This window comes from Pseudoalteromonas apostichopi (assembly GCF_030297135.1).
In the GTDB taxonomy this organism is placed as follows: Bacteria; Pseudomonadota; Gammaproteobacteria; order Enterobacterales; family Alteromonadaceae; genus Pseudoalteromonas; species Pseudoalteromonas apostichopi.
Window position 1 is genome coordinate 3,131,731 of sequence record NZ_AP028065.1, and the last position, 230,686, is coordinate 3,362,416.

The window sequence follows — 230,686 nt, forward strand, 5'->3', positions numbered from 1 at the left end:
GCCACCACTGCGTATCATCTCTCCAGGCCGTGTTTACCGTAATGATTATGACCAAACACACACGCCAATGTTCCATCAAGTCGAAGGCTTAATGGTTGACACAGATGTAAGCTTCACTGAGTTAAAAGGTATTCTGCACGACTTCTTACGCAACTTTTTTGAAGAAGACATGGAAATTCGTTTCCGTCCTTCTTACTTCCCATTTACTGAGCCATCAGCTGAAGTTGATGTTATGGGTAAAAACGGCAAGTGGTTAGAGGTATTAGGCTGTGGCATGGTTCACCCTAACGTTCTTAAATCAGTGGGTATTGATCCAGAAAAATACACTGGCTTCGCATTCGGTATGGGTGTTGAGCGTTTAACCATGTTGCGCTACGGCGTAAACGACCTACGTGCATTTTTCGAAAACGATTTAAAATTCCTAAACCAGTTCCGTTAAGAGTGAAGATATAAAATGAAATTTAGTGAAAAGTGGTTAAGAGAGTGGGTTAACCCAGCAATCGACACGCAGGCTCTTTCGGAACAGTTATCAATGGCTGGTCTTGAAGTTGATGGTGTTGAGCCAGCGGCTGCGGAGTTTACAGGCGTTGTTGTAGGTGAAGTTGTTGAATGTGGTCAACACCCTGATGCTGATAAGTTACGTGTGACGAAAGTAAACGTAGGTGGTGATGAGCTACTTGATATCGTTTGTGGCGCACCTAATTGTCGTCAAGGTTTAAAAGTAGCGGTTGCTACTGTAGGCGCTGTATTGCCAGGCGATTTTAAAATCAAAAAAGCCAAACTTCGTGGTCAACCTTCACATGGTATGCTTTGCGCATTCGTTGAATTAGGTATCAGCGAAGAAGGCGATGGCATCATGGAATTACCAAGTGATGCACCAATCGGCACTGATTTACGTGAATACTTGAGCCTAGACGACAACATTATTGATGTTGACTTAACACCAAATCGTGGTGATTGTTTAGGTATCAAAGGTCTGGCGCGTGAAGTGGGCGTACTTAACAGTGTTGATGTAAATACACTTGAAATCACACCAGTTGCTGCAACGATTGACGACAAAGTATCGATTGAGCTTGTAAATGATGAAGCGTGTCCTCGTTATTTAGGTCGTGTAATCAAAGGTATCAACCTTGATGCAGAAACACCACTTTGGATGGTAGAAAAACTTCGTCGCAGTGGCATTCGCTCAATTGACCCGGTAGTTGATGTTACAAACTACGTGTTACTAGAGCTTGGTCACCCAATGCATGCATTTGATTTAAATGCGATTGAAGGTGGCATTAAAGTACGTAGCGCAAACGCGGGTGAAGAGTTAGTTTTACTAGATGGCAACACTGCAAAACTTAACGAGTCTACACTTGTGATTGCTGATCACAACAAAGCACTTGCCATTGCAGGTATTTTTGGTGGTGAAAAGTCAGGTGTGACTGAAGCAACATCAGACATCTTATTAGAAAGCGCATTCTTTAACCCTGTCGCTATTGCAGGTCAAGCACGTAGTTACGGCTTACACACTGATGCATCACATCGCTACGAGCGTGGTGTTGATTTTGCACTACAAAAAGATGCTATGGAACGTGCGACTGCATTACTACTTGAGATTGTCGGCGGTGAAGCTGGCCCTGTAGTTGAAGCAGTAGCCACTGATAAATTACCAAAAGTGACAGAAGTGCGTTTACGCCGTGAGCGTTTAGACCGTGTAATTGGCCACCACATTGATGATGCAAAAGTGACTGACATCCTAACGCGTTTAGGTTTAGATGTGAAAATTGTTGATGGTGTATGGAGCGCTGACGTACCGAGTTACCGTTTTGATATTCGTATTGAAGAAGATTTAATTGAAGAAGTTGCGCGTGTTTACGGCTATAACAGCATTCCTAACGTTGCACCAACTGCTAAATTAAAAATGACTAACCATGACGAGTCTCATGTTGCGGTAACTAAATTCCGCAATACACTTGTAACACGTGGTTTCCAAGAAGCAATTACTTACAGCTTCGTTGATCCAAAAGCACAAGCAATTTTACATCCGCAAAGTGATGCGCTTGTATTACCACACCCAATTTCGGTTGAAATGTCAGCAATGCGTGTGAGCTTAATGCCGGGTCTATTAGCGTCACTAGTTTACAACCAAAACCGTCAGCAACCACGCGTACGTTTATTTGAGCATGGCCTTAAATTCTTACGTGAGGAAAATGCTGAAAACGGTGTAAACCAAGTTGCTGTCATTGGTGGTGTAATCTCTGGTCTTGCACACGGTGAACATTGGGTTCAAGAAAAGCGTAGCGTTGATTTCTATGACTTAAAAGGTGATGTTGAAGCACTTTTAGCAATTAGTAACGATTCATCACGTTTTGAGATAAAAGCAGAGCAGTCTGATGGCTTACACCCAGGCCAATCAGCCGTTATTTATGTTGATGGTAAAAAAGTAGGTTTTTTTGGTGCAGTGCACCCACAAGTGCAAAAGTCACTAGATATCAATAACACAGCATTTGTGTTTGAAATCGAAATGTCTGCACTAGAAAAAAGAAAATTACCAGAAGCAGTGGCAGTGTCGAAATTCCCGTCAAACCGCCGTGATATCGCGATTTTAGTGGAAGATCACGTAAAATCTGGCGATATTTTAAATGTCATAGAAAAAGTTGGCGGAAATCAATTGGTTGACCTAAACTTATTCGATGTGTATAAGGGCAAAGGTATTGAGCCAAATTATAAGAGTTTGGCGATTGCTCTAACACTGCAAGCGGTTGATAGAACGCTCGAAGAGAAAGATATCAATCAAGTAGTTGATAATGTGGTGGCCGCACTGGCCGAACAATTTAACGCATCGTTGAGGGACTAGATATGGCGCTTACTAAAGCCGACATAGCTGAACACCTATTTGAAAAACTCGGGATCAATAAAAAAGATGCCAAAGATTTAGTTGAAGCGTTTTTTGAAGAAATCCGCTCAGCGCTAGAAAAAGGCGAGCAGGTTAAGCTCTCTGGATTTGGTAACTTTGATCTTCGAGATAAAAAAGAACGTCCAGGCCGCAATCCGAAAACAGGTGAAGATATTCCTATTTCGGCGCGCCGAGTTGTGACTTTTAGACCAGGTCAGAAGCTAAAAACTCGTGTAGAAGTTGGCACAAGCAAAGCAAAATAAGAAAAGGCAGCGTTAGCTGCCTTTTTTATTTGTTTAAGTATTTACTTGCGAGCTATCAAAAGCTAAAAACCGCGTGGTGATACGAAGTTTCCTCCTTGGATACTGTCGTAGGTTTTTTGTGCTAAATCATCTAAGCTGTCTAAGCTTTTACCTGCGGCAGCGAGTTGATGCTCAATAGGTAAAATATCGACATCTTCATACCCTGATAATTGTGCTACACGTGCAAAGGTGTAGGCATGCTTATACTTTTCATGTTTGTAGAATAAGCTCACGAGAGTAGGGTAGATCTCAGGGTTGGGTGTTGCACCTGCTTTATTTAGCTCTAGCGTTTTGTAAAGCAAATCAATGGTTTTTTCATCATCAAACTTCACGTAGTAGCTCGCTAAGAAAAACTGCATTTCGGCATCTTCAGTGACGCGTTTATCTTGTTTTTCTTCAAGGGCGAGTAACTTAGTTAATGCAGATTGGTCATTATTACGTGACCAATGGTAATACAACAAACCTGGGTGGTCAGTATTTTTGGTATCTTGAAAAATTCGCGTCATTTCTTTAATGCTCGTTAAATGGCCTTCAACGCGAGACGTGGTTTTTTCTTTTAGTTTTATATGCTCAATCTTGGCGGCAAGAGACACACATTGATCGTATTTCTCAAAATCCTTTAATAATTGGTATTTGTTCTCGTCTGTTGGTGACTTATATTCAACGTAACGTTGAATGATAACTTCGGCACGTTGCTCTTTACAGTGACTGTCTTTATTCAAATCACTACAGAAGCCAGGTGTTTCGTCGCACACTTTTGCCAGTGTAAGTGGATCTTCACAGCCTGCTAATGCCAATAAACCAAGCAACACACTTGCTCTTAATAACATTCCTTAACCTCAACTTAATTTGTACTACTTTATTCTAGCGCAATGATTTGTTCTGTAACAGTGGAGAATCGTTTGAGTTTAAATTAGAATACCCCTGCCTGAGATGTGTTGCTCTCAAATCACAGCACATTTTTTAAGGCTATCCGTTCAAAATTGTTTAATTAGGTAAAAAAAATGACCTCATCTCACGAGTTAGAATACACAAGCAGCTGGCAAGAACGTCAAGATTACGCAGAAAGTATGCAACCTATTATTGGTAGACTTTACCGTAATCGTGGTATCGAAATCGCTGTATATGGCCGTCCTCTCGTTAATGCCAGTACAATCGATATCATCAAAGCGCATAAAACAGTTGCTCAGTTTGAAGGTACAAAACTACGTTTACGTGAAAGCTTCCCTTTCTTAGAAGCAATTAGCAAAATGGACTTAAACTCTGCACGTATCGATATTGGTAAACTAGCGTATGGTTATTTGTTTACAGATGCTGCAAAAGGTCGTTCAGTTGAAGAGTACTTAACTGACGAACTCGCAGAAATCGCAAACTCTGAGCGCAAAGAGCCACGTGATGTTGTGTTATACGGTTTTGGGCGTATCGGTCGTTTATTAGCACGTCTATTAATCGAAAAATCTGGCCCTTATGCAGACCTGCGTTTACGTGCAATCGTTGTACGTGGTGGTAAAGACGGCGACCTAGAGAAGCGTGCAAGCTTACTTCGTCGTGACTCTATCCATGGCCCATTTAATGGCTCTATTACAATTGATAAAGAGCGCAACGCAATTAAAGCTAACGGTAGCTACATTCAAGTTATCTACGCTAACTCACCAAGCGAAGTTGATTACACTGCTTACGGTATCGAAAATGCACTAGTTGTTGACAACACGGGTATCTGGAAAGACGAAGCAGGCCTTGGTCAGCACTTAGAAGCAAAAGGCGCGGCAAAAGTATTACTAACTGCACCAGCTAAAGGTAACATCAAAAACATCGTATACGGTGTAAACAACCAAGATATCAAACCTGAAGATAAAATTGTATGTGCGGCTAGCTGTACGACCAATGCTATTACGCCAACGTTAAAAGCGCTTAACGATAAGTTTGGTATCAAAAACGGTCACGTTGAAACTGTTCACTCATACACCAATGACCAAAACTTAATTGATAACTACCACAAAGCTGAACGTCGTGGCCGTGCTGCTGCACTTAACATGGTTATCACTTCAACAGGTGCTGCTAAAGCAGTTTCTAAAGCTTTACCAGAGCTTGAAGGTAAACTAACGGGTAACGCTATCCGTGTTCCTACACCAAACGTATCAATGGCTATCTTGAACTTAAACCTTGAAAAAGGTACAAACGTTGAAGAACTAAATGCTTTCTTACGTGAAACTGCACTTTATTCAGATCTTCGTGACCAAATCGATTACACAGCGTCTACTGAAATCGTATCGACTGACTTAGTGGGTAGTCGTTACGCAGGTGTTGTTGATTCACAAGCGACAATCGTAGATGACAACCGTGTTGTGCTTTACGTTTGGTACGATAATGAGTTTGGTTATAGCTGTCAGGTAGTACGCTGTATGCGTGATATGGCTGAAGTAACTTTCCCAAGTTTACCTCGCTAATACCTAAACTATACAGATTCAAGAAGCCAGCATTATGCTGGCTTTTTTAGTCGTGAAAGTTTTTGCAAATTTTCTGCATGTGATAGGCTGTTTAGGGTCTACACCATATTACTAACAAAACGTTCTAACTACAGAGCGTTGGCTTAATTCTTAACTAATAAGCGAGTAGCTAAGAATTATATTTAACCAATAGGTTTATAAAATGAAAATCACCAGCAATTTTGATAGTGGTAATATCAAGGTTATTGAAGCCGTTGATCCACTGAACATTCAATTAGAAATTAATAAAGACAATCAGTCTGATTTTTTCCAGTGGTTTCACTTTCGTCTTGAAACAACTGCGTTTCAAAACCATAAATTACATATTAATAATCTAGAAAATTCAGCCTATCCTGATGGCTGGGAGGGTTATCACACGGTTGCATCATACGACCGTCAAACGTGGTTCCGTGTTCCGTCTGAGTACGCAAACGGCACACTATCATTTGAAGTTGAGCCTGAGTGTAGCAGTATGTATTTTGCTTACTTTGCACCTTACAGCTATGACCGTCACTTAGATTTACTTGCATGGGCACAAAGCCAGCATGCGTGTGAATTAGAAACATTAGGTGAAACACTTGATGGTCGTGACATGAGTGTATTACGTGTGGGTATTCCTAGTAGTGAGAAGAAGAAAATCTGGATCACGGCGCGTCAACACCCAGGCGAAACAATGGCTGAGTGGTATGTTGAAGGATTACTTCATAAATTACTTGATGATGAAGACCCACATGCAGCTGCGTTACTATCTAAAGCAGTATTCTACATCGTGCCAAATATGAACCCAGATGGCAGTGTGCGTGGTCACCTACGTACTAACGCTAAAGGTGTCAATTTGAACCGTGAATGGCAAACACCGAGCATGGAAAATAGCCCTGAAGTTTTCTTAGTGCTTAACAAAATGCGTGAAACGGGCCTTGATATGCACTTAGATATTCATGGTGACGAAGCAATTCCTTATAACTTTGTAGCGGGTAGTGAAGGTATCCCAGGCTACGATGATCGCTTAAAAGAGTTAGAAGATAGCTTTAAAGCTGCGCTTTTAACTGTGACGCCTGAGTTCCAAGACGAACATGGTTATCCAAAAGATGAGCCGGGCCAGGCTAACTTAACTGTCGGTTCTTCTGCTGTCGCGCATGAATTTAATGCATTAGCTTACACGGTAGAGATGCCATTTAAAGATAACGATGATTTACCAGATCCAGATTACGGCTGGTCAGATCGTCGCTCGTATCAGTTTGGTCAAGATACGTTAGCGGCTATCGTTAACGTGGTTGATAAATTAAGATAACGAACCTTTACGGGCATCAGCAAAACTGATGCCCGTAATTGTATCTGTAGACTGAAAAATGACGGTGTAGAGCAAGATGCATCGAATGTTAACTAGGTGGGTACATTTGTCATATTGAAAATTAACTGTTAACAAACTTGGTTGGTTTAAGTTAATATTCAATATGTTCAGCTGAGAAGTACCAAAATCTCATTTTTTTATTTCTCACAGTCATAGTGTCGCGCATTCTCACAAGCTCACGCTGAGTATCGTAACTAACAATAAAAAATATAATCATAGAGGATATCCATGGAAGCTTTAGTAAGCGCCGTTAATGACATAATTTGGAGTAGTGCACTCATTTATTTATGTCTAGGTGCAGGTCTGTTTTATTCCGTTTTAACCCGATTCGCACAAGTTAGACATTTCAAAGAAATGTGTAAATTATTGCTAAGCTCAAATAATTCAGATACGGGTATTTCTTCATTTCAAGCGCTAGCTGTATCGTTATCTGGCCGTGTAGGTGTAGGTAATATTGCTGGGGTTGCTGCAGCAATTGGCTTTGGTGGTCCAGGTGCGATTTTCTGGATGTGGATTGTTGCGTTTTTAGGCGCAAGTACTGCGTATGCAGAGTCAACACTTGGTCAGATTTATAAATCAGAAGAAGACGGCCAATATCGTGGTGGTCCTGCATATTACTTCGACCGTTGCTTACAACAAAAGTGGCTAGCCGTATTATTCGCGGTATCAGCGATTATCGCCTGTGGTGTATTCCTTCCAGGCGTTCAAGCTAATGCGGTAGGTAATGCATTCACTCAAGTTTTCGGTGAAGGTACACTGGTTAGCACCAGTTTTGGTGAAGTAGGTAGCTTCAAGTTAGTAGCCCTTGCAATCATCTTAATTGTGCTGGCATTTATTATCTTTGGCGGTATTAAACGTATCGCAAACTTCACCCAAATTGTAGTGCCGTTTATGGCGTTAGGTTACATCGTTTTAGCTTTAATAGTGGTGTTCTTAAACCTAGATAAAGTACCGGGTATTTTCTCAATGATTTTATCTGATGCCTTCACAGCTCAAGCTGGCTTTGGCGCAGCAATTGGTTGGGGTGTTAAACGTGGTATTTACTCAAATGAGGCAGGTCAAGGTACCGGCCCACATGCAGCATCAGCTGCTGAAGTAGATCACCCAGCACAACAAGGCTTAGTACAAGCATTCTCTGTTTATGTTGATACTATCTTTGTATGTACAGCAACAGCGCTAATGATTCTAATCACTAAACAATACAACATTGTTGGTGAGTTACCTGCAGGTCAATTCATTGTTCAAAACGTTGATGCTGCAACTGAAGTAGGCTCTGCTGCTTTCACGCAAATGGCATTATTTAGTGTATTCGGTGGCTTTGGCGAAGCATTTGTTGGTATTGCTTTATTCTTCTTCGCATTTACCACAATTCTTGCTTATTACTATATTGCTGAAACCAATGTTGCTTATTTAAACCGTTATTTCAAAGGCAATATTCCGTTAGTTATCGTAAAGCTAGTTATTATGTTTATGGTGGCTTATGGGATGGTGAATAGCTCAGGCTATATCTGGAATATTGGTGATATAGGTGTTGGTTTAATGGCGTGGATCAATATTGTTGGTATCTTAGCTATTTTCTTTGTCGCTAAACCTGCTCTTAGTTGTTTACGTGATTATGAAGACCAAAAGAAAGCCGGTGGTGAAATCACTTTTGACCCAGTTAAATTAGGCATTAAAAATGCTACTTTCTGGGAAAAGCGTCTAGCTGAAAAGGCGAAACAGAAACAATAAATCAGGATTTTGAGTTTTTGTGATGGATTTAATTGTGCAGGTTTTCGAATCTTCACAAATGAATGAAATTCAAATAAGACATCGACTCATAAAACAAGTACAATAAAGGGCGCCTTAAGGCGCCTTTTTTATGCGTAGTATGGAGAAAGATATGGCGATTATTAGTTGCCCGCAGTGTGCAAAACCAATATCTGACAAACATAAACAATGCCCGCATTGTGAATGCCAAGTCACCGATCTAAGCAATGAGCAATTGCAGCAAATGCAAAAAGAAACGCGTATTCGTAGACAACAAAAGTTTATGAATCAGTCTTTCCTCGCACTGATTTTATTTTTAGGGGGCTTTTTCTGTTATTACTTTATGCACCCCGAAGCAAAGTCTCTTGAGTGGTATGCTTATACATCGGCAATGGCAGTCGGTTTTGTATGGTATCTCGTAAGTCGCATCTATTTAGTTGTTTTAAAAAAGAAAAAGTAACATGAATATTGATCATATCGTTAAAAATATCACCCCAGAAGTATTTGAACGTCTTCAGTATGGTGCCTCAACTGGAAAGTGGCCTGATGGCACGCCTTTGTCTGAAGAGCAAAAACAACAAACCGTTCAACTCGTGATGCTTTATCAAGCTAAAGTTTCGCAAAGCAATGAGCAGTTTACCATTGGCGCAAATGGTGAAATGGTGCAAAAGAGCAAAGCTCAATTGCAAAAAGAATTCGCATCAGAAAATGAAATAGCTAGGTTTAGTGAAAATGATCTTTAAACACCTGTTTACTCCAAAATGGAAGCACCCTAAAAATCAAGTTCGTTTAGCTGCGGTTGAACGTCTTGATACAGAGCGTGACCTTAGTATTTTAAATAGCATTGCTCTTGAAGACAGTTCTGCTGAGATCCGTAAAAAAGCCCTGAACAAAGTCAATGATATTGTTCTATGGTGGCAAGCATACAAACAAGATCAAGCACTTAAAGACGTTGCAGAGCAACATATAAACCAAGCGGTGTTAAACACTGATAGCAAACTAGATGCAAACATCAAAAATGAGTTTATTGAGCGTTATGCACCAGTAAAAACGCTTGAAAAACTTGCGTTTGCAGAAAAAGAAATTCAAGTTCGGGTTAAATTATTAAAACGCTTAGCAAATCCAAGTTTAATTGATAAAGCCTTTAAAGAAGGCCGCGAAGAACTGCAATTGCAACTTGTTGAGCTTGTCATTAGTCACCAACTTGCTAAATCACTACTTAAACATGCAAAAGGTGAAGCGTATTCACAGCTAGCCGCTTACCTTGAAAATGAACGCCTAGCAACCGAAATGCCTGCAAAAGTTGAAGCAGATACACGTGTTGTATTAGCAAAGCTGAATGCACTTCGTGATAAAAATGATTTTCAGTTGGTATCAATGCAACAAGCTGAGTTATTACAGCAGTGGCAAGCTATTGAATTAAAATGGTTAAGCGATGAGCAAGTAAGCACGCTTGATAAAAAGTATTCAGCGATTACGCAAAAGCTTGAGTCTCATATTGCACAACTAAGCAAAGAGCATGAAGCGGCGCAGCAAGCTTTAGCTGAGCAACAGCGTCAGGTCTTAGCATTAGCAAGCCTTGAAGCAATTGGTGAAGAAATTGAAAATGCATTGCAACTGGGTTTAGAAACGCCAGAACAAATTCAGCAAGACTGGCTTGAAGCTAAAGTTGCACAAGCAAAAGATGCGTTAACAGAGGCGAATCTACCTAATAACCAAAATGTTCGTGATGTAAAACAGCACTTAACAAATTTATTCAACCAAGTTGAAGAGTTACCGCAACTAGTTACTGCTATCGCTGAGTTTAAAGATGCATTTGATAAATTAAACACGGTTGCGACAACAGAAGAAGAAAGCGAGTTTGACGGCCTGAAACAGCAGTTTGAACAACAGCAAAAATTTGCACGTAAAAAGCTGGCAAGTATTCCTAATCGCTTACAAGGTCGCTTTAAAGCAAATTTAGCTGAAGCAGTAAATAGCTGGCAGCAAGCGATGGCACCGCTTACTAATAAGTTTGAGAAGAACCAACAAACAGCAAAGCGTAAAGCACGTGATGTAAAACGCTTAATTGACCAAGGGCGCTTTAATGTTGCATTTGGTGTGTTTAAAGGTTTTGAAGAGTTATACGCTACGCTAACAGAGTATTACAAGCAGCCATTAAATAGCCTAAAAGCTGATTTAGAAGCGCAATTAGCAGAAGCAAAAGATTGGCAAAAATATGCTTCTGCACCAAAGCGTGAAGCATTACTTGCTGAAGTAAATGAATTAGCCGCAACAGAATGTACAGACCCTAAACAACGCGCTGAGCAAGTTAAACAGCTGCGTCGTCGTTGGAATGAATTAGGCCGTTTAGACACTGATGCAGAGAAACAACAAGGTGAGTTATTCGATCAGCAAATAGAGTTGCTGTTTGCACCATGTCGTGAATATTTTGCTGAGCAAGAGCAACAGCGAGAACAAGCTAAGGCACAGCGTCTTGATACAATCAAGCAAATGCAAGAGCTAACAGATCTTGATACGTCTTCTGACGAGTTCGATTGGAAGCAGTTTGAGAGTAAGTTCAATCGTACCGCTAAAGCTTGGCGCTCAGCAGGAAATGTTGACCCTAAAACGTATCGTGAACTACAAGCGCAATTCAAAGCTACGCAATCACTAGTGCAAGCACAGCTAGCTGCCTTCCATAAAGCAAATGCTGAGCAAAAAGCAGCGCTGGTAGAGCAGGCAACACAGTTATCTCAAAGCGATGATTTAGCGTCTGCGTGCCAAGAACTCAAGGTATTGCAACAAACTTGGCAAACTATTGGCTTTGCAGGAATGAAAGCAGAAAATACCTTATGGCAGCAATTTAGACGTGTTAATGACGACACCTTTGCAAAGCGCAGCGCCGAGTTTGAACAGCAAAAGCAAGTACAGCAGCAAAATGATGAAGTTGCAGCAGCGCAGTTGAGTGAGCTTGAGTCAGCACTTGAAACAGTGGTGCATCTTGCACAGCTTAAAGATTTGACAGTGAAGCTGGCTGAACTTGAGTACTCAAAAGCATTATCAGCACGAGTGAGTCAGTTAGAGACAGCGATTAGTGCAAAAACAGCGCACATTAGCAAGCAAGCAGAGCAGTCTAAGTTAACGGCTTTATTTGCTGCTCTTGAGAGCGGCAGCGAACTTCCTTCGCAATTCCAAGCTGCATTAACGACAAACTTAAATACTGCGCAGCTCTTAACTCGTATCGAAATTTTGGCAGGCGTTGAGTCAGCTGATAGTCAGTTACGTATGACAGAGCAAGTTGCGATGTTAGATGATAAACACCGTGGTGAACATGCAGATGTTTATTATTACTTAAAGCAATTACTTGCAGTCAGTAAGGGTTCAGTTTCAGCTGACACACTAGCAAGGCTTAAAACAATATTTGCAATTTAACGAATAAAACCGCTTTTTGAAGCGGTTTTTTTCCGTGTGTTTTTGAGGAAAACAATGAGAATTTTATTACTACTTACCTGTTTATTTTTAGGGGCATGTAAAAGTACAGATCAAGGAATGTCGGTGTACTCGTTTACTAATTCAGAAATTGAAGCAGCCCTTGCTAATCAATTACCAAAACTAAGTGAACAGATTAAGCTGATGGGCTTACCTGTTGATTTTGCTGTAAACGATCTGAGTGTCAATGTCGGCCCAGATAAGCGTGATGTGGTGGTTTTAGGGGCTGATTCTAGTGCTGTCATCAAAGCTTTCGCGCTTAAGTATCCAGTCCGCTTAAAGCTTCAAATCGAAGGTAGTCCATTTTATGACAGCGAGAAAAAAGCGGTCTTTTTACGAAATGTAAAACTGGTTGATACAACTTTAGATACAGCGGGTTTTAAGGGCAGCTTAAACTTATTAGATGATCAAGCAATGCAAGTGATTAACGGCTTTTTAGCGGTTAACCCTGTTTATAAATTAAATATGAACGATCCTAAAGTTGCACTACTGAGCAAATTGCCATTAGATATGAAAGTATCTCAGGGCGAAATTATCTTAGTACCTAGACTATAAAAAATATTAAAAATTTTTAAAGCGGCCTTGAGCCGCTTTTTTGTAATTACTTGTTAAGCAAGTTCAACCTTGCCATAATTGCTCGTGATATTTCGCGAAACAAGTAATTGCTATGATCAAGGAATTTTTAAACGACCCTACGTTACTGTTAAATGCAGTTGGTGAAGGGATCTATGGCTTCGATTTATCTGGTAATGCGGTTTTTGTAAACCCTGCCGCTGAGCGCATGACAGGCTGGAAAGCAGACGAGCTACTTGGTAAAAAAATACACCAATATCATCACCATACTCGTAAAGATGGGTCACCATATCCCGCAGATGAATGCCAAATATATTGCACTATGTTCGATGGTAAACATCGTCATGTAAACGATGAAGTCTTCTGGCGTAAAGATGGTAGCTATTTTGCCGTCGAGTATACTTCAACCCCAGTTTATAAAAATGGCGCCTTGATTGGTGCGGTCGCGATTTTTCGCGATGTGTCAAAACAGCAGCAAACAGAAGTGGCATTGCGCGACGCTCTAGCGCAAGTTCAGCACTTGTCTGAGCAACTACAAGCTGAGAATGCTTACCTTATTTCAGAGTTAAACGAAGATTGGCAAGATTCCGGTTTGGTTGGTCAAAGTCATTCATTCCAAAGTATGCTCGAGCAAATTACCTTGGTAAGCCAAACTAATAGTACAGTTTTGATTTTAGGTGAAAACGGCACGGGTAAAGAGCTGGTGGCACGAAACCTTCATCGCTTGAGTAGCCGTGCTGAGCAACCTTTTATAAAGGTCAATTGTGCTGCGTTTTCAGCTAATTTAATTGAGTCTGAACTATTTGGTCATGAAAAAGGGGCATTTACTGGTGCAAATGAACGTAGAAAAGGGCGTTTTGAATTAGCTGACAAGGGGACTTTATTTCTAGATGAAGTGGCAGAGCTGCCATTAGAAGCGCAAAGTAAATTACTGCGCGTGCTACAAGAACAAGAGTTTGAGAGAGTTGGTGGCAGTCAAACTTTAAAAGTTGATATTCGCGTGTTAGCTGCAACAAATCGAAACCTGTGGCAAATGGTTGAGCAGGGTAGCTTTCGAATGGACTTGTATTATCGTTTAAATGTGTTTCCTATTCGTGTGCCAGCTCTACGTGAACGCAAAGAAGATATTCCACTTTTAGCAGCAAACATAATAACTCAGCTTAATAAGCGCTTAGGTAAGCAGTTAAAGGGGCTTAGCAAAGCAACGCTCACTAAGCTGGGTAACTATGATTGGCCTGGCAATATTCGTGAATTACAAAATATCCTTGAGCGTGAAGCTATTTTATCTAAGCAGTCTGTACTACAACTCTCTGCTCCGTTGAATAATGAACAACCGGATGAGCAGGTTGTCTCGCTTGATGCTGTACAAAAACAGCATATTCTCCAGGTGCTAAAGCGTTGTAACGGACAAGTATCAGGTGATAATGGCGCTGCAACTTTACTGGGTCTTCCAGAAAGTACCCTCAGGTCAAAAATGAAAAAGTTGGCTATAACACGCTAATTCGTGAAATATCGCGAGTGTTCGTGATATTTCGCGATTTTAATATTCTTAAATTTAAATTTTCCCTTTTATATCAATGGTTTGATTTTATTTTTTGTTGGCCTGATAGTTGCTGTGTCAGGTTATTACCGACACAATAGTAAGTAGCAAAATGAAATTTGATATAAAAGAGCAAGACTTAATCATCAAGCCCTACAACCAAGATGGGCCAATTTATATTCGAGAGCAAAAAGGGCATTTCCAACGTATCCGCCGTTACTTAGGCTGGGTGCTGATGCTGACTTTTATAGCTATTCCGTGGATCCCATATGATGGTCGGCAAGCTGTATTACTTGATGTAGCAAGTCAAAAATTTACCCTGTTTGGATTAACGTTGTTACCGCAAGATTTTATGATCTTAGCCATGTTATTTATGACTGGTGCGTTTGCTTTGTTTTTCGTCACTAACTGGCTAGGTCGTGTTTGGTGTGGTTACACTTGCCCGCAAACAATCTGGATGCTTATGTTCACTTGGGTTGAACACAAAGTTGAAGGTAACCGAAACCAGCGTATTAAACTTGATAAAACAGCTTGGTCAGCAAGTAAATGGCAAAAGAAAATCACTAAACATGCCGCTTGGCTTGTGATCTCTTTACTCACATCAATGTCATTCATGGCTTATTTCATCCCGGCTAAGTCTTTATACATGAGCTTATTTACCCTAGAAATGTCTGGCATTGTAAGCTTTTGGGTATTCTTATTCGCATTTTGTACGTATGGGAATGCGGGATTCTTGCGTGAAAAAATGTGTACTGTTGCTTGCCCATATTCGCGTTTTCAATCAGTAATGTTTGATAAAGACACCTTGGTGGTCACGTACGATCAAGAGCGAGGAGAATCTCGCGGTGCTCGTAAGCGTAAAGCCGATCCAAAAGAGTTAGGCTTAGGTGACTGCGTAGACTGTAATTTGTGTGTAGAAGTATGTCCAGCTGGTATAGATATTCGTAATGGCTTGCAATATGAATGCATAAACTGTGGTTTATGTATTGATGCCTGTGATAGCACAATGGAAAAGTTCAACTATCAAAAAGGGCTGATCAAGTACGCCTCGGAAAAACAAATGGAAGGTAAAACGACCAACCCATTTAGACTAAAACTTCTTGGTTATGGTGGTTTGACGGCGCTATTTGTCGTTGGGATGGTTGTGTGGATGGCAATGCGCACACCAATCGAGGCCTCTGTAATTCGTGACCGTAATGCACTGTACCGAGTTAATTTTGAAGGCTTGGTAGAGAATCCATATACCTTATCAATCATCAATAAAACGCAGCATAGTTTGAGTTATTCAATTGGTATAAGTGGTATCGAAGAAGCAAGCTTACAATTGCCTGAAACTATCAAAGTTGAAGCAGGTCAGATGAAGCGAGTACCTGTTACTGTGGTTGCCGATGGCTATGACTTAAAGTCAAAAGTAACGCCTATCAGTTTTCACATTCAAGCATTAGAAGATGCCAATATCGCAATTACTAAAGAGACTAAGTTTTACCGAGATTAATCCAACCCCAAAATGAAAATGGCTTGTTTTTAACAAGCCATTTCTGCAAATTCGAGTTTCTTTAGCACATGGGCTTTAGCGCTATCTAAATCATCAAATAAACAGTCCATTATCTGAATTGGTGATTGTGCTTGTGCAATGATGCGTTTCATTTGATTGAGTACAATTGATGAGCTAAACATGTATGCGGTAGCGACACAGTTAGTGCTTTGTAGAGCACGTAACAATTGGATAAACCCGCGTTCGGCCTCAGGAGTAGTAGCAAGTAATTGGGTAGAATGACTAATATAAGCCCACGGCTTTCCAGCTAGATCAGAAATATGCTTTTTTATATCTACTGCAAAGTCATTGACTAAACGTGCGTTAATATTACCAGAAAATTGTCCAATTATAATTGGACCATCAGTGATGATACTGACACTGCCATAGTGATTCTTAAATTCCAATTTGCTTCCCTTTTGAATTAAAAGAGCGCGAATTTTATACAATTCTATGTATGTGTCTAGTTATTTAATATACAATTATTAAAAAACATAAATAATTCAATTTAGTTGTTTATTTGTGTGTTTTATTCATTTAAGTGGTTTGGAGTAAATTATTTATTTACTCCAAATTTAAAATATAACTAACTATTTATTAACAATATAGTTCAATGCACCGGTAATCGAGGCTACTTGTGCATCAATACAGACTTCATCATTTGCCTGTGGGCTATCAGGGTAAACTTCTGTTGTTGTCACAAATTCAGCATCAGTGAGACCCATACATAAGCCGAGTTTTTTCGCTTGGTAATGAATAACACCCAATTGGGTTTGCGGTACACCAATCAACTGGTTATTCTCATCGCTAGGTGCGATATGAGTTACTTTTTCAACAGACTTAATAATCGCTGCCTGAAACGCGTCATGTGGACGTTCACTATCAGCAACGAGATAAAAGCCATCTGGGATGTTCCAGTTATCGTGAGTGGTTGCATCACGTGCTGCAAGAGCAGGACGAAACTCACTATTATCAGTATCAGTTGTTTCATGTAGGTCGATATGCACGTAAGGTGCAATGGTATTGTCAGCTAAATACTGCATGATTGCTGCAGACTCTTCAGCTGGGCTGTCAGCGTAGAATGAGCGGTTTGGATCTGTCGCATTAGGGTTCCAGCGATTAATTGTTTCATAACCCCACGGGCTGATACACGGTGCTACTAAAATATTAAAATCGGCAAAGTAGTCTTTAGCTTTGTTCTTAGCAAACGCTAATGCGCCATGCACACCACTTGTTTCATAGCCATGAACGCCACCGGTAACCAATACTGTCGGTTTATCAGCTTGCCATTGCTTGCTCTTTAAAATGTAAAGAGGGTACTTGTCGCTGTCGTAACTTAATGCACCATACTGTTCAATATTGAAATCGATTGATAAAGACTCTAATTGCGATACAACATCATCTATATAGCTACGTTTTACTGTCTGTGATTTAAACCATGCTTTTTTATCTGCTTCGTTCCACGGTTTACCTGGGGTTCCTATAGGGTAACTCATAAAATACCTTATTCGACTTGCTACAAAACGCCAAGCTTATCTAAGCCGTTAAGTCACTGCAACTAGATAAGTTCAGTGGTAAAGGTACCTTGCTCATACAGCTTTGCGTGATGGTGCTTATGGGCCTCAAATAAGTATCTACGAAGTTCCTCTTCACCTTTGCAAACCTTTACGATCTTACCTGCAATCCCTTTACTAGTGGTTCGAATTGGCTTCACACTAAGAATAATGTGATCTCTGCTAGGTAAATCAAATGCGAGTAATATGTCTTTGTTTAGCTGTGGAGCTTGACGCTTAGGCTTGAGTAACACGCCAGTACTTGATAAAGACAATATTTGAAATTGCTCGGTATGTATTTCGAGATCAGGAGTTCGCCAGCTGCGTTCGATCCCTTTGGTATCTATCACTTCTGGTGCACTGAGTAAGGGTATCAGCTGGCCATTTTCGTCATTGATAAACTCAAGTGGAAACCAAAGCTGATAAATACCCACCTCGGCAAGTAAAGTTAGTTTGGAATTTGCTAGTAAGCCGTTTAATTTATTTGGCAAGTTGAGCCTAACAGACATTTTTGTATCGGTTGGATCGCCATCAAGGTTTTCAGCCTCGAATAAACGGTTGAAAAAAGTAAGTTCTTGTTCGGATAAATGTGCCATATAAAGCTCCTTCTTTAGCACGCTTACTTATATGTATCATAAATTGTTCAAATTATGCACGTATAATCAGCATTAATTATGCCAGAAGCTTTGTGATTTATTTTGCGGCGTATTTCACTTACACTGATAAAAAAGTTAACAAGGATTTTATTTTGTCGAGCCTGACTGGTGTAAATAAAAGTTTAGTAATATTTGCTGCTTTAGTCGTTGTTTTAGCGGGTATTAAAGCTGCAAGTGTGATTGTTATTCCATTTGTGTTGGCGGCCTTTATCGCTATTATTTGTAATCCCTTAATCCGTTTCTTTGCCAAATACGGTATCCCTAAAGGTATTGCTGTGGTTTTTGTGATGCTGATGATTGTCGGTATAGGGATAAGCCTTGCCGGTCTGGTTGGGCAATCTATGACCGATTTTTCAGAAAATTTACCTGAGTACAAGGCACAACTCAAAGAAGAGTTTGTCTGGGTGGTTAACGTTGCTGCAAGCTATAACATTTTGATTGATAAAGAGCAGATTATTTCTTTATTTGATCCAGGTAAAATGATTGATGTTGCAACTAATATGCTCACCGGGTTAGGTGGGGTGATGGCGAACCTGTTTTTAATCATATTAACTGTCGTGTTTATGCTATTTGAAGGGCCAATGCTCAGCAAAAAAGTGCATTTAGCACTCGATGACCCTGAAATGAAAATGCAGCAAGTTGACCGTTTCTTAGATTCAATTAATTCTTATCTAGCCATAAAAACAATGGTTAGTCTAGGCACAGGTGTTCTTGCAGGATTCATGCTGTGGGCACTTAATGTTGATTATTTTGTGCTCTGGGCTGTGGTGGCGTTTATGCTTAACTATATTCCTAATATTGGTTCTATTATTGCTGCAGTACCAGCGGTGTTACTTGCTTTAATCACGCAAGGCCCATTGGTAGCAGGGTTTATCGCTGGTGGATATTTAGTTATTAACACAGTGATGGGTAATATTGTAGAGCCGCGCTTTATGGGGAAAGGGCTGGGCTTATCGACGCTAGTGGTGTTTTTATCGTTGATTTTCTGGGGCTGGTTGATGGGAACAGTTGGTATGCTATTGTCAGTTCCATTAACTATGATAGTTAAAATTGCTTTAGAAACCAGCCAAGAAGGGCGATGGCTTGCTACTTTGCTAGGTAACGGTGAAGAGCTAAAACTTGAGGATTAAAAAGGCGCTTAAGCGCCTTTTTATTTTTCAAAATGATTAACGATTATAGCGACTTGGTATCACTTTAGAGGTTGTTGTAAAACCTTTACATGGTTTTTGAGAATTTCAATCTCACATTGTTTGTAGGCAATAGCGGCACTAGTGCCATTTGGCATTTTTTGTAAGTAGCGCCAACGACAACTGTCTTCTAAATAACGCTCTTGGTTTTTTATACTGCGATTAAAAATTGGTAGCAATTGGCTATTACCGGTATCTTCTTTTATTTTTTCAAGATCCATAGTGAGCTTATTAACCCACATTTTTTGGTCACGTTGCAGGTCTGCAATAACTTGATCAAGGCATTGAATATACCGCTTGGTGTCATCAGTATGGTTGCTCGCGAGCTCACAAGCTTGCTCTGCTTGAGCCTGTGATGCAGTCGTAATTAAACCTAAAAAGATGCTCTTAACGAATATGGATGTTTTATTTTTTATCATGGTAATTAAACTCTAATATAAACTCAGCGCCGGCTAGCTTCTCTGCATCTTTAATGGTTAATGTGCCATTATACGAGTTTACTAAATCAGATACGATAGCCATGCCAACACCATGGCCACTTTCGTAAGTATCGAGTCTGGTACCGCGAGTCAGTAATGATTCGCGTTTGTGCTCAGGAACACCTGGGCCATCATCACTTATGCTGAGTGTTAACTTTTTGTTCTGTTTAACCTTTATATCGACCTGTGAACGGCAAGCTTTACAGGCATTATCGATTAAATTACCGAGTAGTTCCATTAAATCGGTTTTATCACCTAAGAAATAGTCTTTTTCACTAACCTCAGAGGTAAAAATAATATCTTTATCGCGATAAACCTTGCTCATCGCGCTTAAAATTGAATCAATAACAGGTTTAATATGGGTTTGCTTTTTCCAAGTATCAGAAGCACCCGTTGCAGCTCGTTTTAATTGATGTTCGATCATCACATTAATACGATCTAACTGCTCTTGTGCATCGGCATCATTGGCTAAAGGGCTTGATTTAAGGACTGCCAAGGGGGTTTTTAATGCATGAGCAAGATCGCTTAACGAAGCCCTATAGCGCTCTTTTTGGCGCTGTTGCGATTCAAGTAATAAGTTTAAGTCGGCTTTTATGGTTTGCAGCTCTACTGGGTAGAGACCTTTTATTTGCTGATTATCGCCCGATTCAATGGCTTTAATTTCTTTATCAAGACGTTGCAATGGCCTTGCACTCCAAACAAAACCAATCGCCATAAGCGCTGCAATGGCCACACCCATTACATACATCCAATTTACTAACGTTTGTTTAAAGCCATCCATCAGCCTGAGAAGTGCATCATTACGTTTTAATAAGATAAAACGCGCATGCTCCGATTGGTCAATGTTTTCTAAAATAACGGTAAGGGTTAATTGCCAGTACACGGTCTTGTTGTATTCAACACGGCGAAAATCCGCAGAGCCTGCTGGGGCTTCAAAGTTATCTGGAATAAAATTGATGTTGGTGGCTGATTCAGAATACCAAACAGGAAGATCACCACGATAAATCATTGCATAGGTATCTGAATTTAAACGATTTAGCTCTGGAGTTAAGATGGTGCTCGGCATTACAATGCCGCGTTCAGTGAAGTCAACTTCAGAAATAAGAGAATATAAATGAGCTTCGAGGGTTTTTTCGGTCGCTTCGACCAAAGAAGCGTAGTAAGCCTTACCAATTGAGAAAAACAGAATTGGCAAGGCTACTAATAAAACAAAGACAAGGATAAATCCTTGCCTTACTTTAAGCGGTATTTGCGATGCTACCACTGACTTTTAAGCCTATAACCACGGCCACGTAATGTTTCAACTGGGTTAAGGGTACCGTCAGGGTCAAGCTTCTTACGTAAACGCAATACGAAAACTTCTATTACGTTTGAATCAAGGTCGAAGTCTTGATCATAAATGTGCTCTGTCAATTCAGATTTAGAAATTACCTTTTGTGGGTTAACCATTAGATATTCTAAAACTTTGTATTCGTATGCAGTTAAGCTAAGTTCTTTATCATTAACCCAAACTTGTTGTGAGCGAGTGTGTATTTTGATAGGACCTGCTGTCATTTCTGGGTTTGCTTTACCTGCGCTGCGGCGGATAAGTGCATTACAGCGTGCAATCAGCTCTTCAACATGGAAAGGTTTAGTTAGGTAGTCATCAGCACCTGCATCTAAGCCTTCTACTTTATCCTGCCAACGGTCACGTGCAGTTAAAATCAAAATAGGGATAGTAATCCCCTGAGCACGGGCTTTGGTAATTAATTCGATACCATCTACTTTTGGTAAGCCTAGATCTACTACCGCCATATCAAGCGGGTACTCGGTAATATGGAATAAACCAGCTTCACCATCGTGACAAAGGTCAACGCTATAACGCTCTTTTTCAAGTGCATTACGGAGGTTATCTGCTAAGTGTAAATCATCTTCAATAACTAAAATTCGCATTCTTAATCCTTTTTCACTTCGCCAGTCTTTTTGTTCACATGGACATCAACCACATGGCCGTTCGTTTTTAAAATTCTTACGGTAAATACTTTATCTTGCTCTGTGATTTTTAGGGTTCGGCCGTCCTCAGATTTTTTGGCAATTGTCACAGCCTGTTTTTTAGTCACTTCAGAGACTTGTTTCTTACTGGCATCAGCATGAAAGCTTGATAATGCAAATAAAAGACTAAAACTGAAGGCTAATAATATGCGCATGACGGGGAACTCCTAAACCAGACCCATTTAGTTTAATTAACCAATTAACTAAAATTCAAGTAATTACGTTCAATTCTGTAATTTCAATAGGCAAATCTTAGTTAATAAGCCGTGAACAAACACTGAATTAATGATTCAGTTAAGTTCAGACGTTAACCAAATACTTTTTTAAATGGTTTTACAACTGAGTTGTCGTAAACACCTGCAGCAATATAAGGATCATTTGCTGCCCATTCACGAGCTGCTTCTAATGACTCAAACTCAGCAACGACTAACGAACCTGTAAAACCAGCTTCAGCGGGATCTTCACTATCAATGGCAGGAAGCGGACCTGCTGTGAATAAACGGTTTTGTTCATCTAATTCTTGTAGACGTGCTAGGTGAGCAGGACGCGCAGATTTGCGTGCTTCTAAACTATTTTCAACATCAGTTGAATAAATCATATACAGCATGGTGTGTTCTCAATGTTATTTTTAAAAAATAGTAGCATATTCTTAGCAATAGACGAGAGAATATTCGCGTAATAATCTTTACACAAACCCATATAACTTTAACTTATAAAGCTTGAAATACGCGGTGTAACACTGGTAGAGTCGCTGGGTTGAGAAAATAATAATAAGGTTTTTAAATGAGCGAAAAACGCGAGCATTTTAGCTCCCGCCTCGGTTTTATTTTAGCGGCAGCCGGTTCTGCTGTAGGTATCGGAAACTTAGTGGGTTTTCCTGTTTCAGCTACAAAAAACGGCGGTGGTGCTTTCCTATTAGTTTATGCATTGTTTGTCATTTTCATCTGTTTACCAGTGATGATGGCTGAAATGGCAATGGGTCGTAAAGCGCAAAAAGATCCTCTTGGTTCTTACAAATTATTAGCGGGCAGCGATCCTAAATGGAACTTTGCAGGCTTTTTAGCAGTATTAACGCCATTTATGATTGCTGTTTTTTATATGGTTATCACTGTATGGATTTTTGGTTATTTATCGCAAACTGCATTTGGTAATTTAGATGCTTTGGCTCAGCCAGATAACTTTGGCACTTTTATTAACAGCTACACCGTGTTTGGCTATATGGCAGTGGTTGCTATCATCGTTAACTTGATTTTGGTTGGCGGCGTAAAAGAAGGTATTGAAAAAGCAGCTAAGTTTATGATGCCAGCTTTATTCGTTCTACTAACAGCGTTGGTTATTTATGTATTAACACTTGATAACGCGATGGCTGGTGTGAAGTACTATATAGTGCCTGACTTTTCAAAAATGGATGCAAGTGTATTAAATGGTGCATTAGCACAAGCGTTTTTCTCATTGTCGTTAGGTATGGGTATTTTAATGACCTATGCATCTTATATTTCAAAGAAAGACGACATTGTTGGTAGTGCTAAAATGGTTGCTGTAACCGATTCTCTTGTTGCATTTATTGCGGGTCTTATGGTTCTTCCTGCTATATTTAGCTTTAACCCAAACACTGACCCAAGCACTTTATCTGACTCATCGGTATCGATGATTTTTGTTTATTTACCAAAAATTCTATTAGCGTTACAAGCTGATATTGGTTATGTAGGTGCATCAATTGTTGCGTTTGTATTCTTTTTACTCGTCTTTTTTGCTGCAATTACGTCGCTTGTATCAATTGTAGAAGTTCCAACAGCAACATTAAGTGACCGCAAAGGTATTAGCCGTAAAAAAGCGTTGCTTATCTTAACTTTATCTACAGGTGTATTAACTGTGCTTTGTACGATGTCGTTTGGTATGGTTGAATCACTCACTAAGTTTGTTAGTTATGGCGGCGCAGATAAGAGTTTATTTGATATTGTTTATGATGTGTTTTACGACACAATTTTACCGCTTAACGGTTTAATGGTGTGTTTATTCGTTATGTACCGTTGGAAAAAAGCAAACTTATCAGCAGAGCTAAGCCAAGGCTGTGACGGCTATGTTGGTAGCTTCACAGAGAAGTATGTGAACTTCTCGCTATCAACGTTTATCCCTGCCATTTTATTACTAATCTTTGTAAATACGGTGGCGACTAAATTCTTTGCATTTAGTATTTTCGGATTTTAAAAACCAGTTCAATACTTAGCCGCGCACTTTGCGCGGCTTTTTTATGCCTGCTATTTGTTGTGCTTTAATAATCAAAATGCTCCTGCATCAAGCACATCACCCAAGCCAAGGGTAAACATCCAAAGTCCCCACAAACTGTGTTCAATTATACACACGAAGGTAGAGCGGCTTTGCGAATAAGTATATGAGAACAACAGTCCACCTAAAAATGCTAGAAGTACGGCCAATACATTCGCATAGACAATATGCGCCAATGCAAACACCGATGCGCTGACAATAATACGCACCGTTTTACTTGGCATAATGCGTTTATAACGATGGAAAAAATAGGTTCTAAAAATAAGTTCTTGCGGCATCACCGATAAGATAGGGTAGAGCAGTAGCAACATTAGCCAATCGTTGAATGAGTTTCGTGGTAGTGAAAACCAGTTTTCTTGATTCATGATGCCGTAAAACATCCCGGAGAATAGCGCTCCTAAAAAGAAAAAACTAAATAAACGACGTTTTACCGCACTAAATTGCCCGAGGCTTGTTAAGCGAAAACGCTTAAAGTGGGGATCAGACAGAAGCAGCATGCCACATACAATCATTAAGATAATAAGTGCGGGAATGAGCCAGTTAGCGAGGTAGGCACGCAAAAAGAAGCCTAAGAGCGGCAAAGAAACAAATATGAGGGTAAATTCAAACCAGCGGTATTGGTTAGCGTTCAATGTCGTCTCAGCGTTTTTTTTGTTTACGCTAACAAGCTAAGACGACAGTTTTATGACACTAAGATTGCTTTGAATCTTTCTCTTCGTCATCTTCTGGTAAGTATTTGAATAGGGTGATGATTGTTGCTAACACGCAGACAAAGGTAATACCCATTAAGCCAAACACTTTAAAGTTAACCCAAAAGTCGAGTGAGAAGTTATACGCAATGTAGATATTAAGCGCAGAAATACCCGCAGTAATTGCAACCCAAAACAGGTTAAGCTTGTTCCATAATGCTTCTGGTACCTTTATTTCTTGTTTACTCTCAGAGGCATTTTCTAAAATCGAGCTAAGTGCTTTTTTCACTAGGTTTTTGCCAAGTACATAGCGGCTTACTAACAAAGTGACACTGAAAATTGCATATACAATGGTGGCTTTCCATTTGACAAACTGTTCATCGTGAAAAACTAAAGTAAGTGTACCTAACACCACCGCAATGGCAAAAAACAGCCAATGTCTGGTCGGCACTTTGCCATCCTTAAAATAACAATAAGCAACCTGAATTAAGGTGGTTAGCATCAGCAATGCTGTTGCCCAATAAATATCAACTAACTTGAAAACCGCAAAGAACAAAATCAGCGGGATGTATTCAATAATCGCATGCATAGATTTATAAATGCTCTAATTTAAAAAGATACTGGGTTGTATCAAGTTATTGCGCAAGATACAAGGTTGACTTAGTAGAGCTGAAAGCTTAGCCTCCCGAGCCAATCTGGCCTAAACCTGCGTTTAGGTTGTTTTACCTTATCTTTTTCCGCTTAACCTCAGATGATTAAGTGGCGTATTTTGGAGCATTTTATGAATAAAGCCGCGTTAGTATCACAAATGGCTGCCCACAGTGAATTAACAAAAAAAGACACACAAGCTGCCTTAACTAGTATGTTAAATGCTATCGAAAAATCACTGTCTGAAGGCGATCAAGTGCAAATTAATGGCTTTGGTACGTTTGCATTGAGTTATTACCCAGCACGTAAAGGTCGTAATCCACAAACAGGTGAAGAAATTGAAATTGAAGGCGCTAACAAGCCTGTTTTTAAACCTGCTAAAGCATTAAAAGACGCTCTATAAGCAGGATTTGCAAATTCGTTGTAGCATTTACACACTGAAACAGAATATTTTTAAATTAAGTTAATACTTTCAATGTGTTAAATTTGGCATGTTGTCTGCTGCTATTACTTTAGGTTTACCTAAATAAGGAGATAACATGTCAAATTTAAACAGCCAACTTAATGGTAAAAAGATTGCCATTCTAGCAACCAATGGTTTTGAGCAAAGTGAGCTATTATCACCACGCAGCGCATTGTTAGAAGCAGGTGCACTTGTAGAAGTCGTGTCTCTTGAACGTGGAGATATTACTGGCTGGGATGAAAACCAATGGGGTGAAAGAGTCACAGTGGATCGTGTGGTTAGCGAGGCTGACTCAAGTGAATATGATGCCCTATTGCTACCTGGTGGTTTATTCAATCCAGACACACTGCGTCAAGATAGCGAAGCAAAAGCCTTTGTTGATGGTTTCTTCAGTGCAGGTAAAAATAAACCCATTGCAGCGATTTGTCATGGACCATGGCTACTAGCTGAAGTTAACAAATTACGCGACCGCAAGGTGACGTCATACCCAAGCATTAAAACCGACTTAATCAATGCTGGCGCAAATTGGGTTGATCAAGAGGTGTGTGTTGATGAAGGTATAGTCACAAGCCGAAGCCCTGCTGACTTAGAGGCTTTTAATCGAAAATTCATTGAAGAAATTAAAGAGGGTGTGCATCGCCATCATTAATAGTTAGATACAATAAAGGGCCTATAAGGCCCTTTTTTAAGTAAACTAAACAACTTATTTTGTAGCTGCTTTCATACTGGCTACAAACTCTTTCAACCCACTTAGCATCGCTGCTTGGTCATCAAGGTTTGCTTCTATGATTTTAACTACTGCAGAACCTGAAATCGCCCCAGCGGCCCCTGATTCGAGTGCTGATTTAACATCTTCCGGTGTTGATACTCCAAAGCCTAATAAAGCTGGTGCAGCATGATAATCTTTTAGCTTTTTAACTAACGAGTCTGCTGGCATTTGTGCTTTAGTTTCTGTTCCCGTAACGCCTGCGCGTGATAACAGATAAGTGTAACCACGGCCATATGAAGCACACTCGCGTAAAGTGTCGTCATCAGCATTAGGCGTGGCAATAAAAATTGGGTCTATGCCATTTTTCATTGCTGTTTGGCGAAATAGCTTTGATTCATGTAGCGGTACGTCAGCCACTAAAATTGAATCGACACCTGCTTCTTTAGCATCTTGATAAAACTTTTCGATGCCACGCTTAAACACCAGATTTGAATACAATAATAGGCCAATTGGAATATCTGCATTGTATTCACGCACTTGTTTGATGATATCAAAGCAATCTTGGGTATTAATGTTTTCATCAAGCGCACGAATATTGGCCGCTTGGATAACAGGGCCATCTGCAATCGGATCAGAAAATGGAATACCTAACTCAAGGGCATCAGCGCCGCCATCAATTAAGCTTTTGATGATTTCTACACTCAGTGCTTTATTAGGGTCGCCAATGGTCACAAACGGCACAAACGCACCTTGGTTTGTTTCATTTAATGTGGCGAACAGTTGTCCGTAACGGTTAGTCTGGCTCATAGTGCGCCTCCTTCTGATAAAACACTGTGTACGTGAGCCAAATCTTTATCGCCTCGGCCGCTTAGGTTAACCACTAAAATAGTGTCTTCGGTTTGTTGCTCGGCATATTTAAGGGCATATGCTAGGGCGTGGCTTGACTCAAGGGCTGGAATAATCCCTTCGTTTTTAGCTAATAATTGGAATGCCTCTAGAGCTTCAGTATCGCTAATACCAACGTATTGTGCACGGCCTGTTTCATGTAAATGAGCATGCTGTGGACCAACGGCTGGGTAATCAAGACCTGCTGAAACAGAGTAAGACTCTTCAATTTGACCATCATCATCTTGCATAATATAAGTATAAGTACCGTGTAAAATGCCCTTTGTGCCCTTACATAAGGTCGCACCATGTTGATGCGTATCTAAGCCTTTACCAGCAGGTTCTACACCAATCAGTTTTACGCTTGGCTCATCAATAAAGTCTGTGAACATACCAATTGCATTAGAGCCACCGCCAACACAAGCAAGCACGGCATCCGGTAATCGACCTTCTGCTTTTAACACTTGTTGTTTTGCTTCTTCTCCAATCATTTTTTGGAACTCACGTACCATGGTTGGGAATGGGTGAGGGCCTGCTGCAGTGCCCAGTAAATAGTGAGCATCTTTGTAATTAGCAGACCAATCGCGTAGTGCTTCGTTTACTGCGTCTTTTAAAGTACCAGAGCCTGCTGTGACAGGAATAACCTCTGCACCCATTAGTTTCATTCGAAATACGTTTGGTTGCTGACGTTCAACGTCTTTTGCGCCCATGTAAACACGGCACTTTAAGCCAAGTAGGGCACACGCGAGGGCAGTTGCAACACCGTGTTGGCCAGCACCTGTTTCTGCAATGACTTCTTTTTTCCCCATGCGCTTTGTAAGTAGTGCTTGACCAAGTACTTGGTTGGTTTTGTGCGCACCGCCGTGGAGTAAATCTTCACGCTTTAAATATAGTTTTACCTTTGGGTTTTTAACTAAATTACGTGTCAATGTTAGTGGCGTAGGGCGACCTGCGTATTCATTTAATAGTTTTTCAAATTCAGCCTGAAAAGCTGGATCTTTTTGTGATTTATTAAACTCTGCTTCTAGTTGCTTGAGTGCAGGCACAAGCAACTGTGGTACAAACATACCACCGAATTCACCAAAATAAGCTGGATTTTGCATTATAACCTCAATAATTTCTGATATGCGAAAACGCATTTTGTAATTTTGTTTGGCACTTTTTACCCGCTGACGCTTCAACGCCAGAATTTAGGTCAAGGCCATTGGCACCGCGATAAAGCGCTGCATGAATATTCTCTGGATTTAAACCACCGGCTAACATAAATGGCACCGTTGCCGTTTCTAGTACAGACCAATCAAATGTTTCGCCTGTGCCGCCTTTTTGGCTTTTGCTGTAAGTATCGTATAAATGGCGGTCAACCCCTTCGAGCGGTTTTGGTAATTCGCCTTTAACGGCTTGTGCTTTCCAAATTTCACAGCCAAGCGGTAATTGCTTTCTGAGAGTTTGAATATATTCGCTATTCTCGTCACCATGTAATTGCACTGCAGCTAGCTTTAAACTTTGTGCATAATCTACTACTTGTTCAACAGGCGCATTGACAAAAACACCAACATAAGCGAGCGGGGCACTTTGTGTTACTTGCTTGGCGCAGTCGATATCGACATAACGTGGTGACTTAGGGTAAAAAATTAAACCGCCATAAACAGCACCACTCGCGTAGGCTGCCATCGCGTCTTGTGAACGGGTTAAGCCACACACTTTATTTTCACCTAAAATCACTTTACGACACGCGGCTTCTAAGTCGCGCTCAGCCATGAGTGAGCTACCGATTAAAAAGCCGTCGCATAATGGCGCTAGGCGTTTTACATCTTTATGGGTATAAATGCCCGACTCTGAAATGACCACTTTGTCATTTGGGATAAGCTGGCGTAATCGCTCTGTTGTCGCAAGATCAGTACTTAAATCACGAAGGTCGCGGTTGTTAATGCCAATAAGGCTGGCATTAAGTGCAAGTGCGCGGCTTACTTCTTGCTCATTACTGACTTCAGTGAGTACCGACATATTCAAAGAATCAGCCACTTTATGAAGCGCTAAATATTGTTCGTCATCAAGGACAGAGAGCATTAATAAAATAGCATCACCACCAGACAAGCGTGCTAAATAGACTTGGTACTCATCAATAAAGAAGTCTTTACAAATTAGCGGCTGCTCAACTTGGCTGCGCACATATTCAAGGTACTGATAGCTGCCTTGGAAATATTTTTCGTCAGTAAGCACACTCATGCAGGTTGCGTACTTTTTATATACCGAAGTAATTTCGTCTAAATTAAACGGCTCGCGAATAAGCCCTTTTGACGGTGATGCTTTTTTACACTCTAAAATAAATTGTGTGCTAGTTGCTGCTAACGCTGCTTCAAAGTCTCGCTTGGTTGGTACAACATCCTCAATGAATGACTCAAGCGGGCGCTGTGCTTTTCTTTGTTCTAATTCAATGCGTTTGTCGGCAACAATTTTGTCTAACACGTTAGCCATGACTTACCTCAATAATTGCGTTCAATGTGTCCATCGCTTTGCCTGATGCTAATAATTCACTTACTTGATCTGCGGCTGCTTTTAAATCACTTGTTTTATCAGTTAAATAAAGAAGTGCCGCAACGTTGGCTATAATAGCTGCGTTATGCGCCATTTCACCTTGACCTTGTAAAATCGCTAAGCTTGCTTTTGCGTTATATTCTGGCCCTTGGCCTGCTAGTTGTTCAAGTGAATAGTTTGCAAGACCAAAATCGCTCGCTGTTAGCGTGTATTCGCTTAGTTCACCGTTATTTAGCTCAACCACTTTGGTTGTCCCGTGCAAGGCAATTTCGTCAGTGCCTGCACCATGAACCACCATGGCGCGTTTAGTGCCAAGGGTTTTTAAGGTTTCTGCCATTGGTAAACACAGTGAAGCGTCATAAACACCAAGCAATTGAACCTCGGGTGCAGCAGGGTTGGCAAGCGGCCCTAAAATATTAAAAATTGTGCGGCTTTTAAGGGCTGTTCGCACGCCCATCGCATGGCGTACACCACTGTGATAATGCGGCGCAAATAAAAATGTGAAGCCAGTATTTTCTAAACAAATGGCTGCTTGCTCAGGGCTCATATCGATATTGATACCCAAGGCTTTTAGTAAATCCGCAGAGCCAGAATTACTCGATACACTACGATTACCATGTTTGACCATGTTGATGCCCGCAGCGGCGGCTACAATAGCAGCAGTGGTACTAATATTAATTGTGTTTGAGCCATCGCCACCGGTACCACAGCTATCTGCAAGCAGGGTTTTGCTGGTTTTAAATGGCACTGCATTGGCGCGCATTGATGCTGCCGCACCGGCGATTTCATCACTCGTTTCGCCTTTTAGTTTTAGGGCGATAAGTGCAGCGGTTAATTCAATATCATTAAGCTGACCATTCATGATGGCGTCAAACAATGCAGTTGCTTGCAGAAATGATAAATCTTGCTTTGCTAATAATTGGTTTAACTGGGTTTGGGTTGTTGCTTCCATGTTATTCCTCTACTGCACGCGTGCGGTTAAAAATTCAATGCTTTGCTGTAATAGCAATGCGCCATTTGGCGTTAAAATTGACTCAGGATGAAACTGATAGCCAAGGGCATTATCTTGTTGGTGGTAAATTGCCATCGGAATAGTCTCATAAGAAGCAATTACTTCAACGTCATCAGGGACTTTGGTTGCCATTAATGAATGATAACGAGCAACCGGCATTTTATCGCCCATACCTGCAAATACTGGGTGCTCAGTCAACGCAATAATTGATGACTTGCCATGCACTGTTTCACCTGCATGACCAATAATCCCACCGTAGCTTTGTGTTAGTGCTTGCTGTCCTAAACAGATGCCCAGCATCGGAAAGCGGCCTTTACACAGTTCAATGAGTTCCATTAAACAACCCGCATCCGATGGTGCGCCTGGGCCGGGTGAAAGCACTAATAACACGGGCATTGTCTCTTGGCACATTTTGTCAAAGATGCTTTGTGCACTGATGTTATTACGGTATACCACTAACTCGCACCCTAACATAGAAAGTTCATCGACTAAGTTATAACTAAATGAATCAAAGTTATCTAAAAAGTAGATTTTATAGGCTGATGTTGTTGTCATTATTGTGCCTCGTAGGTCGATTGAATCGCAGTGATCACGGCTTGCGCTTTAGCACGAGTTTCATTGGCTTCTGATTGTGGTTCTGAATCAAACACCACACCTGCACCTGCTTGCACGAAGGCTGTGCCGTTTTTAACAAAGGCAGAGCGAATAACAATGCAGCTATCCATGGCACCATCACCCGTTAAATAACCTACTGCACCACCATAGCTGCCACGGCGTTTTTGTTCGGTTTGACGAACTAATTCAGCGGCACGTACTTTAGGTGCGCCCACTAACGTGCCCATGTTCATACAGGCTTGGTAGGCATGGAGCGCATCTAATTCTGGCTTTAAAGTACCAACAACACGTGAAACTAAGTGCATCACTTGTGAGTAGCGGTCTACTTTTAATAACTCTTTAGCGTGGCGTGTGCCAGGTACGCTAATACGAGCTACATCATTTCGCGCTAAATCTACTAACATCAAGTGCTCAGCACGTTCTTTTTGATCGTTGCGAAGCTCAAGCTCAATGCGGCTGTCTAGGTCTGGATTAATTTGTCCGTTAGCAAACTTGCCACGAGGGCGAGTGCCGGCAATAGGGTATACCTCAACTTGTTTACTCTCTGGACAATATTTGAGGGCTGACTCGGGCGATGCACCAAATAATACAAACTCTTCATCGCGCATGTAAAACATATATGGGCTTGGGTTTTGTTGTTTTAATTGGCTGTAAGCATGAAGTGAGTCAGGGCAGGCGAGAGAAAAAGTACGTGATGGAACAACTTGGAAAATATCACCATCAACAATGTTCTTTTTTAACCTGATAACATGTTCACAGTATTGCTCGTCGCTAACATCGATAGAAATAGGGTTTGAGCCTGTTTGTTTTTGCCCTTGGTAGCTTTGTGCATTGTCACATACGGTATTTAAACGTTCTAACTGTTGACCCACTTCAAAGCAGTTAGCGTGTACTTCAGGTCCGTTAAACACATTGCCGATTAGTTCTGTTGTTTTTGCCTGATGGTCGATGACAACTAACGTTTCAGCTAAGTAGAAAACATAATCTGGGCAGCTATTTTCGCCGTCAGGTACATCAGAAAGGGTTTCGAAATTAGCAACCATATCGTAGGCAAACACACCGCCTAAGAACACAGAAAACGGGTTGTCTGTGGTACTTTTAATACTGTTAATGCAGCTACGTAGCGCACTAAATGCGTTATCTGCTACTAATTTACTGGCTTCATCAATGTCGCTTGCGATCTCGTTGTAGGTTAACGTTAACGTGTCATCTACAAGCTTTGCAGAACAGTTTTGCACATGACTTTGTAAATAAGGCAGTAATTGTTTGCCATTATTTGACTGTGCTGTGAGTGTGACCTGTTTGCCTTGGCAAACAATACGTAGCGCTGAGTCAACCAAAATTAGACTTTTTACACTGTCTTTTGAATCAATTTCAGCAGACTCTAACAGCAGTGAATTAGGCTTATCGAGTAAACTGTATAACGCAAGTGGGCTACTAATGTAGTCACGCACTTGAGTGATACTGGTTACTTCACCCGGTGTCGTCGTTATATGACTAAAAATCAAACCTTATTCTCCCTCATTCCCAAAAACTCTTTAAAAAACAAAACCCCGCGAAGCGATGCTTGGCGGGGTTCGTATAAAGATGCCTATAAATTAGATAGACCCTTACCGTCCCGCTAAGCCAGGCGCCACCACCAATGATGTGTAAGAGTTGCTATGTAATTCATTATAAAACCTTAAAATTTAGATATAAAAAAACCCGCTACATGAGCGGGTTTTGAAATCGTTAGACACGACAATTCGTCACCCGCTAGTTACGAGTGCCACCACCAAATTGTGATTTGAATTGTTTTGTTCATTGTTATTTCTTATTTAACGTGTCTGAAAGTGCCTACAGTAAAGCGTACCTAAGCCGATACTGTCAAGCATTAATTTACATATTAATACGAGTTCGGCATTTACCCATCGTAATTGCCCATTTATGAGGGTAAAACACACAGTTATATATCTTACTTAAAAAGATAATCACGCCCTCGCACTAAATTTTTGTTATACTCACATCATTGATTCAAGAACTTACGTAAAGCAGTCTTTCCCTTTGATAAAATACGATTTACATAGCCACACCACATACTCAGATGGTCAGCTATCAGTCGAGCAATTGTTACACCGCGCGGTTGAGAAAAACATAGATGTGTTTGCAATTACCGATCACGATACGTTAAGTGCGATAAAACCAGCACGCAAAGTCATTGCAGATGATAATTTACCGCTTAAATTGATTGCTGGTGTTGAAGTATCAACAAAATGGGAAAGCTTTGAGATTCATATTGTTGGCTTAAATATTGATGATGAGAACAATTCACTGCTGTCATTATTACACGCGCAACAAGCCAAGCGTGAAGAGCGAGCCACCGAGATAGGTCGCCGCCTTGCTAAAAATGGTTTTGAAGGCATTTACGACCAAGCAAAAACATTCGCTGAAAACGCACAAATCACACGCGCGCATTTTGCTCGTGCACTGATAGAACGTGGCGTAGCTAAAAACTTCCCTGGCGTATTTAAAAAATACTTAGGGCGAGGAAAAACAGGCTATGTACCAAGTAGTTGGTGCGATATGCAAACGGCAATTGCTGCAATTCACCAAGCTGGTGGGGTTGCAGTACTCGCTCACCCTGGGCGATATCAAATGTCTAACAAATGGCTGCGTAAGTTAATTATTGAATTTAAAGACGCGGGTGGCGATGCAATGGAAGTAGCACAACCACAACAAGCACCGAGTGAGCGCCAGTTTTTAGGTGAACTTAGTCGTGAATATGGTTTACTTGCGTCGCAAGGGTCAGATTTTCATTTTCCGACCAGTTGGTTGGAGTTAGGTAAAAATTTATACTTGCCAAAAGATTGCCAAGGGGTTTGGCAAGCATGGGAAGGGCAATAGGAGCGTGTAATGAGTCAGTTTTTTCATATTCATCCAGATAATCCGCAACCACGCTTAATCAGCCAAGCGGTTGATATTATTAAGCAAGGTGGTGTTATTGTATACCCAACCGATTCGGGTTATGCACTTGGCTGCAGCATTGGTAATAAGCAAGCAAAAGAGCGCATCGAACGTATTCGTGGTATTGAAAAACACCATAATTTTACCTTGGTTTGCCGCGACTTATCGGAGCTATCTACTTATGCTCGCGTCGATAACCAGCTATTCAGACTAATTAAAAATAACACGCCGGGGCCTTATACTTTCATCTTTAAAGGCACAAAAGAAGTACCAAAGCGTTTATTAAACGAAAAGAAAAAAACCATTGGTATTCGTGTTATCGAACACCCAATCACCTGCGCTTTATTGGCTGAACTAGGGGAGCCGTTAATGTCGTGTTCTTTGATTTTACCGGGTGAGCAATATACCGAGGCTGATCCTGATGAAATTCGCGATCGCATTGAAAAGCAAGTTGATTTAATTATTCATGGTGGTTATCTTCCTGAACAAGCAACCACAGTGATTGATTTGTCGGATGATGATATTGAAATCTTACGTGTGGGTTGTGGTGATACTAAACCATTTGAAATGTAGAGACTTCGTTGACTAGCCCAGAGCTTGATGCCCCAGATAATATACAAGAGCCAGTTCAGCAAAAGCTGCCACTGGCTTTTTTGCATGGCAAAGCGGTAGTCGACAAACCTGAAGACTTATACATTCCACCTGATGCGTTAGAGATCATTTTAGAAACCTTTGAAGGGCCTCTCGATTTACTTCTGTATTTAATCAAAAAACATAAACTTGATGTACTAGAGCTCTCTATTTTTAGTATTACAGAGCAATACGTTAGTTATGTTGAAATGATGAGTGAATTTCAGCTTGAACTAGCTGGTGAGTACCTTGTGATGGCGGCGCTATTAGCACAAATTAAATCACGATTATTACTGCCAAAACATGAAGAGCTTGAAGAGGAAGAAGATCCAAGAGCTGAGCTTGTAAGACGTTTACAAGAATATGAGCAATTTAAAAAAGCAGCGGAGAATCTTGATGAAATCCCTCGCGAAGGCCGCGATATCTTTGTAGCCGAAGCGCTGGTGCCAGAATTCAGTGAACGTGAGGTACTGTTACCTGATGTTGACATGAAAGACTTACTCGTTGCGCTAAGCGACGTTATGGCCCGAGCTAAAACATTTGAACACCATCATATTACAGCAGAAGCTTTATCGACCCGTGAACGCATGAGCTTAATATTAGATAAGCTCTCAGAAGCGCAATCACAATTACCTTTTCATACTCTTTTTACCATTGAAGAGGGCAGAAGTGGTGTTGTAGTAAGCTTTATCGCTATGTTAGAGCTAGTGAAAGAAAACCTGATCAGCTGCTTTCAGGTAGATGCCAATAGCCAGATTTATATTGGTTTGGTGGAAGAAAGCGAATAGTAGCAAGCTAATCGTTTTAAGCGGTAAGTTCTAAGTTTCAAAAGCTGTACCTGCTTTCATAGCAAGTAGGTATTCACCACTCAAAAAATAGATATTTCCATACGAATGAAGCGCTTAACTAACTGAGTGTTAAATAATTGCGCCAAGGCTCAGTACCTGTTAAGTTGTTTTTCCCACGCTTCTAGGTATAAGCCTACTATTAAGGAAAATATAATGAAAAAGTTAGGAATGGTACTGTTATCTCTCGCGGCATTTGGAGCCTCTGCTGCAGAAAATTTGCAATTAGACCTTAACCTTTATTTGAATAACCAACTTGTAAAAACGCACGCAGTTAAAACTGAAGAAGACAAAATTCAAACAGTGACTACAGATGGCATTCTTAAATTTGATGTAACCCCTTCGTTGAACAACCAAATTGTGACACTGACATCAACACTATATAAATTTGAAAATGGCTCTTACAATAAATTTCAAGAACCTAAGTTAATGGTAAACCTTAACGAACCTGCAACGATTGAGGTTGGGACTGAGGGTGTTGAAGTTTATAGGATTGAAATAACAGCAAGTAAAATATAGCTGCTCTGAAATTTACTATACATTTTTATAGCGGCTAGATTTAGGAATGCGTTTAATAAATAGATGTATTTTGAGTGGCCTCATAATACAAATAGCAATTGAGTTAGAGGTATTTCAATTTTTTAAGGAAAGCAGATGCAAAGTAAACACTTTACAATCAAAACCATGACCAAGAAGGAAGTCGATCTCATGATAGATTGGGCAGCAGCAGAGGGGTGGAATCCAGGCCTTAATGATGCTGATTGTTACTTTGCTGCTGATCCTGAAGGGTTTTTTGTTGGTTTTCTTGACGATGAGCCTATAGCGACAATTTCTGCCATTAATTACCACGATGCATTTGGCTTTATTGGCTTTTACATTGTTAAACCCGACTACCGTGGCAAAGGTTACGGAATGCAAATCTGGAATGCCGCGTTAAAGCGCCTTGAAGGGTTGAATATTGGCCTTGATGGTGTGGTGGAGCAGCAAGAGAACTATAAAAAGTCTGGTTTTAATCTGGCCTATCGCAATATTCGCTTTGCAGGAGTAGGCGGTGGTAGGTCACCGCAAAATGCAGATATTGTAGATCTTAATGCTGTGCCATTCGAAATCATTGACGCATACGAACAGGCTTTTTTCCCGGTAAATAGGGCAAACTTTACTAAAGCGTGGTTAAGCCAACCCCAGTGCGATGCGTTTGGCATAATGAACAACGGGAAATTGGCAGGGTACGGCGTAATTCGCAAATGCCAAAACGGCTTTAAAATTGGCCCTTTATTTGCCGACTCACCAGAATTGGCCGAATCTTTGTTCCTTGCTTTAAAATCTAAAGCGAGTGCATCCGATGTTATTTTCCTTGATACGCCAGAAATCAATCAAGCTGCTGTCGCTTTAGCACAGAAATACAACATGCAGGTGTCATTTGAAACCGCCAGAATGTATACCAGCGAATGTCCGAGCTTGCCATTAAATCGTATTTTTGGTGTTACTTCTTTTGAAATCGGCTGAGTTAAATCTTATAGCTATTCAATTTCACTAGATATTCAAAGCTCGATTAAACATTAATATAAGTTCTTACATTTATCCAAGGACGTATTTTGGAAATTAGAAAACTTAACTCACTACGTGCTTTAGCTGCGCTCATTGTCTTTTTCACTCATTTTAGCGACATAACTAATTGGCTTGGTGGTGTGTTAGGAGGGGGCTCAGGGGCATATGGGGTGATGCTTTTCTTTCTTCTTAGTGGCTTTTTGATGTCTTATCTATATATAGAAAAAGGCTTTAATAAAGATAATATTGTCCGCTATTTTTCTGCTCGTTTTGCTAGAGTTATTCCTTTGTATTTAGTGGTTGTTCTTGCCTCTTACTTGTTATCGAATAATGGTAGTTCTGTTCTTTATAACATTCCTGATACCGAGACCTTAATAGCTCATTTACTGTTTATTTATGGCGAAAGTGTTCTGTGGTCAATACCGCCAGAAATACACTTTTATTTTATATTTACACTTTTTTGGGCAATGTCGAAAAATAGAACAGGGTATATTTATCTTTCAATTTTAGCTGTAATGCTATTGTTGTTCTTTACAAATTATCCACGTATTTATGGTGATATTAATGGTGTTCCATACAGTCTGTTTAGTGTATTAAGGACATTACCCTTCTTTTTTGTCGGGGTTATGTTGGGCATGAACTATCGTTCATTAACTATTCCATATTACCTGCGAAAACATTGGTTTGTATTAACGCTTGGTTTTATTCCTTTGCTGTACCCAGCATTTTCTCCCATAAATACTGATGATAAGGTAAGAATGTGGTTGAGTTATGAAGTTCTGCTCGTAATGAGCTCTGTTTTCTTTTGTGTTGTTTTCCTCGTGCCAGACAATAATGTATTGCTCGCTAATCGATTTGGTGATTTTATCGGAAAGATATCGTACTCGCTTTACTTGCTTCATATGCCAATAATCGCAAAAGTGAACCAATTAGACGTGTCAATTGAGCTAAAGCTCTTGCTATCTCTGCTGCTGAGTGTCATAGCAGCAGCTATTTCATATCAATTTTTTGAAAAGCCAGTAGCAAATTTAATTCGAAAAAAAGTATCTAATCGGTCAAATTCAGCCACCAGCTCAGCTTAGCGAAACTACATTCGTTTTTACTGAAGATACATTTTTACATTGCGGTAATAAGTTCTCCATAATCTGCTAGCACCTAGCACCTAGCACCTAGCACCTAGCACCTAGCACCTAGCACCTGTTTTCCTTTTTCCTTACAACTTTCACCTGGAGTGTGCATATACGCACAGAAGCTGTTCGTTTTACGCTATTTTCATTATTTAACCCATCGGTTAATCTGTATTTAGTTTCACGATTCTCATGGGAAATGAGTATGTTAAAGAATTCAAAGTCAAGTTATGGCTGGGTGGCCATCTTAGTGCACTGGTTAATGGCACTTGGGGTGTTTGGTTTATTTGGCTTAGGCGTTTATATGGTTGAGCTAACCTATTACGACGCTTGGTACAAAGGCTCTTTGGATTTGCATAAAAGCGTGGGTATTACCTTAGCGGCATTATTGTTGTTTCGTTTTGGTTGGCGCTTGTTAGGTACTCAACCTGAGCCTGTTGCAGGTAGCTCGAAAGCAATGAATCGGGTTGCACACTCAGTACATAAACTGATTTATTTAGCTTTAATTGTCATTGTGACATCGGGCTATTTAATCTCTACGGCCGATGGCCGTGCAATTGAAGTATTTAATTTATTTGCTGTACCGGCAATACCAGAGTCGGTCGCAAACCAAGAAGATATTGCAGGTAAAATTCACTTTTATGCCGCGTATGGGCTAATAGCTGTGGTTGTTTTACATGCTTTAGGGGCACTAAAACATCATTTTATCGATAAAGATAAAACCTTAATTAGAATGATCAAACCATTGAAGGATGATTAACATGAAAAAATTACTATTAGGCACAGCACTAAGTGCTGCACTTTTCTCAACTGCTAACGCAAATGCAGCTGACTACGTTATTGATACAGACGGTGCGCACGCATTTGTAACTTTTAAAATTAAGCACTTAGGTTACAGCTGGTTACATGGTCGTTTTAATACCTTTTCAGGTGATTTTAGCTATGACGATAAAGCGCCGAATGCGTCTAAAATCAATGTAACGATTGAAACTAAAAGCATCGACTCAAATCATGCTGAGCGTGACAAACATTTACGTAGCAAAGATTTCTTAAATGTTGATAAGTACCCAACCGCAACATTTAAAAGTACTTCAATCAAATTTGATGAAGACGGTGATGAAGCTGATGTAACGGGTGAATTCACCTTAAATGGTGTCACTAAAACCATTACCTTTGAAATTGATAAAATTGGTGAAGGTAAAGATCCATGGGGTGGTTATCGTGTTGGCTTTGAAGGCGAAACAAGCCTAAAACTAACTGACTATGGTATCGACTACAACCTTGGTCCTGCTTCGACACATGTTGATATAGGTTTATTTATTGAAGGCGTACGTAAGTAAGTTTATCAATGTTTAATTAATAAAAGTGCCGCTTAGTGAGCGGCACTTTCGTTTCTATCTTTTAATCTCTTTTCTAAAATTGGTTGCAAATTATCAGGTAGCCAGCGCACTAACACATCATGAAAAGCATCTGTATGAGCGATTTTCTCAAGTGTTTGATCTAATAATTTTACCGTTACCTCACCTTGCTTGTTTTTAGTGCAGCCTACATAGCCAATGCTTAACGCTGGTGCTTCAGTAAGTGTGATTTGGGTTAGTTCATCTTCAAAGCCCATGGAATGAGCAAGATAATAATGCTCGCTTGGGTAGCCAAGTAATATATCAATACGCTTTTTTTGTAGCATATAAGTCAAGCTTGCGAGGGTGTCTCTGCCGGGGCGTGAAATGATATTGGCATCATGACTTTCGTTAATCACCTTGTCGATATTAGTCCCGAAAGAGCGGCTCATTGATACCCCTAATGCAAGGTTTTCGGCTAATAATGATTTTAGTGACACAGGTTTTGTGACGTCTAACTCAAGTTTTGCGGCTAACTCTTTACGTATTGCAATAGACGGCGACAAACCTACAGTTGATGAATGTTCAGTAAACTGAATATGCTGCTTACGGTGCTCGTTTTGATATAACGACAGCATACAGTAATTATTGTGTGGGTTTGATAGTTCATGCACAGCACGACTGGCTGGCAATAAAGTGCGTTTAAATGAGACCTCAGGCAGTGCTTTTTCTAATAATTTGATCACACTTTCATCACGACCTGTGCCTTCATATTTATCATGCATGATGTAGTAGGGGGCAAAATCAACCATGATCCACTCAATGGCTTTAGGTTGCTTATTTGCATAAGCTGGCAAGCAAAAAAGTAATAGTAAAATAGACCACACACTACGCATAGTTACTACCTATATAGGAACTAAAATATAAGTGTAGCAGGAATATAGGCTTATGTGGCTGGTGGTGAAAACTAAAACGCCAGCTTGTTGGCTGGCGTTTATCGGTAGGGTTTAGTTGGCTTTTAACCACTTCACAAATTGGCGTGCATCACTAGCCTTTTGGAAGATGGCATTTTTTAAGCCCTGCGTGTCGCTAAAAATTACACGCTGTTTGTTTACCGAGATTGATTGCACTGGATGTGCGATCTGGATCAAAGATCCGTTGTATTTATATGACATAATAAAACTCACTTTTTCTTTTGTCTGTGTCTGTAGAGCTTTAATAGGCATTTAAAAAATACAGACCGACATTTGTTGTCTTGCTAACAGTGTTGACTAAGTTTGTGACAGTTTGGTGATGATTTGAAAATTCATCAAAATGTCATTTAGCGAACAAGCTGCAAGTATTTATACGAATATGCGGGAATTACTGGATCAAGGTAAGGGGTTAACCGCGTGGTTTCTAAAAACCAGACAATCAGAGTACTGTAAGAATCAATTAAGCGCAAGGTTTATTTTTTGAACATCAAAAATAATCTCTGGATGTTTAATAGAAACAGGCGTATTGTGATTAGGCACAAGATAACAATAAGAAGTATGCTTATGAATTACCTTTTGGTATCAGATATATTCGGTAAAACAGCGCATCTATCGCTGCTTGCTCAGCAGCTTCGTGGTAAGGTTAGTCTTTGTGACCCTTACATGGGGGAAATTCAGCTCCCCATAAATGAGCAGTTTCAATATCAACATTTTATGACTCAATGCGGCCATGACAGTTATTTTGAGCTAGTGCATTTAAAAATGGCGACTGTCCGTCAGCCAACCACGATTATTGCATTTAGTGCAGGCGCTGCCGCTGTGTGGCGTGCTCAAGCAGAATTAAAAGATTCTTTCATTAAAAAAATCATTGCCTTTTATCCATCACAAGTTAGACATCATCTTGAGCTTGAGGCTAACGTTCCTTGTCGATTTATTTTTCCTCACAGTGAAGAGCATTTTGATATTAAGCCTGTGATTGCTTCATTAAAAAGTAAAGCCAAGGTGAGCTGTGAAGTAGCCGACTATGCTCATGGGTTTATGAACCCGCTATCTGAGAATTTTAATCAGCTCGGCTATCAGCAATTTAACGAACAGCTATTAAAAGAGTGTTGTAACTCAGAACTTGTCCCCAACGATTAAAAAACTGGTCTATAGTCATTACTAAACAACAATATAAGTAATGACTATGACGGACCAAACAAATTACAGCCACTTCTTATCTAACCCGGTTGCTAAACCACCTTGTCGAATGATCAACGCGCAAATGTATGGTTTTTTTGTGTCTGGCTGCGAGCAAAAAATGCAGCAGTATGTTGATGCAACTTTAAATCTACTAGCAACTGAATCAACCTCGTTTAATGTGTTAGGGAGTGCTTGTTTACTTACCTTCACTGATATCGAAAAAATTTCTTCGTTAACGCCACCGTTTTCTGAGCATGGCTGGATGCAAGAAACCGATATTATTATTTGGCTCCCAGTAGCAAAAATGCAAGATGGTGATATTAGCCATTTATATTGGTATCCGGCTTTTATTAGTGTGAATAATATCTATGCCTTAATTAATGGCAGAGAGGCTTGGGGTTACAATAAATACTTATGTGAATACCAAATGCCTACAGCTGTGAGTGATGCGGGGCCCTTTAGTATAACTTTAGAATGTTTTGATGTATTTCACCCAGACTCTAAATTAGCGATGCATGAGCTATTAACCATTGAGCAAACACAAGCAAGTACCAAGGAAAACTTACTCGATAACTTATCGCAATTTTCTAAGCACGTAACAGACTTGTTTGATGCGCAAATTAAAGGCATTGACATATCACTTCTTAAACAATTGTTAGAGGGATTTATACACCCGCAGATGGATCAGATTTTATTTAAACAATTTCCTGATGGTGTAGGAGAAAAAGCGGTTTATCAGAGCGTTGTTCATTCGCCATCACTAATCAAAAAAATCCACCAATTAAAACTTTTACACAATGATTTTAGTCTTGATGTAAAAGCGCTTGCGAGTTTTCCTTTAAATGACATGTTTGGCATCGCACTTGGCAAGCAAGTTGTTCATTTACCTTTTTACGTCAATATGGATTTTGACCAGCTTGGCGCAACACAACTGTTACCAGCATAGAGGTGACCATGGAAAAAGAAAAAATCACTATTGTCGGGGGCGGTGTTGCAGCGATGACTGCGGCTGTGTACTTAACCGAGCAAGTTAATTGGCAAAGCCAGCGCGAAATTACTGTCTATCAACAAGGCTGGCGTCTTGGCGGGAAAGGGGCAAGTGGCCGTAACGCCCATTTCGGACAGCGAATTGAAGAGCATGGTTTACATGTTTGGTTTGGCGCATACGTGAATAGTTTTCGCACCTTAGAAGGTGTATATAATTCACTCAATAGACCCGCTAGTTGTTCATTGGCTACTTGGCAGCAGGCCTTTAAACCACACAGCTTTATTGCCTTACAAGAGTTTATTGATAACGAATGGCAAACTTGGCCGATTGATTTTCCAACCGTTGCAGGTAACCCCGCTGATGGCAGCCTAGATATAACAGTGTGGGACTTTGTCACCATGACATTAGCATGGCTAAAAAAATGGACCGAAGGCATTGAGCATGTTTGTCAGCAGCAACATGCTCAAACTACGTTAGTGACTAAAAAATCACGGGATCAATCGTTACTCAAGCACATGTATCAAGAAATCAAAGCAGATATTGATACCCATTTAAATGGCGCAAAGCAGTTTATTGATGATATTGAAGCAGGCGCAACTGAAATTGCCTCGAACCCACGAACATTGATAACCCATTTGCTACAGTTCACTGAAAAGCAGGCTACGCACACCGATAAGCAAGCTGATCGCTTGGTGATTTGGTATATCGTCAGAAAGTTAAAACGTTGGTTTAAAGATCAAGTGATTGATTTACTGGATGACAACCCAGAGCTGCGTAGACTTTATATTTGCGCCGATCTTGCTATTGCAATGCTCACAGGACTGATTAAAGACAAGGTCTATCGAGACGGTTTTGGCGCCATTAATTGCTACGATTTTCGTCAGTGGCTAGAAAAAAATGGTGCTAACAAAACTTACAGTGTCGATTCAGCGCCAGTACGTGGCTTTTATGATTTGGTGTTCGCTTATCCAAAAGGAGACTTTAATAAACCCAATGTTGAAGCCGGTGTTGCCGCCCTTGCCATGTTACGAATAGGCCTTTGCTACAAAGGTGGCGTGATGTGGAAAATGCAAGCAGGGATGGGCGATGTCATTTTCGGTCCAATTTATGAGCTTTTAAAGCAGCGCGGCGTTAAGTTTAAGTTTTTTCATCAGTTAACTAACTTATCGGCAGGACAAAATGACCAAGGTGAGCCGCTGGTAAGTGAAATTAAACTTTGCCAACAGGTGAGTTTAATTGGCCAAGATTATGAACCGCTTATTGATGTAAAAAAACTACCTTGCTGGCCTAGTGAGCCATTGTATGAGCAAATCAGTCCTGAACAAGCGCATTTATTACAAGAATATCAGATCAATTTAGAGTCATTTTGGAGTAATTGGCCTGAGGTCTATCAAGAGCACTTTAGCACCCCATTGCCAACAGTGTCCCTACGCCATGGTATTGATTTTGATACACTGATTTTAGGTGTCTCAGTTGCCTCACTTGAACATGTAGCCTCTGAACTTTTAGCTGTAGATTACGCGCTTTCTCAACAAGCAACAAAAGTGCAAAGTGTGGCGACTCAGGCTTGCCAAGTATGGTTGAATAAAACCGATCCACAACTTGGCTTTACGCAAACTAATGCCGCTGATGAAGGGCCTATTTTAAGCGGCTTTGTTGAGCCGTTTGATACTTGGGCCGCAATGGGCAATTTGCTAGATAAAGAAGATTGGCCAAGTGAAAATGCGCCAGTGAACATTGCCTATTTTTGCAGTGCGTTTAGCTGCGAAAACTACCCACCTGCCAGTGCACATCAATTCCCAGAGCAAATGAAAGCCGAAGTCAAATTGAATATGCATAATTTGTTTAGCGCAGATATGCGGCCACTTTGGCCCGAAGCCTATATTGATAACAAGTTTGATTGGCAGGTTTTTTATAGTGATCCACACAGCATTTTACCTGTACTTGAGCAGCAATATTGGCGCGTTAATGTAGACCCTAGTGAGCGCTATGTTTTATCTGTGGTTGATTCGAGTAAATACCGCCTTGCTACAGATGGCAGTCAGTTTGTCAATTTACGCATCACTGGCGACTGGATAAAAACAGGGGTTAATGCAGGTTGTGTTGAGGCTGCTGTGATGGCAGGTATGCAAACAGCGCGGGCAATATGTGGTTGGCCAACTAAGATCAGCGGAGAGCACGCATTCGAAAAAGGTTAGTGTGAGTAAAGTTGTAAATAAGTATGCGTATAAGTCATGAAATTCCATGATTTATATGCGACTTTAATTGATTGTTTGGTCTATACTTACCACTAAATTACAACAATTTAACAAGTTTCCCTCTTTTAAGGTCTAAAAGCTAATGAAGCGACCCTTTCTGAAAGATCCTAAGTTTATGATGTTGTCGAGCACCAGCTTGGCGGCATGTGTAATGGCAAGCGCTGTTGCACAAGGAGCTGAGATTGAAAAAGACATGGAAGTTATTAGCGTTTATGCACAAAAACGTCCGCAAGCAATTGAAGACGTGAGTGTAGCGGTAAGCCAAGTGGATGGCGAAATTTTAAAAGCTCAGCATTTTAAAGATTCAACTGAAATTGGTTTGTTTGCGCCAAATGTAAAAATAACCCAAAACGCCGCAGAAGGAACGCCACCTGCTGTTAGTATTCGAGGGGTAGGGTTACTTGATTACAATACGGCGAACACTTCACCTGTCGCTATGTATATTGATGGCGTTGCGGTGGGGTCTGCCAATAATCAAATTGTTAACTTATACGATATTGAACAGCTCGATATTTTACGCGGCCCACAAGGCACTCTGTTTGGGCGCAATTCTACCGGTGGTGCAATTCTGATTCGCTCAAACCGCCCTGAGTTTGATAGCTATGGTTCATTGACATTAGGCATTGCCAATAATAACGCTACTAGCATCGATGGTATGTGGAACCAACAACTATCAGATTCAAGTGCAATGCGTATTGCTGTTAACTATCAAGACTATGAGTACTCAACAAATAATATCTATACAGACTCACCAACAGCAGGTATGGAGCAAAAAAATGCCCGTGTGTCTTTTCTATCTGAGTGGGATGAGGTTGATCTTTACCTGCAAGCGCATATTGAAGACTGGGATGGTATTGCCCAGCCTGTTGGCAGTATTGGTATTGTCGCCAACCCTTTAACGGGTGAGCTGTGTTCACCAGCAGATGCAGGCTCAACACGCTGCTTTGATAACTTTGGTTTTAATGATGGCAGTGATGATTTCTTTGCGGTAAGCGTCAATAATGACTCGCCTCATAAATCTGATGGCTATGGCTTTATTGCTGAAGTAAATTGGCATTTAAACGAGCAAAGTACTTTTACAACGATTTCGAGCTTTAACGATCTCGAAAGAAGCCATGCTTTTAATTGCGATGGCTCGCCAGCTCGCTTGTGTGAAGGAGTATTAGGGTTAGATACACATCTAATTAGCCAAGAATTCAGATTACTTAACGAATTTGCTGATTACACGTTAACCAGTGGGGTGTATTTTGCAGATGAAACAATTGAGCAAGATAATTTAAATGATATTTTGCGCGATTTTCGTGGCATTTTACCCACAAACTTAACCGCGACCTTTATCTACGATAACGAAATCGAGATGCTAAATTTGGCAGTATTTAGCCAAATTGAAGTGCCTGTCGCAGATAAATGGATGATCACCGCGGGTCTTAGATATGACTATGAGTCACTTGAGTATGACTCAATCGCCACGTTAAATACGGTGCTTGATGTGAACGACTTAGACGGTGTGCTTGTACCATTTTATCGCGTCACGGATGAGCAATCAGATAATGGCTTTAGCGGGCAATTTGCAATTAATTATCGTTATTCAGATGCAAGCAATCTTTATTATCGTTTTGCAAATGGTAGTAAAAGTGGCGGCTACAATGGCGGCTTTTTGTCATCTGAAGAACAAGCAATGTTAGCAAACTACGGCAAAGAGCGCTTAAATGCCCATGAAGTTGGCTTGAAGTCGTTCTGGCCTAGCCAGCAATTAAGAATGAATTGGGCAGCGTTTTACTATGATTATAACGACCAACAGGTGTTTATGAACCAAGCGTCAGAAACACCACAAATGCCACCAGTGCAATTACTTGAAAATGTAGCTGATTCAACAATTTATGGTCTTGAAACTGAAATTAATTACCAAGCAACTAAGCAATTAGCCATGCTACTTTCAGTAGGTTATATCCCCCATGCTGAATTTGAAGAATACGTTGACCCTCTTGGCAATAGTATTACCGATAACCAACTACCATTTACTTCTAAATGGAATGTATCAGCGGGATTAAAATATGATACCAGCTTGGCGTCGTATCCGTTATCGGCAAACATTATTTACGATTATCAGTCTGAATTTTATTTTGATCAGAACATGAACCCATATGCTCGCCAAGACGGCTTTAGCATTGTGAATGCGCATCTAAAATACGATGTTGATAATTGGTCATTTACTTTGTGGGGCAAAAATTTATTTGATACTGAATATAGTCAGTTAAAGTTCGATTTAAGTTCGTTCCTAGGCATGCTTGAAGACTTTAAAGGGGAAGGGCGTCGCTATGGCTTTGATGTTTCACTACAATTCTAGTCGTTGCCATCACCACAATGGTACAGGGGTTTTGTGAATGCGGTTAAAGCTGTATTTAAGTACTCTGCTGTTATTGTTTATATTAAGTGTTTCGGCTAATGCACAAGATACGTTTGTCTACACTGATGCTGTAGCTGATCAAAACCTCCATGATGTCGGTGAAGTGTTTATGGCGAACGATAATATGTTCCCGCAATCTGTGGCTGCGATTGATGCTTGGCGAGCCAGCAAAAAACCGCAATCTCGAATAAGCTCTGTCGGCGGTAGCTATTGGTTAATTGTTGAAATTGAAAATCAAAGTGATATAGATGATTTAGTCCTCTATCCGTATAACACTTTGGTTTCGAAAATAGAAAGCCGCATTTATGATATATCTGATCCAAGTGCCCCGATACAGCACTTTGTAACCGGTGGGGTCGAGCCTAACCAATTTGCTTTTCACTATGGTAATCGTTTATCTCTTGAAAAAGGTAAGCACTACACGTTAATCACTTATTTTGAGAGTGACTACTTTTATACTCCCGCAAAGCTGGTATTAACGCCTTATCAAGATTATTTTCAGAACATAACCGTCGAAAATATGATCATGATGCTGTGCTTTGGGGTGGGCATTGCACTTGGTTTATATAATTTATTAATTTACTTGGTTTCCCGTGATGTTACACACCTGTATTACGCATTATTTACTGCATCCTGGGTGTTTGCTTGGAGCCATTTTTTCCATATTTCTGATCAGCTGTTTGGTTACTATAATCCTCATCTTCATTGGCTAGGCTTTGCCCTCACACCATTAACCAATATTCTGTTTTACAACAACTTACTTAAACTCAAAGAAACATTTCCGAAACTGGCGCAATTATCACTGACAGTGGGTGTAATTGCCACTTTGGGTATTCCGTTTTGTATTTTATGGCCAAGCTTTGGTTTTTATTGGTCAACGTTAGTAACGGGTGTTGCTTTATGTTTAGGCTTATACATAGGTATTCGCTGTATGCTCATTGGCTTTAAGCCAGCACGCTATTTTGTGCTGGCTTACATTGCCATGATGCTACCGAATATGGTGGGTAATTTAACTAATTTAGGCTTGCTGCCAGCTACTTCCATTAATTTATATTTATTGGGGTTGATAGGCACAGCCATGGACGCCATGTTGCTGGCGTTTGCTGTGGCCGATAAGTTTAGGCTGCTTCACGATGACAACGTAGAGCTCAATAAAAATCTAGAAGAAAAAGTACATTTAAGAACCTTGGAGCTTGAAGAGCTTGCCTCTGAGCTTCGCGATGCGAATGAAGCTAAAAGTCGCTTTTTAGCGAATATCAGTCATGAGATTCGCACCCCAATGACATCAATTATTGGCTATGCAGATGGCATTATGCTCGGGGACATTAAGCCTCATGAGCGCAACCATGGGATTGGCGTTATATTGCAAAATAGCCGCCATGTTCTTGGATTAATAAACGATATACTCGATATGTCGAAGATTGAAGCCAACAAGCTAGAAATAGATTTAGTCGAAACAGACTTGTTTGCCACGATTGCCAATATTGAGTCACTTATTGGCAAGCAAATCCGTGATAAGGGCTTAAAGTTCAGTGTTGATTATCAGTTCCCGTTGCCAGACTACCTAATTACTGATCCGAGTCGATTAAGGCAAATCTTATTAAACCTAACAACCAACGCCCTTAAGTTTACTCAAGTCGGGCGTATAACCTTAACGGTGAGCTGTCATAACGATAAGTTGTCGATAAGCGTAAAAGATACCGGTATCGGCATGACAGACAAAGAGCAACAAGCGTTATTTAGTGCCTTTTATCAGGCGGATTCAAGTATTTCTAGGCAATATGGCGGCACTGGTCTTGGCCTTAATATTTCTAAAAGCCTCGCCAAAAAATTGGATGGGGATATCAGTGTTAAAAGTAATGTCGGTTCTGGCAGTGAATTTATTTTTACCATGTCGGTTTATACCACAGATAATACACGTTGGCTCAATGATATGAGTGAAGTCAAACTTGTTGAAACCTCACCGTTTAGTAAGCTTGATGCACCTGAGAACTTAGAGGGTAGTGTACTACTTGCTGAAGACCACCCAGACAACCGGCGTTTAATTGCGCGAATATTAGAGCGTATGGGACTGACTGTAACAACCGTTGAAAATGGTAAAGACGCAGTGCAAGCAACCCTAGAAGAGAGTTTTGATCTTATTTTGCTTGATATTCAAATGCCAATCATGGACGGCCAAGAAGCATTAAAGATGATGCAAGCTACAGGAGTGAGCGTTCCTATCGTTGCACTTACAGCTAATACCATGAAGCATGAAATTGCCCGTTATATGAAGCAAGGCTTCAATGATTTAATCGCCAAACCAATTGATAGAAATGCGTTTAGTCATAAAATTGCCAGTTACTTAGATTGCGATGAATTAGCTGATATTAAACTACCTGAAAAAGAGTTTCAGGCGCTTAAAGATGATTATATAAAGGGCCTTGAAGAACAATATCGAGAAATGCGCGAGCAATATAAAAACATGGATATTGATGGCTTAAGCAGAAATGTTCATATGCTTAAAGGCGCTGCAAACATGTTCGAATGTGAAATGCTCTATGTTAAAGCCGTTGCAGTAGATACTGCGCTTAAAAAAGATACCGTCACGCTCGATACGCAGCTTATTGCATCCTTATTTTGTGCCATGCAAGACGAGATAACCAAGGTAACGCATTGATTGCTTGAATAGCGGCTATTTCTTTGTAAGCACAGACAAATTAATTATTTCCTGATATTAATATTGTTAAAACACCTTGCTGGGAAGACATGATGCAGTATCAACATATTTCAGTACCATCGAATGGCGTGCAAATTACTATCGATAGTAAGGGCCAGTGGCATATTCCTGACAATCCAGTTATTGCTTACATTGAAGGCGATGGTGTCGGTCATGATATAAGCCCGGTGATGCGTGAGATTGTCGATGCAGCAGTGGACCATGCTTATCAAGGCGATAAACAAATACATTGGATGGAAGTGTTCAATGGCGAAAAAGCAGCAGCGCTTTATGATGGTGACTGGTTCCCGCAAGAAACCCTGCATGCCGTTAGGCAGTTTAAAATTGCCATAAAGGGGCCGCTAACAACCCCCCTTGGCGGTGGCTTTCGCTCTTTAAATGTGGCCCTTCGTCATGAGATGGATTTATTCGTTAACATGCGGCCCATTCGCAGTTATCCGCACTTACCATCACCTTTAAAAGAACCTGAAAAAACCCAAATAACAGTAATCCGCGACAGCTCAGAAGACGTTTATTCAGGCATTGAGTGGCAGGCTGGCAGTATTGACAACGAGCGGATGCTTGATTTTCTGTGTCAAGAAATGGGTGTCACCCGACTACGTTTTGATAACCAATGCGGCATTGGTATTAAAAACAGCTCGAAAGAGGCGGCAGAACGCTTGATGCGCTATGCCCTTAACTTTGCCCTTAAAGAGCACAGTGAATCACTGACTGTGGTGCACAAAGGTAATGTACTTAAATTTACCGATGGCGCCTTTAAACGCTGGGCATTTGCCCTTGCTGAGCAAGAGTTTAACGCTATAGCGCATGACAATGGTCGTTGGTTAGTTATCAAACGTGAAGAGCAAGATGATTTAATCATCAAAGAAGTCATTGCCGATAACATGTTACAACAAGCGCTGCTCACTCCTGAGCAATTCGATGTGGTGGTAACAACCAATCAAAACGGCGATTACTTAGCTGATATGTTAACAGCACAAGTCGGTGGGGTAGGAATTATGCCTGCGGCAAACTTAAATAATGAAGTAGCCTTTTTTGAACCGACTCATGGCACATTTAATCGCATTGCCGGTGAAGACAGTGCAAATCCAACAAGCAGTATTTTAAGTGCGGTAATGATGCTACGTTTTATGGGCTGGCATCAAGCTGCGAATAGAATAGAAAAAGCTCTAGAACAGACGCTTAAAGCAAATGAAATGACGTTTGACTTGGCTAATTTAGTAGCCGATGCGACGATGCTTAGTTGCAGTGATTTTGCAAAAAGCATCATCGCGCGAATAAGTAACTCAAATAATTAACCATATTATGCGGCACTGGCGCTTTTAACTGCGTAGACACATGGTTTACCTGTTAATTGTGCTGCACGTTGGTAAATATGTTCTGCACCTGGTTCATTGCTTGTCATGCCTGTTAATGTGTCCATTAACGCAACCACTAAAATAGCGGGTACTTGGCAGCAGTATTCATCGAGTACTGCAGTTGTTGTTTGAGCATCAACATGACAATGCGGGTGAGTGCGTACTGTGCTGTATGCTTTTAACAGTGTGTCCGCTTGTAAAACATCATCATCTTGATGTTTGGTTTTACGGCATTGGCAACCAAACTCATCAACCATAGTGGCTAATGTTTGGTAAATTTCTTCACAAGGTAAATTACTTTTTTTACAAAGTTGTTGCTCGATGAATGAGTGTAATTGACCATTAATGTAAAGGCCGTCCTGTTGAGTGAATTGCGCTGAAGTTTCCATAATCATTTTCTCTTTGTTTATGTGCTTAACTTCACTCTAGCCCTTCACTCATTATTAATGAAATTGTTGTTTTCAATAACTGATATTGATTTTATCAATATTACGCTGTTTTTAGCGATCAGCCACGGTACTGGCAAAGGCAAGTAGCTCTCTGCGAAGCCACTGGTGCGGGTTTGCGTGATGTAACAAAGGGCTCCATAACATTTTCACTTCAATAGGAACAATTTGAAAAGGCACTGGACTTATTACCAAATCAGTGTGTTTTGCTAATAACATGGCTTGTCGACGAGGTAATGTGGCAATCAGTTTTGGTGATTGACACAGCAAGCTTGCCACCATGTAGTGGCGGGTGAATACGCGAATATTGCGGGTTTGTTCTAATTGCCATAATGCCTCATCGACCCAGCCGAGTTTTTGACTACCTGATTTATTCGTCAATGCCGCTTCTACGCCCCAACCTGCCCGATTCACCCAAATGTGCTCTTGTGCAAGGTAGCCTTCAAGATTTTGCTGTTGTAAGTAGGGATTGTCTGGGTGTGTTAAGCAGCAGTAATTATCGCGCCAAACACTGGCTTGGTGGAATGAGCGGGGCAGGCCGTTAAAGCGGTTTATGGCAAGGTCGATGGTGCCTTTTTCCATATCTTGAAGATTAACATCGCTTGGGCTCAAAATATCAAAGTTAAGTCCCGGATTTTTTTCCAGCTGCTGCGTGATAAACGGCGCAATTAGGGTTGATTCTAGGTAGTCGTTTGCCATAATCCGAAATGTAATTTTAGCTGTGCTAGGGTCGAATACTTCACTTGGCTGAGTAATTTCTTCGGCCATTTTTAACAGTGATTCTATTTCAGGTTTAAGGCTGAGCGCTTTTGCTGTCGGCGTCATCGTGCCCGCGGCTCTCACTAATAATGGATCATCAAATAAATCACGTAAACGCTTAAGGGCATTACTCATTGCTGGTTGAGTCAAAGCCAGTTTATTGGCGGCTTTTGACACACTTTGTTCATCAATGAGGACATTTAAATACACTAATAGGTTGAGGTCGACGTGCCTAATATTCATTTGATCAATCTTATTTATTATCTTTATTAATTACCTAAATTAAAGCGCGCTTGCTATTGTGTGTAAACAAGGCGACTAAAATAATCAGCATAAGCGATAAAAATAATGCCACAGCAGAGCTCACATTTGGCTGTTAAATCACACAGCGAACAGTTAAATCAGGTAGTAGCGACTAAGCTTGCCCGCGCGGTGTATGCTGGCTTTGAGGCTATGTTTGCAGAGTTTTTAAATATTACCCTCGGTGCACAAAGTCGTTTTGAACAGCGCCAGTGGCATCAAGTTCAAGGGGCTATGAAATCGCGATTACAGGTTTACGAAGGGCAAGTAAAAAAGGTAAGCCAAGCAGTAAAAATTATTGCTTATAGCGAGGTAGATGACCCTGCAATTTGGTTACTAGCCAAAAAAATATACGCAGAAATGGTGCAAAGCCATGAAAACCAGCCCATTGCTCATACTTTTTTTAACTCAACCTTCGGTGCTATTTGGGACTCACGAAAAATCCGCAATGTACATTTGTTTGTACTAAAAGCACGTTATCAACTTGGGCCGCGGCCTTTTGATTCATTGGTTAGCCGCATTTCTTTACAAAATGGTTTTGAAAGTGCCATCAGTAGCTTAATAAAACGCCATGTGTTTCGTTCACAATACGCTGATTTTACTGGTGATGTTGCCATGTTGCAGCGTACTTTAATTGCGGGTGCAAAACTGCAATGCCCGCAAGTCTATGAGCTACTTGCACTCAACGATGGTTATATTGAATACGCAAATTCTTTGTTTTTCAGAAATAAAGCGTGTTACATCATAGGTCGATGTATTGCTAAAAATGGCGATAACATGCCATTTGCGATTGCGTTATTAAACAGTGAAAAAGGTCTGCATATTGATGCTGTGATGATGGGAGCTGACCAACTTAGCTTGCTGTTTGGCTTTGCCCGTACTTATTTTATGGTCGATACCGACCAACCCGCACGATACGTTGATTATCTCAGTGTTTTAATGCCCCATAAGCAACGCTTTGAGTTGTTTAATGCCATAGGCTTTATCAAACATGCTAAAACCGAGTTCTATCGTTACAAAGTTGATACCACGCGCAATAGCCCTGTGGATGATAAATACATTATTGCGCCAGGAACGCCGGGCATGGTAATGCTAGTATTTACAACCCCAGGCTCAGATTATGTCTATAAGGTAATCAAAGATAAATTCAGTGCACCGAAAACAGCCACCAAACAGCAGGTCATGGCCAAATACGATTTTGTTAAACAAGCCGACAGAGTTGGCCGGTTAGTTGATACACATGAATTTCGTTATTTAGCGTTTGATTTAAGTCGATTTAGTGAAGAGCTAATAAAGACAATGCAGCAGCAAATTGGTGATAGTTTAGTAATTTCGGGGAATGCACTTATATTGCGCCATGTTTATGTAGAACGCAAAATGACGCCGCTTAATTTGTATATCAATGACTGTGATGAGCGAAAACTGCAGCAAGTCATGGTTGATTACGGTAAAGCGATAAAAGAGCTCGCGGGGGCTAATATCTTTCCCGGTGATATGCTGATGAAGAACTTTGGTGTCACTCGTTGGGGAAGAGTAGTGTTCTATGACTACGATGAAATTTGCCCAATGACAGAATGTCAATTTAGAGAGCTGCCAAAAACTGATGACTCATTAGATGAACTCAGCAGCGAAAGCTACTTTGACATCGCAGAAAACGATGTATTTCCTAGCCAGTTTAAAGTATTTTTTAGCGCCAATAAGCGGGCGTTTGATTATTTTAATGCAGCCCACCAAGATATTTTCACAGCCACTATGTGGCAGCAATTACAAGCGGCTATTAACGATGGGCAATTGCTTGATGTTTATCCTTATAAGCAGTCTTGGCGCTTTTCTTCGATGAAAGCTCAAATGAAAAAATCTCAACCTATAACTGTTTAATAGTAACATAGTGTTAGCGTATGCTATTGAAAAAATAGCTAAGGAACGCACTATGAAAAACACACTGTTATTATCGAGTTTATTTATTTCGTCTATGGTAAGCGCCAACCCGTTATTAGGTAGCTGGCAATTTGTTGAAGGCAAATATGCAGCCAATGACGGCTATGTGACGGCAAAAGCGCCAGAAATAACCTCTGTTAAACTGATTACACCCAGTCATTTTAGCTATATCACCCAAAAGCAAGGCAACTTTCATTATGCTGGTGGCGGCAAATATGTTTTGCAAGACCAGCAATTTATCGAAACTTTTTCCTATGGTAATGTACCTTCACTACTTGGTAAGACTATGGCATTTGATTACAAAATAGAAGGTGACTTGTGGCACCACACCTTGTATGAAAATGGCAAATTAGTCGAAGCTGAGATCTGGCAACGAATTAAATAGAAGGTGATATGCGTTATATTAAGCACGAAGACTCACAGTTACATTTTGCGCAAACAGATAAACCAGCCCTAAAAGATAACGAAGTTCTTATTGCTGTTGCAGCAATCGGCGTTAATCGGGCAGATTGTTTACAGCGACAAGGTAAATATCCTGCGCCCAAAGGTGACAGTGAAATTCTAGGGTTAGAATGCGCCGGTACCATTGTTGAGCAAGGTAGTGCAGTATCCGGTGACTGGCTTAATAAACGCGTTTTTGCCTTGTGTGCGGGCGGTGCTTACAGCGAGTATGTTGCCGTTGATGCTGCGCAAGTGATGCCTTTACCAGATGAAATGACAATGGCCCAAGGCGCTGCTATCAGCGAAGTTTACTTAACGGCATTTTCTGCTTTGTTTCAATTTGGTCAGCTTAAAGCAGGGCAAACGGCACTTATTCATGCAGGAGCCAGTGGCGTAGGCGGTGCCGCAATTCAAATGGCTAAACGCGCTGGCGCTCAAGTGGTGATCACCGCCGGAAGCGATGAAAAGTGCGAGCATGCCAAACAGCTGGGTGCTGACCATACCATCAATTATAAAACCACCGACTTTGTAGAATACTTCAAAGCAAATAATTTACAGGCCAATACCATTGTTGATCCAGTTTCAGGGAGCTATTTAAACAAAAATGCCGCCGTTGCAGCAATGGATTGCCAAATTGTGATGTTAGCGTTTTTAGATGCGCGCTTTGCTGAGGTTGACTTTGCAAGGCTGCTTAGTAAGCGTATTTCCTTTCATGCATCAACCTTACGAAACCGTTCAATTGAATTTAAGCGCGATTTAAAAGAGCAGTTTATAACCCGCTTTTATGATGATTTGGCACAAGGACTGTTGGATTGCAATATCTATAAAACGTTAAATTGGCAAGATGCAAATGAGGCTCATCGTATTTTAGATAACAACGAAAATTCGGGAAAAGTGGTAATGTTAGTTGAATAACATTAATTTGCCCATATTATTGGTTTTATTAGTAGTTAAAAGTAAAGGTTAGTATGAACCCAATTATTGCAATGCTCAAAGAGCACAATGTAAGTGACGAAAAAGTGCGTGAGCTGTTCCAAGCATTTATGGAAAACCCAATGATGGCAATGGGTTTGGTTCAACAATTAGGTATCCCACCAGAAAAGCTTCAACAACTTATGGCATTAGTGATGACGCAGCCACACCTTATTAAAGAAGCGGCTGAATCAGTTGGGATCAGTGATGACGAAGTTGAACAAGCCAAAGCGCAGTTCAAAAATCAGCAGCCGTAAGATTTTACGATGCTTACTGAACAAAAAAGGTTAGCTAAATAGCTAACCTTTTTTGTTGGCCTATTGATATGAAAAAACATCATCCAGCTTCTTATCAAACAATTGAGCAATCTTAAAAGCCACTTCGAGCGACGGAGAATACTTACCTTTTTCAATCGCTACTATGGTTTGCCTTGAAACGCCAACAGCCTCTGCCAATGCTTGCTGAGTCATTTCATTGTGATGAAATCGAAGTTCACGAATGGTATTACTGAGCTGTTTTGTCATTTAGCTATCTCTTCGATATAAATACGCTTTGCTAGCATTAGTGATAATTTCACTAATTAAAAAACCTATAATAAGAAAATGCATAATATTATATAGATCAGAGACCTCAGGTAACAACATACGGTCTGACACACGCTCAATTTGAGTCGTTAGAAATACACACATTAAGATAATTGCAGAGCAAAACCAGTGTCCAAGTTTGGTACTTTTTAATTCAATGAGCTTATCGCGTTCATCATCACCTAAGTCTGCTTCTTTGTGTTTAGTGCCTGCAAGTATCGATTGCATGATTATCTCTAAGATTACCGCTACAACAACGACCTTATATAAGTATGAAACCATGGTATCTTGGCTAAGATTTCCAGCAGCTTGTAGTGAATTAATACCTAGGAGGTAATAACTTAAAAGGCCAATTGTCACTACTAAAGTGCCCCAAATTGTCATTTCTTTGTAGCTCATCTTTCATAATCCCATGTAAAATATATTTGACTTGATGTTAAGTAAACTACTCATCGCTTGCTGTGTCAAATATTTTTAACATCATGTATGATATTTTTATCTTTGACGTATCTCGTTACATTTAGTTAAGAACTAATTCTCAGCTAAAGGCTCTTAGTAAAACAAACCACAAAATAAGGAATGACTATGAACTGGATTGTAAAAGTATGGAAAAATAACCGTTCATTGATTGTATTTATCTGCTTGATGAGTGTTTTTAGAAGTGCGGTAGCTGATTGGTATGAAGTGCCAACAGGTTCAATGAATCCGACCATTGTCGAAGGGGATCGTATTTTAACGGATAAAATGGCTTATGATCTGCGTGTGCCATTTACTCATATTTCGCTTATGCGTACCGATGAGCCAAAAGCCGGGGATATCATCGTATTTGATTCCAAGGCTGCAAATAATCGTTTAATAAAGCGTGTTATTGGTGTGCCGGGCGATACAGTGACTTTAGTAGATAATAAATTGATTATTAACGGTAAAGCGCTTAATTACGCATTAACTGATGACAAGCAACAACAGCAGACACTGATTGAAAACCTTGCAGGTGTTCAGCACGCCATCCAGGTATCAAAAGCCTCTTCGGTGATGCAGCATTTTGCACCTGTCGTAATTCCTAAGGATATGTATTTAGCGATGGGTGATAATCGCGATCATAGTGCAGACTCGAGAGTGATTGGTTTAGTGCCTCGCAGTGAGTTGTTAGGTAAAGCTAAAAGAGTCATAGTGTCACTTGATTATGATGACTATTATTTACCTCGAAAAGAGCGAGTTTTACATGATTTATATTTAGCACCTTAGATGAAAATCGTATAAAAATTGGCAATTTACAGTTTTATGTCTCAATATTAACGACATAAAAATAATAAGCCAAAAAGGTTAAATATGATCAATGATAAGCTTGCTAGGTTAATTCGATGCTATTTGTTACTAGTCATTTCATTTAGTCTCGTTGCATGTGGTTCAAGCTCAAAAAGCGAAACTACAAAAGTCGATGAGCCTGACAGCTCCACCCCAGATACAACTGTTGGGCTAGTCGATAACAGTGGTAGTGCTGACTATAAAGTTATTATTTACGGTAATAGCCATAGCGCTAAATTAGGGGATTTGCTTGAACAGCTCATTTCAAGTGAGTTAACCAACGCTCAAGTATCAACCCTTACCGTCAGTGGTCGCTTTTTAGATGAGATAGTTAACGAATCGGGCAATGTTGAAAAGCTACAGCAAGACAATTGGAGTCATGCTATTTTTCAAGGTCAGAAATATTCTCAGTCTGGCTCTGTTAACTATTCTACGAGTGAGGCAGAGCGATTGATTGCAAGTGCGAAAGAGCTGGATATCACACCCATCTTATTTCCTGAGCATCCACAGCGAGGTGACAGCAAAGAAGGGGAGCTTGTCTATCAATTACACTTGTCTATTAGCGAAAAAGAAACAAGCTGTGTTGCACCTGTCGGTTTAGTTTGGGACAAAGCAATAGCTGCATTACCAGATCTGAATTTTTACAGTGCCGATGGTAATCATGCTTCAGATGCAGGGCACTTACTTACCGCAATGACCTTTTATGAAGTAGTAACCGGTGAGCTTGCTGACACTCTCGCTTACAATGCTGCTTTTGCTATCACAGAGCAACAACACCAGCAGTTCGGGCAAATAATTACTCAAGTACTGACTGAGCACCCGGCATGCCCAAGTTCATAACCATACATTCAACATAAAAAAACCGTTGTGCCTAAAACACAACGGTTTTTTAGTAGCTAGTAATTGTGCAATTACATTACGCGCATGCCAGGCTCTGAGCCTTTATCTGGGTTAAGAATATAAATTTCTTTACCGCCAGGACCTGCCGCTAATACCATACCTTCAGACATACCGAAACGCATCTTACGAGGCTTAAGGTTCGCTACCATTACCGTTAGTTTGCCTTCAATGTCTTCTGGTGCATACGCAGATTTAATACCTGCGAATACTTGGCGCGTTTCGCCACCTAAATCTAAGGTTAGTTTTAATAGCTTATCTGCGCCTTCAACGTGTTCTGCTTTAGCAATTTTTGCTACGCGTAAATCAACTTTCGCAAAATCATCAAATTCGATTTCTGGGCTGATTGGCTCTTTTGCTAGTGGGCTGTTTGGATCAATCTTATCTTTTTCAGCAACTAGGCTTTCTTTAGATTCTTCAATCATTTTATTTACTTTATCCATTTCAACACGTTGCATTAACGGTTTGAATTTATTAATTGCGTGACCTACAAGCGCTGTTTGCGCACCCTGCCAGGTTAAACCGTCGTTTAAGAAGGCTTCTACGTTAGCAGCCATACCTGGAAGAACTGGTTTTAAGTAAGTGATAAGTACACGGAACATATTTAAACCAAGAGAGCATACATCGTGTGCTTCTTGTTGTTTTGTTTCGTCTTTAATTAACACCCACGGCGCTTTAGCATCGATAAATTGGTTTGCTTTATCAGCAAGGGCCATGATTTCACGAATTGCACGGCTGTAATCACGGTTTTCATAGTGATTTGCAATGCTTGCCGAAGCCGCTTGGAACTCACCTAACAGTGTTTCATCCATCACTATGTCGCTAAGCTTACCGTCAAATTTCTTGGTGATGAAACTTGCACAACGGCTTGCGATGTTAACAACTTTACCTACTAAGTCAGAGTTTACACGCAGTGCAAAGTCTTCAAGGTTTAAGTCAAGGTCAGTGATGCCGTTGTTTAGTTTTGCTGCGTAGTAATAACGAAGATACTCAGGGTCTAGGTTATCAAGGTAAGTACGTGCTTTAACAAAGGTGCCTTTTGATTTAGACATCTTTGCGCCATTTACTGTCACAAAACCGTGGGCAAATACGTTTGTTGGCTTTCTGAATTTTGCGCCATCTAACATTGCCGGCCAGAATAAGCTGTGGAAATAGATGATGTCTTTACCAATGAAGTGGTAAAGCTCTGCATCTGAGTCTTCACTCCAGAATGCATCAAAATCGATACCTTTTTTATCGCACAGGTTTTTAAAGCTCGCCATGTAACCAATTGGAGCATCTAACCATACGTAGAAGTATTTACCCGGTGCACCAGGGATTTCAAAGCCAAAATAAGGTGCGTCACGGCTGATATCCCACTGCTGTAAGCCATCTGCAAACCATTCATCTAACTTGTTCGCCATTTCTTGTTGAATCGTACCTGAGTGTAACCACTCTTTAAGCATGTCTTCAAAAGCTGGAAGATCGAAGAAGTAATGCTCAGAATCTTTTAAGATTGGCTCAGCACCCGACATTACAGAACGTGGGTTGATAAGCTCAGTTGGGCTGTAAGTAGCACCACAAGAATCACAGCTGTCACCGTTTTGATCTTCTGACTTACACGTAGGGCAAGTACCTGTTACAAAGCGGTCTGGTAAGAATATACCTTTCTCTGGGTCGAACAGTTGAGAAATAGTATGCTTTTTAATGTGACCCGCTTCATTTAAACGATTGTAGATTAATTCACTAAAGTGACGATTCTCTTCACTGTGCGTGCTGTGATAGTTATCAAATTCAATGTTGAAATCAGCAAAGTCGCGTTGACGCTCAACACTCACGTTTTTAACCATTTCCTCAGGCGTGATCCCTTGTTTTTGCGCATTAAGCATAATTGGTGTGCCGTGGGCATCATCCGCGCAAACGTAGTAGGTTTCATGACCTTGTTGTTTTTGGTAACGCGCCCAAATATCAGTTTGGATATATTCTAGTAAATGACCTAAGTGAGTCGGGCCATTGGCATAAGGTAATGCGCTAGTAATCAGGATCTTTCGCTGTGCCATAATCATTCCGAATTGAGATTAGTTCGATGCAAACATGCACGAATATCATTATTTAATTCATTGTGAGTTGCTTATATACAACCTAAAGCAATGATATTATCTAATTGTCTGGTTTTAATGCCTTGAATGTTACATAATTCCGCAGCACTTTTCATCAAAGAAACGCTAATTTATTGCTATGTTTGGACTGTCAAAACTATTCTCAAGTAAATCGACTGAAAAAGCACCGATCATTGATGCCTTCGCCGCCTATCGTAGTAGCGCATTTGCCATTGGTATTGAGCAAAGCTGGCTCGAAGAGCTTAATCAAAACAGCGATAAAAGCTGGCAAGTAAAACTAAGCCTACCTTTTGCTGGCTGTGGTGAAATCAACGAAATTGAAAAGTTTGTCGCCGATAAATTATCAGTGCCTGTGTCAATTAGCGCCAAAGTCAAATTACCTAATTCTTATAGTTTTAAGCAAATTAAACATATTGTTCTAGTTGCATCAGGTAAAGGTGGAGTTGGCAAATCAACCACGGCAGTGAATCTTGCCTCGGCTTTAGAGCAAGAGGGTGCACAAGTAGGTATTCTCGATGCCGACATTTATGGCCCGTCTATTCCATTACTTTTAGGTCTGCAAGGAGCTGAACCTAAAACAGCGGATAATAAAAACTTACTTCCTTTTGAGGCACATAATCTCAAAGCGCAATCGATCGGCTTTTTAGTTCCAAGTGATGATGCCACCGTTTGGCGTGGTCCTATGGCTTCAGGAGCACTTAATCAATTAATGAACGAAACCGTTTGGGGAGAGCTTGATTATCTAATCGTTGATATGCCCCCTGGTACGGGTGATATTCAATTGACGATGAGCCAAAAAGTGCCTGCTAGTGGTGCTGTGATCATTACCACCCCTCAAGATTTAGCCCTTGCCGATGCACAAAAAGGTATAGCTATGTTCAATAAAGTAAACGTCCCTGTGCTTGGGTTAATTGAAAATATGAGCTACTTCTTGTGTGGCCATTGTGGGCAACCAAACCATGTATTTGGTAAAGATGGCGCCGTAAAATTAGCTCATCGCCATGGTGTGCCTGTACTTGCTAATATTCCGTTGGCCATTGAAATTCGTGAAAGCTCAGAGCAGGGCAATTTAATAGCGAAAGATAACGCGGCTCAAATAAGTGAAACATACAAAACAGCTGCCCGTGTACTTGCTAGTAGCTTGTATTATCAGCAGTCACACACAAGCTCCGTTGAAATTGTTATTACTGAAGATTGATTGTTGCAAAGATTTTGTTAATGGGTTTTTCTTATTAACAAAGACTTGATTATTTTGTACTAAATTCACTCCCAACCACGCTTTTAGCAGCATATAGCCTAAATTTGCGTAAAACATGTCAAAAAATTTGCAGTAATTGTTAATAATTTATTGACGTTTTAATAACCATGCCATACTCTAATGTAAGCGCTTACATTAATGGTTCTTTTTATTTAATCTTTTTTGTAAGCGCTTACAATTAACTGATTAAAATAATACTATATGAATCAGTTGAGTACTAACAAACACATAATGTTAGGGTTCAATGCAATGAACAAATTCAAAACACACTTAACACAACTAGCAATGGCGCTTTCAGTAGTGACTGTAGCTGGCTGCGGTGGCTCTGCCACAGATACAAAAATAGATACTGTAAACCCGACTGAGCCAGTTTCAGATTGGGTTATGGTTTGGGAAGATAACTTTGACGGCGATGCCATAGATGACAACAAATGGAATTTCGAAATAGACTGTGCAGGTGGTGGTAATAACGAAAAACAATGTTATACCGATAGTGAAGAAAACGCCTTTGTTGCAGACGGTATTCTTAATATTGTTGCATTACCTGCAGAAGAAGGGGCAGCAAAACCTTATACGTCTGCACGTATCAATACTCGTTACAAAGCTGATTTTAAATATGGTCGCTTTGAAGTAAGAGCTAAATTACCAAGTGGCCAAGGCTCTTGGCCTGCGTTTTGGATGATGCCAACCGATGAAGTTTACGGTGGCTGGCCTCGTTCAGGCGAAATTGACATCGTTGAGTCGGTTAACTTGAAAGTTCCAACCGAGGATGGTGTCGAGTCAAACATCTACGGAACACTTCATTATGGTAAAGAGTGGCCAAATAACGATCAAAGCGGCAAAGCTTACACATTTGACCAAGGTGTAAACCCTGCTGATGACTTTCATACCTATGCTATTGAGTGGCAAGAGGGTGAAATCCGCTGGTACGTCGATGACTACTTGTATGCCACGCAGCGCAAATCAGAGTTACTTTACAATGCAAATGGTGAGGCGCTTGCTCTAAAACATAAGGGTTGGTATACCGAGTATTTTGATCAAACAACGGGTGAGTTAGAAACTCATTGGGACACAGCCCCATTTGATCAAGAGTTTTATTTAATTCTTAACTTTGCAGTGGGCGGTGACTGGCCAGAAAACGTTAATGCTTTAGGTATTGATGCTAGTGCATTCGAAAATGGTCAGACTTTTGAAGTTGACTATGTTCGTGTTTATGAATGTTCGCAAAACCCAGACACAGGCAAAGGCTGTGAAACAGTTCGTCCTGGTTACGACAATCCAGAAGATGCACTTGTGCAGGGTGCAGCTCCAGCTCCAACGCCACCGAGTGATGGCACCGTAACGCCACTCACCATTTTTGATAACAGCTTTAATCCTAACTGGCCTGCATGGGACTGCTGTGGCGGTTCAACACCTGCGCTAGTAGAAGATGCTGAGCGCGGTGATGTGGTTGAGTTTGTTGTTGGCGCAGAACCTACTGTAAATGGTTTCATTAGTCGTGATGCTTTTATCACAGATGAAAACGGAGAAGCCTCACCTTTCGATGCTAGTGCTATGTTAGAAGACGGTTATGTAACTTTTGACATGCAAGTAACTTCGCTTCCTTCAACTCCAGATGCACCTTGGTTATTTAAAATTGAGAGCGATGAAGGCTCGACAGCGGTTGAGTTAAATCTAAGTGCGAGTACTGAAGGTGTAAGTCCAGTTGCTGGTGAATGGCAAACCTATACATTCCCTCTGCAAACACTGGCAGATGCAGGGCTAAATGTTTCACTGATTGATGTGATTATGATTTTTCCTGCATGGGGTCAAGGTGAGGGCGCAGTTTACCGTGTTGATAACGTAGAGATCACCAATGGTGCAACGACGACATTACCTTCATTAACCTTATTTGCAGATGAAATGAACCTTGATTGGCCGTTATGGGATTGTTGTGGCGGTTCAACGCCTGTCGAAGTAGTCGACGATGAAGAGCATGGTGTGACAGCTGAGTTCTCTATTGGTGCTCAACCAACAGTAATGGGCTTTATCAACCGTACTTCATCAGGTGGTAGTGGTAGCCAGTTTGATGCATCAGCATTAGTTGATGATGGCATGTTGCAATTTGAAATGAAGATCACGTCTTTATCGTCAACGCCAGATGCACCTTGGCTTCTAAAAGTAGAGTCAAATGAAGGTGCTACAGCGGTTGAATTAAACCTTAACATGAGTGCTGAAGGTGTTGACCCTGTTGCTGGAGAGTGGCAAACCTATACATTCCCAATTAGCACCTTATTAAACGCTGGTTTAGATGTCAGTACAATTGATGTAATTATGATTTTCCCTGCATGGGGGCAAGGTGAAGGTGCGGTTTACCGTGTTGACAATGCCCGCATCTATGCACCTGAGCAAGATACGGCTGCGTCAGAGCTAACATTATTTGCTAATAATGTAGCTGACCAATGGAGTATTTGGGATTGTTGTGCAGGTAGTACGCCAACAGTTGAAACTGACGACGAAGCACATGGCTCAGTTGCTGAGTTTCAAATTGGCGCTCAACCAACAGTTATGGGCTTCTTAGCTGATGACGGCGTAAGCTTTGATGCTTCACACTTATTATCACAAGGTGTGGTTCGCTTTGAAATGAAAATAGTTTCAAACGCCAGCAACCAAGATGTTCAGTGGTTATTCAAAATTGAGTCAAACGATGCAGCTCAAGCTGTGGAGCTTGCGTTAAGTGCAAGCCAAGAAGGTGTTGAGCCTGTAGTTGGTGAGTGGCAAACGTATACCTATACACTTGCTGATCTACTAAGTGCAGGTCTTGATATTAGTGCAATCGACGTTGTTATGGTGTTCCCGTCATGGGGGATGGGTGAAGGTGCGGTTTACCGTATTGATAATGCAGTTATTGCAAACCCGTAATGAACATTGGCAACAAGTGATGGGTGCTGATTACAGCACCCAGTATCCATGACAACATATTGCAAAAGCAGGTAAATCATGAAAAGCACAAAATTTATTAAAACACCTCTTGCAGCGTCAGTTGCGATGATTTTAACCGCAGGGCTAGGCACTATGTCGGCTTATGCACAGGATGAGCAAGAGAAAGCTGATAACGATATTGAAGTTATCGAAATTAAAGGTATTCGTGGCAGTATGATCCGCGCCATGGATATGAAACGTGATGCAACAGGTGTTGTTGATGCGATTTCAGCAGAAGAGATGGGTAAATTCCCAGATACTAACTTAGCTGAATCATTACAGCGTATTACCGGTGTATCGGTGAGTCGTTCAAACGGCGAAGGTAGCGAAATTACGGTACGTGGTTTTGGCCCTGAGTTTAACCTCGTAATGCTTAATGGTCGCCAAATGCCAGGCACGGGTTATACGCGTTCATACGCCCTTGAGAATATTGCCGCTGATGGTGTAAGTGCACTTGAAGTAGCAAAATCAGGTCAAGCTGATGTACCAAGTGGTGGTCTAGGAGCTACTGTAAATATTATTACAACTCGCCCATTAAATAGCCCAGGCGAAAAGTTTAGCTCGTCTATTAAAGCTATTCATGACTCGTCAAATGAAAAAGGTGATGATGTAACGCCAGAATTTTCAGCGATGTACAGCAATACCTATGCTGATGATACATTTGGTTTTGCGGCATCTTTCTCACATCAAGAACGTGACTTTCAACAGCAAAGTGCCAATATTCAAGGTTGGCAAGCTAATGTTGATTTACCAACTCTTGATGAAGGAGAGTACATTGACCCGCGTCCATTAGATAGCGAAGGCAACCGTGTCGGTAATCATTTCTTCCCGAAAGACATGAACTACAGTATTGCTGATGTTGAACGTGAGCGTACTAATGGCCAAGTAACTTTACAGTACTCGCCAGTTGAAAGCTTTACAGCAACAGTTGATTACACAGCAAGCCGTGCTATTACTGGTGTGAATACCGTAGGTTGGGGTATCTGGAATGAGTTCGGTGGTAACATTAATGGCTATGAGCTTGATGAAAATGGTACTGCACTTTATGCCGATATCAGTGGAAACGACGGCTCATTTACTGCAAGCCGTGTAACTACAGAAGTTAAAGCGCGTTCAATCGGTTTAAACCTAGAATGGCAAATTAACGATCAGTGGGAAGTTGAGTTCGATTATCATGATTCTAAAAACGAAACAGATAATGGTGCAGATGACGGTTTAGGCTCAGACGGTCAAATTATCCTTGGTTCTGACCAGTTAAAGAGCAAAGTATATGACTACCGCACAGGTGAAATTCCGCACGCATACGTTAACTGGAACAACGGCACAACAGTACTTGACCCAAGTGAAATTGATTCAAACTTCAGCCAGTTTAGTTATTCGCCAGGTGAGTCTAAGGTTGAGCAAGCCCAGCTTCATACAACTTGGTTTAATGAAAGCTTCGAAATTCCATTAGTTAAAGTAAAATTCGGGGCGGCAAATACCAAGCAAACCATGGGTGGTTTCACGGCCTGGAGTGGCTTAAGAGGCGGTCCGGGTTTTAATCCATCATTTACCGAAATTCTCCCTGACGGCATGTTCACTTATAACGAAACTGGTGACATGCTTGACCAGTTCGCTGGTGGTGGTAGTGCCCTTGAGCCAAATTACTATTACACCTATAGCTTTGAAGAGGCGTTAGCTCGTCAGCTTGCTTTTTTAAATGAAGATTTATTGGGTGATAATCAATATTCAATTGACCCATTCTTTGATGGTATCGACAGCGAAAGCTATGTAGAAGAGAAAACGCAAAGTTTTTATGTGAACAGCTTGTGGGAATTTGATGTAGCTAATTACTTCGTTCAGATTAACGCAGGTCTTCGTTATGAAGAAACGGATGTAACCAGTACGGTTCGCCAACGCGTTGAAAGCCAAGTGAACTGGGTGAGTGCATCTGAATGGATTATGCAGTACGAAACTGGTGGCACAGATAATTTTTATCAAGAAGAAGGTAATTACGATATCTGGTTACCTAATATCGATGTAAAAGTTGAGATCACAGACGAGCTTGTGGGGCGTGTTTCATGGGGTAAAACCATGGCCCGTGCACCGCTTGGTAACCTTGCTGGTGGCCGAAGCTTATCAGGTAGTCCTAAACCGGGTTCACGCACTGGTGGCCAAGGTAACACTAGTCTTTTACCTTTTGAATCAACTAACTTAGACTTATCGCTTGAATATTACTACGGCGAAGGTAGCTATGCATCGCTTGGCTACTTCAAAAAAGACGTTGATAACTTTATTCAAACACAAATTACTGAAACAACGATTGATGGTTTACATGACATCTTAAATGGTCCTCGTTACCAAGAGGCTGTAGCGTCAGTTGAAGCGCGCGGAGAGCAGGCTACGAGTGATGCTATTTTCAATGAAATGTTAGCGCTTGGTTATGGCAATGCGGATGGCGCTATTGAACCGACGAGCTCAGACCCCCTCATGGTATGGAACATTTCTCAGCCACAAAATACCGACAGCAAATCAGTCGATGGCTTTGAACTTGCTGTTCAACACTTATTTGGTGAAAGTGGCTTCGGTTTAGGTGTGAATGCCACATTTGTAGATGGTGATGTTGAATTTGATGTTGATAGTTTGACCCAACAAGCTCCGTTATCAGGTTTGAGCGATTCAGCTAACTTCCAAGCCTTTTATGATAAAGATGTCTTGTCAGTTAAAGTAACTTACGCATGGCGTGATTCGTACTTGATTGGTGTGGGTCAGTCACAAGGTTCATCTGATGCGCCGCCACAGTTTGGCGACACTTACGGTCAATGGGACTTAAGCGTTAACTATGACATTAACGAAAACATGACCGTTTTCTTTGAAGGTATAAACCTTAACAACGAAACTGAGCGTGGCTATGGACGTTACCAAGAGCAGTTCTTATTTGCTCGTCAATACGGACCTCGTTACACAATTGGTGCCCGTTATAGCTTTTAATATATGATCCCTGATAGAACCAAAGCCGCTCAATGAGCGGCTTTTATTTTTATTAAACTAATGGAGATAAGCTAATCGATTTAAAATAGCAGGGCTTTAAAAGAGTTTATTACGATAAAAAAAGTAACCAGAAAAATAGCAAAAAATAGCAATGCCAGGATTAATTAAAAAATTTGGCATAAACACAATATCGGTTTCACCAAAACAGTAGAAGTAAAAGGCAATACTGAGCAATGAAGGTAGCGGAAAAAAGAAAGTTTCGTTAGCAACTAAGCCAGCCACCGACCAGCTAGTTAATAGTAGTGAACCTACAAAAACGAGAAAGCCATACCATAAATCGTGCTTTTTAGCGTAATGTTTGGCGATTAAAATTGCGACAACGCATGCTGGCAATGTTATTACGGATAAAATAACGTAATCCATAACAACTTATCCTCATTCTCCCTGTAATCGGGGAATTAAAACAAACCTCAGCAGTTCAGATAAATCGGAAATAGCTGATGTTATTAGCTGAGATGGCTTATCTTATTTTGTTGAGAATTATTCGCGCAACACGCTGTTGATTTGTGTAATATATGTCACACTATATCCACCCCATTTGGCTTTACTAATACACACGCGACTTTTGCTGTGTTTAGTTTAAAGCTTAGCGTGTTTTTTCAGCTTAAAATCAGATGTTTAAGTTGTTTTAGGTAGAATAATTAATGAGATTATCAGACACCCATATTCAGCAGTATATTGACGAAGGCCGCATTGTTATTGAGCCAACACCGAGTAAAGAAATGATTTCAGGTGTGACTGTGGACTTACGTTTGGGCAATAAATTTCGAGTCTTTCAAGATCATACCGCAGCTTATGTTGACTTAAGTGGTCCAAAAGATCAGCTAAACAAGGCGATGGAATCAATCATGAGTGATGAAATTGTGCTTGCAGAAGAAGAAGCTTTCTTCCTTCATCCTGGCGAGTTAGCTTTGGCTATCACTTATGAAAAAGTGACTTTGCCCGCTGATATTGTTGGTTGGTTAGATGGACGTTCATCATTAGCTCGCTTAGGCTTAATGGTACACGTAACCGCTCATCGTATTGATCCAGGTTGGTCTGGAAATATTGTCTTAGAGTTTTATAACTCAGGCAAATTGCCGTTAGCACTTCGTCCGATGATGAAAATTGGTGCTATGAGCTTTGAAACCATGACAAGCCCTGCAGAAAATCCATATAACACCCGTAAAGACGCGAAATATAAAGATCAAAATTCGGCCGTTGCAAGTCGTATCAGTGATGATAATAAATAATCGTATATTATGTGGCTTGAGTGCCACATAATATTTTGTTGCCAAACTTTTTACCTAATTTAGTTAACTATAATTGGCAATTTAAGCTTATCACCCCCATACTTTTAGCTGGTGTTTAAAGCACGGAGCTAAAATGCACTTTATTGGCAAGCAAGTCAGTCGGATAATTACAAAGCTGCTCATATTATGGTGTTGTGTATTGCTACACAGCGGCATTGTTTCTGCTGCTAATGAAGATTTGCCTGTATGGTTGCTTAATTCAGAGCAGCCACTTGCCAAACTGAGCCAATCCCTCGAAGCATCGTTACAAAACGCAAAAAAATTAAATGCGTTAGAAACAAGCTCGATTCGCCTTGCAGCAAAAACATCTCATTGGCTGATCATCGATTTATATCAATTACCCAAGAACAAAAACTATGTTGTTTTTCTCGGCGAGCCAAACTTAACATGGGCTAAATTTTATCTTTTAGATGAAAATTTTCAGGCTACTAATAATCAGCGGCTTGCTTCACTAGAAAGCTTATCGAATGTTCGCCCTCATTGGTTGATTGAGCATGGCCAAGGGCATCGCTGGGCATTGGTTAATTTTGTGCATGATAGGGCGTTGACCATTGAGGTGGGAGTTGTTGCTGCAAAAGTATTTGAAGCCAACTTACACCAAACAATTTTAGGTTACGGTGCTATTTTAGGTGTACTTATTTTATGTATCTTAGTAAGCGCAATGTACTTCTTTGTATCGAAGCAACCAAAATATATGGTGTTAAGTGCTTACTTTGTACTGGTTTGTATCGGTTTCTTGATTGATAACGGCCTGATTAGCTACCTGGTTGACGGCTTAGATTGGGAAGCTAAATGGCCTGTTAATGAGCTTGCATTGTGCTTTGTTAGCTATTTTTTATATCACTTTTTAGCGATTCATACTTACACAGCTAAGTTTAAAAAAGCTTGGCAAGCAATGATGGCTTGTTTGTTGATTGCGGCCTTGCTCTCATCAATATTGCCTCAATTTAATCGTCAGTGGCTATTTATAGTCAGCTGTTTGGGCTTTTTGGGCTTTGTTGCAGCAATCTTTTACAGTTTGATTAAGCGTATTAACAACCGTACTCATCTGCGTGTTTTTATGCTTTTAACCATCGTTATTCAAGTATTTAGTTTATTCATTTGGAATGGCTTTGGCATTGGTTATCATGACGTTCATAATACCATTTTGCTTATTACTTCATTGGCGATTTGTTCTGTGCTGTTGTTAAAAGATCGCCAACAAATTTCAGCATTTAGTTATTCGATGCTGCATGATGTAGATACTAAACTGCCAAATAAACAATTTTTGATCGCGCAAATTGTAAAAAAAGTATCGCAGAAACAACACTTTTCAGTTTTATTATTTAAGGCTCATGTACTTTCAAATGCACGTTCTACTTTTGGCTTTGAACAAGCCAATATTTGTATCAATGAAAGATTAAGTATTTTAAATAGTCAGCTGCAGAGTATGAATGCATTGAAACTCGAAATTCAAGCCAGCAGAAGTGCATGGCTCGCTCATGTTGATGACAGTACCTTTGGCTGTTTAGTAATGGGAGAACTTGAGCTAAGTCACATAGAGCAGTTTGCATGTTTGATCCATGGCGTGTTTGAAGAAGGACTAACTCATGAAGAGATTAATTTAGTCGACAGTGTTGATATTGGTGTTGCGTATTACCCTATGCATGGCAATACTGCGAAGCAAATTTTTCAATGTGCTATACAAGCGATGTCGGAAAAGCGTTTACAAGGTGAGCGTTGGCGTATGTTCGACTCTGAAAGTGCGCGTCTTTCTGAGCAAAGGTTATCTATTGCTGCGGCTCTTAAAATTGCAATTGATGAAAACCAACTTAGCTTGCATTTTCAGCCGCAGATATGTCTGAAAACAGGTAAAGTAGTGGGTTGTGAAGCATTACTGCGTTGGCAGCATCCAGTATTTGGCGCAGTAAGCCCTGATGTGTTTATTCCGATAGCAGAGTCAGCAGGGGTGATCAATCAGTTGACTGAATGGGTTGTTGAAAGAGGTATTGAGTGGCAAGCGAAGTTTTGCAAACTGATACCCGATCACGTTATTTCCATTAACATATCAGCAAAAGATCTATTAAATAAAGACTTACCGGTGCTTTTAATCACCATTTTAAATGAGCAAAAAGTATCGGCTGACTCAGTGATGTTAGAGCTTACAGAATCAGCAACTTTGGAAGAAAGTAAAAAGATTAAAGCAACACTGGATGACTACCGTTTAATCGGATTAAAGCTCGCGATTGATGATTTTGGTACAGGTTATTCTTCACTTGCTTATTTAAGTCAGCTTGGCTTTGATGAAGTAAAAATAGATAAGCAGTTTGTATTGAATTTGCCGTTTTCGGTTAATGATCAAAGTATCTGTAGGGCAACCTGTGATATAGCCACTACTTTAGGGGCGCATGTTGTAGCTGAGGGTATCGAAGATGAGCAAAGTCTGGCTATGTTGCAAAGTTATGGCTGCCAGTTTGGGCAGGGGTACTATTTTTCAAAGCCGCTCTGTGCAGATGATTATTTAGATTGGATAAACGAGGTGCAGAAAGTTGAAATTAGTCTTGATGCAACAGCGAACCTAATTGATTAAAGTAATTAAGTAGCGCTGCAAAACAGCGCATGGTATGTTGCTCATCTGGGTAAATTAAGCCACTTGTTGATAAACCACTTACCAAAAAGCTATTTTTTATATCAGGGTGCCTGTCAATACACTGTTCAAAACAGCGGGCCGCGAGTTCTTCAGGCATACTCATATAAAGTTGCTTAACCTGCTGATCAAAAGCGATAGATTGCTTCACAAACTCATTTGGGTTCGCACCTGAGTTGTCTAAAAATACCTGATGATAAAACTCATTTAAGCGCTGATTAAGTGGATGACTTAAATCTGGTGACCGTTCGAGCCATAGCGCTGAGCAAAATTGCATACTCTTTCTGTCGCTAAACAAATGCTGACAAATATGGTGGTCAAAAGCATGAAACCATTCATGGGCGAGTGCGCCACCACCGGCATTTTTAGCCAGAGCAAGAGTTTGACTATTGGCATTATAATGAGCCTGCACACCTTTTTGGCCGCCATGACCAAAGGCAAAATTAAGCTTCCCCCTAAGACCAATTGCCGTTGGTGGTAAAGTCAGTATTTGCGCAAGATCAGCTAAGGCATCGTAAATTAAATTTGCCGCTAATAAACGTTCTTGTTTGTTAACCCAATTGCCAACCACCATTGTACGAAAGCCAAATGTATCGCGAATATCGTCAAAATCGACCTGATCATCAAAGCGATAATCGGGTCCCTGACGATGAAAACCCGCACTAAGTCGTTTTGATACTCGCATTATAGATAGCGCGCCTTAACATTAGCTGGCATATGCTGAGTTTGCTTATCGACCAGCGCAGCTAATAATCTATATAGTGGCGTTACATCAAGGCCTTCAATTAATTTAAGGCTATGAGCCACAGCTTCTAAAGTTGATAAACTATCTGCTCGTGGCGCTTTGCGAATGACGTATTTGTTTTGTGGTACCTGTTTAAAACTCACAGCCTCAAATGCGTGGAGGCTTGGGGTTAATTGCAGCATTTTGTAGGCTTTTTTCCATGTGCCATCAATCACGATTAAATGGGTCAAAGACTGTTTGAAAGCATCTGTAGTGGCAGTGTGCTCGTCTAAATTTAATGCGTCATCCGCAGGGTAGAGTACCGCTGTTGTTGCCTTTGGTAATGTTGCAAGCTGCAAAAAGTCCCGTTCTGACTCGCCTGCGATGATTTGGCAATTCTCTAAGCCTAAATTCAGTAAATTAGCGGTGTTTTTAGTAATTTTTTCCTCATTAGGGTGGCGTAATATAATGATTTTTAGTTTATTATTGATTATGCTTATTGAATCACATAAACAGGTTTTAACTGAAAAGCCACAATGTGAGCACAATTCTCTAGCCATACGAACTCAGGTGTAAATCAAAACTATGCCTAGTATACATGAGCTTAACTCGCAAAGCAGGTTTGCTTTTTAGCTATGAACGGCTAAAGTTGCGATTTATATAATTACGTTTTTGATTAAGGGATAAAGATGACGACAATCACAATCGATGAGAGTGCACTTGAAGGGATGGAATCACTTTTAGGTGACCAATTTGCCGACACCTTGACCTTTTGTTGTAGTGAATTTCAGCGTTTAGGCTCTGAGGTACTTGCAAATCTTGGTTCAGATAAAGAAGCTGCAGCACGACATGCACACAGTTTAAAATCAAATGCAGCTCAATTTGGTGCTGCGAGCCTGTCTAAACTTGCGCAGTCAATCGAACAAGCACTTAATCAAAATGATCTAGCAACTGCAGAGCAAAACTCACAGAGTTTAGATGTTCAAGTATCAGGTTCTGTAGAAAAACTACAAGCTTGGTTTGCTAATCGCTAAAAACTTGAATTTATTTCAGTTATAACCGCAAAAATCCTCTGGCGTGGTGGCCCCGTACTAGGTTAGTCTTAAGGCTAATTAGTAGAGGTAACCATGTCACAAATCAAAAAGAGTCACAAACTAGACGGTGTCTGTTATGACATACGTGGGCCTGTGCTTGCACAAGCTCGAAAAATGGAAGATGAAGGGCAAAAAGTATTAAAGCTAAACATTGGCAACCCGGCTGCCTTTGGCTTTGATATGCCTGAAGATATGCACAAAGATATCATTCGTAACTTATATTCAGCCCAAGGCTACTGTGACTCTAAAGGCCTCTACTCAGCCCGTGTGGCTGTCTATCAACACTATCAGCAACGCGGTTTATTTAATCTTGATGTCGATAATATTTATATCGGCAATGGGGTCAGCGAATTAATTCAAATGACCACCCAAGCATTACTTGATAATGACGACGAAGTGCTTATTCCCGCACCGGATTATCCGCTGTGGACAGCATCGGTTAAATTAGCAGGGGGTAACCCTGTGCATTATCTATGTGATGAAGAACAAGATTGGTTCCCTGATATTGCTGATATAAAATCGAAGATCACTTCAAAGACCAAAGCACTGGTGCTTATTAACCCTAATAACCCCACCGGTGCGGTGTATAGTGATGATCTTTTGATGGAACTTATCAATATTGCTCGTGAACACAAGCTTTTGCTATTGAGCGATGAAATTTACGAGAAAATCTTGTACGACGGTGTCACACACAGCTCTATTGGTGCATTGTGTGATGATGTGCCAATCATCACTTTTAATGGCTTAGCCAAAACGTACCGCGCTGCGGGTTTGCGAATGGGTTGGATGGTGTTAAGCGGTCGTACTAGCATGATGGACGACTTAAGTCGTGGCCTAGATATGCTGGCGTCTATGCGATTATGTGCCAACGTACCTGCACAATACGCTATTCAGCAAGCGTTAGGTGGTGTGCAATCGATTGATAATCTTATTAACCCAGGTGGTCGGCTGTACGTTCAGCGAGATATTGCATGGCGTGGTTTAAATGCCATTGATGGTATTAGCTGTAAAAAGCCTAAAGGGGCGCTATATGCATTTGCGAAAGTGGATACAGCACACTTTAATATCAAAAATGATGAACGCATGATTTTAGATTTACTCAAAGCTGAGAAAATCTTATTAGTGCATGGTCGCGCATTTAATTGGCCTGATCCTGATCATTTCAGATTGGTGTTTTTACCAAACAAAGATGATTTAACAGAAGCCATGAGTAAGATGCAGCGATTCTTCGCTGATTATCGACAAAGCTAAAAAAAGCGAGCCGAGGCTCGCTTTTTTAATACGCTTTATCAACACGTACCGTGTTATCGGTGAGGTACACCAGGCGTACTTTATCACCTTGGTTAAACAGCATTTGGTTATCTTTGTCTTGCACAACCATGAACTGCTCGCCGCTTTCTACTTTGATCATCAATTCAACGAGCTGATATTGTATAACGCGACTGTTTTGTTGACTGTTGTGAGCAACAGAGCCACCAATCATCGAACCTAAAATGGTTGCTACAGTGCGGCCACTGCCGCCACCGAACTGGTTACCGATAACGCCGCCAATAAGCGCACCACCAAACGTTTCCCAGCCGTTTGTTTTATCTCTGACTAGCTCTTGTTCGGTAATGGTTCTTACGGATTGTACAGAGCCAAACAACACCTGTTGTACTGGTACTGCTTTGTTACGCTGATAATCAGCATAACTAGGCGAGCTCAGTAATAAACAGCTTGCTAGGATAGTAATTAGGTATTTCATATACCCTCCTGGCTACCAGCCAAAAGTTGATTTCTCACGAGTTTTACGGATTTCAGTTTCATCAGCCCATTCAACTAGACCGCTTTTTAAATCCATTAAACGCATTGTGAATTTGTAATAAACATCAGCCTTGTCAGCATTTGATTTAACAATGCTCGATAAGTTGCCGTATAACATATATTGCGCACCAACTTGCTGGCCAAAAGCAATCGCTGTATTTGGGTCAACAAGTGGATCGACGTTTTGGAAATTAAGTTGCTCACGCACAGCTTCAACACGGGTCATATCAACAAAGCGGAACTTACCACTGCGTAATAACTGTGTTGAGATTGAATCAGTAATTGATTCAGTATCAATATGCTCGCTCGTTTTGTTTTTAATACGCTCAACAAACACGATAGGGCGAGTATTTGCTGTCATGGTGCCAACCACAGGTGAAGCAAGTAATGAGTCTGTCATCTGGCTAGCTACTTTTTGTAGATCCGTTGAGCCAAAATTTATATCAGTAGTTTCAACAGCTTGTGCATCACCATAGCTAACAACGGCTTTATTTGCACAACCAGACAGCAATAAAGCGCTTGTCATTGCAACGGCCGCAGCCGACTTAACAGAAAGTAATTTCATTGTAGTATCCTTAATCTTCAAATTCTTGTGCTTCTGTTGACACTTCACGCACTGCAAGCGAGAAGGTGACAGCATTTGCTGTCGGGGCTAGGCCCGGTAACTGGGTTTTAGCAAATCCAAATAAAGTGATAGGTTGCCAAGGCGAATGGTTGCCGCGAATAACAAAGCCATCAGCGTCATACCAAGTAAATTGATACTGTAAGTATTGAGACTTTTTATACTGGCTTGCCAGTGTCACAACAACATCTGTTAAGCCATTTGTTTGGCGTGTTTTTACATCTGTAATGGCTAATTTCTTGCCAAGTTCAGGGTTATTAACAATCAGTTGTTGGTTATACTGTTGTGATGCCTGCTCAACACCAATGCCAGAAGTGGTAGGGCGTGAGGAGCAAGCCGCAACAAGTAAAATGGTTAATAGTGGCACTAAATATTTCATCATTGCTCCTAGAGTTGTACAACATGTGTGTCGTAGTAGTTATTTATAGAGGTTAGAAAAATCAAGGTTAACCTTTGCTTACTAACCGTAAAGTCTATTTCGCCATGCCCTGGCACGCTTAAAGCGTGCTGACCTGCTGGGACATTATGCTGAGCAATACTCAGTTGACTTGGTAAAGTCGACCAGCTTCGCGTATCAGCTTGCTCTGATGCAATGTTATAAATATTCGCTAAAATATTACCGACACCGCCGCCGCTTCTTGCCAATTCTGCACGCATCTTTTCTTTCGCAACCAAACGCATAACCTGGCGGGTTATTCTGCCAGCACTTTTATCTTTTAAAGTTTTTGCTGCCAGCGCTTCAAGCCTAACAATGGGTGTCAGCGGTAAGTTTTCGCCATCGAGACTCACTGTTTTATCACTGCCCGCATAAGGCGCATCGCGATAAACAGGCATGGCAATACTGTAAAAGCGTGCATCACCCCGGGAGGTATAAATGGGTAATCGTAAATGAAACTCTTGCCTTGCTGGTATTAACCCTTGCTCTGCAATTACAATTACTTGGCCTGTGTTTGCTTGAGTTTGCTTTAGCTTGCCAAAGCGTTTGCTAAATTCTTCAAAATCCTGATCAAACCCTTGCTTTTTGGCAAGGCGTAACACTGTTTGCTGTAAGTAGCTATTTTCGTTATTTATTTCGAGTGCTTTCTTATAGTCGATATAGGCATCATCAAACTGTTTATCTGCCTCATAAAGTAGACCAGACAAATAAAACGTAAAGGCATTTTGAAAGCCATTTTTGACATTACCAATTAGCTCAGCCATATCAGGGTAGCCTTCGGCTGCCTTTTCTGCTTGTTCATCAAGTACAGCTTGGTTGTCTTTTAATGCATCTTCTTGCACTTTATTAGCACGTCTAACTTCAACTAATGCAGATTCAAGTTGTTTATCAAATACATAGCTCAGTGCTTTGTAGCTATGCAGCATAGTCATTTCATAGGCTGCTGGCTCATAACCAATCACTGAATCATTGGTCAATAATGAGTTTGTTTGTTCAAGGCCTGCACTTAGCTGTACTTTGGCTGCTTGACGCTTTTTTTCCATATTTTGATAAACAGCTTCAAAGGTCTCATTGGCCTCGGAATTTTGTTTAGCCAAAAACTCAAGACGGGCCGTTTCAAGCTGATTCAATAAATAGTTACTATGGCCTCGGCTGTTACTCGGCAAAAGTTGCTGAGCACTTGCTATGTTATTTTGAGAAACAGCTTGGCGCACAGGTTTTAGCTGCGTCGCATAATCTTGGAATAGATCAGTAATACCTATGGTACTGCAACCAGATAACAGTAAAGCAGCTCCAATAAATAAACGTCGATGCACTGAACACTCCTTTTAAACAATGTACTCAGATTAGCATACGCGGCTTAACCTTCTATGATAAATTATGTAAAAAATCGTAAGTTAATAGACAACTTTCTGGTCTTCTGTTTTGTAACGTTAAAGGACACTGCATTTGTTGAGCACCATACTGTATACCTTGATTGCACTTAGTGCTTTTGCAGCTAATTCTTTGTTGTGTCGAATGGCATTACAAAGTGGTGATATTGATCCTTTGAGCTTTACTGCTATTCGCTTAGCAAGTGGGGCATTTATGTTGCTTGGCTTACTGTTATGGCAAGCAAAGTTAAGGCAATTAAAATCGCAAAGGGCTAAACCTTTATCCGATAAAGGTAACAATATCAGTGCCATTAGTTTATTTGTTTACGCGCTGTGCTTTTCAGTTGCTTATGTTGATTTAAATACAGGTACAGGCGCACTTATCTTATTTTCTGCAGTGCAGTTAACCATGATAGGCCATAGTGTTTTAAATAAAGAGCCGCTCAGTAAAGTGCAGTGGGGGGCTTTATTTGTCGCTTTTGCGGGTTTTATTTACCTAATGCTGCCCTCAGCGACGGTGCCTTCTTTCATGCCAGCATTGCTCATGGCGTTAAGTGGTGTAGCGTGGGGTGTTTACAGTATTCGTGGAAAATCATGCAGCTCACCTTTGCAAGCAACCAGCTTTAATTTTCTAAGAAGTTTAATACTTGTGCCAATTTTAGTCTTTCTAGCCATTGTCGATTGGCAGGGTATCACAGCAACAGGCGTTTATTTGGCGATAGCTTCAGGAGCTTTAGCATCAGGCCTTGGTTATAGCATTTGGTATATTGCACTACCAAGGCTTAAAAGTAGCCAAGCAGGTGTGGTACAGCTAACGGTTCCAGTGCTTGCTACGTTAGCAGGGGTGGTATTTTTAGATGAGCAATTAACAGCGCGTTTAATCACAGCCAGCGCCTTGATTCTTGGCGCTGTACTGGTGTTTTTAATGACTAAAAAGCGCAGCCTTTAGATTTTGGCGTATTAATATTTAACACGTAGCGTTCATACAGGGTGTTTAGTTCGGCTAGTATCGCTTGCTTGCCAATAAGTTCACTTTGTTCAATACATTGCTGTAATGTTTCAACTGACAAATATTGCATCATCTTATACGATGCATTGATATGACTGATATGCCAAGGCTCAGGGGCAACCCCCCCTTTATATTCTTGGTAAGGGCGATAAAAACCATACTTTTCGAGGTTATCATCAAGCCATGCAGCAAGCTTTGCAAACGGCCCAGTGGCCGAATACTCATCTGGCGTTAATTGCAGCTGATAATCATCGTCAATAGGGCGGTTATCGTAGATGTCGAGGTCGGTGCCAAAGTGATGTCTGCTTGCCCCAGGTAGTGCGGAGTAAAGCATTATAGCGTGGCACTTTTCAATATCACTCAAGCTTTCTAAGTCTACCGTTTTTTGTGCAAGGGTATAAACCGGTCGAAGGCCCTGAAATTTTGCATTCCAAATAGCGCTTTGACGTTGAAAGTCACGAAAGCTTGAGGCAATTGTCAGATCAATACCCGCTTCTTTCGCACCTTGCTGAAGAGCTAAAAAATCATCGACAATATCACGATGCAAGCGATGGTGTTGTAGCTCAACTAAATGTGAGCTACATGACCCGGTGGCGCATTGTTTAAGCTCAGCTTGGTTCATGTAAGCAGTTGCTCTAAAATGATTTCGTAGATATCAGCAAGTTGAATTAAATCCTCTGTGCTAACACATTCGTTTACTTTATGAATGGTTTCATTACGCGGGCCAAGTTCAATGACTTTAGCACCTGTTTGTGCGATAAAACGACCATCAGATGTCCCACCAGTGGTTTCAAGCGCTGTTTCGCGTCCAGTCACCTGCTTAATAGCATGCACAGTTGCATCAACTAACGGGCCGTGGTCGGTTAAAAACGGCAGTCCATTTACAATCCAATTTAACTCATAATTCAGATTGTGTTTTTCAACAATATCAACGACTCGTTGTTGTAGCTGCTGGTGTGTAACTTCTGTGCTAAAGCGGAAGTTAAATTGAATCTCAAGTTCACCTGGGATCACATTTCCGGCACCGGTGCCACCGTTAATATTCGAAACCTGAAAGCTCGTTGCAGGGAAAAATTCGTTACCTTGATCCCACTCGGTTTGACTTAGCTCAGTTAACGCAGGGGCGGCTAAGTGAATCGGATTTTGAGCAAGATGCGGATAAGCAACATGGCCTTGCACACCTTTAATGGTTAAAAAGCCAGTTAATGAGCCACGTCGACCATTTTTTACCACATCGCCAAGTTCATCCCGTGATGATGGCTCGCCGACTAAGCATAAATCAATCTTCTCACCACGCGCTTCAAGGGTATCGATAACACGGGTTGTGCCGTTGATGAACGGGCCTTCTTCATCAGAAGTAATTAAAAACGAAATAGATCCATTATGATCTGGGTGCTTAGCCACAAAACGCTCGGTGGCAACCACCATTGCAGCTAAAGAACCTTTCATATCGGCTGCACCGCGACCATGTAACATGCCGTCTTCTACTAGTGCCGAAAAGGGCGGGTGCTGCCAATTTTTCTCGGGACCAGTTGGTACAACATCGGTGTGACCCGCAAAACAAAAATGCGGTGACGCATCTCCCTTACGAGCCCAAGTATTTAAGGTATCAGTGAAAAACAGTGATTCTATATTAAACCCTAGCTTTTCCAAACGTTCGTTCATTAACGCTTGGCAACCGGCATCTTCAGGCGTTACTGATTCACGCTGGATAAGTGCTTGAGCAAGTTCAATAACAGGGTGAGTCATTAGGCAAAAATCTCATCGTATTGAGCTGCTTTAAAACCTAAGTAGTACTGGCCGTTATGCACGAGTACCGGACGCTTGATCATTGCAGGTTGCTCAACCAGTAATGCTAATGCTGATTCTTTATCTAGGTTTTGTTTCTGCTCATCAGATAATTGGCGGTAAGTTGTGCCGCGTTTATTAACTAAATCTTGCCAATCAATATGTGCTGCAAACTCATTAACTAGCTCAGCACTAATGCCGTCTTTACGGTAATCATGGAAAGTAAATTCTTGGTTGTTATCAGTTAAATATTTTTTGGCTTTTTTAATTGTATCGCAGTTGCTGATACCGTACATGATAGTCATAAATTCTACTTTTTAGTTACAGTGAGTAATGTGTCTACCCCAGCAATGACCTGAGATAGTGAATAATACAGAGGGCCAAGGTGTTGGCTATTGAGTACGCAAAGAGTACCGAGCATTGGGCTGCTCAGCTCGCGTAAATCAAAATAGGCTAACCGTTCACCCTGGCTAATTTTACTGCCATTTAATTTTGCAATATTGGTGTGATTAATATGTTCTTCAACCGATGAAAACGACAAGTTTAATAAAACTTTTAAACCGTTTTTTGCCTGTAAAATGTATTCTTTACCGGCATTTTTAACTTGTAATAGGGTGCCATCGAATGGTGCGATGATGTTGTGACTAGTTAATTCAACACTAATACTTGGTCCAAGTGTCGCAAAGCGGAAAAATGGCTCTGGGTGCTCGCTAATGCTTTTTACACGCCCAGTAAATGGGCTTTTAATAGCCATGCAGCGCGCTTTTCTGAGGCTGCGTTCGGGTAAGTATTGAACTTCGTTAGTCATGGCTTATTTAACATCACCTAGCACATGGTAACCGTCTTTTTTCAGGGCTGTAATTGCCTTGGCCATACTTTGTTTCTTCACCAGTACATAATCGGTATCGTAAGTTGATAAAGCAAAAATCGAAATCGACGCTTTTGCCAGTACTCCAGAAATATTTGCCATGATACCTGTTAGTGAAAAACCAAGAGGGCCAATCACCTCAAGTGCCAACCAATCCGTTTCTTGATCAAGACTGTCTAGCTCAAAACTACTTGGACACACTATAGACAACTCATCAGCGGTTTTAGCAATAAAGAAAATAGCTTGTTGAAGTAGGGTAGGATCAATCGTCGCATCGACATCTAAACTATGAATGGTAAGTTCTTCACTATGAAGTTGTAACGTTTGTTTTGACATCTGCGATCCTATCTTTGAAGCCTTTGAATTTATAGTATAGGTAAACAAAGTTAAGATAAAGCGCAATAATTTTGATTGCTGAGGAAATACTCAGCTCAGTCTTTAAATGTTGTCCACAGAATCTGTGGATAAATATGGGAATAGGTCAGTATAAAGAAGCTAATAGGCTAATTTATAAAGGTTTTATAAATTAGCCTAAATTTTGAAGGGTTAATTTTCTATGCTTTCGACTTGCTTAGCTTGAATCGCTGTAAGGGCAATGGTGTAAACAATATCGTCTACTAATGCACCACGACTTAAGTCATTTACCGGCTTGCGCATACCTTGAAGCATCGGGCCAATACTAATTAAATCAGCACTACGTTGTACTGCTTTGTAAGTTGTATTACCAGTATTCAAGTCTGGGAATACAAACACGGTTGCTTTACCTGCCACAGGGCTATCGGGTGCTTTCTTAATTGCTACATTTTCCATAATAGCTGCATCGTATTGAAGCGGGCCATCAATCACTAAGTCTGGGCGCTTTTGCTGGGCAAGCTTAGTGGCTTCACGGACTTTCTCTACATCAGCGCCTGAGCCTGACGTACCCGTGCTGTAGCTGATCATTGCAACGCGAGGTTCAATGCCAAATGCGGCAGCTGAATCAGCCGATTGAATAGCAATATCAGCTAATTGCTCAGCGGTAGGATCTGGATTGATAGCGCAGTCACCGTAAACAAGTACTTGATCAGGTAATAGCATAAAGAATACCGATGATACTAACGATGAACCCGGAGCCGTTTTAATCAATTGTAGCGGTGGGCGAATCGTGTTAGCTGTTGTGTTAACAGCACCTGACACCAAGCCGTCTACTTTCCCTTGTTCAAGCATCATGGTGCCAAGTACTACGTTATCTAGTAATTGCTCTTGTGCGACCACTTCTGTTAAGCCTTTGTTTTTACGAATCTCTACCATAGGCGCCACGTAATCGTTGATTACATCAGCTGGCTCAATAATGGTTACGTTATCGTTAAGCTCAACACCTTGTTGTTCAGCAATACGTAAAATCTCTTCTTTATCGCCAAGAAGGATTGTTTTAGCAATACCACGTTGACCACAAATAGCAGCAGCTTTAATAGTACGTGGCTCATTACCTTCTGGTAAAACAACCGTTTTATTCGCTTGACGGGCTTTATCCGTTAGTAAGAAGCGAAATGCTGGAGGAGACATTTTACGAGTACGACCAACACTTTGTGCAAGGCTGTCTAACCAGTCTGAGTCAATATGGCTGGCGTTGTGATCTTTTACTTTATCGATGCGTTGATCATCATCACAAGGCACTTCCATATTGAAGTTATGCAGTAACAGTGAGGTACGCCACGTATCTTCTTCTGTTGCGATAATTGGTAAACCTGTATCCATCGCTTGTTCACATAATTTCATAATGCGATCTTCAGGTTTAAAACCACCAGTTAATAAAATTGCCCCAAGCTTGGTGCCATTCATGGCTGATAAACAAGCTGCAACTAATACATCAGAGCGATCGCCAGGAGTTACCAGCAATGCTCCAGGGGTAAAGTGGCTTAAGATATTCGACACTGTACGGGCACAGAAAGTAACGCGACGTAAACGGCGGTGAGCCATGTCACCTTCGTTAATTACTTCAGCTTTTAAGTATTCACATAAATCTCGTACACGCGGTGCTACTAGGTCAAAATCCCAGGGAATTGAGCCTAATAACTTAAATGGGTGCTTTCTGAAAATAGGCAGCGATGCTAAACGGTTTAATTCGTTCTCGAGTTGTTCAGGTTCATGGGCCTCAACAAGATCTGCACGTGCACGACCTTCGTCATCCAATGGCGCATTTACTTTATTGAAAATACAGCCTAACACGCGAGGGTGATTAACACCGCCATAGTTGCCAGAGGCGATTTCTAAACGGTCTTCAATTTGGTCATTGCTATCGTTACTAGGCGTTAAAACAAAAACAATATCAGCACCTAGCGTTTGCGCAATTTCACGGTTTACGCGTCCAGCATAAGGCTGACGACGTGTTGGCACCATACCTTCGATAATGGCGATTTCGTCTTCTTTAATGGTGCTTTCAAAGCGCTCTACGATTTCTTCTAGTAAGTCGTCGCCTTTACCATCACCAATCATTTGCTCTGCATAGCTCAAATCGAATGGTGTCGGTGGATTAATTGGCGAGCCATGGGTAACAATTTGCGTCGACTTTTCTGGGCCTGTATCGCCAGAGCGTGGCTGTGCAATGGGTTTGAAAAAGTTAACTTTAAGCGCTTTTTGCTCTAGCGCACGTACCAAACCAACAGAAACAGATGTTAAACCAACCCCAGTTGAAATAGGGATCAACATAATTCTACGTGCCATTTACTTAAGCCTCCTTTGCAATTCGGGCTGCATCGTTAGCAATAACCCATTCTTCATTTGTTGGGATCACAAACGCTTTAACATGTGCTTGACCTTTTGAAATTAGGCCTTCTTTACCAAAGCGAGCAGCCAAGTTAGCAGCTTCATCACACTCAAGGCCTAAAAAGGCTAAGTGTGAAATCACTTTGTCACGAATGATGTCTGAGTTTTCACCAATGCCACCGGTAAAAATAAGCGCATCAAGGCGTTGCAGAGGCACCAAGAACGCAGCGATTTGTTTTGCTAAGCGGTAACAGAAAATATCGAGAGCAAGGTTTGCTTGTGGGTGGCCTTCAACAGCCGCTTCTTCAATAGTGCGACAGTCATTTGATAATTCACTAATGCCTAACAGACCACTTTGTTTATTCAACAAATCATCAATTTCTTGAACTGAATAATTAAGTTGTTGAGTCAAAAAGGTGAATAAACCAGGATCGATGCTACCACTGCGCGTACCCATGACTAAGCCTTCCAGTGGGGTAAGCCCCATACTGGTATCAACACTCTTACCATCTTTAATAGCGCACACAGAACAACCATTACCTAAATGCGCACTGATCACATTAGTTTGCTGGCGTTCTTTGCCGAGTAATTTCGCCGCTTCACCGGCAACATAATAATGGCTCGTGCCATGGAAACCATAACGTCTTACACCATGTTCTTTATAAAGCGAGTAAGGTAAGGCGTATAAGTAAGCAATTTTTGGCATAGTTTGATGAAACGCAGTATCAAACACCGCAATTTGTGGTAGTGTCGAGAACGCTTGCTGTGCGGTGCGAATACCTAATAAATTCGCTGGATTATGTAAAGGCGCTAATGCTGCCGTTTTCTCGATTTCTATTAATACGTCATTATCAATTAATACTGACTCGGTAAAATGTTCGCCACCATGTACGACCCTATGGCCCACGGCAACTAACTTATCCTCAAGACCTAAGTTTTTGACCAGGTAAACAAGTTTATTAATTGCTGCATCATGGGCTTGTCCTTTTGCAAGTTCAATAAGTTGTTTTTCACCATTATATTTATATTTTATTGAAGGCGTATCTGATCCAAGGCGTTCAGCTAATCCTGAAATAACTTCGTCAGAAGTGGTGGCATCTAAAATGGCAAATTTTAAACTCGAACTACCACAGTTTAGTACTAAAACGTGATGTGGTGAGCAAAGGTGCTTCGGCATAGCTAGGTCCTAAAAGTACGATATCAGTCAGTGTGTGTTAAGGCTTGATAATTAGAATTCTTTGCCAGTATAGTAAATAAGTATTTTGTTGCTACACTTAACAAAGCTAGGCTGTAATTACACTAAAGTCTAGTTGACTTAAGCCGATAACATTTTATCTCATTTAGACTTTAAACGTTAGTCTCATTGCCATTAATTTGGTATTAGAACTAGGACAGGTTTTGCAGGGATTGTATCCGGGAGTGTGTTACACTCGGTTGTGAAACGAGATGAAAACCCTAGGAGTGATGATGCAAAAAGGTGTCATGTCACAAGTGCAAACAGGTCGTCAGTACGCTAAAAAATGGCCGATGCGACAAGAGCTCGCTCCATTGTTTGCCGAATTTAGAGTGATCAAGGCCACTGATCTGGCAATTACTGTGATGCCAATTTTGGCAATGCTGACCGTATTCATGCAAGTTAATTACTTAGGCAGTGATTATTTTCCCCAAGCTATCACTATTGCGCTATTCTTTTTGTCACTTCCGCTGCAAGGTTTGTTGTGGTTAGGAAGACGTGCTCAAACCAGATTAGAACCAGCGATGCTAAGTTGGTATACAGAATTGCACAGTAAAATGAAGGCGCATGGTTATCAGTCACAATTAACGACTGAAAAACCACGCTATATAGATTTAGCTCAACTGTTAAAGGATATGTTCGAAAAAATGGATAAAGCCTTCACTAAAGAGCATTTTTAATCCCGAATAAACTGGCTCACATAAAACGATAACGTAATTTTTTGTGGGCCTTGCTGCTCTATCTGCTGCCAATGCTCTGGGCGAAACTTCCATGCAAACGGCGTCATCATAATTAAAAGTTTAATCTCATCGACAGATAACAACACCTGTTGCTCTAGTAAATTCGTCGACTCTTTGCTGAAACCCGCTGGTGGTTCTATCTCAGTATGTGGTTTAACATCGGAATAAATAAATGCTTTTAACTCTTTTAGGTGCCAAGGGCCAGGGCTTGCAACAATTAAGCTAGCTTGTGGTTTGGCAAGGCGGGCAAGTTCTTGTGCAAATAGTGGTGCAAACACACTAACAAGCACATCCGCTTTGGCATCTGCAAAAGGGGCTTGGCTAATTGAGGCAACGCTAAAATGCGCATTTTCATATCGCTTAGCAGCGTATTTTACCGCGGGTTTCGAAATATCGACACCATAGACATCGGCACTCGATTGCGTTGCTATTGCTTGAGTGTAAAAGCCTTCACCACAGCCTAAATCAATCACTGAAGTTGGTTCGAGTGATGTCACTAAATCTGCTAAAGCTTGCTGTAAAAACAAATAGTGCCCGGCACTTAAAAATGCGCGGCGAGCCTGCACCATTTCAAGGTTATCGCCCGGTTGTTTAGACTTTTTATTTTGCACGGGAAGTAAATTGACATAACCCTCTTTGGCGATATCAAAACTGTGATTGTTGTCACAACGGTAAGTTTTGTCGGTTAGAGTAAGTTCAAGTTTGCAAAGCGGGCAGTGATAGTGAAGACTCATGAGTCTAAATAGTCCTTATCATAAAAGGTTTTAACCCAGTGAGGGCGATACGTGATCATCAAGGTAATGGCCATGCCATTGAGCATTGCTTCAGGAAACCAAATTATGGCACAAAGAATCAGATAGTTTTCTGAAATTTCAATAAAACTGTAATCACCAAGCAAGTAATAAAACACACCACTGGTAAGTATTTTGATACAGGCAATAACAGCAGCGGTTAAAAACGCGCATAAAAAGATATAAATAAAAAAGTGCCTTGGCAGATAGCTATAGCAAAGCACAAAACACAAATAGCTTAACGTAACTGGTAAAAAAGCAGTAAACAATAAATGCACTGGCAGTATTGATACTGGCAGCTGAGCGACTAATACCAAGAGTAAACTTGCAAGAAGGCTTGCAAAAATGGCCAGTCGCCAACCTAAAATCAGGGTCACTGCAGTGACCCCTAAAATATGCAATTCGAGGCCTGGCAATATCCCCGCTTTAATACGCCACAGTACCGCAAGTACTAAAGCACAAGCGAGTACACCAACTTGTCTTATTGGTGTTGCCAATAATTGTGATGCGCTTTGTTTATCGAAACTCAGCCAAAGTATTAAAGCCACACAGCTCCACAAAGGGAGCTGCCATTGCATAGTGTCTATCATGCGTTAAAAGTTGACCAAATTGGGGCATGATCAGATGGCTTTTCGATACCACGTAATTCGTAATCGATGCCAGACTCAACACAACGTTTAGCAAGCGCTGGAGTTGCTAAGATCACATCAATACGTAAACCGCGGTTGTCATCAAAACCTTTTGAGCGGTAATCAAACCACGAATATTGCTCGGTTTTTTCTGGGTAAAGCTCTCGGAATGTATCTTTAAAGCCCCAGTTTAATAAAGTGCTTAGCCATTCACGCTCTTCTGGTTGGAACGAACACTTACCTGTTTTTAACCAGCGCTTACGGTTTGGTTCACCAATACCAATGTCGAGATCGGTCGGTGAAATATTAATGTCGCCCATCACGATAACATCTTGCTCAGGGGTGTGGTTATCTTCTAAATGGGTCATTAAATCTTTGTAGAACTGACGCTTATATGGGAACTTGGTTTCGTGGGCAATATTATCGCCTTGCGGGAAATAGCCATTCATCACTGTTAATTCACGGCCATTTTCTTGTGTCACAGTAACACTGATCATACGGCGCTGTGACTCGTCAGTATCGGTTGCAAAGCCTTTAACGACTGATTTTGGTTCTTGCTTACATAACATAGCCACGCCGTAGTGCGCTTTTTGACCGTGAAAATAAACGTGATAACCCATTTTTTGCACGTCTTCGAGAGGGAAGGCCTCATCATGCACTTTGATTTCTTGTAAGCCAATAATATCTGGTTGATGTTTATCAATTACGGCTTGCAACTGGTGTAAACGGGCGCGCAGGCCGTTAATGTTAAATGAGATTACCTTCATGGTGCACCTATTATTTTTGTTTCAGTGTTTAGCGCAATTCTATCATCAAACTAGGGCTTATTCATGAGCTAATTACGAAAATCAAATTGGGTAAATGTTGATCAATTGCTGCTTAATTTAAAAACATTGTTAACTCACTATTAATTATTAAATTAAATAAATAATTCAGTTGATCTACTTATTTTTGTTTATATAATGCGCGCAAACCATCCGTTCATATTATGTACTATTTAAAGGTAAACCATGAAAAAACAATTAGTGATGCTTTCTCTTGCATGTATCTCATTTGGCTCATTAGCAAGCAACCCGCACTACTTTTCAGCTGATAACCGTATTGAATCAAAGTTATGTAGCTTAAGTGCGAACGAAGGGTTTACCGCTGCACGTAAAGAAGCAGCAAAGCATGGCATTTCAATGTCGCGTTTTTCAAAAAGCATTTTATGCAACGGTAATGACATCCGTGACATTGCTAAAAAAGCACAATCACAAAATTCAGCATCAAAAGCAGCAGTTGAAGTGTTTGCTAAAAATGAGCAAAAAGAAACTCAACTTTGTATCACAGCACTTAAAAAAGGTTTAACACCTGTGCGTGAAAAAATTGGTAACTTAAACACCTTAAAATGTAATGGCGAAGCTGTAACAGACTTCGTTAAGCGTTACCAAAACGCAGCTATCTAATAGCGATATTATGGCTATATGGAAAGCGCTCTTATGAGCGCTTTTTTTATGAAAAAATTACAGCAAGCTATGAAAAGCTTGCTAAATCATAGGCTTAACCTTAGCTTAACTATTTTGTAAGTGCTTGATTTTAGTCAGTAAGACATTTTGGCATTCAACTTGTAATAGTCAAAGTGAATCTAATCGACTACAAGGAAATGTCTTATGAACAAGTTAACTCTAGCATCAACAATTTTGGCAGCATTAAGCCTATCAGCATGTTCTGCAAGTAACTCTTTATCAAAAATCGACAGTGATTTTGGTAGCCTAGATAATGACAATGACGGTTATATCTCTAAAGTAGAAGCTGATGACGATGCAATTTGGGATCATTTTTCAAATATCGATACCAACATGGATGAGCAAATTAGCCGCACTGAATTTAATACTTATATGCAGTTAAATACAGGTAAAGTGGCAACTGATAGCGAGGTGTCTGAATCAGCATTTAAAGCAGAAATCGCTAGATTTGACCGCATCGAAAATGACTTTAAATCGTTAGATAACGATAAAAATGGTTATGTATCAATCGAAGAAGCAGATGACGACGACATCGCAAATCATTTTGGCTATATGGATAGCAACAAAGATAAGCGTGTAAGTCGTACTGAATTTATCAACTACATTAGCAAATATGGCAGCGATGTTGCCGAAGATGATGCCCTTGAAATGGTTAAAAACAGCTAATTTCATTATTCATTTTTGAAATATCCCCCAAAGCCAGTGTTTTACACTGGCTTTTTTATAATAATTTTTCCAACCTTGGCTGACTTCTGTCATAATAGAGCGTTAGTGATTTAAAATGACCTTTAGTAACGATGGCCACAAAACGTATCAGTGATGAACAGTTAGTCGAAATCATAGAAGCTGCGATTTTTGTTGCTGGAAAACCCGTGTCTAAACGGCATTTAAAAGAAACAGTATTAGCTGATTTAAGCGTATCTATGCCACGCATTAATAATGCAATTGAACAGATTCAAACGCATTATCAAACCAGAGGTATCAAGCTTGTTGCAGTAGGTAGCGGTTATAGATTTCAGGCCTGTGCGAGTTTAGCACCTTGGCTGGCAAACTTATGGCAAGAGCGCGCACCTAAATACTCAAGAGCACTATTAGAAACTTTATCCTTGATTGCCTACAGGCAACCTATTACCCGTGGTGAAATTGAACAAGTACGGGGAGTAACCGTTGGCTCAGGGATTATTAAAACCTTATTAGAAAGAGAGTGGGTAAGGGTTGTGGGCCACAAAGAAGTGCCAGGTCGCCCTGCTTTGTATGCAACAACATCCGCTTTCTTAGACTATTTTTCATTAGCTGGTTTAGATGAATTACCACCATTACCTGAACTTCAGGAGAGTAAAATCAACCAGCTATTGAGCGATCCTTCTGTGAGAGAACTATCTGAATGAGTAATTTAGAAACTGAAAAGTTACAAAAAGTATTAGCCCGTGCAGGCGTGGGTTCACGTCGTGAAATGGAAAAATACATCGATGCCAACCGCGTGAGCGTGAATGGTAAAGTGGCGCGTTTAGGCGACCGTGTAGAAACAACCGATGTGATTCGTGTTGACGGTCACGTGGTAAAAATTGAAGACAAAGCTGACCGTATTTGTCGTGTGCTTATGTATAACAAACCAGAAGGTGAGTTATGTACACGTAAAGATCCGGAAGGCCGCCGTACGGTATTTGATCGCTTACCACGTGTTGATGGCGAGCGCTGGATAGCGGTAGGTCGTTTAGATATTAATACCGCAGGATTAATGCTGTTCACCAATGATGGTGAACTTGCAAATCGTTTAATGCACCCAAGTTACGAAGTAGAGCGTGAATACTCTGCTCGTGTATTCGGCGAAGTAACTAATGATACGCTGCGCACTTTAACAAAAGGTGTTGAACTTGATGATGGCCCTGCAAAATTCTTGAACATCAAACCTATGGGTGGTGAGGGGATCAATCGTTGGTTCAATGTCACATTAACTGAAGGTCGTAACCGCGAAGTACGTCGTTTATGGCAATCACAAGATGTTGAAGTATCGCGTCTTATCCGTATTCGTTACGGTAAGTTAGAGCTTGATAAGCGCTTACCTCAAGGTGGTTGGGCTGAGCTTGATTTAGATACGGTAAACTATTTACGTAAAACAGTACAACTAGGCCGCGAAACGCAAACTAAGCTGTCGGTTATTCCTGAAAAGCGTAAAGACAAGCGTGCTAAAATTAACCAAATTCGTAAGGCGGTTAAAAAGCACAATCAACGCGCTAAACAAACTAAACGTCGTTAATCAATAATATAGCGGTTTGCAGATAAAGCGATTTATTTGCAAACTGGCATAAAAAAAGCAGCGATATCGCTGCTTTTTTTGTTTCACAATGCTAATTAAGCATTTTCAACAGCTGTACGTGGGTCAACATATTCCATGTTGAAAGCTTCAGCTACTTCTTTATAAGTAACTTGGCCTTTGATCACGTTTAAGCCTTTTAAGAAGTTTGCATCGTCAAGAAGCGCTTTCTTGTAGCCTTTGTTAGCAAGGTTGATGATGAACGGTAATGTTGCGTTGTTAAGTGCAAACGTCGAAGTACGTGGTACAGCACCTGGCATGTTAGCAACACAGTAGTGAACAACTTCATCAACGATGAAAGTAGGATCAGCATGAGTTGTCGCTTTAGAAGTTGCGATACAACCACCTTGGTCGATTGCAACGTCAACGATTGCAGAACCAGGTTTCATTGCTTTGATGTGCTCAGCCGTAACTAGTTTAGGCGCTGCAGCACCAGGGATTAATACGCCACCGATCACAAGGTCAGCTTCTAGTACGTGTTTTTCTAACGCGTCAGCTGTAGAGTAGATAGCTTTAACTTTATTACCGAACTGCGCATCTAATGCACGTAATACATCGATGTTACGGTCAAGAACAACAACATCAGCACCTAGGCCAACAGCCATTTGCGCTGCGCTACGACCAACCATGCCGCCGCCGATAACAACTACTTTAGCTGGCTCAACACCTGGTACACCACCAAGTAACATACCACGGCCGTGGTTTGCTTTTTCAAGCGCTTGTGCACCAGCTTGAATAGACATACGACCTGCAACTTCACTCATAGGAGCTAGAAGTGGTAAACCGCCACGTGAATCAGTTACTGTTTCGTAAGCGATACATACTGCGCCACTTTTAACAAGGTCTTCAGTTTGTGGAAGATCCGGTGCTAAGTGAAGGTAAGTAAATAGAATTTGGTCTTCGCGTAACATAGCACGCTCAACAGCTTGTGGCTCTTTTACTTTAACGATCATTTCAGCTTTAGCAAAAACGTCTGCTGCTGTTGGTAAAATTTCAGCACCAGCCGCAATATAATCTTCGTTCGTAAAGCCAATGCCCATACCAGCATCAGTCTCAACAAACACTTGGTGGCCATGGTTTACTAGTTCACGAACACTCGCAGGAACCATACCTACACGGTATTCATGGTTTTTGATTTCTTTAGGTACACCAATAATCATAGTTTTTCGCCTTAATAGAACGGGATAAAATTTTTGACTATTATATTCATGACTAGCCAGTGTGTCTCACCTTTTTTTAATGTGCTTCTAGTGATATAATCTAAAAATAACTTAAAAACAGTGCAAAACTCTGGTTTGGCTTATGCATCAATTACTCGACAGAATAGACCGTAAAATATTAATGGAATTACAGCACGATGGTCGGATCTCTAACGTAGAGCTGGCAAGGCGTGTAGGGCTAAGTGCCACCCCGTGTTTAGAGCGTGTAAAAAAGCTTGAAAGGGAGGGGTATATACTCGGATATAAAGCGGTAGTAGATCCTGCTAAGCTTGGGCAGGGTTTATCCGTTTATGTAGAAGTGACCATCACCAAAACATCACCTGATGTGTTCGAAGAGTTTAACGCCGCTGTTAAAAAGCACGACGAAATTATTGAATGTCACTTGGTGTCGGGTAATTTCGACTTTTTATTAAAAACGCGGGTAAATGATATGTCGGAATATCGAAATGTACTAGGCGATATTCTACTAAAACTACCTAATGTCAGTGAAAGCCGAACGTATGTGGTAATGGAAGAAGTAAAAGGTGAAGAAGGGGTCATTATTCGCCCATATATTGCTTAAACTGTTAAAATACACATAGAGTAACAAAAACTTGTTCATTATCAGTCCATCAAGGCTAAGATAAAGTGCATCAAACGGCATTTCCTGCTAAGGTATTTCACTGCTAATCGATCAGTAAAGAATAATAAGGAATAGGGAGCTATGCGCCTAAATGGTGTTCAAAGACTGTTAGAAACGGGGCTAATCATCAGCACCTTTGCTGCAGTATTTATTTTATGTGCATTAATCAGTTTTGATCCTGCCGACCCTTCATGGTCGCAAACCGGTGAATTTGTTAATGTTAAGAATATTACCGGCACTGCGGGGGCCTGGGTTGCAGATATCCTATTACTCACTTTTGGCTGGCTTGCTTATTTAGTCCCTGTTGCTATTCAATTATTTGGTTATTTATTGTTTAAACAGCCACATCGTATTTTTCAGCTTGATTACACCACGCTTGCCTTACGTGTCATTGGCTTTGCGCTGTTTATTACTTCAGCGACTGCCATTAGCAGCATTAACTTCGACGATATTTATAACTTCTCATCTGGTGGGGTAGTAGGGGATGTCATTGCAACAGCAATGATGCCGACCTTTAATTTTACCGGCACCTCGATTCTATTACTGTGCTTTTTCTTTGCTGGATTAACCCTATTAACGGGAATTTCTTGGGTGCAATTTGTCGATTTTGTCGGCAAGTGGGTAATGAAATTATTCTACTTTTTACGTGAGCAATTTTCTGCTTGGATGCACCGTGAAAAAGAAGCAGTTAAAGATGTCGCCACCACAGAGCCTGACGCCAACTTTGTAGAACCAGAAAACGAGCCAGCTATTAGCTTCAATGATGCTGATGAAGATGAGCCAAAAGCGACCAAGCAACAGCAAAAGTCTGCTGAAAAAGCAGATGAAGACTTCAAAGGCTTTGATGAGCTTGATGATATTCTTGACCAAGAAATTGGATTCAGTGCTCTTGATGATGAATCATTCGATACCGTATCGGCACTTAATGCGCTTGATCAGAGCCCTGTAGTAGAGCAAGAAAAGCCTGTAACAACGGTTGTTTCGCCTGCTCGCCCAATGCCTAAACCAAAACCTGCGTATCAGCCACCACCAACAGCGAAAGAAAAATTCGAAGCCTTGCTCGAAGAGCAACCGCCTGTAAATCCGTTACCATCGCTGGATTTATTAGATCGTCCAGATAAAGCGAAAAACCCATTATCACAAGAAGAATTAGATGGTATTTCTCGTTTAGTTGAAACCAAATTACTTGATTTTAATATTCAAGCTGCGGTTGTGGGTGTATACCCAGGTCCGGTTGTAACGCGTTTTGAGCTTGATTTAGCGCCGGGTATTAAAGTAGCTAAAATCACTGGCTTAGCTAAAGATTTAGCGCGTTCACTCTCTGCAGTAAGCGTACGTGTTGTAGAAGTTATTCCGGGTAAAACTTATGTTGGTTTAGAGTTACCTAACAAACATCGTGAAATCGTGCGTTTAAGTGAAGTTATTAACGCACCTAAATTTGAATCAAACCCATCACCACTGACTATGGTGTTAGGTAAAGACATTGCTGGCGAGCCAGTGTGTGCTGACCTTGGCAAAATGCCACATTTACTTGTTGCGGGTACAACTGGTTCAGGTAAGTCAGTGGGCGTTAATGTAATGATATTAAGCTTACTATACAAATCGGGCCCTGATGATGTTCGTATGATCATGATCGACCCGAAAATGCTTGAACTTTCTGTGTACGAAGGCATCCCACATTTATTATGTGAAGTTGTTACTGACATGAAAGAAGCAGCCAATGCATTGCGTTGGTGTGTAGGCGAAATGGAACGTCGTTATAAGCTGATGTCGGCACTTGGGGTGCGTAACTTAAAAGGTTACAACCAAAAAGTGTTGGATGCCAAAGAAGCGGGTCAACCAATTCTAGATCCACTGTTTAAAGATACCGACGGTATGGCCGATGGCCCTGAAGAGCTAGATAAACTACCAAGTATTGTGGTGGTTATTGACGAATTTGCCGACATGATGATGATCGTGGGTAAAAAAGTGGAAGAGCTGATTGCACGTATCGCACAAAAAGCCCGTGCTGCAGGTATTCACTTAGTGTTAGCAACACAACGCCCATCGGTTGACGTTATTACAGGTTTGATTAAAGCGAATATTCCAACACGTATGGCGTTCCAAGTTTCAAGTAAAATTGATTCGCGTACCATTTTAGATCAGCAAGGTGCTGAAAACTTACTTGGTATGGGTGACATGCTTTACTTACCGCCAGGTACTAGTGTACCAGTGCGTGTGCATGGCGCGTTTGTTGACGACCACGAAGTTCATGCGGTCGTAGATGATTGGAAAAAACGTGGCAAACCAAATTATATAGATGAAATTTTGAGTGGCGATGCCACAGAAGAAATTCTACTACCAGGAGAAACCAGTGAAGACGGTGATGAAGAGTCAGATCCGCTTTACGATGAAGCAGTATCATTTGTAATTGAAACCGGCAAAGTGTCGGTATCGAGTGTACAGCGTAAGCTTCGTGTAGGTTATAACCGCGCAGCTCGTTTAGTTGAACAAATGGAAACATCAGGCATTGTTAGCGCACCAGGACACAACGGTGCCCGCGAGGTCTTAGTGCCAAATGGTGGAGCAAATTAATGAAAAAGATTAAATACCTAGCCCTAATTGTGGGCTGTTTATTAAGCGGTCAAAGTTTTGCAGACGACAGCGAAGCATTGCAACAACAACTGGCTGCGATTAAAAGTTTTAAAGCAGAGTTTTCGCAGCAAGTTACCGATTCGCAAGGCGAAGCTATCATGCAAGGTGAAGGGAATATTGCTCTTCAACAACCTATGATGATCCGCTGGCAACAGCAAAGCCCAGACGATACCTTGTTTGTATCGAATGGCGACAAAACTTATTACTTCGATAGTTTTGCTGAGCAAGTAACGATTATGAATACCCACAGCTTGATTGATTCAACACCGTTTGTATTGTTGACCTCTAAAGATCCTGAGCAGTGGGCTAAATACCAAGTTGTGGCAACCGATGCAGGCTTTAGCGTAACACCAAACAAAGGCGTTGAGAGCCAAGTTGAAAAGTTAGACATTAGCTTTAATGCTAAAGAACAAGGCCTAGCATCACTGACAGTATTAGATACCTCTGGTCAGCAGTCTTTATTTACCTTTAAAGATGCTAAAGTAAACGAAGCACTTGCAACTCAAACCTTTGAATTTACCATTCCTGAGGGCGTTGAAGTTGACGACCAAAGCCAAGGTGATTAAGGCTTGAGTAATCTCGGATTTAATTTTGGTCCTGATGTGCGCCCACTTGCGGCGCGCATGCGACCCGAAACACTCAATGACTACATAGGTCAGCAGCACCTTTTAAGCCCCGATAAACCTCTTTACCAAGCCATTCTTGCAGGTCGATGCCACAGCCTCATTTTGTGGGGGCCGCCAGGCGTTGGTAAAACTACGTTAGCGCAAATTATTGCGAACCATGCCGATGCAAGCCTTATTCAAATGTCGGCGGTCACAGCAGGTGTCAAAGACATTCGTGAAGCGGTAAGCGAAGCAAAAGCAAATCTTGCAGGGCGAGGACAACGCACCTTACTTTTTGTCGACGAAGTGCATCGCTTTAATAAATCTCAGCAAGATGCATTCTTACCACATATTGAAGATGGTACTTTTATTTTTGTTGGCGCGACCACCGAAAACCCATCATTTGCACTTAATAACGCAATACTTTCTCGTGCCCGTGTTTATGTATTAAAAGCACTTAAGCAAGCCGATTTATTTACTGTGATTGAGCGCGCTTTACGCGAAGACGTTGAGCTAAGCCAAAAACACATTGAAATTGCCGATAACGCCAAACAAGCACTTTGCCAAGCAAGTGATGGCGATGCTCGTAAAGTGCTTAACTTACTAGAACAAGCTGTTGATTTAACCACTGAGCAGCAGGGCAAATACCATGTTGATCAACATGTTTTAAGCCAAGTTCTACCAACTCACTTAGCCAAGTACGACAAAGGCGGCGATGAGTTCTACGACTTAATTTCAGCGTTTCATAAATCGGTGCGTGGTAGTTCTCCTGATGGCGCCTTATATTGGTACTGCCGAATTTTAGCAGGTGGCGGCGACCCGCTTTATGTGGCTAGGCGTTTATTAGCGATTGCCACAGAGGATATCGGCAATGCCGACCCACGTGCAATGGAAGTAGCACTAAATGCATGGGATATTTTTCAACGTGTTGGTCCAAGTGAAGGTGAGCGCGCTATAGCTCAGGCCACCATTTACTTAGCCAGCGCACCGAAAAGTAACGCGGTGTATATGGCGTTTAATCAAGCAATGCAAGATGCTAAAAATGAACCGAGTTATCCTGTGCCAGAGCATTTACGTAATGCGCCAACAAGTCTAATGAAAGATTTAGGCTATGGTGCAGAGTATCGTTATGCACACAATGAAGAAGGCGCATTTGCTGCTGGCGAGAAGTATTTCCCAGAAGCAATTCATGATCGTCAGTATTACTTCCCAACAGATCGCGGGCTTGAACAAAAAATAAAACAAAAGCTGGAATATTTAACCCAGCGCAACGAGCAAAGTGATATTAAACGTTATGAATAGTTTGAAACTTTACATGATGATTGCAATGGGTGGTGCTTCTGGGGCGTGTTTGCGCTATTTTCTTAGCGAAACCATGCTAAAACTGCTCGGTAGGGGATTCCCTTTTGGCACGTTGACAGTTAATATTCTTGGTTCATTGTTAATGGGCATATTATACGGCTTGATTGAAAAAGAAATAATCGCTGTTAGCCCCGCTAAAACCTTAATTGGTATTGGCTTTTTAGGTGCATTGACCACCTTTTCAACATTCTCAATGGATTCGTTGTTGCTAATGCAACAAGGTCACTTTTTTAAAATGGCCCTCAATATCACCTTAAACGTGGTGGTGTGTATATTTATGGCTTGGCTGGGCCTTCAGCTGGTAATGCAAAAAGGTTAAAAATCAAACATGTTAGATTCTAAATATTTACGTCAAGATATCGAACAAGCGGCTGCACGTTTAGCAACACGTGGTTTCGAACTTGATATTGCAGCGGTAACTGCACTTGAAGAAAAACGCAAAACATTACAAGTAAAAACGCAAGAACTTCAAAGCGAGCGTAATGCAAGTTCCAAAGCTATCGGCCAAGCAAAAGCGAAAGGCGAGCACGAGAAAGCACAACAGTTGCTTGATTCAGTAAGTACTCTTGGTGACCAACTAGACAGCGTTAAAGCAGAGCAAGACGCTGTATTAGAAGAGCTTAAGCAAATCGCGCTAGCTATTCCAAACTTACCTGATGAGTCTGTGCCAGTTGGTGAAGACGAAGAGCAAAACGTTGAAATTTTAACGTGGGGCACGCCTAAGTCATATGATTTTGAAGTAAAAGATCACGTAGATGTTGGTCAAGACGTAAACGGCCTAGACTTTGAAATGGGTGTTAAAATCAGTGGCGCACGTTTTACTGTTATGCGCGGCCAAGTGGCCCGTATGCACCGTGCTCTTACTCAGTTTATGCTTGATACGCACACAGAGCAAAATGGCTACACAGAAATGTATGTGCCTTACCTAGTAAATAGCGCAAGCTTATATGGTACAAGCCAATTACCTAAGTTTGCCGGTGACTTATTCCATACATTAGGTTTAGTGGATGACGACGGTCAGCAACAACCTGGTTTTAGCTTAATTCCAACTGCTGAAGTACCGCTTACAAACAGTGCCCGTGATGAAATCTACGACGAAAGCGATTTACCAATTCGCTTAACTGCTCACACACCATGTTTCCGTAGTGAAGCTGGTAGCTATGGTCGTGATACACGTGGTCTTATTCGTCAACACCAATTCGACAAAGTTGAATTAGTACAACTTGTAAAACCAGAAGATTCAATGCAAGCACTAGAAGAACTAACAGGTCACGCTGAGCAAATCTTACAAGCATTAGAGCTTCCTTACCGTAAAGTAATTTTATGTACGGGTGATATGGGCTTTGGCGCAGCAAAAACTTACGATTTAGAAGTTTGGTTACCTGCACAAAACACCTATCGTGAAATCTCATCATGTTCAAACATGGTTGATTTCCAAGCGCGTCGTATGCAAGCGCGTTTCCGTCGTCAAGGCGAGAAAAAGCCAGAGTTACTACACACACTAAACGGTTCAGGTTTAGCGGTTGGTCGTACACTTGTAGCAATCTTAGAGAACTACCAACAAGCTGACGGCTCGATTGTTGTTCCAGAAGTATTACGCCCATATATGGGTGGCTTAGAAGTTATTAAATAACTTTAATTATTCTGAGCTTTAAAGCCGCATCGGGAAACCATGCGGCTTTTTTGTTGGCTAAATTAAATAGAACAAAAGAGAGTAAAGCGATTAAGCTAAAGTCGATCTAAACCTCGACAATCAACGTATTCAAAGCATTAAGTTAATAGTGTGAAGCAATATGAGTAATAAACAAAAGTCTGTGCCAACATCACGGTTTTCACGCGCTGCTCGGCTTGGTTCTTTAGCTGGTAAAGTCGCGGGTAATATGTTGTTTGAAGGCACAAAAGCATGGGCTATGGGTAAGCAAACATCACGACAAGCGTTATTGTTACAGCCAAAAAATATTCAACGCTTTGCAGAGCAACTTGCAAACCTGCGTGGCGCAGCAATGAAATTGGGGCAGCTACTGTCTATGGACAGTGGCGAATTACTTACACCTGAGCTATCTGCAATCTTAGCAAGGCTGCGTGCAGAGGCGACAGCTATGCCGCAAAAGCAGCTAGTTAAAGTAATGCGTGAGCATTGGGGCGATGCATGGCTAGAGCACTTATCGCACTTTGAACTCAGACCATTTGCTGCAGCATCGATAGGGCAAGTGCATATTGCTTACCGAGAATCGGGCGAAAAACTAGCAGTTAAAGTTCAGTACCCAGGTATTGCAAAAGGTATCGCCAGTGATGTTGATAACTTAGCTTACCTTCTTAAGCTCAGTGGCTTATTACCCAAAGAGGTAGAAATACAGCCTCTTATCGATGAAGCAAAACAACAGCTTATAAACGAAGCTGACTACGAATTAGAAGCTAATTATTTAAAACGCTACAGCGAGTGTTTAAAGGGTGACGACAATTACCTTATTCCAAATGTGGTAGATTCGCTTAGTTCTTCTCAAGTGTTAGTCATGAGCTTTGTTGAAGGACAAGAGCTAGATGAACTGGCAACCACAGAGCAAGCGCTACGTAATAAAGCGGTTGAACAGTTACTAAGCCTATTTTTACGTGAATTATTTAGCTTTAAACTAGTTCAAACAGATCCAAACTTTGCCAACTATCAATATCAAATCGACAATCAACGCTTAGTGCTTTTAGACTTTGGCGCTACCCGTGAGCTACCTCAGCATATTAGTGATGGCTACTTACAGTTATTATCTGCTGCAATAAATAATGACAGAGCAGGGGTTGCAACAGCTGCACAGCATATTGGCTATTTTCAACAAGGGCTAGCTCAAGAATATATAGATAATGTTGTCGAGATATTTCTACTTGCCTGCGAGCCACTGCGCCATCAAGGTGAGTATGATTTTGCAAATAGCGACTTACCAAAACGCATTAAAGAACTCGGCATAAAAATGAGTACAGCCTCTGAGCACTGGCACGCGCCCCCTGTAGATGCCTTATTTGTTCACAGAAAACTCGCAGGCCTGTTTTTAATCGCTGCAAAGCTAGGCGCAAAAGTGAATGTAAACAGTATTTTTGAAGAGTTTAAGCGGCAGAAGAGTAGATAATATATCAAAGTAGGTTAATCAAAAGTCCCGCAAATGAAATGCGGGACTCTTAGAGTTAACCTTTATCTATTGCATCTTATCTATTGAACAATAGAAGTCGTTACCTGTTCTATTTTTTTGTTAAAAGTAAAAGGGGCTTCATAGTCAAGACTTACGGCACCACCCTCATCTTCACCAATACCCACACCATCATCAAGTGAGAATAAGCTGGCAATTGTATTTGGGATCAGCTTTTTAGCTGCAAGTTTGCCGTTAACGTATAAGTATACATTACCACCTTTTCCTAAACCTGCGGCGTTCCCTTTACCCCCTTTGCCATCTTCATCATAACGAAATTCAACTTTGATCTCATTTTCACCTTTTTTGAGTTCCGAACCAGAGACTTTAGTATACTCATACGTCAACCAATTATACTCGAATGTTGGTACTCCGTTTTTAACAAATAAAGTCCAACCAGCGAAGTTACCGCCTTGTGCAATAACAACACCATTGGTGTTTTTCACATCATCAGTAATGACTTTTGCAACTAAATCAAAAGATTTATTTTTGATATTTAAAAAAGAGTTTTCAGGAATACCTTTAGCCCCTTCATATAAAGTCAAACTCTGTTTACCAAACATCGCATCGGGTCGGCCAGCTATTTCTGCATTCATACGCTCAAGCGTGCGGTCATCAATTGGGTAAACATGATTCTCTTGTGCTTCTTTATCGAAAAGCTTTTTCATTTCTTTGAGTTTCTTGGGGTACTTATCAGCTAAATTGTTAGAAAGAGACCAATCCTGTGTGGTGTCAAACAACTCCCACTCATCTTTTTGCAAGGTAGTGAAGTTCGCTGATGATTCGGTTAATGCCCAATGTGTAACCCTTGCTAACCAGCCATCTTTGTAAATAGCTCGATTACCAGCAAGCTCAAAGTATTGAACTTTGTGATCTGTTTCTGCATCGGGGTTGTTAAATGATTGCGCAAAACTCACCCCAGCCATAGGGATTTGCTTAATACCTTCGACTTTCTTAGGAAAAGGAAGTTTAGCTGTTTCTAATACTGTCGGAGCGATATCAACGACATGTGACCACTGGCTACGGATGTTTTGACCATTCTTTTTAATGCCATGAGGCCAACTTACTACCATGGCGTTTCGTGTACCGCCATAATCTGATGCCATGCCCTTAGTCCATACAAAAGGCGAATCACCAGCGACAGCCCAACCTGAAGCGTAATGTGGAAAACTTTCTGGCCCACCGAGTTTTTCGATATTTTCCAGAGCATATGAAGACGGTTCGTCAATGCCATTATAGAAAGCTAGCGAGTTGAAGCTACCATTTCTATTCCCCTCTGCACTTGCTCCATTGTCCCCTACGATGTAGAAAATTAGGGTGTTGTCGAACTCGCCATTTTTCTTAAGTGTTTCAACAACTCGACCTATTTCATGATCCGTATGTGCTAAATAGCCAGCATATACTTCCATTTGTCGTTCAAATACACGCTTTTCGTCAGCAGTGAGCGAATCCCATCTAGGAACAAAATCTGGCATGGGCGGCAGTACCGTATTTTTCGGAATAATGTTATTTGCTTTTTGTCGCTCAAATGTTTCTTGTCTCAATTTATCCCAGCCCATTGAGAACTTACCTTTGTACTTATCAATCCATTCTTTGGGAGCATGATGCGGCGCATGTACGGCGCCAGGCGCATAGTAAATAAAGAAGGGTTTATCGGCATTATAACTTTGTTCTAAATTTAGCCATTCAATGGTTTTGTCTGTCATATCCTCAGTAAAATGATAATCTTTCTTACGTGGCGTTTTTATGCGAGTGATACCATCAATTAATACTGGTTGATACTGGTCCGTTTCCCCACCAAAAAAGCCATAAAACTTATCAAACCCGACTTCTTTCGGCCATAAGGTTTGAACCCCAGCTGGACCTGTTTCCCATGCTGGGATCTCATGGTTTTTACCAAACATAGCCGTGCTATAACCGTTGTATTTCAAAATTTTAGGTAATGCTGCGATGTAATTAGGTCTTACACCGGTATTTCCAGGAAAAGCTGTTGCTGTCTCGGCAATAGAGCCCATGTTATTTTGGTGATGATTACGTCCTGTTAATATTGCTGTGCGCGTAGCGGAGCTAACGCCAGTCGTATGGAATTGGTTATACATTAAGCCTTGTTTAGCCAGCGCACTTAGCGTTGGCATGTCAACAGCACCACCAAACAATGATGACTGACTAAAACCAACATCATCGAGTAATATTACAAGTACATTGGGGGCTCCATCTGGTGCTTTCACACGGGATGTTGGATCTGGTCGCTGTACATCTCTAACATCTAATTGAGAGTAAGTTTGAGGTCTTACATCCGGAATTGGAAGCTGAGTTCTATCAGGTGTGTCAGCACTGGCTATATATGGAGTGAGTGCGCTAGTTAAAACCACTGATTTTTTAATTATATCCATTTAGTTTTATCCCTTTTAATTGTTAGAAGATTTCAGAATTAACGGACCATTTAATGCTTGCATGACATAACTAGCAGGGTAACCGTTAGCCAGTAATTGAGTCATAGCATGTAAATACTTTTGGATTGAGTTGAAAAAATGAAAATACCCGTCGCACAGAACATTCTCATACTCGCCAGTATCTGCAAGGTAACGATGTTTAGGGCAACCCCCATTACATAACTGACGAACATTACATTTTTTACATCGTTCAGATAAACGAGATTCTTTATTGAAAATATCTTTATTATTTGAAGCAATATCTTGAAAAGAACTCGTCATCACATTACCTATTTTTGACTCGGGATAAGCAACATGATCACAAAAATAAACGTCGCCATTAGCCTCTACTGCATAAGATGAGCCGCAATTTTTTGCGTGAATACAGTTAGGTGAGGGGTTACCAATATATTGAGTTAACGCCTGCTCAAAGTTTAAAATAAAAACCTCACCTACATCTTCTTTGATCCAAAGGTTAAATATATCGACAAGAAACTTTCCGTATTCCTTTGCATCTACAGCCCAAGAAAGTGGGTTATATTTATTTTGTTGGTAGGATTTAGCAGTAGAAAAAATGAGATTACTGGCAAAGTGCTGACCTCGAGATTGTTCATCTTTTGAGGGTAGTGATTCTACAACTGGGGAAAACTGAATATGTTTAATCTTATGCTTACGAAAAAAGGTATAAATTTCTTCACCATGTTGGCAATACTCTTTAGTAACACAAGCTAATACGTTGTATTGCACATTCATTTTCTGTAAAAGCTTAATCGCACTGAGGATCTCGTTGAATACGCTCTTACCTTGTTTAGTACGGTATTTTGCTTGTAGCCATTCGGGGCCATCTAAGCTAATTCCTACAAGAAAGTTATTTTCTCTAAAAAAACGACACCAATCGCTATTCAATTTGGAGCCATTAGTTTGGATGGTGTTTTTAATAACTTTTTGGCCTGCATATTTTCTTTGAAATTCGACAGCTTTTTCAAAAAAATTAAGCCCAACTAATGTGGGTTCACCGCCGTGCCAAGCAAATTCAACCTCGGGTGTGTTTTGACTATTAATGTAATTACGTACGTATGCTTCGAGAGTATCCTGTTGCATCGACTTATTAGATTTCAGAAGGGTATCTTTCTCTAAGTAAAAACAATATTCACAATCGTAATTACATTTTGAACCTACAACCTTGACGGTGGTATGAAGTCCACTCATAAATATTCCATTATCATGTATGTACCTTTTAAGGTTAGTACGAATTTATTTTTATTCAACTGATATATATAAAAATTATAATTTTTATTCACAGCATTTATATAAATTGATGTATGGAAAGAAGAAAGTTCAGAAAAACTTTTCTAGCCCTCAGAAAGCCCAAATTGATTAGTTATTTTTGAGGGTTTGAAAAACCTTTTAAAGTAAAAGGCAGTGTGGGTTTCCAGAGTTTTACAAATTTGGATGTGCGCAATACACAGGGAAGCCCAATTAATAGAACTTAATCAAACTTGAAAGTCGCGAAATTTCATGAGCGGAACCTGATGCGTAACTCATTTTTGTCCATTGACGAGTTATAAACATAACTCGCCTTTGCCCCAAGATGAGTTAGATGATATTACTTAGCAGGCTTACAGCAATATTTACGTCTTGCTGTAAATCACGGGTGTAGATACATTGCCTAAAGGGTTTATGCGCATTCGACACTACGGCTATTTAGCTAATGCGTGTCGCAAGCGAAAGTTAGCCCAGATAAGGACTAATGTATCCACCGCATGTAAACTAATGAAGCCAAAAACAGAGCAAGAACCATTAATACCGCATTGGCCTTGCTAGTCATGCAAGGTGGGTATTTTACGATTTATTGGTGTGATGAATTAAGATACGCCGACAAATAAAATAGTGCGAACGAGTTAGCAGCCTTGCTTGCTACTTAAAATCAATGAGTTAACCTGCTTAATTGCTCAGGCTAACGACCTCTGTGTGCGTAAAAATATAATTGCTTCTTAAGGCAAATTTAGGTGTAATGGAAGCATAATAAACGCTGAGTAAAGCAGGGATAGCTTAGATGCGATAGGCTCGCCAGTAACGTTGGCTTGATATCGCTTAGGCCAGAAAAAGCAAATTCCCATAGCATAAACAACACCAACTCTGACACACCGAGCAGGTAGCGGCTCAGTCCAACAAGCGATTATGCAACACAAACTGCGTGTTGCATAAATACTAAAATGTTAGCTGTAATGGAAGTATCGTGAATAGTCGAAGCATCGGATTAATAAATGGAATAATTACATTGATGTTTTGGTCATCACTTGGAATGCTGTTGGCTTCTGAATGGTGGGGCGCATTACCTGTAATATTATTTGTGTTAGTTCCAATCTCGGCTTTAGTATCTTACCGTTCATCTGTTCTTGCTCAGTTGTTGATTGAGGGCAAAGCGACTATAAAGCTTTACGCTATTGATGGTTTTAAATGGGCATTTGTTGCGGCAGCGACATTTTGGCTTTGGAGTATATCTTCTCAAGTTATGGCTGCGGGTGGTCCATTACTGGGTGCCAATTGGTGGCAAGTGATTAAATATATATTTACTATTTCATTACCAATAAGCCTTATAGCCGGGCTAATAGGTAGTGTACATGGCGTTGCATTCTTTTATTTAAATAGTTGGCAAATTACAGCTAACAAGCAAATCAACGCGGACTAATAAAGCTTGGCTTGGTTCGCTGCGCTCACAATTATAGCCAAGCTTTATTAGCCCGTTATTTGGGCGTTATATGCCACGAGGATTACAATGAAATTACTGGTGAAATACACCCTAGTTATTTGTGTCTGTGTTGCAGCATCCTACTATTTAACTTTTTTCGTATTACCGAGTGTTACCTTAATTAACAACACTAACTCGGATATTGAGTCAGTAAAAATAACCTTACCCAACTCAGGACTGGATTTTGGTAAGGTTTACCGGCAACAACAAAACACTATTCACTATTCTTTGAAGCAAAATGACGGCGTTTACGAATACCATATTGTTAAGCTGGATGGTGTGACACTTTCGGGAACCTGCGGCTATGTCACTAGCAACGAATTCCACAAGCGTGTATTTGTACAAGTTACAGAAAAAGAGGTTGTTTGTAGCAGTGGCATATAACTAACGCATTAACACTCGCTCCGCTCGCTAGGGACAAAAATAAGGAGGCTCCCTTCGCTTCGCTCAGTATTATAGCCAGTTATAGGGTGTTACCGAATAAATACTCTAACTTATTTTTGTCCAAAGGCGTGTTATAAATATAACTCGCCTTTGCCCCAAAACAAGTTAGAGTAATAATTCTAAATAATTACTTTTGGTGTTCTAGAAACGGATGCGGTCACTTGGTGGCATAGACTAAATTCTATAAAGTGAACGTTCCGACAACTATTACCTACCCCGAAAATAAATTTACAAATTTAAAAGTTATTCGCTAATTCAATCACTCTATTTTTGCTGAAGAGCACCTTCTTCTTTGGCAATTTGTTTCCTGTAACGCCTCGCTCGAAAAATATCACCAAGCTGTTGTTTGACGAGTGCCGACAGTTGCAAGCATCACAATTCCTAATATTTATTTTTAAAGAAGAAATCGAAATTTAATTGTACCTTTTTTATTGGTTTTATAAATTTTGACCATATTAAGTTAAATCAATATAACATTTTAGGAAATCAAAACGTGGCAAAGTACAAAGTTTCATACGCGTATTACGAAATCAAAAAGGATGGTAAAGCGGGCGGTAAAACTGGCTGTGTAAAAACTGTAGAAGCAACATCAGATATGATGGCTTTGAAGATAATCGAAGGAAAACACCCTGGTAAGTTAATTGAATTGAGAAGTATTGAAGAAATAAAGCGCTAGTTTAATATTTGGATCCAAATTATATTTCTTTAGCATGCGATTATTAGGTATAGAGTATTCTAAATATCTTCTGTTAATTCATACTAAGACTTTTTATTAAAACCCGCTAATTAAGCGGGTTTTTATTTACTGACATTTTCCTCACACTTCGTTTTATCTTTTCTATATTCTCAGATAGCACCCATAGCATGCCTGCGAGAGTATCTTTATCCATTGCCTCAAAGTGGTCTTCAATACACAGTGCATTGATTGCTGCTTCTGCTTGGTAAATATTTTTATCTAGTTCGTTTTTTAGTTGTAGCGCTTTGTTGTTTTGCATTTGGTATTCCCTGCTGTTTTCGTTGAGGAAAAGATACAAGTGATTTTGTAAGGTAAAAAGTGAAAAGATTTACGTCCTATGGTACAAATTACGTCCTGAAATTCGTTTTTGGCTGTTCTCAGATTAAAAGGACGTAGTAAATGAACCAAATAACACCAGAAAACTTAAGGGGTTTGCGTAAAAAATTAGGGTTATCAAGTCAACAAGCAGCCGATAGTGTTTATAAGAACCTAAGGTTATGGCAAAGATATGAAGCTCCTTTATCAGCAAGTAGCAGTTTAAGAATACCCCCAGCGACTTTAGAACTATTCTGTTTGAAGCACGGTTTACCTTACCCACCAAATAAACAGGGCAAACTCGGTAAATTAGTTAGTTTTTATGGCGGCCAAGGAGGTGCAGGGCATACTCTGCTTACAATTGATATAAGTATTGCTCTTATGGCAGATGGATATGAAGTTTTAGTAATATCGGATCGAAATGGAAGTGCAATGTTTGGTGAAATGTCAGTTAAGCAGAACTACCCATTCCCAAGAACTATCCAAGTTGATGAATCAAATAATATGAGATTCACAAATCATTTAAACCTTCCTTACTCTTCGTCTCCAGAATCATTAAAACCTATCATAGAAAATTACGACTTCGTATTCTTAGATATTAACCGTACGCTTGCGATAGATTATTTTGACGAACTTGAACCTGACTTGATTATAGCTCCAGCTAAAATTAATGAAGACAATATTCGTAATAGAACGGCTTTCAATAATGTTACTAATTTATCCAGTAGGTTGGCAGAGCAAAAAAATGTTAAGACAAAACTCGCCTTGTTGATGGTTGCTGTGTCAACAGACTATGCGTTTAGCCCTAGTTATCATGGTTTACTAGATGAAAATGCAGATGATTATGAGGAAGTGAGAGATTATTTCTATCATCAGCAAGAAAAAGATCAACAGGACCAAGAAGCACTTTTAGAGTTATTTAATACTTTGGGGAAGCTGGCCAATGTTCAATTTATGAATAGCTATACATCAGATGCATATGATAATTACCGAGAAAGATATGCTAAGGGGTATAGTATATTTCATAAAGCGCCTAACTCACTTCCTGCGCATGAATTACTGAGTGTAAAAAATGAAATGTTGAGGATTTTAGGTATACCAGATAAATATTTATGATTTGATCAGTCTTACACTTTATATAGATTAGTTTTTTTATTAGTATGATTTTTGTACATAAAACTTAAGGAAGAAAGATGTCAAATTTTTCATGGACTTGCCCACATTGTAGTAAGCCAACAACGATTACTAAAAACGATGAAAAAGTAGAATTAACTGATTTATATATCGACAATAGTGATGGTGAGCTTCGGCTTTTAAAAAGGTTCATTGTTTGCCCGAATCCAGAGTGTAAGAAAGTAACTTTTGAAATATGGCTTCACAAAAGAACAACTGATGATTACGGAAGTTATAGGACAGGCGACCTAATTAAACATTGGCAATTAGTTCCAACTTCTTCAGCGAAATCCTTTCCGAATTATATTCCAAAAGCAATTCTTGCCGACTATGAAGAAGCATGCCTTATACGAGATTTAAGTCCCAAAGCATCAGCAACTTTAGCTCGGCGCTGTATACAGGGTATTATTAGAGATTTCTGGCAGGTCAAACCTGCACGGCTTATCGAAGAAATAGAATCTATTAAAGATAAAATCGATCCTTTAGTATGGGAAAGTATTGATACTATTCGTAAAGTTGGCAATATCGGTGCCCATATGGAAAAAGACATAAACTTAATGGTTGAAGTTGATCCTGAAGAGGCTGAACTATTGCTAGGTCTAATCGAGATGTTATTGAAAGAGTGGTATGTACTTAGAGAAGAACGAAAAAGAAGGCTTGAGAGAATTGTACAAGTAGGAGTAGAAAAACAACTTGAAAAACGTAGTAAGCATTAACAAATCATTGCAGCGGCCAAGCCGCTGAATGATCGTTACTGCAATAGAGGTTAATAGTGTAAGTCTGTTTGATGACGCTATGAATGTTGCTGGTATTTTGTTTTAAAGCTTTACGCAGCTCATTTTGATTGCACATTATATCTAACCAAAATAAACAACATCAGACCACGAAGTCACAGTAAACACTATCGCTATATAGTATGTTCTTACCTTATTAGGGGGGTCAAATCATCCCAGCAATATCTATTAATCTTGTACGATAATATTAAATTAAGTAATGTGAGATTTGGGAAAGAGTGTGGCTTATGTAAGAAGGATAATACAAATATAATACAAAAATAATACAAATTAGCAGTTGCTAATATATGAAATAAAATGATTTATATCATTGATATAAAAGGGGAAAAGATGGTCGGCATAGCAGGATTTGAACCTGCGACCCCTGACACCCCATGACAGTGCGCTACCAAGCTGCGCTATATGCCGACGTTGCAAGCCATAGTACGGCTTTTTTTATAAAAATCAATATCAGCGCAGTTCGATTGCCTGTTTATTGTTCAGGCAATCGGTATTAAATCAATGGGCTAGTGGTTAATCTAGCCAATCGTTGATCGTTTTGTACATAAAGTCGCGTATTAATGGTTGAGCATCGGCGTTAGGGTGGAGGTTATCGTTTTGCATAAGCTCAGGACGGCCTGCAATATTAAGCATGAAAAAAGGCATGAGCTCAGAATCTGTTTCATCAGCAATAGTTTTAAAGCTATCGGTGAAAAGTTTGGTATAACGCGGACCATAGTTTGGTGGAATTTGTACTTCCATTATGGCGGTTTTCGCCCCAATTTGTTGGCTTTTCGCTATTAAATCACGTAGGTTAGTTTGCAGGCGTTTAATAGGGAAACCACGTAAACCATCGTTTCCGCCAAGCTCAATAAGCACATGAGTGGGTTCAAATTCACTTAGTAACGCGTCGAGTCGTCTTAAGGCGCCGCCGGTAGTTTCACCACTAATACTAGCGTTTACTAAATATACAGATTGGTCTTTTTCATCGTACTTATCTTGTAACAATTTAACCCAGCCTTGTTCTTGTTTAAGGCCGTATGCGGCGCTTAAACTGTCACCTAAAATTAAAATTGTGTTGTCAGCTGCTGCCGTAAGTGGTTTGATTACTAACAGTAAAACGAATATAAAACGTAGGATTGGATGCATCATATGTCAGCGCTTTCTCAATTAAACATCATTCAAGTTAAAGGACTTTCTAAAACGGTCACCACGGTTGAGGGCAACCTGACCATCCTCAGTGACATCAGCTTTAATGTCAAGTCGGGTGACTCAGTTGCAGTAGTGGGCACCTCTGGTTCGGGTAAGTCTACTTTATTAAGTTTGTTAGCCGGACTTGACCAATCAACTAGCGGCAGTATTTATTTAGATGGTGCTGCTTTGCACGAATTAGGCGAAGAAGCACGCGCGGCACTTCGCGCCGAAAAAGTGGGGTTTGTGTTTCAGTCTTTCATGCTTGTACAAAGCTTAACAGCACTTGAAAACGTGATGCTACCGGCTGAACTTGCCGGTAGTAAAGACGCGAAACAGCAAGCGCTTGAGCTACTTGAAAAAGTAGGTTTAAGTCACCGTGTTGGCCATTACCCATCGCAATTATCTGGCGGTGAGCAGCAGCGTGTAGCTATTGCGCGTGCATTTATTGGTACACCGAAAATCTTATTTGCCGATGAACCATCAGCGAACCTTGATAGCAAAAACGGTAAATTAATTGAGTCATTATTATTTGAATTAAATAAAGAGCACGGCACGACACTTATTTTAGTAACGCATGATGAGCAGCTTGCACAAAAGTGTCAGCAAATTTTACACATTGAAGCAGGGCAGTTAGTAACTGTAAAAGAAAGCGAAGGAGTGCAAGCGAATGTGGGCTAAATTAGCACTAAAACTGTTTTCACGTGAGTTTAAACGCGGTGAGTTAACAGTGATCAGTGCAGCAATTGCCTTAGCTGTTCTCACTGTTTTAACACTGTCTATGGTTACCGACCGAATTGGTCAAAGTATTGAAGAAAAAAGCAGTGCCTTTATTGCTGCTGATCGCGTTTTAGCAAGTAACCATGCTTTACCTGCCGAGTTTTTAGAAAAAGCCAACCAAGAAAACTTACGTACCGCTAAAATAACCTATTTCGATACCATGTTATTTGCTGGTGACGAAATGCAGCTTGGCTCGGTGAAAGCGGTATCAAACACCTATCCGTTAAAAGGCGAGTTAAAAGTAAAAACTAGCCTGACTGATCAACCACAAGTAACTGCTGATATCCCAAGTCGTGGTGAAGTGTGGTTAAGTGAATCAGTGTTTTATGCGTTAAACATTAAAGTGGGCGATAAAGTAGAGCTTGGCGCTGCTACGTTTACTGCTAGTCATGTTGTAGCCGAAGAGCCTGATGCACCGTTTAATGTGTTTTCAAGCAGCCAGCGAATCTTAATTAATGAAGCAGACATAGCTGTTACAGAGGTAATTCAGCCGGGTAGTCGAGTGTTTTATCGTCAGCTTTATGCTGGCAGCAAAGACAATTTAGATACCTTCTATGCGTGGTTAAAACCACAAATGAAAGAAAACCAGCGTTGGTATGGTGTTAAAGACCGCCAGTCTCCTATTTCTAATAGTTTAAATCGTGCCGAGAGTTATCTATTGCTAGCTGGTTTACTTGGCATTATTTTAGCCGCTGTTGCTATTGCGGTATCGGCAAAACGGTATTGTGAGCGTCAATATGACCCGGTTGCCATGATGAAAACGCTGGGCGGAAGCCGCGCTATGATACGTAAAATCTATTTACTTCACTTGAGCCTTGTTTGTTCAATGTCGGTCATAGTTGGTTTACTGATTGGTTATGGCTTACAAGCAGTTGCAACAGATTATTTAGCACAAACCATGGGCACAGCACCACCAAGTGCATCTGCTAAACCTTGGATTATTGCTATTAGCACCGGCGTGATTTGTGCGGTAATGTTTTCTATTAAACCACTACTCGATTTATTTGATATTCCTCCGCTGCGCGTGCTGCGCCGTAATTTAGGCGACCGTTTATTGGTTAGTAAAGTACACTTGGCTATGTCGGCGCTTACTGTGTTTTTACTCATGTGGTTGTTTAGTAATAACATCAAAATAAGTGCCATTTTGTTTCTTTCAACTGCATTTTTAATTGCGGTGTTATTTGCTTTATCAAAGGTTATTTTTGGCGGTGGTCGCAAACTCGGTTTAAGCCCAGGTAATAGTTGGTCATTGGCGATAGCATCAATTCAAAAGCGTGCCAACGTTAATGCCGTACAATTAATTAGCTTTGCATTGGCTATAAAATTGTTACTGTTTTTAATTGTATTGAAGAACGACATGATCTCGGATTGGCAGTCACAGCTTCCAGAAAATGCACCTAATTCATTTTTAGTGAACATTACTGAGCAAGAACTAGAACCTATTACTAGTTTCTTAGCGCAAAATGATATGCCAACGTCTGATTTTTACCCTGTTGTTCGTGGCCGTGTAAACGCCGTTAATGGTGAGCTGGTTGCCCGCGAAGTATCGCAAGAAGATAACGAAAAGAAAGACGAAGAAGCTCGCTCTGGCATTGGCCGTGAGCTAAATCTAACTTGGCGCAAGGACTTGCCAAATCAAAACGAGCTTATCGACGGTGCATGGTTTAGTGAAAACTCAGTGGCTGAGGCATCGGTTGAAGAGTCTATGCTTAAACGCTTAGATGTAAAAATAGGTGATACGCTTACTTTCTTAATAGGTGCACAGTCTTTCGATGCAAAAATTACCAGTGTTCGAAAAGTTAACTGGACGACACTCAAACCTAACTTCTTTATTATTTTAAGTCCTGATGTGCTAGCCAGTTTTCCTGCTACTTATATTTCATCGGTGAATGTAAAAGCGGATAAAAAACGCGAATTTAATGAGTTAATGCGTCAATACCCAACAGTGAATGTGATTGATGTTGAGAGCTTTATTAAACAGATTCGATCAACAATAGAGCAAGTATCGTTAGCGATTGGTTTTGTACTAGCAATTGTCGTTGCCTGTGGAGCTTTAGTGCTTATTTCACAAGTACAAGCAAGTTTGGGTGAGCGTATGCAAGAGATTGTCATCTTAAGAACTTTAGGTGCTAAAGGGCGTTTAATTAAAAATGCCACCTTATATGAGTTTTTATTATTAGGGGTTACGGCAGGCTTAGTCGCTGCCATTGTCAGTGATATTGCTTTATTAATTGTACAAAAACAGATGTTCGAATTAGCAGGTAAATTCCATCCTCATATTTGGCTTATTGGCCCAGCAGTAGGAGGCCTATTTGTGGCGTGTTTGGGTTATTTGATGATAGCGCGCACAATGCGAAAAAATACCCAAGGCTTATTACGCTCACTGGCATAAGATTCTAACTAAAAACGCGTTTATAAAATGCTCGCAATTGCGGGCATTTTTTATGAATTGCAATTGGTTACTGGTAATTTATACAGTGCTCTGGCATTATTAACACAGATAATAATGATAATAGATGGGTCAGTTAGTTGGCGATTATTTTAGGGATTGATCCTGGTTCACGATTAACAGGGTACGGCGTGATTGCTCACCAAGGTGCTAAGTTCACTTATTTAGGAAGTGGTTGCATAAAATTGGCAGATCACGATTTTCCTGTTCGTTTAAAAATGATTTACCAAGGGATCAGTCAATTGGTAGAGCAATTCTCCCCAGACAGCTTTGCTATCGAAAAAGTGTTTATGGCACATAACCCTGATTCGGCACTAAAACTTGGTCAAGCTCGTGGCGCTGCCATTGTTGGCGCTTCAATGGCTGAGCTGCCAGTTTATGAATATTCAGCAAGGCAAATCAAGCAAGCTGTTGTGGGTAATGGCGGAGCCGATAAGTCTCAAGTACAACATATGGTAAAGAATATTTTAAAGCTGCCAGGCACTCCTCAAGCCGATGCCGCTGACGCTCTAGCAATTGCTATATGTCATGCACACTCAGAACAAAATTTAATTAAACTTGCGGGCAGTGCGAGCAAAACCGTAAGAGGACGATTAAGGAAGTAATATGATTGGTCGATTAAATGGCTTACTTGTTGAAAAACAGCCGCCAGAAATTCTTATTGAAGTAAGTGGTGTAGGCTACGAAGTACAAATGCCTATGACCTGCTTTTATGATTTACCCGCAGTAGGTGAGCAAGCGATTATTTATACCCATTTTGTGGTACGTGAAGATGCCCAGCTATTATTTGGTTTTAACAATAAAACAGAGCGCGCTTTATTTAGAGAGCTATTAAAGGCTAATGGCGTAGGACCAAAATTAGGACTTGCGATTTTATCGGGTATGTCAGCACAGCAATTTGTAAGTTGTGTAAACAATGAAGATGCAACCACACTGGTTAAACTTCCGGGGGTTGGTAAAAAAACTGCTGAGCGCTTAGTACTCGAAATGAAAGACAGACTGAAAGATTGGGGTAATGACTTATTTACACCATTTAGCGATAATGCCGTCATTGAGCCTGCAAGTGATGATACCCTAGTGGCAAATAATGCTGCCGATGATGCAGTTTCTGCACTTGTGGCGTTAGGTTATAAGCTACCGCAAGCACAAAAAGCGGTGAAAGCAGTGAACAAACCAGATATGACGACAGAGGTTCTAATTAAAGAAGCTCTAAAATCAATGTTGTGAGTAAACCATGATAGAAGCAGATCGCTTAATAGATGCGAGTGAACAAAGTAACGAAGACAGTGTTGATCGTGCCATACGGCCAAAACTGTTAACAGATTACACTGGCCAGCCGCATGTTAAGCAACAAATGGAAATATTTATCGAGGCGGCTCGCCATCGTGGCGAAGCCCTGGATCACCTATTAATATTTGGTCCACCGGGTCTTGGTAAAACCACACTTGCAAACATTGTTGCCAACGAGCTTAACGTTAATATTAAAACAACGTCAGGGCCAGTACTCGAAAAAGCTGGCGATTTAGCTGCTCTTTTAACTAACCTTGAAGAAGGTGACGTACTGTTTATTGACGAAATTCACCGCTTGAGCCCGCAGGTCGAAGAGATTTTGTATCCAGCAATGGAAGACTATCAGCTGGATATTATGATCGGTGAGGGCCCAGCCGCACGTTCAATTAAACTTGATTTACCGCCATTTACTTTAATAGGTGCGACAACCCGTGCAGGTTCACTCACCTCACCACTGAGAGACCGTTTTGGCATAGTGCAGCGTTTAGAATTTTATTCGGTTGAAGATTTATCAAAAATAGTTGCTCGTTCAGCAAGATTTTTAGATTTAACTATGTGCAATGAAGGAGCCACAGAAATAGCCAAGCGCTCACGTGGCACACCGCGAATAGCGAACCGTTTGTTACGCCGTGTTCGTGATTACACGCAAGTTAAATCTGACGGTAAAGTTAACGCATCGGTTGCAGAGCAAGCCCTCGATATGATTGATGTCGATAAAAGCGGTTTTGACTACATGGATAGAAAATACCTATTAGCTATTATCGAAAAATTTATGGGCGGCCCAGTTGGCCTTGATAACCTTGCAGCTGCAATAGGCGAAGAAAAAGAAACGATAGAAGATGTAATAGAACCGTTTTTAATTCAACAAGGCTTTATACAACGTACCCCGCGCGGACGACTTGTATCAGACATCGCTTACTTGCACTTTGGACTAACCCCAGATAAATAACAAAACTCAGGTTAGTTACAAAAGCTTTAAGTTATAAGTATTAAGCAGCTCGAGAGGGCTGCTTTTTAATAGAGATAAGTTGACTTTTTAAATGGCAATATAGATTTTACCGCATACCGCATACCGCATACCGCATACCGCATACCGCATACCGCATACCGCATACCGCATACCGCATACCGCATACCGCATACCGCATACCGCATACCGCATACCGCATACCGGCAAGAGTCATCTAACACCTGTAATTCACATGCTGTTAAGTTTTTGATAGGTATTCTCGTTGACGTTTGCGCAGGCAAAAAAAAGCCCGCATAAGGATGCGGGCAAACAACAAGTTGAAGGAAGTAATTCAGGGAACTACGGTCTACTAAAAGAAGGTTTTATCCTGATTTCAGTAAACCTAGAGCAATACGAAACTTCATATTGCTAAAAACGGAGCTTAATGAAAGAAACTTTCATGAGGTTGCTAGCTCGGTATAGGTAAATAATACGCAATGATGGATTTTTCTTCAAACTAGAAAAATTTAATTTTCAGATTAAAAAAACTAATGTGAGCAAAAAATTCTATTGTTTTCTTTTTGTTCGCTTTGTGGTTATTTTCTCTTTAACTGCATGAATAGAGTGGTTTTTATAAAATTCATATTCTGTATTCAGGATTAGTTTAAGTATTCTGTAGTAGATTTGCAAAAGTACTTTTGGGTGTTTATGCGTAATTTATGAATAAACGTCGTGTTTTCGATTGTTTTGGTTGCTTTTAAGCGTCACTCTAGTGACTTATTATTAAGGTAAAAATATGCATAAAAGTATTTGTAAAATTCAATCTGGCTAAAAAATAACTAAGCAAATTGCTTTTTACCGTTATTTGCCGCTAATTCACAGCAAGAGCGTTGTCAGTTCATAATTGACTAGATACACTAGTTGTAACTTTTGGCCATGTTTGTGGTCAATAAATACAAGTGTAAAAAATATAACAAATTACATAGAAATCTATTTTTAGGAGTTTAACGTGGGATCAGGGCTTAACTTTTTAGATCTTATTCTAGAAGCCAGTGTACTTGTCCAGCTAGTAATGTTGGCATTAGTCGGCATGTCGGTAATGTCATGGGCAATTATTTTTCAACGTAAAAAAGCGATTTCTGATGCACTTAATGGCGCTAAGCGCTTTGAGCAAAAGTTTTGGTCAGGAATAGACTTAAGTAAATTATATAATGAAGTTTCAGCTCGTCCTGGTGGCGCATCAGGTGTTGAAGCATTATTCGTTGCCGGTTTTAAGGAGTTTGCACGACATAAGAAAAATTCACCGCAAAGTGCAAGCATCGTAATGGAAGGCACACATCGTTCAATGCGTGTTGCGTTGTCACGCGAAGTTGAAAAACTAGAATCAAGTTTATCGTTTTTAGCGACAGTGGGTTCAATTAGTCCTTATATCGGCCTTTTTGGTACGGTGTGGGGTATCATGAACGCATTCATTGCATTAGGTGAAGTTAAGCAAGCAACTTTACAAATGGTTGCGCCGGGTATCGCCGAAGCACTTATCGCAACAGCGATGGGTTTATTCGCAGCAATCCCTGCAGTTATTGCGTACAACCGTTTTGCAAATAAAGTAGAAAAGCTTGAAGGTAATTACATTAACTTCATGGAAGAGTTCGCCAATATTTTACACCGCCAAGCAGCTGCGCAAATAGAGGCTAAAGCGAATGTATCAGCGTAAGAAACGTCGCCCAGTAGGTGAGATAAATGTAGTTCCTTACATTGATGTAATGTTGGTACTACTTATTATATTTATGGCAACTGCACCACTGATTACTCATGGTGTAAAAGTGGACTTGCCGAAAATGGAAGAATCGGATCTTGTAGATACCAAAGATACACCACCTATCATTGCATCAATTGATGCTGAAGGTAAGTACTATGTAAGTATCGGCACTGATCCAGAAGCTCCTATGGAAGCAATTGATGTAGCTGCTGTTATAAAATTACAACTTCAGAAAAACCCCGATACTCCGGTTATGATAAAAGGTTCTGGTCGTGTTTCTTATCAAGAAGTGTTGCTGTTAATGGACTTTTTGAAAAATGCCGGTGTGCCTTCTGTGGGTCTTATGACTGAGTCATTTGAGGGTTAGTATGCGTGAATCAGTAATAAAGTCGCTTCTATTGCACCTTGGTATTATTGTTTTCTTAGTCGTATCAGCGAACTTTCATATGCCAGCTCCTAAGGTAATGGAAGTGACATTGAATCCGGCTATGCCTGAACCAGAAAAAGCGGTTTCTGCAGTAACGGTTGATCAACAAAAGGTTGAGCAGAAAATTGCTGAACTTAAAAAGCAAGAAGAAGCAAAAAAACAAGCCGAAGCAAAGCGAATTCGAGATCTTGAACGTCGTGCAAATGACGCACGTAAGCAACGCGAAGCTGAAGACCGTCGTCTTAAAAAGTTAGAGCAACAACGCCGAGCGAAAGAGAAAGAAAAAGCAGAAGCTGAAGCACAAGCGAAGAAAGCACGTGAAATACAAGAGAAAGAACGTGCCAAAGCTAAGCAAGCTGAAAAGCAAAAGCAAGAAGCTGAAGCCGCAGCAAAAGCCGCAGCTGAAAAACGTAAAGCTGAAGAAGAGGCGTTAAAGAAAGCGGAAGCAGAGCGCAAGCGTAAAGCTGCTGAAGCTGAAGCTGAGCGTAAACGTAAAGAAGCTGAAGCAGAGCGTAAACGTCAGCAGGCATTGCAAGAACAAATGCTGCAAGAGCAGTTAGCTGCTGAGCAGGCTGCACGAAATAAAATACGTCAGCAACAAGTCTTGAGTGAAGTTGATAAATATAAAGCGTTAATTATGGCGCGTATTCAACAAACTTTACTTATTGATGAAAAAATGAAGAATAAGCAATGTCGCGTTAATATTCGCCTTGGTTTTAACGGGTTAGTAACTCAAGTAAAATCACTTGGTGGTGATAAATTAGTGTGTGAAGCTGCTCTTCGTGCTGTCCGTATGGCCGATACACTACCAGTTTCGCCTGATAAAGATGTTTTCGAGCAACTGAAAAATATTAACTTAACAATTAAGCCAGAATTCTAAAGGAATGATATGTTCAACCAGATAAAAACAGCATGTTTTATTGTATTACTGGGCTTTCATGGCATTGCCAGTGCTGCACTAGAAATTGTTATCACTGAAGGTATTGATGGAGCACGCCCAATAGCGGTTGTTCCATTTAAATACCAGGGCGTTGGTCCCATCCCTGAAAAATTGAGCACCGTTATTGCAGCTGATTTGATGCGTAGTGGTAAATTTAAACCTATTGATGTGACAAATATGCCTCAATTACCCGGCAAAGATGCTGATGTAGATTATGGTGCATGGGTCAATCAAGGTGTTGAAGCGGTACTTGTTGGTCAAGTTGAGCAACAACCGGGTGGACGTTACTTAGTAAAATATGAGCTTATCGATGTGATCCGTGGTCAAATTACAGGCGGCGAAACGCAAATGATGAGTAATGGTCAATTAGTGAAGAGCCAAGACCATGTATTAGATGCTCGTGAGAGTGTTATATCTGAAACAGGGTTTCGCCGTTATGCGCACCGTATTAGCGATGTAGTTTACGAAGCGCTTACGGGTGAAAAAGGTGCGTTTTTAACAAAAATTGCTTACGTTATTGTACGTGATAATGAACCGAAGCCTTATCAACTCGTTGTTGCTGACTATGATGGCTACAATGAGCAAGTATTGCTTCGTTCTAAAGAGCCACTTATGTCCCCAGCTTGGTCACCAGATGGTACTAAGCTTGCGTATGTAACCTTTGAAAATCGTCAAAGCCAAATTTACATTCAAGATTTGTATACGGGCAAACGTGAGTTAATCACAAGCCATCCAGGTATTAATGGTGCACCACAGTTTTCACCTGATGGAAAAAAACTATTATTAGTACTTTCAAAAGACCGTAACGGTGCAACAGAAGTCTATGTTTTAGACCTTGCAACTCGCAAAGAAAAGCGTTTAACAAATCATCGTAGTATCGATACAGAGCCTTCTTGGTACCCAAATGGGCAAGATATCGTGTTTACGTCTGAAAGGGGTGGTAATGCCCAGATTTATAAGTTAAATTTGCAAACTGGTAGAGCAAAACGTATGACGTTTGATGGTGATATGAATTTAGCAGGTTCGATTTCACCAGACGGAAAAGAATTAGTGATGGTGAATCGTACTAACGGTCAATACCATCTTGCTAAAAAAGAGCTAGCTACAGGTGCGTTTCAAGTATTAACAAGAACTCGCCTAGATGAATCGCCGAGTATCGCTCCAAACGGTTCGATGATTATCTACAGCACGCTTCATAATAATAAACAGGTGTTGGCGTTAGTGTCTATGGACGGTCGCTTTAAAGCTCGCTTACCTGTGCTAGATGGACAAGTTAAGGCGCCAGCTTGGTCGCCTTATTTACAGTAATTTTACTGGTTTACTCAATATAGGAATCAATTCAATGCAACTTAATAAAACTTTAAAAGGCCTGCTTATTGCTGTGCCAGTGATGACATTAGCGGCGTGTAGCTCTTCTTCAGGTGTTGATGAGGGTGCTGCAAACCAATCTAACCAAGGTATGGTTGAGCAATCAAACACTGATACTGTTGAAGTTGCAACGCTTACTCCAGAGCAACAAGCTGAAGAAGCACTTCGTGAAAAGTACGAAGCGTTACGTCAAGAGCAAATCATCTACTTTGGTTTTGATAACGCAAAAATCCAAAGCAAATACGCGGAGCTTTTACAAGCACACGCAGAATTCTTAGTACAAAACCCATCAGTTAAAGTACTAATCGAAGGTCACGCTGATGAGCGCGGTACGCCTGAGTACAACATCGCACTTGGTGAGCATCGTGGTCAAGCAGTAGAAAAATACCTACAAAGCTTAGGTGTTTCTGCTAGCCAAATGTCAGTAGTGAGCTATGGTGAAGAGAAGCCAATGGTTAAGTCTCGCACTGAAGAAGCGTTCGCGAAGAATCGTCGCGCAGTATTAGTTTACTAATAAAGAGTCATTATGAAGCCGAAAATTATTTTGGCAGCAATGATCTTAAGCGGGAGCACCCAGTTATGGGCTGCTCCCGCTCCTGTTTCAGAAGCTGCAAGCTCGCAATCGAGCATTGAAAAGCGTTTAATCGCATTAGAAAACATGATGAAGTCACGTAATTTATTGCAAGCTGAGCTTCAGCAACAGCTCAATATCTTACAAGACGAAGTGAGCCAAGTTCGTGGTATTACTGAAGAGCAAAGTTACAAGCTTGAAAAAGTACTTCAGCGTCAGCGTGAGCTTTATCAAGAGATTGAAAACCGAGTCAGCCAAGCTTATAGCCAGCCCGCTGCCGCACAAACTCAACCTACTAACTCTTATACGGATGTAGGTGCATCACAGGCAATTAGTTCAGATTTATCTGAAAATGAAGCCTATGAGCGTGCAGTGGCGTTAATAATGAAAGATAAACGTTATGAGCAAGCAATTCCGGAGTTCCAAACATTCTTAACTACTTACCCTAATTCAGTATATGCATCTAATGCACATTATTGGTTAGGTCAGCTATTAACAATTCAAAACGATCAAGCAGGTGCGACTGAGCATTTCAAAGTAGTTGTGAATGAATACCCTAATTCTAATAAACGCCCAGATGCGATGTTAAAGTTAGGAAACTTATTAGCGGAGCAAGGTTTAGGCGAACAAGCCCTTAAAACCTTTAATGATTTAATTAATCAGTACCCAAGTACCACCGCTGCAAAATTAGCCACAGAACGTCTGTCGCAAATGTAGTTTTGACCTGATTAGACTGCTTTTTGACATAAGCGGTCTAAAATTAGGCAACTAGACATAAAAACTTAAAAAAAGAGATATTTTCTGTTGCACTCAGCATTTAAATAAGTATTATAAGCGCCCGCAGCAGGCGATTGGTAACAACAGCCGAAATGCGGAAAAAAGAGCGGGTCATTAGCTCAGTTGGTAGAGCAGTGGACTTTTAATCCATTGGTCGATGGTTCAAGTCCATCATGACCCACCATTCTTTCAGAATGGTAATCTTTAATCGACGGATTTACGTATAGCTTTTAAAAGCATTAGAGCGGGTCATTAGCTCAGTTGGTAGAGCAGTGGACTTTTAATCCATTGGTCGATGGTTCAAGTCCATCATGACCCACCATTCTTTGAATGGTTTTCTATCGGCGGATTTACGTAGCTTTTATAAGCATCAGAGCGGGTCATTAGCTCAGTTGGTAGAGCAGTGGACTTTTAATCCATTGGTCGATGGTTCAAGTCCATCATGACCCACCATTCTTTGAATGGCTTTATATCGGCGGATTTACGTAGCTTTTTATAAGCGTCAGAGCGGGTCATTAGCTCAGTTGGTAGAGCAGTGGACTTTTAATCCATTGGTCGATGGTTCAAGTCCATCATGACCCACCATTCTTTTTGAATGGTCTCATATCGGCGGATTTACGCAGCTTTTATAAGCATCAGAGCGGGTCATTAGCTCAGTTGGTAGAGCAGTGGACTTTTAATCCATTGGTCGATGGTTCAAGTCCATCATGACCCACCATTCTTTTTGAATGGTCTTATATCGGCGGATTTACGCAGCTTTTTATAAGCAACAGAGCGGGTCATTAGCTCAGTTGGTAGAGCAGTGGACTTTTAATCCATTGGTCGATGGTTCAAGTCCATCATGACCCACCATTCTTCGAATGGTTCTATATCGGCGGATCTACGCACCTTAATATCCAGAGCGGGTCATTAGCTCAGTTGGTAGAGCAGTGGACTTTTAATCCATTGGTCGATGGTTCAAGTCCATCATGACCCACCATTCTTTTTGAATGGTCTCAAATCGGCGGATTTACGCATCTTAATATCCAGAGCGGGTCATTAGCTCAGTTGGTAGAGCAGTGGACTTTTAATCCATTGGTCGATGGTTCAAGTCCATCATGACCCACCATTCCTGATTTATCTTTTCTTTCTAAGTTATCCTTTATTTATCTTAACAGCACACAGCAAGACTGTTCTTTAGCTTAAGATTCTCGTATAATTCGCGCCATGAATGCACTGTGGACTAAGTGGTCGAGAAATGAGTCTAGCTGAACAAATTATGCCTGAAGATTATATCTTCCCTCCAAAGCCAGCTCCGTTATCAAAAGACGAGCAAGCTGAGTATAAGGCACGTATCAAACAATTATTAAAAGACAAGAACGCGGTTCTTGTTGCCCATTATTACACTGATCCTGAAATTCAAGCACTAGCTGAAGAAACAGGCGGTTGTGTTGCCGACTCGCTAGAAATGGCGCGTTTTGGCGCTAAGCACGACGCAGATGTAATTGTGGTAGCCGGTGTTCGCTTTATGGGCGAAACAGCAAAAATCCTAACGCCAAATAAAACAGTTGTTATGCCAACGCTTGCTGCAACTTGTTCATTAGACGTAGGTTGCCCAATTGAAGAATTCTCAGCGTTTTGTGATCAGCACCCTGATCGCAAGGTAGTAGTGTATGCAAATACATCAACAGCTGTGAAAGCCCGTGCAGATTGGATTGTTACTTCTTCATGTGCTCTAGAAATCGTTGAGTACCTTGATGAGCAAGGCGAAAAAATCATTTGGGGTCCAGATAAACACTTAGGTTCTTACATTCAAAAGAACACAGGTGCAGACATGATCATGTGGAATGGCGCCTGTATCGTTCATGACGAGTTTAAAACCAAAGCACTTAAGGATATGAAAGCCTTACACCCAGATGCGGCTGTATTGGTTCACCCAGAGTCTCCTGCGGAGATTGTAGCCTTAGCTGATGCGGTTGGCTCAACAAGCCAACTAATCAAAGCAGCGCAAACTATGGACAACAAAAAGTTCATCGTAGCGACTGACCGAGGCATTTTCTACAAAATGCAGCAGTTATGCCCAGAGAAAGAGTTCTTTGAAGCACCAACAGCCGGTGAAGGCGCAACCTGTAAAAGCTGTGCACATTGCCCGTGGATGGCAATGAACGGCTTAAAAGCGATTGAAGAAGCACTGACAGACCCTGAGGGTAAAGAAGTATTTGTAGATATGGATTTACGCGAAGGCGCATTAAAGTCGCTTAACCGTATGTTAGATTTCTCAGCAACGCTTCAACGTTAAGAGCGAATCGTCTATATATACAAAAGGCAAGGTCTATACCTTGCCTTTTTTGTTTGATTACTAATCACTTAACCACCGTATTTTAAAAAGCCCTTGCGTCTATAGGGTTGTTTTCATACTATAACGCCGCGCTAAACTATAAGCGCCTTAGGTGACGTGTCCGAGTGGCTGAAGGAGCACGCCTGGAAAGTGTGTATACGGCAACGTATCGAGAGTTCGAATCTCTCCGTCACCGCCATTTCTTAAATTTACCCCACCATAGCAAAGTGCTTTTCGAGATTACACTTGGCCCGCATGGCTATATTGCTGCTGACCTTTCTGGCAAGCTCTATCACTAATAATTCAAGTTGCGCACGGCTATAGCCTAGTAATACGCAGCGTTTAAGTTGCTCGCTAACTAAGCTGCTGGCATCCTCTAACGCAAATAATGCGCCTAAAGAGGCAAGCTCACATACCCTGTTGTTTTGCTGGTCTAAACCAAACGGAAGCTGGCCAAATGTGAGCGCTGTTTTTAGTTGTTGCTCTGTGCGTTTGATTACCAATGCATTTGAACCTTGAATATCATCAACTGATTTTAAAACCTCTAGTGCCATTAACGATTTTGGCACCCCAGAATACACACTAATATGCGGTAAAATATCACATAACACTTGCATTGATACGCCATCATTAAGTGCGTGCTGACATGCTCGTTTTAACAAAGGCTTGTCATGAACGGTGACCAAAGCAGCGATCGCGACAAACACAAATAAATCTGTGTTGTTTAAGTTCATAATTTCTCTTTTGATTTTAGGTATTGAATATATTGAGGTTTTGCAGTAGAAGCTGATTGCAAAGAGCATGCAATCGAAAATTTGAAAATACATTATGGTTGATCACGGCGGTTTCTGCTTGCCATAAATGATTTAATTTTTGCCTAAAACAACGAACTGTTACCTTAAATGGTCCTAACCTTAATTTACGGTGATACACTTAATTGAGTATATTTAAGAGGTAATCTAAATGCGTCAGGCATTAATTGAAACAGTGAAAGCGATAGCGATAGAAGATGGTAGTTTTGAAACATCTATTCCAGAGTTATTAGTGTTCAGACGAAGCGAAGTTTCATTACCGATGGCCTGCGTGTATGAATTAGGACTTGGTATTAGTTTGCAAGGTGCAAAACGAGTTGTGCTAGGTGAGCATAGTTATGATTACACTGACGGCCAATCATTGGTAACATCAGTCGATGTGCCTGTTGCGTCGCATATTACTCGTGCCAGTAAAGAGCAGCCGTTTTATGGCCTTTATTTACGCTTAGATGTTCATGAAATCAGCCACATCGTTGCTGAAATGGAATTTACAGGGCAAGACAAGTTCCCTAAACACCAAGCAATGTCTGTGGTTGACACAGATAATGGCTTGCTTGATGCACTTCATCGGCTTCTCAATCTAGACAATGAACCTCAATTAAAAGCTAATCTTGCGCCACTCATTAAAAAAGAAATTGTATTGCGATTGTTAAATAGTCCTCATAGTCCGTATTTAAGGCAGATTGTGATGTCTGGCTCTGCGCATCAGAAAATCGCGAAAACATTGTGCTGGTTAAAAGAAAACTTTACTCGTCAATTTTCAATAGATGATTTGGCTCGTGATGCACACATGAGTCCTTCGACATTTAGGTTGCACTTTCGTGATGTGGTAAAGATGAGCCCGTTGCAATACGTAAAAAACTTGCGGTTGCAAGCGGCAAGGCAATTAATGTTGAATGAACGAATTGATGTTGGTTCTGCAGCACTAAAAGTAGGCTATGAAAGTCCATCTCAATTTAGTCGTGAGTACACGCGCTTTTTTGGTAAACCCCCCATAAAAGATATTTCGGCTATACGACAGCACCAAACAGCATAAAAAAAGAGAGCACATGGCTCTCTTAGTTTAAAAACGTCTTTTTGGCATTCTTAGTTGTGAGTCAAATTCATCGGGGAATAAAATCGTGCCGTCATCTTGCTCGGTCGGAAACACAGCAATCAATAAATCATCTTGTTCGAGTCCCGAAGTCCAGCGACTTAACCAGTCTTTGACTGGAATGGCTTTTGGCGTACAGTCTTGCCACTCACCGGTTGCCCAGCTTTGCGCGAATTCGCGACTAGGCCATACAGGCACGCAGTCATCGTCTTCATTTGAGAGCATCACACAGCCATGCTCATCATTGAGGATCCACACTTGTTTAAACTCTTGAACCGTTTCAAACATATAAGCGAGTCGATTCTTAGCGCCTAAGGCGAGTACAGCATCAAATTCAGTTTCAACACGTTTGGCAGTTGCATTATTCATGACAGGCTCACTCTTTTAGTTATACACAGCTACACCTTAATCATAAGGTGATAAATTAATATGACAAGTAAAGTTATTAGCTAAATTAATTTACTAATGCAGCAAATAGATCGTCTGCAAGTAGTTGCAGAGATTTTGGGTCTTGATTTGTCAGTGCATAGGTACGAATACCGTATATGCCCATGACTAAAAAGCGTGCCAGTTGCTGAGCTGACTTGCTACTTGCAAATTCGTTATTATCAAGGGCTTTTTGAATTTGCTGTGCGAGGGCATGCTCGTATGCGTTTAAATTACCACGTAGCACATTGCAAATTTGCGGGTCGTTGCCTTCAACCTCAGAAATACTCTTTGTAAGTAAGCACACCTTGGCAACTTCACCTTCAATACATTCATCAACAATCACAGTCAGGTAATGTTTGAGGGTTGATAACACTGACTGTTGATCATTAAAAAGTGCCGTAAATTGTTGGTTTCTATCTTTTTGATACTGCTCGGTGGCAGCCAAGAACAAACCTTTTTTATTGCCATAAGCGGCATATATAGAGCCTGGATGAAGATGAGTCACTTCCTTTAATTTTTGCATACTGGTCTTTGCATAGCCAAATTGCATGAACGCATGCATAGCTTGGCGAAGTACAAATTCAGTATCAAATTCAGCAGTTCTCATTAATGCTCCTATTATTTACAATTGAAGTTTACGTAATCTTGAACGATTATTCAAAATAAACCTTGAAGTTAGTTTATATCGCCCTTATCTTGAATGTATGTTCAAGATAAGGATAGAACCATGAAAACCGATTTACTTTCTTCGTTTAAGTTAAATGACAGTATCGAATTACAAAACCGCGTACTAATGGCACCGCTTACTCGCTGTATGAGTGACGATAACCTAGTGCCAACCCAAGCGATGGCTGATTACTATGCGCGCCGTGCCGATGCCGGTTTAATTATTAGTGAAGCAACCATTATTCGCCCAGATGCCCAAGGTTACCCAAACACACCGGGCCTATTTACCAGTGAGCAAATTCAAGGTTGGAAAAAGGTCACGGATGCTGTGCACGCTAAAGGTGGCAAAATGTTTGCTCAACTTTGGCATGTAGGGCGAGTGGCTCACCCACATTTCTTTGGAGGTGATGTACTGGCACCATCTGCAATCGGCGTTGAAGGGTCGGTACCAAGAATGCGTGAGCTGACTTACGTTACACCAAAAGCTGCCACTATTGAAGACATCCAAGGTTTAATTGCTGATTACGCAAAAGCGGCCGAAAACGCCATTGAAGCGGGTTTTGACGGCGTTGAAATTCATGGTGCAAATGGTTACTTGATTGATCAATTCTTACATTATGCTGCAAACCAACGTGAAGACCAATATGGTCAAACACCAGAAAACATGTCACGTTTTGCCCTAGAGGTCGTCGATGCAGTGATTGCAGCAATTGGTGCAGATAAAACAGCATTACGCTTATCGCCTGGTGCGTATTTTAATATGACTGAAAGCGAAGGTGATAAAGCTGTATTTGATTATTTATTATCAGCGCTGGAAACACGTAAACTTGCTTACTTACATGCTGGAATTTTTGATGACAGCATGCGCTTTGAAAGCTTAGACAATAAAACAACGTCTGAATATATGCGCGGTGCATACAAAGGTACTTTAGTCGGTGTAGGGAGCTATACCTTTGAGTCAGCTAATCAAGCTATCGATAACAACCAATTTGACTTAATTGCGATTGGTCGTCCATTCATTGCGAATCCGGATTACATCAGCAAAGTTAAAAGTGGTGAGCAATTAACACCATACAGTGAAGAAATGCTGGCTGAATTGATTTAAAACACCTAATAACATTATCCAACCAAAAAGCGTCCTGTTAGTTTAATTGGGCGCTTTTCTAATACTTTCTTATTTATTAATCAGTTAAGTCTTAAATCTGCCATCTAAATGCATTAATTTTTTAATTATTGTGTCAAAAATTTTGACCCTAAATGTCATACGCGCTCTGCATACTGTGCCCGCTTACAAATACGTAACCTTGGAAAAACAATGAGCACAGTAACTAAAAAAACAAAGCTAAGCCTTTTAATAGCAACGCTTTTAGCAACATCAGCAAATGCAAACACGAATAACGAAATTGAAGAAATTACGGTGGTTGCAAAGCCAACCAGTTATGCCAATAACGTCATTGAACCTGCCATGCTTGAGCAACAAAGTTCAGTATCAAGTGTGTTAGCCGTAATTGATAACCTACCGGGTATTAGCATCAACGAAGGTGATGCATTTGGTGGTGACGATTGGTCAACCACTATTACTATGCGTGGTTTTAGTATTGATGGTAATCAACAGCAATTAGGTATGACCATTGATGGTATTCCTAATGGTGGTTCTAACTATGGTGGCGGTGCAAAAGCAAACCGTTATCTAGATAGTGAAAATTTAGCAACTGTTGAGGTAGGGCAAGGTACTTCTGATATTGCCTCTGCATCACTAGAAGCGCTAGGCGGTACTTTTAATTTTGTGAGTGCACAACCGAGTACAGAGCAAAGCACCACGTTTGCTTACACTACAGGCGATCACAATGCTAGCCGCTACTTTGTTAAACATGAAACCGGCACGGTGTTCGATAACACGCAAGCCTATATCAGCTACTCGCAAACAGATACTAGCCGTTGGATTGGTGATGGCAGCAATGGCGGTAAGGACAATCAGCACATTGAGGCTAAATTTGTATCGGACTTTAGCGACCTGACAATAACAGGTCGTGTTTCGTATGATGATGTTCACGAAATTAACTATAACAGCATCAGCATTAGCGAATTTGAACAAAACCCTGATTGGGATCGTTTAACGTGGAATTGGACCGGCGTGCCTCATTTTGATCAAATGTTTGCTGAGGGCTGGGGTACATTACGCGAAAATACCCTTGCTTATGTAAAGTTTGATTACGCGTTAAGTGCCACTTCAAACTTAAGCATATCGCCTTATTACCATAAAAACTCGGGTCGTGGTGACTGGATTCCGCCTTATTTAACGTCACCTGTTAATGGTGATGGTAACCCAACATCAATTGGTGGTGAAAATGCTGGCAGCTACGGCTTTACCGACAGCGATGGCAACCCACTTGCACCTGCTGCAGGTTGTACGGCAAGTTTAGAATGGCCATGGTCTTCAGGCCCAGGCTTAAACCCGGCCTGTTACCCTGATGATGCCATTCCGGTTATGTCTTATCGTCATACACACTACAAAAAAGACCGCTTAGGTATGACTGGCGAGTACCAAGTAACTCTTGGCAATCATGACATTGAAGCCGGCTTTTGGTTTGAACAAACAGATCGTGATGAATCACGAGATTGGCATAAAGTGATTGATGCCCGTATCTATCATCATTTTGATCATACGCCATATTGGACTCAGTACAAAAACACCTTCGAAACGGATACTTTTAAATGGTATGTGCAAGACTCAATCAGTTTAGGTGATTTCACACTTAATTTAGGTGCTAAACAGTACCTTGTTGAGCTTCAGCGTTATAACCATTTTGAAGATGAATACTCAGATAAAATCGACAGTGATTCAGACGTACTGTTTAGCGGTGGTGTGTTGTATCAGCTATCAGCAAGCACAGAGCTATTTAGCAGCTACAGCGAAAACTTTGCGGCAATTAAAGATGGTGTACTTGAACGTGATTCATCGACACTGACCGAGATTGAACCTGAAACAGCTGAAAACATCGACCTAGGTGTACGTTACAGTGATGACCGTTTACGCTTAACAGCAACAGCTTATAGCATTGAGTTTGATAACCGTATTACCTTTATTGCCCCGGGCAGTGATACAGATGGTATTGATTACACCATTGGCACGAACGGTTCTTACATCAATGTAGGTGGTATTGAGTCAACGGGTGTTGAGCTATCAGCAAGTTATATGCTGACTGACAAATGGAACCTTTACACATCTTATACGTACAATAACTCTGAGTATCAATCGAACGATCCAAGTGCTTACAACAGTGATAGTGAGTTACTTGAGGAAGCATCTGCAAGCTTCAAAGCGGGTGATGAAGTCATTGACTCGGCACAAGATTTATTTGTGGTATCGGCAGACTATTACAGTGGTGATTTCCGCTTTGGTTTATCGGCTAAATACACAGGTGAGCGTTTAGGTGCATGGACTGATGAGCAAACCCGTTCGCGAAACAAGGTTGATGGCTACACCTTGGTTGATTTAAACATTGGTTATAACACTAGCCTTGATTCAGGTGTGTTCAAATCACTCGACCTTGCATTTGTGGTGAATAACCTGTTTGATAAATCATACCTAGCAGGTGGCACAGGTAATGGTTCAACCTACTTTATTGGTGCACCACGTACTGCGGCTTTAACACTTACAGCGCAGTTTTAAATAATAAGCTAACGTTTTAAACAGCCCATCTTTGGTGGGCTTTTTTGCAGGTGAAATATGAAAAAATTAATTTTAGCCACAGCAGTGGTTGCAGCATCACTATTAAGCTTAAGCAGTAAAGCTGCTGACAATGTTGTGCTTGTAACTCTTGATGGGCTTCGCTGGCAAGAAGTGTTCTCTGGGGCAGATAAAAATTTAATTAATAACAGTGATTTTGTAGAAGATACAGATGAACTAAAGGCGCTTTTTTGGCGAAATGACCAAGCACAGCGAACTAAAGCGTTAATGCCATTTTTTAGTGACACATTGGCAAAGCAGGGCGTTTTGATTGGCGATAGAACTCAAGGTTCATTGATGTCGGTAAGTAACCCATGGTACTTCTCATACCCAGGTTACAGTGAAATTTTAACCGGCATTGTAGATGAAAATATCGATAGTAACGATAAAGTTTCTAACCCGAATAAAACCATTTTAGAGAGTTTAAATACTCAGCCTGAATTTAAAGGTAAAACCGCACTTTTTGGCAGCTGGGATGTGTTTCCTTACATTGTAAACCGCGAGCGAAGTGAGGTTTTTGTTAATGCTGGCTTTGAATCCTTTGATGCGGTGAAATCAGAGGAGGTTAGTTTACTAAACCAAATGCAAAGCGAAATTCCGAGTCCTTGGCACAATGTTCGCCTCGACAGCTTTACCTACCGATTTGCCAAACAATATTTATTAAATAAACAGCCGCGTTTGCTTGTTATTAGCTTGGGGGAAACCGATGACTTTGCCCATAACGGTAAATACGATGCCTATCTAAAATCAGCTAAGCAAAGTGATGCGTTTATTCGTGACCTTTGGCAAACAATACAACAAACGCCCGGCTATAAAGACAATACCACATTGATTATTACTACCGATCATGGCCGTGGCAGCCATGCTGATGATTGGCAACATCATAGTTCGAAGCGTGCTTTGGCACGTTCAGAGCAAGGTAAGCAACGTTTTCCAAACGGCATTGTTGGCTCTGAGCATATTTGGCTAGCGGCAATTGGCCCAGATATAAAAGTAACTGGCTTAATTAAGCCAAACAATGAGCTCAAACAAGCGCAAGTGGCTGCAACTGTACTGAGCATTTTAGGCGTCAACAGTCAGCAAGTTAACCCGAAAATGGCAGCGCCGATTAAGGAGATCTTAAAATGAGTTTTACACTTAGCTTTTTTAGAAGCGCCTTATCAGGGTTAATGCTGGTTAGTAGTGTGAGTGCGATTGCCGCGCCAAGTAAAATTTTGTTTGGCTCGTGTGGTCATCAAGACAAGCAAATTCCAATTTTTGATGCTATTAACAAAGAGCAAGCCGATCTATTTATGTTCCTTGGCGATAATATTTATGGTGATACCGAAGATATGTCGGTGCTTGCAGATAAATATCAACGCTTAGGGCAAAAGCCGGGCTTTAAAACATTACGTGCGAATACGCCAATAATTGCCATGTGGGATGACCATGATTATGGCGAAAATGACGCTGGCAGCGAATATCCAAAAAAACAGCAGTCACGTAAAATTATGCTCGACTTTTGGCAAGAGCCAGCGGATTCAGCTCGTAGAACTCGTGAAGATGGCATTTACACCTCGTACACTTACGGCGAAGGTGAGCAAACTGTAAAAGTCATCATGCCTGACTTACGTTTTAATCGCGCGCCTTTAAATCATGTATCGGCGAAGACCTATCAACTTGAACGAAAACCCGCAAAGCAAGGGCCTTATAGCCCAACAACCGATAAAAATGCCTCTATGCTAGGTGAAAGCCAATGGCAATGGCTCGAACAAGAGCTCAAGTCTGATGAAAAGATAAAAATCATTGCATCAAGCTTACAGCTATTGGCTGATTTTACAGGCTGGGAGTCATGGGCTAATTATCCTGCTGATCGTGAGCGCTTATTTGCGCTTATCAAAAAGCATAAAGTAAACGGTGTGATTATTGTCAGTGGTGATACCCACTGGGGTGAGCTGTCAAAGTACCAACAAAACCTTGACTACCCATTGTACGAGATGACCAGCTCAGGACTTACAGAAAAGTGGAAAGATGTTAGCCCTAATAAACACCGTGTAGGTGCTTATACTCATGAGGTTAACTACGGCGATTTAACAATTGATTGGCAAAAAGCAGACCCTACCATTCGCATTGCGCTTAAAGGTATCAAGGGTGATGAGATAATGCACACCGAGTTCGCGTTATCGACGATAAGCCCATACCAGTAAATATTGCCTCCAGCGCATACCCGCATCTAATACCCGCAAACATGGATTAAGCCCTGTTTGCGGGTATTTCTCTCTATCCCATCTAATTAAAATATCTTACACTGTGTCAATTAGTTAGTTTCAAGCAAGGACAGTGTAAAGTGCTGAATATAATTCAATCAAATCGCATGGAAGCACTGCAAGCGCGGTTTCACGCTCTTCTTAAAGTTAATCCATTAACGAGCCCCTTTAAAAAAGAAATTGTGCTTGTGCAGTCACCGGGTATGTCGCAGTGGCTAAAAATAGGCTTAAGTGAACACTTAGGGATTGCTGCTCAGGTTGATTTTCCGCTACCTTCAAGTTTTATTTGGCAGCTTTATCAGCAATTGTTGCCCGATGTACCAAGTGAATCACCGTATAACAAAGCTAATCTTGCTTGGAAGCTGTTTGCGATTTTACCAAACTGCATTGATGAGCCGCTGTATTTACCGCTGAAAACCTATTTAGATGGTGATAGCGAAGGGCAAAAAACCTTTGCCTTGTGCGAGAAAATTGCCGACGTTTATGACCAATATTTAATGTATCGCCCCAATTGGATTGCCACTTGGGAGCAGGGCATCGATGAGCTTGGTGATGTTGATGTGGGCATTGCGCCATGGCAGCCAGATCTCTGGCGTAAGCTGGTGGCGCACAGTAAAGAACTTGGGCAAAGCCAATATCACCGCGCCAACATGCAAGACAAACTCCTTGCAGCCCTTGAAAAAATGGACGCAAGCCTATTACCTGAGCGCATTAGTTTATTTGGTATTTCTGCAATTGCGAGTAGCCAGCTTGAAGTGTTTCAGGCCATTGCGAAAAAAACGCAGGTATTTTTGTTTTTCTTTAACCCTAGTGAACATTACTGGGGCGATACACTCGATGAAAAAACAGCAGCCAAAATTACCGCTAAATATGCTAAACGCCCGCAGTTACAAGCACTTGAAGACAGTGCGAAAAACCCTGATCACGAGTACTTTTTTATCGGTAACCCGTTACTCTCATCGTGGGGTAAATTAGGCCGAGACTATTTTGAGCAGTTACTGCAATTAGATGCGCAGTGGCTTGACGGATTCGATAACGATTTTGATGACAGTTTGTTATCACAAATTCAGTCTGAGATTTACCAATTAGCCTTTAAGGGTGAGTCACTAACGCCAGATAAAGAATGGTTCATCAATGACGAAGGCAAACTGCCAATTCAGTCAGATGATACCAGCATTGTGCTTAGCGATTGTCACACGCCACTTCGTGAAGTAGAACGACTACACGATTACTTGCTTAATTTATTTAATGAAAATAAAGAGTTAACACCGAAAGATATTATTGTAATGATGCCAGATGTTGGCACATACAGCCCGTACATTGAAGCGGTGTTTGGTGGTGCAGAGGGGCGACGCTTTATTCCTTATGCGTTAGCTGATTTAGCTATAGAACAAGAAAAGCCCGTGTTGAGCTCGTTTGCAAGTTTAGCCGATTTACCTTACTCACGCTTTGGTGTGTCTGACATTCTTGATTTACTGCAAGTCACGCAAATTGCCGAGAAATTTAATCTCGAACCGCATGAATATGAGCAAATTGGTTTTTGGCTTGAACGTGTTGGCGTAAAATGGGGCTTAGATGCAGCTCACAAAGACAGTTTTGGCTTACCTGCGATTGATTTAAATACCTGGCAACACGGTTTAAACCGCTTGCTATTGGGTGTTGCACAACGTGATGAACAGTTGCCTTTCTCGGGCATTTACAGTGCCGATGAAGTGGAAGGCATGGCACTAAACACGCTGAATAAACTGATTGAATTTATTGACGTACTGGCACGTTATAAAACCAAGCTACAAGCTGATGCACCACTCAATGAAAAAGCAGACATTCTAAAAGAGTTATTAGGTGAAGTATACAGTGATGAAGGAGAGCAAAGCTGGGATTTATTAGTCCTACAAAAAGTACTTGATACGCTGATCAAGCATTATGAAAATGGCGATTATCAACAAAACGTTTCGCAGCGCATTGTTAGTTACCTTGTTAAACAAGGTATTCAAGAAAAAGGCGTAGGGCAGCGCTTTTTAGTGGGACAAGTTAACTTTTGTACCTTGATGCCAATGCGGGCTGTGCCATTTAAAGTAGTGTGTATGCTGGGTTTAAATGATGCCGATTATCCGCGAACAGTTCAGCCAATTGGTTTTGACTTAGTACCTTACTCAAAACGCCAAAAAGGGGACCGTTCTCGTAAACTCGACGACCGTTACCTGTTTTTAGAAGCGATTTTAAGTGCTCGTGAGAATCTATACATCAGTTATATTGGTCGCTCATGCTTTGATAACCAACCAAGAATGCCGTCAACCTTAGTGAGCGAATTGCTAGAATACATAGCACGTAGTTTTGAATTTGCAGATCAAGAAACAGACTTAAAGCTTCCTGAGGCGCTGATTAATTATCAGCACTTACAGCCATTCAACCCAGCCTATTATCTGACAGAGAAAAGTGATGATAAGCAAAAAGCAGACAAACCATTAGCAACACAATTACATAGCTATAATCCTGTTTGGATGCCAACTCAAAGTGTCAATCCTGAGCCTCAGCAAGCGCTTAATGTTCAGCCAGAAAGTAGCGTCGAGTTAAGTCAGTTTATTCGCAGTATTTGCCAGCCTCACGAGAGCTTTTATCAGCAAAGCTTGGGCTTACGCTTGCCGCAATTTAACGATATTGCTAAAGATGAAGAGCCGTTTAGCTTAGACGCGTTACGTCGCTACTTTTATCTAGACGAAATTCTCGAAGCCAGTATTCAAGAAATGCCTCTAAACCAAGCGCAAATTATGCAGCGTGGTGAATTACCGCAAGCACACGTTGGTGACTTAGTGTTCGAAAGTATGCAGCACCGAGTCGATGCTCTTGCAGGGCAAGTAAAAGCGCATATTCAAGGTGATGAAGCATTACCCGTTGAAGTAAATATTAAAATTGCCAACACCAGATTAGAAGGTTGGTTAAATCATATATATGGTCAAAAACAGGTGTTTTATCGCACCGCCAGTATTAAAGCAAAAGATGTTATTAGGGGCTTTGTGCATCATTTAGCGGCGCAAATAATGGGCCAGTCAGTTGAAACCCTCATTCTTGGTTTAGACAAGCAAATTAGTTTTTCACCTTTGTCAGAAGACGATGCCCGCAAGTATTTAAACGATTGGTTCTCGCTCTATGAAACGCTTTTAACTCGCCCAGTGGCGTTTTTCCCAGTCAGTGGCTACGAGTATATAAAATCAGATAAAGATATGGTCAAAGCAAACAATAAATTCGCGCCGCAATACATAGGCATGGGTGAAGGCGAAAACCCGTATATTCGTTTAACCATAAAGAGCCTAAAAGACTGTGAAGAAGAGTTTATTAAATGGAGCGAGCTGCTGTTATCGCCACTAGTTGAATTAGCACAGGAGGCAGATCATGCAAACGCTTAATCCAATGAGTATGGCGCTGTGTGGGCAAAGCCTTATTGAAGCCAGTGCTGGTACGGGTAAAACTTACACCATCACTGGTTTGTATTTACGGTATTTGTTGGGCTTACAAAAAGCGACCGGTGAAGATGAACAATTAAATACGCCGCTGAGTGTTGAGCAAATACTGGTGGTGACCTTCACAGAGGCTGCAACGCAAGAAATTAAAGACCGTGTGCGGGCGCGTATAATCAATGCCAGAGATGCTCTGCTTGGCAAAAAGCCCGATGATGAGTTGATTGAGCAAGTGATTAACGAGGTGACTGATAAACACGCGGCATTTGATTTGTTAGACGCCGCGGCAAAGTCGATGGATGAAGCCGCTATATTCACTATTCATGGATTTTGTCAGCGAATGCTGAAACAACATGCTTTTGAATCAGGTGTGGCGTTTAACTTAGAGTTTATTTTAGATGAGCGTGAGCTTATTCAAGAAACCCTCAATGACTTTTGGCGTGCCTTTGTCTACCCACAATCAAAAGAGCGCACGCAAGCAATTACCGATATTTTCCCAGTGCCTGCATCACTGTATTCACAGGTAGTGAGTTTACTCAACAAGCAAGGGGCAACAATCACCCCTGAGTACGACCTTGACGATATATGGCAAGCGCGCGACAACTTTGTGGCAAAAGTACCGGCATTTAAAAAGGCGTGCCTTGAGAGTGAGTTTATTAATGCAGTAAAAGCATCTGATTTAAGTGGCTCAAAAACCCCAGGTCGAAAAAACAGCCTTGCAGCGCTTGAAGAATACCTAAACAATGATGAGTTGTTTTTTGTATTTGGTACCAGTAAATACTCGTTTGAAGTATGGGGCTCAGAGAGTTTAAACGATCCTGCAAATTACAAGAAAAACGGTAGTTTGCTTAGTCATGCAATGGTGGCTCAGTTTGATGAAATGGCCAAACTGAGTAGCCTTATCAACAACGGATTGAATATTGCGATAGTGCAATATGCTGCTAAATGGGTGGCAAATGCATTAGTTAAACGTAAGCAAGAGCAAGGCGTGATCACCCCTGATGACTTATTAAGTAACTTGCATCAGGCGCTTTTAAGTGAGCAAGGCAAAGCGTTAAGTGAAAAAATTGCCGCCTTGTTTCCGGTTGCCATGATAGACGAATTCCAAGATACCGACCCCGTTCAATATGGCATTTTTAGCCGCATTTATGGCATTAAAAACACCACCCTTGCCATGATAGGCGACCCTAAACAGGCTATTTACGGTTTCCGTGGTGCAGATATTTTTACTTATATAGGCGCAAAACAAGCTGTTTCAGAGGACAAACAATACACCCTCGATACCAACTACCGCTCAAGTGAAGGGGTTGTTGATAGCGTAAACCGCTTATTTGATAAAAATGACAATAGCTTTATTTACAACGACGCAATCCCATTTCAAAAGGTTAATGCAAAAGGAAAACAGCAAGACAAAGCGTTTTTAATAAACGGTGAAATGCCCAGTGCGTTTGAATTTTCGGTTTTTGTTGATGAATACGCAGAAGCGAACAACAAGCCAACTAGCAAAGGGGTGGCTCAACAGGCATTAGCTTTGCAGTATACGAAAAAAATCACTGAGCTACTCAAGCAAGCTGATGCAGGCGATGCGACTATTGCAGGAAAACCACTTACTGCTGCCGATATCTGTGTGTTAGTGCGAGATCGAAACGAAGCACAGCTGATGAAAGCCGCACTTGCAGAAGCTACCATTGCCAGCGTGTATTTGTCGCGTGATAGTGTGTTTAACCAAGAGCTTAGTCACCATTTACTTAACTTTTTAACAGCATTACATGGTCAGTATGATGAGTCGTTACTGCGTGGTGTACTTGCCGGGCCATTGTTTTGCTTAAGCTACAACCGCATTTATGAACTTCACGAAAATGAAAGTGCATGGCAAGAGCATCTAAACTTTTTTGCCCAGCTTGCCCATATTTGGCATAAACAAGGCGCCATGGCGATGCTCGAGCGTTTATTAAGCCATAATCAACTCGCAGCGCGTTGGCAAGGCTTAGGTTACAATGTTGAACGCTGGCTTACCGATTTCCGCCATTTAGGGGAAATTTTACAGCAAAAGCAAATTGAGCTTGAGGGAACCCATAGATTGCTGCGTTGGTTTGCGCAAAAAGTCAGTCAACAAGATGGTGAAGCGGTGCAAGTACGCCTAGAAAGCGATGCTAATTTGGTGAAAATTGTCACCATGCACGCCTCAAAAGGCTTAGAGTACCCGATTGTATTCATGCCGTTTGCCTGTGGTTATCGCGAAAGCAAAGAAGCCCTTTATCATAAAGACGGTAAGTTGATTTATGATCTTGCTAAAAGTGATGATGCAATGCAAAAAGCAGAGCAAGAGCGCTTGGCCGAAGATTTACGATTGCTCTATGTGGCGCTGACTCGTGCCGTGCATTTTTGCTCAGTGGGGATGTATAACATTGCGCAAGGTCGCAGTGCTCGTCCGGGCATTCAAAGTACTAGCATTGGCCACGTATTATTTGCAGGGTTAGATGTTAAATCGGGCGATGAATGGCGAGCATTGTTACAAGAATTTTGTAATGGCTCAGCGCACATGCACTATGAGGTATTTACCCAAGCAGATGAGCTTGAAAAGCTAAGATTAGGCAGTTCTGACAGAGAACAAGTCTATAAAGTAAATACTGTAAAAGCAGAGATCCAGCGTGATTGGCGCTCAACCAGCTTTAGTAGCTTAACGCTGAAAAAGCATACTGACCACATTGAACTTGGGCGCAGTGATGAAGACCACGCAAAAGATGAGTTTTTAGCCCAAAATGCAAATGCTATAACACCTTACAGCTTTCCTAAAGGCGCAAAGCCGGGTAGTTGTTTACATGAAATATTTGAGCAATTGGACTTTACCGACCCTTATGCGTTAAAGCGTCCAGCCACTGAGCAAGACGACCATGCACTTGATAAAGTGATCAAAAAATTATTTGAAAAATACCATATTGATGATAGCTGGCAGGAAATGACAGAGCAGTGGATCCTAGCAGCATTAAACTGCCCATTAAACGATAAAGGGCTTAGTTTATCAGTACTTGAACCTGATACGTGTTTGGTCGAAATGGAATTTAATTTACCGTTGTTATCGCTTTCAAGTGATAAGCTTAATCAAGTGTTGGTGCAACATTTTAAATTACCAGGACAGCTTAATTTTAGTGAGGTGCAAGGCTTACTAAAAGGCTTCATAGATTTAATATTTTGCTGGCAGGGTAAGTATTATATTCTTGATTATAAATCGAACTTTTTAGGTAATAGTGCGGCTGACTACCAACATGAGCAACTAGAGCAAGCTATGACCAGTCATCAGTATCATTTGCAGTATTTAATTTATACCGTGGCACTACACCGTTTATTAAAGCAACGTATTCAAGATTACGATAGCGACACGCATTTAGGCGGTGTTTACTACACCTTCTTACGTGGTATGAGCGAAGGGCAAGGGGTGTACTTTAATCAGCTAACGAAACAGCAAATAACTGAGCTTGATAGCTTATTCGCACAAGGAGCCATGCTATGAGTCAAATGACATTCGGCTTTGATGATCATGAACCCCACGAGCCTATGAATAAGCAATCAAACAGTAATGAACAGGCTAGTAAAAATCAACAAGTAGAACAATCAACGAAACATGTTGAAAACGATTCAGCGTTGCCTGCTATAGAAGTTAAAACTCAGCCTCTATTGAGTTATTTGCTTGAGGCAAAACGTATTCGCTTGGTTGATGTTAAGCTCGCAGAGCTTTTAACCGGTTCACAAACACTGATAGAGAATAACGATACAGCGCACAGTGAGGTTTTTTACCTGATTTTATTGCTTGCGGCAGCGCAGCAAAGTCAGCACAGCTGTTTAGAACTGGCTAATATAAACTGGCAAAATCCGTTTGAAATTAAACAGCAAAGCTTAGCTGATGCCAGTATCGCAGCCCCTGAGGTTTTAACGCCGTTTGATATGGAATTTGGTCTTACTGAGGCCGTTAATGGACTAATGAATGCTGAGTGCGTAGGGGACGACAAGCCACTGCTATTGTTTGCTAATAAACTTTACTTTGCCCGTTTGGCAGAGTACGAAACCACACTGGCATCGCGTTTACATCATTTAGCAACGAAAGAGCTCACCCTTGATGAAGCTGCATTAAAGGCATTACTTGAGGTGTATTTTCCAAACAGTGAACATACAACCAACCCAAGCGATCCTGTTAAAACATTAAACTGGCAAAAAGTAGCCTGTGCGATAGCTGCAACAAAAGGCTTTAGTGTGATCACTGGCGGCCCGGGTACCGGTAAAACCACCACGGTAACTAAGCTACTAGCCATATTACAATCTTTGTATGCCAGTGCACCGCTAACAATAAAGCTGGTTGCACCGACAGGTAAAGCGGCAGCTCGTTTAACCGAGTCGATTTTAGGGGCGAAGCAAAAGCTCAGTATGATCCCTGAGAATATCGCGCCACTTATTCCAGACAGTGCGCAAACGATTCACCGCTTACTTGGCGTTATTCCGCATACTAATAAGTTTCGCCATAACAAGCGTAACCCGCTGCATTTAGATGTTCTGATTATTGATGAAGCATCGATGGTTGATTTGTCGCTTATGGCAAAACTAATCGAAGCACTACCTAGTCATGCAAGGCTTATTTTACTTGGCGATAAAGACCAATTAGCCTCGGTTGATACGGGCAGTATTCTTAGTGACCTATGCCAAGGGTTAGAGCTTGGCAAAATGCCTGATTACAGCAGTGAAAGAGCTGCGCAGCTTAATCGCGTTTGTTTTAATAATCAGAGCGCTATACCCGCGGCGAGCAGCCATTTTGTACTTAACGATTGTATTGCGTTTTTACAGCAAAGTTATCGTTTTGATGGCAGCAGCGGTATTGGTCAATTAGCACAAGCTGTAAATACCAATAACAGTGGCTTACTGGGCTACGTTGAGCAAACGATTAATCAAGGCGGTTTTAAAGACCTTAAACTTAATTACAGTGTAATCAGTAAACCGATTGAGTATTTTGTGCAGCAAGCGGCTTTGCAATACCACGATTATTTGCATCTTATCCAGCAAGGGGCAAGTGTAGCCAGTGTGCATAAAGCATTTGCGCATTATCAGTTACTAGCTGCCGTCAGAGAGGGAGATTATGGAGTAAATAGCCTTAATCAGCGTATTGAAAAAGCACTTACTCAACAAGGCTTAATTGCGCCATATCAAAGGCACTATGTGGGTATGCCAATAATGATCAGCCAAAACGACTATCAGTTAAAACTGTTTAATGGCGACATAGGTATTTTAATGCATGATGAGCAAGGTCAGTTAAAAGCCATGTTTATTGATGAACAAGAAAACATTCGTGCCTTTTCACCAGCACGTTTACCCGCTCACGATAAAGTATATGCAATGACTATTCATAAGTCGCAAGGCTCAGAGTTTGCTTACACCGCGATGATTTTACCGCCAATTAAACAGGCTAATCAGGGGATTAACAGACAGTTGGTTTACACGGGGATCACCCGCGCGAAAACCACATTTGAGCTGGTGGCCGATAAAAATGTATTGCTAATGGCCATGAATAAATCTGTTACTCGTGCATCAGGTTTATACGATAGGTTAAAACATGAAGCTCGTTAAAGTAACCGACATCCAACTTAACCAGTTAATGGGTTGGTTTAACACAGAGGCAGAACTGCGTATTTGGTCAGGGCCATTTTTTAACTATCCATTTGATACACAAAGCTTTAAAAAAGATTTAAACCTAGATGCGCTGAATTCCTACGCGTTGGTTAATGGCGATGGCCAGATGCTTGGGTTTGGTCAATACTATTTACGTGAAGGGCGTTGTCATTTAGGGCGGTTAGTTATCGCGCCAAGCGAGCGTGGCAAAGGTCTTGCAAAAGTGCTGATAAATTTACTGGGAGAGCAGGGTAAACAGCAGTTGCAGTGTGATAGCTTGTCTTTGTTTGTGTATACCCACAATACCCTTGCTAAAACGGCCTATGAGAAACTGGGTTTTATACAAACCCAGTACCCAGCTGACATGCCACTCGACGGGTGTATTTATATGACCTGCTAAGAGCGTTTAAAGCTGCTTTTACGAAACAGGTTAGGTTGCCAACCAAAATGGATGGCGCCTAATCTTAAAAATACCGTCACAGCAAATGCGCCAATAATGCACCAAATATAACTTACCTCAAGGGTGAATAAGGCAGCATAGGTTAACCCTCCCGATAAGCAAGCGGTTGAATAAAGCTCTTCACCCATAACTAGAGGCACTTCTCGGCAAATTACATCGCGCATCAAGCCACCAAAAATACCAGTGGTCATGCCCATAGTAATTGCAACAACCATATCAGCTCCTTCTATTAGTGCCTTTTCTATACCGATAATATTGAAAATTGCCATACCTACGGCATCCATTAACAACATGGTGGTGTTACTTAAATCGGGTAAATGACGAATCGATAAAATGGAGGCAAAAATGGCAATGTAAGTAGCATATAAATAATCTGGTTGGGCTATCCAAAAGACCGGCTTATTGAGCAAAATATCGCGTAATGTTCCACCTCCTATTGCTGTTACCGTGGCAACCACCACTACACCAAAACCACCGACACTTTTTTCATGACCTAGTAAGGTGCCAGAGATTGCAAAAAATGCTACACCGATAATGCTTAAAAAGTGAAAGTATTCTGATGTCATGAGGCTTCCTTACCTATTTGATAGTAAGTTAACCTTAGCAAAATGAACTTTATTGATGCTGAACAGATAAGAAAATAGGGCGGGTAATGATGTTACCCGCCGGTATGAGAGTATTGATTATTTAAGGTAATCAATCACTAATTGCGTCATTGCATTTACTCCAAGCTGTAAAGCTTTCTCGTCTGCAAAAAAGTGTGGTGAATGATTACTTGGCGCTGTAACAGCATCTTGACCTTTTGGTGTTACACCTAAGAAAAAGAACATTCCTGGTGTTTCTAAGGCGTAGTAACTAAAGTCTTCTGCACCTGTGATAAGTGGGGTTGTGATCAGGTTTTCTTTGCCAACCACACCTGCAAGTGTTGGGGCCATTTTCTTGGTAAGTTCAACATCGTTCACTGTTACTGGGTAACCATGGTCAATGTGAACATGCGCTTCTGCGCCACCAGATTCAGCCACCATCTCAGCGGTTTTAGCTAAACGTTTTTTAATGTCAGCGCGCATTTCTTGGTCAAAGGTACGAATTGTGCCAACCATTTCAACTTGATCTGGGATGATGTTGTTACGTATACCACCATTAATGGCACCAAATGAAACCACTGAAGGCGCTTTGGTTACATCAACTTGGCGTGAAGCAATGGTTTGAGTTGCCATAATAATTTGTGATGAAGCTACAATTGGGTCAACACCATTCCAAGGACGAGAACCGTGAGTTTGGCGGCCTTTTACTGTGATTGTAAATTTATCGGCGCTGGCCATTAACGGTCCTTCACGAAAACCAATTTGTCCGGTATTAAGTGAGCTGGTTACGTGTAAACCAAATACGGCTTCTGGCTTTTCTTTAAATAAGCCTTCTTTAAGCATAAGCTCAGCACCGCCTTCTTCGCCCTCTGGAGCACCTTCTTCAGCAGGTTGGAAGACAAATAGAATATCACCTGCTAGTTGGTCTTTAATTTTAACTAAAGACTCCGCTGCCGCCATTAAAATAGCCACATGGTTATCATGACCGCAGGCATGCATTACGCCAACTGTATTACCTTTGTATTCAGCCGTTTGAGTTGACGCGAATGGTAAATCTACTTGCTCTTTAACAGGTAATGCATCCATATCAGCACGCAGCGCAATAAGCGGACCTTTTTTACCACCTTTCAGTTTGGCAACGACACCTGTATGAGCAACACCTGTTTGTACTTCAAGGCCTAAAGAGCGTAAATGCTTAGCTACGTATTTGGCAGTTTCAAACTCACGGTTACTAAGTTCTGGGTTTTGGTGTAAATGTCGGCGCCATTTAATGACTTTTTCGCTGACGCTTTTATTTGCAGATTTAAGTTCAGTATTAATATCACTAGCAAATGCAGGGGTAGAAATAGCACTGAGAAGTAGGCTGGTCGAAAGTAGTTTGTTTAACATCCCGTATCCTTTTATTATTTAGATATCCAAACAACCTCAAAATACGAGTTTCAGTTGGAAATAAAAGCGGTTTAGGCAAGGCATTGATTGCAAGTAATAGATGTTCTATTGTTAAAATCAATAACGCAGTATAAATCGCTTTTAAACCAACCCTTTGGGCGCTTCGCAGGCACTTACTCTCATCGTTGTTACTTCTTAAAAGGGAATGCCATTCTTGCAAAGTAACGCCTTGATATTAAGCACCTGTGAAACGCTGAATTCTGCATTTTGAGGTGGCTTGGATATATGCACACTACACCAATGTAAAGGATAAACACTTGAATGAACAAGACCTTTCGGTTATTAACCAAGATAAATGGTTTAAAAATCGAGCACAATTATTTAGGGACAAGCTAGTAAAAAATGCTAAATTAATCACCTTAAATGCCGGTGATGCATTGTTTTTGCGTGGTGATGAAAATAATGGTCTGTATTGTGTTATTAATGGCGTGCTTAGAGTTTCTGGCGTTAATAACCAAGGCAAAGAAGCTGTACTCAGTTTTGTAACCAGTGCAATGTGGTTTGGTGAAGTTGCTTTGTTTGATGGTGGTCAACGGACCCACGATGTGTATGCACAAACTACGGTAAGGCTTTTACACGTATCAGAACGGGCATTAACTCAGTTATTACAAGATCATCCCGCTTATTGGCATGATTTTGGGCTGTTGCTTACTAACAAAGTGCGAAATCTGTTTGATTCATTAGAAGATCACGCATTACTAACGGCAAAGCAAAAGGTGATTAAGCGCTTATACATGCTTTATCAGTCATCACTGCAAAACTGTTTGCCGCTTACTCAGCAACAACTTGCCGATATGACCTATCTAACACGGCAAACTGTTAATCAAATTTTGCAATCCCTGCAAGCTGATTCAATTATTAATCTTAAATATCAAACGATTGAAATAATTGATATCGATAAATTGCAATCTCAATGCTAGTTTGGAACTAAAATTGCTACAAAGCTGTAATCAAGCTTAAACGGAAGACAACTTGTGGCAATTACGTTTCATAATCAATATAACCCTCATCACACTTCGGCTGCTACTAAGCTTTCGCAAACGGCCCGCCCTGAGGGTGTGAAGGCCATGCATACGCCTGCATCTTCAGCACACCAACTTTTACAAAAGCAGTCTGAGCCCAGCTCTTTTCTAGCACAGGCGCAAGAAGCCTTGGTTTATCAGCGACTCGGTGTTGATAAAGAGAAAATTGACGAAATAAAAGCGCAAATAGAAAAACTAGCGGAACAAATGCAGCAACAAGGTGCCGACACCAAAGCACTGCAAGAAAAAATGAATGAGCTGCAAGCGATGCTTGATGAAGAGTATCAAAAAGGACGCGAACGCATGGATATGCAGCCAGAGGCCGATAAAGGCAAGATAATTGATGCGCTGATTTGATATGCGAGTTTAATAGAGCTAGTTAAAATGTCGGATAGTTGACATTCTTGCTAGTAAATTATCTGCTAATCTGAGTTTTGAACACAGTTTTGGCAGGAAAATATAATGAAAACATTAAAACAACAACTGACAAATTACGCCCTTTATCACCGTTCTAAACGCAATATTTACACCCACTTTATTGGCATTCCATTAATTGTGTTTGCAATTATTTGTTTATTGCAACGCGTCACGCTTATCTCTGAGCCTGTTGTCATCTCTTTAGCAACCGTGGTGATTGGGCTCACCTGTCTCTATTACTTAATGCTTAGTTTATCGATGGGGTTAATTATGGCTGTATGCTTAAGTGTGTTAAGCATTGCTGCTGAGCCTGTGGTGTCGCTTTCAACACAATTATGGCTAGCCGTAAGTATTGGCAGTTTCGTTGTTGGTTGGGTTTTTCAGTTTATTGGTCATTATTTTGAAGGTAAAAAGCCAGCCTTTGTTGACGATTTAATTGGTTTGGTAATAGGGCCTTTATTTGTATTAGCCGAGTTCTTGATTATGCTTGGTTTTTATAAAGATATTGCTGATTATATCGAACAACATGCTGGGCCTAACAAAGCATAACAACAATAATAAGGAACACACATGCAATTAAATGGTAAAACAGTTTGGGTAACTGGGGCATCTTCTGGAATTGGTGAAGCACTTTGTGAGCAACTGGCGGCAAAAGGGGCAACGCTAATATTGTCTGCCCGCAATGAAGATAAACTCAATAAGCTGAATAAACGACTCGGTGGTAATCATCACGTAGTCCCCCTTGATTTGGCAAAACCCGAAGCCTTACTTGAAGATATGCCTACGGTGATAGAGCGACTTGGCCAAGTTGATGTGCTTATCAATAACGGTGGGGTGTCGCAGCGTAGCTTATTTTTAGAAAATGAATTTACGGTTTATCGCCAACTGATGGAAGTGAATTACTTTGGTTTAATTGCCTTAACTAAGGCGGTCGTACCGCAAATGGTGAAGCAAGGTATGGGGATGGTGGTTTCAATTAGCAGTGTCGCAGGTAAAGTTGGTTCGAAGTTTAGAACTGGTTATTCGGGCTCTAAGTATGCGGTAGTCGGCTTCATGGATTGCTTAAGAGCAGAATTAGCTGATAAAAACATTAATTGCCTGACCATTTGCCCAGGTTCAATTAAAACAGCCATTGCACATAACTCATTAGATGGCCAAGGTAAGCCACAAAATAAGCCAGAGCATTCAATTGAGAACGGCATGGATGTCGCTAAAGCCGCTGCAAAAATGATTAAAGCCATTGAAGCTGAAAAAGATGAGGTTGTAATTGGTGAAGGCATAAGTGGTTTAGCACCGACCATTAAGCGCTTCTTTCCGAGCTTCTTTAATCGGCTAACGGCAAAAATGAATTACCGATAATTCGCTATTATTTATTAGTAAATGATTCTCAGTAAACAATGTGCAACTTGGCTTGCACATTTTTTGTACCAAACGGTCGAATTATTATCACTATAATCTATAAAAGGCACTAGTTTGCTATGGTTAAACGGGGATAGATTAGCTTACAATGGGGTAAAAGTAGTCCAAACAAGAGAGAATAACAATGGCCGCATTTGGTACTGTATTTATGCCACAAATGATCCAAGCACGTTTTGCTGATAACTCATGGAGTGAAAGCGCGCTGGTCCCATCTGATAAAATCGAATTACATGCGGGTGCTCACGTATTACATTACTCAAGCACCTGTTTTGAAGGATTAAAAGCATTTCGTCACGAAGATGGCTCGGTCTATATCTTTCGTATGGATGCTAACATTGCTCGTATGAAACAAAGCTCTAAGTTACTAAACTTACCTGACTTTGAAGAAAGCATGCTCGAGCAAATGATCAAAGACATTGTAAAAGAGTACGCAGACGAAACACCAACACCTCCGGGTTCTATGTATATTCGCCCAACTCACATTGGTACAGAAGCAGCAATTGGTAAAGCCGCTGCACCGTCAATGAGCTCACTTCTTTATGTATTACTTTCGCCAGTGGGTGATTATTTTTCAGGTGGTGCAACGGCATTACGCGTATTACTTGAAGAAGACGGCATGCGCTGTGCTCCACACATGGGTATGGTTAAAAGTGGTGGTAACTACGCAAGTGCATTAGGCCCAATCTTAGAGGCTCGTTCAGAACATCAAGCAGACCAAATTTTGTTCTGCCCAGGTGGCGATGTTCAAGAGACTGGTGCTGCAAACTTTATTCTAATTGATGGTGATGAAATCATCACAAAAGCGCTTGATAGCACATTCTTACACGGCGTGACGCGTAATAGTATTTTAACGATTGCGAAAGATTTAGGTATGACGGTATCTGAGCGTAATTTTACCGTTTCTGAGTTGCTTGAAAGAGCTGCTAAGCCAGGAACTGAAGCAGCGTTATCGGGTACTGCTGCGGTACTTACTTCGGTTGGTACGCTTATTCATAACGACCAAGAGTTCAAAGTAGGTTCGGGTGAGCCGGGTGAGAAAGTCGCTAAATTACGTCAAGCATTGAATGATATTCAATGGGGTAAATCAGCAGATACACATGGTTGGTTAACAAAAGTATAATCTCAAGAGTGTTTACTTGTGTAAGTTTATAAGAGCCACGCCAATGCGTGGCTTTTTGTTTTTACATTGGTTTACAGCGCATTTCGTGATTAACCGCAAATAACTAGACATTCTAATGTATTAATTTTACTTTCATTTCATTAACAATAACTAAAAGTAAAGTGATTATGATCAAGAAAACATTAGCATGTGCAATTGTTGTTGCATTGGCGGGTTGCGGTGAATCTACCCCTACAAAAACAGAACAAACAGTAAAAACTGCAGAGGTTAAAGCTGCTGTGAATTATCCAGAAACTAAAAAAGGCAATGTTGTCGACGAATACTTCGGTGAGAAAGTAGCCGATCCATATCGTTGGTTAGAAGACGATATGAGCGACGAAACTGCACAGTGGGTAAAAGCCGAAAATGACGTTACTTTTTCTTATCTAAAAAATATTCCTTATCGCGATGAACTTAAAACTACGCTCGAAAAGTTAATGAATTATGAAAAAGTGACAGCCCCATTTAAAGAAGGTGAGTACACTTATTTTTATAAAAACGATGGCCTGCAAAATCAGTACGTGGTGTATCGTAAAAAAGGTGACTCAGAAGCTGAAGTTTTCTTAGATCCTAATACCTTCAGTGCTGATGGAACAACATCAATGTCGGGCTTAACTTTTACAGAAGACGGCACCTTAGCTGCCTATCAAATTTCTGAAGGTGGTAGTGACTGGCGTAAAATCATTATTATTGATACGGCAACAAAACAGCCTATTGAAGAGGCATTAGTCGATGTTAAATTCAGCGGTATCTCTTGGTTTGGTAATGAAGGCTTCTATTACTCAAGCTACGATAAGCCAAAAGGAAGTGAGCTTTCTGCAAAAACGGATCAACATAAAGTTTATTATCACAAATTAGGCACAGCGCAAGCTGATGACCAATTAATTTATGGTGGCACAAAAGCACAGAAACATCGCTATATTGGTGCTGAGGTTACTCGTGACAATCGCTATTTAATTATTGCTGCAAGCACTTCGACATCAGGTAATAAGTTATTTATCAAAGATTTAACTAAGCCTGATAGCAAGTTAGTGACAATTTTAGATAATACAGACTCAGATACATCAATTATAGATAATGACGGTACAAAGCTTTATTTAGTGACTAACTTAAACGCACCAAATAAGCGTGTTGTTACTGTGGATGCTGCTGATCCAAGTCCTGACAACTGGCAAGATTTAATCCCTGAAACTGAGAATGTATTGAGCATTTCAAAGGGCGGTAATTACTTCTTTGCTAAGTATATGGTTGATGCTATATCGCAAGTAAAGCAATACGATAAATCAGGTAAACTTGTGCGTGATATCAGCTTACCTGGTGTGGGTACCGCGTATGGCTTTAGCGGTAAACATGATGCACCAACACTGTATTATTCATTCACTAATTACACCACTCCAGGCAACATTTACTCGTTTAATGTTGAGTCTGGCGAGTCTGATGTGTATCGCAAGTCAGGCGCTAAATTTAACAGCGAAGAATATACTTCAGAACAAGTGTTCTACACATCGAAAGATGGCACTAAAGTTCCGATGATTATTTCGTACAAGAAAGGCACTGAGCTTAATGGTAAAAATCCAACTATCTTATATGGCTACGGTGGCTTTAATGTAAGTTTAACGCCAAGTTACAGCCCGACAGTTGCTGCATGGCTTGAGCATGGTGGTGTTTATGCTGTTGCTAATATTCGTGGTGGTGGCGAATACGGTAAAGAATGGCATGTAAATGGCACACAGCTTAAGAAACAAAATGTATTTGATGACTTTATTGCTGCGGCTGAGTACTTAAACGAAAAACAATACAGCTCACCTGATTATCTGGCGGTACGTGGTGGCTCTAATGGTGGCTTGTTAGTTGGTGCGGTTATGACACAGCGCCCTGAGTTATTTAAAGTCGCGTTACCTGCTGTAGGTGTTTTAGATATGCTGCGTTACCACACCTTTACAGCGGGTGCTGGTTGGGCGTATGACTACGGCACCAGTGAACAAAGTAAAGAAATGTTCGATTACTTAAAAGGCTACTCACCTGTGCACAATGTTAAAGCGGGTGTTAGCTACCCGGCAACCTTAGTGACAACAGGGGACCATGATGACCGTGTAGTGCCTGCGCATTCATTTAAGTTTGCTGCTGAACTGCAAGAAAAAGGTGCGAAACAAAACCCATATCTTATTCGCATTGAAACAAATGCTGGGCATGGTGCAGGTACGCCAACAAGTAAGATCATCGACCAATATGCTGATATTTATGGCTTTACCCTCTATAACATGGGTATTAAATCGCTATAAGGAAGTGTTTGCTTAACAAACATTGAAAACGCCGAGCTTAAGCTCGGCGTTTATATATCCATCAAATTAACTTTTATAAATCTATTCCCAGTGCGAAAATCATTTTGTAATCTTCTTTTTCTGGTACCACACCGTTTTCATCGGCAATAGGGTCGGCTAAGTAATCCCATACTAATGACATGTCAAAATCGATATCATCTGTGATCTCAAATTCAAACGCAGCCATTGCATATTGTGAATCACCCCCGGCGTCACTATTAGCCGTTAAATAACGATAATTAAGTGAAAAATCAATTTTCTTGGTTACTTCTAATTCATAATTTGTAGATATGAACCAAGACATTGATGAGTTGCTTTCATCTTCGCCTTCAGCAACAGTGTCAAATTGCGTTTTTTGGTATGCTGGCCCTGCTGTAAAATCCCATTCTGTTTTATCTGTATCCATTACATAGTAACCAACACCTGCGCCCACAGTGTATTTATTAGCGATATTTTGGAACGGATCACGATAGTACTCAAAGAAAATAGGGCGGTAATACATTTTTTGTGTATAAAACCAGTCATAAGTGCCGTTAGCACGAATGTTGTTTTTAGTAACTTGATTATCGCTGGTAGTCCGGTAGCCCAAAATTTCAGATAAAAAACGACTAGATGCAGTACGGCGTTTGATATCAGCTTTAACAGAATACTCAGTTTGGTCAGTATTACCGCGAGCTAAATCTGCACCCATCGACAATTTTATAGTCCATGCACTAAGTTCACTTTCTACTGAAGGAGCAATAGAGACTAAATCGCGATAACGGTACTTAGCAGGTTGTTCACCCACTTTGATAAAACCACCGGATATATTAAGTGCACCGCTGAGCTCCTTCCCATCGTTAAAACGAACTGTATGGTGGCGGTCAGAGATAATCATGTAGACATCTTCACGATCGATTATTAATGTGTCGAGCACATCACTATCGAACTCGATCTCTTTATCATACATTGAGACAAGTTCACCTTTAAGCCACTCACCAGAGTTTAGTCGTATCCAATCAAATCGAGAAGCATCTTTAATTATTAAATTTCGCTCTTCAAGTAACGGATCAGGAAGTTGTTCTGCGCTATAGCAGGTAAATGTACTTACCATTATAGCGCTTAAAAGTAGGTGTTTTTTGAGCATCATTTCAATCCCTGTTAAATAGAATGCATCCAAAGAGGAGTGGTTATTTTCTAATAACCTGTTTAATTTTAGAACAGTTTTCAGCTGTATTCAAAAACTAGTCAAGAAGTAGGTAAAAACAACCTCTGATATGTTTTATAGGCATATTCATCACTCATCCCAGCTAAGTAATCACAAATTATACGCATAGCATTATCTTCTTGCTGATGAGCGTTAAGCCACATGTCTTGGGTTGTTTCAGGTAATAAACGCATGGGGTCACTAGCAAAGGCACTAAATAATTCAATTAGCAGATTTTGCCCTTTAAACTCAACTTGCTGCATTTTTGGCTCGCGAATTAACCGTTTAAAAACAAAATGCTTTAGCACGTTGAGAATTTCAGCAAATTCATCAGGTAGACTTACAGTGTACTGTAATATTTCAGATTCAAAATCAGCATTTTGTACTATTAATTTGGCATTAATTATAAAGGTGTTAACCAACTCACCAATGGCGTCCTTTCTTTCATATTCATGATGGGAAAACAGTCTAGCTGTAATCGAACTTAAGTGTGTTGTTAGCCAAGCAGAGTCTAACTCTTGTAATTGTACTAAGGCATGGTTTTGCCAATCTGCAAGGGTTAAAACTTCAGTGGCTATGGCGTCTTCTAAATCGTGTACGGCATAAGCAATATCGTCAGCCAATTCCATAATTGCTGAATCTATTGATTTATAGTGAGTTTTAGCTCTAAATTCATCAACCTTATAGTGACTGCTCAGTAGTTGTTTATCATTATTCGACAGTGGGTCAATAATCCAATCGAAAATATCTTTATCATCTTGATACAGACCTTTAGCTGGTCGCCAATGGTCGGCTTTGATAAAGCTACGCTGTTCACTTTTTGGTGGAATGGTGTGCCACAAGTCATTAATAAAGGCTGGGTATTTAATAAAGCCAAGCAAGGTGCGTCTGGTTAGATTCATGCCATATCCATTAGAATAAGGCTCAAGTTTAGAAACAATTCTCAGGGTTTGGGCATTACCTTCAAAACCACCATGATCGCGCATCATGTAGTTTAATGCTATTTCACCACCATGACCGAAAGGTGGATGACCGATATCATGAGCAAGACATAAGGTTTCAAGTAAACTACCACTCGGAAAATTCGTAAATTCAGGGTGTTGCTTTTTTAAGTGGCGTAATAATCCACTACCAATTTGTGCAACTTCTAAAGAATGAGTAAGGCGAGTTCGGTAAAAATCATTTAAGCCAATACCCATAATTTGGGTTTTAGCCTGCAGACGCCTAAATGCTGCAGCATGTATGATACGAGAGCGGTCAACTTGCCAAGCTGAGCGGTTATCGTTGGGACGATATTTTTGCTGATCAATAATGCGAGCTTGCCAAGATTGGCACATAAAAATAACCTTCCTATTTCTCGTTTGGTTGCATTTAAGTATACGCAAGCGCTTGAAAATTGCGAGTAAATTGGCGGTTCATAACGCTTCTTTAGTTATACTTTAAGAAACTATCTCAGGGCTAATTCGCCAAAAAATGTCTGCTTTGGTATACTTCGCCATTGTGTGTGCGTGAAGTTACCGCATATTAGTAAAAGTTTATTTGAGAGAATACATGCTGAATTACGTTTTTAGAGCTTTACTGGCCGCTTTTTTTGCATGGGCGTTGTTGTCGCCATTTATGGATAAAGATACTCTGGATGAGGGGGATGAACAGTCACAGACAACACCTATTGGCACTCAGCGCGTAATCAAAAAAGAAAAGCCATTACATAATGTAAAACTGCCTGATTTTGCAGCGTTTACTGATGTGAAAGAAAAGAAACATGCATTTTTTGACTTTATCCGTCCTCATGTTGAGGCTGAGAATAAAAAGATCCTACAGCAACGTGCGCTCATAGAAATTGCACGCATGATGCTTGAGTATAATGAGCCGCTAAGTAGTAAACAGCAATCAGATATTAAGAAAATACTGACCAGCTACAAGTTACCAACCACTATTGATACCTTATCACTGACCCAAGCTCTGCGCCGTGTAGATATCATTCCAAAAGAACTTGCGCTTATGCAGGCGGCTAACGAATCAGCATGGGGTACGTCACGTTTTGCTCGAATTGGCTTAAACTTTTTCGGCCAGTGGTGTTATAAAAAAGGCTGTGGCATGGTACCACGTCGTCGAGCCAACGAAGCCGCTCATGAAGTGACTGCTTTTAAATCGGTACGTGCTGCTGTAAGCTCATATTTTAAAAATATTAATACTCACGCAGCGTATAAAGATTTACGATCAATTCGAGCCGATTTACGTCGCCAGCAAAAGCCAATTGATGCTACTAAGCTAACACAGGGCTTGTTGTCGTATTCTGAGCGCGGTGAAGCGTACATTGAAGAATTAAATAAAATGATAAATCAAAACAGAGCTTACTTTGATGAATAAATTCCTTCCGTGGTTAAAATTTACAACCATTGCGGTTGCACTAGGTGCAGTTGCCTCTAAGGCCGCTGCTACTGAATTTGTTGTTGCATACGATGGTTTTTATGATCGTTTGAAAGTCGTTAATAAAGGCGAATTTCAATACGCTCAAGTTAATTTTTATTTGTCTGATATTGCTACTAACGAAGTATGTACAATCAAATCAGGTAAAATAATTACAGAGAAACAAGAATTTGACTTAACTTATACAGATAAAGCTCAATTGCTTTTACCTTTTGATAAGCAGCTAGATACAGATAAAGCCGTTATTGTTGTTCAACCAGAAAATCCAAAACATGATTGTCAATTAAGGTTGCAAATTGAAGCAACTGATCTGGCTGATTTTGAGCTTAGTAAAGCAAACTTGTATACGTTAAATGAAGAATTTGACGAGCTACTATCTGATTTGTCGGGCTTTTTCGTTAGCAAATTAATGTGGTTTTTGCTGCCTGAACAACAAGGTGTTGTACTAAAATTTAACGGCCAAGATGCTATCTCGGCAAACGGTGTTAGCTGTAAGGAGCAACGTTGCTCAATTAAGGTTTCTGATGACTGGCAAGATGATGAAACGGTATTAAGCAGTCATGCTAAGCTTATTAGCGCCACGCCTTGGATCGTTAAATAACCACTATACATCGGCTAAAATCGTTTAAATATCGACAAAAGGGATCTTATTAAGGTCCCTTTTTCAATGTTGAGAAGATAGTTCTTGTGTCTCTTTTTTTAAAAGTTTATCTCGTTACTTTGGTTTAGTATCAAAATTGAAAATTCAATATAAATAAAGCAATTTATATAACAGCTTCTCTTGTCTAGTTTATTCCCTCATTTAATTTTTTTTCTAATTACTTGTTTTGCAGCGCAGTTTAAGTAACAGCTTGTGTTTAGATATGAAAACGGTATGAAGACATAGGTTTTATCTGCTTGTTTTTTACTATAGAAAAAGGGCTTGATTTTACTTTTATAGGCTTATTTTTAATTAGCTATAAAGTGCTAACTTTATATTTTTTAATGATTTTTCAAGAAATAAAAATATAGATTTAGATCAAGTTACATAGCAATAACTGGCTTAAAGTAAAACTATAAAGATCTCAATATAGGTACTTATAGTTTAAAAGGAGTCGTTATGCAGACAGTCAATGTCGAACCTGTATCAGTTAAAAAACAGAAATTAGCCGAAGCCAATGCGAAACAGGATGTAGTTTTTGATTTAAATGTTAAAAACCCAAGCCTAAAGTGGAATGCAGACGGTAAATATCCATATAAACGCAAAATGGACCTGGTTGAATACGAGCGCCATAAACACGAACTGCAAATTGAACTTTTGAAAATGCAAGGTTGGGTAAAAGAGACCAATCAACAAATAGTGGTTTTATTTGAAGGTCGAGATGCGGCGGGTAAGGGAGGCACTATTAAGCGCTTTATGGAGCATTTAAATCCGCGTGGTGCGCACGTAGTGGCTTTAGAAAAACCAACTTCAAGAGAGCGAGAACAATGGTACTTTCAGCGTTACATTAATCACCTGCCAAGCAAAGGTGAAATTATACTATTTGATCGCTCTTGGTATAACCGAGCCGGTGTAGAGAAGGTAATGGGCTTTTGTGATGATCACGAATATTTAGAGTTTATGCGTCAAACACCACAACTTGAACGTATGTTGGTGAATAGCGGTATTAAGCTATTTAAATATTGGTTTTCGGTCAGTAGAGAAGAGCAATTCAGACGCTTTAAATCGCGTCAAAACGACCCGCTTAAGCAATGGAAGCTGAGTCCGGTTGATATGGCATCATTGGCTAAATGGCATGATTATAGTGACGCGAAAGATGCGATGATGTTTCATACCCATACAAAAGATGCGCCTTGGACACAAATTCGCTCTGATGATAAAAAACGGGGTCGTATCAACTGTATGCGTCATTTCTTAAGTTGTTTGGATTACCCAGAAAAAGATCAGGATATAGTCAATCGGGTTGACCCGCTTATTGTCACTGAACCTACCCGCATGTCTACGCGTCAGTAAAGGAGAATACAATGAAAAATTCAGAGTCAATATTTGAAAAGCGCCTTGCAAAGCTCGAAAAAGTTCTCGAAAAAAGTAAAAAAGAGGTGGCCAGAACCTCAGAAATTGCAAAAGATGCAGCACTTAAAGCACAAGCCGCTGTAGAGTGTGCCAGCGAAGCAGAGAGCCTGGCTAAAAATGCTAAAAAGCGGTTGAAAGAAGCCAAAAAGCAGTTAAAAGAAGCTAAAGTGTTAAAAATAGCGCAGAAAAATGCTTCTAAAAAATCGGCAATAAAACGTGCCAAACGAATGGCAAAAAATAAGACAAAAACTAAAAACACTTAAGGTTAACAGGGGGCGCATGGCTCATGTGCCCTTTGTTTTTGTATTAAGCTTATTGCTGGACATTTTTACGATTCTCGTTATGCTAAACGTCAACTTTTCAGGGACTTAAAAGCATACTTATGAAAATTATTCCGGCATTTTTTGTTATTTTACTGCTATGTTCAGCTTGTAGCAGTTATTCACCTATCAACCAAGAAATGCAAACTAAGTTACAAGGCTCATGGCAGTCTACAAATAGCCCAGTTTGTGAAGCTAATTTTCATACTATAGCGTTTAAAAACAAAACATTAGAAATCTCTTATGACGAGCAGGGCTATATTTCTGAGACTGAAGCAAGAAAAACCTTTGTTTATACTATTTTATCGACAGAGAAAAATTTAATTCGAGTGCAGCTTGAAAATGAAACTCGCTTAGATAAAAAAGGTAAACCTGTAGTTTGGCACCTAAAACCACTTAGAAATGATAAATACTGCTGGGGCAGAGATGATTGGCCTGATCTTGCTTGTACAGCTTCGCGTTATAAATGCACAGTGAGCAATTAAGGTGATCCCGAAAGAAGTCGCAAGAATTGTACGTGTTGATCATGCTGGTGAATTCGGAGCGATAAGCATTTATATCGCGCAGTTACTTGTCGCTAAGTTTTTATATCGAGATATCACTGTACAGCTGAAAGAAATGCTAAGTCATGAAATCGAGCATTTTGAAACTTTTGATTGTTGGCTAAAAGAACATAAAGTAAGACATTGCTACGCAATCTGGTTTTGGTCTTTGGGTGGTTATTGTTTAGGTTTGATTACCGCTCTATTTGGTCGCAAAGCAATTTGGGTATGTACAGAAGCCGTTGAATCAACTGTTCTTCATCATCTAGAATGGCAATTAAGCTATTTAGAGAAAAATAATAAAAGTGCATATCAAGCGGTATTAAGTATTCAAAAGGATGAAAGAGAACACCAGAACTTAGGTAAAGTAAACGGTTCAAGTTCACCTTACTATTCACCAATCAGATTAGTCGTTAAGCACTCTACCAAATTTACTATTTGGCTCTCTACTAAGTTGTAAAACTAAAAAAAGGATAAATAAATGAGATTTTGTTTGCTGATTTTGTTTTCTTTGCCATTTATGGTGTGTTCGGCTCAGTCTGAGCCAAATGCGGAATTAGAATTTGAGCGATTCTATAATGCACTGAAAATGGATGAAATTTTCAATGGCCTTGGTGGTAATGTACAGGTCGATACAAAGCAAATATTAGCAGATACACTAAAAGATTTACCGGAAAGTCAAAAGCAATTTTTGATAAATGCGATGGGGACTGCTGTATTGGCAGAGCCATCAGACATGAGTGCCGCCAAGATGGCTTTTAAGCTTAAAATTCTTAGTTTATTATCACCACAAGAGCTCAAAATAGCAGCAGATTTTTATTCAACAAATATTGGTTTAAAAGCGCATAGAGCCATAATCGAGGCGAAAGTAGCAGCTTCAAACGTTTTAGATTAATTTGGACTAAATGTTGTTTTCTACAAATTATGAAGTATATCCAGAAAATATCGTTTAGCCTGTTATGAATATATATCCTGAATCGATACCTTTATTCCCAAAGCGCTTTGCTTTACGTGCTACCTTCTTCAGTGAAGCGCTTTAATTATCCCACGCTAATCATTTCAACTCGCTCAAAAAGTCCGTATAATCCACGCCGAACTTTTTACTATGAAACATGGCTTAGTAAAGCCTGTATGAGCAGAGCAAATGAATCAAACTGATACTAGAAAAGAAACTCTTGAATTTAATAAACTTCAAAAGCGTCTAAGAAGGCATGTTGGTAATGCGATTACTGATTACAACATGATTGAAGACGGCGATGTTGTTATGGCATGTATCAGTGGTGGTAAAGATTCATTCGCAATGCTTGATATTTTGCTTAATTTACAAAAAGCTGCGCCAATTAAATTTGAAGTGATTGCCGTAAACCTTGATCAAAAGCAGCCTGGTTTTCCTGAGCATATTTTGCCTGATTACTTTGAAACGCTAAATATCCCGTATTACATCGTTGATAAAGATACTTACTCAGTAGTAAAAGAAAAAGTACCAGAGGGCAAAACAACCTGCGGTCTGTGTTCACGACTTCGTCGCGGTACACTTTACTCATTTGCAGAAAAAATTGGTGCGACCAAACTAGCACTAGGTCATCACTTGGATGACATCGTCGAAACTATGTTTTTAAATATGTTCCATGGTTCACGATTAAAAGCGATGCCACCAAAATTACGTTCAGATGATGAACGTAACGTAGTTATTCGTCCGTTATCATATTGTCGTGAAAAAGATTTAATTAAATACGCTGAGCACAAAGATTTCCCGATCATTCCATGTAACCTATGCGGTTCTCAAGAAAATCTACAGCGTCAATCAATTAAAGCGATGCTGACAGAGTGGGATAAGAAAACTCCAGGTCGCGTTGAGAGTATCTTTAAGTCTTTACAGAATGTCAGCCCAAGCCAGCTTGCTGATAGAAACTTGTTTGATTTTGAAAACTTACCACTTGATAGAGAAGGCAATCGTGAAAGCTATGACTTTAGCGAGGCGGTGGTCTCATCAACAAACATTGATGAATCATTGTTCATTGATGTAACAAATATATAAAACCCTCAAACTGTATATATAAAAAAGCCCCAAACTGGGGCTTTTTTAATACATATTCTGGTTGTTACTTAGCGAGTGGGCTCACATAGCCATCTGGTTTTAGGGCTAAGACATCGCAATCAAGACTATCAATAACGTGCTCTGCAGTATTACCAACAAGCGCAGCACTCAAGCCAGTGCGACCAACAGTACCAATCACTACTAACTCGCTGTTAAGGCGTGCAGCAACATCTGGAATGACATCTTCTGGTAAACCTTCCTCTATGTAGCATTGAGCTTGGTCAATATCAAACCCTTTAGCTAAAGAGAGGGTTGATTCAAAGTGATGTTTTTTAACTGATTCGTTATAAACGCCAGGATTAAACTCTGGGATTTCTATTGCAATATTAACCGGTGTTGCTGGGTACGCATTTACAATATTAAGCGTGGCATTGGCTAAGTCACAAATGAAGCGGGCATCATTAATAATACGCTTGTTAAGTTCAAGGTGTTGCTCATTTTCACTCACTGCGTTCACAGCTGCTAGAATATTCCCCTGAGCTGGCCATTCTTTTTCTTTAACAAGTAACACTGGAGCAGGGCACTTACGAATAAGGTGCCAGTCGGTAGGTGTGAAAATAACCGATTTTAGTGTGTCGTGTTGATGAGTGCCTTTAACAACAAGATCAAAACCATCGTTGATCACGGTGTTAATAATAGCTTCGTAAGGACGGTTATGCCAAACCACACAACTATCAATAGTGAGTTCTGGATAAAGTGCAATTTGTTCATTTAACCATTCTTGGCGGTCTTTTATCACGGCTTCTCGCATTGCTTCACGCTCATCAGCTGAAAGCATAGTTGTCATTTCATAAGAGAAGTCGTAGATACTGAGGAAAGCGGTGATGGTCGCGCCAGATTTTTTGGCTAGATCGATTGAGCGGCTTAAACTGTGTTGCTGCTCTTTAGTTGGGTCTATAACTGCTAAAATTCGTTTAATTGCGTCCATGTGCTGCTCCTTAACTGTTCCGCAAAAAGTAGTACTTTGAGTGTAACCTAAATTTAGAACAGTTAAAGGGATAAACAGTATAAAGTTGCGTTAAATCAAACTCTATTTACATTTAATTGCCGCTGTTGTAGCAAGTGCCTGCTGGTCCAAAATGGTGATAAACTTGCCCTCAACCTTAATAAAACCAGCCTTTTGAAAACGACTTAAAAGGCGGCTAATTGTTTCAACAGTTAGGCCCAAGTAGTTACCAATTTCACCGCGCGTCATAGTTAAACGGAATTCTTTACGTGAAAAACCACGCTCACCAAAGCGTTCAGCCAAGTTGTAAATAAAACTTGCAAGGCGCTCTTCAGCTGATTTTTTGTTGAGTAACAACAGCATTTCTTGGTCGTAGTTAATTTCATTACTCATTAAACGCATAATTTGTTGGCGCAATTTTGGTAATTTACCGGCTAATTCATCAAGCGTATCGAATGGAATTTCACACACCATAGATGTTTCAAGGGCTTGAGAAAAACTTTGATGTGCCATTTTGTTGATTGCATCGAAACCGACTAAATCGCCAGCTAAATGGAAACCGGTAATTTGCTCGTCACCTTGTTCAGATAGAGTGTAAGATTTAAACGAACCTGAGCGCACAGCATAAATGGCATTTAAGCTTTCACCAGATTCAAATAAATAATCACCTTTATGCAGTGGTTTTTTACGTTCGATGATTTCATCTAGACGATCCATTTCTTGACCGTTTAATGAAAATGGTAAACATAGCTGGCTGATACTGCAATTATTACAGCTAATTGTGCATAAGCCTTTTGACTTGTTTTGTGAGAAGTCCATACATCAAATCCATTCAAATAAGTTAACAACCGCTAAGATTAATGAATTAGCTTATCGGTTGCTATAATTAATAAGTATATACCGTACCATATTATTACGCTGCCTAGAATAACCCTAATCCAAACATGGTTGAAAATAGTGTTTATTTTTTGACTGACTAGACCAATACTAATCATTGCAGGAAATGTCCCTAAGGCAAAAAATAACATTACCCCAGCACCGTGAAGGGCAGAAGGGCTGGTAAGTGCCCAAGTTAGTGCCGAATAAACTAATCCACACGGCAGCCATCCCCATAAAGCGCCATACAACAGGGCCTTTGGCGTTGTATCGACAGGTAGTAAATAACGATTCAGTTTAGATAAATGCTGCCATACTAGCGTTTTTCCTAATTTTTCTAGCCACTGTAGGGTGGGCGCTAGGCGCATGATATAAATCCCAACAAGTAGCATAAAAATACCACTTAGAAACGATAAACCAACTGAGATTGAGGTATTTTGTGCAGCGAAGCGACTACTAATACCGGCTACTAGAGCACCGGCAAGCATGTAACTGAGCGCTCTGCCAAGGTTATAAGCAACAGAAAAGCGAACTGCACGATTTTTGCTAGCGGCAAGTTGTAAACTACTGGAAATACCACCACACATAGCCAGACAGTGACCACTGCCTAACAAGCCCATTACAAATGCACTAATAAACAGCGGATCAATCATTACTTTTGTTGTGCTGCTCTTTATCGTCTTCAAACAGGATACTGTGGCCCTGTTTGTTTAAATCAGAAAATTGTTCGCTTTTTACAGCCCAAAAGAACACACCAATAGCAATTAGCACAAATAAAATGGCAATTGGGATGAGGATGTAGATGATACTCATAGTTTTAATAACCTTAATGAGTTGGTAATAACCAAAATGGAGCTTGCAGACATACCAATAACGGCCATCCAAGGAGCTACAAGTCCTAGTGCTGCAAGTGGTAAAATCGAACCATTGTAAATAAGTGATAATGCCAAGTTTTGCTTAACAATACGGCGAGTCTTCTTCGAGACAGTAAGCAAATGTTCAATGGCGGTTAGATCACTATTGAGTAATACCACATCGGCACTATTTTTGGAAATATCGGCGCCAGTTTCCATCGCAATAGATAAATGGGCACTTGCAAATACCGGGCTATCATTCACACCATCACCAACCATAGCAACAATGGCACCTTTGCTAGCCAATGCTTCAACATGGGTTTGTTTGTCACGAGGGCTACATGCTGCATGTACAGTATCTAAATTTAACTGCTTTGCAATTTGCTCACCACTGTTTGAAGCATCACCAGTTAACATATGACACTTGAGCTGCTGTGAATGCAGTTTAGTAATCAATTTTTCTGCGTTGTTACGTAAGCTATCGGCTAGGTAAAAGCGCGCAACTACTTGTTTATTGATATACAAGGTTGCTTGAGCATCTGCTTTATCAGTATCGAACCAGCCACTTTTACCTATCGCATAGTGCTGATTATTAAGTTCCGCTGTAATGCCTTTACCCGGTTCGATTGTAACATTCTCAATTGGGTTCACTGTATCGTTGAAACCAGCGAACGCATTAGCAATCGGGTGCTCAGAGAAACTTTCAAGTTGCGCTGCTAGTCGCAATGCGTCAGCTTCACTATACTGGCTGTTTACTAGTTCAACTCGCTCTATAGTGAAACGACCTTGGGTAAGGGTGCCTGTTTTATCAAAGGCAATATCGGTTAGTTGCGGTAGCGTTTCTAATACATGAGCTTGTTTAATTAAAATACCACGCTTTGTCAGGCTTGCTACTGCACACGTAAGGGCGGTAGGAATCGCTAAGCTCAGTGCGCAAGGGCAGGTTGCAACAAGCACCGAAATAGTAATCCAAAAAGCATGCTCAGGGTCTATTTGATACCAGCCAATCGCTGTAATTGACGCAAACACTAATAAACACGCTACAAACCACTGAGCCACCTTATCAGTTATTTCAACTAATCTTGGGCGTTTAGTTAAAGCTGTGTGTTGTAACTTTATAATTTGATTAAGTAAGGTATTTTGACCGATTTTGTTGATCTCAATACGGATCACACCATCGTGGTTAATAGTCCCTGCGTATACTTGATGGTTAATAAACTTATTAACTGGCTGATGCTCACCTGTCATCATGGCTTCATCAACAGTTGTTTGACCTTGTATAACGATACCGTCAGCAGGAATCGTTTCGCCTGCTTTAATTAATACAACATCACCAAGTCTTAGCTTTTTAGCCGCAATAATTGATTCTTGATTGTTTTCATCGATGATACGGGCTGTAAGGGGCAGTAACTTTTGCAAGTTAGCAGTAAACTCACTGGCTTTTAAGCGAGCTCTAAATTCTAAATATTTACCTAGTAATAATAAAAAGGTAAACATACAGATAGATTCAAAATAAACTTCGCCAACAGACATTAAAGTGGCATAACAACTTGCCCCATAAGCACCAAAAATTGCTAAAGATACGGGTAGGTCCATATTTAGCTGTTTTGCTTTTAAACCATTAATCGCATTAGTTAAGAATGGTAGGGCACTATAGAGAATTACCGGTGAAGCAAGCACAAGGCTTATCCAGCGGAAATACTGTTCGAAGTTTTCTTCCATGCCCGAGAACATGCCAAAATACATGGCAAAAGCGAACATCATTACTTGCATGGTCATTAGACCCGCAACACCTAAACGGCGGATATAGGCTTTAGCAGCTTGCTGTTTTTGACTGGCCTCAAGGTCTGCCTGAAACGGATAAGCTTTATAGCCGATTTCGTGTAATGAGGTAATAATTTGGCTAAGCGGAGTAACCGATTTATCCCATTGGATCATGGCACGGTTGGTCGATGTATTTACATCAACGCGTTTTATCGCTTTTAGATTGAGTAATTGTTTTTCGATTAACCACGCACAAGCAGCACAAGTTATGCCTTCAACCGTTAGTAGCACCTCGGATAAATTATTAGAGGCAGAAATAAACTCGTCTTGAATATCTTCGTTATCGTAACTTTTGATCAACTCGAGTTGCTCTGGAACAAGTTGTTCAACTTTACCAGAGCGTACGGTTCTAAATTTATAGTAATCGGTCATGCCTTGGGCGACGATATTTTCTGCAACCGTTTGGCAACCAATACAACACATAGGTTGTGCCTTACCGTCTATTTCGACAGTCGCATTAAAGCCTTTTGGCACACTTTCAAGACAATGAAAGCAATTATCGGACATTAGAGTTTACTACTTATATTCAGGGCTAATCGAAATTGTTTTATCAGTTGGTAAAATGATGTCTTCTTTGAGTTTCCAACTGTTATCTATTGGTTCAATAAACACTGTATATGCGCCGTCAACATGAGCGTCGAGTAGGGCTGTAAAATCGCCATGGGCGTTTTTCATTAAGCTCACATCAAAGTCATTTGCCTTAATGGTGCGGTGATAAAATGACATTTTTAAAGAGTGGACATTGCTTGCATCACCTTTAGTGAAGGTGAATGCAACTTTGTCGTTAGTAACATTTAAATCGCCATGTAAATAAAGCGCTTTTGCTTTATTAAATTTGCTGAGTTCAAGGTTAATTGCTTTACCTTTTTTATAGTAATCATCAACAACCATATCTGGGCCGTTACCAATTGCCATATAAATAAGACCAGCGCAGCCAATGATCGCTGCAAGAGGAAAAGAGATTAAAAACCATGGCCAAAAGTTTTTATACCAAGGAGTGGGTTTCATAGTACTTATACCTTTAAAAACGTTGTAAGCATTTTATCGGATTTAAAAGCAAAAGACTAAAAAAAAGCCTCTAGATAGAGGCTTTTTTGATCTTAATTAATCTATTGAATTAAATGATTAATTGTTTATACATTTTTTTAACCGCGTGGTTATTTATCTTGCGATAAGCTGTAAACGTAAGCAGTTAGTAGGTGTACTTTATCTTCACCTAAAATGTCTTTCCATGCTGGCATTACACCTGCGCGGCCATTGGTTAGTGTTTCTTCAACAGCACGTTTTGAACCACCATATAACCAGATGTTATCTGTTAGATTAGGTGCACCAAATGGTAAGTTGTGCGCAACCGAACCTTTACCGTCAGCACCGTGACACGCAGCACACATTGCAAACTTAGCAGCACCTGCAGCAGCGTCTTTTTGGTTAACTGTACGGCCTGAAAGGCTAAGTACGTGAGCAGTCATTTCTTTAATGCCTTGCTCGCCAAGCGCATCACCCCATGGTGGCATCGCAGCTACACGACCATAAAGAAGTGTTTCTTTGATTTTGTCTGGTGTGCCACCATATAACCAATCGTTATCCGTTAGGTTAGGGAAGCCTTGACCACCACGTGCATCTGAACCATGACATTGTGCACAGTTTTGTGAGAACAAACGTTGACCAATCTCAAGCGCTTTTTCATCTTTAACTAGTGTTTCAATATCTTGTTTTGCAAATGACTCAAAGATTGGGCCAAAACGCTCATCAGCGGCAATAAATTCTTGGTCTAATTGAACGTTCTCACCATTAGCTAATGCTTGTTCAGTCGCTTCTTTAGACTCAGCTAGAGAAGTAATACCTTGGTTAGAACTTGTCCATTTACCTAAACCTTCCCAGTTACCTAAACCAGGGTAGGCTGCAAGATAGTATACAGACCAAATAAATGTTGCGAAGAACATGTAAGTCCACCATTTTGGAAGTGGGTTATTTAGTTCTTCAATGCCGTCAAACTCGTGACCACAGCTTTCGCCTTCTTTAACACCTGTGTAGTTTTTCAAGTTCCACAGAAGTAGGCCGAAGATGATAGCAAGACACGCTAGGGTTAATACAATAACCCATATACTCCAAAAGCTAGTCATTTCTCAGACTCCTTTTCCTCGTTAGAGATTGTGTTGTTGTGTTTTTTTTCATCTTCAAATATGGCATTAGCAGCGTCATCAAATCGGCTTTTGCTACGCTTGCTGTATGCCCATACAACAATCACAATAAACAGTACTAAAATTACCAGAGTCAAAATGCCTCTGTATGTTCCGTAATCCATAATAATTACTTCAAGTGTGTGCCAAGCTGTTGTAAGTAAGCGATTAGAGCTTGCATTTCAGTTGCACCTTTACCATCGTTCATGGCTTCGATTTTCGCAATGTCAGCTTGTAGCTCTTCGTCACTACCATAACCTTTACCGTCGTAACGGTCGCTAGCTTTGTCAATTCCGAAGCTATCACGGAATATTTGAAGCTTTTTAAGTGTATGGGTCGTATCGACTCTGTTTTCGTCTAACCAAGGAAACGCTGGCATGTTTGACTCAGGAACCACTGCACGTGGATCCATTAAGTGAGCATGGTGCCAATCGTCTGAGTAACGCTCACCAACACGAGCTAGGTCAGGACCAGTACGTTTAGAACCCCATTGGAATGGGTGATCCCATACTGACTCACCAGCTACAGAGTAGTGACCATAACGCTCAACCTCGTCACGGAAAGGGCGAATCATTTGTGAGTGACAGTTGTAACAACCTTCACGCACGTAGATGTCACGGCCTTCCATTTCTAATGCTGTAAGAGGGCGTAGGCCATCAACAGGTTTAGTCGTATCATCTTGGAACATTAGTGGAGTAATCTCAACTAGTGCACCAAAGCTGATTGCAAAGACAGTCAAGATAGCCATAAGGCCAACGTTCTTTTCGACTATTTCGTGTTTGTTTTGTGAATTATTATTGCTCATCGTGCTACTCCATTATGCCAATTGTGCGTCAGCGTCTAGTTGAAGCGAATCTTTCTTCGCAGCAATAGTACGATAAACGTTGTAAGCCATAATTAGCATACCTGTTACGATGAATACACCGCCTAGGAAACGCATTACATAGAACGGATACGAAGCTTCTAATGACTGTACAAAGCTGTACATTAACGTACCGTCTGAGTTTACTGCACGCCACATTAGACCTTGCATAACACCTGAGATCCACATTGCTACGATGTATAAAACAACACCAACAGTGTGTAACCAGAAGTGCGTGTTAACTAGTTTAACACTGTACATACGGCCTTGTGAGAATAGTGCAGGGATTAGGTGATAGATAGCACCGATAGAAATCATTGCAACCCAACCTAGTGCACCTGAGTGTACGTGACCTACAGTCCAGTCAGTGTAGTGAGAAAGCGCGTTTACTGACTTGATAGCCATCATTGGGCCTTCGAACGTAGACATACCGTAGAAAGATAGAGAAACAACTAAGAAACGTAGTACTGGGTCAGTACGTAGTTTATGCCATGCACCTGATAACGTCATGATACCGTTGATCATACCACCCCAAGATGGAACGAATAGGATAACTGACATAACCATACCTAAGCTTTGCGTCCAATCTGGAAGCGCAGTGTAATGTAGGTGGTGAGGACCTGCCCAGATGTACAAAGAAACAAGAGCCCAGAAGTGAACTACCGATAGACGGTATGAATAAACAGGGCGGCCTGCTTGTTTTGGTACGAAGTAGTACATCATACCTAAGAAACCAGCAGTTAATAAGAAACCAACAGCGTTGTGACCGTACCACCACTGAACCATTGCATCTACAGCACCTGCGTAGATAGAGTATGATTTAGTTAGTGAAACTGGAATTGCCATGCTGTTTACAATGTGTAAAACGGCAACAGTAATGATGAAACCAGCGTAGAACCAGTTCGCAACATAGATGTGCGATACTTTACGCTTGATTAACGTACCAAAGAATACAACTGCGTAAGTCACCCAAACAACGGCGATAAGAATATCGATTGGCCATTCAAGTTCTGCGTATTCTTTAGAGCTTGTGATACCTAATGGTAAGGTAATCGCTGCTAGTACGATAACAAGTTGCCAACCCCAGAAGGTGAAGGCTGCTAGTTTATCTGAGAAAAGGCGCGTTTGACATGTACGTTGTACGACGTAATAAGACGTCGCAAAAAGTGCACTTGTACCAAATGCGAAAATTACTGCGTTCGTGTGTAACGGACGTAGTCGAGAGTAAGTTAACCATGGTGTATCAAAGTTAAGTGCTGGCCAAGCTAATTGGGCAGCAATCAGAACCCCAACACTCATGCCAACGATGCCCCAAATCACTGTCATAATAGCGAATTGGCGTACAACTTTATAATTGTACTCAGTTTGTGATGCTACTGTTTGGCTCATTTTCTGGCTTCCGCTGCAATTAATGCGTTTTAGAAATGAATTACCCACTTTATTAAAAGTGGGGCCTACTATTACTTCACAAGCGTGTTACCTAAAGCCAACTTAGAGGTGCTAGCTTCAGAAAACAAACTCGAGAAACCCTTATTTTTGCGATGGAAATGATAAAATTTTTGACCTTAAAAAGATAGGTCAATTGCATAAAATTATGACATCAATCAAATTTTAGCGCTTTGTTGGTTATTTTTTGTCAGAGTTTGTATTTTTATTAGCTTATTCCATCTAGCATGGTTGTCTTTTCGCGGGTAGCTAATTAGTATCCGCTTTTATTTTATACAGGCAAATAGAGTGCGAACTAGTTTATTCACCGTGTTCCTTTTTAGTGTATTTTTAGCTGCATGTGATAGCCAAAGTATAGAAGAGGACAGCACAAGTACAAGTTGTGAGAACAATCGTCATTGTTATTACCCAAATAATGCAGAAGCTTGGCTGAGTAACCCAGACATCAGCCCGGAAACGCCTTTCGCAATTAACCTAAAGCTGCCAAACGGGGCCAAAAATCTAGCTGCAAAACTTGAAGGTGTCACTATGTATATGGGATTCATCCCACTACAGTTTAAACGCAAAGGGCAGGTTTGGGTTGCTGACACTATGGTCGGAGCGTGTTCTGAACCTGTTATGACTTGGAAAATGACGCTTACTTATAACACTGTTGATAATCAGCCTCGTACTTTGTTTTATTATTTCGATTCAATTCAAACTCGCTAACACCAACCGCTATTTTTATTACTCACAGCTTCGAATTTCGCTGAAGCTGTGAGTAACGTCATTACCTTGTCATTTATTTATACTTTAATGCTCTTCATTAAACGTATTTTTATACGTTAGTTTCAAACTGATGGAACAAAAGTAAAAAATCATCCTCTAATTCACTGTTTAACAGGCTAACTTTGTCTATTTAGTTAATTTTAGTGAATAAGTATGGTTAGCAGTCTTACCAAGCTTTTACGGTTTTTATAACGTGGTGTGATCAACTTGTAAAAATTTCATTTGTAGCACTAATTGGGCTTTAGTTACACTTGATTACAAAGTGCGTGCAATTGATTTCAATCATGTTTTTTTTGCTACTAAAGAATCTTACCTTTCTGATATAGAAGTGTTTTTTTCTGTTAACATTGATACATCATGAAACCTTATTACCTGAAATGGGTCCGTCATTTTTGTGGTGTTTTTTATTTAATCTTCCATTCAGTTTTCGTTCAGTTAACTGGGCCTAAGTTGCCCTCCGCTGACTCGTGATTCTAATAATAACGAGCGCTACCTGATTAAAGGTAAATTTCCAACAAGTAGGGTTTTCACATGAAAAAATCAATTCTTGGTTTAGCTGTTGTTTCAGCAATCCCAATGTTTTCAAGCATGCAAGTTTTAGCTGCTGATGATGCAGCAGAGTCTATTGAAAAAATTCAAGTTACAGGTTCTCGCATTAAGCGTACCGATATGGAGACGTCTAGTCCTGTAACTTTAATCGGCGCAGATGACATCAAAGCAATGGGTGCATCAAGCATCGATGGCGTTCTACAAAAAATGACTGCAGCAAGCGGTGCGATGACTAACCCTGCTGTTAACAACGGTTCAGGCGGTAACGCACGTGTTGACCTACGTGGTTTAGGCGCACAACGTACTCTAGTACTAGTTAATGGTCGTCGTATGATCAACTCTGGTACTGGTGCAGCATCTACTGTTGACTTAAACACAATCCCAGTATCAATGATTAAGCAAGTTGAAGTACTAAAAGACGGCGCATCTGCTGTATACGGTACTGACGCGGTAGCTGGTGTTGTTAACATCATCTTAAAAGACGACTTCGAAGGTCTAGACATGAACCTTAACGGTGCTATCACTGGTGAAGGCGATGCAGACGAAACGTCTTTCGATATCACAATGGGTTCAAGCTTTGACCGTGGTAACGTTGTAATTGGTTTACAATACACTGACCGTGGCGATGCTTCTCAAGCAGACCGTGATTTCTCTGATTGTCCAATCGAAGAAGATTACGATAACGGTAGCTTCTACTGTGGTGGTTCTTCTTACACGCCTTTCGGTCACGTTTGGGCTGAAAATGCAAGCTTACAAGGTCAAGCAGACGGCGAGTGGCACGACTTCACTTCAGCAGGTGATGCTTACAACTACTCAGCAACAAGCTACCTTTACACGCCAATGCGTCGTTTAAACCTAACAGGTATCGGCCACTTTGACGTAACTGATGAAACGCGTTTAGTTTCTGAGTTCACTTACTCTAAGCGTTGGTCAACTCAACAAATGGCTCCACAGCCAGTATGGTTTGACTTCACTTATGATGCAGAAACAATGGGTGATTCACTTCTTTCTCACGGTGTAGCTGACGGTGAAGACATCTCTTACGGTCGTCGTATGACTGATGTTGGTCCTCGTGGTTATGAGCAAGTTGTTGACACAGTTCGCGCAGTAATCGGTCTTGACGGTGCATTCGACAATGGTTGGGGCTGGGATACTTCAGTAGTATTCGGTCGTAACGACTCAGTTGACCGCGCAACTAACCTACTAAACATGGGTTCAATCCAAGACGCAATCGAAGAGGGTGACTTTAACCCACTTGATCAAGCTGATTGGTCAGGTAGCAACCTTGCACAGTACAACTACACTGAAAACAATTCAGGTGGTAGCCAATTATTAGTTCTTTCTGCTGGCCTTAACGGTGAAGTAATGGAACTTCCTGCTGGTTACGTTGGTTTCGCTGCTGGTATCGAGCGTCGTGAAGAAAAAGCATGGTACGTTCCAGATTCACTAACTTCACAAGGTCTTGCAAATGACCCACGTGTTGAGCCAACTGGTGGTCGTTTTGACGTAAACGAAGCTTACGTAGAATTCGCTGTTCCACTTCTAGCTGATGCACCATTTGCACAAATGGTTGACTTAAGCGCTGCTGTTCGTGCATTCGATTACAGCACATTTGGTTCAGATGAGACTTGGAAACTTGGTCTAACTTGGCGTGTAAATGACGAACTAATGCTACGTGCTGTTCGTTCAACTGCATTCCGTGCTCCTACAGTATCTGAGCTTTACCAAGGTAAATCACCTTCATTCGAACAAGTAAACTTCCCTGGTGCACAAGACCAAGCTGAAGTAACTGTTGGTGGTAACGACCAATTAACTCCAGAGCTTGCTGATACAGTAACAGCTGGTTTCGTATACGCTCCAGAGTGGTTAGATGGTTTCTCAATGACTGTTGACTACTACGAAATTGAAATCGAAAACTCAATTTCAAGCGTAAACAACCAATACATCGTTGAAAACTGTCTTGATGCTTCTACGGGCGCATACAAGAACCAAGATACTGCACTATGTCAGTCTTCTGCAATCAACTTCAACCAAAGCACTGGTCGCATTAGCTTCAATAACCAATTACAAAACATTGGTAACGAATCTACTAAAGGTTACGACGTAAACTTCAAGTATGCATTTGAAGCTGCAGGTCTTAACTGGCGCACAGGTCTTGATGTAACTATCCTTGATGAGTACATCGTTGATTCAGGCACAAGCACAATCGATTACACAGGTCTTGTAACTTCAGGTATCGGTAGCTACGCGAAAGTTAAGTCTAACTTCACTCTTAACGCGTCTGGCGACAACTGGGATGCACAATACCAAGCACGTATGATCGACGGCTTAGACAGCTATGCATGTCTTGCTGACGATAGCGAATGTCTAGTACCAAGTGTTGGTACTGTTGTATACCACGACATCAGTGGTTCATACATCCTGAACGACACAGTGTCATTCTCTGCAGGTGTTAACAACTTATTCGATAAGCAAGCACCTTACTACTCAGGTAACAATGACTCAAACACTGACCCGTACACATACGATGTACTAGGTCGTCGTTTCTTCGCTGGTATGAACGTTAAGTTCTAATCTAGTTTGAAATGATTACTAAGGCCCAGTTTTTACTGGGCCTTTTTTATTGTCTGAAAGTATATCAACGCGTAAACTATAAGGGTACTTTTAACAAACGAGGCGATATTGCTTAAACAAGACGAAAACTTATCTTTTATTATCGAGCCTGAGCTTAAACCACGCACAGAGCAACGACTCGACCTATATTTCTCCATTCCGAATGAAATGAGTGTTAATCCACAAACACTGAGTGAAGAATCATTCTTTAATAACAATTTTAAATCGCATCTTGCGTATAACGCTAACAACATTCACTTACCCTTAGTGAGAAGTCGCTTTGTTAGTAAAAACAAAGGTGAACAGCAAGATTATCGGCAAAACTTAAACTTGTATTGTTATCAAGTTCGACTAGCACTGAATGCCGATATTAAAGACACCCTAAAACACCAAGAAGCCGAAGAGTTTTATCCTGCCGCTATCGAATTGTGCGAGCAAACCAAAGGCTTGTTGAAAAAGCTAAGGCGCTATACCCCAGATGATGAAAAGCTACTGCCGTTTTATAAAAACGCCGATAACTACTTAAGTTGGCATGTAGAGCAGTCATTTTTGAAACTACTAGATGAAGGGCCGCGCAGTAGTGATTTTGCAAAAGAGCGCAGCGAGCTTTTAGAGTTTTGTAAAGCAGAAAACAGTTACCGAGAAGAACAAGAGTATAACTCGCAATCAACACTTGAAGATGCAAATCGTATCACTAATAAAATGCGTTTATTACAACGTTTAATTGAGCATGGGGTAGTGCTTACTCGTAGCACCCGTCATTTAAACAGTTATTTAAAACGTATGGTAAAGGGTACTGTAACTGCTGTGATCATGGCATTTGTGATGTTAGTTGTATTAAATGCACGTTCAAATTTTACCGAAGTAACAGCGACGTTGATTTTGATCTTAGGTGTGATTTATGGTCTTCGTGAAATATTCAAAGAAGATATTACACGGGTGATCTGGCGAGCGATTGTTAGAGGCCGACCAAAGTGGCGCTTTCAGTTTAAAAACAGTATTACTAAAGAGAAGATCGCAAGCCAATACATTTGGCTTGAATACACAAGCTTTAAACGTATTCCGAAAGCTGTGAGAAAAATCTTTTCTAAGCGCCGGCATCAAAATAAACAGGCTGCACAGTGGCTACATTTTGCAAGTGAAACACATGTCAGTGCCAAGGCGTTTTTACCCGGATATGATACGCTTCAACAAACCATGCAATTTAGCTTGGCACCGTTTGCTCGCTACTTAAAGCGAGGCGAAGGTAAGCTCTATCATCTTGATAGCAATAAAATCTCTAAGAAAGCGGTAGAGAGGCGTTATCAATTAAATGTTGTATTAGTGTTTACCCATAGCGAAGACGAGACTTTGTATCAGCGTTACAAGATTACGTTAAATCGCAGCAAGATTGTCAATATTGAGCGGATTTACTCGCAAACTGACATTTTGAAAGAAAAGATAAATGATGAATGATGAAAAAGGGTGGCCTTGGCCACCCACTAGGGTTTATTTAGCGTCTAAACCTGTTTTGCTGTAAAGCGATACTTTGTCTGATACTAGGGTAATTTCAATGTTTTTGTCTTTGTTACCCCAAATACAGTTAGTGTGTAGTGTTTTTTCTTCACACTTATCAGCAGAGCCTAAAATAGCTTCAACTTCAGTTTTATCCATGCCAATTTCAATTTTTTCGTAGTTTTCTAGACTTACTTTTGAACAGCCAGCTAAAGTAAGTGCCGCAGCAGCTGCTGCAATTGCCATATATTTTTTCATAATTGTATCCATTAATGGTTGTAGCGTCTTATTTGCAAGATCATACCCATACGAGGGTGATCAAAATAATGTATCTCGTTACTGATCACACGTTTAAATTGTGAAAAACGTGCTTTTTCATAATCACCGTTTTCTAGACGCTGACTAATATCAAAATCTGCATTTATAAATAGGTAGTGACGAACATAAATTTTCATTAAACCGTCTAATTCCCACTCTGGCACGTTTTGTAGCTGGTCGGGAATAAAACGTTCAGTAGGATCGATCAAACTGATAAAATCGTTATTTTCATTTTCAAGTGATCTTGTGTTTTTTGCTAAGTGTTCTCCAGCAAATAAGCGGATGCTTGGTGCACTTCTTTCACTCATTTCAGGAAAACGCCATCCTGTATGCAAAATAGGAGATAAGCCCTTTTTATCAAGCTGGTCTTTTTGATCAACAAACTGTAATTGCTCTGGTGCAATTAGATATATTTCGTCAGTATCTTCACGCGGTTCAACAACGGGTGTAACAGGCAGTTGATTATAACTAGCTAAAAAATCAACACTGTCATCACACACATTAGAATGAGGGTTGGTATTGACTAAAGAGTCGGTAAACGAATCAGAGCGAAAGCGGTTATCACCTTCAATACAAGCCTGTTTCGCTTGTGCTGTGTACGCAGGAGATAATATATCTTTGCTACGCTTAGCCTTGATTTCATCGTGTTTTAGACTGAAATCTTCTTGTAAGTAGGGAGCTGGGCGCTGTTTATAAATAAGAACTTCAATTTCAAACCAACGTGTTGCATATGATGAGCTTGTAAATAAGCAACAAAGCAATATTAAACTATTTCTAAACAACATTAATGGCTAACCTTTTTCTCAAAATCTGCAATCATTGCAGTGACCATTTTTAAGCGTTCACGAGCGTTGGCTTCGCTAATTGCAAAGCGCAGTTTGTTTGCGCCATCCATTTTATACACCTGCGGTGCACTTTGTATCAAACCAATGATGAAGCTAGGGTTAACCTTTGTATGCTGGCTAAACTCAAAATAGCCACCTTTCGGGTTTGCTTCAATCTTCTTAATGCCAAGATTACTTGCTTGTAGTTTTAATTGCTGCAAACTGAATAAGTTTTTCGTAGCATCAGGCAGTAGGCCAAAACGGTCAATCAACTCTACTTGTAATTCGTCCATGTCATTGAGATTAGCACAGCTTGCAATGCGTTTATAGATACCTAATCGCGCATTTACATCATGAATATAATCATCGGGTAATAATGCAGGTAGCTTTAAGTCAACTTCAGTTTGCTGGCCAAGTAAGTTCTCTAGGGTTGGCTCTTTGCCTTCTTTTAGCGAGTTTACAGCTTGCTCAAGCATCTCCATATACAAGCTAAAGCCAATGGTTTGCATTTGACCTGATTGATCGTCACCTAGCAGCTCACCGGCACCCCTAATTTCTAAGTCGTGAGTTGCGAGCGCAAAACCTGCACCCAGGTCTTCCAGAGACTCAATCGCTTCTAATCGTTTAACGGCATCTTTACTCAGTGATTTAGGGTTACCAGTCAGGAGGTATGCATAGGCTTGATGGTGGCTGCGGCCAACACGACCACGTAATTGATGCAGCTGCGCAAGGCCAAGCTTATCTGCTCTATCCATAATAATGGTGTTTGCAGTGGGTACATCGATACCGGTTTCGATAATAGTGGTACACACAATCACGTTATATTTTTGGTGATAAAAATCACTCATAATTTGCTCAAGCTCACGCTCGCGCATTTGGCCATGTGCTGTTGTTACGCTAGCTTCAGGAACCCATTCACTTATTTCTTCAGCAACTCGGTCGATAGTTTCAACATTATTATGTAAGAAATACACCTGACCACCGCGTTTAATTTCACGCAGAATTGCTTCGCGAATAAGTTCTGCATCTCTTTGTCTAACAAAGGTTTTAACCGCTAAACGTTTCGCAGGCGGTGTGGCTATGATTGACAGGTCACGCATACCACTCATTGCCATGTTTAATGTACGTGGAATAGGGGTCGCAGTGAGTGTTAAAATATCGACATCTGCACGTAATGCTTTGATTTTCTCTTTTTGACGCACACCAAAACGGTGCTCTTCATCAACAATCAATAAACCAAGATCTTTAAATTGAATATCTTGTTGGATCAGTTTATGAGTACCAATAACAATATCTAATTTACCCTCAGCCATTTTTTCAAGCGTGTCTTTTTGCTCTTTTGTTGAGTTGAAGCGTGATAAAACGCCAACTTCAATAGGTAAATCGGCAAAACGGTCTTTAAAGTTTTCATAATGTTGCTGAGCAAGCAGTGTCGTTGGCACAAGTACAGCAACTTGCTTGTTATCATTTACGGCAACAAAAGCAGCCCGCATGGCCACTTCTGTTTTACCAAAGCCTACGTCACCACATACTAAACGATCCATTGCCTGTTTACTTTGCATATCTCCAAGCACAGATTCAATGGCATTACGTTGATCATCGGTTTCTTCAAATGGGAAGCTGTCGCTAAACTGACGGTAAGCACTGCCATCAAGCTTAAACTTATTACCTGGTTTAGCTTGGCGTTTAGCGTAAATGTCTAATAATTCTGCGGCGACATCACGAACTTTTTCAGCGGCACGTTTCTTGGCTTTTTCCCATGCATCGGAGCCCAATTTATGGAGCGGGGCAGAGGCCTCTTCGCCACCAGAATAACGGCTAAGCATATGTAACGCAGAAACAGGTACGTATAGTTTTGCCTCGTTGGCGTAGATGATCGTAACAAACTCAGTAATTACACCGGCAGCATCAATTGTTTCAAGCCCTTGGTAGCGGCCTACACCATGATCAAGGTGAACAATTGGCTGGCCTTCACGCAGTTCAGCAAGATTACGAATAAGTGCATCTTGGCTGGCTTCGTATTTATGTTTACGACGTCTACGTTGCGATACTTTAATGCCTAATAATTCTTGTTCAGTGATAATGGTTAAGCGCGGTTTACCGTCTAACACCACACTTTGTTCAAGTGGCGATACTATTAAGCCAACATCACTAGCACTATTTGTAAAATCGCTGAAAGACTCGAATTCTTTGAGCTTTAAACCACTTGGTTTTAATAGTGTCAGTAAAGATTCGCGACGTCCGTCAGATTCAACCGACAGCAGTACGCGGCCTTTTTGTTTTTTCTCACTAGCAACATAGTTAATTAAACCTTGGTAAGGCTCATGTAGCTTATGATCTATACGTACGTTTGGTAGCTCTTTACTGGCAAGGTTTGTATGGCCTGCTTTAGTGCCTAGTTTAGCTTGAGATAAACGAATACGTGCGTATTTACCAAACTCACCAAAGAGTTCATTAACGCTTTGATATAGCTTTACAGGTTCAAGTAAAGGCCTAAGTGGATCAACACGGCGGTTTTCATAGCGAACATTTACATCATGCCAAAATTGATCAGCAGCATGTTCAATATCGCCAAAATGCATAAACGTCGTATTGCTAGGTAAGTAATCGAATATAGTTGCCAATTCATCAAAGAACAGAGGCATATAATATTCTATACCGGCAGGCCATGTACCTTTGGTGACCTGCATATAAATTGAGTCTTGCTCAGAGCTTGCGCCAAATTGCTCACGATAATTGATACGAAAACGCTCAATGTCAGAGTCGTTAGTTGGAAACTCATGAGCTGGCAACAGCTCAATTTTGTCTACTTTTTCATCTGAACGCTGGCTTTCAACATCAAATAAACGAATGCTGTCTAGCTCATCATCAAAAAAGTCTAAACGGAATGGGTGAGGGCTACCCATAGGATACAAGTCAACGATAGAGCCACGGATAGCATATTCACCATGCTCCATCACTTGTTGTACATGCAAATAGCCTGCTTGTTCAAGATTTTCACGTAGAGTGTGCGTATCTAAGGTATCACCCACTTTAAAGTTAAGGGTTGATCCATAAATAAATGATGCTGGCGCTGTACGAAGCATCAAAGTTGATACAGGTACGATTAAAACACTTTGTTGTTCTTTTTTTAATGTGTTTAACGTGGCTAAGCGTGCAGAAATAATATCTTGGTGTGGTGAAAAATGATCATAAGGCAGCGTTTCCCAGTCAGGAAAGACCATGACTGGGTTTTCAGGCAATAGAAATTCTAACTCAGTTTCAAGGCGTAGGGCGCTTGGCGTATCTGGGGTGACTATCACAACCAGCTCGTTGTGTTGTTTTACACCTTCTGCGATGGCGATGCTAAGTCCGCTACCAGTAAGTTGTCCCCATTGAATTTTATCTTTCTCAGATTTTACCCAAGGCAATGCTGCCCATTGCGCAAACGCCATTTACTACTCCTTTAAACTGTTTTTACTGCTTAGTCTCGATAAATCTTAGTTAGGTCTTGATAGTGGTCGATACGACGATCACGAAGGTAAGGCCAAATTCGACGTATGTTTTCACTACGTGCTTGGTCTAATTCAACAACTAACAATTGCTCATCGCTGTTGTTAGCCTCGGCTAGAATCTCACCCTGTGGGCCCGCGATAAAAGAGTTACCCCAAAACTGAATACCTTCGCTTTGGCCGCTTGGATCACTTTCGTGGCCAACACGGTTACAGCTGATCACAGGCACGCCATTGGCAACGGCATGAGCGCGTTGTGAAATAACCCACGCGTCTTTTTGACGTGTTTGTTCGTCTTTCTCATCGCGAGGGTCCCAGCCAATCGCAGTTGGGTAAATTAAAATCTCAGCCCCCGACATTGCCATTAATCGTGCGGCTTCTGGAAACCATTGATCCCAGCACACTAATACGCCTAATTTACCAACAGACGTTTGAATGGGCTGAAAACCTAAATCACCGGGTGTGAAGTAAAATTTCTCGTAAAAGCCAGGATCATCAGGAATATGCATTTTGCGGTATTTACCGGCAATGCTGCCGTCAGTTTCAAGTACCACAGCGGTATTGTGGTAAAGACCTGTCGCACGTTTTTCGAATAATGATGACACAATCACCACATTCAACTCTTTGGCAAGTGCGCCTAAGGTATCTGTACTTGGGCCCGGAATTGTTTCTGCTAAATCAAAAACGTCTACATCTTCGGTTTGGCAAAAATATAAACTACGGTGTAGCTCTTGAAGAACAATAAGCTTAGCGCCTTGGCTTGCTGCATCGCGTATACCTGCAATCGATTTTGCCATATTGTCTTGAGCATTATCGGTGTTTGATTGCTGAACAAGAGCAACCTTTAAATGCGTTGGTTTAGTCATTGTTTGTTCCTGCTAAAAAGCCGCGCGGTAATTGCATTGTAATACAGTGTAAGCTGCCAAATTGGTGAATAATTGGCAGGCAATTAATACCAACAACAGTGTGGTCTGGGTATGCTTTGGCAACCTGACCAAGTGCAAGTTGGTCGTTTTCGTCACCATAAATTGGCACTAAAACGGTTTTATTGATGATTAAATAATTAGCGTATGTGGCAGGTAGTCGGTCACCGTCTTCATTGAATACCGCTTTTGGCCAAGGTAAGGCAATAAGCTCATAGCTTTCACCGTTAGCGGTTTTAAATGATTGCAGTTGCTTTTCCATGGCATCAAGGGCAGCAAAATGTTCATCATTTTTATCATCACACTGCACATAAACTAGGGTGTTGTTTGGTGCAAAACGTACCAGCGTATCAATATGGCTATCGGTATCATCACCAGCAAGATAACCGTGATCAACCCAAAGGAAAGAAGTAGCCCCTAGTTGCTCAACAAGCGTTTGTTCTATATCCGCTTTTGTAAGTTCTGGGTTACGATTTGGGTTTAATAAGCATTCGCTGGTTGTGAGTATCACGCCGTGTTCATTAATTTCAACGCCGCCGCCTTCAAGAACCAGCTCACTTTGCTGATAAGCATTTTTAGGATTAGCGACTTGCTTTACAAGCACTTGATTAATTTGGTTATCGAGATCACTTGCAAATTTATTGCCCCAGCCATTAAAAATAAAATCCATCACTTTTAATTGGGTTGCGTCATCAATATTCGCGCAGGTCAATGGGCCATGGTCACGTGCCCAGGTATCGTTACAAGGTGTCACCACAAAGTGAATGCGACTTGCATCGACATCAGCTTTTGCAAGTAAAGCTGCAATATGTGTTTTTAGGGCATTATCATGGGCCACGATAACAACATCTTGTTGTTGGCTAATTGCTTGGCAAAGCGCTACATACACAGGCTCAACAGCGGTTAAATTTGCTGCCCAATCAGTGTCTAGATGAGGCCAAGTGAGCATAACGGCATCTTGCTCAGCCCATTCAGGTAAAAGTCTAAATTTCATGAAGGTAATAAACAAACTAAGGTGGAGCTAGTTTAGCATTTTAGCCATAGATGTCAGCTTTTTGTGCGCGATAAAGCGCGATTTTTAACTATCTTGCGGATTGTTTTCTTGTTGACGTTTTTTTAGTTGGCGTGTTTGTGCGTGTAAGGCCGCTCGAACGACTAAATCTTGGTCAGCATCACGAATAGCAGTAAACAATAACGTGTATTGATATTTATCATCATCGCATTTTTCAATCGCCACTAATTCGGTGTAGCAATAAATAGCAGACGCCTCATGTTGTAAAAACAACTTAGTGCGAAATGTTTGACCTAATTCATAGACTTCAGATGAGGTAAGCTTAACACCACCACCGCCGTAACTGTCGCAATAGTTTGCGTTATCGTCTGGTTGCTCAGAGGCTAGGATATGACTCATGATTAAATCGATTTTACGAGACTGCGCCTGTAAAAACGCTGCTAATTCTTGTGCAACATCACCTAGATTACGTAGTGGTCGTAAGCTCGTTTGCTCAAGCTCATTTACTTCGTTGGCAAGTTTGAATAAAGCAGGAATATCGGCCTCGAGCTCAGCATTGGTTTTTGGCACAGCACTTGGTTCAACCGGGTACAAATTGACACGGTTGCTCTCGTTAATTTGAAAAAACTGCTCAAATTCGGCTAATTTTTGATTATTCATGCTGCACTCCACACATCTTTCCTTAATACTAGCGTTCGAAGCTGCAAATTGCTAGTAATCAAATAAGCAAAAAAAGGGCAAACTCATTGTTTGCCCTTCATTTTTTACAGATTACCCTCTTGGGTTTTGACATGTTCTTGTTGGTGATGGTGTGCTATTTCATCAGCAAGCTCTTGTCTTGAGCGTTTTTCAGTTAACTTACGTGCCGTTAACCAATAAAAGAACAGAGGTACAAAGAATACAGCTAAGAATGTGGCTGCCATCATACCGCCCATAACACCTGTACCAACACTATGACGGGCACCAGCGCCTGCACCAGAGCTAAGTACTAAAGGTACAACGCCTAAAATGAAAGCAAGTGAAGTCATGATGATTGGTCTAAAACGTAAACGTGCAGCCTCAAGTGCAGCAGTACTAGCGCTCCAGCCTTGTTGATGTTTCATTAAGGCGTATTCAACGATAAGAATCGCGTTTTTACTGGCAAGACCGAGTAGGGTGACAAGGCCAATTTGGAAATACACATCGTTTGTCATGCCAACCACCCAAACGGCTATTAGTGCACCAAAGGTACCAAATGGCAGGGCAAGCATTACAGACAGTGGTAATGACCAACGCTCGTAGAGGGCTGCTAAAATCAAAAACACCATGATCACTGCAAGTCCTAAGGCAATCCCTGTGGTACCCGAACTGCGTTTTTCTTGGAATGCAGAGCCCGTCCATTCGTAGGTCATATTTGGCGGTAAGACAGCTTCTGCAATACGTTCAACTTCAGCGATAGCTTGACCGGAACTGAAACCAGGTGCTGCATTACCCATTAGTTTAACTGCTGGTAAGTTGTTATAACGATTTAAGTTTTCAGGGCCACGGCTATACTCGATAGTGGTAAAGGCTGAAAGCGGCACCATAGTACCTTGGTTGTTTTTAACATAGATACGGCCAATGTCATCAGGTTTCATTCTAAATTCAGCATCTGCAGACATTAGGACTTGCCATGCGCGGCCAAATTTATTGAAGTCGTTGACGTAATAAGTACCTAAGTTACCTGCAAGGGCGGTGAACGCATCATCAATTTCTACACCCATGGCACGCGCTTGTTCTCGGTCAACATCAACACGAAGTTGCGGTGCATCAGGGCGCCAAAGAGTTTGCAGGCCGCTGATGATTGGGCTCTTTTGCGCTTCTGCTGTCATTAACTGCATCGCTTGTTGAAGTTTGTCTGGGTCACTATCACCTTTGTTTTGAATGTAAAATTCAAAACCACCAGTGTTACCTAAACCAAAGATAGCAGGTGGATTAAAGGCAAGTACGAGTGCTTCTTTAATACCCGCCGTTTTCATGAATAGCTCTTGCACAAGTGCTTTGGTATCAACTTCGCGTTCATCCCAATGCTTTTGTGTCACGAATAAAGTCGCAGCACTATTTTTGTAACCACCGCCGATAAAATCAAAGCCTGTAAACGCAACGACGTTTTCGTTAGCTGGGTTTGATTGTACTGCTTTTACAACTTGTTGCGTTACTTCCTCGGTACGCTCAAGTGATGAACCGTCAGGTAAAAAGATTGCAGAGATGTAATAACCTTGGTCTTCATCGGGTACAAGCGAGCCTGGGGTGTTTTGCCAAAGGCCAATCGTTGCAGCAATCATACCCGTCATTAAGATTACACCTAAAAGACCGCGGCGCACCATAAAACCAACAGCCCCCACATAACGGCCAGTTACCTTGGTAAACATAGCGTTAAACCATAAGAAGAAGCGGGCTGTTTGCTTGTGTTCTTGTTTTAAAATAAGTACACAAAGAGCAGGCGTCATCGTTAGGGCGACCACACCCGATAAACTCACAGCAATCGAAATAGTAATAGCGAACTGACGGAATAACTCACCTGTTAAGCCACCTAAAAACGCAATTGGCACAAACACAGAACACAGAACCAGAACGATAGCTACAACAGGGCCACTTACTTCACTCATAGCTTTGACAGCTGCGTCTCTGGCACCGAGTCCTTCTTCATGCATAATACGTTCAACGTTTTCAAGTACCACGATGGCATCATCAACAACAATACCAATCGACAACACCATGCCGAATAAGGTGAGTGAGTTAATTGAATATCCCAGCATATACATGCCGGCAAACGTGCCAAGTAGCGATACTGGCACTGCAAGAGTAGGTATTAGGGTAGCGCGCCAGTTTTGTAAGAATAAATACACCACTAAGAATACCAATACCATGGCTTCAAGCAGTGTTTTTACTACTTCACGAATTGATACTTCAACAAAACGGGTTGTGTCGTACGAAGTTAAATGTGCAAGTCCAGTAGGGAATTGGCTTTTCATTTCTTCGATAACACTATTTACTTCTTCAGCTACATCAAGAGCATTGGCACCCGGTTGCAAGAAGATACCTAATAGTACTGCTTCTTTACCGTTAATTGTCCCTTTGAAGTTATAATCTTTCGAACCTAGCTCAACGCGTGCTACGTCTTTTAAACGTAAGCTACTGCCATCGGTATTTGAACGAATAATGATATTTTCAAACTGTTCAGGCTCAGACAAACGACCTTGTGCAGTCACACTGTAAACGAGCTCTTGTGGAGATTGAGTAGTTGGTGTCGCACCAATTTTACCTGCAGCGTATTGCGAGTTTTGTACTCGGATTGCCCCTGCTATTTCTTCAACAGTAACCCCTAGCTGGCTCATTACATCTGGGCGTAGCCAAATACGCATCGCGTAATCTTTAGCACCAAAAATTTGCACACTGGTGGTGCCCGGAATACGTTTAACACGGTCAAGCACGTTCATGGTGACATAGTTTGAAGTCCATAAACTCGAGCGTGTACCGTCAGGAGAGTAAAAGGCATGCACTTGTAAAAAGCTAGAAGAGCCTTTTTGGACAACTACACCTTGGCGACGAGTTTCTTCAGGTAAACGCGCTTCAACCTGCTTTACACGGTTATTCACGTTTACAGCTGCTTGGTCCACATCAGTACCAATTTCGAAGGTTACTTCGATGGTGGTCGAGCCTGCACTCGTTGAAGTCGATGACATGTACATCATACCTTCAACACCAGTAATGGCATTTTCTATCGGTGTGGCAACCGTTTGCTCAAGTACACTGGCGGATGCACCCGGATAGGCTGCGGTCACTTGTACAACCGGAGGCGCAATTTCAGGATATTGCGCTACAGGTAAACTGCGCATCGCAGCAAGGCCCGCAAGCACAATAACAATAGATATAACAAACGCAAAAATGGGTCTGTCTATAAAGTAACGAGAAAACATAAGACTCCCTGTGCTTATTCTGCGTGGCTTGAGTTAGCGGCTGGCTTGCCAACATTTACTGGCATACCCGGGAAGAAAATACGCGCCATGCCATCAACAATAACTTGGTCGCCTTCTTTTAACCCACTTCGAATTAACCAAAAGTTTTGGTATTGCTCGTTTTCTGGTTTTTTGATCCATTCACCCACAGTGACAGGGGCAGGTAACGCGACATCCATACCTTGCTCGTTTTTACTTACAACATAAACGAACTTACCCGTGCCGTTATCGAGCACTGCACGTTGCGGAACGATGAATGCGTTTTTACGTACTGCACCACTTAACTCAACGCGAACGAATTGGCCCGGGCGAAGTTGAAAATCTGGGTTAGGAATAATTGCCTGAAACTCACTGGTACCTGTGTTTGGATTAATACGCACATCAGAGAAGTTAACTTCACCGGTTTGTCCGTATAAAGAGCCGTCTTGGAGTTTAATTTGTGTTTTCCAGTGGCCTTGCTCAGGTAACGTCAGTGAGCCATTTTTAACATCTTGACGCATTTGCAGTTGTTCACGCTCAGATAAGCCAAAACGAATACGAATAGGGTCAAACTGAGTCATTTGAGTCAGTAGTAAATCTGGGCCAGAAACATAGGTTCCTTCCGAGACAAACTCACGTCCCATTACACCTGCGACAGGGGCTTTCACTTGCGCATATTCAAGATTAAGCTGGGCTTCTTTTAACGCAACCTTTGCAGCGGCTAAATCAGTTTTTGCAATATCATTAGCTGAACTAGCGTTATCGTAATCGCGTTGTGAAACAGATTTTTCGGCACGTAGTTTAGCTAATCGTTTAACGTCACGATCAGCTTGAACAAGCGCTGCTTTTGCACCATCAAGTGCAGCTTGCGCACGATCAACCGCAAGTTGGTAAGGTTCAAGATCAATAGTAAACAGAGATTGGCCTTGTTCGACACGCTGACCTTCTTCAAAGTTACGTGATTCAAGGATTCCGGTAACACGGGCTCGAACTTCAACTTCTTTTGAACCAGACAGCGTTGCTGGCAGCTCAATAGTAAAAGGTGCATCGTGTGTTTCCATAGTCATAGTAGCGACAGCTGCTGGGTGCATTTGACCCTGTTGCTGCTCTGGCGCTTCAGAACAACCTTGCAGTAGCAAGGGTGCAGACACAAGTAACAACGCAGATAATGATAATTTGGCAGGTGCGAAAGGCAGACGCATGTTTACTCCACAGTCCAATTGTTAAGTAGGTATGCATAGAAATAGTCAAACAAACACGAAAGACGAAATTATGCATATTCATTTGTCGTTTAGTTTATACCCAAAAAAGAAAAAGGTACACCCTGTAGTTTACTTTTTATTTAAAACCAAAAGATGACTTAATTTAGCCCGTCACTAAGTCGCTTAATGTATTCAAACTAAAAACCGATTTAGTAGGTGGAAGTTAATAAAAAATATAGCCAAATAGTGAGTCGAGGTGGATGAAGTAGCGTGATTTTTGAAACAGTAGAGCAAGCTTATGACGCTTAAAACAGAAGATTTTAATGAGTTTATAAAATCTTTGTTTACCAAGGGTACAAAAAATTAACAAATGGCTTGTAATTAAAATGAAATCTCGTACCCTAAAGCAATAAAAATATAATAAAGGTGAGTTAAGGATGACAGATCAAACTGGGGTTATCACCGCTTTTACTGAGATATCGAGCAAACTTAGGCGCTTTGTATCACGTATTGTCAGCCCTGATGATGTAGAAGATATTGTGCAAGAGACGTTTATAAAAAGTTATGAAGCTGATCTTAAACAAAATATCGAATATACTCACAGTTACATGCTGAAAACGGCTAAACATTTGGCACTAAATCACATTGCTAAATGGGACAATAAATACAAAGAATCGTTAGATGAACAACAACAGGTTGAACATCATATGCGTTCAATGGCACTTGAAGATGAAGTGACCTCAAAAGAACGTTTTTTGTTTTTTTGCCGAGTGACTAACGAATTAAGCCCTCAAATTAAAAAATGTTTTATCTTAAAAAAAGTCTATGGCTTAAGCCAAAAGGAAATTGCAGCTAAAATGGAACTCAGCGAAAGTACTGTTGAAAAACATATAGCCAAAGGCTTATTACATGTTCACCGAGCAATGAAATCACACGACGTACAACCCCAGACATTTAACCCAACCACTGAGTTCACTGCAAAAGAGGTGAACAAATGAGTAATGTCCATCCATTTTCATCAAAAGAAATGATTCAAGAGCAGGCGAGTCAATGGATAAGTGCAATTGATCGCGGTTTATCTAAAGACGAAGTGAGACAATTGCACATGTGGGCTCATCAAAGCACAGCTCATCAAGAAGCATTGTTTGAACTTGCGACTTTATGGGATGAAATGAGCGTGCTCAATGAGTTAAGTAGTATGTTCCCTTATAAAGCACCGCAAAAACAACCTGCAGTGTTTGGTATGGCAACTGCTGCGAGCTTTTTAGTAGTGATGCTGCTTGGTTGTATTATGCTTATCTATTCAAGCTACTGGCAAAGTGAAGAAAACGACTATGCCAAATTTACCAAAATTTATCGCACTAAAGTAGGCGAGCAAGCTGAATTTGTTCTGCCAGACAGCACTATTGTGCAGCTCAATACCAATACTAAACTTGAAGTCGCTTACTCAGGCGATCGTCGTCAGTTGATCCTGAGCCGTGGTGAAGGGCGTTTTAATGTTGCTAAAGATCCTAGTCGTCCGTTTACCGTAATTGCTGGTGATAAATCTTTTACTGCACTTGGCACAGTATTTAATGTTCAGCGAAACTCTGCCTCAGACTTAGAGTTAGTTGTGACTGAGGGCAAAGTGATGATTACTGATCCGAGTACTCAGGTTGATGCCAGTGATTTTAATCGTTTAAAAGATGCTTCAGATAACAGCGCAGATATAAAAGCACTTAAAGCGAATGTGGTTGTATCAGGCGAGAAGGCACTAATAAAACAAAGTAAAACAGCGCCAATTAAGCAGTTATCTGTTGATGACGTCCAACGCGACTTGGCATGGCAACAAGAAATGTTAATTTTTAATGGTGAGTCTTTAGACGAAGCTCTGCAAGAGGTGAGTCGTTATACAGCCACGCGTTTTGAGCTAAATGACCCAGAACTTGCCTCTTTGAAAGTAGCTGGGGTGTTTAAAACAGGCGACATTAAAGGTTTGCTTGACTCATTACAGGCCAACTTAGGTGTAGAACATCAACGTTTAGGTGAACATCGTGTTAGCTTAACGATCGCTGCAAAAGGTTAGTTCTGCCTATGAGAATACGCAATTATAATGATGTTAATTATGCGCCACCTTCTCGTCACAAAAAATTAATTAAAAAAAAGTTAAATTTACATAGCGGATTTTTCTTCCTCACTTGTTTGTTTAAATTGCGCAGTAAGCAATTGCGGTTGTTACCTGCCTCTTTTGTTATTTATGGCCTCACTACAGGCCAAGTAGCAATAGCGGCTGAAAAACAAATGCTGCAATTTGACATCAAAGCGCAACGAGCTGATTTGGCGTTAATCGAATTTGCAAAGCAAACAGATCAAACAGTCATTTTTTCTTTCGAACTAGCGAAGCAATATCAAGCGCAATCTGTGTTTGGTTTTTACACCAAACTTGATGCACTCAATGCGATGCTCGAAGGCACTGAGCTCGATGCGGTTGTTGATCATCAAGGCTTGCTGAGTATAAAACTCAAACAAGTAGATAGGATAGATAATAACATGATCAAAGTATCAGGGGTCAGCGCTGCAGTCGTGCCATTACTGCTTGCCGCCAATACGCAAGCGTTAGCAGAAGATCAATCAGCAGAAAAAAACATCGAAAAAATTGCCGTTGTCGGTAGCCGTGTCGCAGGACGCTCGGTTGAAGATTTACCGGTTCCGGTTGATATTTTAAGTGCTGAAGCACTAGAGAATACAGGCCAAACAGAAGTAGGCCGTATGCTTCAGGCTATTGCACCGTCTTTTAACTTTTCAAGCTCGTCTATCAGTGATGGTACTGATGCACTTCGCCCTGCAACACTACGCGGTTTAGGGCCCGATCAAACCTTAGTTCTTATCAATGGCAAGCGCCGCCACCAAGCAAGCCTTATTCACATTAATACCTCTGTGGGTCGTGGTACGGCAGGGACTGACATGAATGCTATCCCTGCGGCTTCTATTAAACGCATTGAAGTATTACGTGATGGTGCTGCTGCGCAATATGGTTCAGATGCCATTGCAGGTGTTATTAATATCGTATTAAAAGACGCTGAAGAGGGCGGTAAAGCGGCCATCAACTACGGTGAGTATTCAGAAGGTGATGGTGAAACAGTAAATGTTGATTTCAATAAAGGTTTTGCACTAGGTGATGATGGGTATTTAAATACCACAATTAACTACCGTGATCGTGCGCCAACAAACCGTGCAGGTCTTCATGGCTCATGTCAATTTTACGGCTGTACTGAACTTGATGACGGGACGCTATTAGCAGGCGACCCGCGTGAGTTAACCGCACCTCGTGATACGTTTAGAATTGGTGATGCAGATTCACAGCAATTTGCTTTAACTATCAACACTGGCTATGAACTTGCTGGTGGTGAGTTATATGGTTTTATTACCTATTCAAATCGTGAAAATGAATCAGCTGCGTTTTTCCGTCACAACGCAAATGCCAATGGTAACCCTGTATTACAAGATGGTGATGCAACCATTCCTATGGGATTCTTACCGAAAATTAATACCGTTATTGATGACGTGTCTTACAATGTTGGCTTTAAAAAGTCGTTCGATAATGATTCTAGCATTGATTTATCGTACACCTATGGCGAAAACAGCATTGATTACACAACAAGTGACACTATCAATGGCTCATACGCTAACTACCTTCGTTATAACCAAGGTTTAAGCGCGGCAGAAATTCGTGCCACTATCCCCCGTTCAGCATATGCATATGGCCTTGAATTATCACTTCAAACACTTAACCTTGATTACACCAAAGACTACGATAATTTCTCATTAGCACTGGGTGCAGAGCTTCGTACTGATGAGTTCCGTATTCTTGAAGGTAGCGAATACGCATACCGTGATTACGACACTGTTGATGGTATGAGCATCTACTCAGGTTTAAATGGTGGGGTAGGTAGTGTTGATGCTGCAAGTGGTACGCAAGGTTTTGGTGGTTCAGATCCGGCATCATCTGTTGATGAGTCACGCGATGTGATCTCATTCTATATGGATGCAGAAACCTATGTTATTGATGATGTGATTATCTCAGGTGCGGTACGTTACGATAACTACAAAGGCTTTGGTGATACCGTAAACTTTAAGTTAGCGGGTAACTGGTCTGTGACTGAAGATGTGTCGTTACGTGGTGCACTAAGCACAGGTTTTAGAGCGCCTTCTATGCAACAGCTTTACTTTAATAACGTAAGTACACAGTTTGTTGTAGGTGATGATGGCAGCTTAGTGGCTGAGCAAGTAGGTACATTCAGAAACGACAGTACCTTAGCGCAATCAATTGGTATTCCTAAGTTAAAAGAAGAGAAATCACAAAACCGTAGTTTAGGTATTGTGTATAACGTAACCGACAATATCAATTTAACCATTGATTACTACTCGATTGATATCGACGACCGTATCGTTATTTCTAACCGTTTAGGTAAAGGTTTATCAGATACGCTAGATGCTGCACTTGTAAGTTCAGGCGCAGGTGCGGGTCAGTTCTTCTTAAATGGTGCCGATACTGAAACCGAAGGTGTTGATTTAGTTGCCACATGGAACACAGAAGGCCTTGGCGGTACGCTAGATTTCACCTTTGCTGCTAACTTCACTAAAACAGATGTAGTTGATTTATTCACGCCATCAGGCAGTGGTCTTGAGACTATTCCGGTAGAAGATGTGTTTTCTGCACAAGAAACGTCAATTATCGAAGAATGGCAACCAGAAGACCGCATTAACTTAAGTGCGCTTTACCGTTTAGAAGATTGGACTGTAAACCTATCTCTAAATCGTTACGGCGAATACACAGTTGAAGATGGTGGTCGTCAAACATACGGTGCTGAAATCTTAACTGATGTAAAAGTTAACTACTTCTTTAACGAAAACCTGTCATTTAACATTGGTGCAAATAACTTATTTGATGTTTACCCAGATAAGAACACTATTGGTAATTCACGCTCGGGTACGATTGTTGATGCAAGTGGCAACACCATTGTTTCAAGTCCGGGTGTCTTCACTTACTCACGTCGTTCAGCACCATTTGGTTTTAACGGTGCGTACTACTACGTAGGTGCAGAGTACAAGTTCTAAACTCCCTTTAGATTCCTTTATTATTTAACTTTGCAAAGGGCCGTTAGGCCCTTTTTTAGTTATAAAGATGTGCTTATAGATATAGGAACATCTTGATATTGTTTTATTTTATCAAGCAAAGTAATCAAGGTTTTGTGGCTACTTTGCTCACTTGCGGTTACTTGTACATTTGTCATTTCAAACTGAGCGGCAAATAGCGCAAGGTTAGCGATTATTTGCTCTGGTGTTATAAGTCTATTTGCAAAATAAATACTGTCGTTTTCAGTGATAGTAAATTGCGCTTGTTTTTTGGGATTATCAAGACTTGGTTTTGCTAAAGGGCGATTGACTTCGATAGCGCGCTCTTTAACAAACGAGGTTGTTACGATAAAAAATATTAGCAAGATAAACACAATATCAAGCATAGGGGTCATATCTACATCAGCGTTTGCAAAGGTTTTTTTATGTTGTTTCACCATAATTAGGTCCTTGTTGTTTTTGACCAAGCCACAAAATTTACAATTAAGTGGATTAGCCATAGTCGTGCTAAGAACACGGATTATTTTTAAAATGCTGGGCGCCACAGCAGTTTTTAGGATCCTAAATTTAAAGTTAGCAGCTTTTAAAAATACTGTAGTTAAATAAATATTCTAAGTTTATTAAATGTTTGTAACGTTTATGTAGGTAAAAATCTTTATTAACTTTGATGAAATCATTATGAAGTTAGTCAGGTCATCTGTGTTGGAACTAAGTTTAAAGGATGGATAAATGCTAAAAATTAAGTCTTTAGTTTGTGCTATGTGCCTTGTTTTACCAACAGCAAGTTTTGCTGAGCAACCAGTAAACGGGCAAGATTTTATTAATTTATTTGAGAAGCTTTCAGGTAAGCAGCCTGGTATTAGGAAAGGTCACGCCAAAGGTGTGTGCGCTGTCGGCACATTTACACCTAATCAAGCAGCAAAACAGTATTCAATCAGCCCTTTATTTAACGCACCGTCAAAAGCAAATATTCGCTTTTCTATGGGAGGTGGTAACCCTCATGCTGATGAAACATCACGCTCGCCGCGAGGAATGGGGGTGCAGTTTGTACTAGAAAATGGTGATGTGCACAATATTGCAGGGCTAACTACGCCTGTATTTGCAGGTAATAGCCCAGAAGCATTTTTTGGTTTGCTAAGTACCTTATTACCTGACGAGAAAACAGGGAAAATCGATTTTGCGAAAGTGAAAGCATACAGAGAGCAAAACCCGAGTACGTTAGGGCAGTTTAATTGGCTACAAAGCCATAACCCGCCAGCGTCGTATGTGTCTTCGCGGTATTTTGGTGTGCATACCTTTTACATGGTTGATGAAAAGGGCGCTAAGCATGCCTTTAGATGGACTATGGTGCCAGAAGAGCCAGAACAGGTGCTAACAGAAGAGCAAATGAAAACCTTACCAAAATCATTTCTGGCTAAGCGACTTGAAGAGGATTTAGCGAAAGGCAAGGTTCATTATCGTTTTCAAGCTGAACTAGCCGAGCCCGGTGATGCGTTAACGGATCCTTCGGTTCGTTGGCCCGCTGATCGCAAAACAATTAATTTAGGAAAGCTCACCATAGAATCCACAGGTGAATCAGGTTGTGACCTCACTAATTATGACCCAAATCTTTTGTCTAAAGGCTTTATGCCAAGTGATGACAAAGTACTTAAATTACGCTCAACAGCTTATGCGATTTCATTTGCAAAGCGTTTGACGGGTCAATAAGTCTTAAGTGTATGTGTCAGGTTTGATTAAAAGGAATTAATAAACCTGGCAGGTGTGTATGAGTCAATAGCAGACTGTCGGGTAAACTCGTTTTTGGACAGTTATGAGTTAGAGTCGTGGGCGGTTCTATACCAGCAAGAGTCGTTCGGTTACCTAAGCATCAACAGTTCTTACCTTATAAGAGCTGACGCCCTGTAACGCACACTTAAGCGAAACCTAACCAACTGTTCTTGTTCCGTGATGCCTATAGTTTTTTTATTTTAAAGACAAATAATGAATTACCTTTACCAGTAGCCACCAACAGATGTTGATTATCACTAGTAAGAGTAATCGATGATATTTTCATTAATTCGTTATCATGAACACTTAACAGTTTACTCTTAAAGCTAAGTCGCCCATCAACGCCCGCACTAAACAAATACAAGCCGTGTCCCGCCTCTCCAGCAGCATAAATTTTCGAGCCGTCAGCCAATATTGCTAAACTACTGGCGCCTTCTAGGCCTGAACCACCAACGTCAGAATTATTGACTGCCTGCACAAAAGCATATTGTCCAGTTTCTTTCTTTTGAAAAACAACAATCGCGTTGCTACCTGAACAGGCGACATATAAATACTTCCCTTCAGGTGAAACGACGATCTTTTGAGGATTAACAAATTGTTCCACGCCAGCGACGCCATTTTTTATTACTTGTTTTACCAATAACTCCCCCCCGTCTTTTCGATCAAAGATAGTTAATTGATGGTTATCAAAACCCAGCACATATAATTCATCATTCAATGAAGACAAGGCTAAACTAACTGGTTTACCTAAGCTATTTTCAAGTGGTCTCGCGTCTTTTATTGCTCTATTAAAAAGAATCCGACCATCGGATGTAATATCAAAAATCGCTACAGCATTGCTCATATAGCTTGCAACTAAGAGTTGCTTTTCGTTGTGTGTCTTAATTACATCCCAAGCGCCAAGCAGTCCCAGAGTATCTAATTTACCAACGGACACATCACTCTTAAATATTCGCTCATAATGAAGACCGTCACTAATAGTTTTATTAAATCGATAACTGTTTTTATTTTTAGAAAATTGGGTTAAAGCTCCATCATAAAAGCCTGTTACAACTACCTGATCACCTTGCTCCAAATAGGCAACACCTGAAGCCCCCTCTAGTCCATTTATGTTGGTTGAGGAATTTTTAAATATTTGACTTAAAGCTAGGTTAAAATTATTGTCGACATTGAAAATGGCAAAAGCATTATCATCTCCGCTAGACACAAAAACCTTAGAATTATCCATAAGAATTTTTACGCTTCTAGGATTACCTAAGCCATCAACACCGTCATAATCATCCTTTAGTATTTGGGTGAGCTGAAGACTTTCTAACGTGCTATTAGCAGCAACATTGAAGTCAATTAGCAGAATAAATATGAAAAATAAAATCAGCTTTTTATTGTTAAACATTAACTCGACACTCTCATAGAAACATAAGTTAGATTGCATGATGCCTTATAATGTCAGAAAATGCTGCTACCCAAATTACTTCGGATGACTTTTGATTGGGAGAATTAGGAGGATCGAAGTAAACAAGATCTATTGCTCTGAATTATTTTGAGGCATTAACGAGTCAAGCTTGATGGTCAGAAATTGGAACTTAGCGGAACTTAGGGAAAGCTCGCACTTCGGATGGTGAATTAAGCTGTTGCTGTCTCTCAATAGATGTTTAAACCTAAGAGTTAAACTCTCAGGTGAGATACACACCGCTTATCTATATCTAAACAGATAAAAGCCCAGCGTAACTGGGCTTTGCACTCTCACAATTTAATGCTTTTTCATTTTACTCATTTCAGCATGACAACTTTGAATTGTCAGCAGGGTTTTTGATAATGCGGCTTCACAGTCATGTGGTTGTGGTTTTTTAAGCGCGTGTTTGATTTCAGCTAGTGTTTTATCTTCAACTTCTTCAAGTTCGCTAACGTACGTGGCGTTTTTGTCTGCACCAAGTTTAGTTATTAAAGATGTATAGGCTTTACGTGCTTCTACAGCAAAGTCAGAGCCATTTTCACGCTCGCCATTTTCGTTAATGGCATAAGGTTGTAAGCGCTCAACACTTACTTTACGCGCATCTATCATGCGTTGAAATAAGGCAATAATGCTTGGGTCGGTTACTTTTTCCTGTGCTTTTTCATAAAAATCGATACCGCTATTCATAACTTGAATGATATCTGCAATATGATGAACGTCTTGTCCTTGATGAGTATTCATAATGACCTCTTTTTGAATATTAAAAACAATGTAATTAGATACTTGCAAAGCATATTCCAGTTCATCACTTAAATATAAAGTTATTGTATTTCAAGTGGTTGTAGGTTTTTTATAGGAGGGGGATTGCTGATAAGCTAAGCTAACACCTTGCTTATCAGCAATAATTACAAATTCAGTGGTAAAATCTTACTTAAGCTCGTCGGCTACTTCTGCAACTTTTTGGCGTAACCAAATATGGCTTGCATCGCGGTGTAGCAGCGGGCTCCAAATCATATCTAGCTCAAATGGTGGAATAGGGAATGGCGGCTCTAGAATTGTAAGGCCCGGATCGTCTAAATAAATATTTGCCGCTTTAGATGGTAAAGTTGCTACTAAGTTTTGTTCTTTCGCTAAGTGAATGGCAACGTGGTAGTTACGAGTAAAGGTGGCAATATTTCGGTGTTTACCAAAGTGAGCGAGCGCTTCATCTACCCAACCTAGCTTTTGCACATCTTTAGGGTCCATCCCAACACCTACACCAAAGCCTGTTTTACTTACCCAGATATGACGGGCTTTTAAATAGCTGTCGAGGCTGAAGTCTTTGATAATTGGGTTATCTGCTTTTACTAAGCAACAAAAGCTGTCTTTCCAAATTTGTTTATAGTGAAACGATTGCGGTAAGTTTTCGAAACGGTTGATAGCCATATCCACTTTACCGTTTTCAACGTCGTGGAAGGTTACATCACTTGGAGTCAAAATATCGAGTGTGGTATCGGGCGCTTCTTCGTGTAATTTGCTCAATAAGCGTGGTGCAAGGGTACTTGCTGCATAGTCACTGGCCATGATACGAAAAACACGTTTACTTTGTGATGCTTCAAATTCGCGGTTTGGTGCAAGTGTTTCTTCAAGAGTCATTAAAATGCCGCGGATCACCGGCTGTAATTCTTTTGCACGCTCAGTTGGTACCATCCCTTCACTGGTACGCACTAAAATAGGGTCGTTAAATAAATTACGGAGTCTTTTTAGGCCATTACTCATGGCAGGTTGGGTAATGCTCAGCTGGTTAGCAGCTTTAGTTACATTACACTCTCTTAGTAAGGTATCTAGGTAAACAAGTAAGTTTAAATCTATTTTACTTATATTCATTGTGTGTCCTTGGTGTTTACCAATAATGGATAAATCGTTGTGCAGCAGGGTATGGATAAATGTGGCTAACTACACCTTGCTTATAATTGTATTGTGCTTGTCGCCAATAGGCTGGATCTTCAAGCTCAGGGTGTGTACTTAATAAATATTGCTTATACACTGGGTTTGCTGTCACAAAGGTACATAATTGCTCTGGAAACACATCTTGTGGTGCCACAGAGTAACTCTGCTCATTGGTTAAGTAATCATCGTACGACTTTGCTTTTGGTAAGGCGCGAAAGTTCATGTCTGTTAGGTACTGAACTTCATCATAGTCGTAAAAAATAATGCGATTATGTTTACTCACCCCAAAGTTTTTCAACAGCATGTCGCCTGGGAAAATATTTACGGCGATCATTTCTTTTAAAGCTTGACCATATTCTTCTATTGCTTCAAACGCTTGTTGTTCACTGGCATTTTCAAGATACAGGTTTAACGGTGTCATCCGTCTTTCAATATACAAATGCTTGATGATTAACCATTCGCCTTCAATTATCATCGAAGAACCAATGGTTTTATGTAACTCTTCAAGTAATTTACTATCAAATCGAGCCAGTGGAAATACGACGTTCGAATACTCTATGGTGTCGGCCATGCGGCCAACACGGTCATGGCTTTTTACTAATTGGTAGCGTTTTAATACGGTATCGCGGCCAAAGGGTTTGCTTTCACCAAAGGTGTCTTTAATGACTTTAAATACATAACCAAACGAAGGCAGGGTAAATACCATCATCACCATCCCGGGTGTACCAGGGGCAATAACGAGCTGATCGTTTGAATGCTCTAAATGACTTAAAAACTCTCGGTAAAACTCGGTCTTACCTTGTTTATGAAAACCTATTGCATTGTAAAGCTCTGCCAGAGTTTTGTTCGGCATAAGCTGATTTAAAAAGCGTACTAACGCAGATGGCGCATGGGTTTCAACCATAAAATAAGCACGCGCAAAACCAAAAATAACCCGCATTTGCGATGATTTGGTAAGTAGGGCATCGAGGTATAGACCTTTGTCTTCATGATGCAACACCGCAATAATAAATGGCTGTACGCCACTTTCTGATACCACACGGCCAACAATATAAGCAGCTTTGTTTCGGTAAAACGGGGCTTGCAGTATATCAAAGCGCATTTGCCATGCTTGGTGATGTGTGTCGGGTGCTTGCTTATAAAAGGCCTTTACCAGCAAGCGGATATCGCGTTCTAAATCGACAAAGGGCGCTTTAAAATCAAACTGGTTAATAATTTTGCGTATCGTGGGTCTTAGGCCATCAACAACAGGGTGGTAACTTCGGTACTCTACTTCCATCGGTAATGCTGGAGCATCCGCTAAAGTTGCTTTAACAAAGATAAAGTCATTATTAAAATAACGGCGATGAAATAAGCGGCAAAACACCGAGTTGTAAAAGGTTTCGGCGAGTTCTGCTTGAGGGTGAAAGCGCAAAAATTGTTGATAGAGTTGTTTAGTTTCAAGCCAGCAGGTTTGGTTTAAGGTAATAATTTGCTGTTCATTAAGCGATTTGAGCTTAGCAATGGTTTCGTTAACCCGATCATCGTAATGGCTAATTCTGAGTTTGCTTATCTCATTTATTTTTTGCCAATCGCGGTTTGCAAACGCGAGTGGCGCTTTGGCAGTGATCGCTTGAAAGAGTTTATAGTGATTGCGAAACCCAGATAAAATTAACTCTGCAATGTGTTGTGGCTGCATATAAACTCCTTCTAACAATCATACTAACCCGCAATAATACTTAATCATTTTGAAGGATTAAAGTTGTCGCTAACTGCGTTAAAAATCTCTAATTTAGAACAACTAAATAACGACATTTTTGCCTTGTTATCAACAAGGTTTTATTGCATCAAAATAGTTCACTTAATTAAGCGTGTTGGTCTTATACCAACATAGAGCAATAACTCTATAGGTGTTAAGAATATGTTATTTATTCTTTAAACCCAATAGTAAAGTGTATTTAATTATAGCGAGCTAGTTTTTTCTCAAGTTTTGCGAGTTTTTTATTAACACTTTTCACGTCACGCCCATATTGCTTGTTAATTGCTTTCAGTTGTTTTTTGATGTCTTTACTAATCTGCTTAGCTTCTTTATCAGACAAAATACGATTTAGGCGTTGTTCTTGTTGATACTGAGCTCTATCTCGGTTGCGGCTTAAAATATCTAAACGGTACTTATAACTGCGAATTTCAGCCTCAATATTCCTGATAATTTGCTGGCGTTCGAGCTCATTAAGCTCTTTAACAAAGTTTTTCGGAGCTTGTAAGTCTGGGTCGGTTACTTGGATCTTATGTTTTATTGCGCGGCTACCGCAGGGAAATTCACTAAATATTGTGCCTCTGTCTGTAACACATTTATAGTATTCAGTGGTGGCAGCCATTGAGTTGTATGAAAAACACAGTAGGGCTATTGATATAAGGTAAATGATTATGGCTTTCATGACATCCGTGTCTCCTAATCAAATAAGGTGTCTAATATCTAAAGCTAGTTCATATTATTGATTTATCAATAAGTTCTAAGGCGTATATCGCTTCAGTTTTTTAATACTTTGCACTAAGAATGGAATATCTAATCCTTGTTCAATTGCAAAGCCTTGTGCTGCTGAAATATTTTTAAAATTACCATCAGAATCAATCAGGGTGATTCGGTCTTTTTTAAATGCGATAAATACATTTTGCGAGTAGTTTACGCCAGTGTCATCATGACGTTTATATAGGTTACTACCTAACATGGTTTGTTTAGCTAATGTTTTGCAGCCAAGGTAGTGACCAACGCTGGTGGCGATAATATCGCTTGGTTGAATAAGCCCATCGGTTTGTACAACTTTTTTATCTGAGCTGTATAGACGTGAGGCTGTGACAATGCCATTGCTTTCTTTAGCAAGGCTAAAAGCAAATACGGCATTGGCAGATTCGCGAGTTTGTGTTGCAGCATCTGCACGTACTAAACGTACCGCAGGGTTTTGATCGTCGTTATTAATAAATTCGAATTGTTCAAAACCATTAATTTGAATTGAGCGATTATCAGTAAGCCACACAGGTAGTTGCTGCTTGTCTAGAATAGGTGCTTTGTAAAATGCTGGTAGGCCATACACTAAACTAAATAAAGTATCTTCGGCTTCAACAGGCTGTAAGAACAAATCGGTTTTACGCAGTGCCGGCTCAGTGGCAACATATTTCTCAAGTTCAGTATTGTTTTCAAATACTAAAATATCGATAGTAGCACTCGACTCAGCCTTACACTCGGCAAGTGGGGCCGGTGCTAAGTAATTAATATTATGTGGGTCTAGCCTAACATCGTGAGCTTCTTTATAGCTTTCGATATCAAGTAAATCATTTTTTGCTAATAAGCTTTTTGCTGTTGTTGGGTATGACAATGGCAATACATTATCTTGCTTAGTAATATCAAATTTTAAGTTAGCGTCAGCCCAAATATGAATACTGTGGCTTAATGCAAAGCACACTAAGATAGTGCTGGTTGCATAGCGCGGGAATTTATATTGCTTTAAACGCGCCAAATGGTGCCAAGTATAGTTACTGACTAATAATTGAAACGCTAAAATTAGCAGAACAATACCGCCTGCAAGAATCGTTGTTAAAGCGGGTGAGCTTGTTAAACGGTGCCACAATAAAGAAACTATCTCTGGTAGGGCAGAAGTATTGAGGTGATAACCCAAGTTGAAATACACATAGGCATCAAGCGTTAAGAATGATGCCCCAAGTGTTGCGATAATTGCTGCCATCCCTCTAATATGCCGAGGGTATGGAAACACTAAGCTTAATGGAAATATCGTTAAAACAAAGGCAATAAAAGTAATAAAGCTCGTGTGACTTAACCAAGTCACGAGCATGTAAACATAGCCTATAAAAGTGGTTGGTGCACTGTCTGCGACTAAGTAGCTTAAGCTAATAAATAGCACTAAACCTATGTTAGCAAAAGTGAACCAATGGCCCCAACTTAAAAGCTGACTTACTTTTGAAGAAAACTGACTTTGTTGCGATAAATTCATAAATCTTATTTAACCGACTGTGCTAATGCTTTGGCAAAGTTGTCGGCAACAGCTTGTCTTTTCTCTGATGGTACATGCTCTTTTAAAATATGCGTGATAGAATTTCCTAAACACATAAGGCTTAAATCAACAGGCGCTTTGTGCTCTGTTAGTACATCAATCAGCTGATCAACGATTTGTTCTACTTGCTCATTAGAATATTTTGATATGATAGGCATCAGTTGGTTCGATAAAAAGAGTTATATTCCCGTATTTTAACACCAGAGGCGTGAAAAACAAAGATGACAATAGATGTTAAAAAATTAGTCGTTCATTATGTAGACAAAAAAGATGACGATACAGATATTCATTTACGCAATGATGAGATGGTTGTTAACGATAAAGTAGCCGTTTTTATTGAGCAGCTACACCATGCATATAATGGTAAGCCAGGTAAAGGCTACTGTGCATTCAGCGGCGAGAAAAACAGCATTGTTGCTTCAGCAATGCAAAGTTACCGTAACAATGAACTAGGCTTTTGGCACATGACAGAGCAAGCAACGAATGTGCTTAAAGAAGAGTTAAATAAGTATGCTTTTAACGAAACGGGTTATTTAGTTTTTTGCCATTATCAATATGTGGCAAGTGACTTCTTGTTAATTGCTATGATCAATATTAAAGAGCATTATTCAATTACTTCTGAGCTTGATCTAGCATCATCACGCCACTTAGATATTTCGCGTATGCAACTAGCTGCACGTGTAGATTTAACTGCGTGGGATACACAACCAGAAGATAACCGCTATGTGTCGTTTATTAAAGGTCGTGCGGGTCGTAAAGTTGCTGACTTCTTTTTAGACTTTTTAGGCTGCGAAGAGGGCATTGATCCTAAACAGCAAAGCCAAGTCATGTTAAATGCTGTAGAAGATTACTTATCTGAGCAACAATACGATAAGTCAGAGAAAGACGAGCTACGCAAGCAAGTATTTGATTACTGTAATGATTGCGTGACAACAGGTGAAGATGCCAACGTTAAAGAACTTTCTGCAACCTTATCGAAAAATGAAGACAGTCCATTTGACAGCTTTTGCCAAGAGCAAAGTTACGACTTAGAAGAGTCTTTCCCTGTTGATAAGAAAACAGTCACTAGTATGGTGAAGTTCTCAGGCATGGGCGGTGGTGTCAGCGTGAGCTTTGAACGTAAACACTTAGGTGAGCGTGTAATGTACAACGAGGCTACGGATACACTTGTGATCAAAGGTATTCCACCTAACCTTAAAGACCAGCTACAGCGTTTTATGGAGCAGGAAGAGAGTTAATTTGACTCAACTTTAATATGAAGATAGATAACACTTTTTAGCCCAGCACTAGCTGGGCTTTTTATTAATGAACAAAAACATTAGATAAGTTAGGTTTGATTTTCAATAACTTTGTTATTGATATATAGCTTAATTTTAATACACTAAAGGTACAAACTTCCCTATGGCTATGGAGAGTCATAAGATGAAACTTGCTCAGCTAAATATAGCTCTTGCCAAATACCCATTGGATGCGCCAGAAATAAAAGATTTTGTAGACAATCTCGATTTAATAAATGGCGTTGCTGAAAACAGTGCTGGATTTGTATGGCGATTAAAAGACGAATCAGGTGATGCTACCAATATTAAGTTATTTGATGATCCGAATATGATTATCAATATGTCTGTGTGGGAAAGCGTTGAAGATCTTAAAAATTTTATGTTTCGCACTCATCACAGAGATTTCATGCGTAGAAAAGCTGAATGGTTTCATCGCTTAGCTGAAGATAGTTATGTTTTATGGTGGATTGAAGATAAGCATATTCCAACCCCTCAAGAAGCATTAGAAAAGTTGCAATATCTTCGTACAAACGGTGACACACCTTATGCTTTTACATTTAAAAGTAATTTTACAGCTGAAGATTTAAGAGATTAAATGAATCTTTCATTTAATACACAGAGACTAAACGTTATTGAATTAAACTCGAATGACACTAAGTCAGAGCGAACTACTTTAGTTAACGCTTTACCTGCGATATTAACACCTGCTGTAGTTGCAAACTTACCTAGTTATTTTCAGGGGGTAGATTCTATAGCTGCAGCTGAAAAGTGGCTGGCTAACATGCTTAACGAGTGCCGTCTATTAATGCTGCAATCTCAACATCAAGAAGTTATTGGGCTTTTATTTGTATATACCGAAAAGCATGATGCTCATATCGGTTATTTGTTAGCTGAGCAGTATTGGGGGCAGGGTCTTGCACTTGAGTTATTGCAGGGCTTTATAAACCTCGCTTGTACTCATTCATACTGGCGTAAGCTTATTGCTGGTGTTGATGAGTTAAATACACCATCGATTAAGCTTTTAAAAAAATTGGCTTTTGAAGAACAAGCTTCAAAGGAAAATGGAATGTTATTTTATGAATTTGACTTACACAAAGATCGTTTCGGAGATGAATAAATATGACTTACAAACCAGTTAACTTTAAAGACAAGTTTTCTAAATTCACAGAGCATTGGTCTCCAAGGGTCATTGCTGAAATGAATGACTATCAATTTAAACTCGCTAAAGTTGAAGGTGAATTTGTTTGGCATGATCACCCTGATACTGATGAAGTATTCATTGTTATTGAAGGCATGCTTGAAATTGAGTTTAGGGATGGCGTAGTGACTTTAGAAGCTGGTGAATTATTTGTAATTCCTAAGGGCGTTGAACATAAACCAAAGGCAGACACAGAATGTAAAATAATGCTTGTTGAACCTAAAGGGGTTGTAAATACAGGTAATGCAGGTGGGCAGTTGACCGCGGTTAATGATGTATGGGTGTAACGTCAGCTTAGGTGTTAGATTTAGAATCGTAAGAATTATATTCCTTGTATAAAACAGCCAATTTAGATCTCAACTTTTATAGCACTACAAACATATCGATATATTATGGCGCAAGTGTAATACCTAGTTTTTAACTTAAGTATGGAAAAAATAATGACAATAACTGCATTTTTAGTTAACTCATTTACAGCAGAGGGAGCAGGTGGTAACCCTGCAGGCGTGGTATTAAATGCTGACAATCTTTCAGATACAGAAAAATTGAAGATTGCAAAAGAAGTTGGCTTTTCAGAAACGGCTTTTGTAGAGCAAGATCATGAAGTTGACTTTGCTGTATCATTTTTTACTACAACCGAAGAAGTTGATTTTTGTGGACACGCAACACTTGCGGTGTTTGCTACCTTATATGACCAAGGTATTTTAAACGCAGGTAATTACACTCAGCGAACAAAAGCGGGTTTGTTAGGTGTAACAATTGCCGAAGACGGGCAAATTACCATGGAGCAAGCCTTGCCAAATTATCTTGGCAACTTAGCTTATGGTGACTTTGTAAACTTACTAGGGCTTTGTGAAACAACATTCGCAGAAACAGGCTTGCCAATAGATGTAATAACTACAGGTTTACCGGATATTATTATCGCTGTGCCCAATGGCTACTTAGATAAAATCAATATCGATGAAGTTGCGCTTAGCGAGTTCTGCCAACAGCATAATGTAATTGGTGTTCATGCCTTTGAATTATGTGAAGAGCAAAGTGAGCTGACCGCAAGTTGCCGTAACTTTGCGCCTTTGGTTGGTATACCCGAAGAGTCAGCAACCGGTAGCGCCAGTGGTGCGCTTGCATGCTACTTATCAAAGCATGTATTTGTACAGCAAGAAAATCATTTTAAGTTTGAACAAGGCCGAGCAATGGGGTGCAGTTCACACATTTCAGCCAGTGTTTATTCGAACGAGCAGGGTGTTTATAAGGTTCTTGTGGGCGGCTATGCAACTCACCTAGGTACACAAGATATTGTTATACCAATCAGCAATAATACTTAATCATTTTGAGGGATTAAACCTGTCGCTACCTGCGTTAAAAATTTCTGATTTAGAACAACTAAATAACGAAATTTTTGCCTTGCTATCAACGAGGTTTCCTTGCCTCAAAATAGATCACTTAACTAAGCGAATTGGTATTATTTAAAAACATTACACACAAAAAAGCCGCGTTAAAAAACGCGGCTTTTTTAGTTAAGCGACTAAATTAATCAGCCGCTAAGGTTTTTGCCATATCAGCACTGGCTCTGCCAGCAGGTTTAATTGAACCTGCACGAAGGCCGCTATCTGGAATAGTTACACGTTTGTCATGTGCCATAGCCGCTGGCGTTGGCTCTGGCTCACTGTCAGTTACAGGCGTAGGTTTTGCCATTGCAGCGCTTGCTGAACCTTTTACTAAAACTGTTTTCTCATTTTTAGCAGGTGCTTCAGCTTTTACTGGTTCTTCAGCTTGTACTGGTTCTTCAGCTTGTACTGGCTCTTCAGTTTGTACTGGCTCTTCAGCTTGTACTGGCTTTTGAGCTTTTACTGGCTCTTCAGCTTGTACTGGCTCTTCAGCTTGTACTGGCTCTTCAGCTTGTACTGGCTCTTCAGCTTGTACTGGCTCTTCAGCTTGTACTGGCTCTTCAGCTTTTACTGGTTCTTCAGCTTGTACTGGTTCTTCAGCTTGTACTGGCTCTTCAGCTTTTACTGGTTCTTCAGCTTGTACTGGTTCTTCAGCTTGTACTGGTTCTTCAGCTTTTACTGGTTCTTCAGCTTTTACTGGTTCTTCAGCTTTTACTGGTTCTTCAGCTTTTACTGGTTCTTCAGCTTTTGCTGGTTCTTCAGCTTTTACTGGTTCTTCAGCTTTTAATGGCTCTTCAGCTTTTACTGGTTCTTCAGCTTTTACTGGCTCTCCAGCTTGAGCTTGTTTAGCTTTTAGCTCAGCTTCATATTCAGCAGCAGCTTGATCAGCAACCGGAATGAATGCAGGAGCATCAGTTTTGTCATCACTCGACTTCTCGTCTTGCTCAGGGCGACGACGACGTTGACCAGCAGCACGTAAGTGACGTGGTGAACGACGAGAACGAGTGCGAGGTTGCGCTTGCTCTTCGTCTGTTGATGCTTCAACAGATTCAATTTGCTCTGTTTGTTTAGGTTCAGCTTCTGTTTTAACTGGTTTAGCTTGAACTTTCTTTTCAGAATCTGATTGTTCTGCTTGTTCAGTCTCAACAGCTACTGTTTCTTTTGCAGGCTTAGCTGGTTTCTCAGCTTTTGCAGCTTGCTCAACTGTTTCAGTTGTTTTTACTGTATTCGCATCATCTGCATGTTCATCCTGTACGCGAACTTTCTTGCGTAAGTTACGACGTTGGCGACGAACCTTAGGTTTAGTTTCCTTCGGTTGCTCTGCTTGCGTTTCTTGTGCAGTATCTTTTGTCGTTTGCTCTACATCATCATTACGTTTTTCATTACGTTTTCTGTTGTTAGAATTACGACGACGTTTGTTGCGATTCTCGTTACCTTCTTTTTGCTCAGGCTTATTAGAAGTGTTTGTGTTTTCTTCTTTAGCTTGTGCATCATCTGGACGCTTATTGCGCGAATTACGACGACGTTGATTGTTGCTACGGCGACGGTTGTCGTTGTTGCGACGATTATTGCTACGTCTTTGTGCTGCCTTTTTCTCTTCTTGCTCTTTTTCAGCTTCCTCTTCGGCATTACTGAATAATGATTTGAAGAATTTACCAATTGCAGCAAATAAACCACCTTCAGACTTTTTAGCCGCAGGAGTGGCTTGTTCAACTTTAGGCGCAGCTTGAGGAGCAGGTGTTGTAGGCATTACTACACCTTTTAGAACCGGCTCTTCACGAACTGGTGCTGAAGGCGCTTTAGCCATTTCAAATGCTTCTGGCTCAGGAGCAACAACTTGCTCGTAGCTTACTGTTTCGATTGTTTCGTCTTTACGTAAGCGAACTACTTCGTAATGAGGTGTTTCCATGTGTTGATTAGGAATGATCACAACATCAACGTTATGGCGCTTTTCGATGCGCTGAACACTACGACGTTTTTCGTTTAATAGGTAAGCGGCAACAGCAACAGGCACTTGTGCATTTACTTGAGATGTGTTGTCTTTGATTGCTTCTTCTTCGATTAAACGAAGGATAGACAATGCAATTGACTCGTTAGAACGAATCGTACCTTGACCATTACAACGAGGACATGGGCCTTGGCTTGCTTCACCTAATGAAGGGCGCAGACGTTGACGCGACATTTCAAGCAGGCCAAAGCGTGAGATCTTACCAATCTGTACACGGGCACGGTCAGGGCGAGCAGCGTCTTTTAAACGGTTTTCAACTTCACGTTGATGGCGTGGTGGTGTCATATCGATAAAGTCGATAACAATAAGGCCACCTAAGTCACGTAAACGTAATTGACGGGCAATTTCGTCTGCGGCTTCTAAGTTGGTATTAAGTGCTGTTTCTTCAATATCACCGCCTTTAGTGGCTTTTGATGAGTTGATATCGATAGACGTTAGCGCTTCAGTTGGGTCGATTACAATTGAACCACCTGATGGTAAGCGAACTTCACGTTGGAAAGCAGACTCAATTTGGCTTTCAATTTGGTAGTGAGTAAATAGTGGTACATCGCCCTGATAAAGCTTAACACGGCTCATGAAATCTGGACGGAAACGCTCAATATGCGCTTTCGCTTCTTCAAATACACGTGCTTTATCAATTAAAATTTCACCAATATCACGACGTAAATAGTCACGGATTGCGCGGAAAATTACGTTACTTTCTTGGTGAATTAGGAATGGAGCAGGGCCGCTATCAGCTGCTTGCTGAATTGCTTGCCAATGCACTAATAGTGCTTTTAAGTCGTAATCAAGTTCTTCAAATGATTTACCAACACCTGCGGTACGAACAATTAAGCCCATGCCTTTAGGTAACTCTAAACGGCTTAGTGCTTCTTTAAGTTCAGTACGCTCATCACCTTCAATACGGCGGGAAATACCACCCGCACGAGGGTTGTTAGGCATAAGTACTAAATAACTACCTGCAACACTGATAAAAGTAGTTAACGCTGCGCCTTTTTGGCCACGTTCTTCTTTATCAACTTGCACGATTACTTCTTGGCCTTCTTTGATCACGTCACGGATATTTGGACGACCTTGGAATGTATAGCCTTGTGGGAAGTAGGTGCGAGCTATTTCTTTAAGAGGAAGGAAACCGTGTCTTTCAGCACCATAATCAACAAAGGCTGCTTCTAGTGACGGTTCGATACGGGTAATTTTACCCTTGTAAATATTTGCTTTTTTTTGTTCGTGACCTGGGCTCTCTATGTCTAAATCATACAGGCGCTGGCCATCAACCAGTGCAACGCGCATTTCTTCTTGCTGCGTCGCATTGATTAGCATACGTTTCATATTGTTACTCTACTAATTCTGTCGCTGACATGACGATATAAACTCGTCTGTTCAGTGGTTTCTGACGGTTGTTTTTGTGCAGTCTCACGACTGGTTAAAGTCAAAACCTGAGGTTGTTTGCTTACATTGAGCATCACTAAGTGTGGCTGACAATAACATGTTGTCACGTTATTAAATTCTTTTTGGTGTCAAAACTGCCGCCAATTCTGCGGTTTTAATTTACGAGTTCTGTCCCGAAGTCGACCATGTTCAAATTTTTATTCAATGTCTTGCTACAACAGCTGTATCTGAATGACGTTGCTACGTCGTCACTATCAGTCAATTTATCTTGTTCAATTGCTTTTTATGTTCATTAATCAACATTCGTGCTCAAATTATTCAGGCAATATATTACGCGCATCGCCGATAATTGAACGCTCGTGTTGGCTGGGTAATTATAAAAGCTTTGGAAAACTTAGCGCGGATCTGTATGATCGGCAACCCAGAATATGCTTCACGAATGTATTAATGTGATAAAAGCACCGTTGTTACTTGCAAACTTTATGTTCGCGACGGTGATTATCCCACTATTACCGTCGCGTTAGCAACTAAATTATTTACTTAAATCAGTGATTAGGCAATGTCAGAAAAAACCGGCTTACAAGTTTCGTTTGTTACCATAGGTGAAGACCATCTCGGTCAACGTATTGATAACTTTCTTATTACTCACCTAAAAGGTGTGCCTAAAAGTGCAGTTTATAAAATCCTTCGTAAGGGCGAAGTGCGAGTAAATAAAAAACGCATAAAACCTGTCTACAAACTACAACTAAATGATGTAGTTCGTATTCCACCTATTAAAGTGGCTGAAAAAGAAGAGTTTGTGCCAAAAAAACTCGATAAGGTAAAACAGCTTGAAGACGCCATTTTGTTTGAAGACAAGTATTTAATGGTGATCAACAAGCCTTCGGGCATGGCTGTGCATGGCGGCAGTGGCTTGAGTTATGGATTAATTGAAGCACTTCGTGTACTTCGTCCAGAGGAGCGTAGCTTAGAGCTTGTTCACCGTTTAGACCGTGACACATCAGGTTGCTTGCTAATATCAAAGCGTCGTTCTGTGTTGACTGATTTGCATAAGCAGTTACGTGAAAAAACCATGGAAAAGAACTATTGGGCGTTAGTCGATGGCCAATGGGACTCTAAAACAAAAAATGTTACCGAAGGACTTCGTAAAAACACGTTGAAGTCAGGTGAGCGTGTTGTACGCGTTGATAATAATGAAGGTAAACCATCACATACACGTTTTCGTGTGCTTGAGCGATATGCTGAGTGCTCACTAGTGCAAGCGTCGCCGGTAACAGGGCGTACTCACCAAATTCGTGTGCATACACAATGTAAAGGTCACCCGATTGCTTGTGATGATAAATACGGCGTTGCAGAGTTTGATCAATACGTGAACAAGCTAACTGGTTTAAATCGTTTGTTTTTACATGCTCATGATTTACGTTTTATGCATCCTAAAAACGAAACAACCATGCATGTTGAGGCACCACTAGATAATGCACTTAAAAACTGCATTAAAAAGCTACGTGCAGATAATGAACAAGTTTAAGCTGGTTATTTTCGATTGGGACGGCACAGTGATGGACTCTGTGCCAAAAATCGTTACTTGTTTGCAAAATACAGCAAGACAGCTCGGTATTGCTGTACCAACAGTTCAGCAAGCAAAAGATGTGATTGGTTTGTCGCTAGCAAAGGCTACAGAGGCGCTTTTTCCTGCTCATTTACATTTAAACGATGAACTGGTTGCAGCTTACAAAGCGCAGTATCGTGAGTTAGATGTCACACCCACGCCTTTATTTGCTGATGTAGAAACTGTACTAAAGCAGCTAAGCGACGCAGGTATGCAATTGGCAGTGGCTACCGGTAAAGGTCGTGAAGGCATCGATAGACTACTTAACGAGTCAGGCCTTGGTAAGTACTTTGCCACTGTAAAATGCTCAGATGATGCTAAGTCTAAGCCATCACCGGATATGCTTGAGCAAATTTTACAAGAGCAGGGCATAGCTAAACGTGATGCTGTGATGGTTGGCGATAGCCAACTCGATATGGCAATGGCTAATGCCGCAGGTATTGCTTGTATTGGTGTGAGTTTTGGTGCTCATAGCCCGGCGCAGTTACTACAACACACGCCGTTATGTGTTGTCGATTCATATCAACAGCTATTGCAAGTTTTAACTACTTCCCTTGAAGCATCAATATATCAACATCAAACTCAGCCAGCACTTTAGTTAATGTGATCAGTGGCAGACCTATCAATGTATTAGGGTCATCGCCACTGAGCTTTTTAAATAAACAGATGCCTAACCCTTCACTTTTAAAGCTGCCTGCGCAGTTGTATGGCTGCTCTGCATCGCAATAAGCATTGATCTGCTCAAGTGTGAGTGTTTTAAATGTCACATCAAACGGCACCACAGTGGTAATTGCTTTATCGCTCTGTATGTCATATACACTTAAACCCGTTAAAAAGGTCACTGTGTGGCCACTGAACGATGATAGCTGCTTAACGGCATTCTCTTTAGTATGAGGTTTACCTAAAATTGTATCGTTGAATACCGCAACTTGATCAGAGCCGATCACCAAACCTTCACTAAAATGTTGTTTGGCAACTCGGGCTTTTTGCTCGCTTAAACGTGCAACTAATTGTTCTGGCGTTTCAGCTGCAATAGGGGATTCATCTATATCTGGTGAAAAACTTTGAAAAGGTAAGTTAAACTTAGTTAATAATTGCTGTCTAAAAGGTGAGCTGGACGCTAATATAAGTGTTGGTTTCATAATAAATTCTGGATAAAAATTGTATTTTGCCAAGGATAAGCCACAATGAATCCGAAAACAAAGCAGAAGATCGTTAAAAACCTATCAAAATTGGTTTTTTACTTTGACTAACTTACTAACTATCTATATGATGCAGCCCCTATGCAAAAGGTGAAAATTCCCATCACTCTTCATCCCAGCAAAGCAGCTCAACATCGTTTAACGTATGACGGTATTGTTCCGCTTGAAAAACTTTCTCGTTTAGAGCAAGTTGTGCAGGAAGAAGTAGGTGAAATAGCGGTAAAGATTCATTGCAAAATTGATGAGCAAGGTTTAGTGGTAATAAGTGGAAACTTATCAACACATGTAACTGTAACTTGTCAACGCTGTAATGGTGAATTAGGGTTGGATTTGGATCAAGACTTTGTGTATTCGCCAGTTGGTTTGGATGCAGAGTCAGATCATCTTCCTGAAGGCTACGATGAAGTAGAACTGGACGAAAACGGTGAAATCAACGTATTTGAGTTAATCGAAGACGAATTGATTTTAGCGATTCCAATAGTGCCTACACACAACGAAGCTTCGTGCAGTTATTCATCAGAGCCTACTAGCTTTGGTAAATTAGCAGCAAAAGATGACAAACCAAATCCATTTGATATTTTGAAACAACTTAAGAAAGATTCTTAGGAGAAGACTAATGGCTGTACAAAAAAGCAAAAAGTCTCGTGCAAGACGCGGCATGCGCCGTTCACACGATGCGATCAGTGGTCCAACTTTAACTGTAGATCAAGTTTCTGGTGAGACTCACCGTCGTCACCACGTAACTGCTGACGGTTACTACAAAGGCGTTAAAGTAATTTCTAACTAAGAGATTGCTATATGCTGACCAATCTAACCATAGCGTTAGATATGATGGGGGGCGATTACGGCCCCCGTTCATCTATCCCCGCTGCCGTGCAAGCGGTAAATGCTAATACCAACTTAAGACTCATCTTATGTGGTAATCAGCAAGTTATTCTAAAAGAACTCGAAGCACTCGATTCTGTTTCGCACCCTCGTTTAATTATTCGTCATTGTAGCGAAGTCGTGACAAATGCGTGTGAACCTGCTTCAGCGGTTCGTTCTAAAAAAGATTCATCAATGCGAGTTGCCCTCGATTTAGTCAAGTCGGGTGAAGCGCAAGCGTGTGTAAGTTCTGGAAATACAGGCGCGTTATTTTTTATGGCGCATTACGTATTAAAGATGCTTCCAGGCGTAAAACGTCCTGCATTAATCTCTGCCGTTCCAACCGAACGTAAAAACCCAGTCTATTTACTTGATTTAGGTGCTAATGTGCATTGTGATGCACAAACTCTTTATCAATTTGGCATTATGGGTTCTGTGGTAGCAGGGCAGGCTCTTGGCTGTGATAACCCAAGAGTTAGTTTATTGAATATTGGCTCTGAAGACATCAAAGGGCATGAAGGAATAAAACAAGCTGCACAGTTAATGCAGCAGTGTGAATATCTCAACTACACTGGTTACAGTGAAGGTAGTGATATTTTCAGCGGAAAAGCCGATGTTATTGTGTGCGAAGGATTTGTAGGTAATGTGGCATTAAAAACCTGTGAAGGTATTGCCAAACTGATCATGCACAAACTCACCAAAGCCTTACACAAACATTTCTTATACAAAAGTTTAGCGTTTTTATTACGTCCGGTGATAAAAAAACTCTACAAGCGGGTGAACCCCGACCAGTATAACGGCGCAAGTCTGTTAGGATTGCGCGGTATTGTTGTTAAAAGCCATGGCAATGCCTCACCGAAGGCGTTTCATGCAGCTATTGATGAAGCCGCGCGGGAAGTCGAACGCCAACTCCCTGAAAAAATCGCTGCGATTTTTGAGCAAACACATCCAACAACAAAGTAGTGCAGCATATCTAAAACTTGTTATGCTGCCTGCTACAGAATATTTTTTTGTTTAATTATAAGAGCAAAGTATGGCACATAAAATTGCACTCGTATTTCCAGGTCAAGGCTCACAAACTGTGGGCATGTTATCTGAACTATTAGCTGATTCACAGATTGCTAAAGCAACATTCGCTGAAGCATCCGAAGCTCTTGGCTATGATCTAGCTGCACTTGTACTAAATGGTCCAGAAGAAGAATTAAATCAAACCCATCGTACACAACCAGCACTTTTAACTGCTAGTGTAGCTATTTACCGTCAATGGTTAGACGCAAACCCTGATGCCGATGTTGTGATGGCCGGTCACAGTTTAGGTGAGTATTCAGCATTAGTTTGTGCTGGCGTTGTAAGCTTAAGCGAAGCCGTTAAACTAGTTGAAAATCGTGGTTTATACATGCAAGAAGCAGTACCTGCGGGTGTTGGTTCTATGGCTGCAATCATCGGCTTAGGTGACGACGAAATTAAAGCAGCGTGTGAAGCATCAGCAAATGGCGAAGTTGTTTCACCAGTAAACTACAACTCACCAGGCCAGGTTGTTATTGCCGGCCATAAAGCGGCAGTTGAGCGTGCATCAGAAGCATGTAAAGAAGCAGGTGCTAAACGTGCTTTACCACTTGCAGTAAGCGTACCTTCTCACTGTGAACTAATGAAACCAGCTGCTGAGAAATTAGCTGCTGATTTAGCTGCTTTAACATTTAATACACCTAAGTGTGATGTAATCAACAACGTTGATGTAAAAGCAGAGCAATCAAGTGAAGCAATTAAAGATGCATTAGTACGTCAACTATACAGCCCAGTTCGCTGGACTGAAACAGTACAAGCATTAGTTGCGCAAGGTATCACACAAAGCTATGAGTTTGGCCCTGGTAAAGTACTAACGGGTCTTGCAAAACGAATTGATAAAGCAATGGTATGTGCTGCGGTTAATACGCAAGCTGCTATTGATGAAGCGAAATAAGTAGGAATAGAATGACAAATTTATTTTCTCTTGAGGGCAAGGTTGTCCTAATCACTGGTGCAAGCCGTGGTATTGGTAAAGCGATTGCAAACACGCTAGTTGCACAAGGTGCAAAAGTAGCGGGTACAGCAACAAGTGAATCAGGTGCTGCTAAAATCAGTGAATACCTAGGTGACAACGGTAAAGGTTATGCTCTTAACGTTACAGATCCTGAATCGATTGAGGCGACACTTGCTGCGATCAAGGCTGATTTAGGTGATATCGATGTATTAGTTAACAATGCAGGTATCACTCGCGATAACTTATTAATGCGTATGAAAGACGGTGAGTGGGATGACATCATCGACACTAACCTAAGCTCAATTTTCCGTTTATCTAAGGCTGTTTTACGCCCTATGATGAAAAAGAAAAATGGCCGTATCATTAATATCGGTTCTGTAGTAGGCACTATGGGTAATGCGGGGCAAGCTAACTATGCTGCAGCGAAAGCGGGTGTAATTGGTTTTACTAAGTCATTAGCACGCGAAGTTGCATCACGTGGCATCACTGTAAACGTTGTTGCACCTGGTTTTATCCAAACAGATATGACAGATGAGCTGACTGAAGACCAAAAAGCGGCTACGCTTGCAAATGTACCTGCAGGACGTTTAGGTCAACCTGATGAAATTGCTGCTGCGGTATGTTATTTAGCATCTGACGCTGCTGCGTATGTTTCAGGCGAAACATTGCACGTAAATGGCGCGATGTACATGGTCTAATGAAAGTTGGCAGAAATTTGCTAACGAAAGATTATCGAAAATTGTTGAATTTTTTGTGATCTTGCTTTAAACATACTTGAATTCGCTATGAAAATAAGCGATAAATGAACAAATACTATTCGAGAGGTTTGACCAGATAAGTAATTATCAGCAAATCCTTGAATCACAGAATTATGCGGCGTAAACTACGCCGCAATCTGAAAATAACGCATTGGCGTTTTTAATAAAGGAAAGAAGAATGAGCGACATCCAAGAACGCGTAAAGAAAATTATCATTGAGCAACTAGGTGTTAAAGAAGAAGAAGTAAAACATGAAGCTTCTTTCGTTGATGACCTAGGTGCTGATTCACTTGACACAGTAGAACTAGTAATGGCTCTTGAAGAAGAATTCGACACTGAGATCCCAGACGAAGAAGCTGAAAAGATCACTACAGTTCAAGCTGCAATCGATTACGTTACAGCTCACGCTGAGTAATTTTACGCATTTTGATTTTAAGGGCAGCATTAAGCTGCCCTTAGTCTATCTGAAGAATGATACTAATAAATTTGGTATACACCCCACCTAAAATAATTTCCTTATTGGAGGCAACCCGTGGCTAAACGTCGAGTCGTCGTAACTGGCTTAGGAATGTTGACACCGCTAGGTAATGATGTTGAATCTACTTGGCAAGGTTTGTTAAACGGTAAAAGTGGTATTCAAACTATCACGCATTTCGATACCTCAAGTTTCGGCACCAAATTCGCAGGTTTGCTGAATGACTTTGATGCATCAGCATACATGTCACCGAAAGATGCAAAGAAAATGGATTTGTTTATCCAATATGGCATTGCAGCGGGTGTACAAGCACTACAAGATTCTGGTCTAGAGATCACTGAAGAAAACGCCACCCGTGTTGGTGTAGCAGTGGGTTCTGGCATCGGTGGTTTAACTTTAATTGAAGAAAACCACATTAAACTATTAAATAGCGGCCCGCGAAAGCTTTCTCCGTTCTACGTGCCTTCGACCATTATCAATATGATCTCTGGTCATTTATCGATTATGCACGGCTTACGTGGTCCAAATATTTCAATCGTTACAGCCTGTACTACAGGTCTACATAACATTGGTCATGCTGCGCGTATGATTGCATACGGCGATGCAGATGCAATGGTAGCCGGTGGTGCTGAAAAAGCATCGACACCAATTGGTATGGGTGGCTTTAATGCAGCACGTGCATTATCAACCCGTAACGATGATCCACAAGCAGCATCACGCCCTTGGGATAAAGACCGTGACGGTTTTGTTCTTGCTGATGGTGCAGGTGTTATCGTACTGGAAGAATATGAGCATGCTAAAGCACGTGGCGCGAAAATCTACGCTGAGCTCGTTGGTTTTGGTATGAGTGGTGATGCATATCACATGACATCTCCACCTGAAGACGGTGCAGGCGCAGCACTGGCGATGGAAAATGCCCTAAACGATGCACAAGTTAATGCAGACCAAGTTGGCTACATTAATGCTCACGGAACATCGACTAATGCAGGCGATAAGGCAGAAACATCAGCCGTTAAAACTATTTTTGGTGATGCGGCGAAAGATGTGATGGTAAGTTCATCGAAATCAATGATGGGTCACTTGTTAGGTGCTGCTGGCTCGGTAGAGTCGATCATTACTATCTTGTCACTTGTTGATCAGAAAGTAAGCCCTACAATCAACCTTGATAACCCAGATGAAGGCTGTGATTTAGACTATGTACCGCACACTGCACGTGATGCTAAATTGGATTACGCTCTATGTAATTCATTTGGTTTTGGTGGTACTAATGGCTCGTTGCTGTTTAAAAAGGTATAATTCTTTTTAACAACGGACTAAAAAGAAGAGCCCAGTTGTTTAACTGGGCTTTTTTGTATGAATAAATTAAAACAAACAATAAAAATAACCACACCAGATACCAGTATAAGCACGCAAGATCGTGGCTTAAATTATGGTGACGGCTTTTTTACCACAGCCTCTGTGGTGAATTCTGTCGTTGAGCACTGGGACTTACACAAAGCGCGATTAGAAGAATGCGCGCAAAGGCTATTTTTCCCCGAGTTAGATTTACCTGCAATCGAGCGTAGGGTTAACCACGCAATCAGTGAAACGCAAGCGGGTATTTTAAAAGTAGTTATCACCCGAGGTGCAGGTGGGCGTGGTTATGGCTTACCAGATACACCAAGTATCCAAGTGCTGATCAGTGTAATGCCTGCAGTTTCACACTATAAAAGTTGGCAGCAGCAGGGCGTAAGCCTAGCAGTTAGCGACGTTAAACTTGCACATCAACCTTTACTTGCAGGCTTAAAAACATTGAACCGTTTAGAGCAAGTACTTATCAAAAGACAAATGAACACCCTTGAGTGTGATGACGTTGTTGTACTTGATTATGATAACAATGTGATTGAGTGCTCGGCTGCAAATATTTTTGCCATTAAAGACGGTCAAGTTATGTCACCTAAGTTAAACCGCTGCGGTATCACTGGGGTTTATCTCAGCGCTTTATGTGATAAGTTAGCCATTGAATTTAAAGCAATCCAACTAGATGAGCTTTTAGCTATGGATGCCGTATTTATGTGTAATAGTTTAATGGGCGTGGTTCCCGTTGCACGGATTACTGATACAGAATTTGATATTGAACGCAGTAAAGCGCTATTAACGGCGCAGTTTGCCAAGGAGAATGTGTGATAAAAGTCATTGTTAGCGTGCTGTTATTAGCATTGCTATGCTGTGGTATTGGCTATCAACAGCTTCAATCAGCAATGAAAATGCCGTTAAAGGTTGAAAACAGTACTTTATTTAAAGTAGAACGTGGTACTGGGTTCAATCAACTTTGCCAAGCATGGCAAGCAAAACAGTGGGTTGATAGCTGCTTTAAATTTCAGGTGCTCGCTAAATTAGATCCTACGCTTACTGATCTAAAAGCGGGTCTTTATGAACTTGATACAAGCGCTGTGATTGATAATATCCGCCGCATTAATCAAGGTGCACAAGTAAGCTTTAGCTTCACAATTATTGAAGGACAGCCACTTCGTGACGTCGTTGCCAATATCCAAAAGCAAGTGCATTTAACACATGACTTAGATACAAAAAATTTAGCGACGCAGATAAGTAACACGCAAAAAAATTTAGAAGGCTGGTTGTTCCCTGATACCTATCACTACCACAGTGGAGATAGTGCCAGCGGCTTATTAAAACGTGCTTATAGTAAAATGCAGCAGGAACTAGAATCTGCGTGGCAAAATAGAGCATCAGATTTAGTGTTAAGCTCACCTTATGAAGCTCTAATACTTGCTTCTATAATTGAAAAAGAAACCGGTTTAGCCAGTGAACGGCCATTAATTTCTGCAGTTTTTACCAATCGTTTAAAAACAAATATGCGCTTACAAACAGATCCCACTGTTATCTATGGCATTGGTGCTGATTTTGATGGCGATATCAAACGCAAAGATTTAACGACGTATACACCGTATAACACTTATAAAATAAAAGGCTTGCCGCCAACACCGATTGCTATGCCTTCGAAAGCGGCGTTGCTTGCAGCGGTTAATCCACCACAGTCTGAATTTATATATTTTGTTGCGAAAGGGGATGGTAGTCATCAATTTTCGAAAACATTACAAGAACATAATCGTGCGGTAAAGCAGTACCAATTAAACTAACAACCAGAATTGAGTCATATGACAGCAAAATTTATTGTGATTGAGGGCCTTGAAGGGGCTGGGAAATCAACGGCTATTGCCGTATGCCAAGCTTATTTAGAAAACAAGCAAGTCGATTTTATAAATGTACGTGAGCCTGGCGGCACAGCAATGGCTGAAGAGCTACGTAGTATCGTCAAACAAGCTCATCAAGAAACGGTTACAGGCGAAACTGAGTTATTAATCATGTATGCAGCACGCTCGCAATTGATTGCTAATGTTATAAATCCAGCACTTGATAAGGGAACTTGGGTGTTAGGTGATCGCCATGATCTCTCATCACAAGCATATCAAGGTGGTGGTCGCGGTATTGAACAGACTAAATTATCTTTTCTAGCGGATATGGTACTAAAAGGTTTAAAACCAGATTTAACTATTTATTTGGATATTGATCCTGCTGTAGGTCTTGCCCGTGCAAAAGGGCGTGGTGAGCTTGATCGTATTGAACAAGAAGCATTAGGCTTTTTTGAGCGCACTCGCGCACGCTACCTTGAAATAGCTAAAACTGATAGCAGTATCAAAACAGTGGATGCAAACCAAACAATGCCTGAAGTGCATGCGGCAATCACAACCGTGCTTGATAACTTTTTTGCAGGTTTAAATTAATATGCATTTGCCATGGCTTGAAGGTCTTTATAAGCAGCTAGCGCAAAGCTTTACACAGCAACGCTTTCATCATGCACAATTATTTAATGGTGATAAAGGTGTAGGCAAACAACGTTTAGTCGATTCGCTTGCCGATGGCTTACTATGTGCGTCACCTGTAAACTTAAAAGCCTGTGGTAATTGCAAAAGTTGTCAACTGAATCAAGCGGGTACCCATCCAGATAAACGTGTTGTTAAAGTAGAGGGGCAGACGATAGGGGTTGATGAAATTCGTTTAATAAGTGACTTTATCAATCATTCAGCCGCTCAAAACGGTAATAAAGTTGTGGTACTTGAACAATGTCACAAAATGACCACTGCAGCGGCTAACGCCTTATTAAAAACTCTTGAAGAGCCTAGTCTACGCCGCTATTTATTATTAACGTGTGAGCAAACGGCATTATTACCAGCAACTATTTTAAGTCGCTGTGCAGTTCATGAAATAAAAGTTAACCCAGAATATACAACACAATGGTTAGCTCTTTTAAATATCCCTAATTATTCATGGTTAGAATTATTCGCTAGGCAACCACTGCTTGTTGAGCAGTGGCAAAATGATAATCAACTTGAGGCAATCGATTCACTTTTTAAATTTGCAACTGAGATAAAAGACAGCCATAATTTCAGTGCGTTAGTCGACATCCTTAATAAAGACCATAGCTTGGTTAATGTATTTGCGTTGTTTTTAACAGAGCATCTCAAGACGCAATTGGTGTTAGGAATGGACTTTTTCAATTATCAGAAAGCACAATCTGCAATCTCAGAGTTTCTTTATAATAGCTCACATGTGCTTGGCTTGAATATGGAACTAGCCATTTCGCAACTAGCGTTTACTTTACGGGAAAGCCAAAATTAGGAAGTATCGTGCAAGAATTATTAGTAGATATTGAAGACTTAGAAGAATTATATCGCTGTTACATGCCTTATTTAAAAAATGGTGGTTTATTTGTTCGCACTAATATGCGTTTTGAAATGGGCCATTCATTAGCTCTAAAAGTCACCTTACCAGATGCACTAGAAGATGATGTAGTAACGGGGAAAGTTGCTTGGATAACACCACAAGGTGCACAAAGCTCAAACCCACCAGGTATCGGTGTTAACTTTATCGATGATAAAACCAATTTGAATGCTAAAATCGAAAAACTACTCGGTACTATGTTAAACTCAGGCAATCCGACCTATACCATGTAATAAAAGTAGTACCATGATTGTAGATTCTCATTGCCATTTAGATCGCCTAGATTTCGATAAACTCGACCTAAACTTAGACCAAGTACTTGATAACGCCCGCGCAAAGAAAGTTGAACACTTCTTGTGTGTCAGTGTGACCTTAGATCAATTCCCAAGTATGCTGGATAAAATACAAAACTATCCAGATGTTTCTGCATCATGTGGTGTTCATCCACTTGATCAAAAAGACGCACTGGATAAACAAAAGCTCATCGACCTAGCTAGTCACGACAAAGTAGTAGCAATTGGTGAAACTGGGCTTGATTACTATTACTCAAAAGACACACATATTGTTCAGCAAGAAAGTTTTGTTGGTCATATTGACGTTGCTAATGAGCTTAATAAGCCACTAATTATCCATACTCGTGATGCCAGAGAAGACACCATCAATTTAATGCGCGCTCACAATGCGGAAAACTGTGGTGGTGTATTGCATTGCTTTACAGAAAACTGGGAAATGGCCAAAAAAGCCATTGATATGGGCTTTTATATTTCGATTTCGGGCATTGTTACATTTAAAAATGCCGTAGAGTTAAAAGACGTTGTAAAGCAAATTCCGCTAGATCGCTTACTAATCGAAACAGACTCACCGTATTTAGCACCTGTGCCATATCGTGGTAAAACAAATCAACCAGCCTATGTTGAAGATGTCGCTTACTACATTGCCGAGTTAAAAGGGCTTACTTTTAACGAATTAGCTGAAGCAACAACCAACAACTTTTACTCGTTGTTCAATCAAGCTAAAAGGGCGTAATAGTGTACGGCGTATCGAATTTACCTCAGTTAGTAATGGGGCCAATGGTACGCCGAGCAGATGCAGGGCGAGTGTGCTTTCAATTTGTTACATCTAGGCCTTGCCAATACCGAATAGAGTTTAGCGGTGTTGAGACATTCTCGAATTTAGAGTCAATCCAATTAGGGCTCCATCTTCACTTAAATTTTATCAATGTAATGCCCGCCAGCGGCCAGTTTGCAGTTGATTCACTGATCTACTATTCGTTACATGATGAAGATAAAAGCCTTGATTTGTCGTCTTTCTGCTATGAACGAGCAGAATCTCCTGCATTTGTGATCCCAAATAGACTCGATAGAATTCTGCATGGCTCGTGTCGTAACCCTCATCACCCTGCAAAAGACAGCCTTGTTGCTGCAGATAATTGGCAAAATGATCAGCGCCAGTCACTTAATGCAGGTGCTGACCTATTATTGTTATCTGGCGACCAAATATATGCGGATGATGTAGCCGGGCCAATGCTGCTCGCGATCGAAAAAGTGATTAGCCTATTTGGTGTGTTTCAAGAGCCAGCGCTTGATTTAGATTTACCAGCAGGATTTGAGCAGCAACTTTACCAGCGCCATTTACACTTACCCAAAGTGCCTTGGCAGAAACGGAGCAAATTTGGTGTTGGTTATTGGCTTAAAAAAGATGAGCCACACTTCTCAAGCTTAAAAGCAGAAAACCACTTAATTCATTTTCAAGAATTTATAGCGCTTTATTTATTAAACTTCAGCGCTGTTACTTGGCAGCTAATTGAGTTTGAATCAATTGAATGCCCAGCATTAGCCCCTAAATACGCAAATCTTTTTAAACTCGAAAAGGACGCACTGGTTGGTTTTGCAAAGGGTCTTCAAAGCGTTGAAAGGTTATTCGCCAATGTGTCGACATTAATGATGTTTGACGATCATGATGTCACCGATGATTGGAACTTAACCGCGGGTTGGGAGCAAGCTATTTATCAGCACCCATCTAGCCGTCGCATTGTAAATAATGGCCTAATTAGTTATTGGTTAATGCAGGGGATTGGTAATGACGCAGGTGATAACTCGCTGTCATTATTACCCAGTTTTAAACAAAGCCTGCAGCAACAGAGCTGGAATTTTAAAGACTTTGATAAGCTAATACTCAATTTTAACCATTGGCATTACGAGCTTAATACCATTCCTAAAGTTGTAGTACTCGATACCCGAACGCACCGATGGCGTAATGAACAAAATTTCAATGAGCCATCAGGTTTACTTGATTGGGAAAGGCTCACTGAATTAGAAGAAAGCTTATTGTCTCACGATAAAGTGATTATCGTATCTCCAGCTCCGGTATTTGGTGTTAAATCGATTGAAGCAATCCAAGCGATTTTTAATTTTTGCGGACAGCCATTGTTGGTTGATGTTGAAAACTGGATGGCTCACGAAGGATCGGCAAAAAAATTGCTCGATACATTTCGCCGTGAAGATACACCAAAGGAAACCTTGATCCTCTCTGGTGATGTACATTACTCATTTTGCTTTTCAGTGCAAAAGCGCTTTGGTAAACATAAAAACCGTATTTGGCAGTTGACTGCCAGTGGCATTAAAAATGAATTTCCTCGTAAGCTTATTAATATCCTCGATAAGCTAGACTCAATTTTGTATGCCCCGAAAAGCCCACTTAACTTTTTTACTAAACGTTGGCAGATGGAAGTTGATAAACATCAAACCATGGGAGAAGGGCAAAAGTATTTGGTCAGTAATGCGGCTATCAGCTTAATTGAGCTCAACGATGGTTTACTCGCTAAATATGAACTGATCCACGCTGACAACCAAATTACTGAATTCGATTTAAACGATAATTAATCGAATGCTTTGCGGTTCGTCTCAACATAGTCGGCAACATTACTTACCGTATCTAACCAAAAACCATTTTTAGGGTCTTGTAGATAAACAATAAGCTGCTCTAGTACTTTACTGTCGGTGGTGTACTGATCTCGCTTACCTATATTATGGCCTGCAAGAATGATCCAGCTATTGTTGCTTCGGTGTTGTTCTATGGTTTTTTTGATCTCAGCGAATGTTTGCCCATCAATGGGTAAACTAGTTAACTGCGAAAAGTCAGTAAAGTTTGGATTATTCGCTGTTTCATCAAGCCAAGTTCTACCGGTTTTAAAATGCTTGGCTATTAATGGGACATAGCTTCTTGTATTGGCACCACGCCCAACAAAAGTATTTCCACAAGGGTACGCAAAAGCGGTTGGTGTCACGTTAAGTGTGGCTTTTATGTAATCCTGTCCTTTAAGGATATCTTGCTCCATTTCTTTTAATGTAACTTGTTCAAGTGATACGCCGAGTTCACGAAGCCATTCAAAGTTACCCGTACACAAATGGCTTGCCGTATGATTAGCAATTTCGTGACCTGTTTTAACTGCCATATGCCACTTTTCAACACGTTCTTTTACGTTAAAAGGAGATACATAAAATGTCGCTTTTACTTGGTACTTGTTTAAAAGCGCTAAACCGGTATCGACTTGGCTATGTCTTGCATCATCAAAAGTGATACTGACGGCATTTTTAGCCTTATTAGGGTAGTCAAAGCCTAGGTAGTCACTGCTTTTTGCCAGACTTTGGCTGCTTATTAAAAGTGGTAGTACGACGCACAGGGGTTTAAGCATAATCAATCCTTTATCATTGTTTTTACAATGAAATCAAAAAGGGTGATGCTTTACTATGCGACTTTTGAATAAAAAACGCCCAGAACGAATCCGCATTGTTCTGGGCTTAGGGGGTGGCTCGTGCGAGCCTGCGCTAACTATAAAAAAACACCTTCTAAATTCAGTAGGGAGAAGTAGAAAGTACTTTTAAGTGTAGTTAATCAGCAGGAAATTGCACGGTAAATGTACAAATTTTATACTGGTTTAAAATCAGTCTGTTACGGCTTTTTACCTAAATTAGTACCTTATTTATACAGTCATTATGCGCAACTTATACCCAAGTTATCAACTGAGCATTTTGGACTAAATCACGAGGTAGTGAGTTTTTAATTTTATTCTTTTGCCACTTGCCAAGGCCTACAGGGCATCCACATAACATTAAGATCACTTCACCATTATCTTGGGTTGGTTTTTCGAGTCGAATATCTTTACCGTTAAAGTAATCGTTTGCTTGTGCTTGTGTCATCTCAAAGGTGTTTTTATCGCATTTTTGTCCAAATACAGTGGCAAATTCATGAGCTAAGCGAACTCCGCCTTTGTGAATAACACCAAGCTGGATCCCTAATCGGGAGTATTTAATTTTATCTTGCAGTTCATTAAAGCGATCAGGGAATAACCAAAGCTCTTTATCACGTTGCATTAAATTCCCTGGTAGTGATTTTAGACCGAACTGTTTTTTAATTGTTTGCATAAACGCTTGGCTTTGCTTTTTATCAAACTCAGCAAACGGAAATGCGCCTTTTTTAACTTTTTGATTTGGGTTATCGCTTGACGCTATTTTCTTAAATTTAGCGATGAAGAAACCTTCACTGTCGTAAGTTTGCGGCCAAACATGCAAATAACCTTCGCTGGTTGTTGCTTTCTCTGCACCATCAAAAAGGCTATCAAGCGATTGTACTTCGATGCAATCAGGAAATTCTGCTAATAGATACTCGCACACTTGTTGGTTTTCAAGTGGTGTTAAAGTGCAGGTCGAATAAACTAATGTGCCGCCAGGTTTTAAGGCATAAAAGGCACTTTTGATAAGGGCTTTTTGTACAGCAGCAATATCAATATTAGACTCGATTGACCAATTCTTTAGGGCGTCTGCATCTTTACGAACCGTGCCTTCACCTGAACACGGGGCGTCTAGCAAAATACTGTCGAAGCACTCATACATGTAATCTCCGAATATCACACCGTCAAAATGTGATAAAGCACAATTACCTACGCCCATACGTTTGAGGGTTGCTGCTAATACTTTTAAGCGTGACGATGACAACTCATTGGCCACTAACACGCCATTATTATCCATCATGGCTGCGATTTGTGATGTTTTCGAGCCCGGAGCTGAAGCCATATCAAGTACAGCATCGCTTTGTTTAACTTCGGCTCTCAGTGCAACCGGCGGCAGCATTGAGCTGGCTTCTTGCACATACATAGCGCCACTTAAGTGTAAATCGGTATTACCGATTGCAAGGGCCTCTTCTTCGTCACTTGGACGTGTTAGCCAGAAGCCTTCTTCGCACCATGGGATCGCTGTTAACTCCCATCCTTTATTGGCACATTGATGCTGAAATTCTGCGACTGACATTTTTAATGTATTTACGCGAACAGATCGTCTAAGTGGGCGTCGACAGGCTGCAATAAAGTCGTCTAATGATAAATGTTCAGGAAGGTAGCTTTTAACATCATCAATAAATGAGTCAGGGATATAAGTATTAGCGTCCACTAAATGGCTCTCACGTCACGTAATAATTGGTAGATCATACCATTTATAGCGCTTTCATGGGATATTTTTAGCTTGTTCAGGTTAATATTGAAGTGTCGACAAATTGGCAATATAAATGTTGTTTATAGCCATTATTTTTGACAAATATCATTTTATGTCGACATTTTGGTGGTTTTTTAGTCTGTTTTGCTGATCTCGAGGTTGACACTTTTCATGTTAGAGCGCATAGTGAACTTACAAATTGTCGACAATCCTAATTTAGTACTTTGATAGACTTATTTATGACAGAGCAAAAAGCCAACGATAACTACAACGATATCACGATCACAACTGCATCAGACCAAGTGTTTGTCGACATGCGTCGTGAAATTGTACAAGGCACCATTGAGCAGGGTAGCAAAATTTCTGAGCCAGAATTAGCGAAACGCTATGGTGTAAGTCGTGCCACCTTAAGAGAAGCATTAAATCGTTTAGAAAGCTGTTATTTGGTAGAGCGTAAAGCGAATGTCGGTTGTCGTGTTGTAGCACTGACTGCTGAGCGTTTAATCGAAGTATATCAGGTACGTAGTGCTCTAGAAGGGCTGGCTTGTCGGTTAGCTGCCGACAACATGGAGCCTGAAGAAGTGCAGGGTTTAAAGCAGTTATTGAACCAGCATTTACAAACACAGCGTGTAAAAGAAGGTGAATCATACTACCAAGAAGCGGGCGACCTTGATTTTCATTATCGCATTATTAAAGGCTCTAAAAACGCGCACCTAATTCATCTTTTATGTAATGAGTTGTACCAGTTAATTCGTATGTACCGTGTACAAATGGGTATGGTTGGGCCACGTGTATCAAAAGCATTTGATGAACACTTGGCAATTATCAATGCTATTGAAAACCATGACGGGGAATTAGCAGAAATGCTTATGAAGCGCCACATAAGTGCGTCTCAGGCAAATATTCAGACTAAGTTTGACTTACTAGCAGCAAAAAAACAGTAGTGCAGTCGTTAAACAGTCATAATTTAGATTTAAAAATTAGATTCAGCCAAAGAGCTGAAACCGTTCAAAGATAGGAGTTATCCAATGTCAGCAGGATTAAAGTTCAAACAGGCAATCGCAAACAATAAGCCACTACAAGTGGTTGGCACCGTCAATGCGTACTGCGCAATGATGGCAGAAAAAACAGGTCACCAAGCACTTTACCTCTCAGGTGCAGGTGTTGCTAACGCATCATACGGCATGCCAGATTTAGGTATGACAAGCTTAGATAACGTACTTGAAGATATTCGTCGAATTACCAGCGCTACCGACTTACCACTTCTAGTTGATGCTGATACAGGCTGGGGTGGTGCATTTAATATTGCACGCACAGTGAAAGAAATGACTAAGGCAGGTGCTGCAGGTTTCCATATTGAAGACCAAGTTGCACAAAAACGTTGTGGTCATCGCCCTAATAAAGAAATCGTGTCAAAAGATGAAATGGTTGACCGTATTAAAGCTGCGGTAGATGCGAAAACTGATAGCGATTTTTACATCATGGCACGTACTGATGCATTCCAAAAAGAAGGTTTAAATGCGGCCATTGACCGCGCTGCTGCATGTGTTGAAGCAGGTGCCGACGCAATCTTTGCAGAAGCTGTGCATGATTTAGCCGACTACCAAGCATTTGCTAAAGCGTTAAATGTTCCAATTCTTGCGAACATCACTGAGTTTGGCCAGACACCGCTATATACAGCTGAGCAATTAAGCGAAGTGGGTGTTGAAATTGTACTTTATCCACTAAGTGCATTTAGAGCTATGAACAAAGCTGCACTTAATGTGTATTCGTCTATTCTTAGCGAAGGCTCGCAACAAAGCCAAGTAGACAACATGCAAACACGTGCGGAATTATATGAGTTTTTAGATTATCACTCATATGAAAACACACTAGATAATCTTTTCTCAGCTAAAAAATCATAACGACAACATATAAGGAGAACACTCATGGTAGATAAAGCATTAGGCGGCGCAGGTTTACGTGGTCAAGTAGCAGGTGAAACAGCACTGTGTACAGTAGGTAAATCAGGTTCAGGTTTAACATATTGTGGTTATGATATTAGCGAATTAGCAGAGAAAGCACAGTTTGAAGAAGTATCTTTTTTATTGTCGCGTGGTGAATTACCAACAGAGTCTGAGCTTACAGAATATAAAGCAAAGCTAAAATCACTACGTGGTTTACCAGATGAACTAAAAACAGTGCTTGAGAACATTCCTAAAGACGCGCACCCAATGGATGTAATGCGTACTGGTTGTTCAATGCTAGGTAACCTAGAAATGGAGCATGATTTCTCTGAGGCGAATGATGCGATTGACCGCCTAGTTGCCGTATTCCCAAGTATTATTTGTTATTGGTATCGCTTTAGCCATGACGGCGTTCGGATTGAAACTGAGACTGATGATGATTCGGTAGGCGCACATTTCTTAAATTTATTGCACGATAAAGCGCCATCGGCATTATTTGAGCAAGTAATGAATGTCTCATTAATTCTATACGCAGAGCATGAGTTCAATGCATCGACATTTACTGCGCGTGTATGTGCATCAACATTGTCAGATATTCACTCTTGTGTAACGGGGGCTATTGGTAGCTTACGTGGTCCATTACATGGTGGTGCTAACGAAGCGGCTATGGATATGATTGAAGGCTTTACAAGTGCAGATCAAGCTGAAGAGGCGCTAATGGGTATGCTTGAACGTAAAGACAAGATTATGGGCTTTGGTCACGCTATTTACCGTGAATCAGATCCACGTAACGTGATCATCAAAAAATGGTCTGAAAAACTGGCTGCCGAAGTGGGTGATGATGTTCTCTATCCTGTCTCTGTTCGCTGTGAAGAAGTTATGTGGCGTGAAAAGAAATTATTCTGTAATGCTGATTTCTTCCATGCATCTGCGTATCACTTCATGGGTATTCCAACTAAGTTATTTACGCCAATTTTCGTGATGAGTCGTGTAACTGGTTGGACTGCACACGTGAAAGAGCAACGTGCTAATAACCGTATTATTCGCCCAAGTGCTGATTATACGGGACCAGAAGCGCGAAGCTATACGCCAATTTCAGAGCGCTAATCATTAATTAAATCAGTGATAGGGGTAGCTTAGCTGCCCCTTTATGAAGGGGCGTAAGAATAATAAAAATAATCAGCCCACCTTTATTCACCGTCACCAAGTACAAGTAGAATCATCATGAATACAAATTTTAGAAAACCATTAGCAGGCACTGGGGTCGATTATTTTGATACTCGCGCTGCTGTTGATGCAATTAAACCGGGCAGCTATGCCACACTTCCTTATACATCACGTGTCCTTGCCGAAAACTTAGTGCGTCGTTGTGAACCTGAAATGCTTAATGATGCACTTTCGCAATTGATTGAAAGAAAACGTGATTTAGACTTTCCATGGTTTCCTGCACGCGTAGTATGTCACGATATCTTAGGTCAAACAGCGTTAGTTGATTTAGCCGGCCTTCGTGATGCGATTGCTGCAAAAGGGGGAGATCCTGCAAAAGTAAATCCTGTGGTACCAACTCAGTTAATTGTTGATCATTCATTAGCTGTTGAACACGCAGGTTTTGAGCCAGATGCCTTCGAAAAAAACCGTGCTATTGAAGACCGTCGGAACGATGACCGATTCCACTTTATTAATTGGACGAAAACAGCATTTAAAAATATTGATGTGATACCGCCGGGTAACGGCATTATGCATCAAATTAATTTAGAGAAAATGTCGCCTGTGATCCAAAAACGTGACGGTGTGGCTTTCCCAGATACACTGGTTGGTACAGATAGCCATACACCAATGGTGGATGCACTAGGTGTTATTGCAGTTGGTGTAGGTGGTCTTGAAGCTGAAAGCGTGATGCTTGGCCGCGCATCTTACATGCGTTTACCTGATATTGTGGGGGTTGAGCTGACAGGTAAACCACAACCGGGTATTACTGCAACCGATATTGTATTAGCGATCACCGAATTTTTACGCAATGAAAAAGTCGTTTCGACCTATCTTGAATTTTATGGTGAAGGTGCCGAGGCACTGACACTGGGTGATAGAGCAACTATCTCAAATATGACACCAGAGTTTGGTGCAACTGCTGCGATGTTCTACATCGATGACAATACGCTTGATTACCTACGTTTGACTGGCCGTGAAGAAGAGCAAGTTAAGCTAGTCGAAATCTATGCAAAAGAAACTGGTCTTTGGAGTGATAGTCTAAAAACGGCAGAATATGAGCGTGTATTAACCTTTGATTTGTCATCTGTAGGTCGAAATATTGCGGGTCCATCTAATCCACATCGCCGTGTTGCAACCAGCGAACTTGATAAAGCGGGTATTACTGGTGTTGTTGAAAATGAAGAAGGCTTAATGCCTGATGGCGCGTGTATTATCGCAGCAATCACAAGTTGTACGAATACAAGTAACCCACGCAACGTTATTGCTGCAGGTTTACTTGCACGTAATGCCAACGCCAAAGGTTTAACCCGTAAGCCATGGGTTAAAACATCACTGGCACCGGGCTCTAAAGCGGTGAAATCTTACCTAGAAGAAGCTAATTTGTTACCTGAGCTTGAGCAACTTGGCTTTGGTATTGTTGCCTTTGCATGTACGACGTGTAACGGCATGAGCGGTGCGCTAGATCCAAAAATTCAGCAAGAAGTAATTGAC

210 protein-coding genes, 10 tRNA genes and 1 pseudogene (2 of these 221 running past the window's edge) are annotated in these 230,686 nt (G+C 40.7%); 138 read left to right on the forward strand and 83 right to left on the reverse strand.

Going from position 1 to position 230,686, the window contains the following annotated elements:
* The 3 genes in view from pheS to ihfA are tightly spaced (at most 15 nt apart) and all read left to right on the forward strand, a layout consistent with a single transcriptional unit that may run on beyond the window.
* Positions 1-439 carry the 3' end of a phenylalanine--tRNA ligase subunit alpha gene (pheS, locus tag QUE86_RS14130; protein ID WP_062568835.1) on the forward strand. 542 nt of this gene lie to the left of the window's left edge, so 439 of the gene's 981 nt are visible here — the last part of the coding sequence; its start codon lies off the left edge, out of view; the stop codon is at positions 437-439.
* Between the two features lie 15 nt (positions 440-454).
* The gene (gene pheT, locus QUE86_RS14135) at positions 455-2,842 is read left to right on the forward strand and encodes a phenylalanine--tRNA ligase subunit beta (RefSeq protein WP_286257937.1); all 2,388 of its coding nucleotides are present in this window, start codon (positions 455-457) and stop codon (positions 2,840-2,842) included.
* A gap of 2 nt (positions 2,843-2,844) precedes the next feature.
* Positions 2,845-3,144 carry an integration host factor subunit alpha gene (ihfA, locus tag QUE86_RS14140; protein ID WP_002960690.1) on the forward strand — a complete coding sequence of 100 codons (300 nt, stop codon included), beginning with the start codon at positions 2,845-2,847 and terminating at the stop codon, positions 3,142-3,144.
* Positions 3,145-3,206: 62 nt separating this feature from the next.
* On the opposite strand, the gene QUE86_RS14145 is transcribed toward ihfA, so the two are convergent.
* A complete protein-coding gene (locus QUE86_RS14145; RefSeq protein ID WP_130051796.1) occupies positions 3,207-4,013 on the reverse strand; it encodes a DUF2989 domain-containing protein in 807 nt (268 codons plus the stop codon).
* Between the two features lie 174 nt (positions 4,014-4,187).
* Here QUE86_RS14145 and QUE86_RS14150 point away from each other — a divergent pair, with 174 nt between their 5' ends.
* The 9 genes from QUE86_RS14150 to ccoG all read left to right on the forward strand — a co-directional run bounded on the left by QUE86_RS14150 (position 4,188) and on the right by ccoG (position 15,848).
* The gene (locus QUE86_RS14150) at positions 4,188-5,630 is read left to right on the forward strand and encodes a glyceraldehyde-3-phosphate dehydrogenase (RefSeq protein WP_167658630.1); all 1,443 of its coding nucleotides are present in this window, start codon (positions 4,188-4,190) and stop codon (positions 5,628-5,630) included.
* A gap of 202 nt (positions 5,631-5,832) precedes the next feature.
* A complete protein-coding gene (locus tag QUE86_RS14155) occupies positions 5,833-6,960 on the forward strand; it encodes a M14 family metallopeptidase (protein WP_130051794.1) in 1,128 nt (375 codons plus the stop codon).
* A gap of 288 nt (positions 6,961-7,248) precedes the next feature.
* Positions 7,249-8,751, forward strand: a complete 1,503-nt coding sequence (locus QUE86_RS14160; protein WP_130051793.1) for an alanine/glycine:cation symporter family protein — start codon at positions 7,249-7,251, stop codon at positions 8,749-8,751.
* 151 nt (positions 8,752-8,902) lie between these two features.
* Positions 8,903-9,229 carry a hypothetical protein gene (locus QUE86_RS14165; protein ID WP_130052303.1) on the forward strand — a complete coding sequence of 109 codons (327 nt, stop codon included), beginning with the start codon at positions 8,903-8,905 and terminating at the stop codon, positions 9,227-9,229.
* Between the two features lies 1 nt (position 9,230).
* The gene (locus tag QUE86_RS14170) at positions 9,231-9,512 is read left to right on the forward strand and encodes a YeaC family protein (RefSeq protein WP_054561213.1); all 282 of its coding nucleotides are present in this window, start codon (positions 9,231-9,233) and stop codon (positions 9,510-9,512) included.
* Complete coding sequence (locus QUE86_RS14175) at positions 9,502-12,183, forward strand: DUF349 domain-containing protein (protein WP_286257968.1); 2,682 nt, start codon at positions 9,502-9,504, stop codon at positions 12,181-12,183. Before QUE86_RS14170 ends, QUE86_RS14175 begins: the two co-directional genes overlap by 11 nt.
* Before the next feature lie 54 nt (positions 12,184-12,237).
* A complete protein-coding gene (locus tag QUE86_RS14180; RefSeq protein WP_130051790.1) occupies positions 12,238-12,795 on the forward strand; it encodes a YceB family lipoprotein in 558 nt (185 codons plus the stop codon).
* A gap of 112 nt (positions 12,796-12,907) precedes the next feature.
* A complete protein-coding gene (locus tag QUE86_RS14185) occupies positions 12,908-14,314 on the forward strand; it encodes a sigma-54 interaction domain-containing protein (protein ID WP_178926832.1) in 1,407 nt (468 codons plus the stop codon).
* A gap of 151 nt (positions 14,315-14,465) precedes the next feature.
* A complete protein-coding gene (gene ccoG, locus QUE86_RS14190) occupies positions 14,466-15,848 on the forward strand; it encodes a cytochrome c oxidase accessory protein CcoG (RefSeq protein WP_130051788.1) in 1,383 nt (460 codons plus the stop codon).
* A 29-nt stretch (positions 15,849-15,877) separates the two neighbouring features.
* Here ccoG and QUE86_RS14195 read toward each other — a convergent pair whose 3' ends face one another.
* The 3 genes from QUE86_RS14195 to QUE86_RS14205 all read right to left on the reverse strand — a co-directional run bounded on the left by QUE86_RS14195 (position 15,878) and on the right by QUE86_RS14205 (position 18,036).
* Positions 15,878-16,294 (reverse strand): hypothetical protein, encoded by a 417-nt coding sequence (locus QUE86_RS14195; protein WP_130051787.1) that lies wholly within the window; start codon positions 16,292-16,294, stop codon positions 15,878-15,880.
* Between the two features lie 183 nt (positions 16,295-16,477).
* Positions 16,478-17,383, reverse strand: coding sequence for a M14 family metallopeptidase (locus QUE86_RS14200; RefSeq protein WP_130051786.1), 906 nt, complete (start codon positions 17,381-17,383; stop codon positions 16,478-16,480).
* A 62-nt stretch (positions 17,384-17,445) separates the two neighbouring features.
* Positions 17,446-18,036 carry a hypothetical protein gene (locus QUE86_RS14205; protein ID WP_286257974.1) on the reverse strand — a complete coding sequence of 197 codons (591 nt, stop codon included), beginning with the start codon at positions 18,034-18,036 and terminating at the stop codon, positions 17,446-17,448.
* 152 nt (positions 18,037-18,188) lie between these two features.
* Here QUE86_RS14205 and QUE86_RS14210 point away from each other — a divergent pair, with 152 nt between their 5' ends.
* Positions 18,189-19,226, forward strand: a complete 1,038-nt coding sequence (locus QUE86_RS14210) for an AI-2E family transporter (RefSeq protein WP_130051784.1) — start codon at positions 18,189-18,191, stop codon at positions 19,224-19,226.
* A 59-nt stretch (positions 19,227-19,285) separates the two neighbouring features.
* Here QUE86_RS14210 and QUE86_RS14215 read toward each other — a convergent pair whose 3' ends face one another.
* The 5 genes from QUE86_RS14215 to QUE86_RS14235 all read right to left on the reverse strand — a co-directional run bounded on the left by QUE86_RS14215 (position 19,286) and on the right by QUE86_RS14235 (position 22,400).
* Positions 19,286-19,702, reverse strand: coding sequence for a hypothetical protein (locus tag QUE86_RS14215; protein WP_130051783.1), 417 nt, complete (start codon positions 19,700-19,702; stop codon positions 19,286-19,288).
* Positions 19,689-21,026 carry an ATP-binding protein gene (locus QUE86_RS14220; RefSeq protein ID WP_130051782.1) on the reverse strand — a complete coding sequence of 446 codons (1,338 nt, stop codon included), beginning with the start codon at positions 21,024-21,026 and terminating at the stop codon, positions 19,689-19,691. Before QUE86_RS14220 ends, QUE86_RS14215 begins: the two co-directional genes overlap by 14 nt.
* Positions 21,020-21,694: a response regulator transcription factor gene (locus tag QUE86_RS14225; RefSeq protein WP_054552907.1), complete on the reverse strand. Its 675-nt coding sequence runs from the start codon at positions 21,692-21,694 to the stop codon at positions 21,020-21,022. The genes QUE86_RS14220 and QUE86_RS14225 overlap by 7 nt, the downstream gene beginning before the upstream one ends.
* 2 nt (positions 21,695-21,696) lie before the next feature.
* Positions 21,697-21,948 carry a PepSY domain-containing protein gene (locus tag QUE86_RS14230; protein ID WP_130051781.1) on the reverse strand — a complete coding sequence of 84 codons (252 nt, stop codon included), beginning with the start codon at positions 21,946-21,948 and terminating at the stop codon, positions 21,697-21,699.
* Positions 21,949-22,100: 152 nt separating this feature from the next.
* Positions 22,101-22,400: a YciI family protein gene (locus tag QUE86_RS14235; RefSeq protein ID WP_175580462.1), complete on the reverse strand. Its 300-nt coding sequence runs from the start codon at positions 22,398-22,400 to the stop codon at positions 22,101-22,103.
* Positions 22,401-22,576: 176 nt separating this feature from the next.
* On the opposite strand from QUE86_RS14235, the gene QUE86_RS14240 reads away from it, so the two are divergent.
* Positions 22,577-24,001 (forward strand): sodium-dependent transporter, encoded by a 1,425-nt coding sequence (locus QUE86_RS14240; RefSeq protein WP_286257984.1) that lies wholly within the window; start codon positions 22,577-22,579, stop codon positions 23,999-24,001.
* A gap of 71 nt (positions 24,002-24,072) precedes the next feature.
* On the opposite strand, the gene QUE86_RS14245 is transcribed toward QUE86_RS14240, so the two are convergent.
* Both QUE86_RS14245 and QUE86_RS14250 read right to left on the reverse strand, forming a co-directional pair.
* A complete protein-coding gene (locus QUE86_RS14245; protein ID WP_286257986.1) occupies positions 24,073-24,711 on the reverse strand; it encodes a CPBP family glutamic-type intramembrane protease in 639 nt (212 codons plus the stop codon).
* Positions 24,712-24,769: 58 nt separating this feature from the next.
* On the reverse strand, positions 24,770-25,357 hold the full coding sequence (locus QUE86_RS14250) for an inner membrane-spanning protein YciB (protein WP_167658623.1): 588 nt from the start codon (positions 25,355-25,357) through the stop codon (positions 24,770-24,772).
* A 192-nt stretch (positions 25,358-25,549) separates the two neighbouring features.
* Between QUE86_RS14250 and QUE86_RS14255 the strand changes: the two genes are divergently transcribed.
* Together QUE86_RS14255 and QUE86_RS14260 are read left to right on the forward strand one after the other, a co-directional pair.
* On the forward strand, positions 25,550-25,819 hold the full coding sequence (locus QUE86_RS14255; protein ID WP_130051777.1) for an HU family DNA-binding protein: 270 nt from the start codon (positions 25,550-25,552) through the stop codon (positions 25,817-25,819).
* A 136-nt stretch (positions 25,820-25,955) separates the two neighbouring features.
* Positions 25,956-26,528: a type 1 glutamine amidotransferase domain-containing protein gene (locus tag QUE86_RS14260; protein WP_167658622.1), complete on the forward strand. Its 573-nt coding sequence runs from the start codon at positions 25,956-25,958 to the stop codon at positions 26,526-26,528.
* A gap of 54 nt (positions 26,529-26,582) precedes the next feature.
* Here the strand turns inward: QUE86_RS14260 and trpA are convergent, their stop codons facing one another.
* From trpA to QUE86_RS14290, 6 genes are read right to left on the reverse strand one after another with little or no spacing between them, the layout of a single operon-like run.
* Positions 26,583-27,395 carry a tryptophan synthase subunit alpha gene (gene trpA / locus QUE86_RS14265; protein WP_167658621.1) on the reverse strand — a complete coding sequence of 271 codons (813 nt, stop codon included), beginning with the start codon at positions 27,393-27,395 and terminating at the stop codon, positions 26,583-26,585.
* Positions 27,392-28,576, reverse strand: coding sequence for a tryptophan synthase subunit beta (gene trpB, locus QUE86_RS14270; RefSeq protein WP_130051774.1), 1,185 nt, complete (start codon positions 28,574-28,576; stop codon positions 27,392-27,394). Before trpB ends, trpA begins: the two co-directional genes overlap by 4 nt.
* Positions 28,577-28,583: 7 nt before the next feature.
* The gene (gene trpCF, locus QUE86_RS14275) at positions 28,584-29,948 is read right to left on the reverse strand and encodes a bifunctional indole-3-glycerol-phosphate synthase TrpC/phosphoribosylanthranilate isomerase TrpF (RefSeq protein WP_286257997.1); all 1,365 of its coding nucleotides are present in this window, start codon (positions 29,946-29,948) and stop codon (positions 28,584-28,586) included.
* Entirely contained in the window at positions 29,941-30,960 is a 1,020-nt protein-coding gene (gene trpD, locus QUE86_RS14280; protein ID WP_130051772.1) for an anthranilate phosphoribosyltransferase, read from the reverse strand. Before trpD ends, trpCF begins: the two co-directional genes overlap by 8 nt.
* A 9-nt stretch (positions 30,961-30,969) precedes the next feature.
* The gene (locus QUE86_RS14285; RefSeq protein WP_130051771.1) at positions 30,970-31,575 is read right to left on the reverse strand and encodes an aminodeoxychorismate/anthranilate synthase component II; all 606 of its coding nucleotides are present in this window, start codon (positions 31,573-31,575) and stop codon (positions 30,970-30,972) included.
* The gene (locus QUE86_RS14290; protein WP_256854540.1) at positions 31,575-33,143 is read right to left on the reverse strand and encodes an anthranilate synthase component 1; all 1,569 of its coding nucleotides are present in this window, start codon (positions 33,141-33,143) and stop codon (positions 31,575-31,577) included. The genes QUE86_RS14285 and QUE86_RS14290 overlap by 1 nt, the downstream gene beginning before the upstream one ends.
* Positions 33,144-33,678: 535 nt before the next feature.
* Between QUE86_RS14290 and rnm the strand changes: the two genes are divergently transcribed.
* The 8 genes from rnm (at position 33,679) to QUE86_RS14330 (ending at position 40,068) form a co-directional block, all read left to right on the forward strand.
* The gene (gene rnm / locus QUE86_RS14295) at positions 33,679-34,518 is read left to right on the forward strand and encodes an RNase RNM (RefSeq protein WP_130051769.1); all 840 of its coding nucleotides are present in this window, start codon (positions 33,679-33,681) and stop codon (positions 34,516-34,518) included.
* Positions 34,519-34,527: 9 nt separating this feature from the next.
* Positions 34,528-35,151, forward strand: coding sequence for an L-threonylcarbamoyladenylate synthase (locus QUE86_RS14300; RefSeq protein WP_167658620.1), 624 nt, complete (start codon positions 34,528-34,530; stop codon positions 35,149-35,151).
* 8 nt (positions 35,152-35,159) lie between these two features.
* Positions 35,160-35,996: a segregation and condensation protein A gene (locus QUE86_RS14305; RefSeq protein WP_175580461.1), complete on the forward strand. Its 837-nt coding sequence runs from the start codon at positions 35,160-35,162 to the stop codon at positions 35,994-35,996.
* A gap of 213 nt (positions 35,997-36,209) precedes the next feature.
* A complete protein-coding gene (locus QUE86_RS14310; RefSeq protein WP_286258003.1) occupies positions 36,210-36,572 on the forward strand; it encodes a hypothetical protein in 363 nt (120 codons plus the stop codon).
* A gap of 135 nt (positions 36,573-36,707) precedes the next feature.
* Positions 36,708-37,559, forward strand: coding sequence for a GNAT family N-acetyltransferase (locus QUE86_RS14315; RefSeq protein ID WP_286258005.1), 852 nt, complete (start codon positions 36,708-36,710; stop codon positions 37,557-37,559).
* A gap of 89 nt (positions 37,560-37,648) precedes the next feature.
* Positions 37,649-38,683, forward strand: a complete 1,035-nt coding sequence (locus tag QUE86_RS14320; protein WP_286258007.1) for an acyltransferase family protein — start codon at positions 37,649-37,651, stop codon at positions 38,681-38,683.
* A 250-nt stretch (positions 38,684-38,933) separates the two neighbouring features.
* Positions 38,934-39,488 carry a cytochrome b gene (locus QUE86_RS14325; protein WP_256854536.1) on the forward strand — a complete coding sequence of 185 codons (555 nt, stop codon included), beginning with the start codon at positions 38,934-38,936 and terminating at the stop codon, positions 39,486-39,488.
* Between the two features lies 1 nt (position 39,489).
* Positions 39,490-40,068, forward strand: coding sequence for a YceI family protein (locus tag QUE86_RS14330; protein ID WP_286258012.1), 579 nt, complete (start codon positions 39,490-39,492; stop codon positions 40,066-40,068).
* A gap of 32 nt (positions 40,069-40,100) precedes the next feature.
* Here QUE86_RS14330 and QUE86_RS14335 read toward each other — a convergent pair whose 3' ends face one another.
* Complete coding sequence (locus QUE86_RS14335) at positions 40,101-40,961, reverse strand: TIGR02285 family protein (protein WP_130051763.1); 861 nt, start codon at positions 40,959-40,961, stop codon at positions 40,101-40,103.
* A gap of 642 nt (positions 40,962-41,603) precedes the next feature.
* Here QUE86_RS14335 and QUE86_RS14340 point away from each other — a divergent pair.
* The 6 genes from QUE86_RS14340 to icd all read left to right on the forward strand — a co-directional run bounded on the left by QUE86_RS14340 (position 41,604) and on the right by icd (position 51,891).
* Entirely contained in the window at positions 41,604-42,179 is a 576-nt protein-coding gene (locus tag QUE86_RS14340) for a dienelactone hydrolase family protein (protein ID WP_286258015.1), read from the forward strand.
* 46 nt (positions 42,180-42,225) lie between these two features.
* The gene (locus QUE86_RS14345) at positions 42,226-43,167 is read left to right on the forward strand and encodes an acetoacetate decarboxylase (protein WP_178926842.1); all 942 of its coding nucleotides are present in this window, start codon (positions 42,226-42,228) and stop codon (positions 43,165-43,167) included.
* 8 nt (positions 43,168-43,175) lie between these two features.
* The gene (locus QUE86_RS14350; protein ID WP_286258018.1) at positions 43,176-45,407 is read left to right on the forward strand and encodes an NAD(P)-binding protein; all 2,232 of its coding nucleotides are present in this window, start codon (positions 43,176-43,178) and stop codon (positions 45,405-45,407) included.
* 142 nt (positions 45,408-45,549) lie between these two features.
* The gene (locus tag QUE86_RS14355) at positions 45,550-47,814 is read left to right on the forward strand and encodes a TonB-dependent receptor (protein ID WP_286258020.1); all 2,265 of its coding nucleotides are present in this window, start codon (positions 45,550-45,552) and stop codon (positions 47,812-47,814) included.
* 37 nt (positions 47,815-47,851) lie between these two features.
* Positions 47,852-50,533: a 7TM diverse intracellular signaling domain-containing protein gene (locus QUE86_RS14360; protein ID WP_286258023.1), complete on the forward strand. Its 2,682-nt coding sequence runs from the start codon at positions 47,852-47,854 to the stop codon at positions 50,531-50,533.
* A 92-nt stretch (positions 50,534-50,625) separates the two neighbouring features.
* Entirely contained in the window at positions 50,626-51,891 is a 1,266-nt protein-coding gene (gene icd, locus QUE86_RS14365; protein WP_286260405.1) for an NADP-dependent isocitrate dehydrogenase, read from the forward strand.
* A 5-nt stretch (positions 51,892-51,896) separates the two neighbouring features.
* Here the strand turns inward: icd and QUE86_RS14370 are convergent, their stop codons facing one another.
* Both QUE86_RS14370 and QUE86_RS14375 read right to left on the reverse strand, forming a co-directional pair.
* The gene (locus QUE86_RS14370; RefSeq protein ID WP_130051758.1) at positions 51,897-52,340 is read right to left on the reverse strand and encodes a hypothetical protein; all 444 of its coding nucleotides are present in this window, start codon (positions 52,338-52,340) and stop codon (positions 51,897-51,899) included.
* A gap of 111 nt (positions 52,341-52,451) precedes the next feature.
* Entirely contained in the window at positions 52,452-53,399 is a 948-nt protein-coding gene (locus tag QUE86_RS14375; RefSeq protein ID WP_130051757.1) for a LysR family transcriptional regulator, read from the reverse strand.
* 105 nt (positions 53,400-53,504) lie between these two features.
* Here QUE86_RS14375 and aceK (QUE86_RS14380) point away from each other — a divergent pair, with 105 nt between their 5' ends.
* Genes aceK (QUE86_RS14380) through QUE86_RS14395 form a run of 4 tightly spaced genes read left to right on the forward strand, consistent with a single transcriptional unit; the run spans position 53,505 to position 57,064 of the window.
* The gene (gene aceK / locus QUE86_RS14380) at positions 53,505-55,334 is read left to right on the forward strand and encodes a bifunctional isocitrate dehydrogenase kinase/phosphatase (protein WP_167658613.1); all 1,830 of its coding nucleotides are present in this window, start codon (positions 53,505-53,507) and stop codon (positions 55,332-55,334) included.
* A 52-nt stretch (positions 55,335-55,386) separates the two neighbouring features.
* Entirely contained in the window at positions 55,387-55,779 is a 393-nt protein-coding gene (locus QUE86_RS14385) for a hypothetical protein (protein ID WP_250661910.1), read from the forward strand.
* A gap of 8 nt (positions 55,780-55,787) precedes the next feature.
* Complete coding sequence (locus tag QUE86_RS14390; RefSeq protein WP_178926847.1) at positions 55,788-56,750, forward strand: zinc-binding dehydrogenase; 963 nt, start codon at positions 55,788-55,790, stop codon at positions 56,748-56,750.
* 53 nt (positions 56,751-56,803) lie between these two features.
* On the forward strand, positions 56,804-57,064 hold the full coding sequence (locus QUE86_RS14395; protein ID WP_130051754.1) for a DUF2999 family protein: 261 nt from the start codon (positions 56,804-56,806) through the stop codon (positions 57,062-57,064).
* 60 nt (positions 57,065-57,124) lie between these two features.
* Here QUE86_RS14395 and QUE86_RS14400 read toward each other — a convergent pair whose 3' ends face one another.
* Together QUE86_RS14400 and QUE86_RS14405 are read right to left on the reverse strand one after the other, a co-directional pair.
* A complete protein-coding gene (locus tag QUE86_RS14400) occupies positions 57,125-57,331 on the reverse strand; it encodes a helix-turn-helix transcriptional regulator (protein ID WP_054552938.1) in 207 nt (68 codons plus the stop codon).
* Entirely contained in the window at positions 57,332-57,790 is a 459-nt protein-coding gene (locus QUE86_RS14405) for a hypothetical protein (RefSeq protein WP_286258032.1), read from the reverse strand.
* A 186-nt stretch (positions 57,791-57,976) separates the two neighbouring features.
* Here QUE86_RS14405 and lepB point away from each other — a divergent pair, with 186 nt between their 5' ends.
* Both lepB and QUE86_RS14415 read left to right on the forward strand, forming a co-directional pair.
* Positions 57,977-58,636, forward strand: a complete 660-nt coding sequence (lepB, locus tag QUE86_RS14410) for a signal peptidase I (protein WP_167658610.1) — start codon at positions 57,977-57,979, stop codon at positions 58,634-58,636.
* Positions 58,637-58,720: 84 nt separating this feature from the next.
* A complete protein-coding gene (locus QUE86_RS14415) occupies positions 58,721-59,536 on the forward strand; it encodes a hypothetical protein (protein WP_130051751.1) in 816 nt (271 codons plus the stop codon).
* Positions 59,537-59,607: 71 nt separating this feature from the next.
* Here QUE86_RS14415 and metG read toward each other — a convergent pair whose 3' ends face one another.
* Positions 59,608-61,632 carry a methionine--tRNA ligase gene (metG, locus tag QUE86_RS14420; RefSeq protein ID WP_286258035.1) on the reverse strand — a complete coding sequence of 675 codons (2,025 nt, stop codon included), beginning with the start codon at positions 61,630-61,632 and terminating at the stop codon, positions 59,608-59,610.
* Positions 61,633-61,810: 178 nt separating this feature from the next.
* Between metG and apbC the strand changes: the two genes are divergently transcribed.
* From apbC to QUE86_RS14435, 3 genes are all read left to right on the forward strand, one after another.
* Positions 61,811-62,890, forward strand: coding sequence for an iron-sulfur cluster carrier protein ApbC (gene apbC / locus QUE86_RS14425; RefSeq protein ID WP_130051749.1), 1,080 nt, complete (start codon positions 61,811-61,813; stop codon positions 62,888-62,890).
* A 309-nt stretch (positions 62,891-63,199) separates the two neighbouring features.
* On the forward strand, positions 63,200-65,851 hold the full coding sequence (locus QUE86_RS14430; protein WP_286258039.1) for a glycoside hydrolase family 16 protein: 2,652 nt from the start codon (positions 63,200-63,202) through the stop codon (positions 65,849-65,851).
* Between the two features lie 78 nt (positions 65,852-65,929).
* On the forward strand, positions 65,930-68,881 hold the full coding sequence (locus tag QUE86_RS14435; protein WP_286258041.1) for a TonB-dependent receptor: 2,952 nt from the start codon (positions 65,930-65,932) through the stop codon (positions 68,879-68,881).
* Between the two features lie 96 nt (positions 68,882-68,977).
* Here the strand turns inward: QUE86_RS14435 and QUE86_RS14440 are convergent, their stop codons facing one another.
* A complete protein-coding gene (locus QUE86_RS14440) occupies positions 68,978-69,304 on the reverse strand; it encodes a hypothetical protein (RefSeq protein WP_130051746.1) in 327 nt (108 codons plus the stop codon).
* 281 nt (positions 69,305-69,585) lie between these two features.
* Here QUE86_RS14440 and dcd point away from each other — a divergent pair, with 281 nt between their 5' ends.
* On the forward strand, positions 69,586-70,173 hold the full coding sequence (dcd, locus tag QUE86_RS14445) for a dCTP deaminase (RefSeq protein ID WP_130051745.1): 588 nt from the start codon (positions 69,586-69,588) through the stop codon (positions 70,171-70,173).
* A 133-nt stretch (positions 70,174-70,306) separates the two neighbouring features.
* A complete protein-coding gene (locus tag QUE86_RS14450; RefSeq protein WP_286258043.1) occupies positions 70,307-72,802 on the forward strand; it encodes an EAL domain-containing protein in 2,496 nt (831 codons plus the stop codon).
* Here QUE86_RS14450 and QUE86_RS14455 read toward each other — a convergent pair.
* Together QUE86_RS14455 and QUE86_RS14460 are read right to left on the reverse strand one after the other, a co-directional pair.
* On the reverse strand, positions 72,768-73,544 hold the full coding sequence (locus tag QUE86_RS14455; protein ID WP_167658604.1) for a CLCA_X family protein: 777 nt from the start codon (positions 73,542-73,544) through the stop codon (positions 72,768-72,770). The two genes, QUE86_RS14450 and QUE86_RS14455, sit on opposite strands and share 35 nt — an antisense overlap.
* Complete coding sequence (locus QUE86_RS14460; protein WP_130051742.1) at positions 73,544-74,143, reverse strand: tRNA-uridine aminocarboxypropyltransferase; 600 nt, start codon at positions 74,141-74,143, stop codon at positions 73,544-73,546. Before QUE86_RS14460 ends, QUE86_RS14455 begins: the two co-directional genes overlap by 1 nt.
* 129 nt (positions 74,144-74,272) lie before the next feature.
* Between QUE86_RS14460 and QUE86_RS14465 the strand changes: the two genes are divergently transcribed.
* Positions 74,273-74,617 carry an Hpt domain-containing protein gene (locus QUE86_RS14465; RefSeq protein WP_286258046.1) on the forward strand — a complete coding sequence of 115 codons (345 nt, stop codon included), beginning with the start codon at positions 74,273-74,275 and terminating at the stop codon, positions 74,615-74,617.
* Between the two features lie 93 nt (positions 74,618-74,710).
* On the forward strand, positions 74,711-75,928 hold the full coding sequence (locus QUE86_RS14470; protein ID WP_130051740.1) for a pyridoxal phosphate-dependent aminotransferase: 1,218 nt from the start codon (positions 74,711-74,713) through the stop codon (positions 75,926-75,928).
* Between the two features lie 25 nt (positions 75,929-75,953).
* On the opposite strand, the gene QUE86_RS14475 is transcribed toward QUE86_RS14470, so the two are convergent.
* From QUE86_RS14475 to QUE86_RS14490, 4 genes are read right to left on the reverse strand one after another with little or no spacing between them, the layout of a single operon-like run.
* Positions 75,954-76,421: an outer membrane lipoprotein gene (locus QUE86_RS14475; RefSeq protein WP_286258048.1), complete on the reverse strand. Its 468-nt coding sequence runs from the start codon at positions 76,419-76,421 to the stop codon at positions 75,954-75,956.
* Positions 76,422-76,433: 12 nt separating this feature from the next.
* Positions 76,434-77,045: a penicillin-binding protein activator LpoB gene (lpoB, locus tag QUE86_RS14480; RefSeq protein WP_054552953.1), complete on the reverse strand. Its 612-nt coding sequence runs from the start codon at positions 77,043-77,045 to the stop codon at positions 76,434-76,436.
* A 10-nt stretch (positions 77,046-77,055) separates the two neighbouring features.
* Positions 77,056-77,481 carry a YcfL family putative periplasmic lipoprotein gene (locus QUE86_RS14485; protein WP_054552954.1) on the reverse strand — a complete coding sequence of 142 codons (426 nt, stop codon included), beginning with the start codon at positions 77,479-77,481 and terminating at the stop codon, positions 77,056-77,058.
* Positions 77,482-77,489: 8 nt separating this feature from the next.
* The gene (locus tag QUE86_RS14490) at positions 77,490-78,854 is read right to left on the reverse strand and encodes a COG3014 family protein (protein ID WP_286258054.1); all 1,365 of its coding nucleotides are present in this window, start codon (positions 78,852-78,854) and stop codon (positions 77,490-77,492) included.
* Between the two features lie 136 nt (positions 78,855-78,990).
* On the opposite strand from QUE86_RS14490, the gene QUE86_RS14495 reads away from it, so the two are divergent.
* On the forward strand, positions 78,991-79,860 hold the full coding sequence (locus QUE86_RS14495; RefSeq protein WP_286258055.1) for a DMT family transporter: 870 nt from the start codon (positions 78,991-78,993) through the stop codon (positions 79,858-79,860).
* Here the strand turns inward: QUE86_RS14495 and QUE86_RS14500 are convergent.
* The 7 genes from QUE86_RS14500 to QUE86_RS14530 form a co-directional block, all read right to left on the reverse strand.
* Complete coding sequence (locus tag QUE86_RS14500; protein ID WP_286258056.1) at positions 79,841-80,542, reverse strand: M15 family metallopeptidase; 702 nt, start codon at positions 80,540-80,542, stop codon at positions 79,841-79,843. The two genes, QUE86_RS14495 and QUE86_RS14500, sit on opposite strands and share 20 nt — an antisense overlap.
* Entirely contained in the window at positions 80,539-81,669 is a 1,131-nt protein-coding gene (gene dapE, locus QUE86_RS14505) for a succinyl-diaminopimelate desuccinylase (RefSeq protein ID WP_256854523.1), read from the reverse strand. Before dapE ends, QUE86_RS14500 begins: the two co-directional genes overlap by 4 nt.
* Positions 81,669-82,013, reverse strand: coding sequence for an ArsC family reductase (locus QUE86_RS14510; RefSeq protein ID WP_130051734.1), 345 nt, complete (start codon positions 82,011-82,013; stop codon positions 81,669-81,671). Before QUE86_RS14510 ends, dapE begins: the two co-directional genes overlap by 1 nt.
* Positions 82,014-82,018: 5 nt before the next feature.
* A complete protein-coding gene (locus QUE86_RS14515) occupies positions 82,019-82,462 on the reverse strand; it encodes a PTS glucose transporter subunit IIA (RefSeq protein ID WP_233786733.1) in 444 nt (147 codons plus the stop codon).
* Positions 82,463-82,519: 57 nt separating this feature from the next.
* Positions 82,520-82,912 (reverse strand): ACT domain-containing protein, encoded by a 393-nt coding sequence (locus QUE86_RS14520; RefSeq protein WP_130051732.1) that lies wholly within the window; start codon positions 82,910-82,912, stop codon positions 82,520-82,522.
* A gap of 210 nt (positions 82,913-83,122) precedes the next feature.
* A complete protein-coding gene (pta, locus tag QUE86_RS14525; RefSeq protein ID WP_130051731.1) occupies positions 83,123-85,279 on the reverse strand; it encodes a phosphate acetyltransferase in 2,157 nt (718 codons plus the stop codon).
* 4 nt (positions 85,280-85,283) lie between these two features.
* Positions 85,284-86,498 carry an acetate kinase gene (locus QUE86_RS14530; RefSeq protein WP_286258062.1) on the reverse strand — a complete coding sequence of 405 codons (1,215 nt, stop codon included), beginning with the start codon at positions 86,496-86,498 and terminating at the stop codon, positions 85,284-85,286.
* Positions 86,499-86,788: 290 nt separating this feature from the next.
* Between QUE86_RS14530 and yfbV the strand changes: the two genes are divergently transcribed.
* The gene (gene yfbV / locus QUE86_RS14535) at positions 86,789-87,235 is read left to right on the forward strand and encodes a terminus macrodomain insulation protein YfbV (RefSeq protein ID WP_130052297.1); all 447 of its coding nucleotides are present in this window, start codon (positions 86,789-86,791) and stop codon (positions 87,233-87,235) included.
* Here yfbV and QUE86_RS14540 read toward each other — a convergent pair.
* The 3 genes from QUE86_RS14540 to xthA are packed head-to-tail and all read right to left on the reverse strand — an operon-like array spanning position 87,232 to position 89,482.
* On the reverse strand, positions 87,232-88,029 hold the full coding sequence (locus QUE86_RS14540) for a putative RNA methyltransferase (RefSeq protein WP_286258064.1): 798 nt from the start codon (positions 88,027-88,029) through the stop codon (positions 87,232-87,234). The genes yfbV and QUE86_RS14540 overlap by 4 nt on opposite strands.
* Complete coding sequence (locus tag QUE86_RS14545; protein ID WP_167658598.1) at positions 88,026-88,676, reverse strand: energy-coupling factor ABC transporter permease; 651 nt, start codon at positions 88,674-88,676, stop codon at positions 88,026-88,028. Before QUE86_RS14545 ends, QUE86_RS14540 begins: the two co-directional genes overlap by 4 nt.
* Positions 88,673-89,482, reverse strand: coding sequence for an exodeoxyribonuclease III (gene xthA / locus QUE86_RS14550; protein WP_167658597.1), 810 nt, complete (start codon positions 89,480-89,482; stop codon positions 88,673-88,675). Before xthA ends, QUE86_RS14545 begins: the two co-directional genes overlap by 4 nt.
* Before the next feature lie 243 nt (positions 89,483-89,725).
* On the opposite strand from xthA, the gene QUE86_RS14555 reads away from it, so the two are divergent.
* The 4 genes from QUE86_RS14555 to rluB all read left to right on the forward strand — a co-directional run bounded on the left by QUE86_RS14555 (position 89,726) and on the right by rluB (position 92,477).
* Entirely contained in the window at positions 89,726-90,160 is a 435-nt protein-coding gene (locus QUE86_RS14555) for an exonuclease III (RefSeq protein ID WP_256854521.1), read from the forward strand.
* A gap of 204 nt (positions 90,161-90,364) precedes the next feature.
* Positions 90,365-90,886, forward strand: a complete 522-nt coding sequence (locus QUE86_RS14560; RefSeq protein WP_286258068.1) for an EF-hand domain-containing protein — start codon at positions 90,365-90,367, stop codon at positions 90,884-90,886.
* A gap of 131 nt (positions 90,887-91,017) precedes the next feature.
* Positions 91,018-91,608 (forward strand): SMC-Scp complex subunit ScpB, encoded by a 591-nt coding sequence (scpB, locus tag QUE86_RS14565; protein WP_130051724.1) that lies wholly within the window; start codon positions 91,018-91,020, stop codon positions 91,606-91,608.
* On the forward strand, positions 91,605-92,477 hold the full coding sequence (gene rluB / locus QUE86_RS14570; RefSeq protein ID WP_130051723.1) for a 23S rRNA pseudouridine(2605) synthase RluB: 873 nt from the start codon (positions 91,605-91,607) through the stop codon (positions 92,475-92,477). Before scpB ends, rluB begins: the two co-directional genes overlap by 4 nt.
* Positions 92,478-92,572: 95 nt before the next feature.
* Here rluB and ald read toward each other — a convergent pair whose 3' ends face one another.
* Entirely contained in the window at positions 92,573-93,694 is a 1,122-nt protein-coding gene (gene ald / locus QUE86_RS14575; protein WP_130051722.1) for an alanine dehydrogenase, read from the reverse strand.
* A gap of 142 nt (positions 93,695-93,836) precedes the next feature.
* On the opposite strand from ald, the gene lrp reads away from it, so the two are divergent.
* The 7 genes from lrp to QUE86_RS14610 all read left to right on the forward strand — a co-directional run bounded on the left by lrp (position 93,837) and on the right by QUE86_RS14610 (position 102,093).
* Entirely contained in the window at positions 93,837-94,316 is a 480-nt protein-coding gene (lrp, locus tag QUE86_RS14580; RefSeq protein ID WP_130051721.1) for a leucine-responsive transcriptional regulator Lrp, read from the forward strand.
* 141 nt (positions 94,317-94,457) lie between these two features.
* Positions 94,458-96,950, forward strand: a complete 2,493-nt coding sequence (locus QUE86_RS14585; RefSeq protein WP_130051720.1) for a DNA translocase FtsK — start codon at positions 94,458-94,460, stop codon at positions 96,948-96,950.
* Positions 96,950-97,576, forward strand: a complete 627-nt coding sequence (gene lolA, locus QUE86_RS14590) for an outer membrane lipoprotein periplasmic chaperone LolA (RefSeq protein WP_167658594.1) — start codon at positions 96,950-96,952, stop codon at positions 97,574-97,576. Before QUE86_RS14585 ends, lolA begins: the two co-directional genes overlap by 1 nt.
* Positions 97,577-97,579: 3 nt before the next feature.
* On the forward strand, positions 97,580-98,917 hold the full coding sequence (locus QUE86_RS14595) for a replication-associated recombination protein A (protein ID WP_286258074.1): 1,338 nt from the start codon (positions 97,580-97,582) through the stop codon (positions 98,915-98,917).
* Positions 98,910-99,296, forward strand: a complete 387-nt coding sequence (crcB, locus tag QUE86_RS14600) for a fluoride efflux transporter CrcB (RefSeq protein ID WP_130051717.1) — start codon at positions 98,910-98,912, stop codon at positions 99,294-99,296. Before QUE86_RS14595 ends, crcB begins: the two co-directional genes overlap by 8 nt.
* 9 nt (positions 99,297-99,305) lie before the next feature.
* Entirely contained in the window at positions 99,306-100,610 is a 1,305-nt protein-coding gene (gene serS / locus QUE86_RS14605) for a serine--tRNA ligase (RefSeq protein WP_130051716.1), read from the forward strand.
* 160 nt (positions 100,611-100,770) lie between these two features.
* Positions 100,771-102,093 (forward strand): ABC1 kinase family protein, encoded by a 1,323-nt coding sequence (locus QUE86_RS14610; RefSeq protein ID WP_286258077.1) that lies wholly within the window; start codon positions 100,771-100,773, stop codon positions 102,091-102,093.
* A gap of 80 nt (positions 102,094-102,173) precedes the next feature.
* On the opposite strand, the gene QUE86_RS14615 is transcribed toward QUE86_RS14610, so the two are convergent.
* Together QUE86_RS14615 and QUE86_RS14620 are read right to left on the reverse strand one after the other, a co-directional pair.
* Entirely contained in the window at positions 102,174-104,543 is a 2,370-nt protein-coding gene (locus QUE86_RS14615; protein WP_167658591.1) for an arylsulfatase, read from the reverse strand.
* A 15-nt stretch (positions 104,544-104,558) separates the two neighbouring features.
* Positions 104,559-105,791, reverse strand: a complete 1,233-nt coding sequence (locus tag QUE86_RS14620) for an anaerobic sulfatase maturase (RefSeq protein WP_167658590.1) — start codon at positions 105,789-105,791, stop codon at positions 104,559-104,561.
* Positions 105,792-106,247: 456 nt separating this feature from the next.
* Between QUE86_RS14620 and QUE86_RS20060 the strand changes: the two are divergent.
* From QUE86_RS20060 to QUE86_RS14635, 4 genes and pseudogenes are all read left to right on the forward strand, one after another.
* A pseudogene (locus QUE86_RS20060) lies at positions 106,248-106,451 on the forward strand (IS91 family transposase); the annotation flags it as partial.
* A 415-nt stretch (positions 106,452-106,866) separates the two neighbouring features.
* Positions 106,867-107,274: a hypothetical protein gene (locus QUE86_RS14625; protein ID WP_286258085.1), complete on the forward strand. Its 408-nt coding sequence runs from the start codon at positions 106,867-106,869 to the stop codon at positions 107,272-107,274.
* 87 nt (positions 107,275-107,361) lie between these two features.
* A complete protein-coding gene (locus QUE86_RS14630) occupies positions 107,362-107,718 on the forward strand; it encodes a hypothetical protein (protein WP_285221260.1) in 357 nt (118 codons plus the stop codon).
* Between the two features lie 553 nt (positions 107,719-108,271).
* The gene (locus QUE86_RS14635) at positions 108,272-108,454 is read left to right on the forward strand and encodes a hypothetical protein (protein WP_286258093.1); all 183 of its coding nucleotides are present in this window, start codon (positions 108,272-108,274) and stop codon (positions 108,452-108,454) included.
* A gap of 106 nt (positions 108,455-108,560) precedes the next feature.
* On the opposite strand, the gene QUE86_RS14640 is transcribed toward QUE86_RS14635, so the two are convergent.
* Positions 108,561-108,773 (reverse strand): hypothetical protein, encoded by a 213-nt coding sequence (locus QUE86_RS14640; RefSeq protein WP_286258095.1) that lies wholly within the window; start codon positions 108,771-108,773, stop codon positions 108,561-108,563.
* A gap of 140 nt (positions 108,774-108,913) precedes the next feature.
* On the opposite strand from QUE86_RS14640, the gene QUE86_RS14645 reads away from it, so the two are divergent.
* Positions 108,914-109,945, forward strand: a complete 1,032-nt coding sequence (locus QUE86_RS14645; protein WP_286258097.1) for a P-loop NTPase family protein — start codon at positions 108,914-108,916, stop codon at positions 109,943-109,945.
* A 77-nt stretch (positions 109,946-110,022) separates the two neighbouring features.
* Entirely contained in the window at positions 110,023-110,718 is a 696-nt protein-coding gene (locus QUE86_RS14650; RefSeq protein WP_286258099.1) for a DUF4145 domain-containing protein, read from the forward strand.
* 409 nt (positions 110,719-111,127) lie between these two features.
* Here QUE86_RS14650 and QUE86_RS14655 read toward each other — a convergent pair.
* Positions 111,128-111,204, reverse strand: a tRNA-Pro gene (locus QUE86_RS14655).
* A gap of 105 nt (positions 111,205-111,309) precedes the next feature.
* Positions 111,310-111,927 (reverse strand): arylesterase, encoded by a 618-nt coding sequence (locus QUE86_RS14660; protein ID WP_130051712.1) that lies wholly within the window; start codon positions 111,925-111,927, stop codon positions 111,310-111,312.
* Between QUE86_RS14660 and QUE86_RS14665 the strand changes: the two genes are divergently transcribed.
* The 21 genes from QUE86_RS14665 (at position 111,928) to QUE86_RS14765 (ending at position 125,792) form a co-directional block, all read left to right on the forward strand.
* Entirely contained in the window at positions 111,928-112,647 is a 720-nt protein-coding gene (locus QUE86_RS14665; protein ID WP_130051711.1) for an ABC transporter ATP-binding protein, read from the forward strand.
* Entirely contained in the window at positions 112,637-115,138 is a 2,502-nt protein-coding gene (locus QUE86_RS14670; RefSeq protein ID WP_286258102.1) for an ABC transporter permease, read from the forward strand. Before QUE86_RS14665 ends, QUE86_RS14670 begins: the two co-directional genes overlap by 11 nt.
* A gap of 137 nt (positions 115,139-115,275) precedes the next feature.
* Complete coding sequence (gene ruvC, locus QUE86_RS14675) at positions 115,276-115,800, forward strand: crossover junction endodeoxyribonuclease RuvC (protein WP_054561285.1); 525 nt, start codon at positions 115,276-115,278, stop codon at positions 115,798-115,800.
* Position 115,801: 1 nt separating this feature from the next.
* A complete protein-coding gene (ruvA, locus tag QUE86_RS14680; protein WP_130051709.1) occupies positions 115,802-116,422 on the forward strand; it encodes a Holliday junction branch migration protein RuvA in 621 nt (206 codons plus the stop codon).
* 7 nt (positions 116,423-116,429) lie between these two features.
* Positions 116,430-117,434, forward strand: coding sequence for a Holliday junction branch migration DNA helicase RuvB (ruvB, locus tag QUE86_RS14685; RefSeq protein ID WP_130051708.1), 1,005 nt, complete (start codon positions 116,430-116,432; stop codon positions 117,432-117,434).
* Positions 117,435-118,443: 1,009 nt separating this feature from the next.
* The gene (gene tolQ / locus QUE86_RS14690) at positions 118,444-119,148 is read left to right on the forward strand and encodes a protein TolQ (RefSeq protein ID WP_130051707.1); all 705 of its coding nucleotides are present in this window, start codon (positions 118,444-118,446) and stop codon (positions 119,146-119,148) included.
* Positions 119,135-119,560, forward strand: a complete 426-nt coding sequence (gene tolR, locus QUE86_RS14695; protein WP_130051706.1) for a protein TolR — start codon at positions 119,135-119,137, stop codon at positions 119,558-119,560. The genes tolQ and tolR overlap by 14 nt, the downstream gene beginning before the upstream one ends.
* Before the next feature lies 1 nt (position 119,561).
* A complete protein-coding gene (tolA, locus tag QUE86_RS14700) occupies positions 119,562-120,500 on the forward strand; it encodes a cell envelope integrity protein TolA (protein WP_167658576.1) in 939 nt (312 codons plus the stop codon).
* Between the two features lie 9 nt (positions 120,501-120,509).
* A complete protein-coding gene (gene tolB, locus QUE86_RS14705; protein WP_130051704.1) occupies positions 120,510-121,868 on the forward strand; it encodes a Tol-Pal system beta propeller repeat protein TolB in 1,359 nt (452 codons plus the stop codon).
* A 34-nt stretch (positions 121,869-121,902) separates the two neighbouring features.
* Positions 121,903-122,442, forward strand: coding sequence for a peptidoglycan-associated lipoprotein Pal (pal, locus tag QUE86_RS14710; protein WP_130051703.1), 540 nt, complete (start codon positions 121,903-121,905; stop codon positions 122,440-122,442).
* A gap of 12 nt (positions 122,443-122,454) precedes the next feature.
* Positions 122,455-123,216 carry a tol-pal system protein YbgF gene (gene ybgF / locus QUE86_RS14715; protein ID WP_130051702.1) on the forward strand — a complete coding sequence of 254 codons (762 nt, stop codon included), beginning with the start codon at positions 122,455-122,457 and terminating at the stop codon, positions 123,214-123,216.
* Positions 123,217-123,384: 168 nt separating this feature from the next.
* Positions 123,385-123,460: transfer RNA gene (locus QUE86_RS14720), tRNA-Lys, on the forward strand.
* Positions 123,461-123,522: 62 nt separating this feature from the next.
* Positions 123,523-123,598: transfer RNA gene (locus QUE86_RS14725), tRNA-Lys, on the forward strand.
* A gap of 55 nt (positions 123,599-123,653) precedes the next feature.
* A tRNA-Lys gene (locus QUE86_RS14730) sits at positions 123,654-123,729 on the forward strand.
* Positions 123,730-123,785: 56 nt separating this feature from the next.
* A tRNA-Lys gene (locus tag QUE86_RS14735) sits at positions 123,786-123,861 on the forward strand.
* Positions 123,862-123,918: 57 nt separating this feature from the next.
* Positions 123,919-123,994 (forward strand) — tRNA-Lys (locus QUE86_RS14740).
* 58 nt (positions 123,995-124,052) lie between these two features.
* A tRNA-Lys gene (locus QUE86_RS14745) sits at positions 124,053-124,128 on the forward strand.
* A gap of 51 nt (positions 124,129-124,179) precedes the next feature.
* Positions 124,180-124,255, forward strand: a tRNA-Lys gene (locus tag QUE86_RS14750).
* Between the two features lie 53 nt (positions 124,256-124,308).
* A tRNA-Lys gene (locus tag QUE86_RS14755) sits at positions 124,309-124,384 on the forward strand.
* Positions 124,385-124,513: 129 nt separating this feature from the next.
* The gene (gene nadA, locus QUE86_RS14760; RefSeq protein ID WP_286258111.1) at positions 124,514-125,554 is read left to right on the forward strand and encodes a quinolinate synthase NadA; all 1,041 of its coding nucleotides are present in this window, start codon (positions 124,514-124,516) and stop codon (positions 125,552-125,554) included.
* A gap of 150 nt (positions 125,555-125,704) precedes the next feature.
* Positions 125,705-125,792 (forward strand) — tRNA-Ser (locus QUE86_RS14765).
* Positions 125,793-125,802: 10 nt separating this feature from the next.
* Here the strand turns inward: QUE86_RS14765 and QUE86_RS14770 are convergent.
* Positions 125,803-126,327 (reverse strand): carboxymuconolactone decarboxylase family protein, encoded by a 525-nt coding sequence (locus QUE86_RS14770; RefSeq protein ID WP_130051700.1) that lies wholly within the window; start codon positions 126,325-126,327, stop codon positions 125,803-125,805.
* Between the two features lie 229 nt (positions 126,328-126,556).
* Between QUE86_RS14770 and QUE86_RS14775 the strand changes: the two genes are divergently transcribed.
* Positions 126,557-127,441, forward strand: coding sequence for an AraC family transcriptional regulator (locus QUE86_RS14775; RefSeq protein WP_286258114.1), 885 nt, complete (start codon positions 126,557-126,559; stop codon positions 127,439-127,441).
* Positions 127,442-127,468: 27 nt separating this feature from the next.
* Here the strand turns inward: QUE86_RS14775 and QUE86_RS14780 are convergent, their stop codons facing one another.
* Positions 127,469-127,867, reverse strand: coding sequence for a DUF2750 domain-containing protein (locus QUE86_RS14780; RefSeq protein WP_286258116.1), 399 nt, complete (start codon positions 127,865-127,867; stop codon positions 127,469-127,471).
* Between the two features lie 85 nt (positions 127,868-127,952).
* Positions 127,953-128,534 carry a TetR/AcrR family transcriptional regulator gene (locus tag QUE86_RS14785; protein ID WP_286258118.1) on the reverse strand — a complete coding sequence of 194 codons (582 nt, stop codon included), beginning with the start codon at positions 128,532-128,534 and terminating at the stop codon, positions 127,953-127,955.
* 120 nt (positions 128,535-128,654) lie between these two features.
* Here QUE86_RS14785 and QUE86_RS14790 point away from each other — a divergent pair, with 120 nt between their 5' ends.
* From QUE86_RS14790 to QUE86_RS14825, 8 genes are all read left to right on the forward strand, one after another.
* Positions 128,655-129,698 (forward strand): alkene reductase, encoded by a 1,044-nt coding sequence (locus QUE86_RS14790; RefSeq protein ID WP_286258119.1) that lies wholly within the window; start codon positions 128,655-128,657, stop codon positions 129,696-129,698.
* Between the two features lie 210 nt (positions 129,699-129,908).
* Positions 129,909-132,266, forward strand: coding sequence for a TonB-dependent receptor domain-containing protein (locus QUE86_RS14795; protein WP_286258121.1), 2,358 nt, complete (start codon positions 129,909-129,911; stop codon positions 132,264-132,266).
* A 57-nt stretch (positions 132,267-132,323) separates the two neighbouring features.
* Positions 132,324-133,451, forward strand: a complete 1,128-nt coding sequence (locus QUE86_RS14800) for an alkaline phosphatase family protein (protein WP_286258123.1) — start codon at positions 132,324-132,326, stop codon at positions 133,449-133,451.
* Entirely contained in the window at positions 133,448-134,509 is a 1,062-nt protein-coding gene (locus QUE86_RS14805) for an alkaline phosphatase D family protein (RefSeq protein ID WP_434784466.1), read from the forward strand. Before QUE86_RS14800 ends, QUE86_RS14805 begins: the two co-directional genes overlap by 4 nt.
* Positions 134,510-134,649: 140 nt before the next feature.
* A complete protein-coding gene (gene recC, locus QUE86_RS14810; protein WP_286258125.1) occupies positions 134,650-137,973 on the forward strand; it encodes an exodeoxyribonuclease V subunit gamma in 3,324 nt (1,107 codons plus the stop codon).
* Positions 137,960-141,535, forward strand: coding sequence for an exodeoxyribonuclease V subunit beta (recB, locus tag QUE86_RS14815; RefSeq protein ID WP_286258127.1), 3,576 nt, complete (start codon positions 137,960-137,962; stop codon positions 141,533-141,535). Before recC ends, recB begins: the two co-directional genes overlap by 14 nt.
* A 44-nt stretch (positions 141,536-141,579) precedes the next feature.
* Positions 141,580-143,634 (forward strand): exodeoxyribonuclease V subunit alpha, encoded by a 2,055-nt coding sequence (gene recD / locus QUE86_RS14820; protein ID WP_434784480.1) that lies wholly within the window; start codon positions 141,580-141,582, stop codon positions 143,632-143,634.
* Complete coding sequence (locus QUE86_RS14825; RefSeq protein ID WP_286258131.1) at positions 143,621-144,076, forward strand: GNAT family N-acetyltransferase; 456 nt, start codon at positions 143,621-143,623, stop codon at positions 144,074-144,076. Before recD ends, QUE86_RS14825 begins: the two co-directional genes overlap by 14 nt.
* Here the strand turns inward: QUE86_RS14825 and QUE86_RS14830 are convergent.
* Positions 144,073-144,702 carry a trimeric intracellular cation channel family protein gene (locus QUE86_RS14830; RefSeq protein WP_130051689.1) on the reverse strand — a complete coding sequence of 210 codons (630 nt, stop codon included), beginning with the start codon at positions 144,700-144,702 and terminating at the stop codon, positions 144,073-144,075. The two genes, QUE86_RS14825 and QUE86_RS14830, sit on opposite strands and share 4 nt — an antisense overlap.
* A 117-nt stretch (positions 144,703-144,819) precedes the next feature.
* Positions 144,820-146,109 carry an amidohydrolase gene (locus QUE86_RS14835; RefSeq protein ID WP_130051688.1) on the reverse strand — a complete coding sequence of 430 codons (1,290 nt, stop codon included), beginning with the start codon at positions 146,107-146,109 and terminating at the stop codon, positions 144,820-144,822.
* 317 nt (positions 146,110-146,426) lie between these two features.
* Between QUE86_RS14835 and QUE86_RS14840 the strand changes: the two genes are divergently transcribed.
* The 6 genes from QUE86_RS14840 (at position 146,427) to QUE86_RS14865 (ending at position 152,468) form a co-directional block, all read left to right on the forward strand.
* On the forward strand, positions 146,427-147,089 hold the full coding sequence (locus tag QUE86_RS14840; RefSeq protein WP_130051686.1) for a Crp/Fnr family transcriptional regulator: 663 nt from the start codon (positions 146,427-146,429) through the stop codon (positions 147,087-147,089).
* 54 nt (positions 147,090-147,143) lie between these two features.
* Positions 147,144-147,548 (forward strand): hypothetical protein, encoded by a 405-nt coding sequence (locus tag QUE86_RS14845; protein ID WP_286258134.1) that lies wholly within the window; start codon positions 147,144-147,146, stop codon positions 147,546-147,548.
* Between the two features lie 105 nt (positions 147,549-147,653).
* Positions 147,654-148,157 carry an Mpo1 family 2-hydroxy fatty acid dioxygenase gene (locus QUE86_RS14850; protein ID WP_130051684.1) on the forward strand — a complete coding sequence of 168 codons (504 nt, stop codon included), beginning with the start codon at positions 147,654-147,656 and terminating at the stop codon, positions 148,155-148,157.
* 21 nt (positions 148,158-148,178) lie between these two features.
* The gene (locus QUE86_RS14855; protein ID WP_130051683.1) at positions 148,179-148,967 is read left to right on the forward strand and encodes an SDR family oxidoreductase; all 789 of its coding nucleotides are present in this window, start codon (positions 148,179-148,181) and stop codon (positions 148,965-148,967) included.
* Between the two features lie 184 nt (positions 148,968-149,151).
* Positions 149,152-150,147 carry a branched-chain amino acid aminotransferase gene (locus QUE86_RS14860; protein WP_130051682.1) on the forward strand — a complete coding sequence of 332 codons (996 nt, stop codon included), beginning with the start codon at positions 149,152-149,154 and terminating at the stop codon, positions 150,145-150,147.
* 167 nt (positions 150,148-150,314) lie between these two features.
* On the forward strand, positions 150,315-152,468 hold the full coding sequence (locus tag QUE86_RS14865) for a prolyl oligopeptidase family serine peptidase (protein ID WP_286258138.1): 2,154 nt from the start codon (positions 150,315-150,317) through the stop codon (positions 152,466-152,468).
* Positions 152,469-152,541: 73 nt separating this feature from the next.
* Here the strand turns inward: QUE86_RS14865 and QUE86_RS14870 are convergent, their stop codons facing one another.
* Both QUE86_RS14870 and QUE86_RS14875 read right to left on the reverse strand, forming a co-directional pair.
* Positions 152,542-153,600, reverse strand: coding sequence for a DUF481 domain-containing protein (locus QUE86_RS14870; RefSeq protein WP_167658838.1), 1,059 nt, complete (start codon positions 153,598-153,600; stop codon positions 152,542-152,544).
* A 134-nt stretch (positions 153,601-153,734) separates the two neighbouring features.
* Positions 153,735-155,030: an anti-phage deoxyguanosine triphosphatase gene (locus tag QUE86_RS14875; protein ID WP_286258142.1), complete on the reverse strand. Its 1,296-nt coding sequence runs from the start codon at positions 155,028-155,030 to the stop codon at positions 153,735-153,737.
* Positions 155,031-155,244: 214 nt separating this feature from the next.
* Here QUE86_RS14875 and QUE86_RS14880 point away from each other — a divergent pair, with 214 nt between their 5' ends.
* The 8 genes from QUE86_RS14880 (at position 155,245) to ttcA (ending at position 161,076) form a co-directional block, all read left to right on the forward strand.
* A complete protein-coding gene (locus QUE86_RS14880) occupies positions 155,245-156,063 on the forward strand; it encodes a glucosaminidase domain-containing protein (RefSeq protein WP_130051658.1) in 819 nt (272 codons plus the stop codon).
* Positions 156,056-156,724, forward strand: coding sequence for a DUF2987 domain-containing protein (locus QUE86_RS14885; protein ID WP_130051657.1), 669 nt, complete (start codon positions 156,056-156,058; stop codon positions 156,722-156,724). Before QUE86_RS14880 ends, QUE86_RS14885 begins: the two co-directional genes overlap by 8 nt.
* A 498-nt stretch (positions 156,725-157,222) precedes the next feature.
* The gene (gene ppk2 / locus QUE86_RS14890; protein WP_286258145.1) at positions 157,223-158,116 is read left to right on the forward strand and encodes a polyphosphate kinase 2; all 894 of its coding nucleotides are present in this window, start codon (positions 157,223-157,225) and stop codon (positions 158,114-158,116) included.
* A gap of 11 nt (positions 158,117-158,127) precedes the next feature.
* Positions 158,128-158,439: a hypothetical protein gene (locus QUE86_RS14895; RefSeq protein WP_130051655.1), complete on the forward strand. Its 312-nt coding sequence runs from the start codon at positions 158,128-158,130 to the stop codon at positions 158,437-158,439.
* Between the two features lie 119 nt (positions 158,440-158,558).
* Positions 158,559-158,981 (forward strand): hypothetical protein, encoded by a 423-nt coding sequence (locus tag QUE86_RS14900; RefSeq protein WP_256854471.1) that lies wholly within the window; start codon positions 158,559-158,561, stop codon positions 158,979-158,981.
* Position 158,982: 1 nt separating this feature from the next.
* On the forward strand, positions 158,983-159,498 hold the full coding sequence (locus tag QUE86_RS14905; protein WP_286258149.1) for a demethoxyubiquinone hydroxylase family protein: 516 nt from the start codon (positions 158,983-158,985) through the stop codon (positions 159,496-159,498).
* Positions 159,499-159,519: 21 nt separating this feature from the next.
* A complete protein-coding gene (locus tag QUE86_RS14910; protein WP_286258151.1) occupies positions 159,520-159,933 on the forward strand; it encodes a hypothetical protein in 414 nt (137 codons plus the stop codon).
* Positions 159,934-160,182: 249 nt separating this feature from the next.
* Positions 160,183-161,076: a tRNA 2-thiocytidine(32) synthetase TtcA gene (ttcA, locus tag QUE86_RS14915; protein ID WP_130051653.1), complete on the forward strand. Its 894-nt coding sequence runs from the start codon at positions 160,183-160,185 to the stop codon at positions 161,074-161,076.
* A 64-nt stretch (positions 161,077-161,140) separates the two neighbouring features.
* On the opposite strand, the gene uspE is transcribed toward ttcA, so the two are convergent.
* From uspE to ccoN, 10 genes are all read right to left on the reverse strand, one after another.
* Entirely contained in the window at positions 161,141-162,064 is a 924-nt protein-coding gene (uspE, locus tag QUE86_RS14920; protein WP_130051652.1) for a universal stress protein UspE, read from the reverse strand.
* A gap of 102 nt (positions 162,065-162,166) precedes the next feature.
* Positions 162,167-162,901, reverse strand: coding sequence for an FNR family transcription factor (locus QUE86_RS14925; RefSeq protein WP_130051651.1), 735 nt, complete (start codon positions 162,899-162,901; stop codon positions 162,167-162,169).
* 38 nt (positions 162,902-162,939) lie between these two features.
* A complete protein-coding gene (locus QUE86_RS14930; protein WP_250661937.1) occupies positions 162,940-163,611 on the reverse strand; it encodes a sulfite exporter TauE/SafE family protein in 672 nt (223 codons plus the stop codon).
* Complete coding sequence (gene ccoS, locus QUE86_RS14935) at positions 163,604-163,771, reverse strand: cbb3-type cytochrome oxidase assembly protein CcoS (RefSeq protein WP_058551123.1); 168 nt, start codon at positions 163,769-163,771, stop codon at positions 163,604-163,606. Before ccoS ends, QUE86_RS14930 begins: the two co-directional genes overlap by 8 nt.
* Positions 163,768-166,143, reverse strand: coding sequence for a heavy metal translocating P-type ATPase (locus tag QUE86_RS14940; RefSeq protein ID WP_130051649.1), 2,376 nt, complete (start codon positions 166,141-166,143; stop codon positions 163,768-163,770). Before QUE86_RS14940 ends, ccoS begins: the two co-directional genes overlap by 4 nt.
* A 9-nt stretch (positions 166,144-166,152) precedes the next feature.
* Positions 166,153-166,644, reverse strand: coding sequence for a FixH family protein (locus QUE86_RS14945; RefSeq protein WP_130051648.1), 492 nt, complete (start codon positions 166,642-166,644; stop codon positions 166,153-166,155).
* 149 nt (positions 166,645-166,793) lie between these two features.
* Positions 166,794-167,759 carry a cytochrome-c oxidase, cbb3-type subunit III gene (gene ccoP, locus QUE86_RS14950; protein WP_130051647.1) on the reverse strand — a complete coding sequence of 322 codons (966 nt, stop codon included), beginning with the start codon at positions 167,757-167,759 and terminating at the stop codon, positions 166,794-166,796.
* Positions 167,756-167,941, reverse strand: a complete 186-nt coding sequence (locus QUE86_RS14955; RefSeq protein ID WP_062569269.1) for a cbb3-type cytochrome oxidase subunit 3 — start codon at positions 167,939-167,941, stop codon at positions 167,756-167,758. The genes ccoP and QUE86_RS14955 overlap by 4 nt, the downstream gene beginning before the upstream one ends.
* 5 nt (positions 167,942-167,946) lie before the next feature.
* A complete protein-coding gene (gene ccoO, locus QUE86_RS14960; protein ID WP_130051646.1) occupies positions 167,947-168,621 on the reverse strand; it encodes a cytochrome-c oxidase, cbb3-type subunit II in 675 nt (224 codons plus the stop codon).
* Between the two features lie 12 nt (positions 168,622-168,633).
* A complete protein-coding gene (gene ccoN, locus QUE86_RS14965; RefSeq protein WP_130051645.1) occupies positions 168,634-170,067 on the reverse strand; it encodes a cytochrome-c oxidase, cbb3-type subunit I in 1,434 nt (477 codons plus the stop codon).
* 345 nt (positions 170,068-170,412) lie between these two features.
* On the opposite strand from ccoN, the gene QUE86_RS14970 reads away from it, so the two are divergent.
* From QUE86_RS14970 to QUE86_RS14980, 3 genes are all read left to right on the forward strand, one after another.
* On the forward strand, positions 170,413-170,832 hold the full coding sequence (locus QUE86_RS14970; protein WP_178926884.1) for a hypothetical protein: 420 nt from the start codon (positions 170,413-170,415) through the stop codon (positions 170,830-170,832).
* Between the two features lie 591 nt (positions 170,833-171,423).
* On the forward strand, positions 171,424-174,015 hold the full coding sequence (locus QUE86_RS14975) for a TonB-dependent receptor plug domain-containing protein (RefSeq protein ID WP_130051643.1): 2,592 nt from the start codon (positions 171,424-171,426) through the stop codon (positions 174,013-174,015).
* Positions 174,016-174,123: 108 nt separating this feature from the next.
* A complete protein-coding gene (locus tag QUE86_RS14980) occupies positions 174,124-175,509 on the forward strand; it encodes a hypothetical protein (protein ID WP_178926885.1) in 1,386 nt (461 codons plus the stop codon).
* Positions 175,510-175,542: 33 nt separating this feature from the next.
* Here the strand turns inward: QUE86_RS14980 and QUE86_RS14985 are convergent, their stop codons facing one another.
* From QUE86_RS14985 to QUE86_RS15020, 8 genes are all read right to left on the reverse strand, one after another.
* Positions 175,543-175,806, reverse strand: a complete 264-nt coding sequence (locus QUE86_RS14985) for a DUF3862 domain-containing protein (RefSeq protein WP_130051641.1) — start codon at positions 175,804-175,806, stop codon at positions 175,543-175,545.
* A gap of 11 nt (positions 175,807-175,817) precedes the next feature.
* Entirely contained in the window at positions 175,818-176,651 is an 834-nt protein-coding gene (locus QUE86_RS14990) for a CsiV family protein (protein WP_130051640.1), read from the reverse strand.
* On the reverse strand, positions 176,651-180,124 hold the full coding sequence (mfd, locus tag QUE86_RS14995) for a transcription-repair coupling factor (RefSeq protein ID WP_167658828.1): 3,474 nt from the start codon (positions 180,122-180,124) through the stop codon (positions 176,651-176,653). Before mfd ends, QUE86_RS14990 begins: the two co-directional genes overlap by 1 nt.
* Positions 180,125-180,153: 29 nt before the next feature.
* A complete protein-coding gene (locus tag QUE86_RS15000; RefSeq protein ID WP_130051638.1) occupies positions 180,154-181,047 on the reverse strand; it encodes a carbon-nitrogen hydrolase in 894 nt (297 codons plus the stop codon).
* Positions 181,040-182,098 carry an agmatine deiminase family protein gene (locus QUE86_RS15005; RefSeq protein WP_286258162.1) on the reverse strand — a complete coding sequence of 353 codons (1,059 nt, stop codon included), beginning with the start codon at positions 182,096-182,098 and terminating at the stop codon, positions 181,040-181,042. The genes QUE86_RS15000 and QUE86_RS15005 overlap by 8 nt, the downstream gene beginning before the upstream one ends.
* A gap of 84 nt (positions 182,099-182,182) precedes the next feature.
* Positions 182,183-182,776, reverse strand: coding sequence for a PilZ domain-containing protein (locus tag QUE86_RS15010; RefSeq protein ID WP_130051636.1), 594 nt, complete (start codon positions 182,774-182,776; stop codon positions 182,183-182,185).
* A 104-nt stretch (positions 182,777-182,880) separates the two neighbouring features.
* Positions 182,881-186,054 (reverse strand): efflux RND transporter permease subunit, encoded by a 3,174-nt coding sequence (locus QUE86_RS15015; RefSeq protein WP_286258163.1) that lies wholly within the window; start codon positions 186,052-186,054, stop codon positions 182,881-182,883.
* 14 nt (positions 186,055-186,068) lie between these two features.
* A complete protein-coding gene (locus tag QUE86_RS15020; protein WP_130051634.1) occupies positions 186,069-187,274 on the reverse strand; it encodes an efflux RND transporter periplasmic adaptor subunit in 1,206 nt (401 codons plus the stop codon).
* Between the two features lie 437 nt (positions 187,275-187,711).
* On the opposite strand from QUE86_RS15020, the gene QUE86_RS15025 reads away from it, so the two are divergent.
* From QUE86_RS15025 to QUE86_RS15035, 3 genes are all read left to right on the forward strand, one after another.
* Entirely contained in the window at positions 187,712-188,272 is a 561-nt protein-coding gene (locus tag QUE86_RS15025; protein ID WP_130051633.1) for an RNA polymerase sigma factor, read from the forward strand.
* Positions 188,269-189,339, forward strand: a complete 1,071-nt coding sequence (locus tag QUE86_RS15030; protein ID WP_130051632.1) for a FecR family protein — start codon at positions 188,269-188,271, stop codon at positions 189,337-189,339. Before QUE86_RS15025 ends, QUE86_RS15030 begins: the two co-directional genes overlap by 4 nt.
* A 125-nt stretch (positions 189,340-189,464) precedes the next feature.
* Positions 189,465-192,371 (forward strand): TonB-dependent receptor plug domain-containing protein, encoded by a 2,907-nt coding sequence (locus QUE86_RS15035; protein WP_434784481.1) that lies wholly within the window; start codon positions 189,465-189,467, stop codon positions 192,369-192,371.
* A 59-nt stretch (positions 192,372-192,430) separates the two neighbouring features.
* On the opposite strand, the gene QUE86_RS15040 is transcribed toward QUE86_RS15035, so the two are convergent.
* Positions 192,431-192,829, reverse strand: coding sequence for an ExbD/TolR family protein (locus tag QUE86_RS15040; RefSeq protein ID WP_286258172.1), 399 nt, complete (start codon positions 192,827-192,829; stop codon positions 192,431-192,433).
* Between the two features lie 289 nt (positions 192,830-193,118).
* Between QUE86_RS15040 and QUE86_RS15045 the strand changes: the two genes are divergently transcribed.
* The gene (locus QUE86_RS15045) at positions 193,119-194,096 is read left to right on the forward strand and encodes a catalase family peroxidase (RefSeq protein WP_178926889.1); all 978 of its coding nucleotides are present in this window, start codon (positions 193,119-193,121) and stop codon (positions 194,094-194,096) included.
* A gap of 244 nt (positions 194,097-194,340) precedes the next feature.
* Here QUE86_RS15045 and QUE86_RS15050 read toward each other — a convergent pair whose 3' ends face one another.
* From QUE86_RS15050 to QUE86_RS15080, 7 genes are all read right to left on the reverse strand, one after another.
* Entirely contained in the window at positions 194,341-195,549 is a 1,209-nt protein-coding gene (locus tag QUE86_RS15050) for a beta-propeller fold lactonase family protein (protein ID WP_286258175.1), read from the reverse strand.
* A 357-nt stretch (positions 195,550-195,906) separates the two neighbouring features.
* Positions 195,907-196,350 (reverse strand): ferritin-like domain-containing protein, encoded by a 444-nt coding sequence (locus QUE86_RS15055; protein ID WP_054554697.1) that lies wholly within the window; start codon positions 196,348-196,350, stop codon positions 195,907-195,909.
* 186 nt (positions 196,351-196,536) lie between these two features.
* Positions 196,537-197,475 carry a LysR family transcriptional regulator gene (locus QUE86_RS15060; RefSeq protein ID WP_130051627.1) on the reverse strand — a complete coding sequence of 313 codons (939 nt, stop codon included), beginning with the start codon at positions 197,473-197,475 and terminating at the stop codon, positions 196,537-196,539.
* Between the two features lie 16 nt (positions 197,476-197,491).
* Positions 197,492-199,216, reverse strand: coding sequence for a bifunctional isocitrate dehydrogenase kinase/phosphatase (gene aceK / locus QUE86_RS15065; protein WP_130051626.1), 1,725 nt, complete (start codon positions 199,214-199,216; stop codon positions 197,492-197,494).
* Positions 199,217-199,475: 259 nt separating this feature from the next.
* The gene (locus QUE86_RS15070) at positions 199,476-199,955 is read right to left on the reverse strand and encodes a DUF4124 domain-containing protein (protein WP_130051625.1); all 480 of its coding nucleotides are present in this window, start codon (positions 199,953-199,955) and stop codon (positions 199,476-199,478) included.
* Positions 199,956-200,030: 75 nt separating this feature from the next.
* Positions 200,031-201,524, reverse strand: coding sequence for a DUF3413 domain-containing protein (locus tag QUE86_RS15075; RefSeq protein ID WP_130051624.1), 1,494 nt, complete (start codon positions 201,522-201,524; stop codon positions 200,031-200,033).
* A gap of 5 nt (positions 201,525-201,529) precedes the next feature.
* Positions 201,530-201,742: a YejL family protein gene (locus QUE86_RS15080; RefSeq protein ID WP_036967930.1), complete on the reverse strand. Its 213-nt coding sequence runs from the start codon at positions 201,740-201,742 to the stop codon at positions 201,530-201,532.
* A gap of 63 nt (positions 201,743-201,805) precedes the next feature.
* Between QUE86_RS15080 and yejK the strand changes: the two genes are divergently transcribed.
* The 5 genes from yejK to QUE86_RS15105 all read left to right on the forward strand — a co-directional run bounded on the left by yejK (position 201,806) and on the right by QUE86_RS15105 (position 205,384).
* Complete coding sequence (yejK, locus tag QUE86_RS15085) at positions 201,806-202,822, forward strand: nucleoid-associated protein YejK (protein WP_130051623.1); 1,017 nt, start codon at positions 201,806-201,808, stop codon at positions 202,820-202,822.
* Positions 202,823-203,006: 184 nt separating this feature from the next.
* Complete coding sequence (locus QUE86_RS15090; protein ID WP_130051622.1) at positions 203,007-203,456, forward strand: DUF3291 domain-containing protein; 450 nt, start codon at positions 203,007-203,009, stop codon at positions 203,454-203,456.
* Complete coding sequence (locus QUE86_RS15095; protein ID WP_286258190.1) at positions 203,457-203,978, forward strand: GNAT family N-acetyltransferase; 522 nt, start codon at positions 203,457-203,459, stop codon at positions 203,976-203,978. It begins immediately after the preceding gene.
* Between the two features lie 2 nt (positions 203,979-203,980).
* Entirely contained in the window at positions 203,981-204,346 is a 366-nt protein-coding gene (locus tag QUE86_RS15100; protein ID WP_130051620.1) for a cupin domain-containing protein, read from the forward strand.
* Between the two features lie 153 nt (positions 204,347-204,499).
* A complete protein-coding gene (locus QUE86_RS15105; protein WP_286258192.1) occupies positions 204,500-205,384 on the forward strand; it encodes a PhzF family phenazine biosynthesis protein in 885 nt (294 codons plus the stop codon).
* A gap of 205 nt (positions 205,385-205,589) precedes the next feature.
* Here QUE86_RS15105 and rne read toward each other — a convergent pair whose 3' ends face one another.
* Complete coding sequence (rne, locus tag QUE86_RS15110; protein WP_286258194.1) at positions 205,590-208,784, reverse strand: ribonuclease E; 3,195 nt, start codon at positions 208,782-208,784, stop codon at positions 205,590-205,592.
* A gap of 619 nt (positions 208,785-209,403) precedes the next feature.
* Between rne and rluC the strand changes: the two genes are divergently transcribed.
* Positions 209,404-210,372, forward strand: coding sequence for a 23S rRNA pseudouridine(955/2504/2580) synthase RluC (gene rluC, locus QUE86_RS15115; protein ID WP_178926902.1), 969 nt, complete (start codon positions 209,404-209,406; stop codon positions 210,370-210,372).
* A complete protein-coding gene (locus QUE86_RS15120; RefSeq protein ID WP_130051616.1) occupies positions 210,359-211,051 on the forward strand; it encodes an HAD family hydrolase in 693 nt (230 codons plus the stop codon). Before rluC ends, QUE86_RS15120 begins: the two co-directional genes overlap by 14 nt.
* Here the strand turns inward: QUE86_RS15120 and QUE86_RS15125 are convergent.
* A complete protein-coding gene (locus QUE86_RS15125; RefSeq protein ID WP_286258198.1) occupies positions 210,999-211,595 on the reverse strand; it encodes a Maf family protein in 597 nt (198 codons plus the stop codon). The genes QUE86_RS15120 and QUE86_RS15125 overlap by 53 nt on opposite strands.
* A 141-nt stretch (positions 211,596-211,736) precedes the next feature.
* Between QUE86_RS15125 and yceD the strand changes: the two genes are divergently transcribed.
* The 14 genes from yceD (at position 211,737) to QUE86_RS15195 (ending at position 223,436) form a co-directional block, all read left to right on the forward strand.
* Positions 211,737-212,261: a 23S rRNA accumulation protein YceD gene (yceD, locus tag QUE86_RS15130; RefSeq protein WP_130051614.1), complete on the forward strand. Its 525-nt coding sequence runs from the start codon at positions 211,737-211,739 to the stop codon at positions 212,259-212,261.
* A gap of 10 nt (positions 212,262-212,271) precedes the next feature.
* Entirely contained in the window at positions 212,272-212,442 is a 171-nt protein-coding gene (gene rpmF, locus QUE86_RS15135; protein WP_036967969.1) for a 50S ribosomal protein L32, read from the forward strand.
* A gap of 11 nt (positions 212,443-212,453) precedes the next feature.
* The gene (gene plsX / locus QUE86_RS15140; protein ID WP_286258202.1) at positions 212,454-213,482 is read left to right on the forward strand and encodes a phosphate acyltransferase PlsX; all 1,029 of its coding nucleotides are present in this window, start codon (positions 212,454-212,456) and stop codon (positions 213,480-213,482) included.
* Between the two features lie 70 nt (positions 213,483-213,552).
* A complete protein-coding gene (gene fabD / locus QUE86_RS15145; protein WP_167657743.1) occupies positions 213,553-214,479 on the forward strand; it encodes an ACP S-malonyltransferase in 927 nt (308 codons plus the stop codon).
* A gap of 11 nt (positions 214,480-214,490) precedes the next feature.
* Positions 214,491-215,237 (forward strand): 3-oxoacyl-ACP reductase FabG, encoded by a 747-nt coding sequence (fabG, locus tag QUE86_RS15150; protein ID WP_130051612.1) that lies wholly within the window; start codon positions 214,491-214,493, stop codon positions 215,235-215,237.
* A gap of 238 nt (positions 215,238-215,475) precedes the next feature.
* Positions 215,476-215,712, forward strand: coding sequence for an acyl carrier protein (gene acpP, locus QUE86_RS15155; protein WP_016707440.1), 237 nt, complete (start codon positions 215,476-215,478; stop codon positions 215,710-215,712).
* Between the two features lie 117 nt (positions 215,713-215,829).
* Positions 215,830-217,068, forward strand: a complete 1,239-nt coding sequence (gene fabF / locus QUE86_RS15160; protein ID WP_054554715.1) for a beta-ketoacyl-ACP synthase II — start codon at positions 215,830-215,832, stop codon at positions 217,066-217,068.
* Between the two features lie 57 nt (positions 217,069-217,125).
* Positions 217,126-217,938: an aminodeoxychorismate lyase gene (gene pabC, locus QUE86_RS15165; RefSeq protein WP_256854455.1), complete on the forward strand. Its 813-nt coding sequence runs from the start codon at positions 217,126-217,128 to the stop codon at positions 217,936-217,938.
* Positions 217,935-218,912 carry an endolytic transglycosylase MltG gene (gene mltG, locus QUE86_RS15170; RefSeq protein ID WP_130051610.1) on the forward strand — a complete coding sequence of 326 codons (978 nt, stop codon included), beginning with the start codon at positions 217,935-217,937 and terminating at the stop codon, positions 218,910-218,912. The genes pabC and mltG overlap by 4 nt, the downstream gene beginning before the upstream one ends.
* An 18-nt stretch (positions 218,913-218,930) precedes the next feature.
* Positions 218,931-219,557, forward strand: a complete 627-nt coding sequence (gene tmk / locus QUE86_RS15175) for a dTMP kinase (protein ID WP_286258213.1) — start codon at positions 218,931-218,933, stop codon at positions 219,555-219,557.
* Position 219,558: 1 nt separating this feature from the next.
* Positions 219,559-220,452 (forward strand): DNA polymerase III subunit, encoded by an 894-nt coding sequence (locus tag QUE86_RS15180; RefSeq protein ID WP_286258214.1) that lies wholly within the window; start codon positions 219,559-219,561, stop codon positions 220,450-220,452.
* A gap of 8 nt (positions 220,453-220,460) precedes the next feature.
* Complete coding sequence (locus QUE86_RS15185; RefSeq protein ID WP_054554720.1) at positions 220,461-220,787, forward strand: PilZ domain-containing protein; 327 nt, start codon at positions 220,461-220,463, stop codon at positions 220,785-220,787.
* A gap of 13 nt (positions 220,788-220,800) precedes the next feature.
* Positions 220,801-221,580, forward strand: coding sequence for a TatD family hydrolase (locus tag QUE86_RS15190; RefSeq protein ID WP_130051607.1), 780 nt, complete (start codon positions 220,801-220,803; stop codon positions 221,578-221,580).
* Positions 221,581-221,615: 35 nt separating this feature from the next.
* Complete coding sequence (locus QUE86_RS15195) at positions 221,616-223,436, forward strand: alkaline phosphatase D family protein (protein ID WP_286260409.1); 1,821 nt, start codon at positions 221,616-221,618, stop codon at positions 223,434-223,436.
* Here QUE86_RS15195 and QUE86_RS15200 read toward each other — a convergent pair.
* Both QUE86_RS15200 and rsmF read right to left on the reverse strand, forming a co-directional pair.
* Complete coding sequence (locus tag QUE86_RS15200) at positions 223,433-224,248, reverse strand: polysaccharide deacetylase family protein (protein ID WP_286258218.1); 816 nt, start codon at positions 224,246-224,248, stop codon at positions 223,433-223,435. The genes QUE86_RS15195 and QUE86_RS15200 overlap by 4 nt on opposite strands.
* Before the next feature lie 310 nt (positions 224,249-224,558).
* Positions 224,559-225,998 (reverse strand): 16S rRNA (cytosine(1407)-C(5))-methyltransferase RsmF, encoded by a 1,440-nt coding sequence (gene rsmF / locus QUE86_RS15205; RefSeq protein ID WP_286258220.1) that lies wholly within the window; start codon positions 225,996-225,998, stop codon positions 224,559-224,561.
* Between the two features lie 281 nt (positions 225,999-226,279).
* On the opposite strand from rsmF, the gene QUE86_RS15210 reads away from it, so the two are divergent.
* From QUE86_RS15210 to acnD, 4 genes are all read left to right on the forward strand, one after another.
* On the forward strand, positions 226,280-226,984 hold the full coding sequence (locus tag QUE86_RS15210) for a GntR family transcriptional regulator (RefSeq protein WP_130051604.1): 705 nt from the start codon (positions 226,280-226,282) through the stop codon (positions 226,982-226,984).
* 84 nt (positions 226,985-227,068) lie between these two features.
* Positions 227,069-227,944: a methylisocitrate lyase gene (gene prpB / locus QUE86_RS15215; RefSeq protein ID WP_130051603.1), complete on the forward strand. Its 876-nt coding sequence runs from the start codon at positions 227,069-227,071 to the stop codon at positions 227,942-227,944.
* Positions 227,945-227,968: 24 nt separating this feature from the next.
* Positions 227,969-229,093, forward strand: a complete 1,125-nt coding sequence (gene prpC / locus QUE86_RS15220; protein WP_286258222.1) for a bifunctional 2-methylcitrate synthase/citrate synthase — start codon at positions 227,969-227,971, stop codon at positions 229,091-229,093.
* A 117-nt stretch (positions 229,094-229,210) separates the two neighbouring features.
* Positions 229,211-230,686, forward strand: the 5' portion of a protein-coding gene (gene acnD / locus QUE86_RS15225) for a Fe/S-dependent 2-methylisocitrate dehydratase AcnD (protein WP_286258224.1). 1,116 nt of this gene lie beyond the right edge of the window; only the first 1,476 of its 2,592 coding nucleotides appear in the window; the start codon lies at positions 229,211-229,213; its stop codon lies off the right edge, out of view.

Excerpts from the sequence above, each read along its gene's own strand:
- pheT (WP_286257937.1), top strand. The coding sequence starts at position 455 with ATGAAATTTAGTGAAAAGTGGTTAAGAGAGTGGGTTAACCCAGCAATC.
- ihfA (WP_002960690.1), top strand. The coding sequence starts at position 2,845 with ATGGCGCTTACTAAAGCCGACATAGCTGAACACCTATTTGAAAAACTC.
- QUE86_RS14145 (WP_130051796.1), bottom strand. The coding sequence starts at position 4,013 with ATGTTATTAAGAGCAAGTGTGTTGCTTGGTTTATTGGCATTAGCAGGC.
- QUE86_RS14150 (WP_167658630.1), top strand. The coding sequence starts at position 4,188 with ATGACCTCATCTCACGAGTTAGAATACACAAGCAGCTGGCAAGAACGT.
- QUE86_RS14155 (WP_130051794.1), top strand. The coding sequence starts at position 5,833 with ATGAAAATCACCAGCAATTTTGATAGTGGTAATATCAAGGTTATTGAA.
- QUE86_RS14160 (WP_130051793.1), top strand. The coding sequence starts at position 7,249 with ATGGAAGCTTTAGTAAGCGCCGTTAATGACATAATTTGGAGTAGTGCA.
- QUE86_RS14165 (WP_130052303.1), top strand. The coding sequence starts at position 8,903 with ATGGCGATTATTAGTTGCCCGCAGTGTGCAAAACCAATATCTGACAAA.
- QUE86_RS14170 (WP_054561213.1), top strand. The coding sequence starts at position 9,231 with ATGAATATTGATCATATCGTTAAAAATATCACCCCAGAAGTATTTGAA.
- QUE86_RS14175 (WP_286257968.1), top strand. The coding sequence starts at position 9,502 with ATGATCTTTAAACACCTGTTTACTCCAAAATGGAAGCACCCTAAAAAT.
- QUE86_RS14180 (WP_130051790.1), top strand. The coding sequence starts at position 12,238 with ATGAGAATTTTATTACTACTTACCTGTTTATTTTTAGGGGCATGTAAA.
- QUE86_RS14185 (WP_178926832.1), top strand. The coding sequence starts at position 12,908 with ATGATCAAGGAATTTTTAAACGACCCTACGTTACTGTTAAATGCAGTT.
- ccoG (WP_130051788.1), top strand. The coding sequence starts at position 14,466 with ATGAAATTTGATATAAAAGAGCAAGACTTAATCATCAAGCCCTACAAC.
- QUE86_RS14200 (WP_130051786.1), bottom strand. The coding sequence starts at position 17,383 with ATGAGTTACCCTATAGGAACCCCAGGTAAACCGTGGAACGAAGCAGAT.
- QUE86_RS14205 (WP_286257974.1), bottom strand. The coding sequence starts at position 18,036 with ATGGCACATTTATCCGAACAAGAACTTACTTTTTTCAACCGTTTATTC.
- QUE86_RS14215 (WP_130051783.1), bottom strand. The coding sequence starts at position 19,702 with ATGATAAAAAATAAAACATCCATATTCGTTAAGAGCATCTTTTTAGGT.
- QUE86_RS14225 (WP_054552907.1), bottom strand. The coding sequence starts at position 21,694 with ATGCGAATTTTAGTTATTGAAGATGATTTACACTTAGCAGATAACCTC.
- QUE86_RS14230 (WP_130051781.1), bottom strand. The coding sequence starts at position 21,948 with ATGCGCATATTATTAGCCTTCAGTTTTAGTCTTTTATTTGCATTATCA.
- QUE86_RS14235 (WP_175580462.1), bottom strand. The coding sequence starts at position 22,400 with ATGCTGTATATGATTTATTCAACTGATGTTGAAAATAGTTTAGAAGCA.
- QUE86_RS14240 (WP_286257984.1), top strand. The coding sequence starts at position 22,577 with ATGAGCGAAAAACGCGAGCATTTTAGCTCCCGCCTCGGTTTTATTTTA.
- QUE86_RS14250 (WP_167658623.1), bottom strand. The coding sequence starts at position 25,357 with ATGCATGCGATTATTGAATACATCCCGCTGATTTTGTTCTTTGCGGTT.
- QUE86_RS14255 (WP_130051777.1), top strand. The coding sequence starts at position 25,550 with ATGAATAAAGCCGCGTTAGTATCACAAATGGCTGCCCACAGTGAATTA.
- QUE86_RS14260 (WP_167658622.1), top strand. The coding sequence starts at position 25,956 with ATGTCAAATTTAAACAGCCAACTTAATGGTAAAAAGATTGCCATTCTA.
- trpA (WP_167658621.1), bottom strand. The coding sequence starts at position 27,395 with ATGAGCCAGACTAACCGTTACGGACAACTGTTCGCCACATTAAATGAA.
- trpB (WP_130051774.1), bottom strand. The coding sequence starts at position 28,576 with ATGCAAAATCCAGCTTATTTTGGTGAATTCGGTGGTATGTTTGTACCA.
- trpCF (WP_286257997.1), bottom strand. The coding sequence starts at position 29,948 with ATGGCTAACGTGTTAGACAAAATTGTTGCCGACAAACGCATTGAATTA.
- trpD (WP_130051772.1), bottom strand. The coding sequence starts at position 30,960 with ATGGAAGCAACAACCCAAACCCAGTTAAACCAATTATTAGCAAAGCAA.
- QUE86_RS14285 (WP_130051771.1), bottom strand. The coding sequence starts at position 31,575 with ATGACAACAACATCAGCCTATAAAATCTACTTTTTAGATAACTTTGAT.
- QUE86_RS14300 (WP_167658620.1), top strand. The coding sequence starts at position 34,528 with ATGAGTCAGTTTTTTCATATTCATCCAGATAATCCGCAACCACGCTTA.
- QUE86_RS14310 (WP_286258003.1), top strand. The coding sequence starts at position 36,210 with ATGAAAAAGTTAGGAATGGTACTGTTATCTCTCGCGGCATTTGGAGCC.
- QUE86_RS14315 (WP_286258005.1), top strand. The coding sequence starts at position 36,708 with ATGCAAAGTAAACACTTTACAATCAAAACCATGACCAAGAAGGAAGTC.
- QUE86_RS14325 (WP_256854536.1), top strand. The coding sequence starts at position 38,934 with ATGTTAAAGAATTCAAAGTCAAGTTATGGCTGGGTGGCCATCTTAGTG.
- QUE86_RS14330 (WP_286258012.1), top strand. The coding sequence starts at position 39,490 with ATGAAAAAATTACTATTAGGCACAGCACTAAGTGCTGCACTTTTCTCA.
- QUE86_RS14335 (WP_130051763.1), bottom strand. The coding sequence starts at position 40,961 with ATGCGTAGTGTGTGGTCTATTTTACTATTACTTTTTTGCTTGCCAGCT.
- QUE86_RS14340 (WP_286258015.1), top strand. The coding sequence starts at position 41,604 with ATGAATTACCTTTTGGTATCAGATATATTCGGTAAAACAGCGCATCTA.
- QUE86_RS14345 (WP_178926842.1), top strand. The coding sequence starts at position 42,226 with ATGACGGACCAAACAAATTACAGCCACTTCTTATCTAACCCGGTTGCT.
- QUE86_RS14350 (WP_286258018.1), top strand. The coding sequence starts at position 43,176 with ATGGAAAAAGAAAAAATCACTATTGTCGGGGGCGGTGTTGCAGCGATG.
- QUE86_RS14355 (WP_286258020.1), top strand. The coding sequence starts at position 45,550 with ATGAAGCGACCCTTTCTGAAAGATCCTAAGTTTATGATGTTGTCGAGC.
- QUE86_RS14360 (WP_286258023.1), top strand. The coding sequence starts at position 47,852 with ATGCGGTTAAAGCTGTATTTAAGTACTCTGCTGTTATTGTTTATATTA.
- icd (WP_286260405.1), top strand. The coding sequence starts at position 50,626 with ATGCAGTATCAACATATTTCAGTACCATCGAATGGCGTGCAAATTACT.
- QUE86_RS14370 (WP_130051758.1), bottom strand. The coding sequence starts at position 52,340 with ATGGAAACTTCAGCGCAATTCACTCAACAGGACGGCCTTTACATTAAT.
- QUE86_RS14375 (WP_130051757.1), bottom strand. The coding sequence starts at position 53,399 with ATGAATATTAGGCACGTCGACCTCAACCTATTAGTGTATTTAAATGTC.
- aceK (WP_167658613.1), top strand. The coding sequence starts at position 53,505 with ATGCCACAGCAGAGCTCACATTTGGCTGTTAAATCACACAGCGAACAG.
- QUE86_RS14385 (WP_250661910.1), top strand. The coding sequence starts at position 55,387 with ATGAAAAACACACTGTTATTATCGAGTTTATTTATTTCGTCTATGGTA.
- QUE86_RS14390 (WP_178926847.1), top strand. The coding sequence starts at position 55,788 with ATGCGTTATATTAAGCACGAAGACTCACAGTTACATTTTGCGCAAACA.
- QUE86_RS14395 (WP_130051754.1), top strand. The coding sequence starts at position 56,804 with ATGAACCCAATTATTGCAATGCTCAAAGAGCACAATGTAAGTGACGAA.
- QUE86_RS14400 (WP_054552938.1), bottom strand. The coding sequence starts at position 57,331 with ATGACAAAACAGCTCAGTAATACCATTCGTGAACTTCGATTTCATCAC.
- QUE86_RS14405 (WP_286258032.1), bottom strand. The coding sequence starts at position 57,790 with ATGAGCTACAAAGAAATGACAATTTGGGGCACTTTAGTAGTGACAATT.
- lepB (WP_167658610.1), top strand. The coding sequence starts at position 57,977 with ATGAACTGGATTGTAAAAGTATGGAAAAATAACCGTTCATTGATTGTA.
- QUE86_RS14415 (WP_130051751.1), top strand. The coding sequence starts at position 58,721 with ATGATCAATGATAAGCTTGCTAGGTTAATTCGATGCTATTTGTTACTA.
- metG (WP_286258035.1), bottom strand. The coding sequence starts at position 61,632 with ATGGCACAGCGAAAGATCCTGATTACTAGCGCATTACCTTATGCCAAT.
- apbC (WP_130051749.1), top strand. The coding sequence starts at position 61,811 with ATGTTTGGACTGTCAAAACTATTCTCAAGTAAATCGACTGAAAAAGCA.
- QUE86_RS14430 (WP_286258039.1), top strand. The coding sequence starts at position 63,200 with ATGAACAAATTCAAAACACACTTAACACAACTAGCAATGGCGCTTTCA.
- QUE86_RS14435 (WP_286258041.1), top strand. The coding sequence starts at position 65,930 with ATGAAAAGCACAAAATTTATTAAAACACCTCTTGCAGCGTCAGTTGCG.
- QUE86_RS14440 (WP_130051746.1), bottom strand. The coding sequence starts at position 69,304 with ATGGATTACGTTATTTTATCCGTAATAACATTGCCAGCATGCGTTGTC.
- dcd (WP_130051745.1), top strand. The coding sequence starts at position 69,586 with ATGAGATTATCAGACACCCATATTCAGCAGTATATTGACGAAGGCCGC.
- QUE86_RS14450 (WP_286258043.1), top strand. The coding sequence starts at position 70,307 with ATGCACTTTATTGGCAAGCAAGTCAGTCGGATAATTACAAAGCTGCTC.
- QUE86_RS14455 (WP_167658604.1), bottom strand. The coding sequence starts at position 73,544 with ATGCGAGTATCAAAACGACTTAGTGCGGGTTTTCATCGTCAGGGACCC.
- QUE86_RS14460 (WP_130051742.1), bottom strand. The coding sequence starts at position 74,143 with ATGGCTAGAGAATTGTGCTCACATTGTGGCTTTTCAGTTAAAACCTGT.
- QUE86_RS14465 (WP_286258046.1), top strand. The coding sequence starts at position 74,273 with ATGACGACAATCACAATCGATGAGAGTGCACTTGAAGGGATGGAATCA.
- QUE86_RS14470 (WP_130051740.1), top strand. The coding sequence starts at position 74,711 with ATGTCACAAATCAAAAAGAGTCACAAACTAGACGGTGTCTGTTATGAC.
- QUE86_RS14475 (WP_286258048.1), bottom strand. The coding sequence starts at position 76,421 with ATGAAATACCTAATTACTATCCTAGCAAGCTGTTTATTACTGAGCTCG.
- lpoB (WP_054552953.1), bottom strand. The coding sequence starts at position 77,045 with ATGAAATTACTTTCTGTTAAGTCGGCTGCGGCCGTTGCAATGACAAGC.
- QUE86_RS14485 (WP_054552954.1), bottom strand. The coding sequence starts at position 77,481 with ATGAAATATTTAGTGCCACTATTAACCATTTTACTTGTTGCGGCTTGC.
- QUE86_RS14500 (WP_286258056.1), bottom strand. The coding sequence starts at position 80,542 with ATGAACCAAGCTGAGCTTAAACAATGCGCCACCGGGTCATGTAGCTCA.
- dapE (WP_256854523.1), bottom strand. The coding sequence starts at position 81,669 with ATGACTCACCCTGTTATTGAACTTGCTCAAGCACTTATCCAGCGTGAA.
- QUE86_RS14510 (WP_130051734.1), bottom strand. The coding sequence starts at position 82,013 with ATGACTATCATGTACGGTATCAGCAACTGCGATACAATTAAAAAAGCC.
- QUE86_RS14515 (WP_233786733.1), bottom strand. The coding sequence starts at position 82,462 with ATGGCTATTAAAAGCCCATTTACTGGGCGTGTAAAAAGCATTAGCGAG.
- QUE86_RS14520 (WP_130051732.1), bottom strand. The coding sequence starts at position 82,912 with ATGTCAAAACAAACGTTACAACTTCATAGTGAAGAACTTACCATTCAT.
- pta (WP_130051731.1), bottom strand. The coding sequence starts at position 85,279 with ATGGCACGTAGAATTATGTTGATCCCTATTTCAACTGGGGTTGGTTTA.
- QUE86_RS14530 (WP_286258062.1), bottom strand. The coding sequence starts at position 86,498 with ATGCCGAAGCACCTTTGCTCACCACATCACGTTTTAGTACTAAACTGT.
- yfbV (WP_130052297.1), top strand. The coding sequence starts at position 86,789 with ATGCAAAAAGGTGTCATGTCACAAGTGCAAACAGGTCGTCAGTACGCT.
- QUE86_RS14540 (WP_286258064.1), bottom strand. The coding sequence starts at position 88,029 with ATGAGTCTTCACTATCACTGCCCGCTTTGCAAACTTGAACTTACTCTA.
- QUE86_RS14545 (WP_167658598.1), bottom strand. The coding sequence starts at position 88,676 with ATGATAGACACTATGCAATGGCAGCTCCCTTTGTGGAGCTGTGTGGCT.
- xthA (WP_167658597.1), bottom strand. The coding sequence starts at position 89,482 with ATGAAGGTAATCTCATTTAACATTAACGGCCTGCGCGCCCGTTTACAC.
- QUE86_RS14555 (WP_256854521.1), top strand. The coding sequence starts at position 89,726 with ATGAAAAAACAATTAGTGATGCTTTCTCTTGCATGTATCTCATTTGGC.
- QUE86_RS14560 (WP_286258068.1), top strand. The coding sequence starts at position 90,365 with ATGAACAAGTTAACTCTAGCATCAACAATTTTGGCAGCATTAAGCCTA.
- scpB (WP_130051724.1), top strand. The coding sequence starts at position 91,018 with ATGGCCACAAAACGTATCAGTGATGAACAGTTAGTCGAAATCATAGAA.
- rluB (WP_130051723.1), top strand. The coding sequence starts at position 91,605 with ATGAGTAATTTAGAAACTGAAAAGTTACAAAAAGTATTAGCCCGTGCA.
- ald (WP_130051722.1), bottom strand. The coding sequence starts at position 93,694 with ATGATTATTGGTGTACCTAAAGAAATCAAAAACCATGAATACCGTGTA.
- lrp (WP_130051721.1), top strand. The coding sequence starts at position 93,837 with ATGCATCAATTACTCGACAGAATAGACCGTAAAATATTAATGGAATTA.
- QUE86_RS14585 (WP_130051720.1), top strand. The coding sequence starts at position 94,458 with ATGCGCCTAAATGGTGTTCAAAGACTGTTAGAAACGGGGCTAATCATC.
- lolA (WP_167658594.1), top strand. The coding sequence starts at position 96,950 with ATGAAAAAGATTAAATACCTAGCCCTAATTGTGGGCTGTTTATTAAGC.
- crcB (WP_130051717.1), top strand. The coding sequence starts at position 98,910 with ATGAATAGTTTGAAACTTTACATGATGATTGCAATGGGTGGTGCTTCT.
- serS (WP_130051716.1), top strand. The coding sequence starts at position 99,306 with ATGTTAGATTCTAAATATTTACGTCAAGATATCGAACAAGCGGCTGCA.
- QUE86_RS14610 (WP_286258077.1), top strand. The coding sequence starts at position 100,771 with ATGAGTAATAAACAAAAGTCTGTGCCAACATCACGGTTTTCACGCGCT.
- QUE86_RS14615 (WP_167658591.1), bottom strand. The coding sequence starts at position 104,543 with ATGGATATAATTAAAAAATCAGTGGTTTTAACTAGCGCACTCACTCCA.
- QUE86_RS14620 (WP_167658590.1), bottom strand. The coding sequence starts at position 105,791 with ATGAGTGGACTTCATACCACCGTCAAGGTTGTAGGTTCAAAATGTAAT.
- QUE86_RS14625 (WP_286258085.1), top strand. The coding sequence starts at position 106,867 with ATGTTTTGGTCATCACTTGGAATGCTGTTGGCTTCTGAATGGTGGGGC.
- QUE86_RS14630 (WP_285221260.1), top strand. The coding sequence starts at position 107,362 with ATGAAATTACTGGTGAAATACACCCTAGTTATTTGTGTCTGTGTTGCA.
- QUE86_RS14640 (WP_286258095.1), bottom strand. The coding sequence starts at position 108,773 with ATGCAAAACAACAAAGCGCTACAACTAAAAAACGAACTAGATAAAAAT.
- QUE86_RS14645 (WP_286258097.1), top strand. The coding sequence starts at position 108,914 with ATGAACCAAATAACACCAGAAAACTTAAGGGGTTTGCGTAAAAAATTA.
- QUE86_RS14650 (WP_286258099.1), top strand. The coding sequence starts at position 110,023 with ATGTCAAATTTTTCATGGACTTGCCCACATTGTAGTAAGCCAACAACG.
- QUE86_RS14660 (WP_130051712.1), bottom strand. The coding sequence starts at position 111,927 with ATGATGCATCCAATCCTACGTTTTATATTCGTTTTACTGTTAGTAATC.
- QUE86_RS14665 (WP_130051711.1), top strand. The coding sequence starts at position 111,928 with ATGTCAGCGCTTTCTCAATTAAACATCATTCAAGTTAAAGGACTTTCT.
- QUE86_RS14670 (WP_286258102.1), top strand. The coding sequence starts at position 112,637 with ATGTGGGCTAAATTAGCACTAAAACTGTTTTCACGTGAGTTTAAACGC.
- ruvA (WP_130051709.1), top strand. The coding sequence starts at position 115,802 with ATGATTGGTCGATTAAATGGCTTACTTGTTGAAAAACAGCCGCCAGAA.
- ruvB (WP_130051708.1), top strand. The coding sequence starts at position 116,430 with ATGATAGAAGCAGATCGCTTAATAGATGCGAGTGAACAAAGTAACGAA.
- tolR (WP_130051706.1), top strand. The coding sequence starts at position 119,135 with ATGTATCAGCGTAAGAAACGTCGCCCAGTAGGTGAGATAAATGTAGTT.
- tolA (WP_167658576.1), top strand. The coding sequence starts at position 119,562 with ATGCGTGAATCAGTAATAAAGTCGCTTCTATTGCACCTTGGTATTATT.
- tolB (WP_130051704.1), top strand. The coding sequence starts at position 120,510 with ATGTTCAACCAGATAAAAACAGCATGTTTTATTGTATTACTGGGCTTT.
- pal (WP_130051703.1), top strand. The coding sequence starts at position 121,903 with ATGCAACTTAATAAAACTTTAAAAGGCCTGCTTATTGCTGTGCCAGTG.
- ybgF (WP_130051702.1), top strand. The coding sequence starts at position 122,455 with ATGAAGCCGAAAATTATTTTGGCAGCAATGATCTTAAGCGGGAGCACC.
- nadA (WP_286258111.1), top strand. The coding sequence starts at position 124,514 with ATGAGTCTAGCTGAACAAATTATGCCTGAAGATTATATCTTCCCTCCA.
- QUE86_RS14770 (WP_130051700.1), bottom strand. The coding sequence starts at position 126,327 with ATGAACTTAAACAACACAGATTTATTTGTGTTTGTCGCGATCGCTGCT.
- QUE86_RS14775 (WP_286258114.1), top strand. The coding sequence starts at position 126,557 with ATGCGTCAGGCATTAATTGAAACAGTGAAAGCGATAGCGATAGAAGAT.
- QUE86_RS14780 (WP_286258116.1), bottom strand. The coding sequence starts at position 127,867 with ATGAATAATGCAACTGCCAAACGTGTTGAAACTGAATTTGATGCTGTA.
- QUE86_RS14785 (WP_286258118.1), bottom strand. The coding sequence starts at position 128,534 with ATGAGAACTGCTGAATTTGATACTGAATTTGTACTTCGCCAAGCTATG.
- QUE86_RS14790 (WP_286258119.1), top strand. The coding sequence starts at position 128,655 with ATGAAAACCGATTTACTTTCTTCGTTTAAGTTAAATGACAGTATCGAA.
- QUE86_RS14795 (WP_286258121.1), top strand. The coding sequence starts at position 129,909 with ATGAGCACAGTAACTAAAAAAACAAAGCTAAGCCTTTTAATAGCAACG.
- QUE86_RS14800 (WP_286258123.1), top strand. The coding sequence starts at position 132,324 with ATGAAAAAATTAATTTTAGCCACAGCAGTGGTTGCAGCATCACTATTA.
- QUE86_RS14805 (WP_434784466.1), top strand. The coding sequence starts at position 133,448 with ATGAGTTTTACACTTAGCTTTTTTAGAAGCGCCTTATCAGGGTTAATG.
- recB (WP_286258127.1), top strand. The coding sequence starts at position 137,960 with ATGCAAACGCTTAATCCAATGAGTATGGCGCTGTGTGGGCAAAGCCTT.
- recD (WP_434784480.1), top strand. The coding sequence starts at position 141,580 with ATGAATAAGCAATCAAACAGTAATGAACAGGCTAGTAAAAATCAACAA.
- QUE86_RS14825 (WP_286258131.1), top strand. The coding sequence starts at position 143,621 with ATGAAGCTCGTTAAAGTAACCGACATCCAACTTAACCAGTTAATGGGT.
- QUE86_RS14830 (WP_130051689.1), bottom strand. The coding sequence starts at position 144,702 with ATGACATCAGAATACTTTCACTTTTTAAGCATTATCGGTGTAGCATTT.
- QUE86_RS14835 (WP_130051688.1), bottom strand. The coding sequence starts at position 146,109 with ATGTTAAACAAACTACTTTCGACCAGCCTACTTCTCAGTGCTATTTCT.
- QUE86_RS14850 (WP_130051684.1), top strand. The coding sequence starts at position 147,654 with ATGAAAACATTAAAACAACAACTGACAAATTACGCCCTTTATCACCGT.
- QUE86_RS14855 (WP_130051683.1), top strand. The coding sequence starts at position 148,179 with ATGCAATTAAATGGTAAAACAGTTTGGGTAACTGGGGCATCTTCTGGA.
- QUE86_RS14860 (WP_130051682.1), top strand. The coding sequence starts at position 149,152 with ATGGCCGCATTTGGTACTGTATTTATGCCACAAATGATCCAAGCACGT.
- QUE86_RS14865 (WP_286258138.1), top strand. The coding sequence starts at position 150,315 with ATGATCAAGAAAACATTAGCATGTGCAATTGTTGTTGCATTGGCGGGT.
- QUE86_RS14870 (WP_167658838.1), bottom strand. The coding sequence starts at position 153,600 with ATGGTAAGTACATTTACCTGCTATAGCGCAGAACAACTTCCTGATCCG.
- QUE86_RS14875 (WP_286258142.1), bottom strand. The coding sequence starts at position 155,030 with ATGTGCCAATCTTGGCAAGCTCGCATTATTGATCAGCAAAAATATCGT.
- QUE86_RS14880 (WP_130051658.1), top strand. The coding sequence starts at position 155,245 with ATGCTGAATTACGTTTTTAGAGCTTTACTGGCCGCTTTTTTTGCATGG.
- QUE86_RS14885 (WP_130051657.1), top strand. The coding sequence starts at position 156,056 with ATGAATAAATTCCTTCCGTGGTTAAAATTTACAACCATTGCGGTTGCA.
- ppk2 (WP_286258145.1), top strand. The coding sequence starts at position 157,223 with ATGCAGACAGTCAATGTCGAACCTGTATCAGTTAAAAAACAGAAATTA.
- QUE86_RS14895 (WP_130051655.1), top strand. The coding sequence starts at position 158,128 with ATGAAAAATTCAGAGTCAATATTTGAAAAGCGCCTTGCAAAGCTCGAA.
- QUE86_RS14900 (WP_256854471.1), top strand. The coding sequence starts at position 158,559 with ATGAAAATTATTCCGGCATTTTTTGTTATTTTACTGCTATGTTCAGCT.
- QUE86_RS14910 (WP_286258151.1), top strand. The coding sequence starts at position 159,520 with ATGAGATTTTGTTTGCTGATTTTGTTTTCTTTGCCATTTATGGTGTGT.
- ttcA (WP_130051653.1), top strand. The coding sequence starts at position 160,183 with ATGAATCAAACTGATACTAGAAAAGAAACTCTTGAATTTAATAAACTT.
- uspE (WP_130051652.1), bottom strand. The coding sequence starts at position 162,064 with ATGGACGCAATTAAACGAATTTTAGCAGTTATAGACCCAACTAAAGAG.
- QUE86_RS14925 (WP_130051651.1), bottom strand. The coding sequence starts at position 162,901 with ATGGACTTCTCACAAAACAAGTCAAAAGGCTTATGCACAATTAGCTGT.
- QUE86_RS14930 (WP_250661937.1), bottom strand. The coding sequence starts at position 163,611 with ATGATTGATCCGCTGTTTATTAGTGCATTTGTAATGGGCTTGTTAGGC.
- ccoS (WP_058551123.1), bottom strand. The coding sequence starts at position 163,771 with ATGAGTATCATCTACATCCTCATCCCAATTGCCATTTTATTTGTGCTA.
- QUE86_RS14940 (WP_130051649.1), bottom strand. The coding sequence starts at position 166,143 with ATGTCCGATAATTGCTTTCATTGTCTTGAAAGTGTGCCAAAAGGCTTT.
- QUE86_RS14945 (WP_130051648.1), bottom strand. The coding sequence starts at position 166,644 with ATGAAACCCACTCCTTGGTATAAAAACTTTTGGCCATGGTTTTTAATC.
- ccoP (WP_130051647.1), bottom strand. The coding sequence starts at position 167,759 with ATGACTAGCTTTTGGAGTATATGGGTTATTGTATTAACCCTAGCGTGT.
- QUE86_RS14955 (WP_062569269.1), bottom strand. The coding sequence starts at position 167,941 with ATGGATTACGGAACATACAGAGGCATTTTGACTCTGGTAATTTTAGTA.
- ccoO (WP_130051646.1), bottom strand. The coding sequence starts at position 168,621 with ATGAGCAATAATAATTCACAAAACAAACACGAAATAGTCGAAAAGAAC.
- ccoN (WP_130051645.1), bottom strand. The coding sequence starts at position 170,067 with ATGAGCCAAACAGTAGCATCACAAACTGAGTACAATTATAAAGTTGTA.
- QUE86_RS14975 (WP_130051643.1), top strand. The coding sequence starts at position 171,424 with ATGAAAAAATCAATTCTTGGTTTAGCTGTTGTTTCAGCAATCCCAATG.
- QUE86_RS14985 (WP_130051641.1), bottom strand. The coding sequence starts at position 175,806 with ATGAAAAAATATATGGCAATTGCAGCAGCTGCTGCGGCACTTACTTTA.
- QUE86_RS14990 (WP_130051640.1), bottom strand. The coding sequence starts at position 176,651 with ATGTTGTTTAGAAATAGTTTAATATTGCTTTGTTGCTTATTTACAAGC.
- mfd (WP_167658828.1), bottom strand. The coding sequence starts at position 180,124 with ATGGCGTTTGCGCAATGGGCAGCATTGCCTTGGGTAAAATCTGAGAAA.
- QUE86_RS15000 (WP_130051638.1), bottom strand. The coding sequence starts at position 181,047 with ATGACTAAACCAACGCATTTAAAGGTTGCTCTTGTTCAGCAATCAAAC.
- QUE86_RS15005 (WP_286258162.1), bottom strand. The coding sequence starts at position 182,098 with ATGAAATTTAGACTTTTACCTGAATGGGCTGAGCAAGATGCCGTTATG.
- QUE86_RS15010 (WP_130051636.1), bottom strand. The coding sequence starts at position 182,776 with ATGAATAATCAAAAATTAGCCGAATTTGAGCAGTTTTTTCAAATTAAC.
- QUE86_RS15015 (WP_286258163.1), bottom strand. The coding sequence starts at position 186,054 with ATGTTTTCTCGTTACTTTATAGACAGACCCATTTTTGCGTTTGTTATA.
- QUE86_RS15020 (WP_130051634.1), bottom strand. The coding sequence starts at position 187,274 with ATGCGTCTGCCTTTCGCACCTGCCAAATTATCATTATCTGCGTTGTTA.
- QUE86_RS15025 (WP_130051633.1), top strand. The coding sequence starts at position 187,712 with ATGACAGATCAAACTGGGGTTATCACCGCTTTTACTGAGATATCGAGC.
- QUE86_RS15030 (WP_130051632.1), top strand. The coding sequence starts at position 188,269 with ATGAGTAATGTCCATCCATTTTCATCAAAAGAAATGATTCAAGAGCAG.
- QUE86_RS15040 (WP_286258172.1), bottom strand. The coding sequence starts at position 192,829 with ATGGTGAAACAACATAAAAAAACCTTTGCAAACGCTGATGTAGATATG.
- QUE86_RS15045 (WP_178926889.1), top strand. The coding sequence starts at position 193,119 with ATGCTAAAAATTAAGTCTTTAGTTTGTGCTATGTGCCTTGTTTTACCA.
- QUE86_RS15050 (WP_286258175.1), bottom strand. The coding sequence starts at position 195,549 with ATGTTTAACAATAAAAAGCTGATTTTATTTTTCATATTTATTCTGCTA.
- QUE86_RS15055 (WP_054554697.1), bottom strand. The coding sequence starts at position 196,350 with ATGAATACTCATCAAGGACAAGACGTTCATCATATTGCAGATATCATT.
- QUE86_RS15060 (WP_130051627.1), bottom strand. The coding sequence starts at position 197,475 with ATGAATATAAGTAAAATAGATTTAAACTTACTTGTTTACCTAGATACC.
- aceK (WP_130051626.1), bottom strand. The coding sequence starts at position 199,216 with ATGCAGCCACAACACATTGCAGAGTTAATTTTATCTGGGTTTCGCAAT.
- QUE86_RS15070 (WP_130051625.1), bottom strand. The coding sequence starts at position 199,955 with ATGAAAGCCATAATCATTTACCTTATATCAATAGCCCTACTGTGTTTT.
- QUE86_RS15075 (WP_130051624.1), bottom strand. The coding sequence starts at position 201,524 with ATGAATTTATCGCAACAAAGTCAGTTTTCTTCAAAAGTAAGTCAGCTT.
- QUE86_RS15080 (WP_036967930.1), bottom strand. The coding sequence starts at position 201,742 with ATGCCTATCATATCAAAATATTCTAATGAGCAAGTAGAACAAATCGTT.
- yejK (WP_130051623.1), top strand. The coding sequence starts at position 201,806 with ATGACAATAGATGTTAAAAAATTAGTCGTTCATTATGTAGACAAAAAA.
- QUE86_RS15090 (WP_130051622.1), top strand. The coding sequence starts at position 203,007 with ATGAAACTTGCTCAGCTAAATATAGCTCTTGCCAAATACCCATTGGAT.
- QUE86_RS15095 (WP_286258190.1), top strand. The coding sequence starts at position 203,457 with ATGAATCTTTCATTTAATACACAGAGACTAAACGTTATTGAATTAAAC.
- QUE86_RS15100 (WP_130051620.1), top strand. The coding sequence starts at position 203,981 with ATGACTTACAAACCAGTTAACTTTAAAGACAAGTTTTCTAAATTCACA.
- QUE86_RS15105 (WP_286258192.1), top strand. The coding sequence starts at position 204,500 with ATGACAATAACTGCATTTTTAGTTAACTCATTTACAGCAGAGGGAGCA.
- rne (WP_286258194.1), bottom strand. The coding sequence starts at position 208,784 with ATGAAACGTATGCTAATCAATGCGACGCAGCAAGAAGAAATGCGCGTT.
- rluC (WP_178926902.1), top strand. The coding sequence starts at position 209,404 with ATGTCAGAAAAAACCGGCTTACAAGTTTCGTTTGTTACCATAGGTGAA.
- QUE86_RS15120 (WP_130051616.1), top strand. The coding sequence starts at position 210,359 with ATGAACAAGTTTAAGCTGGTTATTTTCGATTGGGACGGCACAGTGATG.
- QUE86_RS15125 (WP_286258198.1), bottom strand. The coding sequence starts at position 211,595 with ATGAAACCAACACTTATATTAGCGTCCAGCTCACCTTTTAGACAGCAA.
- yceD (WP_130051614.1), top strand. The coding sequence starts at position 211,737 with ATGCAAAAGGTGAAAATTCCCATCACTCTTCATCCCAGCAAAGCAGCT.
- rpmF (WP_036967969.1), top strand. The coding sequence starts at position 212,272 with ATGGCTGTACAAAAAAGCAAAAAGTCTCGTGCAAGACGCGGCATGCGC.
- plsX (WP_286258202.1), top strand. The coding sequence starts at position 212,454 with ATGCTGACCAATCTAACCATAGCGTTAGATATGATGGGGGGCGATTAC.
- fabD (WP_167657743.1), top strand. The coding sequence starts at position 213,553 with ATGGCACATAAAATTGCACTCGTATTTCCAGGTCAAGGCTCACAAACT.
- fabG (WP_130051612.1), top strand. The coding sequence starts at position 214,491 with ATGACAAATTTATTTTCTCTTGAGGGCAAGGTTGTCCTAATCACTGGT.
- acpP (WP_016707440.1), top strand. The coding sequence starts at position 215,476 with ATGAGCGACATCCAAGAACGCGTAAAGAAAATTATCATTGAGCAACTA.
- pabC (WP_256854455.1), top strand. The coding sequence starts at position 217,126 with ATGAATAAATTAAAACAAACAATAAAAATAACCACACCAGATACCAGT.
- tmk (WP_286258213.1), top strand. The coding sequence starts at position 218,931 with ATGACAGCAAAATTTATTGTGATTGAGGGCCTTGAAGGGGCTGGGAAA.
- QUE86_RS15180 (WP_286258214.1), top strand. The coding sequence starts at position 219,559 with ATGCATTTGCCATGGCTTGAAGGTCTTTATAAGCAGCTAGCGCAAAGC.
- QUE86_RS15190 (WP_130051607.1), top strand. The coding sequence starts at position 220,801 with ATGATTGTAGATTCTCATTGCCATTTAGATCGCCTAGATTTCGATAAA.
- QUE86_RS15195 (WP_286260409.1), top strand. The coding sequence starts at position 221,616 with ATGGGGCCAATGGTACGCCGAGCAGATGCAGGGCGAGTGTGCTTTCAA.
- QUE86_RS15200 (WP_286258218.1), bottom strand. The coding sequence starts at position 224,248 with ATGCTTAAACCCCTGTGCGTCGTACTACCACTTTTAATAAGCAGCCAA.
- QUE86_RS15210 (WP_130051604.1), top strand. The coding sequence starts at position 226,280 with ATGACAGAGCAAAAAGCCAACGATAACTACAACGATATCACGATCACA.
- prpB (WP_130051603.1), top strand. The coding sequence starts at position 227,069 with ATGTCAGCAGGATTAAAGTTCAAACAGGCAATCGCAAACAATAAGCCA.
- prpC (WP_286258222.1), top strand. The coding sequence starts at position 227,969 with ATGGTAGATAAAGCATTAGGCGGCGCAGGTTTACGTGGTCAAGTAGCA.